General features: G+C 42.6%; 148 protein-coding genes, 8 tRNA genes, 2 other RNA genes and 2 pseudogenes (2 of these 160 running past the window's edge). 79 read left to right on the top strand and 81 right to left on the bottom strand.

Annotated elements, in window-relative coordinates:
- On the bottom strand, positions 1 to 296 hold the 5' portion of the coding sequence (gene accB / locus AC2SLO_RS09025) for an acetyl-CoA carboxylase biotin carboxyl carrier protein (RefSeq protein ID WP_486540469.1). 124 nt of this gene lie to the left of the window's left edge; 296 of the gene's 420 nt are visible here — the first part of the coding sequence; it begins with the start codon at positions 294 to 296; its stop codon lies beyond the left edge, outside the window.
- A gap of 189 nt (positions 297 to 485) precedes the next feature.
- A complete protein-coding gene (locus tag AC2SLO_RS09020; protein WP_486540467.1) occupies positions 486 to 1,859 on the bottom strand; it encodes an MATE family efflux transporter in 1,374 nt (457 codons plus the stop codon).
- Positions 1,860 to 2,226: 367 nt separating this feature from the next.
- Between AC2SLO_RS09020 and hemW the strand changes: the two genes are divergently transcribed.
- The 5 genes from hemW (at position 2,227) to AC2SLO_RS08995 (ending at position 8,210) form a co-directional block, all read left to right on the top strand.
- Positions 2,227 to 3,507, top strand: a complete 1,281-nt coding sequence (gene hemW, locus AC2SLO_RS09015) for a radical SAM family heme chaperone HemW (protein ID WP_486540465.1) — start codon at positions 2,227 to 2,229, stop codon at positions 3,505 to 3,507.
- 125 nt (positions 3,508 to 3,632) lie between these two features.
- Positions 3,633 to 5,222, top strand: coding sequence for a glycerol kinase GlpK (glpK, locus tag AC2SLO_RS09010; RefSeq protein ID WP_486540463.1), 1,590 nt, complete (start codon positions 3,633 to 3,635; stop codon positions 5,220 to 5,222).
- Positions 5,223 to 5,456: 234 nt separating this feature from the next.
- The gene (locus AC2SLO_RS09005) at positions 5,457 to 5,972 is read left to right on the top strand and encodes a hypothetical protein (RefSeq protein ID WP_486540461.1); all 516 of its coding nucleotides are present in this window, start codon (positions 5,457 to 5,459) and stop codon (positions 5,970 to 5,972) included.
- A 291-nt stretch (positions 5,973 to 6,263) separates the two neighbouring features.
- Positions 6,264 to 7,304 (top strand): endonuclease/exonuclease/phosphatase family protein, encoded by a 1,041-nt coding sequence (locus AC2SLO_RS09000; protein ID WP_486540459.1) that lies wholly within the window; start codon positions 6,264 to 6,266, stop codon positions 7,302 to 7,304.
- 219 nt (positions 7,305 to 7,523) lie between these two features.
- Positions 7,524 to 8,210: a TetR/AcrR family transcriptional regulator gene (locus tag AC2SLO_RS08995; RefSeq protein WP_486540457.1), complete on the top strand. Its 687-nt coding sequence runs from the start codon at positions 7,524 to 7,526 to the stop codon at positions 8,208 to 8,210.
- A gap of 75 nt (positions 8,211 to 8,285) precedes the next feature.
- Here AC2SLO_RS08995 and AC2SLO_RS08990 read toward each other — a convergent pair whose 3' ends face one another.
- Positions 8,286 to 10,268: a TonB-dependent receptor plug domain-containing protein gene (locus AC2SLO_RS08990; RefSeq protein ID WP_486540455.1), complete on the bottom strand. Its 1,983-nt coding sequence runs from the start codon at positions 10,266 to 10,268 to the stop codon at positions 8,286 to 8,288.
- A gap of 314 nt (positions 10,269 to 10,582) precedes the next feature.
- Here AC2SLO_RS08990 and AC2SLO_RS08985 point away from each other — a divergent pair, with 314 nt between their 5' ends.
- Entirely contained in the window at positions 10,583 to 12,313 is a 1,731-nt protein-coding gene (locus tag AC2SLO_RS08985) for a mechanosensitive ion channel family protein (protein ID WP_486540453.1), read from the top strand.
- A gap of 187 nt (positions 12,314 to 12,500) precedes the next feature.
- On the opposite strand, the gene AC2SLO_RS08980 is transcribed toward AC2SLO_RS08985, so the two are convergent.
- The 4 genes from AC2SLO_RS08980 to AC2SLO_RS08965 all read right to left on the bottom strand — a co-directional run bounded on the left by AC2SLO_RS08980 (position 12,501) and on the right by AC2SLO_RS08965 (position 16,193).
- Positions 12,501 to 13,235: a Smr/MutS family protein gene (locus AC2SLO_RS08980; RefSeq protein ID WP_486540451.1), complete on the bottom strand. Its 735-nt coding sequence runs from the start codon at positions 13,233 to 13,235 to the stop codon at positions 12,501 to 12,503.
- Between the two features lie 126 nt (positions 13,236 to 13,361).
- The gene (gene trpC / locus AC2SLO_RS08975; RefSeq protein WP_486540449.1) at positions 13,362 to 14,219 is read right to left on the bottom strand and encodes an indole-3-glycerol phosphate synthase TrpC; all 858 of its coding nucleotides are present in this window, start codon (positions 14,217 to 14,219) and stop codon (positions 13,362 to 13,364) included.
- A gap of 48 nt (positions 14,220 to 14,267) precedes the next feature.
- Positions 14,268 to 15,365, bottom strand: a complete 1,098-nt coding sequence (gene trpD / locus AC2SLO_RS08970; protein WP_486540447.1) for an anthranilate phosphoribosyltransferase — start codon at positions 15,363 to 15,365, stop codon at positions 14,268 to 14,270.
- Positions 15,366 to 15,569: 204 nt separating this feature from the next.
- Positions 15,570 to 16,193, bottom strand: a complete 624-nt coding sequence (locus AC2SLO_RS08965) for an anthranilate synthase component II (RefSeq protein WP_486540445.1) — start codon at positions 16,191 to 16,193, stop codon at positions 15,570 to 15,572.
- Between the two features lie 873 nt (positions 16,194 to 17,066).
- Between AC2SLO_RS08965 and glnA the strand changes: the two genes are divergently transcribed.
- Positions 17,067 to 18,476 carry a type I glutamate--ammonia ligase gene (glnA, locus tag AC2SLO_RS08960; RefSeq protein ID WP_486540443.1) on the top strand — a complete coding sequence of 470 codons (1,410 nt, stop codon included), beginning with the start codon at positions 17,067 to 17,069 and terminating at the stop codon, positions 18,474 to 18,476.
- Between the two features lie 122 nt (positions 18,477 to 18,598).
- Here glnA and AC2SLO_RS08955 read toward each other — a convergent pair whose 3' ends face one another.
- Together AC2SLO_RS08955 and AC2SLO_RS08950 are read right to left on the bottom strand one after the other, a co-directional pair.
- Positions 18,599 to 19,324 (bottom strand): SIMPL domain-containing protein, encoded by a 726-nt coding sequence (locus tag AC2SLO_RS08955; RefSeq protein ID WP_486540441.1) that lies wholly within the window; start codon positions 19,322 to 19,324, stop codon positions 18,599 to 18,601.
- Between the two features lie 177 nt (positions 19,325 to 19,501).
- The gene (locus AC2SLO_RS08950) at positions 19,502 to 20,365 is read right to left on the bottom strand and encodes a hypothetical protein (RefSeq protein WP_486540439.1); all 864 of its coding nucleotides are present in this window, start codon (positions 20,363 to 20,365) and stop codon (positions 19,502 to 19,504) included.
- A 387-nt stretch (positions 20,366 to 20,752) separates the two neighbouring features.
- Between AC2SLO_RS08950 and ffs the strand changes: the two genes are divergently transcribed.
- Both ffs and AC2SLO_RS08940 read left to right on the top strand, forming a co-directional pair.
- An RNA gene (gene ffs, locus AC2SLO_RS08945) (signal recognition particle sRNA small type) lies at positions 20,753 to 20,849 on the top strand.
- A gap of 202 nt (positions 20,850 to 21,051) precedes the next feature.
- Positions 21,052 to 22,239 (top strand): CinA family nicotinamide mononucleotide deamidase-related protein, encoded by a 1,188-nt coding sequence (locus tag AC2SLO_RS08940; protein WP_486540437.1) that lies wholly within the window; start codon positions 21,052 to 21,054, stop codon positions 22,237 to 22,239.
- A 138-nt stretch (positions 22,240 to 22,377) separates the two neighbouring features.
- Here the strand turns inward: AC2SLO_RS08940 and ssrA are convergent.
- From ssrA to rpsF, 4 genes are all read right to left on the bottom strand, one after another.
- Positions 22,378 to 22,736, bottom strand: a transfer-messenger RNA (tmRNA) gene (gene ssrA / locus AC2SLO_RS08935).
- A gap of 242 nt (positions 22,737 to 22,978) precedes the next feature.
- A complete protein-coding gene (gene rplI / locus AC2SLO_RS08930) occupies positions 22,979 to 23,485 on the bottom strand; it encodes a 50S ribosomal protein L9 (RefSeq protein ID WP_486540435.1) in 507 nt (168 codons plus the stop codon).
- 19 nt (positions 23,486 to 23,504) lie between these two features.
- Complete coding sequence (gene rpsR / locus AC2SLO_RS08925; protein WP_019672669.1) at positions 23,505 to 23,732, bottom strand: 30S ribosomal protein S18; 228 nt, start codon at positions 23,730 to 23,732, stop codon at positions 23,505 to 23,507.
- Positions 23,733 to 23,758: 26 nt separating this feature from the next.
- The gene (rpsF, locus tag AC2SLO_RS08920; RefSeq protein WP_486540433.1) at positions 23,759 to 24,163 is read right to left on the bottom strand and encodes a 30S ribosomal protein S6; all 405 of its coding nucleotides are present in this window, start codon (positions 24,161 to 24,163) and stop codon (positions 23,759 to 23,761) included.
- A 463-nt stretch (positions 24,164 to 24,626) separates the two neighbouring features.
- Between rpsF and AC2SLO_RS08915 the strand changes: the two genes are divergently transcribed.
- The 4 genes from AC2SLO_RS08915 (at position 24,627) to AC2SLO_RS08900 (ending at position 31,101) form a co-directional block, all read left to right on the top strand.
- The gene (locus AC2SLO_RS08915) at positions 24,627 to 25,337 is read left to right on the top strand and encodes an NAD-dependent epimerase/dehydratase family protein (RefSeq protein WP_486540431.1); all 711 of its coding nucleotides are present in this window, start codon (positions 24,627 to 24,629) and stop codon (positions 25,335 to 25,337) included.
- Between the two features lie 95 nt (positions 25,338 to 25,432).
- Positions 25,433 to 25,948 carry a ribonuclease E activity regulator RraA gene (rraA, locus tag AC2SLO_RS08910; RefSeq protein WP_486540636.1) on the top strand — a complete coding sequence of 172 codons (516 nt, stop codon included), beginning with the start codon at positions 25,433 to 25,435 and terminating at the stop codon, positions 25,946 to 25,948.
- 272 nt (positions 25,949 to 26,220) lie between these two features.
- The gene (gene mfd / locus AC2SLO_RS08905) at positions 26,221 to 29,982 is read left to right on the top strand and encodes a transcription-repair coupling factor (protein ID WP_486540429.1); all 3,762 of its coding nucleotides are present in this window, start codon (positions 26,221 to 26,223) and stop codon (positions 29,980 to 29,982) included.
- Positions 29,983 to 30,666: 684 nt separating this feature from the next.
- Complete coding sequence (locus tag AC2SLO_RS08900) at positions 30,667 to 31,101, top strand: HIT domain-containing protein (RefSeq protein ID WP_486540427.1); 435 nt, start codon at positions 30,667 to 30,669, stop codon at positions 31,099 to 31,101.
- Positions 31,102 to 31,225: 124 nt separating this feature from the next.
- Here the strand turns inward: AC2SLO_RS08900 and fdx are convergent, their stop codons facing one another.
- The 8 genes from fdx to AC2SLO_RS08860 form a co-directional block, all read right to left on the bottom strand.
- The gene (fdx, locus tag AC2SLO_RS08895; RefSeq protein ID WP_486540425.1) at positions 31,226 to 31,564 is read right to left on the bottom strand and encodes an ISC system 2Fe-2S type ferredoxin; all 339 of its coding nucleotides are present in this window, start codon (positions 31,562 to 31,564) and stop codon (positions 31,226 to 31,228) included.
- A gap of 74 nt (positions 31,565 to 31,638) precedes the next feature.
- Complete coding sequence (gene hscA, locus AC2SLO_RS08890; RefSeq protein WP_486540423.1) at positions 31,639 to 33,591, bottom strand: Fe-S protein assembly chaperone HscA; 1,953 nt, start codon at positions 33,589 to 33,591, stop codon at positions 31,639 to 31,641.
- A 131-nt stretch (positions 33,592 to 33,722) separates the two neighbouring features.
- Positions 33,723 to 34,277 (bottom strand): Fe-S protein assembly co-chaperone HscB, encoded by a 555-nt coding sequence (gene hscB / locus AC2SLO_RS08885; protein ID WP_486540421.1) that lies wholly within the window; start codon positions 34,275 to 34,277, stop codon positions 33,723 to 33,725.
- A 295-nt stretch (positions 34,278 to 34,572) separates the two neighbouring features.
- Entirely contained in the window at positions 34,573 to 34,893 is a 321-nt protein-coding gene (iscA, locus tag AC2SLO_RS08880) for an iron-sulfur cluster assembly protein IscA (RefSeq protein ID WP_486540419.1), read from the bottom strand.
- A 129-nt stretch (positions 34,894 to 35,022) separates the two neighbouring features.
- Positions 35,023 to 35,418: a Fe-S cluster assembly scaffold IscU gene (iscU, locus tag AC2SLO_RS08875; RefSeq protein WP_486540417.1), complete on the bottom strand. Its 396-nt coding sequence runs from the start codon at positions 35,416 to 35,418 to the stop codon at positions 35,023 to 35,025.
- Between the two features lie 187 nt (positions 35,419 to 35,605).
- A complete protein-coding gene (locus tag AC2SLO_RS08870) occupies positions 35,606 to 36,832 on the bottom strand; it encodes an IscS subfamily cysteine desulfurase (protein WP_486540415.1) in 1,227 nt (408 codons plus the stop codon).
- The gene (locus AC2SLO_RS08865; protein ID WP_486540413.1) at positions 36,829 to 37,350 is read right to left on the bottom strand and encodes an Rrf2 family transcriptional regulator; all 522 of its coding nucleotides are present in this window, start codon (positions 37,348 to 37,350) and stop codon (positions 36,829 to 36,831) included. The genes AC2SLO_RS08870 and AC2SLO_RS08865 overlap by 4 nt, the downstream gene beginning before the upstream one ends.
- Before the next feature lie 429 nt (positions 37,351 to 37,779).
- Positions 37,780 to 38,421 (bottom strand): hypothetical protein, encoded by a 642-nt coding sequence (locus tag AC2SLO_RS08860; RefSeq protein WP_486540411.1) that lies wholly within the window; start codon positions 38,419 to 38,421, stop codon positions 37,780 to 37,782.
- Positions 38,422 to 39,067: 646 nt separating this feature from the next.
- On the opposite strand from AC2SLO_RS08860, the gene AC2SLO_RS08855 reads away from it, so the two are divergent.
- Both AC2SLO_RS08855 and AC2SLO_RS08850 read left to right on the top strand, forming a co-directional pair.
- Entirely contained in the window at positions 39,068 to 39,346 is a 279-nt protein-coding gene (locus tag AC2SLO_RS08855; protein ID WP_486540409.1) for an HU family DNA-binding protein, read from the top strand.
- Between the two features lie 136 nt (positions 39,347 to 39,482).
- A complete protein-coding gene (locus tag AC2SLO_RS08850) occupies positions 39,483 to 41,357 on the top strand; it encodes a SurA N-terminal domain-containing protein (RefSeq protein WP_486540407.1) in 1,875 nt (624 codons plus the stop codon).
- A gap of 397 nt (positions 41,358 to 41,754) precedes the next feature.
- On the opposite strand, the gene purH is transcribed toward AC2SLO_RS08850, so the two are convergent.
- From purH to mrcB, 5 genes are all read right to left on the bottom strand, one after another.
- On the bottom strand, positions 41,755 to 43,329 hold the full coding sequence (gene purH, locus AC2SLO_RS08845) for a bifunctional phosphoribosylaminoimidazolecarboxamide formyltransferase/IMP cyclohydrolase (RefSeq protein ID WP_486540405.1): 1,575 nt from the start codon (positions 43,327 to 43,329) through the stop codon (positions 41,755 to 41,757).
- 292 nt (positions 43,330 to 43,621) lie between these two features.
- On the bottom strand, positions 43,622 to 43,960 hold the full coding sequence (fis, locus tag AC2SLO_RS08840; RefSeq protein ID WP_486540403.1) for a DNA-binding transcriptional regulator Fis: 339 nt from the start codon (positions 43,958 to 43,960) through the stop codon (positions 43,622 to 43,624).
- Between the two features lie 304 nt (positions 43,961 to 44,264).
- Positions 44,265 to 45,179 (bottom strand): 50S ribosomal protein L11 methyltransferase, encoded by a 915-nt coding sequence (prmA, locus tag AC2SLO_RS08835; protein ID WP_486540401.1) that lies wholly within the window; start codon positions 45,177 to 45,179, stop codon positions 44,265 to 44,267.
- A 67-nt stretch (positions 45,180 to 45,246) separates the two neighbouring features.
- Positions 45,247 to 46,035 carry a tetratricopeptide repeat protein gene (locus tag AC2SLO_RS08830; protein ID WP_486540399.1) on the bottom strand — a complete coding sequence of 263 codons (789 nt, stop codon included), beginning with the start codon at positions 46,033 to 46,035 and terminating at the stop codon, positions 45,247 to 45,249.
- A gap of 175 nt (positions 46,036 to 46,210) precedes the next feature.
- Positions 46,211 to 48,613: a penicillin-binding protein 1B gene (gene mrcB / locus AC2SLO_RS08825; protein ID WP_486551871.1), complete on the bottom strand. Its 2,403-nt coding sequence runs from the start codon at positions 48,611 to 48,613 to the stop codon at positions 46,211 to 46,213.
- A 584-nt stretch (positions 48,614 to 49,197) separates the two neighbouring features.
- Here mrcB and AC2SLO_RS08820 point away from each other — a divergent pair.
- Complete coding sequence (locus AC2SLO_RS08820) at positions 49,198 to 51,972, top strand: heavy metal translocating P-type ATPase (protein WP_486540395.1); 2,775 nt, start codon at positions 49,198 to 49,200, stop codon at positions 51,970 to 51,972.
- A gap of 210 nt (positions 51,973 to 52,182) precedes the next feature.
- On the opposite strand, the gene AC2SLO_RS08815 is transcribed toward AC2SLO_RS08820, so the two are convergent.
- Entirely contained in the window at positions 52,183 to 52,905 is a 723-nt protein-coding gene (locus AC2SLO_RS08815) for a Bax inhibitor-1/YccA family protein (RefSeq protein WP_486540393.1), read from the bottom strand.
- Positions 52,906 to 53,441: 536 nt separating this feature from the next.
- On the opposite strand from AC2SLO_RS08815, the gene AC2SLO_RS08810 reads away from it, so the two are divergent.
- Entirely contained in the window at positions 53,442 to 54,437 is a 996-nt protein-coding gene (locus AC2SLO_RS08810; RefSeq protein ID WP_486540391.1) for an NAD(+) kinase, read from the top strand.
- A 69-nt stretch (positions 54,438 to 54,506) separates the two neighbouring features.
- Complete coding sequence (locus AC2SLO_RS08805; RefSeq protein ID WP_486540389.1) at positions 54,507 to 54,812, top strand: YeaC family protein; 306 nt, start codon at positions 54,507 to 54,509, stop codon at positions 54,810 to 54,812.
- Positions 54,813 to 54,939: 127 nt separating this feature from the next.
- On the opposite strand, the gene AC2SLO_RS08800 is transcribed toward AC2SLO_RS08805, so the two are convergent.
- From AC2SLO_RS08800 to AC2SLO_RS08780, 5 genes are all read right to left on the bottom strand, one after another.
- Positions 54,940 to 55,314, bottom strand: coding sequence for a HopJ type III effector protein (locus tag AC2SLO_RS08800; RefSeq protein ID WP_486540387.1), 375 nt, complete (start codon positions 55,312 to 55,314; stop codon positions 54,940 to 54,942).
- Between the two features lie 163 nt (positions 55,315 to 55,477).
- Complete coding sequence (csrA, locus tag AC2SLO_RS08795; protein ID WP_019672642.1) at positions 55,478 to 55,723, bottom strand: carbon storage regulator CsrA; 246 nt, start codon at positions 55,721 to 55,723, stop codon at positions 55,478 to 55,480.
- Between the two features lie 597 nt (positions 55,724 to 56,320).
- The gene (locus AC2SLO_RS08790) at positions 56,321 to 57,604 is read right to left on the bottom strand and encodes an aspartate kinase (protein ID WP_486540384.1); all 1,284 of its coding nucleotides are present in this window, start codon (positions 57,602 to 57,604) and stop codon (positions 56,321 to 56,323) included.
- A 599-nt stretch (positions 57,605 to 58,203) separates the two neighbouring features.
- Positions 58,204 to 60,864, bottom strand: coding sequence for an alanine--tRNA ligase (gene alaS / locus AC2SLO_RS08785; RefSeq protein ID WP_486540634.1), 2,661 nt, complete (start codon positions 60,862 to 60,864; stop codon positions 58,204 to 58,206).
- Between the two features lie 291 nt (positions 60,865 to 61,155).
- Positions 61,156 to 63,078: a DUF389 domain-containing protein gene (locus AC2SLO_RS08780; protein ID WP_486540382.1), complete on the bottom strand. Its 1,923-nt coding sequence runs from the start codon at positions 63,076 to 63,078 to the stop codon at positions 61,156 to 61,158.
- Between the two features lie 469 nt (positions 63,079 to 63,547).
- On the opposite strand from AC2SLO_RS08780, the gene AC2SLO_RS08775 reads away from it, so the two are divergent.
- Positions 63,548 to 63,736 (top strand): hypothetical protein, encoded by a 189-nt coding sequence (locus AC2SLO_RS08775; RefSeq protein ID WP_486540380.1) that lies wholly within the window; start codon positions 63,548 to 63,550, stop codon positions 63,734 to 63,736.
- Positions 63,737 to 63,842: 106 nt separating this feature from the next.
- On the opposite strand, the gene AC2SLO_RS08770 is transcribed toward AC2SLO_RS08775, so the two are convergent.
- Positions 63,843 to 65,165 carry an MFS transporter gene (locus tag AC2SLO_RS08770; RefSeq protein ID WP_486540378.1) on the bottom strand — a complete coding sequence of 441 codons (1,323 nt, stop codon included), beginning with the start codon at positions 65,163 to 65,165 and terminating at the stop codon, positions 63,843 to 63,845.
- Positions 65,166 to 65,401: 236 nt separating this feature from the next.
- Between AC2SLO_RS08770 and AC2SLO_RS08765 the strand changes: the two genes are divergently transcribed.
- Both AC2SLO_RS08765 and AC2SLO_RS08760 read left to right on the top strand, forming a co-directional pair.
- Positions 65,402 to 69,472, top strand: a complete 4,071-nt coding sequence (locus AC2SLO_RS08765) for an autotransporter assembly complex protein TamA (protein ID WP_486540376.1) — start codon at positions 65,402 to 65,404, stop codon at positions 69,470 to 69,472.
- A gap of 210 nt (positions 69,473 to 69,682) precedes the next feature.
- Entirely contained in the window at positions 69,683 to 74,701 is a 5,019-nt protein-coding gene (locus tag AC2SLO_RS08760; RefSeq protein WP_486540374.1) for a translocation/assembly module TamB domain-containing protein, read from the top strand.
- A 271-nt stretch (positions 74,702 to 74,972) separates the two neighbouring features.
- Here AC2SLO_RS08760 and hemP read toward each other — a convergent pair whose 3' ends face one another.
- Entirely contained in the window at positions 74,973 to 75,137 is a 165-nt protein-coding gene (gene hemP, locus AC2SLO_RS08755; protein ID WP_077449338.1) for a hemin uptake protein HemP, read from the bottom strand.
- 188 nt (positions 75,138 to 75,325) lie between these two features.
- Here hemP and AC2SLO_RS08750 point away from each other — a divergent pair, with 188 nt between their 5' ends.
- The 10 genes from AC2SLO_RS08750 (at position 75,326) to clpA (ending at position 89,629) form a co-directional block, all read left to right on the top strand.
- Positions 75,326 to 76,474: an NUDIX domain-containing protein gene (locus tag AC2SLO_RS08750; protein WP_486540372.1), complete on the top strand. Its 1,149-nt coding sequence runs from the start codon at positions 75,326 to 75,328 to the stop codon at positions 76,472 to 76,474.
- Positions 76,475 to 76,848: 374 nt separating this feature from the next.
- The gene (locus AC2SLO_RS08745) at positions 76,849 to 77,553 is read left to right on the top strand and encodes a lipocalin family protein (protein ID WP_486540370.1); all 705 of its coding nucleotides are present in this window, start codon (positions 76,849 to 76,851) and stop codon (positions 77,551 to 77,553) included.
- Between the two features lie 233 nt (positions 77,554 to 77,786).
- Positions 77,787 to 79,229: a glyceraldehyde-3-phosphate dehydrogenase gene (locus tag AC2SLO_RS08740; RefSeq protein ID WP_486540368.1), complete on the top strand. Its 1,443-nt coding sequence runs from the start codon at positions 77,787 to 77,789 to the stop codon at positions 79,227 to 79,229.
- A 406-nt stretch (positions 79,230 to 79,635) separates the two neighbouring features.
- Positions 79,636 to 80,850, top strand: coding sequence for a GTPase ObgE (obgE, locus tag AC2SLO_RS08735; protein WP_486540366.1), 1,215 nt, complete (start codon positions 79,636 to 79,638; stop codon positions 80,848 to 80,850).
- 221 nt (positions 80,851 to 81,071) lie between these two features.
- Entirely contained in the window at positions 81,072 to 82,295 is a 1,224-nt protein-coding gene (gene proB, locus AC2SLO_RS08730; protein WP_486540364.1) for a glutamate 5-kinase, read from the top strand.
- Positions 82,296 to 82,564: 269 nt separating this feature from the next.
- Positions 82,565 to 83,671 (top strand): uroporphyrinogen decarboxylase, encoded by a 1,107-nt coding sequence (gene hemE / locus AC2SLO_RS08725; RefSeq protein ID WP_486540362.1) that lies wholly within the window; start codon positions 82,565 to 82,567, stop codon positions 83,669 to 83,671.
- A 228-nt stretch (positions 83,672 to 83,899) separates the two neighbouring features.
- The gene (gene argC, locus AC2SLO_RS08720; protein WP_486540360.1) at positions 83,900 to 84,967 is read left to right on the top strand and encodes an N-acetyl-gamma-glutamyl-phosphate reductase; all 1,068 of its coding nucleotides are present in this window, start codon (positions 83,900 to 83,902) and stop codon (positions 84,965 to 84,967) included.
- Positions 84,968 to 85,189: 222 nt separating this feature from the next.
- A complete protein-coding gene (locus tag AC2SLO_RS08715) occupies positions 85,190 to 85,975 on the top strand; it encodes a hypothetical protein (protein ID WP_486540358.1) in 786 nt (261 codons plus the stop codon).
- A gap of 112 nt (positions 85,976 to 86,087) precedes the next feature.
- The gene (clpS, locus tag AC2SLO_RS08710; protein ID WP_486540632.1) at positions 86,088 to 86,537 is read left to right on the top strand and encodes an ATP-dependent Clp protease adapter ClpS; all 450 of its coding nucleotides are present in this window, start codon (positions 86,088 to 86,090) and stop codon (positions 86,535 to 86,537) included.
- Positions 86,538 to 87,100: 563 nt separating this feature from the next.
- Entirely contained in the window at positions 87,101 to 89,629 is a 2,529-nt protein-coding gene (gene clpA / locus AC2SLO_RS08705; protein ID WP_486540356.1) for an ATP-dependent Clp protease ATP-binding subunit ClpA, read from the top strand.
- A 135-nt stretch (positions 89,630 to 89,764) separates the two neighbouring features.
- On the opposite strand, the gene AC2SLO_RS08700 is transcribed toward clpA, so the two are convergent.
- Positions 89,765 to 89,959: a hypothetical protein gene (locus AC2SLO_RS08700; protein ID WP_486540354.1), complete on the bottom strand. Its 195-nt coding sequence runs from the start codon at positions 89,957 to 89,959 to the stop codon at positions 89,765 to 89,767.
- Positions 89,960 to 90,360: 401 nt separating this feature from the next.
- On the opposite strand from AC2SLO_RS08700, the gene AC2SLO_RS08695 reads away from it, so the two are divergent.
- From AC2SLO_RS08695 to AC2SLO_RS08660, 8 genes are all read left to right on the top strand, one after another.
- The gene (locus tag AC2SLO_RS08695; protein WP_486540352.1) at positions 90,361 to 91,104 is read left to right on the top strand and encodes a uracil-DNA glycosylase; all 744 of its coding nucleotides are present in this window, start codon (positions 90,361 to 90,363) and stop codon (positions 91,102 to 91,104) included.
- Between the two features lie 138 nt (positions 91,105 to 91,242).
- A complete protein-coding gene (tadA, locus tag AC2SLO_RS08690; RefSeq protein ID WP_486540630.1) occupies positions 91,243 to 91,740 on the top strand; it encodes a tRNA adenosine(34) deaminase TadA in 498 nt (165 codons plus the stop codon).
- A gap of 227 nt (positions 91,741 to 91,967) precedes the next feature.
- Complete coding sequence (cmk, locus tag AC2SLO_RS08685) at positions 91,968 to 92,681, top strand: (d)CMP kinase (protein WP_486540628.1); 714 nt, start codon at positions 91,968 to 91,970, stop codon at positions 92,679 to 92,681.
- Between the two features lie 194 nt (positions 92,682 to 92,875).
- A complete protein-coding gene (gene rpsA / locus AC2SLO_RS08680) occupies positions 92,876 to 94,558 on the top strand; it encodes a 30S ribosomal protein S1 (RefSeq protein WP_486540350.1) in 1,683 nt (560 codons plus the stop codon).
- 435 nt (positions 94,559 to 94,993) lie between these two features.
- On the top strand, positions 94,994 to 95,293 hold the full coding sequence (locus AC2SLO_RS08675; RefSeq protein ID WP_486540348.1) for an HU family DNA-binding protein: 300 nt from the start codon (positions 94,994 to 94,996) through the stop codon (positions 95,291 to 95,293).
- A 68-nt stretch (positions 95,294 to 95,361) separates the two neighbouring features.
- Positions 95,362 to 96,579, top strand: a complete 1,218-nt coding sequence (locus tag AC2SLO_RS08670; RefSeq protein ID WP_486540346.1) for a CNNM domain-containing protein — start codon at positions 95,362 to 95,364, stop codon at positions 96,577 to 96,579.
- Between the two features lie 273 nt (positions 96,580 to 96,852).
- Positions 96,853 to 97,335, top strand: a complete 483-nt coding sequence (locus AC2SLO_RS08665; protein WP_486540344.1) for a hypothetical protein — start codon at positions 96,853 to 96,855, stop codon at positions 97,333 to 97,335.
- Between the two features lie 219 nt (positions 97,336 to 97,554).
- Positions 97,555 to 100,929 (top strand): LysM peptidoglycan-binding domain-containing protein, encoded by a 3,375-nt coding sequence (locus AC2SLO_RS08660; RefSeq protein WP_486540342.1) that lies wholly within the window; start codon positions 97,555 to 97,557, stop codon positions 100,927 to 100,929.
- 150 nt (positions 100,930 to 101,079) lie between these two features.
- Here the strand turns inward: AC2SLO_RS08660 and AC2SLO_RS08655 are convergent, their stop codons facing one another.
- Positions 101,080 to 102,312: a transglycosylase SLT domain-containing protein gene (locus AC2SLO_RS08655; RefSeq protein ID WP_486540340.1), complete on the bottom strand. Its 1,233-nt coding sequence runs from the start codon at positions 102,310 to 102,312 to the stop codon at positions 101,080 to 101,082.
- Positions 102,313 to 103,244: 932 nt separating this feature from the next.
- Positions 103,245 to 103,997: a Nif3-like dinuclear metal center hexameric protein gene (locus AC2SLO_RS08650; RefSeq protein ID WP_486540626.1), complete on the bottom strand. Its 753-nt coding sequence runs from the start codon at positions 103,995 to 103,997 to the stop codon at positions 103,245 to 103,247.
- Between the two features lie 491 nt (positions 103,998 to 104,488).
- Here AC2SLO_RS08650 and AC2SLO_RS08645 point away from each other — a divergent pair, with 491 nt between their 5' ends.
- A complete protein-coding gene (locus AC2SLO_RS08645) occupies positions 104,489 to 105,826 on the top strand; it encodes a S1C family serine protease (protein ID WP_486540338.1) in 1,338 nt (445 codons plus the stop codon).
- A 132-nt stretch (positions 105,827 to 105,958) separates the two neighbouring features.
- Here the strand turns inward: AC2SLO_RS08645 and yfaE are convergent, their stop codons facing one another.
- From yfaE to AC2SLO_RS08600, 9 genes are all read right to left on the bottom strand, one after another.
- Complete coding sequence (yfaE, locus tag AC2SLO_RS08640) at positions 105,959 to 106,216, bottom strand: class I ribonucleotide reductase maintenance protein YfaE (RefSeq protein ID WP_486540336.1); 258 nt, start codon at positions 106,214 to 106,216, stop codon at positions 105,959 to 105,961.
- A 215-nt stretch (positions 106,217 to 106,431) separates the two neighbouring features.
- Positions 106,432 to 107,565 carry a class Ia ribonucleoside-diphosphate reductase subunit beta gene (nrdB, locus tag AC2SLO_RS08635; protein ID WP_486540334.1) on the bottom strand — a complete coding sequence of 378 codons (1,134 nt, stop codon included), beginning with the start codon at positions 107,563 to 107,565 and terminating at the stop codon, positions 106,432 to 106,434.
- Positions 107,566 to 107,981: 416 nt separating this feature from the next.
- Positions 107,982 to 108,266 (bottom strand): YciI family protein, encoded by a 285-nt coding sequence (locus AC2SLO_RS08630; RefSeq protein ID WP_486540332.1) that lies wholly within the window; start codon positions 108,264 to 108,266, stop codon positions 107,982 to 107,984.
- 245 nt (positions 108,267 to 108,511) lie between these two features.
- A complete protein-coding gene (locus AC2SLO_RS08625) occupies positions 108,512 to 109,948 on the bottom strand; it encodes a P-loop ATPase, Sll1717 family (protein ID WP_486540331.1) in 1,437 nt (478 codons plus the stop codon).
- A 401-nt stretch (positions 109,949 to 110,349) separates the two neighbouring features.
- Positions 110,350 to 112,626 (bottom strand): class 1a ribonucleoside-diphosphate reductase subunit alpha, encoded by a 2,277-nt coding sequence (gene nrdA, locus AC2SLO_RS08620; protein ID WP_486540330.1) that lies wholly within the window; start codon positions 112,624 to 112,626, stop codon positions 110,350 to 110,352.
- 580 nt (positions 112,627 to 113,206) lie between these two features.
- Positions 113,207 to 113,548, bottom strand: a complete 342-nt coding sequence (locus AC2SLO_RS08615; RefSeq protein WP_486540328.1) for a YbeD family protein — start codon at positions 113,546 to 113,548, stop codon at positions 113,207 to 113,209.
- A 215-nt stretch (positions 113,549 to 113,763) separates the two neighbouring features.
- Complete coding sequence (gene rpoD, locus AC2SLO_RS08610) at positions 113,764 to 115,638, bottom strand: RNA polymerase sigma factor RpoD (protein WP_486540326.1); 1,875 nt, start codon at positions 115,636 to 115,638, stop codon at positions 113,764 to 113,766.
- A 343-nt stretch (positions 115,639 to 115,981) separates the two neighbouring features.
- On the bottom strand, positions 115,982 to 118,228 hold the full coding sequence (gene dnaG / locus AC2SLO_RS08605; RefSeq protein WP_486540324.1) for a DNA primase: 2,247 nt from the start codon (positions 118,226 to 118,228) through the stop codon (positions 115,982 to 115,984).
- Between the two features lie 226 nt (positions 118,229 to 118,454).
- Positions 118,455 to 119,744, bottom strand: a complete 1,290-nt coding sequence (locus tag AC2SLO_RS08600) for an outer membrane protein assembly factor BamD (RefSeq protein WP_486540322.1) — start codon at positions 119,742 to 119,744, stop codon at positions 118,455 to 118,457.
- A gap of 581 nt (positions 119,745 to 120,325) precedes the next feature.
- Between AC2SLO_RS08600 and AC2SLO_RS08595 the strand changes: the two genes are divergently transcribed.
- The 3 genes from AC2SLO_RS08595 (at position 120,326) to AC2SLO_RS08585 (ending at position 123,433) form a co-directional block, all read left to right on the top strand.
- Complete coding sequence (locus tag AC2SLO_RS08595; RefSeq protein WP_486540624.1) at positions 120,326 to 121,417, top strand: RluA family pseudouridine synthase; 1,092 nt, start codon at positions 120,326 to 120,328, stop codon at positions 121,415 to 121,417.
- The gene (locus tag AC2SLO_RS08590; protein ID WP_486540622.1) at positions 121,407 to 122,429 is read left to right on the top strand and encodes a purine nucleoside phosphorylase YfiH/LACC1 family protein; all 1,023 of its coding nucleotides are present in this window, start codon (positions 121,407 to 121,409) and stop codon (positions 122,427 to 122,429) included. The genes AC2SLO_RS08595 and AC2SLO_RS08590 overlap by 11 nt, the downstream gene beginning before the upstream one ends.
- A 374-nt stretch (positions 122,430 to 122,803) precedes the next feature.
- Positions 122,804 to 123,433, top strand: coding sequence for a flavodoxin family protein (locus AC2SLO_RS08585; RefSeq protein ID WP_486540320.1), 630 nt, complete (start codon positions 122,804 to 122,806; stop codon positions 123,431 to 123,433).
- A gap of 23 nt (positions 123,434 to 123,456) precedes the next feature.
- On the opposite strand, the gene AC2SLO_RS08580 is transcribed toward AC2SLO_RS08585, so the two are convergent.
- The 6 genes from AC2SLO_RS08580 to tolQ form a co-directional block, all read right to left on the bottom strand.
- Positions 123,457 to 123,600, bottom strand: a complete 144-nt coding sequence (locus AC2SLO_RS08580; RefSeq protein WP_486540318.1) for a hypothetical protein — start codon at positions 123,598 to 123,600, stop codon at positions 123,457 to 123,459.
- 110 nt (positions 123,601 to 123,710) lie between these two features.
- Complete coding sequence (locus tag AC2SLO_RS08575) at positions 123,711 to 125,024, bottom strand: beta-propeller domain-containing protein (RefSeq protein ID WP_486540316.1); 1,314 nt, start codon at positions 125,022 to 125,024, stop codon at positions 123,711 to 123,713.
- A gap of 84 nt (positions 125,025 to 125,108) precedes the next feature.
- A complete protein-coding gene (locus tag AC2SLO_RS08570; protein ID WP_486540314.1) occupies positions 125,109 to 125,525 on the bottom strand; it encodes a hypothetical protein in 417 nt (138 codons plus the stop codon).
- Between the two features lie 84 nt (positions 125,526 to 125,609).
- Complete coding sequence (locus AC2SLO_RS08565) at positions 125,610 to 126,524, bottom strand: cell envelope integrity TolA family protein (RefSeq protein WP_486540312.1); 915 nt, start codon at positions 126,522 to 126,524, stop codon at positions 125,610 to 125,612.
- A gap of 138 nt (positions 126,525 to 126,662) precedes the next feature.
- Entirely contained in the window at positions 126,663 to 127,115 is a 453-nt protein-coding gene (gene tolR, locus AC2SLO_RS08560; RefSeq protein WP_486540310.1) for a protein TolR, read from the bottom strand.
- A gap of 13 nt (positions 127,116 to 127,128) precedes the next feature.
- Positions 127,129 to 127,866: a protein TolQ gene (tolQ, locus tag AC2SLO_RS08555; protein ID WP_486540308.1), complete on the bottom strand. Its 738-nt coding sequence runs from the start codon at positions 127,864 to 127,866 to the stop codon at positions 127,129 to 127,131.
- A 465-nt stretch (positions 127,867 to 128,331) separates the two neighbouring features.
- On the opposite strand from tolQ, the gene AC2SLO_RS08550 reads away from it, so the two are divergent.
- The 4 genes from AC2SLO_RS08550 (at position 128,332) to AC2SLO_RS08535 (ending at position 135,639) form a co-directional block, all read left to right on the top strand.
- Positions 128,332 to 129,627 (top strand): NCS2 family permease, encoded by a 1,296-nt coding sequence (locus tag AC2SLO_RS08550; RefSeq protein ID WP_486540306.1) that lies wholly within the window; start codon positions 128,332 to 128,334, stop codon positions 129,625 to 129,627.
- A gap of 559 nt (positions 129,628 to 130,186) precedes the next feature.
- Positions 130,187 to 133,411: a bifunctional proline dehydrogenase/L-glutamate gamma-semialdehyde dehydrogenase PutA gene (gene putA, locus AC2SLO_RS08545; RefSeq protein WP_486540304.1), complete on the top strand. Its 3,225-nt coding sequence runs from the start codon at positions 130,187 to 130,189 to the stop codon at positions 133,409 to 133,411.
- A 108-nt stretch (positions 133,412 to 133,519) separates the two neighbouring features.
- Entirely contained in the window at positions 133,520 to 134,212 is a 693-nt protein-coding gene (locus tag AC2SLO_RS08540) for an aldehyde dehydrogenase family protein (RefSeq protein ID WP_486540302.1), read from the top strand.
- Positions 134,213 to 134,838: 626 nt separating this feature from the next.
- Entirely contained in the window at positions 134,839 to 135,639 is an 801-nt protein-coding gene (locus AC2SLO_RS08535; protein WP_486540300.1) for an MBL fold metallo-hydrolase, read from the top strand.
- Positions 135,640 to 135,703: 64 nt separating this feature from the next.
- On the opposite strand, the gene AC2SLO_RS08530 is transcribed toward AC2SLO_RS08535, so the two are convergent.
- Complete coding sequence (locus tag AC2SLO_RS08530; protein WP_486540298.1) at positions 135,704 to 135,934, bottom strand: hypothetical protein; 231 nt, start codon at positions 135,932 to 135,934, stop codon at positions 135,704 to 135,706.
- Between the two features lie 340 nt (positions 135,935 to 136,274).
- On the opposite strand from AC2SLO_RS08530, the gene AC2SLO_RS08525 reads away from it, so the two are divergent.
- The 3 genes from AC2SLO_RS08525 to AC2SLO_RS08515 all read left to right on the top strand — a co-directional run bounded on the left by AC2SLO_RS08525 (position 136,275) and on the right by AC2SLO_RS08515 (position 140,386).
- The gene (locus AC2SLO_RS08525; protein ID WP_486540296.1) at positions 136,275 to 136,937 is read left to right on the top strand and encodes a hypothetical protein; all 663 of its coding nucleotides are present in this window, start codon (positions 136,275 to 136,277) and stop codon (positions 136,935 to 136,937) included.
- A gap of 268 nt (positions 136,938 to 137,205) precedes the next feature.
- On the top strand, positions 137,206 to 139,185 hold the full coding sequence (locus AC2SLO_RS08520) for an AAA family ATPase (RefSeq protein WP_486540294.1): 1,980 nt from the start codon (positions 137,206 to 137,208) through the stop codon (positions 139,183 to 139,185).
- Between the two features lie 61 nt (positions 139,186 to 139,246).
- Positions 139,247 to 140,386: a type I glyceraldehyde-3-phosphate dehydrogenase gene (locus tag AC2SLO_RS08515; RefSeq protein ID WP_486540292.1), complete on the top strand. Its 1,140-nt coding sequence runs from the start codon at positions 139,247 to 139,249 to the stop codon at positions 140,384 to 140,386.
- Between the two features lie 120 nt (positions 140,387 to 140,506).
- Here AC2SLO_RS08515 and AC2SLO_RS08510 read toward each other — a convergent pair.
- The 7 genes from AC2SLO_RS08510 to AC2SLO_RS08480 all read right to left on the bottom strand — a co-directional run bounded on the left by AC2SLO_RS08510 (position 140,507) and on the right by AC2SLO_RS08480 (position 145,026).
- Positions 140,507 to 140,597, bottom strand: a tRNA-Ser gene (locus AC2SLO_RS08510).
- Positions 140,598 to 140,730: 133 nt separating this feature from the next.
- Positions 140,731 to 140,821 (bottom strand) — tRNA-Ser (locus AC2SLO_RS08505).
- A 166-nt stretch (positions 140,822 to 140,987) separates the two neighbouring features.
- Positions 140,988 to 141,323 carry a CopG family transcriptional regulator gene (locus AC2SLO_RS08500; RefSeq protein ID WP_486540620.1) on the bottom strand — a complete coding sequence of 112 codons (336 nt, stop codon included), beginning with the start codon at positions 141,321 to 141,323 and terminating at the stop codon, positions 140,988 to 140,990.
- 169 nt (positions 141,324 to 141,492) lie between these two features.
- Positions 141,493 to 141,568 (bottom strand) — tRNA-Asn (locus AC2SLO_RS08495).
- Between the two features lie 114 nt (positions 141,569 to 141,682).
- On the bottom strand, positions 141,683 to 143,674 hold the full coding sequence (locus AC2SLO_RS08490; RefSeq protein ID WP_486540290.1) for a flotillin family protein: 1,992 nt from the start codon (positions 143,672 to 143,674) through the stop codon (positions 141,683 to 141,685).
- A 226-nt stretch (positions 143,675 to 143,900) separates the two neighbouring features.
- Positions 143,901 to 144,662 carry a YqiJ family protein gene (locus tag AC2SLO_RS08485; protein WP_486540288.1) on the bottom strand — a complete coding sequence of 254 codons (762 nt, stop codon included), beginning with the start codon at positions 144,660 to 144,662 and terminating at the stop codon, positions 143,901 to 143,903.
- A gap of 288 nt (positions 144,663 to 144,950) precedes the next feature.
- Positions 144,951 to 145,026, bottom strand: a tRNA-Asn gene (locus tag AC2SLO_RS08480).
- Positions 145,027 to 145,427: 401 nt separating this feature from the next.
- Here AC2SLO_RS08480 and AC2SLO_RS08475 point away from each other — a divergent pair.
- Positions 145,428 to 145,994, top strand: a complete 567-nt coding sequence (locus AC2SLO_RS08475; RefSeq protein WP_486540286.1) for an acyl-CoA thioesterase — start codon at positions 145,428 to 145,430, stop codon at positions 145,992 to 145,994.
- Between the two features lie 125 nt (positions 145,995 to 146,119).
- Here the strand turns inward: AC2SLO_RS08475 and dps are convergent, their stop codons facing one another.
- Positions 146,120 to 146,605 carry a DNA starvation/stationary phase protection protein Dps gene (gene dps, locus AC2SLO_RS08470; protein ID WP_486540284.1) on the bottom strand — a complete coding sequence of 162 codons (486 nt, stop codon included), beginning with the start codon at positions 146,603 to 146,605 and terminating at the stop codon, positions 146,120 to 146,122.
- A gap of 401 nt (positions 146,606 to 147,006) precedes the next feature.
- Here dps and uvrB point away from each other — a divergent pair, with 401 nt between their 5' ends.
- On the top strand, positions 147,007 to 149,124 hold the full coding sequence (gene uvrB, locus AC2SLO_RS08465; RefSeq protein WP_486540282.1) for an excinuclease ABC subunit UvrB: 2,118 nt from the start codon (positions 147,007 to 147,009) through the stop codon (positions 149,122 to 149,124).
- Between the two features lie 327 nt (positions 149,125 to 149,451).
- Positions 149,452 to 150,504 carry a pyridoxal phosphate-dependent aminotransferase gene (locus AC2SLO_RS08460; protein ID WP_486540280.1) on the top strand — a complete coding sequence of 351 codons (1,053 nt, stop codon included), beginning with the start codon at positions 149,452 to 149,454 and terminating at the stop codon, positions 150,502 to 150,504.
- A gap of 40 nt (positions 150,505 to 150,544) precedes the next feature.
- Here AC2SLO_RS08460 and AC2SLO_RS08455 read toward each other — a convergent pair whose 3' ends face one another.
- Positions 150,545 to 152,191 carry an alkaline phosphatase D family protein gene (locus AC2SLO_RS08455; RefSeq protein ID WP_486540278.1) on the bottom strand — a complete coding sequence of 549 codons (1,647 nt, stop codon included), beginning with the start codon at positions 152,189 to 152,191 and terminating at the stop codon, positions 150,545 to 150,547.
- 263 nt (positions 152,192 to 152,454) lie between these two features.
- Between AC2SLO_RS08455 and AC2SLO_RS08450 the strand changes: the two genes are divergently transcribed.
- The gene (locus AC2SLO_RS08450; RefSeq protein WP_486540276.1) at positions 152,455 to 153,771 is read left to right on the top strand and encodes a YncE family protein; all 1,317 of its coding nucleotides are present in this window, start codon (positions 152,455 to 152,457) and stop codon (positions 153,769 to 153,771) included.
- 152 nt (positions 153,772 to 153,923) lie between these two features.
- Entirely contained in the window at positions 153,924 to 154,481 is a 558-nt protein-coding gene (locus AC2SLO_RS08445) for a hypothetical protein (protein WP_486540274.1), read from the top strand.
- A gap of 880 nt (positions 154,482 to 155,361) precedes the next feature.
- Here AC2SLO_RS08445 and AC2SLO_RS08440 read toward each other — a convergent pair.
- Positions 155,362 to 155,763 carry a nitrite reductase small subunit NirD gene (locus tag AC2SLO_RS08440; protein ID WP_486540272.1) on the bottom strand — a complete coding sequence of 134 codons (402 nt, stop codon included), beginning with the start codon at positions 155,761 to 155,763 and terminating at the stop codon, positions 155,362 to 155,364.
- A 48-nt stretch (positions 155,764 to 155,811) separates the two neighbouring features.
- On the bottom strand, positions 155,812 to 158,439 hold the full coding sequence (gene nirB / locus AC2SLO_RS08435; RefSeq protein WP_486540271.1) for a nitrite reductase large subunit NirB: 2,628 nt from the start codon (positions 158,437 to 158,439) through the stop codon (positions 155,812 to 155,814).
- 600 nt (positions 158,440 to 159,039) lie between these two features.
- Here nirB and AC2SLO_RS08430 point away from each other — a divergent pair.
- The 5 genes from AC2SLO_RS08430 to cobA all read left to right on the top strand — a co-directional run bounded on the left by AC2SLO_RS08430 (position 159,040) and on the right by cobA (position 169,084).
- A complete protein-coding gene (locus tag AC2SLO_RS08430) occupies positions 159,040 to 160,545 on the top strand; it encodes a NarK family nitrate/nitrite MFS transporter (protein ID WP_486540269.1) in 1,506 nt (501 codons plus the stop codon).
- Positions 160,546 to 160,644: 99 nt separating this feature from the next.
- The gene (locus tag AC2SLO_RS08425; protein WP_486540267.1) at positions 160,645 to 162,831 is read left to right on the top strand and encodes a bifunctional protein-serine/threonine kinase/phosphatase; all 2,187 of its coding nucleotides are present in this window, start codon (positions 160,645 to 160,647) and stop codon (positions 162,829 to 162,831) included.
- 164 nt (positions 162,832 to 162,995) lie between these two features.
- Positions 162,996 to 164,453, top strand: coding sequence for an NAD(P)/FAD-dependent oxidoreductase (locus AC2SLO_RS08420; protein ID WP_486540265.1), 1,458 nt, complete (start codon positions 162,996 to 162,998; stop codon positions 164,451 to 164,453).
- A gap of 2 nt (positions 164,454 to 164,455) precedes the next feature.
- The gene (locus AC2SLO_RS08415) at positions 164,456 to 167,938 is read left to right on the top strand and encodes a molybdopterin-dependent oxidoreductase (protein ID WP_486540263.1); all 3,483 of its coding nucleotides are present in this window, start codon (positions 164,456 to 164,458) and stop codon (positions 167,936 to 167,938) included.
- A 183-nt stretch (positions 167,939 to 168,121) separates the two neighbouring features.
- On the top strand, positions 168,122 to 169,084 hold the full coding sequence (gene cobA, locus AC2SLO_RS08410; protein ID WP_486540261.1) for a uroporphyrinogen-III C-methyltransferase: 963 nt from the start codon (positions 168,122 to 168,124) through the stop codon (positions 169,082 to 169,084).
- A 59-nt stretch (positions 169,085 to 169,143) separates the two neighbouring features.
- Here cobA and AC2SLO_RS08405 read toward each other — a convergent pair whose 3' ends face one another.
- The 4 genes and pseudogenes from AC2SLO_RS08405 to AC2SLO_RS08390 all read right to left on the bottom strand — a co-directional run bounded on the left by AC2SLO_RS08405 (position 169,144) and on the right by AC2SLO_RS08390 (position 170,914).
- A complete protein-coding gene (locus AC2SLO_RS08405) occupies positions 169,144 to 169,551 on the bottom strand; it encodes a hypothetical protein (RefSeq protein WP_486540259.1) in 408 nt (135 codons plus the stop codon).
- Positions 169,552 to 169,639: 88 nt separating this feature from the next.
- Positions 169,640 to 169,738: pseudogene (locus AC2SLO_RS08400) on the bottom strand (hypothetical protein); the annotation flags it as partial.
- Between the two features lie 77 nt (positions 169,739 to 169,815).
- Entirely contained in the window at positions 169,816 to 170,175 is a 360-nt protein-coding gene (locus AC2SLO_RS08395) for an AzlD domain-containing protein (RefSeq protein WP_486540257.1), read from the bottom strand.
- The gene (locus tag AC2SLO_RS08390) at positions 170,165 to 170,914 is read right to left on the bottom strand and encodes an AzlC family ABC transporter permease (protein WP_486540255.1); all 750 of its coding nucleotides are present in this window, start codon (positions 170,912 to 170,914) and stop codon (positions 170,165 to 170,167) included. The genes AC2SLO_RS08395 and AC2SLO_RS08390 overlap by 11 nt, the downstream gene beginning before the upstream one ends.
- A 216-nt stretch (positions 170,915 to 171,130) precedes the next feature.
- Here AC2SLO_RS08390 and AC2SLO_RS08385 point away from each other — a divergent pair, with 216 nt between their 5' ends.
- Positions 171,131 to 172,600, top strand: a complete 1,470-nt coding sequence (locus tag AC2SLO_RS08385; RefSeq protein WP_486540253.1) for an SLC13 family permease — start codon at positions 171,131 to 171,133, stop codon at positions 172,598 to 172,600.
- Between the two features lie 111 nt (positions 172,601 to 172,711).
- Here the strand turns inward: AC2SLO_RS08385 and AC2SLO_RS08380 are convergent, their stop codons facing one another.
- Together AC2SLO_RS08380 and AC2SLO_RS08375 are read right to left on the bottom strand one after the other, a co-directional pair.
- Positions 172,712 to 173,182 (bottom strand): Dps family protein, encoded by a 471-nt coding sequence (locus AC2SLO_RS08380; protein WP_486540251.1) that lies wholly within the window; start codon positions 173,180 to 173,182, stop codon positions 172,712 to 172,714.
- Positions 173,183 to 173,621: 439 nt separating this feature from the next.
- A complete protein-coding gene (locus AC2SLO_RS08375; RefSeq protein ID WP_486540249.1) occupies positions 173,622 to 174,284 on the bottom strand; it encodes a YcxB family protein in 663 nt (220 codons plus the stop codon).
- A gap of 396 nt (positions 174,285 to 174,680) precedes the next feature.
- Here AC2SLO_RS08375 and serS point away from each other — a divergent pair, with 396 nt between their 5' ends.
- The 3 genes from serS (at position 174,681) to AC2SLO_RS08360 (ending at position 179,753) form a co-directional block, all read left to right on the top strand.
- Positions 174,681 to 175,967 (top strand): serine--tRNA ligase, encoded by a 1,287-nt coding sequence (serS, locus tag AC2SLO_RS08370; protein WP_486540247.1) that lies wholly within the window; start codon positions 174,681 to 174,683, stop codon positions 175,965 to 175,967.
- 173 nt (positions 175,968 to 176,140) lie between these two features.
- Positions 176,141 to 178,138, top strand: coding sequence for a transketolase (tkt, locus tag AC2SLO_RS08365; RefSeq protein ID WP_486540245.1), 1,998 nt, complete (start codon positions 176,141 to 176,143; stop codon positions 178,136 to 178,138).
- A 208-nt stretch (positions 178,139 to 178,346) separates the two neighbouring features.
- Complete coding sequence (locus tag AC2SLO_RS08360; RefSeq protein WP_486540243.1) at positions 178,347 to 179,753, top strand: YjiH family protein; 1,407 nt, start codon at positions 178,347 to 178,349, stop codon at positions 179,751 to 179,753.
- Between the two features lie 94 nt (positions 179,754 to 179,847).
- On the opposite strand, the gene ykgO is transcribed toward AC2SLO_RS08360, so the two are convergent.
- The 4 genes and pseudogenes from ykgO to AC2SLO_RS08340 all read right to left on the bottom strand — a co-directional run.
- A complete protein-coding gene (gene ykgO / locus AC2SLO_RS08355) occupies positions 179,848 to 179,988 on the bottom strand; it encodes a type B 50S ribosomal protein L36 (RefSeq protein ID WP_486540241.1) in 141 nt (46 codons plus the stop codon).
- Between the two features lie 209 nt (positions 179,989 to 180,197).
- A complete protein-coding gene (locus AC2SLO_RS08350) occupies positions 180,198 to 180,791 on the bottom strand; it encodes a YceI family protein (RefSeq protein ID WP_486540239.1) in 594 nt (197 codons plus the stop codon).
- Positions 180,792 to 181,077: 286 nt separating this feature from the next.
- Complete coding sequence (locus AC2SLO_RS08345; protein ID WP_486540237.1) at positions 181,078 to 182,715, bottom strand: BCCT family transporter; 1,638 nt, start codon at positions 182,713 to 182,715, stop codon at positions 181,078 to 181,080.
- A gap of 810 nt (positions 182,716 to 183,525) precedes the next feature.
- Positions 183,526 to 183,615: pseudogene (locus AC2SLO_RS08340) on the bottom strand (transposase); the annotation flags it as partial.
- A gap of 460 nt (positions 183,616 to 184,075) precedes the next feature.
- On the opposite strand from AC2SLO_RS08340, the gene AC2SLO_RS08335 reads away from it, so the two are divergent.
- The 5 genes from AC2SLO_RS08335 to AC2SLO_RS08315 all read left to right on the top strand — a co-directional run bounded on the left by AC2SLO_RS08335 (position 184,076) and on the right by AC2SLO_RS08315 (position 213,702).
- Positions 184,076 to 184,546, top strand: coding sequence for a hypothetical protein (locus tag AC2SLO_RS08335; RefSeq protein ID WP_486540235.1), 471 nt, complete (start codon positions 184,076 to 184,078; stop codon positions 184,544 to 184,546).
- 506 nt (positions 184,547 to 185,052) lie between these two features.
- Entirely contained in the window at positions 185,053 to 186,237 is a 1,185-nt protein-coding gene (locus AC2SLO_RS08330; RefSeq protein WP_486540233.1) for a hypothetical protein, read from the top strand.
- Positions 186,238 to 186,283: 46 nt separating this feature from the next.
- Entirely contained in the window at positions 186,284 to 187,885 is a 1,602-nt protein-coding gene (locus AC2SLO_RS08325; RefSeq protein WP_486540231.1) for a hypothetical protein, read from the top strand.
- A 504-nt stretch (positions 187,886 to 188,389) separates the two neighbouring features.
- Positions 188,390 to 189,031 (top strand): glutathione S-transferase, encoded by a 642-nt coding sequence (locus AC2SLO_RS08320; protein WP_486540229.1) that lies wholly within the window; start codon positions 188,390 to 188,392, stop codon positions 189,029 to 189,031.
- 308 nt (positions 189,032 to 189,339) lie between these two features.
- Complete coding sequence (locus AC2SLO_RS08315; protein ID WP_495637065.1) at positions 189,340 to 213,702, top strand: tandem-95 repeat protein; 24,363 nt, start codon at positions 189,340 to 189,342, stop codon at positions 213,700 to 213,702.
- A 303-nt stretch (positions 213,703 to 214,005) separates the two neighbouring features.
- Here the strand turns inward: AC2SLO_RS08315 and AC2SLO_RS08310 are convergent, their stop codons facing one another.
- From AC2SLO_RS08310 to kynU, 3 genes are all read right to left on the bottom strand, one after another.
- Positions 214,006 to 215,190, bottom strand: a complete 1,185-nt coding sequence (locus AC2SLO_RS08310) for a M20 aminoacylase family protein (protein WP_486543711.1) — start codon at positions 215,188 to 215,190, stop codon at positions 214,006 to 214,008.
- A gap of 196 nt (positions 215,191 to 215,386) precedes the next feature.
- On the bottom strand, positions 215,387 to 216,727 hold the full coding sequence (locus AC2SLO_RS08305; RefSeq protein ID WP_486543710.1) for an MFS transporter: 1,341 nt from the start codon (positions 216,725 to 216,727) through the stop codon (positions 215,387 to 215,389).
- Between the two features lie 242 nt (positions 216,728 to 216,969).
- Positions 216,970 to 218,223, bottom strand: coding sequence for a kynureninase (gene kynU / locus AC2SLO_RS08300; RefSeq protein WP_486543709.1), 1,254 nt, complete (start codon positions 218,221 to 218,223; stop codon positions 216,970 to 216,972).
- Positions 218,224 to 218,368: 145 nt separating this feature from the next.
- Here kynU and gigD point away from each other — a divergent pair, with 145 nt between their 5' ends.
- The gene (gene gigD / locus AC2SLO_RS08295; RefSeq protein WP_486543708.1) at positions 218,369 to 218,812 is read left to right on the top strand and encodes an Lrp/AsnC family transcriptional regulator GigD; all 444 of its coding nucleotides are present in this window, start codon (positions 218,369 to 218,371) and stop codon (positions 218,810 to 218,812) included.
- A 262-nt stretch (positions 218,813 to 219,074) separates the two neighbouring features.
- On the opposite strand, the gene AC2SLO_RS08290 is transcribed toward gigD, so the two are convergent.
- Positions 219,075 to 219,151, bottom strand: a tRNA-Asp gene (locus AC2SLO_RS08290).
- 38 nt (positions 219,152 to 219,189) lie between these two features.
- Positions 219,190 to 219,265: transfer RNA gene (locus AC2SLO_RS08285), tRNA-Val, on the bottom strand.
- Positions 219,266 to 219,582: 317 nt separating this feature from the next.
- Here AC2SLO_RS08285 and AC2SLO_RS08280 point away from each other — a divergent pair.
- Positions 219,583 to 220,395: an IS982 family transposase gene (locus AC2SLO_RS08280; protein WP_486543707.1), complete on the top strand. Its 813-nt coding sequence runs from the start codon at positions 219,583 to 219,585 to the stop codon at positions 220,393 to 220,395.
- Between the two features lie 203 nt (positions 220,396 to 220,598).
- Here the strand turns inward: AC2SLO_RS08280 and AC2SLO_RS08275 are convergent.
- Together AC2SLO_RS08275 and AC2SLO_RS08270 are read right to left on the bottom strand one after the other, a co-directional pair.
- Positions 220,599 to 220,675, bottom strand: a tRNA-Asp gene (locus tag AC2SLO_RS08275).
- Between the two features lie 38 nt (positions 220,676 to 220,713).
- Positions 220,714 to 220,789: transfer RNA gene (locus AC2SLO_RS08270), tRNA-Val, on the bottom strand.
- 387 nt (positions 220,790 to 221,176) lie between these two features.
- Here AC2SLO_RS08270 and ftsY point away from each other — a divergent pair.
- The 8 genes from ftsY to AC2SLO_RS08230 all read left to right on the top strand — a co-directional run.
- The gene (ftsY, locus tag AC2SLO_RS08265) at positions 221,177 to 222,367 is read left to right on the top strand and encodes a signal recognition particle-docking protein FtsY (protein ID WP_486543706.1); all 1,191 of its coding nucleotides are present in this window, start codon (positions 221,177 to 221,179) and stop codon (positions 222,365 to 222,367) included.
- Positions 222,368 to 222,656: 289 nt separating this feature from the next.
- The gene (locus tag AC2SLO_RS08260; RefSeq protein ID WP_486543705.1) at positions 222,657 to 223,229 is read left to right on the top strand and encodes a methylated-DNA--[protein]-cysteine S-methyltransferase; all 573 of its coding nucleotides are present in this window, start codon (positions 222,657 to 222,659) and stop codon (positions 223,227 to 223,229) included.
- 93 nt (positions 223,230 to 223,322) lie between these two features.
- Complete coding sequence (locus AC2SLO_RS08255; protein ID WP_486543704.1) at positions 223,323 to 224,168, top strand: hypothetical protein; 846 nt, start codon at positions 223,323 to 223,325, stop codon at positions 224,166 to 224,168.
- Positions 224,169 to 224,648: 480 nt separating this feature from the next.
- A complete protein-coding gene (locus AC2SLO_RS08250; RefSeq protein WP_486543703.1) occupies positions 224,649 to 225,323 on the top strand; it encodes a 2Fe-2S iron-sulfur cluster-binding protein in 675 nt (224 codons plus the stop codon).
- On the top strand, positions 225,320 to 226,312 hold the full coding sequence (locus AC2SLO_RS08245) for an FAD binding domain-containing protein (protein WP_486543702.1): 993 nt from the start codon (positions 225,320 to 225,322) through the stop codon (positions 226,310 to 226,312). Before AC2SLO_RS08250 ends, AC2SLO_RS08245 begins: the two co-directional genes overlap by 4 nt.
- 2 nt (positions 226,313 to 226,314) lie before the next feature.
- Positions 226,315 to 228,798, top strand: a complete 2,484-nt coding sequence (locus AC2SLO_RS08240) for a molybdopterin cofactor-binding domain-containing protein (RefSeq protein WP_486543701.1) — start codon at positions 226,315 to 226,317, stop codon at positions 228,796 to 228,798.
- Between the two features lie 62 nt (positions 228,799 to 228,860).
- On the top strand, positions 228,861 to 230,144 hold the full coding sequence (locus AC2SLO_RS08235; RefSeq protein WP_486543700.1) for an XdhC family protein: 1,284 nt from the start codon (positions 228,861 to 228,863) through the stop codon (positions 230,142 to 230,144).
- A gap of 1 nt (position 230,145) precedes the next feature.
- Positions 230,146 to 230,686, top strand: the 5' portion of a protein-coding gene (locus AC2SLO_RS08230) for an NTP transferase domain-containing protein (RefSeq protein WP_486543699.1). The gene runs 224 nt beyond the window's last position; only the first 541 of its 765 coding nucleotides appear in the window; its start codon is at positions 230,146 to 230,148; its stop codon lies beyond the right edge, outside the window.

Raw genomic sequence — 230,686 nt, 5'->3', positions numbered from 1 at the left:
ATACCTAAGGTATCACCCGCTTGAACCTTTTGACCAGGTGCCACAAATGGCGGGTCATTTGGGCTTGGTGCTGCATAGAATACGCCAACCATTGGTGAGGTTTCAACACTACCAGGATGTACAGCTTCTGCTGCAGGCTCTGTCATATAAGCGGGATTCGCTGCTACCATTGGCGGCAGTGGGGTATTGTAATGGCGCGTTAGGCTAACACTGTCGTCACCCGTCTTGACCTCGATATTGACGAGGTCCTTTTCTTCCATTAGCTCAATGAGCGTACGTATTTTATCAATGTCCATACGATTGCCTATAAAGGGTATTATTATAATATTCAGTATATTGTAACAAATTTTATCGCATCTGATGAGTCACAAATGATGCTTTTCAGTGTAAATGTCAATTAAATATCAAAGCGCACTGTTAATCGGATTGTAAGTCCGTTAATGGTTGCTATATAAGTAGCTTATTTAAGTGTGTAAGCGCTATTGCTATCGCTGACTTTTAATATCAAGTACCTGACGTTGTCGATAATTTAAGCGTAGTGTCAGCAAAATAGAGGACAAGGTCAAGCCGGTAACCAGTGCAATCCAAAAGCCTTTTGCGCCAGTATCGGTAAATCTTACAAGATAAGTGCCTAATGGCAAGGCAACCAACCAATAACAGAACAGGGTAATCCACATTGGCACTTGCGTGTCTTGCATACCGCGTAAAATACCAGCGATATTTACCTGCCAGCCATCTACTAACTGATAGGCAATGGCAAATAACAGTAAGAACATAGCTTGTGCCTTGACCGCGGGATTATCTGTAAACGCTTCTGCTAAGTTTTCACGGAATAGCCAAACGCCAAGCATACTACATAAGGCAATCGCCACTGTCCAGATAAGCCCCGTACGCTGAACTTGTTGTAATGCAAGCCAATTTTGCTCGCCATAGCGATTAGATACCATAATTGTGAGAGCCATTGCAACCGACATCGGAATCATGAACAGCTGTGAGGTAACCGCTAAGGCCACCTGATGCGATGCCACTGCAATTTCACCGAGTGGACTAATCACAATAGATGCCAAACTAAACAAACTGGCCTCAAAGAAAATCGAGATACCAATGGGCACGCCTAATTTAAATAGCTTACCAATTTGTTGGCGATTAGGGCGAGCAAAGTTATAGAAAAACCGCGTTTCATTAAAAGACTGATGCTTTGAGAAGTACAAATAAATGGCCAGTAAAATAACATTCGACCACAGTACACAAGCCGTCGCAAGGCCACAACCGGCGCCGCCCAATTCTGGCAGACCAAATAAACCATGAATAAAAATATAGTTAATGGGGATGTTAATCAGTAAACCGATGATACTAATAATGGTGACCGGCTCTGGTCGACCTAACGCTTCACAGTAGCTGCGCAGTACCGCATAGCAAGCAATGGCAGGAAAGCCCCAAGCCACAAAACGTAAGTATTGACCAGCTTTAGGTTGAATGTTATCGGGAACGCCCATCATTCCTAAAATATTGGGCGTTAGTGACACCACGATAAGGCCAATTAGCCCGATACCCAATGCCGCCCACAACGATTGCTGAGTAATATGCGGGACATGATGCGGTGCTTTCTGACCTATTTTCTCGCCAATAAGCGGTGTGGTAGCAATCAAAATACCCGTCGCTAACAAGAATAACGGCAGCCAGATACCGGAGCCGATAGACACTGCCGCTAAGTCTAATGCCGATACGCTACCTGCCATGATGGCATCGACCACGCCCAAAGCTGCTTGGCAAAACTGAGTAATTAATATGGGTAATACTAACGTGCCAAGACGTACGCTGTGCTGCTTGAAGTCAGTAAATGAAAGATTTGGGAGCATAAGCAAACTTCTAAATAATAAGCAAAATAACCTGCCTATAGGCAGGTTATTGATGACGCTAAAACGGCGTTATCATTTTAAATAACAGAAGATTAATCTATTGCTAATATCGCTTTTTATAGACTTTTTTAGGATGCGATAGCCTTATTATAAAAAATGACAAAAGCTATTTTACACAAAGTGGGTGACAAATTTATAAAATTCATCTTACATAAATGCTAGTGAAACGTTAAAAAATCTATCATCTAAGCAATGAGCACGTATAATAAGTGTGCCCTATATTTCTGGCTATATTTTGAGATTTTATTCAACAAAAATAAAGGCGTGACTATAACATTATCTGCCTGCGAGTATAAGACCTATCTTTATGTCCTCTTTGATTGATTCAGCCCATATCCCTCTGGCTCTCTATATCCATATTCCATGGTGTGTCAAAAAATGCCCGTATTGTGATTTTAATTCACATACTCTGCCGGTGGCTGATTCTGCTGGCATCTATAATAATAGCGAGCCGACAATTGATTATTTTGCTGAATATGTCGATGCCTTAATCAAAGATATTGATGCCCAGCTGCCCTTCATTCAGCAGCGTGAGATAAGCTCTATTTTCATTGGTGGGGGTACGCCTTCTTTATTGCCGATACAGCAATATAAGCGCCTGTTTGCTCATTTAAAAAAGGTACTACCGTTAGCGGATGATATTGAAGTGACCATGGAGGCAAATCCGGGGACTTTAGAGTATGCTCCCTTTGAGGAGTATCTAGACGTTGGGATTAATCGGCTGTCTATTGGGGTGCAAAGCTTCTCTGATGAGAAGCTAAAAGCATTGGGACGTATTCATAATGCTAATCAGGCGATGTCAGCGACTAAAGCGGCCATTAAAGCAGGTTTTAAGCGGATTAATATTGACCTAATGCATGGTCTACCTAATCAATCGGTAGAGGAGGCGCTGCAAGATATAACGCTTGCGCATCAGGCAGGGGCGACGCATATTTCTTGGTATCAGCTAACGATTGAACCCAATACCGTGTTTTATAGGAATACGCCTGTGTTGCCCGATGATGATAATCTGGCAGACATTGAAGAGCAGGGCAGTGCGCTATTAAAAGAGCTTGGCTATCGTAATTATGAAGTATCGGCTTGGGTCGGCGCCTCTGATAAAGGCTCACGTCATAATATTAACTATTGGCAATTTGGTGATTATTTGGCCATTGGTGCTGGCGCGCATGGCAAAATCACAGTTACTAATTTGGATGGTATTGTATTAGACGGTATTGTATTAGATAGGCAAGAGGATATGATTGAAGCAAGTGATACTGACGATAAGCTGCTCCCGAGCATTTATCGCTTTAGTAAGACCCGATTGCCCAAAGACTATGTGAATTATCGGCATCACCCTAAGACAGTGGGCTTTAATCTTATCGCAGCTGATGAGCTGGTAGGCGAGTTTATGCTCAATGTGCTACGCTTAACCGATGGGGTGCCGCTGAGTATGTATAGCGAGCGTACAGGGCGAGCAGTTGGCGAGATATTACCGACAATTCATAAGCTGCAAGCCCAAGGCTTATTGGTAGAGGATAAAGATTGGATAGCCCCTACACAGCTGGGTCGGCGTTATTTAAATCAAGTGCTGCAAGCATTCTTGTAGGACAATTTAGTCGCTGTACTTCAAGCTTTGATTTATTAGCATAGGCTTTGTTATTCGATTATTATCTGATTTTGAGAGTTTTGTATTAATTCATGGTTTATTTATTGGTTATAAGGAGATAGCGTATGGCAGGGTATGTATTAGCATTGGACCAAGGAACGACCTCAAGCCGTGCCATTATCTATGACGATAGAGCGCGCCCCATACAAATATCCCAAAAGCCGACCCAATTAAATACGCCAAAAGCGGGTTATGTTGAACAAGATGCCATGCAAATTTGGCACACTCAGCTTAGTTGCGCACATGATGCGATTAACCGTGCTGGGTTGTTGGCGATTGAAATATCAAGCATTGCGATTACCAATCAACGTGAGTCCATTGTTATTTGGGATAAGAAAACCGGTAAACCGCTAGCGCCAGCGATTATTTGGCAAGATAGACGCTCTGATAAGTGGTGCCAGAATCTACAAAAACAGCAGCTAGATGATTCTAATATCAGTATGCAAGAGCGTGTACAGTCGATTACTGGTTTGCGTCTGGATCCTTATTTTAGTGCCAGTAAAATCGTTTGGATGCTTGAAAACCATCCCGAACTGCGTAGCCGTGCTCAGCGCGGGGAGGTCTCAGTAGGTACAATTGATAGTTGGCTCATGTATAACTTAACTGGCGGTGAGCATGTGATTGATATCACTAACGCTTCGCGTACCTTGATATATGATATTAATAAACTTGAATGGTCAGCTAACTTATTAAATAAATTCGAGATACCCAAGCAAATACTGCCAAAAGTGCTGCCCTCTGATGGCGAATTTGGCAAGACCAGAAAAGGACTGTTTGCTAAACAGATTCCTATTCATGCGGTATTGGGTGATCAGCAAGCCGCTATGTTTGGGCAAGGTTGTGTGTCAGAGGGGATGGCAAAAAACACCTATGGCACCGGCTGTTTTATGCTGATGAACATCGGCTCAGAGGTTCAGTTAAGTCAGCATCATTTATTAACCACAGTTGGTTGGCAGCGCCGTCTGGGCTCAGCTCAACCTATCAATAATCCTATTGAGCATCCGTCATTATCTAAACTGGTTGAGTCAGGAAAACGCATGCTAGTGCCAAGTAAGCGCGAAGTCACCTATGCGTTAGAGGGTAGTGTGTTTATGGCAGGTGCAATCGTGCAATGGCTGCGTGATAATTTGGGTATCATTCAAAAAACAGAAGATATTGAAGCACTTGCCAATCAGGTAGAGGACAGCGAGGGCGTGGTATTAGTGCCTGCATTTACTGGACTTGCTGCCCCGTACTGGCGCTCAGACATCACTGCGAGTATCTCTGGTATGACGCGCGGCACCACTAAAGCGCATATTGCTCGCGCAGCATTAGAGTCGATAGCGTTTCAGGTTTATGATGTGTTGGGTGCGATGCAAAAGGATAGCCCTACGCCATTAACTGAGTTAAGAGTCGATGGCGGTGCATCAAATAACAATCTATTGATGCAGTTTCAGGCAGATTTGTTGGGTGTACCGGTACTGCGTCCGCAAGATACAGAGATTACTGCCAAAGGCGTGGCATTGTTGGCAGGTATAAAAAGTGGACTGTATGATGAGAGCACCATCAACGACTCTTGGCGACTGGATAAGGCATTTGAACCAAGTATGTCTCAATCGGATCGAGAGCAGCATTTAGAAAAATGGCATACAGCTATTAAAAAGACATTGAATTAATAAAGTCAGTTTATAGCTAAAAGATAAGCTTTAGATGGATAAACCAATTGATGATACAAAGCGTTACCTAATCCTATAAATCAAATCATATGCTTTACATCTGTCCACTATTACTCTCGTAAGCACAGCCTATATACTAAAAATGAAGCTAGCAAAAAGCATCCGACTTTAGATGCTTTTTATTCATTCATAACATAATAAATACATTATTATAAATAGTAGAAGGATGACATTATGAGTAATCGTGACCACATCGATGGCAAAGTTGTTAAAGAGATGTCGAAGGAGACCAGAGATGATTTAAATGCTGACCCCATCACTGGTAACCCAGGCTCGCATCCTATCGGTACGACGGCCGTCGGTTTAGGCGGTGCAGCAGCAGGTGCAGCGATTGGCTCAATGGCTGGACCATTAGGTACTCTAATTGGCGGTGCAGTGGGTGCTATCGTTGGCGGCGGTGCAGGTCATGCTTCAGCTGAAGCGTTAAACCCAACGCATGAAGAAGAATACTGGCGTGCTCAATATGCCAATGCTGAATATTTTAAAGCCGATCATGATTTTGACCGTGATTATCATCCGGCTTATGCGGTTGGCTATGCAAATCGTCACCGTTATCCAGAAGGCGCACGCTTTGAAGACTATGAAGCAGATTTGAAGCATTCTTGGGAGCAAGTAAAAGGTGATTCTCGCTTAACGTGGGCAGATGCACGTCCTGCAGCGCATGATGCTTGGCAACGTGTTAGCCGCTAATAATTAGTAAGAAGCTTTTGTTAAGTTTTTTATAAATAGCTTTAATCTAGTTGCTTACCAAGACCGAGAAGTTGATCAACCAATCAAGAAGGAGTGCTCATCAAATGAGCACTCCTTTTTTACGGTTCTAAATACCATGTATGCGAAAATAATATCATTGCGCAAAGAGTGATACAGTATCTAATTGCATGGAAAAAGACTCAGAGACCGTTATTATAATAAAATGAGACTGACGATTGATTTACCTGGCTAGACAGAGCCAGTCGCTTAACCAGACACTAAGGATAAATAATGGCTTATCACAATAAGAATAATCAAGATAAAACTTTTTATATCGCCACTAGCAATCTTTTGAATTTAGCACTGCCTAATCGAGTGGTATATAACAATATGGACCCTTATACCGATGAGGTCTATCAAAAGAAGCTGGCAGGTTTACAAGAGTTGTTAAAGCACGCTAAGGCAGATGTTTTCGCATTTCAAGAAGTGTGGGATGAAAAAGCATTGCAAGACTTAGCCGGACGTCTAGGGTTTGAACATGCTCAAGTATTAGCACCTATGGCAAGTAATGATGCCTCTAGTAAATGGACAGCGGGCAAAGGTGCTCAAGGTACGCCAGCTGTGGGTATTATTTCAAAGTTTAAGGTGATTGATTGGCAGCTACTGACAGACTTTAATCCATTAGCGGTGGTCGATATCCCGGATCAAGGATTATATAAGGCCTTTAACCGTCAGCCCTTGGTTGTAACCCTTGATGTCTTCGGTCAACCCATTACGGTCATTACCGCACATCTGAAAAGCAAACGTCCACAATATTTACGTGATGAAGAGGGCAATCGTTTAGAGGATTATGATGATCCTATGGTCAGGGTACGGGCAAAATTGAGAAGCCTGTATATGCGTGCTGCAGAAGCCGCTGCACTCAGACTGTTTATGATAGATAAGCTGTACCATACCCGTCATCCGATTATATTGCTTGGCGATATGAACGATGTCACCGATAGTGTGACCACTCAGCTTTTGGCAGAGACCAGTGAGGTGATTTATGATAAATCCATGCGCGATGTGGCTTTGTTTGATGCTGCACGGGTACAAACCAGTTATGGTTGGATGAAAGATGTGGCGTATACTCATCTATATCAAGGTATGCCAGAGATCATAGACCAGCTTTTTGTTTCAGAGGAGTTCTTGGTCGATGGTAAGTTCTCTATCGGAGAGGTGGAACGCGTTGATTATTTCAACGATCATCTAAAGCGTGATTATGATGATCGTTACTCTGACCATGGTATTGTACGAGCCAAAATTAAATTAAAAGACGAAATTAAAAGTTGATATTAAGTTCTGAATGGTATTAACAGTAGGATAAATGGTATAACTATTAACTACAAATTAAGTTACAATGGTAACATAACTAAAGAATAAAAACTTTATAGAAGGTATTTGTTAATCAAAAGAAGTAAGCTTTATTAGTAACACAAACGGATATGATTGCTTTGCCGTTATTATAAATACCTAAAGCTGTATTCATCGACAATATATTAAGAGTTTATTATGTTAGATCGACACGATGACTTAATCAATGATATTCTGGTTGATTCTGACTTAGCCAAATTAATTGTGCCTAACAAATTTAAGCATACTAGTAAGCAAGGTCGGGCCCGCCGTCAGAAATTGTTGATGGGTGCAAAAAAGCTTAGTGAATCTAAGCGTATTCAGGATATCACACTAGCTGAGGTTTGCGAAGAGGCCGGCATACCTAGGGCATCCGCTTATCATTTCTTTCCTAATGTGGAATCCATATTTTTGGCGCTGCGTTTCTTAAATTATATGGAAACCTATAATACGCTTGAGAAAATGGATATCACGCCTTATAAGCGTTGGCAAGATGCCTTAGCAGCTGTGTTAAGGCAGTCTGTCGTTCTATTTAATTCTGACATCACCAAAAATAAGCTGATGTATGGCTCAAACACTCCTGACTTTGATGGTGATGAGTATGGTGGGAAGGTAGATAGGCAGATGGCGGCATTGATTGTTCGTAAGTTCTCTGCTAAGTTTTCGATGACGCGATTTCACTATATAGAAGATCAGTTTCTAATTACCTATCACATTTCGCACAGTATCTTCGCTTTGTCATTTAGACAGTATGGCCGTATAACAGAAGATATGTTAGAGGAAGCAACCAAAGCAGCGATTGCATATCTGCGCTGTTATCTACCTGAGAATTTACCCCGTAAATAGCCGTTTATATGCGTATCAATACAAAAGCCACTCAATTTGAGTGGCTTTTTTTATGGACAATCAGCGCTATATCCATTATTTCCAGGTATAGGTCAATGAAGTAAAGAAGTTGGTACCATCGTCTGTACTATAGCCAGGCGAGGTCACGTATTTTTTATTGAATACGTTGTTTAAACGCGCTGACATCGATAACGCAGGTGTTAACTGATAATTACCGCTAATATTCACTAAGTTATAGTCATCAACTTTGGTGCTATTACCTGAATAATAATAATAGTCATCAATATATTGATACTCTGCACGAATATCTAAATCAGCTAACTGATAGCCTACATAGACCATCCCTTTATTTTTAGGGCGTATAGGTAAGTAAGTACTATCCTTTTCTCGACCACCATCATTTTTGGCATCTTGATAGTCATAACTTAGACCAAATAAGTAATCATTAATGTTCCAGTCAGAGGTTAAGCTAATACCTTTAATCTTTGCTTCTTCAATATTTATGTTTTTACCATATTTATATTCAGGAGTTTTAATTCCGTCACTAGCAATTAAGTCTTCAACCTCATTTTGATAGGCGGTTAGTCGCGTCATTTGCTGTGGCGTATTATATTCTAAAAATGCTTCATAATTATCACTGGTTTCAGGATCTAAGTCTGGGTTGCTACCCCAACTCTTTGGACCATATAGATCATTAAATGTTGGAACGCGGTAGCCTTTAGCATAATTAACACCGGCACGAAGCTGCGGCGTAAAGTTATAAGCAGCACCTAAGTTATAAGTGGTTTCGCTATCAAAATCTGAATAATCGTCATAACGTACATTAGCCTGAGCATCAATATTGTTATATGAGGCTAGATAACCTAAGAAACCACTGGTTACTTTGCGGTCATTTGCATCATACACATTAGAATCAAGCTTTTGTTTCAAATACTCTGCGCCATAAATTGCTTTACCAACTGGTAATTTATAACTGCCGATAAAGTCAATTTGCTGTTGCTTAGTATCATATTCACTTGGATTGCCAATATGTGCTTCAGTTTCATAGGTAGAAGACTTATCAACGCTATAACCATAGGATAGTTTGGCATCATATTGATCTGTAGCGTATTGAGCATATACCGTAGCAGCCCCATTCTTCTGATCTGCATAAGAGTTATCTAGAGCAGGTGAGACTAATTCATAGGTATCCCAGTTGTACTCATCTGCTGAATCAATATCAGTAGTAGAATCTGAGTATAGGCCACTCACACCTAGGGTAAGTTCATTATTAATTCTTTGTTTTAGAGAGAGGCTATAGTTATCACTATCAAAGCCATCATCGTCTTTGTTATAGCCATATCCACCTGGTAAAACATTACTATAACCTTTGGTCTCATTATGGCTTGCTGACAAGCTTAAGCTGGTTCCACTATCGTTACGCATTTGTGCAGTAGCACCATAAAGGTAATGATCGTGATTACCGGCACCTGCAGTAACAGAGAACTGATTTTGTTCAATATTCTGGCCTTTGGTAAAGATTTGAATCACACCGCCGACAGCATCTGCACCATAGATACTAGAGCCTGAGGCACCATAAAGCACTTCAATGCGATCAATATGTTCTGCTGGTAATAAGTTTAGTGTTGCACCGCCTGCACTGAGTGAGCTATAGCGGACGCCATCAATCAATACTAAAATACTTTTATTGTCATAGCCACGCAGGTAGAAGTTTCCTCCTGTTCCCATACCGCCGTACGTGAACTGAGCAAAACCTGGCTGACGTTTGATAACATCAAGAGCGCTTTGACCTTTGTAGGTATTTAGCTGTTGGCTATCAATAACACGTACCTGAGCGACTGTATTATTAATGGCAGTCGGTGTACGAGTCGCAGTGACCACAATTTCGGGTAGGGTAACGGTACGCTCACCATTAACGGGGTCGATAGCGGCTAGTGCTGGGCTACAAATAACAGCTGAGGTTAATAGGGCTAATGATTTTTTGTTCAGCATGGATTTGTTGCCTGTTAAGCTGGCGATTAATAAGCTTTTGTACAAAGTGCTATACGGGGTATTCATGGTCTGGCCTAAGTTAATAATATTAAATAAAAAGGGTACTGATAAACACAGTGGGTTAACAAAGCTATTATCGCTTAAATATTTTTTAAATAAAACTCATTTAAACGATTTATACTCAGGGTATCCTTAGTTATATTCATCTTACTGCATTATACAGACAATAATTAAAAAGTATCGTGAGAAGTTAAATTGTAAGTAAGTTTACATTATAAATATTAAGATTTGCTAAAGTCTTGTTACCTAGCAAACTCGTGCTAAAATTAGCGACTGTATTTTATAAACTTAATAATTAATACTGTCTTAGGCTGTCAAAGATGCTCACCTCCAAACAAACTGCTTGTCCTGATTTATCCCCGTCTTCATCCTCTATAAACCAACGGACTGGTGTGAGGAAGGAAGTAGGTAAAGAACAGTTTAGGCCAGATGCCGCTAGATATATCATGTTGATTGTTGGGCTAGTGTTGGCACTATTCTTGTCATTGGGTGCGCAGGCAGCTGATCCAGATACGCCTTCTACAGCAGAAGCCTCTGCCGAAGAAGTCAGTATTGACCCCTTTGGTCGTCAGACACCGCGTAGTACAGTACAGGGCTTTATCAAAGCATTATCGGAGAATAACTCATCACTGGCAGCCAATTATCTTAATTTAAATGCTGGCGAGAATCCTGTTGAGATTGTGCGTCAAGTTAAGCTTGCCCTTGATACCGGCGGACGTCTGAATGCCGAGCTTCAAATTAGTAATGTACCTACCGGTAATTTAGCGGATCAATTGCCGGCTATTTTAGAAAAGGTAGGTACGATTACCGCAGGTGATCACGTTATTGATATTTTGCTGGTACGTAAGACAGCCAGTAATGGAGGACAATACTGGCAGATATCAGCTGAAACCATTCAATCGATTAAGAGTACTGATTTTTCTCAAACAACTTCTATTATCGATCGGTACACGCTAGATCCTTTAAAAGACAAAATGGTCAGCGGTTATAACCTCGCTGATGTGTTTGCGGTATTCTTATTGGCGATATTTTGTATCATCGTCTCCTACCTTGTTTTTGGTGTCATTTACCTGCTGCTCAAAATCTACTATCCAAAGGTGCGTAATAAGCCGCTACCAGTAGATGCCAAGTTTATATTACCGTTAGCATTGGTGATGACATCGCTCATTTTATATGAAGTGATGGTCTATGCAGGGGTATCGGTGACGGTACGTGAGCCGGTCAACCGTATTAAAGATATCGTCGGTTGGTTTGCATCAACGTGGTTATTGTTGCGCGTTATCGATGCTATCTTCAGCCGAGCTGAGCGTCAAAGCTATAAGCGCAATCAAACTGAGCGGGTATCTATTCTTAGCCTGTTACATAAGATTGTTAAGGCGCTGCTACTCATATTAGCGTCAATATTTATCTTCGGTAACTTAGGATTTGATTTAACCACGGGTATCGCAGCACTGGGTGTGGGTGGTTTGGCATTAGCCCTTGGTGCGCAAAAAATGATTGAGAACTTAGTCGGTAGTGTGGTGGTGGTTGCAGACCAGCCGGTACGCGTTGGCGACTATTGTAAGTTCGGTGATCTTGAAGGCACGGTTATTGATATCGGTATTCGCTCGACCCGAGTACGTACTTTAAACCGTACAATCGTGACCGTGCCAAACGGTGACTTCTCATCGATGTCTATCGAGAACTTTGCGTCACGTGATATGTTCCATTTTTTACATAACTTTTATATCAAGCGAAATGTAGATGCGGAAACATTAGAAAGTTTCCTAAAAGGAATGAATGAATTCGTTGTGGCGCATGAATACAGCAACTCAGAGTGGAACCAAGTGCGCATCGCTGAGATACGTCAAGACTGTCTGATAATTGAAGTTCGAACCTATATGTATGTGACCAATGGCGCTTCTGAGTTTTACGATAAGCAGTCGCAGCTGATTATTGATCTCTTAAAAGAGATGGAGAAATATCCAATCGAGCATGCACTACCAACACAGAAGATGGTGTTAGAAACAGAAAGTCCGTTAAAAGAGCCAGAGCAAGTATCAGAGGCTTAAATTTCTATATTGCTTCACATCTATTATGACGCATTAGTAAAAGCGTTCATGACAAGACATAATGGTAAGATAAATAAACAGGCCACCTCATGAACTTATGAGGTGGCCTGTTTATTCTTAATTGATTTCTTATCTACTTACTACTTAATAAATCAAAGTGGTAGGGAAGAGTAGGTTTGACTCTAACTCATGAGGCGTTATCCGGTTTGTTCTTTTTCAATAAAACCAATACCGCACCATTACCACCATCTTTGGGCGGAGCAGAAACAAAGCCCAATACTTCCGGTAATTGACGTAGCCAACCATTCACACAAGTTTTTAGTACCGCGTCAGTACCTTTACCATGAACGATTTTTACCACATTTTCATTGTTCTTTTTAGCCTGAGCAATCAGGGTGGTCATTGCTTCACGTGCTTCATCGATAGTGCAGCCATGGATATCTACCGCATCATACCAGCGCAGCTTACCTTGCTTAAGTTGAGTAAATACTTTGTTTTGTAGAGAGGGGGTTTTATAAGTCAGATAAGCATCACCGCTTACTGGGTTTAGAAGCGCTTGCATATCTGACAAGCCAGCCTCTAATGATTCAGACTCTGCGCCTTGTGCTGCTGCACGTTTAGATAGAGTGGAGGCATTAGGTTTGGTGACTTTTGGCTTAGCTACATCGGAGATAGTATTGTTATCTTCAATGGGGGTAACGCCCGCCATTGCCTGCATAAACAGTACTTTGTCATCATCGATGTGTTCGCTGTCTAGCTGCTTAACCGTTTTCTCTACTTGCTTTTTGGTCGGTAGCGCAACAGGATCAGTCGGTTTTTCATTTTCAGGGTCATTAGGTGACGTTGCACGACCTTTGCTTAATTCGCCTTTGAGCTCTTTAAGCTGTTCTTGCATCTCTTTTGAAAATAATGATTTAGCCATAATATGTACCGCGTTATTTGAATGAATTTAAAAGTAAAAATGTAAGTTTTGATAATCGGCTGTGAAGATAATGAGAAATGCTAAAAATAGCAAAGTTACCCTTATCGCTGCTCATTAATATTAACCTTATGATAAAGAGTCTAGCAGGCTAGCGAGTGTATCACCAGGGCGCTCAGTTTTCATGAACTGCTCACCAATTAAAAAGCAGCTGATTTGATTATTGAGCATAAGCTGCATGTCTTCTGTGCTATGAATCCCGCTTTCTGTGACCAACAACTGAGGTTTGGTATCCGCAGCTGTTTGATTATCAATAAAGGCTTTTAGGGTTATTGAGGTATGCAGGTCAGTATTAAAGGTATTGAGATCGCGATTATTAATACCGTAGATATTGTGCTTCGATTCAGGAAGCGCTAAGGCTCGCTCAAGCTCTGATTGGGTATGCACTTCAATCAATACATCTATGTCCAGCTCACAGGCAATACGATGCAGCTCATGTAGCGTCTCGTCATCTAAACAGGCCACAATCAATAAGATACAGTCGGCACCCATCAGATATGACTCATAGATTTGATAGACATCAATCATAAAATCTTTACGCAGTACTGGTAGGGCACAAGCTGATTTGGCTTGTTCTAAATACTGCGGATGACCTTGGAAATATTGCTCATCCGTCAATACCGACAAGCAAGCAGCGCCGGCTTGTTCGTACTGCTTTGCAATCTCACTTGGATTAAAGTTAGTGCTGATAATACCTTTAGAGGGCGAGGCTTTTTTAATTTCGGCAATAATGCCTGGTTTGCCTACCTGCTGCTTATTGAGCAGTGCTTGAGCGAAGCCGCGACGTGGGGCACTTTTTGCAGCAAACAGTTGTTCTGCTTCTGCCTTGATAGTCGCCAAGTCTTTATTACCTTTAGCGGCGGCTACCTCCGACTCTTTGGTCAGGACTATTTTCTTCAAAATTGATGGAATAGCATCATGGGTCATAGTGTTCTCGTATATCAATAATGGGGTTGTGCCAGTCAGACTAGACACTTAAGCCTTTAAAGACTGGGTATAAGCCGCCAACTCATTCATTTTTTGCAATGCTTTGCCGCTACGAATAATGGTTTGTGCTTGGCTTACCCCATTAGGGAAGTTGCTAGCAAGTCCGGCCACATAAATGGCGGCACCGGCATTAAGCGCAATCATATCACGCGCTTTATCCACTTTTGCTTGAGTGCTCTCCTCGCCAGATAAAGCTGCTTGGATAAGCTCAAGACTTTGTGCAGAAGAGTCCACGCTTAATCCGACCAATGTTTGTGATTTGACACCAACATCTTCAGGAAAAAGGTCATAAACGGTTACTTCACCATCTTTTAGTTCGGCAATCTTGGTACTGGTTGCTAGACTAATTTCATCTAAGCCATCTTTAGAACCAACGACTAATACATGGTCTGCGCCTAGATTTTTAAGCACATGTGCCAATGGCTCGCACAAAGTATCTGTAAAGACACCGATAATCGAGCTTTTCACGCCGGCAGGGTTAGTTAGAGGGCCTAAAATGTTGAAGATAGTGCGAATCTTTAATGCACGGCGTACAGGGATGGCATACTTCATTGCCGGATGGTGATTGGGTGCAAATAAGAAACCGATTTTTTGATTTTCAATGCATAGCTTGGCTTGTTCTGGAGTAATGCTCAAATGAATACCGGCTTGCTCTAATAAGTCTGAGCTACCCGATTTTGAGGATACGCCGCGGTTGCCATGCTTAGCGACATGTGCGCCTGCGGCGGCTGCGACAAAGGCTGAAGCAGTAGAGACGTTAAATAAGTTGCTACCATCACCGCCGGTACCCACGATATCAACTAAATTACGGCAGCCTTCAAGCTCGATTTTACTGGCAAAATCTAACATGACTCTAGCTGAAGCGGTAATCTCGTCGATTGACTCACTCTTCATGTTAAGACCAGTCAAGATAGCACCCATCATAGCGTCAGGGCATTTGCCATCCATAATCACGGTCATCACTTCTCGCATCTCTTTTTGAGTCAAATCAATACGTTTAATAATGCGGCCAAGTGCGGTGATTAATAGATCGTGGATTTGTTCGTCGGTCATATTAGCCGTAGAGAAAGGAGCAGTGTTTGTCATAGGTTTTATAACTGTATTGTTGGTTTAAGGAATAAAAAATAGTGCAAATCTAAATTATTATACATAACATACTGGCAATGACTAGGCTAAATCGCGAAACATCAACTGACTGATGGTTTTTAGCTATTTATTGCAGTTGAATAAGGCCGAAAGGTGTAGCAAATTAGCCTAAGCAGTTATTTGTATTTTCTAATAAGCATCTATTCATAATAAATGATGTGATATCAAAAAGTTGTTAAAAAGCTGTAAGCCGGCCTGACTTAAAATAGATTCAGGATGAAATTGCACGCCTTCGATAGGCAACTGCTTGTGACGAATACCCATCACTTCATTCACATGACTATTTATATCTGTAGATAAGCTCTTACTTTCAACCTCTGTTTGCTGCGTCCATGCCGTTACCTCAAGCGACTCTGGCAAAGTCTCTTTATCAACAATAAGAGAGTGATAGCGCGTAAACTCGGTTGGGGAGGGCAAGTCCTTAAAAACGCCAGCCTGATTGTGATGCACCTTAGAGATTCGGCCATGCATAATCTGCGGAGCATGAATAACTTGTGCACCGAAGGCTTGAGCAATCGCTTGATGTCCTAGACAGACGCCAAGCATGGGCAGGGTATCTGAAAAATGGCGAATACAATCTAGGGTAATGCCTGCTTCACTGGGCGTTCCTGGCCCAGGACCCAATACAATGGCCTTTGGCTGTAGTGCTTCGATATCCGCTAAGCTTACGGCATCGTTTTTATAGACCTGCACCTCAGCTTCAAGCTGCTCAAGATACTGCACTATATTATAAGTAAAGCTATCGTAGTTATCTAAAAGCAGAAGCATGGAGGAGTCCTTAGTCTAAGCCGTTTGCTCTTTTTCGTTCTTATTTCATTACGAGAAATTAGCAGGCACGAGATACTTTGAAGGCGTGATTATACCTAAATAGCTTATGGCATTGAATAGAGCATGTCTTGTAACTATTCAAATAAGCTCCGTTCAAATAAGCCCCGTTGTTTAACCGGAGGTTTTCATCAGATAAATATTAAATCAAAGTAGCTATCATATAAAAATAGCAACCTCATGAAAGTAACTATCACATAAAAGTAACTATCACGTAAAAGAAAGGACTAAGAAAAAGCGCTAACAAAAGCAATCTTTAATACTTCACTAATAAGGCGTTATTTTAGAGAAGATTTGCACAAAAATAGTGCGCATCCGCTTACTATTTTGCACCATTTGAGATAAACTTAGTTTTAAAAGGGATAATAAATATTTAAATACGGCGTGTAAGCGCTGTTTAGACGCTTTAAGCAAGATAATAGTAAATATTTTAAAATTGGCACGCGAGTTGCAATATCTATTACATCAATTTGGTCAAAGTAGATTCTGACTAATCGAACAAATCAAAGTAAAACGCTGAGTATTTGATTTGATAATCAGTCCGCCAAGTGTTATTCATCTAATGCAGCAATATTGATGGTTCTTATTAACTTTTAAAGCGATATGCATTTTTAAAGGCAAAACGTATTTTAGAGAAGATTTAAGAATTTAATCAAAAATTGCTACTAGGATTTTGCAGCGCTGTCGCCTATACTGATTTTTGATAATATGATGATGTGCAAGCTTTATAAAAATTAAGCTAAGGTGCAACATAATAACTTTTAACTCAGCTCAACACATAACCAATTTCATTGTGACATATTAATGGAGACACAAATGTCGAACAAATTATTAGATCTAATCAAAGAGTCTAACGCTAAATGGGTAGATTTTCGCTTTACTGATACCATTGGTAAAGAGCAACACATCAGCTACCCAGCTTCAACCATTGACGAAGACGTACTAGAAGACGGTAAAATGTTTGATGGTTCATCCGTTGCGGGCTGGAAGGGCATTGAAGCTTCTGACATGATTTTACGTCCAGATCCAGAAACGGCATTCGTTGACCCATTCTTTGACGCAACGACTGTTGTGGTAACTTGTGATATCATTGAACCAACTACTATGCAAGGTTATGAGCGTGACCCACGTTCTATCGCACGCCGTGCTGAAGAGTACTTAAAATCAACCGGTATTGGTGATACGGCATATTTCGGTCCTGAGCCAGAATTCTTCATATTTGATGACGTAAAATGGTCTATTGATATGTCAGGCGCTCGTCACCGTATCACTGCCGAAGAAGCTGCTTGGTCAACTGAAAATGACTATGACTGGGGCAACATGGGTCACCGCCCACGCGTTAAAGGCGGTTATTTCCCAGTACCACCAGTAGATAGCTCACAAGACTTACGTTCAGTTATGTGTCAGCGTCTAGAAGACATCATGGGTCCAGACCGTGTTGAAGTTCATCACCACGAAGTAGCCTCATGTCAGTCTGAAATTGGTGTGTCATTTAATACTATGGTTCGTAAAGCGGATGAAGTACAGCAGTTCAAATATGTGGTACATAACGTTGCGCATCAGTTTGGCAAAACAGCTACTTTCATGCCAAAACCAATCGTTGGTGATAACGGCTCTGGTATGCACGTACACATGTCAATCTCAAAAGACGGCGTTAACACTTTTGCTGGTGATGAATATGCTGGTCTTTCAGAAACTGCCTTATACTTCATCGGTGGTATCATCAAACATGCACGTGCACTAAACGCTATTGTTAACCCATCGACTAACAGCTATAAGCGTCTAGTACCTCATTACGAAGCACCAATCATGTTAGCTTACTCAGCACGTAACCGCTCAGCGTCTATCCGTATTCCATACGTAAGCTCGCCAAAAGGCGTTCGTGTTGAAGCCCGCTTCCCTGATCCAACCGCTAACCCATATCTAGCGTTTGCTGCATTATTGATGGCTGGCCTTGACGGTATCCAAAACAAAATGCACCCAGGTGATGCGGCTGATAAGAACTTGTATGACCTACCTCCAGAAGAAGAAGGTTCAATCCCAACGGTTGCTGAGAGTTTAGGAGTGGCTCTACAAGCGCTTAAAGATGACCATGACTTCTTACTAAAAGGTGATGTATTTACTAAAGGTATGTTGGACGCGTTTATCGAGCTTAAAGAAGAAGAAGTACGTCGTCTAAATACGACTGTGCATCCAATAGAATTTGATATGTACTACAGCCTATAATTTAAGCTTTGGTTTAGAGTTAGTCTGATAGTAATCAAAAATCCCAGCACATGTGCTGGGATTTTTTATGGCTTGTATTTTTATAGAGCTGCCTTAAGTTCCAAAAGACAATCTATTTAAAGCTATCTCATAAATGGGATAAGCTCAATCGTACCACTCGCAGTAACGCCCAGTTGCGTATTGCCACCTTCAAAACTCTGAGCAGGCGCACTGCTTTTTGCTGAAATATCACGCATCATCATAATAGGGCGCGGGCTATAGCCACCATTTGAGTTGATGGTAACATTGATAATTTGATAGCCGCTCATATCCCAAGTCTCTACTAAAGATTTGGCTTGTTCTTTAAAGGCAAGTGAGGCCTTTTTAATTAGCTCTTTTTCAAGCTGTTTCTGTTTATCTTCTGATACGCCAAACTGAATATTTTGAACTACTAATGAGTCTTGTAGTGTCGTAATAAGCTCACTGGCTTTTGCAAAGTCATGGCTTTTTAGGTCAATACTGACAGTACCTGTCCAACCGGTAATTTTGCCGTCGTCATTATAGTTAGGGCGTGTGTTTTGTGTGCCTGTTGTCGCAGTGACAGTAGGGTATCGTTTAGCAATGTTCATCGCTTTATTGATCGCGGTATTAAGTGCTGTGGCCAATTGCTTTGGACTGGTTGCTTGAGCTTGCTTATAAAGGGTTGCCGTTACTTCATCATTATCGACTTCTTGATTGGCTTCCACATCAAAGCTAATTTGGTTATAGCCTGTGGGTTCGGCATTGGCCACATTGCCTAATAGGGCAGTGCTGCTAATTAGGGAGAGAAGTCCTATTTTAGATAATGTTTTAGCTGAGACAATTGACATAATGATTTCCTTTTTATTTGTTGTGATTTTTCAATATATTTACAGAGACATTTAAATATAGATACCAGATTAACCTATCTTACCTCGATTTTGTATATGCATCATTAATCGTTTGCTAGATTAATGTAATGAAATCTGACGTATATTGGCTGCTTATAACACTTAACTCAAAACGAATTACCATTTAACCGATTGAGCTAGCTGGGCTTCACTAGAGTCGGCGTAATCTGTGACCAAGATTTTGATAAACTGTTTGGCTTTGGTAGAGTCGCCACTGATTTTGGCAAATGAGGCTAGGCGGTATAAAGCTTTGCTCTGTTTGTCATTATTGGGGTCGTTTTTATAGTCAGTAATCACCTGTAAAAATTGCTCTTTTGCTGAGTTGACATTAGGCGGAGTGTCTTTTAAATAAAACTCACCCAACCAATAATGAGCATTAGCGACCAAATCATGATCGGGGTAGGACTCGATAAAGGCTTTCATCTGCTCAATACCCGCGTCCACACCTTCATTTTTTAGTGCCGAATAAGCAGCGGCATAAGCCAGCTCGATTTGCTTCTGTTCCGAGACTTCGGGATCTGAGCTTGTACTACTATTATTATCTAAAGGATTTGCCTCTGTGCCCCAACCTTGAGTAGATGCACTGACATCAGCCGGTTGAATGGTTTTCTGCATTTGGCCTGATTGACTTAGGATTCGGTTAACTTCTGCCTGTACCTTATCTTGCAGCGTACGCTCAAACTCGTTCGCTAGTTCTTGTTTAATCTCTAATCTTAATTCCTGTTTTAAGCTATTGATTTGCTGCTGCAAACTCTCAATTTCGCCTGCCAGCCGTGCCATCTCTCGCTTTTGTGCATCCATCTTCTTAACAAGCTTATAGGCATTAGGTAGGGTTGTAGTTGACGCAGAGGTATTATTTGCAGCGGTAGTCGTGGTAGGTGAGACAGGCGTAACGGCATAACTGACGCTACTAAGGGCAAACAGAACTGGCAATAGGCTGAATCGAATGTGCTTTTTTGGTGCTTGGATAGCATCGGGCATAATATCATCTCAGTTTTATTTATTGTGTCATTAGGGAGTCTGCCTTGATTATAACAATAAAATAAAGCGAACAGGGAGTGAGCGTGGCGAGCATTAATGTTGAGTTGCCAATCATAGAATTAGCATACGTGGTTTTTTAGTATGGGTGTTTGTACTAAAGGGATAATCAGAGGAGTCTGAAATGGTTACAAGGCAACGGAGCGTAAGTATTACAAGTGTAGACTTAGCAAGTTTAACGCTGTAACCGTTTAATAGCTCACTGACTATAGATAGTTTTGTTACAGGTTAAGATAGGCGGGATTAAAAAAAGAGTGCCATACAGAAGCTAAATTTATGATTATGCTTGAAAATAATGAAAGCTTAGGTATAATACGTGCTTGGTGGCTCCGTTGGTAGCCTCGCAACATTGTACTATGAACCCCGCCAGGACCGGAAGGTAGCAACGGTAGTAGATACAATGTGTGCCGAGGATGTGCTGATGGGGTCATCTTTTTTTGCCTAAAATTTAATAAATATCCAGAATACTGCTTACATTAAGCGAATAAATGGCTTGTCATGATTGATATGACAGGCCTTTTTTGCGTCCTAAAAAAATAATACGTTTATGAGCACCCAAGGTAATGGGTTTTGAGATAAAGTAGGCTTAAAGACATATTTGAATAGCTATAAAATAAGGAGAATTATTTATGAAAGCTGAGATTATTGCTGTCGGTACCGAAATATTACTGGGTCAGATTGTTAATACCAATGCGCAGTACATTGCTGAAGGCTTGGCCGACTTAGGTATCGATGTATATTTTCAGGGCGTAGTCGGTGATAACATGACGCGGGTTAAAGAAGCCTTAAAAATCGCCAGCATGCATTCAGACTTGGTGGTGTGTTGCGGTGGACTTGGTCCAACAGAGGATGATTTGACCAAAGATGCGATTGCTGAATTTACAGGTGCTAAGTTAGTCATTGATGAGCAGGCCGAAGCGAAGATACTGGAACTGTTTGCTGGTAAAAATGAGTCATTAATTACCTCTAATAAAAGACAGGCCAATACCATCGAAGGCAGCCATTTACTCAAAAATGAAGTTGGGCTAGCGGTAGGATTTTTGCATCAGCATAATGATACCTATTATGCTGCCATACCAGGACCACCCAGAGAAATGAGCTACATGTTTGATCATGAACTTAAACCGTTACTTGACGACATATTAGGTGAGCGTACTAAGCTGTATTCTAAATATTTAAAATTTGGCGGTATCGGTGAGTCATCGGTCGAGGATACCCTTAAAGACTTAATTGGCAATCAAAACAAGGTCTCACTGGCACCGTACGCGGGGATAGGAGAGATTACTGTTCGCTTAAGTGTCAAAGCAAATAGTGATCAGGAGGCTGAAATTTATTTTGCGCCGATGATGCGACGTATAAATGAGCGTTTAGCTAAGCATCTATACAGCAACCAAAATGAAAGCTTAGAGCGGGCAATAGGTTGTCATACAATCAGTAAATTTGGTGTGCTTGAGATAAATACGACTGGCTATCTGACCCATCAACTATTAAACAGTGATGATGCTCACGATAACGTCAAACTAAGTATAACGAAACACTTAAAGCAGGAGATTACAGAAACATTGGCCAAGCAGCAGCTTTTAGAATTTATGAAACATAATGAGTTAAATAATGGCATCGCACTTTTCCATTGCCATGACTTACCAGAGGCCAGTATCGCGTCAGGTAGAACAGCCAAAACCTTTTATATTGGGTTATGCGTTGATAATCAGCTCTCAATCATTGAGCGAGAATTCATTGGAGATAGACAAGCGGTACAAATGAGAGCCGCTAAGACAGCGATGTATCTATTTTTGAAGGCGTTTAGGACGAAGTAAGTTCATATATTAAAAGATAAAAGAGTTTCTTAAAAAAGCTTATCACAGTATGGGTGATAAGCCCTTTATTATCAAAACTTATGTATCGCCCATTAAAAAAGGCTCGCCACAATTAATGTGACAAGCCTTTTTAGTGTTTGGTGGAGATGGCGGGAGTTGAACCCGCGTCCGCCAGCACTACGCTCATGAATCTACATGTTTAGGGTCTGTCTTTGGTTTTAACCCGCACCGAACCGACAGTCAGGTTGGATAGGGCGATCCTTTAAGTTTGAACCTAAGTGACTAAGGCAGCCACTTAAGCGAACCCATATGCGTGCGCTTCAACTCGTCTAACCCACTATGGGTAAAGGGCAGAGGAGTAAGCAGGGGTTTAAGCTGCTAGAGCGTAAGTTTCGTCGTTTGCGACTATAACAATATATGTTTGATTAACGAGAGGACATATACTCTCGACATGCATCATTGAGTTTCATCACCAGCGTCGAAGCCAGAACATCCCCAATTGAACGAGATATTATATAGATAAGAATGGGTTAGTACAAGCTGTACTAGGTAGGCCTTACATTAAGTAACATAATAAGATACTAAATTAATCTAATACAAGTCTTATTGGTTATTATAAATGTTAGAAATACAAAAAGTCAGCCGAAGCTGACTTTTAGGTTGATTGACTAAATATCAAGGTATCTGTCAATCCAAGCTAAATATTAGTTAGATGAGTAAAGTAAATACTCAGCTAAAATTATTCTTCTTCAGCTTGTTCTTCTTGTTGCTGCTGTGCTTGCGCTGCTTCTACGTCGCCATCTTCAGAAAGAATGGTTACTAGAATGTTAGCAAACACGTCATGGTGCAACTGGATATCAACGCTATATTCACCGATATTGCGTAGCGTACCTTCAGGTAGCTTCACTTCAGAACGGTCAACTTCAAGGCCAGATTTGGTTAAGGCATCAGCGATATCGCGAGTACCGATAGAACCGAATAACTTACCATCTTCACCAGATTTAGCACGCATGATAACGTTAACGTCAGTCAATGCTTCAGCACGTTTGTTAGCAGCTGCTAACTCTTCGGCTTCAATTGCTTCAAGTTCAGCACGACGTGCTTCAAACTTTTCAACGTTAGCTGGTGTAGCTGGTAAAGCTTTACCTTGTGGGATAAGGTAGTTACGACCGTATCCAGATTTTACATCCACAGTTTCGCCAAGTTTACCAAGGTTGACGATACGCTGTAATAAAATAACTTGCATGAGTCACTCCTGAGTTGGCTTACTTATGGTTATCAGTATATGGTAGCAATGCCAAGTAGCGAGCTTGCTTGATAGCAGTTGCTAATTGACGCTGATATTTGTTAGACGTACCAGTGATACGGCTAGGAACAATCTTGCCATTGTCACTGATGTACTGTTTTAATAATTCTACATCTTTATAATCGATGTGAGTAATACCTTCAGCGGTAAAACGGCAAAATTTGCGACGGCGATAAAAACGTGCCATGGGTGTTCTCCTTAATTGAGCTTAAATTAGTCGTCAGAATCGTCGTTAGACTCATTATCCTGATCGTTGTCAGCGTTTTCGCTACGTGGCGCTTTACGAGCACGCTTCTCATCAGCACTTTTCGCTAATTGTGAAGGCTCAGTGATAGCGTCGTCACGACGAACAACTAGACTACGGATAATTGCGTCGTTATAACGGAATAGTTCTTCAAGCTCTTCTAGAGTTTCACCATCACACTCGATGTTGAATAACACATAGTGTGCTTTATGGATTTTGTTAATTGGGTAAGCCAACTGACGACGGCCCCAATCTTCAAGACGATGAACCATACCATTGTTGTCTTGAACTAATTTGATATATCGCTCTACCATTCCGACTACTTGGTCGCTTTGGTCAGGGTGTACGATAAGCACCACTTCGTAATGTCGCATTTAAGACTCCTTACGGATTAATAGCCATTGACCCCATGTCAACAGCAAGGAGATTTATAGCAGATACAGATATTCTTAAAAAATAAGATTAAGCTATCTACAATGAAGATAAATCGGGGTTATACTTTTAAGGTTAAAAGAATAACAAAATAATTTACTTATTGCTATAAAGCGGCGGATTATACCAGTTGCACGTGATTTTAACAAGTTTTGTATGAAAAGATTTCAAAATACAATAAGCAATTGAGCATAGCCCAAAAAATGTTTAGAGTAACCGGTAGCCATATCCCCAGATTTGCCAAAATAGGCGATAAAAGAGTCGAGATTGACTGTTATGTTGGGGATATTATGCTGAGCATAAACGGATATAAGCCATAACTATAATATAAAGGCTTGTTTGCTATTGCTATCAGCTTTTGAGAAACGCGTTAGCACAAGCGTTATAAAATAGGTACACAGAGTTATGAAACGTAAAGCCATTATTATAGGCGCAACGGGGTTGGTCGGGAAGCACTTGGTCAATCAGCTAAATTTGTTATACGACAGCTTAATTATTGTCGCAAGGAAACCGCCTAAGCATATCTCCGCGGAGATGCAGTTCTATCAGTTGGGTGATTTTACGAGCTTAGATGAGATTGTAAGTAGCATTACCCTTGATGCGCATACTGATGCCTTTACTTGCTTGGGGACGACTATGAAACAAGCAGGTAGTGAAGAGGCATTTCGACGTGTGGATTACGATTACAATTTAAGCTTTGCCAAGATATGCCGCCATAAAGGAGTGGAACGTTTCTTTTTATTATCGGCGCTAGGTGCTGACCGTGATAGCCGTTTCTTTTATAACCAAGTTAAAGCGGAGCTAGAAGCCGCGGTACGCGAGCTTAAATTTCCAGAGCTTGTGATATTTCGCCCCTCCCTATTAATAGGCAAGCACAAAGGGCGTATCTTAGAAAATGCAGCACAAAAGGTATATAAGGTTCTCTCACCTTTAGTGCCCAAATCAGTTGGCTCACGTCCTATTGCCGCTGAACGTGTTGCTGCTGCGATGGCACTGAGCGCACAAGAGATTCATGAGCGGTATAAATACGTCGATAAAAGTACCAAGCATGACACGGCGAATGTCACGATTATCGAGAACAAACAATTGCTTGCGATGACTCGGCTAAAGTCTTAAGCTAATTGAGATTCTGCTAAGCCGATGAGTATAAATTTAGCAGTAAAAATAACAGCTATTTCAAAAATACTAATAAGGATATAACTATGACTGAGATGACCAAAACCACGTTTGTGACCTGTGATTTATTAGATGCCAATCCAGAGAGTCAGGTATGTTTGCCAAATATTGAAGGCAAGTCATTTTATAGCTTTGGTGGAAAAGACAGATTTTGCGGTGAAGTTGTTACTGTCAAATGCTTTGAGGACAATAGCCGAGTCAAAGAGCTGTTAAACAGTGATGGCCGTGATGCCAATGGTGAGGGCAAAGTCTTGGTCGTTGATGGCGGCGGATCTATGCGCTGTGCATTATTGGGCGATATGATTGCTCAATCAGCGATTGATAACAGCTGGGCAGGGGTCATCGTCTATGGCTGCGTCCGTGATGTCGATGATATGGCACAAATGGACATTGGCGTAATGGCAATCGGCTGCATTCCTCGCAAATCAACCCGCCGCGGTGAAGGCCAAACCAATATTGAAATCAGTTTTGGTGATTTAACCCTAAACTCAGGGATGTATGTATATGCCGATAATAACGGCATCATTGCTAGCGATAAAGCTTTAATCTAGTTTAAGGGACTTAAGCCCTATAGCGATATTAAGGTTCCAAATATTCGCTGACCTTTATTAGCCAACTGAGCGCAGATGCTGCTTTGTTGGCTTTTTTAGCTAGATGTCTGATTGTTTATAACGTCTTAACGATAACAAGCATTTTAACGATAACAAGCATTAACGGATATCAGCTTTTATTATTCGTATAATAACCGTCTTCAAATCACATATAACCTGCTGCAGTTTGTGGCAGAAATTTGGTCATTAATAAGGATAACACCCACACCATTATGCCTAAATCACCTAAGCATCCGCTAACCACGCTGTTTACCGCAACCAATGAAGCCTTATTTCCAATTACTAAGACACAAAGGCGCTGGCTGTATCCTGCGCATGGTGCTGCAGGCAGTCTATGGTTGGCAAGCTTAACGGATTGTCCGGTTGCCAATGTGGAAAATCGGCTCAAAGTGGTGGTTACCAAAGACCAAAATCAGCTCAATCAAATTGAGACGGAATTGGCGTTTTGCGGTGTGGATGCCTATGTGTTCCCAGATTGGGAGACACTCACTTATGATGAATTATCTCCGCATCAGGATATTGTCAGTGAGCGTATTAACCTTCTGACTGAAATGCCAAAAAGTGGCATTTTACTGATTAGTATTCAAACCTTAATGCAGCGCGTGGCACCGCCAAGTTGGCTGATTGGACAGCATTTTGATTTAAGTGTTGGTGATATCTTTGATATCGAAGCACAGCGTGAGATGTTGGCGGCAGCCGGTTATCGTGCCGTTGATAATGTGTTCGAGCCTGGCGAGTTTGCGGTCCGTGGCAGTGTGATTGATATCTTTGCAATGGGTCAGCCGTTTCCACTACGTCTGGATTTATTTGATAATGAAATTGAAACCATCCGTTTCTTTAATCCACAAACTCAGCGCACTTTATCACCTCAGACTTTGCAAGAGCTGGTCTCAGGAAAACCCAATGCAGACAGCGCTAATAAAAATGAGCTCTCTATTGAGTCATTGTCGTTACTGCATAAATTGCCTGATGTCTCCAAACCGATTACCCAGTTTCAAATCTTGCCGGCCAAAGAGTTCCCGTTAGATGAGGGTAAAGAGACCTTCCGTACTAACTTTGCAGCAATGTTCCCTAACGCCAGTAGCCGCAAGTTTGAGCTACACAAAGATGTGATGGCAGGAATTGCCAGTAGTGGCCTTGAATATTATCAGCCGCTATTCTTTGAATTAGATGATTGGCGTCAGACGGGTCATCTCTTCTCTTATTTCCCCAAAGACGCGTTGTTTATCGTTGATGAAAATATCACCGAATCACAGGGCGATTATTGGTCACAGATTCAGCGCCGCTATGAAGAGCGTCGTCATGATATCGATAAGCCCATTATTGAGCCTTCTTTATTATATTTACTGAGCAATGAGCTTAATGAAAAGCTAAATGACTATTCGCGTATTATCCTCAGTCAAAACGACTTAGATACAGTCGATAGCAGTCTAAGAGGTAAGGTGAGATTGCCAGCGGTTAAGCCGCCCGAGCTGCCTGTCAGTCATCAAAAAGCAGAACCTCTACTAGAGCTGCTTAATTATGCCAGCGGTCACTGGGGCGATAATGAAACCGAACAACAGCTATCACAGTCATTAGCCGCAGATGGTTCGCAGCGTCGCGCTATTTTGATAGTTGCAGAAACGGCCGGTCGTCGTGAGATTCTACTAGAGCTGTTCCGCAGTAAGCTGAATGTTCAAACAGTAGATAGCTTGCAGCAGTTTTTAAGCAGCGAGCTGTATCAAACCAGTGCGGCATTAGATAAAAAGTCGAGCAGTAGCACCAAACCAACCATTGGCCTTACTATTGCACCTATTGAGCGTGGAGCAGTTATCCATCAGCAGCTGTCTATTATTAGTGAGACGCAGCTGTTTGGCCGACAAGTGCTGCAAACCCGCCGCCGTCGTCAAAGCGATGTGTCCGAAGAGTTCTTGGTTAAAAGTGTTACCGAGCTGACCGAAGGTAGCCCTGTAGTACACATCGATCAAGGGATCGGTCGCTATCACGGTCTCATTACCCTAGATATTGGTGAAGGTGAGCAAGAGTTTATTCACCTAAAATATGCCGACGACGCCAGCATTTATGTGCCTGTTGCTAATCTACAACTGATTAGCCGTTATAGTGGCGGTGATCCTGCGTTAGCACCTCTACATAAGATTGGTAGTGGTAAGTGGGATAAAGCTAAGCAAAAAGCTTTAGAGCAAATTCATGATGTGGCGGCAGAGCTGCTAAATATGCAGGCACGTCGTCAAGCCAAAGAGGGTATTCACTTTAAAGTAGAGACGGCTCAGTATGAGCTGTTTGCCAGTCAGTTTGCCTTTGAAGAAACGCCAGACCAAGCCAATGCTATTGATGCAGTGATGCATGATATGAAGCAAAATAAGCCAATGGATCGTCTGATTTGTGGCGATGTGGGCTTTGGCAAGACAGAGGTTGCGATGCGAGCGGCCTTTATTGCGGTTAATAGTGGCTATCAAGTGGCGGTACTTGTGCCAACAACTTTGCTGGCAGGTCAGCATGAAGATAACTTTAAAGACCGCTTTGCCGATTGGCCGATTCGTGTGGAAACCTTATCGCGCTTTGGGGGTAAAAAGTATCAGGACAAAGTGCTAGAAGAGTTGGCCGATGGTAAAGTGGATATTGTTATTGGTACTCATAAGATTCTGCAAAAAGATGTCAAATTTGCCAACTTGGGTTTAATGATTGTCGATGAAGAACACCGCTTTGGGGTGCGTCATAAAGAGCGTATTAAAGCGATTCAAAGTGATGTCGATAGCCTATCAATGACGGCAACGCCAATTCCACGTACGCTTAATATGGCGTTAACAGGTATGCGTGATATGTCTATTATTGCCACGCCGCCGGCGCGCCGACTTGCAATTAAGACCTTTGTAATGCAAAAGTCTGACCAGTTAATGAAAGAGGCCATCTTGCGTGAGCTGTTACGTGGGGGTCAGGTATATCTACTGCATAACGATGTTGCCAGTATCGAGCGTATGGCAGAGAATATCCGTGAGCTGGTGCCAGAGGCTCGTGTTGGCGTTGCTCATGGTCAGATGAATGAACGTGGCCTTGAGCAAGTCATGCAGCAGTTTTATCACAAAAATTTCAATGTATTGGTCTGTACCACCATTATTGAAACCGGTATCGATGTACCTAATGCCAATACCATTATCATTGAGCGTGCCGATAAGTTTGGTCTAGCACAGCTGCACCAGTTGCGCGGGCGAGTGGGGCGCAGTCATCATCAAGCCTACTGTTATTTATTAGTACCGTCTGTTAAAGGGCTAAAAGGCGATGCCAAAAAACGTCTAACAGCGATTGAGCGTGCCAATACCTTGGGCGCAGGATTTATGCTCGCAAGCGAGGATTTAGAAATTCGCGGCGCCGGTGAGATACTCGGTAAACAGCAAAGCGGTAACATGCAGGCGATTGGGTTCAGTCTTTATATGGACATGCTAGAGCGTGCGACCAAGGCGATTAAGGCGGGCAAGGAGCCTGATTTAAATACGCCATTATCACTAACCAGTGAGATTAATCTACATTGTTCAGCACTGATACCGGAAGACTATGTCAATGATGTGCCGCAGCGTTTGTTGTTCTACAAGCGTATCAGTAATGCTGAAGATAAAGATGCGTTGACTGATATTCGTACTGAGATGATTGACCGTTTTGGTGCATTGCCTGATCAGACCAAGCAGCTATTTGCTATTCATCAATTGCGTATTCAGGCTGAGCCATTGGCCATTCATAAAATCGATGCGACCAGCAACAGTGTCACTCTCGAGTTTGCTCCCGATACACCCGTTGAAGCCCTAGCAATTATTCAACTGATTCAATCTGATGGCAATCGCTATCGTATGAATGGCGCATCAGGTATTCGTTACACTAACCCTGAGAAGCTCGAGACACCGGCTCAGCGAGTAGAGGTGGTACGTGAGCTGCTGAACCATTTTGCTAAGCACGTGGCGAAGCCTGAGAATATGGAAGGTTAACTTTCATTCAATGAGCTCAATTTGGGATCATTAAACGGAGGTCATCAAATCGTCATCTGTCGTTAATCTGACTGTCATTTATTATCAGTATCTTATAGTCATTCAAAACATAAAGAGGAGGATAATAATGACAGGTTCGAGATTTGAAAATACTCAATTTGCGGTAGATTTAGAAGAGCTACAAGTACCCGATTGGTTCGATGATGATGTAGAAGATGCGGTTGAAATGTAATTTGAAACTCGTATGACCCTAAATTCTCTGTTACGGTACAAAATCAATAATAATAAATCCAAAATAATAAAATCAGAATAATAAGCTATAGGGATAATTAGTAAAACAACAGGATGGTATAATAAGAATAATTGAAATAGGTAGTGCTTGGTAACTCGCTATGAACATCCCAGCTGATACGGTTAGTGCCTCTCAATCAGTGCAGATTAAATAGCAAAACAGTCTTGAGCTTTCAAGGCTGTTTTTTTATGGGTGATAGGATTATCCTTTATTTTAAGCCCCCTTTATTTGAAGATGGTGAGATTTCTCAGATGTTTGGGTCGATATCAAAGCACTGTGAATAGGCTGATGAAGGCGACTCAGATATTAAACCTTTTAGCATCTATAATATCGAGCCAATACCTGATAAAATATCAGTTTGCTGAATTATTAAAATAAATAAGAGAACCGATATGTTTCAACTTCATCCAACACTTGCTAAAGATTCTTTTTTAGTTGGAGATTTTCCTTTATCAACGTGTCGTCTAATTAATGACTGCCAATTTCCTTGGCTGATATTGGTACCCAGAGTGGCGGGCGTACAAGAGATTTATGAGCTGTCAGCTGCGGATCAAGCCCAGTTTTTACGTGAGTCTAGTTGGTTATCTAGCCAGATGGCGAAAACCTTTAATGCAGACAAAATGAACGTTGCAGCATTGGGCAACCAAGTACCGCAATTACACTTCCACCATATCGTTCGTTATCAAAACGATCTTGCATGGCCAAATCCAGTTTGGGGTACGCCAGCAGTGCCTTATACCCAAGACGTTTATTTAGCGATGCAGCAGACTCTAATGATGGCACTACGCGGTCATAACCAAATGCCATTTGATTGGCAAATGCAGTAATTGATTCGAATTAATTACTGGCTGAAATAAAGAAAGCCACTCATTTTGAACTAAACCCCATAAATTGTATCCAACTTATGGGGTTTAGTTCATTTAAAGGATTTTTTATTTAACTCATGCCAGATTAATGATTTTCTTTGGCATGGTTTAATGTGTACTTAGGAATCTCAACCACTAAGTCTGTGTCTTCAATCTCAACTTGGCAAGACAGACGCGAATCCGGCTCTAAGCCCCAGGCTCTATCTAATAAGTCTGCTTCCACATCATCCATTTCTTCTAAGCTATCAAAGCCTTTACGGATAATAACGTGGCAGGTAGTGCAGGCTTTAGACATCTCGCAAGCATGCTCAATCTTAACGCCTTTTTCTAATAAGCCTTTACACAAGTTATCGCCACTTTCTAATTCAACTTCTGTGCCTTCTGGGCATATTTCAAAATGAGGTAGTATTGTAATTTTAGGCATAAAGGTTTCCAATATTTAATTTTAAAGTTGGTTATAATCGGTTAATTCAGTATTCAATCAAGCAAGGTATCTGGTTATTCTGACCAATCTTCGGTGCTAGTACCTGCAAGTGACTGTTTAACGCTTTGATCCATAATCAGGGCGGCAAATCTGTCGCTAAGTGGCTTTAATTGTGCCTGCTTCGCTTCAACTTCTGCTTTAATTGCCTGTAAATCGCTGTCATCCTCTGAAGAAGAAACGGTATTTAATACAGCGTTTAGATTCTTCATCGCGTGTTGTAGAGACTCTGTTTCACTCTCTGAGAGTAAGCCACCGAAATCTTGTAGCGCAGATTGGAGTGCTAATATTTCACGCTCTGCTTCTACTTTTGCTTCAATTAAGCTGCGCGATATCTTGTCATGTTCTGCATTTTCAAATCCAGCACTTAACAGCTGTTCTTGCTGCTCATCACTTAAGCCGTAAGAGGGGGTAATTTTTATATCACTTTGCACGCCTGATGTGGCTTCTAATGCGCTAACCGATAATTGACCATTGGCATCGATATCAAAGGTTACTTCTATACGTGCTAACCCCGCTTTCATTGGCGGGATGCCATATAGCTCAAAGCGGCCTAATGAGCGATTGTGCTCAACCGTATCACGTTCACCTTGTACCACGTGGATGACCATACCGGTTTGACCGTCTTGATAAGTTGTAAAGGTCTGCTTTTTGGCCACAGGAATTGGCGTATTACGTGGGATGACCACTTCTACTAAGCCGCCCATAGTTTCTAAACCCAAGGATAGAGGGGTAACATCAAGCAGTAGCATATTATTTGATTTATCATCTTTAATCAGCTGATCGGCTACTTGGGCCGCGCCTAAAGCGACGACTTCATCTGGATTTAGATGCGCGAGTGGCTGCTTATTGAAGAATTGCTGCACCGCTTTTTGAATAACTGGCATACGGGTTGAACCACCCACCATAATAATCTCATCTAGCTGCTCAGGTTCGATATTGGCATCGCGCATCACTTGTTCACACGTCGAGATAGTGCGGCGAGTAATCGGCTCAACTATTTGCATTAAATCAGTAGAGGTTAATTGACCTTGCCACTGATGACTGGCCACATCGATAGCCACATCTACAGAATCACTATGCGTAAGCGCTTGTTTAAAGCTTTCGGCTTGACGTGCTACTTGTGTGCGCTGCTGAGCAGTTAAATCAGTAGGTTTAAGGGTCGCTTGCTTGAGTAACCAGCCCATAATCAAGCGGTCCATATCATCACCACCTAATGCACTGTTACCGCCTGTCGCCAGTACTTCGAACACACCTTCATTCATTTTCAGTAATGAGACATCGAATGTACCACCACCCAAATCATAAATCAGATAAATCTTCTCATCTGAATCATTTGCATTACGGTCCAAACCATAAGCAACTGCCGCGGCTGTCGGCTCGTTAAGCAGTCTTAAAACGTTCAAACCGGCTAATCTTGCCGCATCTTTAGTCGCTTGACGCTGTGCTTCATCGAAGTATGCTGGAACGGTAATGACCGCACCTTGGATGCTGTCCTCAGGCAATGCTTTTTGTGCACGCTGTTGTAGAGTACGCAAAATATCCGCAGACACTTCAACGGGAGATATATCACCTTGAGCCGTCACAAACGATGGCATTGCATCGGTCGTAGTTTCACTAGATTTTAGCTGATAAGGATGTGAGAACTTAATGTCTTTAACACTGCGGCCCATAAAGCGCTTGGCCGAAATAATAGTATTGGCAGGGTCAGTCTCAAAATAGGCTAGGGCAGGACTACCCACGATTGGAGTATTGGTATCATCTTGATTGCCATAATAGACAATCGATGGCAATAACATGTCTGTGTCGTCAGCTTGGTCATTTTCGTCCAAGGTCTTTAATAATGTCGCCTTTCCTGAGCGAACAACCGCTACCATGGAGCGTGTTGTGCCTAAGTCGATACCTAGAGCATATTTATGTTCATGCGGCTTTGCACTTTGGTTGGGTTCGGCAATTTGTAATAGGGACATAACACACTCAATTTATGGCTAATAATAAAAATGAAAGTAAAACAACAATATAGATAGCAAAACAGCATAGATAGTAAAACAGCGGCTTATCTGCTTAATATTTTAACAGCCGACTATCTTTTACGGAGAAATTATAGATATAGGTCGTCATCATCGTCGTCAGCTTGCTGGCTGTTATCGATGGCGGTATCCATATCTTTTTTGAGCTTCACTAAGAACTTAAGCTTCTGGGTCGCATCCATTGCCGTAGGCCAATCTTGCTGATTATAAGCCGTTTCAAAGCGATCAGAATGAGTTTTAATACGTGACTCTGCTTTGGTTTTAAGCGACTTAATAGTCGTTAAATCAGCAGCCGATTCAGCATCATCTAGATCCATACGCATATCCATGGCATCATCTAGAAAGTCTAAATCTGCAATCGAATGATCAGTATTAAGCTCTTGTCCAGATAATTCTAATAGGTAGTTTGCACGGCTGTCTGGATGCAACAAAATAGTGTAGGCATGATTGATAACCGCCGAGTTCTGCTTCGAAGCCGCCGTTTCATCACTACTTAAATTATCAGGGTGGAACTGCTTTTGAAGCACTCGTAATCGATGACTCAATTGAGTGGTATCGATATTAAAGGCAACAGGCTGCTCAAATAGAGCAAAAAAATTAGCGAAAGTAGGCGCGTTATCAGACATAGGCTTTGGGTGCTATTTGTTGATAGTAGGGATGAGGGTTTGCGTTATTATAATATATAGTTAATCCACTATTATACAGCTAAGCGGACTGACTTTGTGCTAAGCGTAAAGACAAAACTGACGAACAAAGTCGTCAGCAGCTTATATTGTCACTTAATACGGTTTACTAGTATGTTAAAGACATATAATACGGTTTACTAGTACGTTAAAGACATACAGAAAAATGAACGCCATAATTTCAAATTAACTATTAAACCTAAGTTTAATGAGTCAGTTTGAGAATTGGTATTACCGGTTAAACAGTGAAAGACTCACCGCAACCACATTCCCCTTTTTGATTAGGGTTAGTGAATTTAAAGCCTTCATTCAATCCTTCACTCACATAGTCCATATGTAAACCGTCTAAGTAAACTTTGCTTTTCGGGTCAACAAAGATGTTTACACCGTGGCTGTGATATTTAACATCCACATCGTTTGGCTCATCTACAAACTCTAACACATAGGCCAGTCCTGAGCATCCAGAGGTACGGATACCCACACGAATGCCTTCACCATGACCACGGTTTTCTAAATAGTCTAATACGTGTTTTGCGGCACGCTCGGTCAATTCAATCATTAAGACTTTCCCATCGTTAAAAATTAAAGACTTATCATTTATATATTGGCAGATGATTGGCCTATTAGACTCTACCACTAAGCATAAAAGTGAATTATATTTAGCGGTAGAGCCACTTACTGTTTACAATTAAGCGTCAGTTTTGCTGCCACTTTTAGTACGGTAATCATTGATTGCTGCTTTAATCGCATCTTCAGCAAGTACAGAGCAATGCACTTTTACTGGTGGTAAAGCCAACTCTTCAGCGATGTGTTTGTTTTTAATCTCTGACGCTTGGTCAAGCGTTTTGCCTTTAAGCCATTCAGTAACTAATGAGCTTGAAGCAATAGCTGAACCACAGCCATAAGTTTTAAAACGGGCGTCCTCGATAATACCGTCATCGCCAACTTGGATTTGCAAACGCATTACGTCGCCACAAGCAGGTGCGCCGACCATACCAGTACCAACGTTAGTCGCATCTTTGTCTAAATTACCAACATTACGTGGATTTTCATAATGGTCAATTACTTGATTACTATAAGCCATGGTGTTTCTCCTGGGGTTTAACCTAGATATTTAAAATAATAAGGTTTGTCGAAATAAGGTTTCGACATGAATTTTTTACTGAGATAAAGCGTCTAACATTATAATTGTTAAAAATATAATGAGTAATTAGACACCTTATCTGTATTTATAACGGTTAACTGTATTTGTCCGTAACGATCAAGGTGGCTTAGTGCTCGGCCCATTCTACAGCGTTTAGATCGACACCATCTTTATACATATCCCAAAGTGGTGATAGGTCTCTTAACTTATCAACCGCTTCATGAATTTGAGCTAAGATAATATCGATATCTTCTTCAGTAGTGTAGCGGCCAAAGCTAAAACGAATCGAGCTATGAGCCAATTCATCTGGGCGACCAATTGCACGTAATACATAAGATGGCTCAAGCGTTGCTGAGGTACATGCAGAACCTGAAGATACGGCCATGTCTTTAAGCGACATCATTAACGATTCGCCCTCAACAAAGTTAAAGCTGATGTTTATAATATTTGGTACGCTGTTCTCTGAGTCACCATTTAGGTAAATCTCTTCGATATCTTGTACGCCTGCCCAAAGCTTGTCACGCATTTTTTGAGCATGCGCATGGTCTTCTTCAAGACGCTCAGCAGCGATAGCAAAGGCTTCACCCATACCAACAATCTGGTGCGTCGCTAGAGTACCTGAACGCATACCACGCTCATGACCACCGCCATGCTGTTCAGCACGGATACGAATACGCGGCTTACGGCGAACGAATAGGGCGCCAATACCTTTAGGACCATAAATCTTATGGCCTGAGAAGCTCATTAAATCGATTTTTAAATCTTGTAAATCGATAGCAACTTTACCAGCAGCTTGAGCAGCATCTACGTGGAAGATAATACCGGCTTCACGAGTAATTTCACCGATAGCTTTCACATCGGTCAAAGTACCAAGCTCGTTATTTACCATCATTAAAGAAACAAGGATAGTATCTTCACGGATAGCGTCTTTAACTTGCTCAGGTAAAATCAAACCAGTACTTGGCTGTGGCTCGATATAAGTAATCTCAAAGCCTTCTTGCTCTAATTGACGGCACGTATCTAATACTGCTTTGTGCTCGATTTTGCTAGTGATAATGTGTTTACCACGGCTTTGATAGAAATGAGCTGCACCTTTAATAGCAAGGTTATCTGACTCTGTTGCACCTGAGGTAAACACAATCTCACGTGGGTCTGCATTTACCAAATCAGCGATTTGCTGACGGGCATTTTCAACAGCTTCTTCTGCTTGCCAGCCGTAACCGTGAGAGCGTGACGCAGGGTTACCAAACATGCCATCATAGGTCATGTAGTCAGTCATCTTTTTAGCGACTTGTGGATCAACGGGAGTCGTTGCGGCATAATCAAGATATATCGGGCGGTTTAAGTTACTCATGCTGGATTAACCTCACTGGCAGAGAAAATAATGTTTGGATTAGATTGATTGTTTGAGGTATCAGTCGCCGCATCAGAAATTAATTGTTGGCGATGCGAAACGTCTTTAACATTCTCCATTTTCAATAACTGATCTAGAGAAATATTTTTTAAATATTGTTCAATGTGCTTAGATAAGGCGCACCATAAATCATGGGTTAAGCACATAGCGCCGCCCTGACAGTTACCTTGACCTTCACACTGCATAGCATTCACCGACTCATCAACTGCTGTGATAATAGCCATCACATCAATCTCTGATAACGGTTTAGCCAAATGATAACCACCAGATGCGCCGCGCGTACTGGTGACCAATCCTGCTTTTCTTAGCTTAGAAAATAATTGCTCTAAATAAGAAATAGAAATAGATTGGCGTTTAGCAATGTCAGATAGGGAGACAGCGCTTGATGAATCACCGTCTTGAATGGCTAAATCAAGTAACGCGGTAACCGCGTATCTTCCTCGGGTAGTTAAGCGCATTAATTGCCTCCACAATGTGCTAATAAGTGATTATGTTGGCTATTATAGTTAATCCCGAGTAATTTAGTCAAGATTAATCGGTAATCATTTTGTAAGAATAGATTTGGTATTCAATTCAGTAGCTTAACTTAGCTTTAATGGGGGTTGTGCCGGTAATATCAAGCGGTGAGGTCAGAAAATGATTGGCTGTAGGTAAGGTAATTTATATCTTAAGTTTTCTAATCGATAAGTAATCGGTAAGGCAAAGAGACAATAAAACTAGCAAATTTTTCTATAAGCAATTTAAATACTACAGGTAATAAAAAAGCTTAAATGAGAGCCAACCATAAGGTTGGATTATTTAAGCTTTTTTCTATCTCTCGTTTTTATATCGCGATGAGTATGTCAAAACGATTGCTTTAGGTTAAGCAGTTTAAATGGTGCAGTAAATCAGCTAACCCATCCAATCACTGATATAACAGCAATTAGTACCGCAACCACAAGAGCAATCAGGGTTACTTTCTGTTTGCTCTGCGCTTCTTTTAAGCTAATTTCTAACTCACGGTTACGCTTGCTAAGCACATTGAGCTGTTGTTGCTGTTCTTCAATACGTGCCTTGTAGTCAGGTCTAGCATCACTACCGCTAGCGTCATCTGAACCTTTGTTTTTATCTTTACCCTTAATCGTTTTGATAATACCTTGGAATAAGCTAGCGAGTCCCAGCTGAATAATGAAAGCACGTATTTCAGTGACCGTTTCAGTGGAACCGCGCATGGTCAGTTTATTAACCTGAGTGGGGTCGTTACTCACAAAAGCATTGATCAGCTGATGGCTATAGGCGTTAATCACTACATCTACTTCTTTGATGTTAGCCGGCATTCTGCTATCTAGTAGCACGCCTTTATGGGTAAAAGTGGCATAAACCTCAGTGTGTGGCAAGTAGCTACGAACACAGACCACGGTGTTCTTTTTTACAAGGGGATAAACAGCTTTGCGCAGGTTTGGGTCGAATCTTAACACTAACGTAATTGCAGATTCTGCAAGAACGAGCACGACATTAAGTAAAGAATTAGATATCGGATTTTGACTCATGCTAAACCTATTTAAATGAAATGTTTAAGCGGTCATTATCTATCGCAATTTAACGAATAATGATTGCAATAAATACGTCGCTAATAGCGGTAACCTTATGCCACAGGATTAAATACCACAAAAGTAAATAATAAGATAAGGTCAAATGCCATAAATAATAGCATAATGCGTGGCCTGCGCCATAGTGGTTACAGTATTTTTACAGCCTAACTGCCGAATGTCTATATTTATTTACAAAGCTATCTACCAAAGCTGTATTAATCACAACCAATTAGCCTCCAATGTAAGGCTAAAAATGCTATGCTAGCTTTTAATCTATGTCGTTTTTGTAATTTTTATAACAAATTGCGATATAAATGCAGGTCAGGACTTGAAACAAGAAGCGTTTGGGGGTATAAAATGCTCTTAAACAAGGTCACAAGGGATGTTAGGTGTATTATTCATCAATAATATGTAAATTTACTTGCACATTTTTGACCCCCTTGTTATAACTGCAATTACGAGTTGTCCTATTTAAGACCATACTAAAAATTAAATGTGCTTTTTTTTGCACTATTGTGTTGTCTTTAGGGACTTAGTTATTGCTTAATTGGTTTTTAAGCGATAGAATTTATCCCGAATTAAACCCATTTTAAAGGAATTCTTTATGAACAAATCAGAATTAGTTGATAGCATCGCTGAGAAAAGTGGTCTTAACAAAACTCAAGCAGCTGATGCTTTAAATGCTATGATGGAAAGTGTTGGTGAAGCATTAGAAAACAATGACACTATCTCATTAGTTGGTTTTGGTACATTCAGTGTTAAAGACCGTAAAGCGCGTACTGGTCGTAACCCTAAGACTGGTGCTGCTCTAGATATTCCAGCAAGCCGTGTACCACATTTCAAAGCAGGTAAAGGTCTTAAAGATCGCTTAAACGACGCATAATTTTGCAACGTTAACCTGTTCTATACGTCTAAAAGTAGACAATAACGCACCTTAGGGTGCGTTTTTTTTGTGTCAAACTGCATTTTAACGTATGATACTACGTTATCCTTTTATTAACCTATGACTGATATGTACTATGGAATCGATACGTAATTTTCTCAAAAGTTGGCCTGGAAGAATCTTTTTAATGCTTTGTCTGTCACCGTTGGTGATCCTAGGGCTTGAGAGTTATTTTAGTGGTTCGGCAAGTGTGAATGAGGTCGCTAAAGTCGGTGATCAATCTATTAGCCGTATGGAATACCAAGATGGTATCAATGGGCGTAGAAATGAGCTGATGCAAAGTGGCATCGAAAGCAGTGCCATTAACAATATTGTGCTAAACCGTGAAGTGCTAGATGGTCTAATCAACCGTGCCTTGCTCAAAAATCAAAGTGAGCAGTTAGGGATGTACGTATCTGATGCGGTCATAAACAATATGCTGTTAAAAGATCCTCAGTTTTTGGATGAAAATGGTCAGTTCTCTAATGATCGTTTTGCTTTTGCTTTAAAACAGCAAGGCATCACCAAAGATCAGTTGTTTGATCAGTATCGTCAGCAACTTAACGTGATTCAGCTGTATAACAGTATCGCGCAAACGGCGCTGTATCCAGGTGCAGATATCGACAGACTGGTTATTTTGCAAAAAGAGACACGCGATGTGTGGCTACACCGTTTGCCTTGGCAGGATTATCAAAATCAGGTCAAAGTCTCTAACAAAGAGATTGAAGATTACTATAACGAGCACAAAAATGAGCTACAGAGTCTAGCGACTGTTGATCTTTCTTATATTCTACTAGACCCAACCAAAGTGTCTATAGAGCCTGTGACAGAGGAGGAGATACAAGCGCAGTATGATGACTTTAAAGTGAATTATTCGGGCAACTATACTCAAAGAATCAGCCAAATTTTATTAACAGGTGATGACGCCAGAAGCCGTATCAAAGCGGTCGAAAACCGTCTAGAAGAAGGTGAGAGTTTTGAGGCACTGGCCAAAGAAGTATCAGAAGATCCAATCAGCCGTGAGAAAGGCGGTGATATCGGTACCTTCAACCCAGATGCCTTTGGTGAAGACGGTACAAAAGTCGCCAAAGCTATTCAAGGTCTAAAAAAAGGCGAAGTATCAAGCGCGGTTAAAACGGGCTTTGGTTATCAATTATTTAAAGTGACCAAAGTATCGGGTGATTCTATACCGTCGCTTGCAGATATGCGTGATGAACTAGTAGCCCAAGTGCAGCGTCAAAAACGTGAGCAACTGATTGCTGATAAGATTACGCGTATTAATGATATGGCAACCGATGGTGTTGGTATCCAAGATATCGCACAGCAAGAAGCGCTAACGCTGCGTCAAATTAAGGACTACACCAAGGTTAATAATAATACCGTGCTAAATCAGCCTGCGGTTATTGAAGCGGCTTTTGATGATTTTACTATTCAAGATGAGTCAGTTAGCCCAAGTATTAAAGTCAATAAAGGAACCTTATGGGTTCAGCCGGCTAATTATCGTCCTGTTGCGCCGTTGAGCTTACAAGAAGCGACGGCACAGATTAAGCAGGTACTGGTTAAAGAGAAGGCGACTCAAAAGGCGCTAGAAGCAGCTACCGCGATTGCTAAGACAGTGAATCAAAAAGGTATGAGTGCAGCCAATGTATCGTTTCAGTCTTTAGGGACTATCAACCGTCAAAATCCACAGTTGTCAGCTGCTGAAAAAGCGATTGTGTTTAGTAAAGACACGCCAAAAGGTAAGCTGCTAGCCATTCCAGAAGCGACCAATGCCGGTGCTACGGTTGTGGTGATGGATGCTTTAAATAAAGCGTTACCAGAAGATGTATTAGAAGCTGAAAGAGCCCAGACAGCTGCTATTGTACGCCAAAGCCGTGGTCTAGAGATGTTTACAGATTACCTTGAATATCTAAAGATATCGACTGAGATTAATAAGAATGAAGCAATAATTAACGATATCGCTGGCCTATAGTTATAGATAGCGAACGGCTAAATGGTTACGGCGTTACCCTCGCTAAACCTGCTTTATAAGGCTTGCATCGGTTGCCTCGTAACTCTCTCAAAGCTCTTAAACTATATAGATAAACGTTACTAATTCACCAGTAATTTTGGTCAATAACTTAAAATAAAACTACTAAATACAAAAACCCCGTCTTACTGAGTAAGGCGGGGTTTTTATGTTGAACTAATTAGATGTTCGAATAAAGCACTATACACTCATAGTTTCCATCCAATTTTTAGTCATAGTCATATAAAAGAGGTACGGTGTTAACCTTGCTAAGCCTACATTTGTAGTACTTGCGCTCGGTTGCCTAGTATCTCAAATATCTGACTACGACTATAGCTCACTGTTAATGAGGATGTATGGCTTAATGGCGGAAGTGACGCATACCAGTGAATACCATCGCGATACCATGCTCATTAGCCGCAGCGATGGTTTCATCATCACGAATAGAGCCGCCGGGCTGAATAATTGCTTTAATGCCGACTTCAGCAGCGTTATCAATGCCATCACGGAATGGGAAGAAGGCATCTGATGCCATGACTGCACCTTCAGTAGCAAGATTAGCATGTTCAGCTTTGATAGCAGCGATACGCGCAGAGTTAACACGGCTCATCTGACCGGCGCCAATACCAACAGTGCGCTGATCTTTACCGTATACAATTGCGTTTGATTTCACATATTTAGCAACCGTCCAAGTAAATAACAAGTCAGCCATTTGCTCAGATGTTGGCTGTAAGTCAGTGACCACTTTTAAATCATCAGCAGTGATAAGACCTAAATCTTGGTTTTGAATCAATAGGCCGCCAGTGACACGTTTATAGTCAAACTGTGCTGCACGCTGTTGTGGGTTAGGTAATTCGCCGCATGTTAAAACACGAACATTTTTCTTTTTTGCTGTGATATCTAAAACGCCATCTTCTAAGCTTGGTGCAATAATCACTTCAGCAAACTGAGTATCAACAATCGCTTGTGCCGTCTGTTTGGTTAGCGGACGGTTGAATGCAATAATACCACCGAATGATGATTCAGGATCAGTGCTAAAGGCTGTTTTATAAGCGTCTGTTTGATTGGCATTAATCGCTACACCGCAAGGGTTGGCGTGCTTAACAATTACACAAGCTGATTCACTAAATGATTTCACACACTCTAAAGCGGCATCAGTATCAGCGATGTTGTTATAAGACAGCTCTTTACCTTGGTGCTGCTGAGCGGTTGAGATACTGCCCTCGCCAGAACCATTTGCTTCAACATAGAAAGCCGCTTTTTGATGTGGGTTCTCGCCATAACGCAAATCCTGCGCTTTTTGCATCTGTACGTTAAAAGTACGGGCAAAATCGTCTGGCTGATCAAATGACTCTAAGCGGCTACCTAAGAAGTTAGCAATCATGCCATCATAATGCGCTGTGTGTTCGAATGCTTTTACGGCCAAATCAAAACGGGTCTTTTGTGAGATGCTACCTGACCCTTTTAGCTCTTCTAACACACGATCGTAATCAGCAGGGCTAGTTACGATAGCCACGTACTCATGGTTTTTAGCCGCAGAGCGAACCATGGTTGGACCACCAATATCGATGTTTTCAATCGCATCTTCTTTGGTCACACCTGGCTTAGCAACGGTTTGCGCGAATGGGTATAGGTTAACAATGACTAGGTCAATCGGGCGGATTCCATGCTCGCTCATGACCTGATCGTCTTGACCACGGCGACCTAAAATACCACCATGAATTTTTGGATGTAGTGTTTTTACACGGCCGTCCATCATCTCAGCAAAACCGGTATAGTCTGCTACTTCGGTCACTGCAATGCCATTTTCAGACAATAAGCGATAGGTGCCGCCAGTAGATAATAGGTCGTATCCAGCGTCAATTAAACCTTGAGCGAAGCTTTCAATGTGTGATTTGTCAGAAACAGAAATAAGAGCGTATGGCTTGTCAGACATAGTTTTTCCCATAGTGTGAGAGATAAAAAAGGTGATTGGGTTCTGAAATCATCGTTGATACTGATTTATCGCTTAATCACGCCATTATCTTAATAGACCATAGCGCGAGTTAAGACCCGTGTATATTAGAGGAATTTGGATAATATGACAAAGTTTTCATGGTGATTGGCTTAAGTTTTTAGCGACTCATTGGGCTACTATAAGACAATCTCACTAGCAAATTAATCTAGGCTAATAAAGCCTTTAAAGGCATAGACTCTCTTACAATTATGGTTACAAAGTAATAGTCAACTTACATTAGACCGTATTGCTGCATTTTCTTACGCAGTGTACCGCGATTTAAGCCTAATATTTTTGCTGCCTTTGATTGATTGCCTTGGGTTTGCTCAAGCACAACGGTAAGCAGTGGCATTTCTAATTCTTGCAAGAAAGTATCGTATAAATACGTTGGCATCTCGCCCTCAAGTTCAGCAAAATACTGTTCAACAGCAAACTGTACGTGTTGCCTTAGTGGTTGACGCGGCACCATAGATTCAACCATATTAGCTGAGATAAAGTGCGCTTGGTTGTCAGATACTTGATTGTTGCTCATAATCTGTGACTGTAAGACATGGGTAGTGGGGTTTGTCATAATAGCACGGCACGCAAGTTAAAGACGTTGTATAGATTGGTATAAAAGCAGCAGGGTAGACAAATAGTCATGCATATATAGCAAAAGACAGTGCCTATTTATGTTATTACTTACTCTACAGTAATATCCTCTATAAACACTGACTAAAAAAATCACTGTCCCATACTCTAGTATTGGCAGATGTTTTTAGGTGCTTGCTCTAGCGGGTATCTTACCGAATAATGCCATTATACAACAGTGATTGTGCTCATCTAAGAGTCATGTTATACGCTATATGACTACTGATTTATTATCAGGGTTTTGCTTAGTCGATGAGCTTGCCAGATAGACGATGCCAATGAGAGTCATCGAACTTCTCATATGAATGACGGCCATCTAAATGGAACCAAGGCGCATACGCTTCAACTACTTGCTCAAGCTGCTCAGAGATAAGTCCAGCTAGTACAATATCACCTTGTGATTTAATAAGAGTTGCTAAGTAAGGGGCTAAATCCATTAATGGCTTGGCTAAGATATTAGCGGTAATCATATCCGCTTTTGGAATCTCGCCTGCCGCAAAAGCTTTAGTAAAATCTTCTGGTAAATACGCTTGTAGCGAGTCATCAACGTCGTTGCTTTTTGCATTTTGCTTGGTGGCAAGTACTGCTTGAGGATCGATATCCACACTATAAACCTGTTTAGCGCCTAGTAGCAGGGCAGCAATACCTAAAATACCAGAGCCACAGCCGTAATCAATAATCACCTTGTCTTTTAAATTCTGGTCGGTCAACCAATCTAGACACAGACGAGTAGTGGCATGATAACCGGTACCAAATGCCAGACCCGGATCCATCATAATATTGGTCGCTTCTGGGTCAGGTGGCGTCATCCATTTAGGCACAATCCATAGATTATTGGTGCATTCGATAGGCACATAATGCGACATCCATTCACGTTCCCAATCGGTATCAGCAAGTGGGGTAGTCCATACTCGGCTGGCGTTAACTTGCACCGCAATAGTTTGAGCAACGGCTTCGATATTTTGAGCGTTATCCGCTTCAAATAACCCAGTTAGGATAACTTCATCCCATAATGGAGATTGACCAGGTAGGGGCTCAAACAACGGCTGATCGCCGGCATCTTCTAAGCTAATAGATAAGGCGCCTTCTTCTAATAAAAGACTCTCTGCCAAATCGACATTGTCTTTTGCGCATTGTAGGTGAAGTTGCTGCCAATCCATAATGATCCTTAACGCTGTTTAATTAATAAAGTATTGAGTAAAAATAAGTTTGTTTATTGGGTCGCTTTTAGCGAGATAACGCAGCATTTGCATCTTTAATGACTCGCTGATTGCCTTGAGCTTGCCCGGCTTTTAAGATGAGTCGCCATAGGGCTTGTTTTCTTGAAGCGGTTTTAGCAACGACTAAACCACGGCGTGCCATTGCCTCAGCTTTCAACGGCTGATTTTGGGCAAGTGCAACCTGACTTAGATAATAATAGACCGCCGAGGACTGCGGAGCGAGACGCTGTGCACGGGTGAAGGTACTTTGAGCAGCGGAAACTTGGCCTTGGCGTAATTGGGCGACACCGGTATTCATAAGCTTTCTAAAGGCAGGGATATTATCACCATCTTCACTTGAAGATGAACTGCGTGCTGTTGACCCTGAATTTTGTCTGGCTTGCTCAAGTAGTATTTGTCTTGCCGACTGTTGATTGGTTGGTCTTGGCTGCTCAGCCACAGGCGCAGTCTCAATCGGCTGATGACGTTGCGGTGTTGTCGTCCGATTAGGCTGTGACACGATTGACGAGTTGTCAGGTGATTGCTCAGGCTCAAAGGGATTGTCTGTCTGACTTTGAGTAGTGCTGTCAGCAGTCTCTTCCATGACGTCTTCATACTCTGAACTGTCATAAACAGAGGTGTCAGGCTGCGTGGTTGGTGCAGAGGAGCCATAAGGATTGGTCGTCTGATTGCCAGATTGCGATATGCCAGTGGTCGTCTGACAGCCAGTTAAGGCGAGCAGACTAAAAGATGACGCTAGGACAATAGACTTTAAATACGGAGTAGGTTGGCTTTGACGCGGTGAATAATTTTGCATAAGGGCGTAATGTTTCCATGGTCAAAAGAGTCAAATAGTAAGACAAGCGCTGGCTTAATAAAGTAATGGTTTTAAGTGATAAACATAATTATACAGAGATATGAGCGTGGTATCAGAATATAAACCGATGACCAAGCTCACTTCCTATTCGCTTACAAAGCAATGTCAATGATAATTAGAACCATTCTGCTGCTTTCTCATACCAAGTTTCGCCGCCGCTTTGAGAGTCCTCAGACTGCGTATTATTGTTGGCATTATCTGAGTTGTCAGAGGTAACCGGTGCAGTTTCTGATGCACCCGTGTCATTATTGGGCTGTGCAGTGTCACTTTGTCTGCTTTGCTCAAGTAGTGAGCGGCGCTGATTGTTTAACCACTGAATCTGTTTACGCGCTTGCTCTTGTTGATACAGTTGCAGCGCACAGTCACTGGCATCTTCTGGCAAGTATTTAGACAATACCGGTAAGTAGCGTGCGCCGGCACAGCTTTCATGCGACAATTTGCCTGTACCGTTTTCAAGCCATAACCACTCAACGCTGTCTGGTTGTACGAGGTTAACAGGTGTTAAACGCAAGCGTCCCATAAAGTCTTTCCAGACAGGTAGAGCGCCGCTACCACCACTAAGACCAATTGGTTGGTTGTCATCACGGCCGACCCAAACCACACTCACATAGTTACCGCTATAGCCTGCAAACCATGCATCACGATAGTCATTGGTAGTACCTGTTTTACCGGCCAGATTTAAATCACTACCCAAAGATTGCAACGTTTTGGCAGTACCATTTTTAACCACTTCTTGCATTGCATAATTGGTCAGATAATTGACATCAGGCGGTACGCTGCGTTTGGTATCCAGACCTGAACGCTGCAAGATTTGCCCACGATCATCGACGACAGAACGAATACTGATAATCGGCGTACGGAATCCGCCTGCAGCCACCACTTGATACATGCCAAGCATATCCATTGGGCTAAGCTCAACCGACCCTAACAATAAAGACGGATAAGTTGGGATTTTCTCATTAATACCCATACGGTGCATCTGATTAACCAAAGTACCAATACCAAATTCAACACCCACGTTAACCGCAGCTTGGTTATAAGACTTGGCAAGGGCAGTGGTTAATGGCACATAACCATGGTCACGACCATCATAGTTCTTTGGTGTCCACGTAGAGCCATCGGCCAATGTAAGGGTAACCGGATTGTCATTTACTGGGCTGGCAAGGTTGTATTTACCACTCTCTAACGCGGTCATATAGATAAAGGGTTTTAATAATGAACCCACTTGACGCTTGGCATCAACAGCACGGTTAAAGCCTGTGAACTCACTACCACTACCAACAGCGGCGACTAATTCGCCTGATGCCGGATTGGCGCTAACCAAAGCGGCTTGGATAGGTTTGGTTTTACTGCTTTTCTTGCGCAATATGGTTAACTGTTTATCAACGGCAGCGTCGGCAGCAAATTGAGCAATTGGGTCAAGGGTACTAAAGACACGTAAGCCCTCATTCTTTAGATCTTCTTGATGATAATTTGCTTGTAGCTCGCGTTTTACGATATCTAAGAAGTCTGGAAAACGACTCTTGCCAACGCTAGGCTTTTCGACCACATCTAGTGGCTTTGCAATGGCTTCATCATAAGTGGCTTGATCAATTTTGCCAGTTGCGAGCATATTAGATAAAACCGTATTACGACGATTTAATGCACGCTCTGGATTACGGCGAGGGTTGTAATAACTGGTGCCTTTAGCCAAACCAACTAGCATCGCTTGCTGATCAATACGCAGCTCTTTTAGTGGCTGATTAAAATAAAACTGTGACGCCAAACCGAAGCCATTGATAGAGCGGTTGCCATTTTGGCCTAAGTTAATTTCATTCAGATAGGTCTGTAAAATCTCATCTTTATCGTAATGCATTTCAAGCAGTAGCGCCATGACCGCCTCATTAGCTTTACGTTTTAAAGAACGCTCATCGTTTAGATAGAAGTTTTTAATCAGCTGCTGCGTGATGGTCGAGCCGCCTTGCATCTTACCACCTTTTAAATTGGTGACAATGGCGCGTCCAATACCCCGTATTGATACCCCTTTATGCTCATAAAAACTACGATCTTCGGTTGCAATCAGCGCATCGATTAACGGCTGCGGCACCTCATCAATAGGTACCACAATACGGTCTTCATTATTATCAGGATAGATACCGCCAATGGTCACCGGCTCGATACGCACAATACCAGTATCGTTAGGCTCGGTGCTTTGTACACTGGTGATTTTTGAGTTATTGATACTGACTTTGATGATTTGTTCAGGATCAACATCATTGGCACTGTATTTAAAACCGCGAGTATGAATGGTGTATTGACCAGACGACTTACTATACGAGCCGGTACGGTCATAGTTTGAACCGGACTGATAGTTGAGCATTTCAAGCCAAGTGTCTAGGTTTTTACCCGATAAGGTCGCCCCTTGGTACAGCTCTAGAGGCTGCGAGTATACTTTAGCCGGAATATTCCAGCGTTTGCCTTCAAATTTTGAAGTGATGACTCTGTCTTGCTTAACCAAATACATCGCAAGCAGCAACATGCCGACAATGATAATAATCAGTAGAACAAAACCAATAACAGACCCGCGCTGTGTTTCAGGGTTTGGCAGCTTGCCAGTCGTTACGGAGGACTGTTTTGTTGAAGGCTGAGATGTAGATGGTTTTGCACGAGAGGGTTTGTGATACACGATAGGATTACCAACTTAAAAAAAGACCCGATTATAATGACCTAAAACGCCTATTTTTTCAATGTCATTGAAAATAAATGGCGGTGATATGGCAACTAATACACTGATTTCACCTGTTTTTCATCAAAAGGCCTTGTTTGAGCAATCTAAGGGTAACGATGCATACCTTATCTGCACGACCTGATACAATAGAGTGTACTATTTTTCGCCTTTAACTTAAGCCTTATTTTTGGATTTGCATTTATCATCCCCATATAAATAAGCCTGCTATGTACGGTTAATAGCCCTTCTAATGACCCCTTTATGCTCTCTGTTACTATGAGGATAATGTCTTTGTATGCGCTTAATTATTCAGCCAAATACAAGGGCATTGTCTTTATCTTTGTGGGGTTAGATAAAGGGTCGACTATAGCGTTATAACTGTTGTGATTATGCCTATGACTTCTCCAAACTCATCACAAAAATCGGTTCCGCCTGCTTCAAGTAAGAGCGGTCAGTTCACTTATCTAAAAGATGATATTAATAATCTAGTATTACCACCAAAGGGATGCTGCTTTCATTGTGGTGAGCCCGTGCCGCAGCCGCCATTTAAAGCAGCTGTCTTGGGCGAGTCACGTCATATGTGCTGTATGGGTTGTCAGCTTGCGGCTGAAAGTATTGTCGAAGCAGGGCTTGAGCAATATTATCTAGACCGCTCAGAGATTAACCGTACCGCCAGTATGCCAACAGAATTGCAGCGCTTACAGGCGTATGATCATGATGATGTGAAATCACAGTTTGTATATGCATCCGATGGCTATTCCGTTGCTGAATTATCAGTAAATAACCTGCGCTGTGCGGCCTGTACTTGGCTGATTGAGGCACGGCTCGATGAGCTTGATGGCGTGAAGCAGTGCCAAGTAAACTTAACCAATCAGCGAATGCGGGTGATTTGGGATGAAACAAAGCTGCCCATTAGCGATATCCTGATTACGATTAATCAGATTGGTTATGATGCCAAGCCCTATCGTCAGGATACCCACGAGGCAATGCTTGCCCGCCATAACAAGCAAATGATGATACGTTTGGGTATTGCAGCTTTAGGTGCAATGCAAGCGATGATGTTTGCTGTCGGTATGTATTTTGGTAATTACACTAGTTATAGCGGCATGCTTGTTGAGCAGCGCGACTTTCTGCGCTGGGTATCTTTGTTTGTCAGTATTCCAGTGTTTTTTTATTGTGCAGTACCTTTCTTTACTTCTGCTTGGTCAGCGATTAAAGCGCGTCAGGTAAATATGGATGTGCCGGTCAGTATTGCACTGACCGTGACTTTTTTCGCCAGTTTATACGCCACCATTTCAGGACATGGCGAGACCTATTATGACTCGGTCAGTATGTTTGTGTTCTTCCTGCTGGCAGGTCGCTATATTGAGCATAATGCACGTCTAAAAGCGGCCAATATGGCCAATGATCTCGTCGTTGTAGAGCCGACTTTGGTTCAACGTATTGCGCAAGTGCCAGAGCTTATTCAAGAACTCAGTCCAAGCAGTCAAACCGAATCAAATTTAGACTACTCTAATATTGCCTTAAGCAGCTCACAATCAAAGCAATTAAGCGAGCTAGGTGAATTAATCCATGCTGCCAAAAATAACAATGGTGTTAACAATAACCCTAGTAAGACAACTAAGAGTCGTCATAGCGAGACTGTCACCGCGCATACGCTAAACGTGGGTGACGTGATTATGATTGATGCCGGCAGTGAAGTGGTAGCAGATGGTATTTTATGTAGTGAAACAGCGACCGTATCACAGAGTCTATTAACCGGTGAGAGTCAACTAATCGCTAAACATCGCGGTGAGCAAGTAGTGGGCGGTTCACAAAACGACAGTCAGCCCTTTGTGATGATTGTTACCGCCTTACCTGAAGATAGTCAAATTGCACTGATTGACCGCTTAATGAATCGCGCCATGAGCGAGAAGCCGAAGATTGCTGAGCAAGCAGATAAATGGGCGCGATGGTTTGTGGCACGTATTTTAGTGTTATCCGTCTGTGTCTTTATCGGTTGGTATTTTGTTGATCCGTCGCAAGCGTTATGGGCAACGGTTGCTGTCTTGGTGGCGACTTGCCCTTGTGCCTTATCCTTAGCAACACCGATTGCGCTAACCGTCTCGACCAATCGGCTAGCAAGCTATGGCTTTTTGACCACTCGTGGCCACACCATTCAGACTTTGGGAGAGATTACCCAAGTTGCTTTTGATAAAACCGGCACCTTAACGTATGGCAAGCCTAATTTATTGTTCGTCGATGTTTTGGATGATGCCAAGGTCGCGAGTAAAGATGATTTATTGGCCATTGCGGCTGCGTTAGAGGTGGGCAGTCGTCATCCGATTGCTAGTGCGTTACTGGATGCCGCCTATCAGCTACATTTACCGGCCGTAACCAGTGTTGAGCATCATCCGGCAGGCGGTATCGAGGCGGTCGTGGGTGATATTGGCGGCGGTTATCAATATCGCTTGGGTCATGTTGATTTTGCTTTGCAGAATGAGAGCAGCACGACAGCGTTATCTGAGCGAGTAGAGGCGCACTATTTGCCTAATTTAGATAAGCATCATGCCAGTACCGCGGTTATGCTGACCAGACGCGCTAACAACACAGATGCTGCCAATGATGCAGTGTGGGAGCCTTTGGCGCTATATTACTTTAATGACAGCGTGCGTGAGGGCGTGGCAGATATGATTGCTAAGCTGCAAGCGCAGAATATTAAAACCATTATTTTAACAGGTGACCCTAGTGAGCATGCTCAAATGGTTGCCAAGCAGTTAGGCGTTGATGAGCTGTATTATGGGTTGTCGCCGACTGATAAGGTTAATCATATCAAGCAGCGCCAACAGCAAGGCGAAGTCGTTATGATGGTAGGCGATGGTATAAATGATGCGCCTGTTTTGGCCGCTGCCAATATTTCAACGGCCATTGCCGGCGCCGCAGATTTAGCGCAAGTCTCAAGTGACAGTGTGATATTAAATGGAAAAGTGACTGCTGTGCATGATGCCAAGCGTATTGCTGATAAAGCGCAGCATATTATTAAACAGAATTTGCGTTGGGCATTGGGCTATAATATGGTAGTGCTATTACCGGCAGCCTTTGGTTATGTACCGCCTTGGCTAGCGGCGATTGGTATGTCGTTAAGCTCATTAATCGTGGTATTGAATGCATTACGTCTAAAACGAGCGTAACCGTTATAGTCAGCGAACGACTAAAAGGTTACGGCGGTTAACCTTGCTAATCCTAGACTTGTCGAACTTGCGCTCGGGTGCCTTGTCACACTTTTAGACTTCGTTGACTATAGAATCCATTTGTTTGAGGCAATAAAAAAGGTCGCCCTAATTGGGCGACCTTTTTACACATCTTACACATCAATAAGCTATAGCAATTAAAAGGGATGATTAATCTTGGAAATGGCTCAATAAACGCATAAATTCGAAGTACATCCAAACCAGCGTCGCTAAAATACCAATACCAAATACCCATTCATAGTCTTCTGATACGCCAGCAGCAACACCGCGCTCGACATTATCAAAATCTAGTAATAGGCTAAATGAGGCAATAACCACCACAAATAAGCTAAAGCCAATACCGATTAATCCGCCAGTCTCAAAAATGAACGGTAAGCTTGAACCAAATAATACGAAGCCTAACTGTACAACATATATAAGCATGATAGCGATGATGGCTGACATCATGATTGAGCGGAACTTCTCAGTTACCTTAATTAGGCCAGAGCGGTATAGTCCAAGCATTACAGCAGCAGTGACAAAAGTCGCGGCTAAAGCATTGGCTGGAATACTTGGGTCAATACCCATAAACATAATAGAGACACCGCCCAAGAATAGGCCTTCTAAAATGGCGTATGGTGCAGCTAGTGATTTGGCTTTTTGCGGTTTGAAGGTAATGAATAAGCCCAAACCAAAGGCAAGAATCATACTACCAAAGGTAATACCTTGTGCCATACCGCCGCTAATGCCACCACTTAAGATAAAGAAAAAGAAAGCCATAGCAGAAATGGCACTTAGACCCAATAAAAAGCTGGTCTTATGAATCACACCTTTTACGGTCATCGCCCTGCCACCAACGGCAAGCTCTGTACGACTGACAATTGGATTTGCCATAATACTGTGTTCCTTAAATATTTAATGAATCGGCTAATTAATTATTTTAGCTCGGTGTATAAATGAATATAATGCGTCATCATAGCCTATTTTATCAAGATTAGTAAAGATTTGATGCGCTGTAGATGGATAGGGTAGATGGCCAATCAAATTTATTTAAAATCACCGATAGTTATCTTATAAATGGCCCTTTAGCATTACTATTTCAATAAGGTTTTGCGTAATCAACAGTGGTTAATAGTCAGTAAACTTACTGGTATGTAAGCTTATTACAATTTAAGCACCTGCCTATAAATAGTCAAGATAAATGATGACTATAATTAGGAATATTAAGTCTAGGTAATGCAGTAAATGCCATAATGTGGTACGCTTGCGACCTACTAGGATGTGGTTTACCGTTGCTTTTGTGAGCATAAGTATGGATATAAGAGCTTGGTTTGTATGCCAATATTATCCGTATAATCCAATATAAAAATCCATCCTATTATTGGTAAGACATTTCAATATTCATCACCTATTTAATTAAGCTAAAGCCTATGGAAAGCTCTGCGCAGTCCCATAAAATACCGAATCTTTCTGAATCACCGCATTTTCATTCGATAAAAAACCCTGCCTTTAGGCGTATTGGTTTAATGGGAAGGGCTAGAAAGCGTGGGGTGATTACCACCATTCACGAAATAGGCCGACGCGTCAATGAAATGGGGCTCGAGCTATATATTGATGCAGAGACAGCCAGTTTGCCCGATTTGGAGCTTGAGCAACTTAGTAAACGACACATAGTCAAACGTAGTCTACTTGGTGAGATTTGTGATCTAGTAGTGGTAGTCGGTGGCGATGGTTCTATTTTGCATGCCGCGCAAGCGCTGGCGCGTTACCGTGTTCCTGTATTAGGGGTCAACCGTGGCCGACTGGGCTTTTTAACCGATGTCAATCCACATGAAGTGGGCGAGAAGTTACGTCAGGTATTGATGGGCGATTACCAGTTAGATCAGCGCTTTTTATTGACCATGGAGATACGCGAAGGCCGCGATATTATTCATGAAGATATGGCGCTTAATGACGTGGTACTGCACGCTGGTAAGTCCGTGCATATGATTGATTTTCAAATGAAGATTGATGGGCTTGACGTTTATCGTCAGCACAGTGATGGGCTAATAGTCGCCACGCCAACAGGCTCGACTGCCTATGCCCTTTCCGGTGGTGGTCCGATTATTCATCCAAGTTTAGACGCTATTTGTCTGGTGCCGATGCACCCGCATACTTTATCGAGCCGGCCTATTGTGGTTAGTGATAAAAGTGAGATTGTGATTCGAATTCATAAGGATAATCGCACTCAGCCTATGGTTAGCGCAGATGGTAAGCCGAGCTTACCGCTTGAGCAGCACCAGCGACTTTATATCCGTAAACATCCTGATAAACTTACCTTACTTCATCCACCTGGATTTGATTTTTATAAAGCCTGCCGTACAAAGCTTAATTGGAATGTGCATGCAGAAGAGTTTAGCCTAGAGGGTGAAGATGACGACGAGTAGTTAACTATTAACTATCAGCAGCGCTTAGACTTAATATGAGTTTTAATTTTTAGACACTGTGAGGATATTATGAACAAACAAGATGTTTTAGCCGCAATGACTCCAGATCTAGTAGAGTCTTTTCGCGTCGCTATTGAGCTAGGAAAATGGCCAGATGGCCGTAAATTAACGCCGGAACAGCGCGAAACCTGCTTGCAAGCAGTGATGATCTGGGAGCATGAGAACCTACCGCCAGAAGAGCGCATTGGTTATATTCATAAGCCAGTCAAAAAAGATGGCACAGTCGTAGGCGAGGAGTGTGATGTTGAGCATGAGCATCACTATCCAAACTTGCCAAATCCTAAAGGCAATATTAAACCTGTTAAATTCCGTTAATTAGGCTTTAATAAGATAGTTTGATGCGATTACCAATAAGTATAGCCATAAAAAAAGACCAACTTGATGTTGGTCTTTTTTGTCTCTTGTCTGTCTTGAGTCGGTACATCTTTAAATAGACAGACGATTAAATATTTTTAACATCCACACTTGGACGCGGCGTTAATGGATTTTTCTCCATTAAGAACGCTTGCCAGCCCCAATGAATAAAGTTACGAATATTTGGATGATCCACACCTTTTGGTGTCGATAAAACTGAATCGTAATGCTCACCAAACAGTTTTAACGTATCTAATTGGCTTAAACCATGATGCTTTGCAAAGCCAAATACCTTAGCACTGCCTTCATTTTCACCAACGGCGTTAACGATATCACCATTGGTAAAGCTTACTGGTGTATAACGATAAAAGTCATCGATAAAGTTTAGCACATCATTAAAGCCGATGGCTTTCTTACTTAGTCCGTTTAGTAGGGCGGACACGTCCGAATGTCGGATACTCATAATGGCCTCATTGTCAGTTTAAACGTATTGGTTTAGCCATCGCTTAGTGTCGCAAGTAAAAAGCTAGGCAATTAAATAGCGCAAGTGACGCAAGGCGCTATTTATTGAGCTAATAATCTCTCTAGATAGTTATTAAAGCGAAAAATATCAATGAAAGCTAGAACTATCTGTTAAAGAAGTCGTCGTCATCAAATGAGGCAGGGAAATTGCCTTGCTCTAAATGCTGCATTTGAGACTGCATAGCGCGTTCATGCTGGATACGCTGATAAATCTCTTCACGGTGAACGGCGATGTCTTTTGGCGCATTCACACCAATACGGACTTGGTTGCCTTTTACGCCAAGTACCGTAACGCTTACCTCATCACCAATCATTAAAGTTTCGCCGACACGGCGGGTTAAAATTAACATGCGTCACACTCCTTATGTCGCAGTAAAAAGAATTGGCTAATGCCAAATGATGAATTATTCATAACGTTGCCCATTAAGTTTGCCCTTCAAAAAGAGGCGACCTTTTTTGTCTAGTCCGGCTGCGACTTCTAATATGGTAAATAAAACAAATCATTATCCACGTAAGCCAGTCATCACCGGGCTGCTATGTTTTGATGTATTTGCCCATAGTTATCCGCTAGCATAACTGGCTAGATATCTAAAATACATCAGTATAGGCCACAATCGAACAGAATATTATAAGGTTTTATTGGTCATATGTCATTATTATTCAAGGTTTTTAACAGATTGCTGTCAAATATGACTTAATAAGTGACTTATTATTACCTTATTTAACAGGCTGTTAGTCAGAGTATTGAAGAATAGCTCAAAACCAGAGTTTAATTAGCCTAAGCGTTAGAAAACAAGCAGTTAAGCATAAAAAAGAGCCTTATTATTAAGACTCTTTTATCATAACAAATATCGAATTAAGGTTATTGTAGGATTAGGTTAATAAATAGCGCATGACAATTTAAACAGGCTGATTAAATCCATCAAATCGTAATACAACGATGCTATTTATACACCGGCAACCTTGCTTTCACCATCGGTTCTGTCTAGACCAAAGGCTGTGTGCAGTGATTTAACCGCTTTGTCTAAATGCTGTTCTTTGATTAGCACAGAGATTTTGATTTCACTGGTAGAAATCATTTGGATATTGATGTTGTTTTCAGCCAATACTTGGAACATTTGGCTTGCGACACCAGCATGAGAGCGCATGCCGACACCAACTAAGGAAACTTTAACTACATCATCGTCACCATGAACTTCTTTGGCATCGATATCGACTTTTACGTCTTCTAAGATAGCCAGTGCTTTTTCAAAGTCAGGACGGTTAACTGTGAAGCTAAAGTCTGTAGTGCCTTGAGTTGATAGATTTTGTAAAATCATATCGATTTCAATATTAGCATCGCTAATTGGGGTTAAGATAGCAGAAGCAATGCCAGGGTGATCAGGAACACCACGCACGACAATTTTTGCTTCGTCTCTGTTAAATGCAATGCCTGAAATGACCGGCTGTTCCATGTCGTCTCCTTCGTCTACTGTAATCAGGGTGCCAACATTTTGGCGGAATTCTTCATCAAAGCTACCGTCTTTACCTTCATCAAAGCTTGACAGTACTCTTAAAGGTACTTGGTATTTGCCCGCAAATTCAACCGCGCGGATTTGCAGTACTTTTGAGCCAAGGCTGGCCATCTCTAGCATTTCTTCAAACGTAATCTTGTCAAGCTTACGGGCTTTTGAAGTCACGCGTGGGTCAGTGGTATAAACACCGTCTACATCGGTATAAATTTGGCATTCATCAGCACTTAATGCTGCCGCTAAGGCAACGCCAGTAGTGTCTGAGCCGCCGCGGCCAAGAGTAGTAATATTACCTTCGTTATCAATGCCTTGGAAACCTGCAACCACCACAATGCGGCCAGCATCAAGCTCAGCGCGAATCTTCTTATCATCGATGGCTTCAATACGGGCTTTATTGTGTTTATTATCAGTGTGAATAGCGACTTGACCACCAGTAAACGAGCGTGCGCCTATGCCAAGCTCCATAATCGCCATAGATAATAGCGAGATAGACACTTGCTCACCCGTTGAGACCATTTGGTCATATTCACGAGGATCAGGCGATTTGCTAATTTGGTTAGCAAGGTCGATTAAACGGTTTGTTTCTCCGCTCATGGCTGATACGACAACAATGACTTGATGGCCATGGTCATGCCAGCGTTTAACGCGCTTTGCGACGTTCTTGATACGGTCGATACTGCCCATCGACGTACCACCATATTTTTGTACAATCAATGCCATGTGAAACCCTTTGAATTGAAAGTTTGGTTTTCACCATTTATTCCTACTACTATCGCCCCTTTATACACAGATGACCGGTTATCATTTAAGACCACCGAACACGTATATAACTATTTACACTATATAACTAAGTAATGCGATATGCCGCTTAGCCATAAGGGTTTGATAAAATAATAAAAAATGGTAAGCCCATAGTTTATTGAAAGATATTTTTGACTATTTTAAATTTTATCTACTGCGTGTTGCTCATGAAACTAAAGTCATAACAAACGTACTTTATAACACAACCGAACCGCACCATCAAAGTATGATCAGGCTTTTAATGATGGTAAATAGTTATTAATGCATAAACTTATCGCAATATCTACTTACTCAGCTGCGCTTGATTAAAAACGGTTTTAAAAAATAGCCTAAAAACCAGACAACTGCAATAGCTAAATACAAAGCAAGCAGCGTAATGGATTGCCAAAACGCTGCTTGTTAAATAACGGGCTAACTTTATCTGCAAAGCCAGCCAAATAAATCCGACTAAATAATTCCGACTAAATAAGTCTAGCCAATTACACTGAGAAAAGTGACATTCATTAGATCGATGGTAATTAACTCAATTGCTCAGCAAGCCACTGTGGTAAATGGCTCATTACGACCTCTAATTTATCACTATTAGGTGCGCCGCCCTGAGCATAATCAGGTTTGCCACCGCCTTTACCATCAAGCTCTCCGGCCAAATGACGGATAATATCGCCTGCTTTGATATCGCCAGTTAGCGACTTGCTAACAGAAGCAGCAAGGGCAAGCTGATCACCTTTTTCACCAATAAGGACAATAATCGTATCTTGCAATTTAGACTTCATGTCATCCATGAGGCCACGGATTGCTTTACCATCAATACCCGCTACTTTTGCAATCAGTACCTTTTTGTCGGCAATAGTTTGCACATCGTCGACCAGTGTTGCTGCTTGCGCGCTGGCGATTTTCTGATTTAAACGCTCAATCTCTTTTTCAAGTTCACGCTGTTTGTCAGCCATGGTTTGTACACGGTCAGCAACCTCTGGACGTTTGGCCTTTAGTTGATTGGCAAGAGCAGTTAATTGATTATCCGCTTGCTGTACATAACGTAGTGCACCCATGCCGGTTAGGGCTTCGATACGGCGAATACCGGCGGCAATACCAGACTCTGAGGTAATTTTGAACAGACCGATATCACCGGTACGCTTTACGTGTAAACCACCACAAAGCTCAATTGAGAAGGGTTTTTCAACACCATCTTCAATCTCATTGGTGCCCATGGTTAATACGCGAACTGTCTCACCATATTTTTCACCAAATAGGGCAGCAGCACCTTTTTTCATCGCCTCATCAATGTTCATAAACTCAATCTGAGTCGCCACGTTGGCTTGAACTTGTTCATTGACCAGACGCTCAATAGTCGCTAAGTCTTTTGCACTCACGGGGGCATCATAAGAGAAGTCAAAACGAAGCATATCACTGGTCACTAGTGAGCCTTTTTGTGACACTTCATCGCCCAATACTTTACGTAGCGCAGCGTGCAATAAGTGAGTCGCTGAGTGGTTACGCGCACTGGCAGAACGTAGGGCAGAAACCACTTGTGCTTGAGCTGTCTGACTCTTTTGTAGACGACCCATATTAACCACACCATGATGAATAATGGCTTGACCTGATTTTTTGGTGTCTTCAACATTAAATACACCAGAGCTAGTACGAATCTCGCCCATTTCACCGACTTGACCACCGCCTTCTGCATAAAATGGCGTGCAGTCTAGAACAATAACACCTTCGTCGCCTTCATTTAACTCATCGACTTCTTTACCATCTTGATATAGGCCGATGATGGTTAAGTCTTTTTCATCAAGCTTTTCGTAACCCACAAACTCAGTCGGTACGTCTACTTTAATAGTAGCAGAGTAATCGACATCAAACTTACCGGCATCACGAGCACGTTGACGCTGGATGTTCATTTGCTCATCAAAGCCGGCTTCATCAATACTAATACCGCGCTCACGGGTGATGTCTGCAGTCAAATCGACAGGGAACCCATAAGTGTCATACAGTTTAAATGCGGCTTCACCAGAGAGGACATCGCCTGATTTTAAGCCTTCAAGCTCGCTATCTAATAAGCGAAGACCTTGAGCCAAGGTTTTGGCAAATTGAACTTCTTCCTTTTCGATAGCTGATTCGATAAAGCTTTGTTTTTCAACCAATTGCGGATAAGCGTCGCCCATCTCTTTGACCAAAGGTGCAACCATCTTATAGAAGAAGCTGTCATCAGCGCCTAGCTTGTTACCATGACGAACAGCGCGGCGGATAATACGGCGCAGCACATAACCACGGCCCTCATTACTTGGCAATACGCCATCAGCAATTAAGAAGCTAACCGCACGGATGTGGTCAGCGATTACTTTAAGCGAAGCTTGCTCATTATTTTCAATACCAAGGATATCAGCGGCACTGTTGATGAGTTTGACGAATAAATCAATCTCATAGTTGCTGTGAACGCCTTGCAAAATAGCGCTGATACGCTCAAGACCCATGCCGGTATCAACACTAGGTGCAGGCAATGGCTCCATAGTGCCATCTGGCAGACGGTTAAACTGCATGAATACACAGTTCCATACTTCAATATAGCGATCGCCATCTTCTTCAGGTGTACCCGGTAGGCCGCCTTCTACATCGGCACCATGGTCGTAAAATACTTCAGAACAAGGACCACAAGGACCGGTATCACCCATTGCCCAGAAGTTGTCTGAGGCATAAGGTGCGCCTTTATTATCGCCAATACGGATAATACGGTCGGCCGGCAAACCAATGTCTTTATTCCAAATGTCAAAGGCTTCGTCGTCGGTTTCATAAACAGTCACGTACAAACGGTCGCCATCTAGTGCCAGCCATTCTTTAGAGGTCAAAAATTCCCACGCGTAGTTAATTACTTCTTTTTTGAAGTAATCACCGAAGGAGAAATTACCCAACATCTCAAAGAAAGTATGGTGACGCGCAGTGTAGCCCACGTTGTCTAAGTCGTTATGTTTACCACCGGCGCGCACACATTTTTGTGAGGTCACGGCACGAGTATAATCACGCTTCTCAATACCTAAAAAGCAGTTTTTAAACTGGTTCATACCGGCGTTAGTAAATAGCAATGTCGGATCGTTATAAGGCACTAGGCTTGATGACGGCACATGGGTGTGCTGCTTGCTGACAAAGAAGTCGATGAACGACTGTCGAATGGCAGCAGTGCTCATAAAGTTATCTAAATTTGGCTGATCTGGATTTGAGGATGTAGACACAGGCTGAGTCACGTGAACTCCTTTATAAATGGCTGATTGGCTAAAGGTTAGGACGGCTGATTATTAAAAATTAGCGTTTATAAGTGACAATAATTGTCTGTCTAAAAGTTATCTTATTTCAGTATCAAAACAGGTATCTTAATACGCTAAGTTAATATTAGATTCAAGCGCCCTAAATATAAAATGTATCAAATAAATAATAGCCACAAAGTTTAGCATATTTGAGGGCATAACATGAGCGCTTCGCTATTCATTGGATAAAATAGCGACATCGGTTTGGTCAATGGTATCTGTATGTTCAGGGCTTGATTCGATAACCACGACCGGCATATAACGCAGCTGAATACGAACCGGTAAATATTTAGGATAATCTTCCTCAATTGTCTTATTAACCACTTGCTCTAAATACTGCGCATCACTTGAAGACGGGCGTGTTTCTCCTCGTACAACCGCTCGAATCGTCTGATGGTCTTCACGATTGACGAACTGAGTGGCGGTTAACGCATTACCTTTTTCAATAAAGTAGTTGTTAATGTCTTCTTTGACGGTGTTTTCAAAGGTTTGACGTTTGGTAATGGTATTAAAGTTATAAGTTAAATAAACACCGATAGCAGCAAGCAATAACAAAGGTACTGCATTACGTCGGAAGAAAGCGAGTACTGGGCTGCTCTTATAATCCTCTTCCATTAATCTACGAAATCCGGTGAACCATAGTACTAACGCATTGGTAAACTGAATGGCGACGATGTTGGTAATGGCCAATAACAAAGCGCCAAAGCCCAAGGTTAATTGTCCATGCGCAAATAAAATACCACTAGCAGCAAGCGGCGGTACTAAAGCGGTAGCTACCGCAACACCAACAACAGCCACTGATAAATGCGGTGATATCATAGCGTAAGCACCGGCCGTACCACCGGCCAAGGCAATCATCAAGTCCATCGAGGTAGGCTCAGTACGCGATAAAATCTCGTTTGACAAAGGCGTGTCTTGATGAAGAAAGCCGACAATAAAGCCAATGCTTACCACCATAGCGCCGCCGGCAAGTACCGTCATTAAGGACTTACGTAAAAAGGGCATGCGATAATCAATAATCGCTAGAGCCACGCCACTGATTGGGCCTAACATCATGGCGACCAACATCGCACCAATAACCACCGCCGCTGAGTTAATGACCAAGCCGTAACTGGCAATAATGGCCGACAATGCATTCATAATAAAGTACATACGGCTGGGCAGGGCATTGGCCTCAATACTAACGCGGATACCTTGGTAATCTACCTCAACCTGACTTTCTTGTTCGGCAACGAATTGCTTATAAGACTCAAGCTTGGCTTCTTTGTCTTTTTTTAACTGCTCTTCTTCGGTTAACTCTTCTTTGTCCTTTTTACTTCTTTTACTGTCTTTCTTCTCTTTTTTAGCAGACTCTGAGTCCGTGTTATCTAGAGCAGCCTTTGGTTGTGTATCAGTGGCAGCTGGTGTTCCTGTGTAGATATCAGTATTAGTGTTGGCATCTGAATGATTGGCCTCTTTGGCAGCCATCTCCTCTAACTGTGCATCTGAAACCTCTTCAGGCACCGCCTCGTAATCTGGTAGCGCAAGCTCTTCATTCTCTGAGTCATTGTCATCCGTATTATTTTGTGTTCCAGCGTCTTGTGTTTGACCAGTCTTAGCCGCACCGTCTTTGGACGGATTCTCAGGGGTCTCTACTGTCTTAAACGAGTGAACATTGTTATGAGAGGGGTCGGCTTCTTGGCGCGCTAAATAATCAAGACGCTCTTTTTCTTTTCGAGCCGCTTCTTCGTCTTCTTCACTTAGCTCAGTTGTCGAGTCTGATAGAGCCTTATCTATGTTATCACTGGGTGTTTCAGTATTCGCCGCATCATTAGCTGTATTGCTCGTATCAATAGCCTCGTCTGTGTTTTGGATTTGCTGATTGGCATCAATGGCTGAATCTGTCTCTAAGGCCTCGGGTGTGACATCTTCGGCCACCGCCACGGCCACATCCATCAAAGGCTCATTAATATAGTCGGCATCAATAATGATAAACGGACAATGGCAGTGTATCTTTTTATTAGGCACCGGCTTGTATCCATGGGCAGCGAAATCAAATTCTCGAGCAGAGGGAGCAAATTGAAAATATGGCACAGGAATGAAAGTAGCTTGCGACATGGTGACCCTTATCGATTTATTGATGGCTCGGTGGTTTATACAAGAATAGGTCGCCCTATTATTTGGCATAAATAAGGGCTAATTCTGAGTGCTTTGTTAGCAGTGGTGTAATTTAATGATAAACGGATTTAAAATCCATAAGTTTTTCGATTTGTTAGCGCTAATACAACAAATATAATCAATAGGCTACGAATTGAAGTATAGATAAGGGGAAGTTGTCTATAGACAGGAGGGTATAAATAAAGGCTATGAGAAGTATTTGAGACATATTTTAGAGTATATCAAATTGCCACCTGAACGTCTTTGATAATAAGCGACTGAGGGTTTTAAAAAATAAACACAAAAACCCTTAACGAAACTAAGGATTTAGTGTATAACTATAATATAAAGTGAATATTATAAGTAGGAGTACTAAAAATTAGTCCTGAATGATTAACTGACTTTATTATTTGACAATGAGGTGGAAGGTATGAACTGGCAACTACTTAGTATGATTTGGTCTATGGCAGCTACTGTGTTGATTGGCATATTAATGATTGCAGCATTGGTGACTGGCTTTGATGATATTCCACATATCATCGCCACAGCGGTCGTGGGTGCTCTGTTAGCGATTCCGGTGGCATTGGTGCTTACCAAACGAATTAACCGTATTAGCTAAGTTTAATAAGTTAACATCAATAAGCCGACTCAGATTAAGTCGGCTTTTTCTATTTAAGTAGAAGGCTGTGTTTTGTCTTTTAGATACAGCATTACATTAAGAAATATTACTGGGCAAAATCGGTATTTTTAATGCTCATGGTGTCTTTATACTTGTTTAGCTTCATATATAAGAAGGCACCAAACAACACATTTAATATGCCAGTCAATAAGAACAATTGTGGTAGGGTGAGTGACAGAACATTTAATAACACAATCGCAAAGATGGCTGACGTTACCATAAAGATAGCGTTAAAAATATTGTTGGCACCGATAACACGCGCGCGGTGACTGGTTGGCGAATAAGCCTGCATTGCTGAGTATAAAGGCACGATATAAATGCCACCGCTAAATCCTAAGAAGAATAAATCAGCGAAGACACGCCAGCTGCCAGGGATAGCGGCAAGCTCACTTATACCGAGCAAGCTTGTGGTATCGATATCAAGCGACGATAAAGAGAAGTACAAATCAATTGCAAACAAGCTTAGTCCGGCAATACCAAAGGGCAGTAGCTTAAAACTAACCTCATTTTTGGTTAAGGTTTTGCACAATAGCGAGCCAATGGCTACACCCACAGAGAATAAGGTAAGCAAAAAGATAACCACCGACTCATTACCATTTAAGATGACTTTACTAAATTCAGGCGTTTGCGTTAAAAAAGTAGCCCCATAAAACCAGAACCAGCTATTGCCTAGGATAATAAAGAACAGCAGCGGCAGTGAATATAAGTATTTAATGGTTGCCATACTGGTCGAGAAGATATTCCAATTCACCTTAAGCTCTGGCTGAACTGCTGGCGTATTCGGTACAAAGCTTGCGGCAAAATAACCAAGAGCAGCGATTAGTATAATAATACCGCTAACCCAGTATAGATAGTTGGGCATTTGGGTTAAAATACCGGCAAAAATCATACCTGATAATATAGATAGCGAGGTACCCATTTGGAACAGACCATTGGCACCTACCAGCTCATCTTGACGCATTGCCTGCGGTAGATAAGCATATTTAATGGGGCCAAAGAATGTAGACTGCGCGCCTAATAAAAATAGAGCCACAAATAAGAACCAATAGAGCTCAAAAATAAGTCCCACAGCGGCCATAAGCATGATGATAATTTCTAGTATTTTTATATACTTTGTCAGCTTAGACTTTTCATACTTATCGGCCAATTGACCAGCCAATGCTGAGAATAAAAAATAAGGCAAAATAAACAACATAGCAGCCAAATTATTGAGTACGCTAATCGAAGCGCTCATCTTGGCAGCAGCGGTGTAGGTCAAAACCAATAATAGAGCTTGTTTAAAGAAGTTGTCGTTAAATGCACCCAAAAACTGCGTAAAAAACATAGGCGTAAAGCGACGGTGCTTAAAAAGTTCAAACTGTGATGCCATCAGCGGCTTCCTAATGTAAATAACAGATAAATAGTCATAGTAAGTAATTCATTTGAGTCAAATTTATCAAATTATCTCGAATAAATGGACTCAGTCACGGTATCATAGTGACAATTTATCACAACTACATTAAATTTGTTTTTTGATTTATGAAAATCGCCCTTGCACAGACTACCTGTTGCGGTTAGCCTTTGGTCTAAAATTTATTATCGTAAGTTTTCTATAAGAGATTGGTAATGAGCACTCTACATAACACGTCATTGACTAAGCCCACAGTCAATAAAAAACTGGCAACTAAAAAGCCGTCGCCACGAGCGCCTATTTGTTATGGCATCTTTGTTTTCAATCCCAAATCTAAATTACCGTTTCGTTACTCAAATCTCGTCTGTGCCTTATCAGCGTGTATGTTGGCGCAAGTGGCGTTGCCGTCATTGGCATATGCGGCGGCGAGCAGTGGCACATTGCCAGATAGGATAAGCAATAACCTGAGTCAAGATGAGTTAGATCAAATTGATGAGGTGCTTCTAAATAGCGCAGAGGACACTAATAACTCTGAAGACAGAAGCCGTATAAAGCAAAACCAACAGTTAAGTGATGCGCAGTTAGAAGAAGCGCTCATTGGGCTGCGTCTTAAAAGAGCGGTTGAGCAAGGGCAGCTTGATGCTAGCGTGTTAGAGGATTATCAGCGAGAGACCTTGAATAAAAACGACGATGACTCAGACAGTGTTGAGATTACCAATGCGCAAAAAGACCGCTTTACCAATTATTCAAGCAGCACCTCAGATCGTATCGGCAACTCTGTACCCAATAATAACTTAGCGAATGTCTCTGATGTGCAGATAGAGAAAAGCGGGCTTGATGACATTACGATTAATGATGCTAGTAGCAATAATTCAAATATCAGTAGAGCCACTGTTGATAGCCTTGGTAAGTATGATGATACAGATGCGCGCCAAACTAGTAATGGACAAGGCAGTAATAACCCAGACTATACAGGTAATGCCAATAATGGTCAGTCAGCATTAAACATCGATGACTTTGCCAGTGAGCAAACACTACAAACGCCAGAAGAGCTTGACCGGATGCTCGATCAAATTCAAGCACAGGTCAATACGGACTTTGATAGACCAGTGGCCACGCTTGATGATTCTCAGCCGCCTTTAGGTTTTGATACCAGATTGGATCAAACCACTGTATTAAATCCAAGCAACCGTGCGACATTAGGTCTGTTAGATAATGAAGACGATAATATCAGCGCTGAAGTGACTGATAATCGCTCAGATGATAATGACAGTAACAGTCGTAGGGATAACAACCCAACGATTGCAAACAATCGCACCGGTTCAAGTGGTAATAGTAACGCTGTTACTGAAAACAGTGCTCAACCAACCTTTAATACCAACACTGGCGATGCCAATACAAGCCCTCGTTCTGATAACACTATTATTAGCACGAATAATACGCCAGTATCTGAGAATAATAGTCAAAGCAACAATAGCAGTATTCGCAATAGCAATAGAGATGAGGACACTCAGGTTCAAATCGAAGCCAGTGATCATAAAAGCAAGGATGTCAGCTTAACGGAAGAGACACCAAACGAGCCTAGCTCAGATCCAGTTACGGCCGCAAACATTGGTAAGATTGATAATAGTATTACCCAAGCCGATGGTGATATTACCGATGACTTAGTGACTCAAGCTCAAGAAGACAGCAATACCGATTCAGGTATTAATCCTGATGACTACTTGCCTGAATATGACAGTGAGGCCAACGGCGGCTATAATCGTGATGCTGTATTAGCGAATGTCGAAGAGGAGGAAGAGGAAGAAGAGGCCGCTAAGCCTAGTCTGTTCAAGCGTATTTATGCACGGCTATTTAATGATGGTTATACTGCTTTACCGCGGCTTAAAGCCAATATTTACATTCAAGCTGATGAAAACGATGACTCTAGTCAGCCAACACTGGTCAAAGCGGATGATGACACGCAGCCAGCTAATAATATTAAAGCGGCCATGGAGAACATTACAGTCGAAGCGATTTCAGACTTTACCGCTGTGATACCTAAGCTGCGTGAAGAATCGTTAAATGCAGCGCAAGCAGTTGGTTATTATGATATTAATATGCGTTTCGAGAAAAAAGACGCCGATGAAATTAATGTCATCATTGAGCATTTGGGTGAGCCAGTTATTGTTAATAGCCGTATCGTGGATATTCGCGGTGAAGGTGCCGAATTAGAAACCTTCCAGGAAATTGCAGAATCAGCACCACCTAAGACCAATGATATCTTTAATCACGGTGTCTATCAGCTTGCCAAAGATAGAATTGAGAGCGCACGAAATCTTTATGGTTTCTTTGATGGGCAATGGCTAAACAAATCTGTCGATGTTATTTTGCCAGACAATACCGCAGATGTGGGTCTTATTTATGATACCGGTGAGCGCTATCAATTTGATGATGTGGTGTTTTTCACCATTGATGAAGAAAAAGGCGAGCTAACCACCGATCCGGATAAACTACCGGTTAAACTTGAATTATTGCATCAGCTACATAAGTATAAGCCAGGTGATGAATTTGATGCCTCATTAGTGACTCGATTTACCAATGATTTAGCAGCGACTCGCTACTTTAACGTGGTGAACGTTGAGACCGTCAAGCCCAATGATTCGGTAAGTAGTGGCAGTCTGGACTTCATGGGTATGGATAGTGGTGCCAATGCTGAAAGCCAAGAGAGTGATGAGTCAGTCGCCGATGTGGTGGAAGATGTTATTAATGCCGCTGACGATAATCCACAACGCACGCAAGATAATAGTTCGGCGCAAAGCCAAGAGAATGCTAGTACTCAGAACCAGAATAATGCAGCTGCTCAAAATGATGTCACTGCCCAAAGTAATAAGGATGACACAAAGAACGAGTCAGAAGCTTTAGCAAATAATAACTCAGAGAATAATGTGGATGATGATTTATCTGCAGAGTTTGAGCCTATTGAATATACGGTTGATCAAGAAACCACCGATAAATTGGCCGAAATCAGTGCAAAAGCAGAGCGCTTGTCTAGGCTACCAGATGACCGAGTACTCGATGCTGATGAGGAAGAAGACGCCAAAAATATATTAGGCAAAATATCAAATGCTATCAGTCGCGCAGTTCGAAAAGTATTACCGGATGAAGAAGACCGCTTAGCGGATACCGATAATCTGCCTGAAGACTTGAGTCAAACTGTTTTGGCAGGTCGAAAAACCCCGCAAGAAGTACATGAGACCAAATCAGTTCCGACTTACGTGTTCGTAACTGCAGACAAACCGAAAGATGTGGACTTAGGTATTGGTTATGGCACCGATACCGGTATTCGTACGGTGACAAGGTTTGAGCATAATCTAATTAACCGAGATGGTTATCAAGCCGGTATTGATGTTGGTCTGTCTGAGATTAACCGTTCAGTGAATATACATGCCAGCCGTCCATGGAAGCACCCTCTCAATGATATTTTGACGGCCAATGCCAGTTATGAGCAAGAAGAGATCACCCAAGGTGATGGTAACTTAGATTTGAAAACCAATACGGTAAAAGTTGGTGTGGCACGACGCATCCGCCGCGACACGGGTTGGAACCGTACTTACTCACTGCGTTATCGTCTTGATGATCTAGAAAGTGGCGTGAAAGGGCCTGCGCGTGAAGATTTGCCTGAACCGTTTAACCGTGAAAATGCCCGTTTTAAACAAGAAGCCCTATTGCTGGGTTATACCTTAGATAAAACCACCACAGATAACATTACCAATCCGATGAAAGGGTGGCGTCAGTACTATTCTCTAGAAGCAGGTACCGAAGATGCATTGACCGATACCGATATGGTCATTGCGCGTGCTGGCGTCAGCGGAGTTTATAGCTTTGGTGAGATGAACAAGCATCAGCTAGTCGGCAGCTTGGATACAGGCTATATTTGGACTGATGATTTCGAGTCTGTACCGTATAAGCTTCGTTTCTTTGCCGGTGGTGATCGCAGTATTCGCGGTTATGACTATAACAGCTTATCTGCGATTGAAAACGGCTACCTAACGGGTGGTCAAATCCTAGCGATCGGTAGCACCGAATATAACTATGAGTTTAAGCCAGGTCTTCGCGGCGCTGTATTTGCCGACTTTGGTAACGCCTATGACAAAGACTTCGATGCAGAAACCAAATTAGGTGTGGGTGTCGGGGTACGCTGGGCATCACCTGTTGGTATGGTACGCGTTGACTTAGGCGCAGGCGTGTTAGAGGACAGCATTCCTATTCGCTTGCACTTCTTTATCGGCTCGCCTCTGCAGTAAGTTCGGCGCTTTTGTTTTGACTGCTAGATATATGATTGCTCAGTGTCCTAATATCATTTACTATGACACAGCCTTCACTGTGTTATGAATGCTGATACTTTTAACTGTAAATAGTACCAACCCTAACCACACACAGGGGCATTTTAATCAGAGATAAAGCCCTTGTGTGTGACTTGTTTTAATTGCTATTGCTAAGAAGCCACTTAATCCATGACCACTCCTCAAATTCCTGAACCAAAAGAAGAACACCCTGCTCAGCGTGATGCCAAGCGGGTTAAACGCCATTATCCGTTATCTTTTTTATTAAAGATATTGGCACTGCTGCTCGTTCTGTTTTTGATTATGTGTATCGTCTTGTATGTGATGGCGGGTACATCGCGTGGCACCCAGTTTATCATGAACAAAATCGCTTCAGAGACAGGCATAGAGCTTGAGTATGGAGAGGGTAATCTGCGTGATGGTTTAAGGATTAAGGATCTTGCCTTAAGTGCCTCAGAAGATGTTGATATTCATTTTATCGATACCTTTGTCAAAATTGGCTGGCGTGCCATTTTTATTAAAGAGGCGCATTTACGTGAAGCGACGATTGGTAAGATTGAAATTATCAATCGTAAGCCGGCAACAGGTGAGCCCTTTGACTATAAGACGTTTGATCTGCCTATTAACCTACGCTTTGATGAAGCGCGTATTGATGAGATTGTCTATAACCAAGCTGGCAAAGAGCCAGTTGTGGTCACGGATATCAGAGCCGATGATTTAAGCTGGGTAGGGACAGAGCTTAAAGTTGATGAAGCCTATTTACAGTACAGTGATGTGGTTAAAGTTGATGATTTATCCGGCTCTGTGAATTTAACCGGTGATTATCCTTTAGATTTATCGGCGGTGATTACAGTTAATAGCTTAGAGAAGGTCTATGTCGACCCGATTGAGGTGATGGCTACAGGCAGTCTTAAGCGTACGTATGGTAAGCTGCGTAGTAACTATAATAACAAAGAGGTCGTGGGCGAGTTTAGAGTCCAAGGCATGGATAAGAATGCTCCCTTTAGCGCCAAGCTAAGTTGGGATGAAATAGACCTGCCTTATGCCGAAGATGCGATTAATCTATCGCTACACAATGGTTTGGCCACCGCGTCAGGGGTGTTGTCAGATATTGAGCTGCGTATTAACAGTCAATTATCAGCAGATACTATTCCAAGTGGTCATTATCGTGGCCGTGCCAATATTGTTGATTTTAAAGAAATGCACGTTCAGCGTTTGACAGCTGCCACACCAAATGGTGATTTGATTGCACAAGGTATCCTCGATTGGGAAGGTCCGTTTAAAACGAAGGCCATGTTATTTAGCGATGATTATAAGGTACGCACTATAGTGCCTGATGTGGCTAAACCTTATGCGCCTAAGTTCTTGAATGGTAAGCTTGCAGTGGTCTATCAGCTCGAAAACTCAGATGGCTTGATGCAAATTAACGCTGATCTGAAACAACGTGATGGCGAGCATATAAATGCCAAGATTGTAAAAGGTGTTACTCCTGAAAATCCAAGAAACAGTGCGCCTTGGTATGTCGATGCCAAGTGGCAGAATCTACGCCGTAAAGATGTCCCTCAAATCGGTAATATCGATAGCCCTTATGGTGTGGCTGATGTACAAGTGCGTGACAACCTATTGTGGGTCAATGCCAATGCCAATATTGAAGAACTAAATGCCGCGCCTGCCGGTGATTATAAAATTCGTATGAATAAAGTTGGTGATCGCGTTAATCTGCGCACCTTAAATTACAACGGTGTGATGGGTGATTTAAGCGGTAACGGCAGTATTTTACTGGCATCGAAGAATAATCCACTGACTTGGAATATCGATGCCAAAACGCAAGAGCTAAAGCCGCAAGTCTTTAATAAAGATTTACCAGTGACGCGATTGGTCGGTGATATCAATGCCTCAGGCAAGATGTACGACATCAAAAAGCGTGTTAATGGTAAGGTGCTTAGCGGACAGCGCCACGTGTTTAACATTAAATCTACCGATTTGACCACCACATTAACAGCGCAGGTCAATACTGATGCCGCTGATAATAATAGCAAGGCGATGACTGAAAATCGCCGTGTGACAGTTATGGGTAGTGGCGATGGTGCTGTAAACATGCTTGGCGGCAACTTACAGAATTTTGATGCGCGTTTTAATGGTCAAGTTCAGACCCAAGGGGTGCCAAAAGGCAACTTCAATGTTGACGTAAATGGCACGCCCAAAAACATTAATATCAAATCCTTTAATCATCAGGGTGAGGCGGGTGATATTCGTGCGTCGGGTAATGTTAATCTAACCGATGGTATTAAGTGGAATATTAACGCCAATGCAAAACAGTTTAATGTTGGTTTCTTTGCACCGCAAACCCAAGGCATTATCACGGGTGATTTAAAAACCTCAGGTAAGTGGCGTGACAACAATACTAAGATGGGCGATTTGCAAGCCTTTGATGTGAAATTCAACGGCACCATCGATACACCGCAATTACCACAAGGTAAACTGGTCATTGATGCGGTTGGTGATGCGCAAGCGATTCGATTACGCCGATTTAGTCATATTGGAGAAGCAGGTAGCTTGATTGCCAAAGGGACTGTCAATGTTAAAAATGGCATCTCTTGGGATTTAAATGCGGTGATGGACGACTTCAATGCCGGATACTTTGTCAAAGATGTGCCGAGCACCATCACTGGTCGTATCGAAACGACAGGTACATGGCGAGACAGCGTGCAGCGTATTAGCGTTAATCGTATGTCACTAAGCGGTCATATCAAGGGTCAGCCATTATTGGCCAGAGGTAGCTTAAACACTACTTTACATTTGCCAAAAGATATGAATGCCTATCTGAATGTCTTAAAAGCAGCAGATTCTAGTGGTCAAGTAAAACAGGTCAATAGCATTGTTGAGACCATTAATGCTGATAATCTGCTTGTACAGTGGGGTGATAACCAAATCGTTGCCAATGGCGATGCCAGACGCTTGCAAGCCAAGGTCAATGTCCGTAATTTGTCGCAAATCTCAAAAGATATTGCCGGAAATGTTGTTGGCGGACTCACCTTGGTGCAGCCACAAGGTCAGCCACTACCAACGATTTATGTTGATTTAACCGGTAACCGATTAGCTTTACCAGGTATTACTCTTAATAAAGGTATTATTAAAGGTAAGATTGTTGACTTGGCTAAGAGCCCAAGCACCTTAGTGGTTATCGCTGATGGTCTTGAAACGTCAAGTAATCAGTTTGATACCTTACGTGCGGTATTTACTGGTACGGAACAAGATCATGCATTGACGCTCAAAGCGAAAACAAATAGTGCAGGTACCGATGTGGGTATCAATGCACTGATTAAAGGTGGTCTCGATCGCAATGCCCAAAGCTGGCGTGGCGTTATCGGTAATGGTGCTATCGGTACTAAATATGTGACTTTAGCGCAGAATCAACCGGCACAAATGTTGGCCTTCTTTGGCGGTGAGACACCACGCATTGAGTTGGCTGCCCATTGTTGGCAAGCAACTGATCAAGAAGGCAAGCTGTGTCTACGTGAGAAGCTTGTGGCATCAAGTGAACAGGGTCAGGTTAACCTAGCGATTCAAAGTTTAAATACAACTTTATTTGCGCCTTTTTTACCAAAAGATTTAACTTGGCAAGCTCAGTTAAACGGTAAAGCAGTTATAGGCTGGCGCCGTGGTAGCAACCCAAATATCAATGCAACACTATACTCAGATAATGGTAAAGTGGGCATGACCCAAGATGGCTATTCAGAGTCAGTAACCTTGCCCTATAAGCGTGTGTCATTAATTGTCCGCTCATTTGAAGAAGGTATCAAGCTACGTACTGATATCGATAGTGGTCAAGGAGCACGGGGTTATGCCGATGTGGTTATTGATCCGTTCAAAGAGAGTAAGCCGTTATCCGGTGCGCTAGTACTTAATGAGTTTGATTTGGCTATCTTAAAGCCATTCTTCCCAGGTATGCGTAGATTGGCTGGTAATATTACGATGGCCGGTGGTGTCGGTGGTACGTTGACAAGCCCTGTGTTCTATGGCGATGTGAACTTGCATGATGCCACGGTCGCTATGCTCGATTTGCCGGTGAATCTAACTAATATCAATGCCAAAGCCCAAATCCGTGGTCAAAGCGCCACACTAAACGGCAAGTTCATGAGCGGCGAGGGGACGGGTGATATTAGTGGGACGATTAACTGGCAGCAAGAAATGCAAGCCAAGATTCGTATTACCGGCGAGCGTCTGATCGTTAGTCAGCCACCATTATTATTTGCGGAGGTGAGCCCTGACTTTAATATTATCGTTAAGCCAAATCAGCAGTATGTCAATATTGTGGGCGCTGTTTCGGTACCGACAGCCACGATACGTCCACCAGAGGCGAACGAAGAAGTGGTCACCAAGTCAGAAGATGTGGTCGTACTTGATCGCCGTTTGATTGGTAATATTGATGAGGTTCTAGAAATCTCTAAACCTTGGTCAATTAACGCTGATATTGGGGTTGATTTAGGCCGTAATGTGAATTTCCGCGGCTTTGGAGCGGTATTGCCACTGGCTGGTGCCGTACATATTACTCAAAAAGGTCAAGGGGTGATGAAGGCGCGTGGTGTGGTTCAGGTTAGCCGTCGCAGTGATATCGATGCCTTTGGCCAAAATCTTGAGCTTAACTATGGTCAGGTTCGCTTTAATGGCGATGTCACCAATCCTACCTTAAGTATTGAGGCGGTTAAAAAGATTGAAGATCAAACGGTCGGTGTGCGTATTAAAGGTACTGCTGCAGAGCCGAATATTGTGGTCTTCAACGATGCGGGCTTGACCCAAGGTCAGGCAATGAATGCGCTGGTTACTGGACGTATCTCAAACTCAGGGGCGACTCAGATTAGTGAAGAGGGCTTTAAGTCTCAGGTTACTAATAATTTGGCAGCAGCAGGTTTGAGCTTAGGGTTAAGTAGCACACGCAGTTTGACCAATAGTATTGGTGATGCCTTTGGCCTAGAGCGTTTGACCATTGACGCTTCAGGTAGTGAAGATGATGCCAACGTGAACGTGACGGGTTATATTACCCCAGACTTATACATCCGCTATGGTGTGGGTGTGTTTAACGCACAAAATAGCCTGTCATTGCGCTATCAGTTGACTCGCAGAATCTATGTCGAGGCGACCTCAGCAGCGGAGAACGCAGTCGATGTGGTTTATAGCTTCCACTTCTAGGTAGGGCATTAACCAATCGATTGTGTCAAAACAAAGTGTTAGTTTAAAGAGATAAAAAAAGGCATCGCTAAGCGATGCCTTTTTGGTTGAACGAGACTGTTAAAAGACGACCTATTTGCTAATAAAAATTCAACCCAGTCACGGTTCATATTAATCAAATGACGACTTTACTTAATAAGTTTCGTCTCAGTAGGTGTTATGACGAAGTGTCGATCATTAAGGTTAAACAATTTGCCTAGAATTTGTTTATCTTCAAATATTTTGTTAACCGCTATTTGGTTAAGATTAGACGGTTATTACGAGTGAGACGTAAGCGGTATTCCTCTCCTTCATGTTGGATACGCACTTCTTTGGTTAGTGCGAATAGGTGCTCTGATTGCAGCATAGGAAGTTGGTTGTCACGAAGGTTAAGTGCGCGTGAAATGATAGTAGCCATGATAGTATCCTCTGTGTCTTAAAAGTTTTGGTTAATATTTTTATTAGCAATAAGGTCTATCGCAAATCAACTTATTGATAATGATTATCATTAACTTGATTATTATTTATTCTTCACGTCTTTGCAAGTGGTTTTTTTATTTTTATGAGAAAATAGGTGTCAAACTATTTATTTCAGGAGACAAACTGATGATGCAAATTGATGTGGCTGTTGCCGTTATACATTATGGTGACTCGTTTTTATTAGGATTTCGCCATGCAAAACAGCATCAAGGCAATCGATATGAGTTTGTCGGCGGTAAGATAGAGGTTGATGAGCATCCTAAGCAAGCCCTTATTCGAGAAGTTTACGAGGAGATTGGACTGGATTTAACAGCAGGCAGTTTGATTAATCCGCTTGGGGTTTTGCGCCATACTTATCATGATTTGGACGCTCAAAAAGAGTCAAAGACTGTGTGCTTGCATGTATATAGAGTTGAGCTCACCGCTGCGCAATATGGGGATTTTCGATACCGTGAGCAGGGAAGTGAGGGGCAGTCGCTACATTGGGCAGATAAAGCAGCTTTATTATCAGGAGAATACGCATTACCTGAGGCCAATTCAGCGATTTTGAAGTGGCTTAGCTTGCCAGATTGCATCACCATTACTCAAGAGATTACGCAGATAGCTGAACCTGATAGTACTGATGTAGTAGAGAGCTTTGAAAATAATAGTATTAAAGCATGGGCTGATTTTTATAGTCAGCACTTAATGGATAATGGCTGTGTTTATATACGCCTAAAACTATCGAATACTGACCAACAGATAATAGCAATTAGCGAGTTAGCAAAAAAGCGAGCAGATATTAGTTTTATTGTTAATCATACATTAGCCAATGAATTGATTAATCATCACAATAATAGCAAATTGATATCGAGATTGGCCGCACAGCATTTGACGCAAGCTGATTTGGACAGTCTTGTTTCTGATCGTTATCAACTAGATAAGGGGGCAGTTAGTCACCTAACTTATTTACCCTTAACGATAAGTTGCCACTGTGAAAACAGCGTTAATAAAGCCAATCAATTAGCCCAATATTTACTCAATCAAGCAAGAGTAGCACAGCAAACGATGCCTATAGTGTTAGGCGTTTTTATATCCCCTGTCAATAAAACACAAACACACAGTCAGCAGCCGGCATTGGGTTTTGATAAGTTTGATATATTTGCTAGCAAGTCGGAGGTTCCAGTTATCGGATTAGGCGGATTAGCACCAAGCGATGTGGGCCAAATACGTAGATACTCTGGAGATAAAGTAGCAGGAATTCGTAAATTTTTACGGGTCATTGCACAACAATAAAACAGGTTAAATTTACGTTTAATAGCATACTTTACAAACCGTATCCTATTACTACATTTTATTGATAGTAATGACTTTTATATGGGAATACTCTAGAAATACACAAAAAGTTATCAATACATTTTTATTTAGCTATTTTAGCTTGATGCTCATAGTTTAATACTGAGCTTAGTAAAGAGCACTTTAATGGCTCTTGGTCGCCTCTGTTGACTCTAACCTTTATCTATTATCTTTGTATTATTAAATTAATGAACAAGATAAGGCTATTAAGCACCACTGGCGATACGTTTAACCAGTAAATAAGCAAAAGATTAAAGTACAAATAAGTATTGTTATATACCATTTTATACCGCTAACAAATCAAAAGGTTGACTATGAATCAACACAAGCATGAAATCTCAGAGAGACCCTTTATGCAGGCATTACTCAAACATACAGGTATTGCATTGGCCATCTTAGTGCCACTGGCGGCTTACTCTGCGTTTTCACAAGCAGCAACGGGCATGACGACTGAACAACAGCAAGCACGTGCTAATGCACTATCACAACAAACAAACGCCGCACCGACGGCACCGAGTTCTGTCAGTGAAGTTGATTTGAATAAGTATGCAGGGCAGTGGTACGAAATAGCTCGTTTCCCTATGTATTTTCAGCGTAAGTGCGTATCTGACGTGACAGCAACTTATCGACTCAATCATGACGAGGCAGGCGATATTAAATCTGTTGGTGTTGTTAATCAGTGTAGAAAAGAAGATGGCTCGATGATGAGCGCAGAAGGGCTAGCCAAACCAGCCAATAACACAGGTAGCGAGCTTAAAGTGACCTTCTTACCAAGCTGGATTAGATGGTTACCTGTTGGCAAAGCAGATTATTGGGTATTAGAGCTTGACGATAATTACCAAAGCGCTTTAGTGGGTACGCCTGATAATAAATACCTATGGGTATTGTCACGTAAACCGACATTATCACAAGAGACATTCAATAAATATAAAGCCAGTGCCCAAGCGCAAGGCTATGATGTGTCACAGTTGCAAATTACGACGCATACTGGTACACCAAATACGCTAGTGGCTGAATAGTCACTAGCCGTTCCTTATTGTAATGAATGTTATTGAGACCAGTATTCTAGTAAAATCTGACTCAATAGGTGGGTATTATCCACGTATTCGACTGGCTTAAATAAGCAATATGATTTAAAATCTAGCATTTAAAGTAGAGTCAGTTGCCAATATAAATATCTTCTACATAGAATCTTTATATTGAATACACTGGAAGCTAAGTTACCCAACTTTTCACTTCATTTACCCAAAGGATGACTATTGTGAGTAATGCTGATACGCGCCGCAAGTTACACCAAGTTCACCTAGCTAAATATCAAGAACAAGAAAATAAGGCTCATGAGCTTGTTAATCAGCTTCATGACTTATATGTCAATAAAGATGTTAAGGTTAAGCTATTTGGTGAAGCGCTTAATGGCCTATCGACTGCTGATGTGCTAACTAAAATTGAGCAAACAGCCGTACGCAACAACGGTAAAGCGTTAACAGTTGATGATATCTTAGCAACCGTAAAAGACGTTGCTGGCATTAACGAAATTAACACTGCTGTAGTTGATGCAGGCCAATTGGTTAAAAATAACGTTAGCGCTGCTGATGCGTTTGCTAAAGCAGACAAGTCTCAGCCTGCCAATAGCGAAGCGACAGACGTGGTCCTATATGGTTTTGGCCGTATTGGTCGTATCTTAACTCGTTTGTTACTTGAAGAAGCAGCAACTGACAAAGGTTTACAACTAAAAGCATTTGTTGTTCGTCCTGGTAAAGAGGGCGACATCGCAAAGCGTGCTTCATTACTTGAGCGTGACTCAGTCCATGGTACTTTCCCAGGTTCTGTGGTTGTTGATGAAGAAAACCAAGGCATCATCGTAAATGGCCGCTTTATCCAAGTTATCTATGCTAATGATCCAAGTGAAATTGATTACACCAGTTATGGTATTAATGATGCAATCGTCATTGATAATACAGGTATCTGGAAAGACGAAGATGGCCTAGGTAAACATTTAAAAGCTAAAGGTGTTAAAAAAGTATTGTTAACTGCGCCATCAAAAGGCGAGATTAAAAACGTTGTTTATGGTGTTAACAATGACACTATTGGTGATGATACTATCGTGAGTGCAGCTAGCTGTACTACTAACGCTATCACGCCATCGTTGAAAGTATTAAACGACGAGTTTGGTATTGTTAATGGTCACGTTGAAACCATTCACGCATTTACTAACGATCAAAACTTAATAGATAACTATCATAAATCAGATCGCCGTGGCCGCAGTGCGGTATTGAATATGGTTATCACTAGCACTGGCGCTGCCAAAGCAGTGGGTAAAGCGTTACCTGAGTTAAATGGTAAGCTAACCGGTAATGCTATTCGTGTTCCAACGCCAAACGTTAGTATGGCTATCTTAAACCTAAATCTTGAGAAAGCACCAGAAAGTGCTGAAGCATTAAATGCTTTCTTTAAGAAAGTATCTGATAGCGATGCTTGGCAGTCTCAAATTTCTTATACTGATTCAACTGAAGCCGTATCTTCTGACTTTGTTGGTACTAAGCAAGTGGGTATCGTTGATGCCCAAGCGACTATCGTTACTGATAATCATGCTACCGTATATGTTTGGTATGACAATGAAGTAGGTTATAGCACTCAAGTACTACGTGTTGCTGCTCAAATGGCCGGCGTGCATTACACAAATATCAGTGCTTAATAATTAGTCTTTATTGACTGGTCATTGTTCTTTAATAGTTTATACAGGAAGTTGTCGTTTAACCCTATTGTCAAGCGCCAGTTAGAGATTAAAGCAGCTTATCGTGCATTAGTATGAACACTTATGTGTGACTTTCAAAGCATTAACTGTTTGATTCGCCACAAACTAATGACTGACACGATTTGCAACGATACCCGATAATCGTTATGGTTGTCGGGTATTTTTTTATTATTTGTTTTGTTCGATTATGCTGTAGAATACGGCTTAATGAATGTCGTACATTATTATTAACAAAATTTATTTATACCAGACTATTATTCTAATATGCATTTTTCTAAATTATTTTAGAGAGATGCCGTTAGCCATTTAAAAATACCAATTTAAAAAAGTTAAGGGAGCAAGACCAATGCGATTTATTGATGAAGCAATTGTTACTGTCAAAGCAGGAGACGGTGGTAACGGCATTGTGAGCTTCCGCCGGGAAAAATATGTTCCGCGTGGTGGCCCAGATGGTGGTGATGGTGGTAAAGGCGGTGATGTGATTGTGATTGCCGATGATAATACCAATACTTTGGTCGATTATCGTTATACTCGCCGCTACGATGCCGGCCGTGGTGAGAATGGTCACAGCAAGAACTGTGCGGGTAAAGGCGCGGATAATATTTACCTACGTGTGCCAATTGGTACTACTATTGTTGATAACGAAACGGGTGAGGTTGTCGGTGATTTAACCGAAATCGGTCAAGAGTTGTTGATTGCTAAAGGCGGCGATGGCGGCTTGGGTAACACCCATTTTAAGAGCTCAACCAATCAAGCACCACGTAAAGCCACGTCAGGCTTTGAGGGTGAGCTGAAGCAGTTAAAGTTTGAGCTAAAAGTAGTCGCCGATGTGGGCTTGATTGGTTTACCGAACGCGGGTAAATCAACTTTTATTCGCCAAGTATCTTCAGCCAAACCTAAAGTAGCCGACTATCCGTTTACCACACTTGTGCCAAACTTAGGTGTGGTCGATGTGGGTCGTCATCGCTCGTTTGTCATGGCAGATATTCCAGGGCTGATTGAAGGCGCATCAGAAGGTGCAGGTCTTGGTATTCGCTTCTTAAAGCATGTGGCGCGTACCCGCCGTCTGCTACATATTATCGATATTAAACCTATTGATGGTAGTGATCCGGTTGAAAACGGTAAGGTCATCTTGAATGAGCTTGAGCGTTTCTCACCTGAACTTGCTAACCTGCCACAAATACTTATTTTAAATAAGATTGATCAGGTACCTGATGAAGATGAGTTAAACGAGCTGTGCCTACATATTGTGGCCGAACTCGGCTGGACGGGTGCAGTATTTAGAACCTCTACCTTAACCGGTGAAGGCGTAGATGATGTGAAATATCATCTGATGAATGAGATTGAACGTGAGCGCGAACGCGAAGAAGAAGACCCTCTGTTTGCCGAAGCGCAAAGAGAGCGGTTTGAGCGTTTGGAAGCGGAAGTACGTCTCAATACCGAAGAGCAGAAAGAGGTTTATCGAGAAGCGCGACGTGCTCAGCGTGAAGCTGCTCTACAAGCGGCAATGGATAGTGATGACGACGATGAAGATGGCGTAGAGATTATTTACGCCCCTTAAGCTCGAGTCTATTTGTCTCGCGATGATTAAGAGTTAGCTAGATATTCTTACTTCAATAATAGGAATATCCGGTAGGTTAAAAAGAGACACTGGCTGATAGTAAAGGACATCACTATTGGTTGTTGTCTTTCAAATATGATGTGACAAAGTATAGCTAGCCTCTTTTAGTACAAGGCATAGGACGATTCATATAAATACATTATTATATTATGGGAAGGATTATGAGTGCTAATAACAGCGGTAAAAAAGCAAAGAAAACAAAATTACAGGGCAGTATTCCAAAACCGGTTGACTCTAATGATGACCGTTTTGCCACAGAAAAAAGATCGTTTGATTTACAACGTATTATCGTAAAAATCGGCTCTTCGCTGTTAACCAATAATGGTAAAGGGCTAGACCGTACAGCGATTTATGAATGGGCAAGCCAAATTGCCGCTTTGCACAATCAAGGCAAAGAAGTAATTTTAGTCTCGTCAGGGGCAGTGGCCGAGGGTGTGGTCAGAATGGGGCTTAATGAACGTCCTAAAAAGTTAGAAGGCCTGCAAGCCTGTGCGGCAATCGGCCAAATGGGTCTGATCGAAACCTGGTCATCTGCTTTGATTCAAAGTGGCGTGCAAAGTGCGCAAATCTTACTAACTCACGATGATTTATCTAATCGCGAGCGTTATTTAAATACGGCTAATACGTTAGATAAATTGCTATCTTGGCGTGTATTGCCTGTTATTAACGAGAATGACACCATTACCGTTGATGAAATTAAGTTTGGTGATAATGACACGCTAGGCGCAATGGCCGCAGCTATGGTTAGCGCTGATTTATATATTATCTTAACAGATCAAGATGGGGTATTTACGGATAATCCACGTGAAAATCCTGATGCTAAGATGATTCGTCAAGAAAGAGCAATGGCAGACTATCTGTTTGATATTGCCGGCGAAGGCGGTAAGCTTGGTAGCGGTGGTATGTTAACCAAAATCCGTGCCGGACGTTTAGCAGCGATGGGCGGCTGTCCGACTGTTATTGCTAATGGTAGCATTGATAAAGTGATTAACCGTATTGCCGAAGGCGAGTCTGTTGGTACGCTACTCAAAACCAACCAAGCGGATAAAATCATTGCGCGTAAGCAGTGGTTAGCGGCTCACTTACGTATGGCAGGTACCTTGTTTATTGATGCTGGTGCAGTCGACGCGATTACCGTTCAAGGCAAGAGCTTATTACCGGTCGGTGTGGTTGATATCCAAGGTGACTTTGAAGAAGGTGATGTGGTTGCGGTTGTTGATCAAGATACCAATGAGCGTGTAGCAGTGGGTCAGGTGAATTTCTCATCGCAAGAAGCTCGCCGAGTTGCTCGTGAACGCACCAAAGATTTTGATAAAATTCTTGGTAATAGCGAAGAGCGGGTGGTCATGATTCACCGTGATGACATGGCTATTTTAAATAAATAGTGCGGTTTTTAATAATTGGGTCTATTATTTATTTACGCTTAGCCATTAGTTATTGATAGGAACTCAATAACTGATGCAATTATAATAACGATTTCGCTATGTCTTACTAAGTCTTAATTTCATTATAGAGATTGAATATGGCGGAATCACAGATAAAATCGGGTCATAATTAGTAGCAGATAAATAATTAATATCAGCTGCCTGAATTGACAATAACTCATTTAATATAACTATTTTGATTATATTCTGGTGACTTTAAAGAGATAATAATGTCTATAACTTCCTCACACTCTGTTAACTCGACACACAGCTTTACCCCTTTAAAAAATGATCGTTTGCTAAAGGCAATGCGATTTGAGCAGGTTGATGTCACGCCCGTTTGGATGATGCGTCAAGCAGGACGTTATTTACCAGAATATAAAGACACCCGTGCTGAAGCGGGTGATTTCATGAGTCTTTGTAAAGATACGGCTCGCGCTACCGAAGTTACCATGCAGCCACTGCGTCGTTTTGATTTAGATGCCGCTATTTTGTTTAGTGATATTCTGACCATTCCGGATGCGATGGGCTTAGGTCTGTATTTCGAGACTGGTGAAGGTCCTAAATTTAAGCGTACCTTACGCACAGAGGCTGATTTTAAGCAGTTAGAAACTTATGATCCAAACGATGCACTAGGTTATGTAATGGATGCGGTGACCAGCATCCGTAAAGAGCTCAACGGCTTAGTACCGTTATTTGGTTTCTCGGGTAGTGCATGGACATTAGCAACGTATATGATTGAGGGTGGCAGCTCAAAAGATTATCGTTATACCAAAGGCTTGTTATACAGCAAACCTGAGTTTTTACATCAGATATTAGATCATGTCACCACAGCGATTATTGACTATCTAGATGCACAAATTGTTGCCGGTGCTCAGATTGTTCAGCTATTCGATAGTTGGGGCGGGGCACTTGCTCATCGTCAATTTATCGAGTTTTCACACAAATATAATAAGCGTGTTGTTGCTGAGCTAAAACAGCGTCATCCAGAGGTGCCTGTGGTTGTCTTTACCAAAGGTGGCGGATTGTGGCTTGATGTACAGATGGATAGCCAAGCGGATTGTTTGGGTCTTGATTGGACCATGCCGCTAGATAAAGCGCGCGCTATTTTGGCAACCGGTGAGCGTAAGATTGCGGTACAAGGTAACTTGGATCCAGCTACTTTATATGGCTCACCCGAGTTAATCAAACAGTCGGTCAATGCCATGCTAGATGATGCCTATGCTGGCGGCGAAAAGACAGGATATATTGCCAATTTGGGTCATGGTATTACTCAGTGGGTTAATCCTGAAAATGCAAAAGTATTCGTAGATGCCGTGCATAACTATAACCTTTAATACAATGACACGCTTTAACTTTAATAAGTAACGCTTATTTAACTAGCTGATAAGTCATTATTATTTAATTAAAGGCTAGTAACCTTTTAATAAATTGTTTAAGTTTAGGCAAATGCGTTACTATAAAACGATAGTGATAAAATAAGACAACGACAACGTTACTTTAAATAATCGCCTTAGAGCACATTTTAGCTTTATGCGCGTTACGTTAAACGAGTAGGATACGATATGTTGCATGCAGCGATAGTAGGTGGAACAGGATATACAGGTGTGGAGTTGATTAGATTATTATCAGCACACCCTGAGGTCGCTGTTAAATGGTTAACCTCACGCTCAGAGGCAGGGAAGCCCGTTGCCAGTGTTTTTCCAAGTCTACGCGGATTTACCGATTTAGTTTATAGTGATTTGGGAGAGCGTACAGTTGAAGCACTCGCCGAATGCGATGTGGTATTTTTTGCGACCCCTCACGGTGTGGCGATGCAGCAAGCGCAAGCATTGGTTGATGCCGGTGTAAAGGTAATTGATTTAGCAGCAGATTTTCGCTTGCAATCATTAGAAGAGTTTGAGCAGTGGTATAAACACAAACACGCCTGCCCAGATCTTTTGCAACAAGCAGCATACGGTTTACCCGAGATTAACCGTGAAGCGATTAAATCAGCGAGTGTTATTGGTAATCCAGGTTGTTATCCAACAACTGCTATATTAGGCTTAAAACCAGTTATTGAAGCACAAAATGATGCCAATGAAGCCTTGGTTGAACCGCGTATAATTATCGATGCAAAATCAGGTGTGTCAGGCGCGGGTCGTCAAGCTAAGCTTGATTTGAATTACGCTGAGACCACAGATAATTTCAAAGCGTATGGTATTAGCGGGCATCGCCATTTACCTGAGATTAACCAAGGTGTGCATCAGTTATTAAACAGTAGGTTTGCACATAAGATTCGCTTTGTTCCGCACTTAGTGCCTATGATACGCGGTATGTTTACCACCATACACTTGGTTTTGACAGAAGCAGGTGCTCAGCAGGATTTACAAGCCATTTATGAAGCGGCTTATAAAGATGAGCAGTTTATTGATGTATTACCTGCCGGCGAGTTCCCAGATACCCGCAGCGTAAGAGCGAGCAATCGATTGCGTATTGCCGTGCATCAAGACAATGATAATAGGGAGGCTACTATTTTAGTGGTTCAAGACAACTTAGTGAAAGGGGCTGCTGGGCAAGCGGTACAGTGTATGAACGCTATGTTCGGGTTTGATGAGTCACTTGGGCTAAACCATGTGCCTGTGGTGCCCTAAAAGTAGACCCCTTAACCTTGTTTTTTGTAAAATAGCTGCGGCTTGATATCCTAATAAAGCATACAAAATCATAGGCATACAAGCAGCTGCATTTTATAAATATTTCATTGCCACAAATCTGATGTTAGTTATTGGTTTAAGAGTTAGGTATAATAATCTCCCTTAAATTTGCCTTTGGCTTCTTAACTGACCGCCGATTCATAAGATACGAGCTTAGATTACATGTCCACTGAAATCAGCAAACCTACTCCTAAATTTAAGAAGCGATCATCTAGTCCGATGAGTCCGCTAATATTGGTATTATTTGCGAGCGCAGTATTACTGACTGGCATAATTGCCACTGCATTTGGCCACAAGTTTGGTTACCATCGTGGTTATCAGGCCTCACAAAATGCCGCAAAAATGAAAGGAGAGGCGCAAGAGCTTTCTGCTGAAGAGGTTAAGTCACTACAGCTAAAAGTTAATGCCCTTAATAAACAAGTCGATGCAGCCAAACAAGAGCGCGACATTAGCCTAAATAATCTAGGGCAATTGCGCCGTGATATTGAGGATTTAGAGATTCAAAATCTTCAGCTGAATCAGGTTAACAATGTCTATGCCGATACGCTAGTTGATCAAGGTGGCCTGCCTTTACAGGTGGTGGGCGCTAAGATGGAACCGTTGCCTGAAAATGCGTTTGAGTATCGCTTTGATGTGGCCATGCTTGCAGAAGATGGTAATCAGCATCGACTCAAACCAACGCTGACTTTGCTAGATGAAGAGAACTTGGTCGAAGTACCATTAGAGCCAAAATATTATGACATCAAGGGTATTTCACGTATCCGTGGCCGTTTTGTGATGCCGCAAGGCTTTAAACCAAAGCAGGCGAAGCTTGAGCTCCAAGCCGCTGGTCAAGAGGTTGAGCAGATTTATAACTGGCAGTTATCAAGTCCGGTCGATAAGATGCCTATGTCATTATCTGAAGTGCCAGAGACAGATCCGCGCCCAGTGACTGAAGGTGATAAATAGTTAAGCGATTGGCTATTTAGTGATAATTGAAATTCAGTCATTAGCCCTCATAATCTATAACTTACATACTTTCTTTAATTTAAGCGGTGAAATAACAAAATCTATGTCTATGATGATAGAAAAGACCTTGCTTGATACTGTGACAACTGAGCGCACATCGAGTCATCTGATATCTGCAGATTGGCATCATCCTGCCACGCTGCCAATTGCGCATCCCTCCAAAGTCTCACCGTCTAAACTGATAGACGATGAGTCTGAAGAGGAAGGTGAAGTTGAGGTCATGGTTGCTGACCCAGAGTTGGCTGAGCCGCCTATGTACGCCGTAGTTATGTATAATGATGACTACACTCCAATGGAGTTTGTGGTCTATATATTACAATCAGAGTTTCGTCATAATACGGAAAAAGCGGTTGAAATTATGCTGAATATTCACCATCAGGGACGGGGTATTGCCGGTATTTACCCTAAAGATATTGCTGAGACAAAAGCAAAAAAAGCCAATCAATCAGCGCGTAAAGAGGGCTACCCTTTATTAACTCAAATTGAGCCACATCAAGGTTAAAGCTATATCTGTCTATATTTTCTATATTGTAGGCCGACTTTAAGTTCAGTCTTTACCTTATAATGTTGATTAGCCAAGAAATTTGGCGTTTAAGCTCTGTAATCCGTTAGATACGACTAATTAACTCGGCCCTCTTTAAATCTTCTTAACCAGACACCATTATAGTAATAAGCTTTGATGAGTCTGAGCTTATTTTTCTACTTTGTTAGAAATTAAGCTGTCAATAGTCTTATCCTATCTTTATCTTATAACTTAATTAACACTCAAAACAACCCTCATTGCACCATTCTTACTGCCATTACCCTTATGCTAAACCTCTGAAATAATGTGTGAAAATGGCAGCATTCACTCAAACAGTTTAATTAGTAACCTTGATTTTTAGTGCTAGTAACCTTACCTACTAATTAAGTCATAAAAGATTATTGTTTTTATTGAGATAGTTATCTGCATGAATGCGATTAAATAACCCAATCGGGATTTTAATTGCTATAGTTAACAGACCGTTCATCTTATATCTACAATAATCTTACGATCAAAAATAACAATATTATCAGGACACATATATGCTAAGTCGTCATCTAGAAGTTTCATTGCGGTTAGCCATGACGTTGGCAAGACAAAAGTCGCATGAATATTTAACAGTAGAACATCTACTATTGGCACTACTTGAGAATAACAATGCAGCGACCACACTTAAGTCATGCGGTGCAGACATTGGTAGCCTGCGCTCAGACTTAGAAGCGTACATAGAAAAACACACGCCAACCCTAGATGCAGATCTGGAGCAAACGCCACAAGCAACGCAGAGTTTTGACCGTATTTTGCAGCGTGCTATCTTCCACGTGCAATCTATCGGCTCAGGTCGATTGGTACAAGGTTCAGATATCTTGGTATCTATGTTCTCAGAGCATGATACCTATGCTGTATATCTCCTTAAAAAACAAGGTGTTAGCCGTCTTGAGTTAACTCAGTACTTATCACATGGTGCTGATGGAGACGAGACACGTGATGGCCAGACAGAAGTAGAAGGCAGTGATAGCAAAGCGGGTAAAGCACAAAAAGACCCATTAACTGAGTTCGCTCAGAACTTGAACAAGCGTGCTGCTGAAGGCAAAACAGATCCTTTGATCGGCCGCTCTAGCGAGATTGAGCGTACTGCTCAGGTGTTGTGCCGCCGCCGTAAGAACAACCCATTATTAGTGGGTGATCCAGGCGTGGGTAAAACCTCGATTGCTGAAGGTCTAGCGTGGCTTATCATTAATAACAAAGCGCCAAAACCATTACAAGGCTGTGTTATTTATAGCCTAGATATTGGTTCGCTCATCGCAGGTACTAAGTATCGCGGCGACTTTGAAAAGCGCATGAAAGCGCTGCTTGATGAGTTGAAGAAAAAGCCAAATGCGATCTTATTTATTGATGAGATTCATATGATTATTGGGGCAGGTTCCTCAATGAGTAGTAATATGGATGTGTCAAACTTGATTAAGCCAGCACTGGCTAACGGCGAGTTAAGATGTATCGGTTCAACGACCTTTACAGAATACCGTCAAGTGTTTGAAAAAGATCATGCTTTATCTCGTCGATTCCAAAAGATTGATGTGAATGAGCCAAGCATTGATGACAGTATTGAGATTTTACGTGGTCTAAAATCACGTTATGAAGAGTTTCATAATGTTGAATATACCGATGCAGCATTAATCAGTGCGGTACAGTTATCAGCTAAGCATATTCATGAGCGCTTTTTGCCAGACAAAGCCATTGATGTGATTGATGAAGCGGGTGCCTATAAGCGTCTAGGTATTACTCCAGATGCTGATCAAGTCGATGATGAAGATCAGTTGATTAATGAGCTAAATAGTAAAGAGCCGACAGATTATGATGCTCAAATTGATGCTGATGAGACTGGCCTAGAAGAAGAGGCTGATACGGAAGCGGAATTTGATGCCACTGACGTAGAGGCAGAGACTGACAATAGCGAAGAGGAAGCGGCAGAAGAGCGCCCTGAACCGACTGTTATTGACGTTGAGGATATCGAAGCCATTATCTCTAAATTGGCTCGAATTCCACCTAAATCTGTTTCGAATGATGACAAGTCATTGCTTGAGCACTTAGATCGTGATTTAAATCGTTTGGTATTTGGTCAAGATGAAGCGATTAAAACCTTATCTGATGCGATTAAATTATCACGTGCAGGTCTTAAATCTGCTGATAAGCCAATTGGTTCATTTATGTTCGCTGGCCCTACTGGTGTTGGTAAAACAGAAGTATCTAAGCAGTTGGCTAATTTGATGGGCATTGAGTTGGTTCGCTTTGATATGTCAGAGTACATGGAGGCGCATACTGCATCTCGTTTAATTGGTGCGCCTCCAGGTTATGTAGGCTTTGATCAAGGTGGTTTGTTAACTGAGAAGATTAATCAGTATCCACATTGTGTGTTGTTATTGGATGAGATTGAAAAAGCGCATCCTGATGTCTTTAACTTGTTATTGCAAGTCATGGATCATGGTACGTTGACTGACAATAATGGCCGTGTGGCAAGCTTTAAGCAAGTTATCTTGATTATGACTACTAACGTGGGTGCGGAGAATATTAGCCGTGCGTCAATGGGCTTTACTAAGCAAGACCATAGCCGAGATAATACAGAAGCGATGAACCGCGTGTTCACACCTGAGTTCCGTAACCGTTTAGATGCGATTATCCACTTCAATCCATTAGACCCATCGATTGTGGTCTCTGTGGTTGATAAGTTCTTAGTTGAACTACAAGCACAGCTTGATGACAAGCAAGTGGTTTTAGAGATTGATGATGCGGTACGCGAGTATTTAGCAGAAAAAGGATATGATCGTTTAATGGGTGCACGCCCAATGCAGCGTCTCATCCAAAATGAAATCAAGAAGCCACTGGCGAACATGGTTTTATTTGGTGATTTAGTTGATGGCGGTGCCGTGCATGTGACCTTAAATGAAGAGGCTTTTGAAGCGCCATTAGATGATGGCGGCAAGGCCGCTGCAGAAGGTAGTCGCATTCTACTGACGGTTGTTGAAAAGCATGGTCAGCGTGGTGTGGAATATGCCGATACTGAAGAAGGCTAACAGGCTAACGACGGCTAAGTTTGCAGTGAGTTAAGCAGTAAATAAAGCTAGCATTATTGCTGGCTTTATTTGTTATAGTCGGGGTGATAAATTGAAGTGTAAGGCAACTGAGTGAAAGTATGGTTGTTGAAGGTTTTATTTTTCTACTTCAGGAATGTCGATATCAAGATTCAGTTCTTCCTTCATCTCACTTGCTAATTGATAAAATTCCTGCTGATTTTGTAGCTGTTTTTTACTATGATAACTGCTCAATAGTAATAGGCCATGGGAGACGACTGCAGCAATAATTACTACTAGTAGCCATTTTGGTACTGTATTTTTGTTTTGCATTCAATCACCTAATCTGAAGAATCTATTATTAATACTCTTCATGTTTGTTACTGCCTTATTTGTTGCCGTCTTGCTTAATAAGAAAAGTATAGCGAAATGGTTAAGTAGTATCAATTATCTCAGTGTAATACTGCTTATATTAGGGACACGCCCTAGTAATATTGTTAATGTTGCTAATGTTGTTAGAAAAGTAACTACATATGTTTATACAGTCGCTGATATATTTAATCCGAATCTCAACTATATGTCCCAATCCATTGGTTTCAGAAGGCTTGAGATTTAGCTTGTAGAATCAAAATTTTCTAAGCCTTTATTTTTCAATCAAAGAATTAATAGTGGGGTGTATTTAGTAACTGATTATATTTTTTAGACGTGCATAAAACGATACAAGGTAAGCACATATGGACTTATTTGAAAAAAATCTAAAAACTCAAAAAACAGCTGAAGAAAAGCAAGCTATCTTAGCTCGCGTGCAGATGCCAGAAGACTGGAAGCAAGCATTAGCCGATGAATTGACCTCACAGAATATGGATAATTTGCGTGAGTTTTTAAAGCAAGAATATGGCGCAGGTAAGAGCATTTATCCCAAAGCCAGTCAGATGTTTAACGCCTTTAATTTGACGCCACTCTCTAACGTAAAGGTGGTTATTTTAGGTCAAGATCCTTATCATGGCCCAGGTCAAGCAATGGGGCTGTCGTTCTCTGTGCCCAAAGCCATTCCTAAGCCGCCGTCATTGAATAATATCCTAAAAGAGATGGCTTCTGATATTGGAACCTTGCCACCAAGACATGGCGATTTGACGCATTGGGCACAACAAGGGGTTTTGTTGTTAAACGCCTCTTTGACAGTAGAAGAGGGTATGGCAGGCAGTCACCAAGGTAAGGGTTGGGAGCAGTTTACTGATGCAGTGATTGATGTGGTAAATAAGCAAACCGAGCATACGGTATTTATCCTATGGGGCAGTAAGGCGAAGCTTAAGGGTAAGTTTGTAGATACTGATAAGCACTTGGTATTGTCTGCGGTGCATCCGTCTCCCTTGGCAGCAAATAGGGGAGGGTTCTTTGGTACTAAACCTTTCTCAAAAGCCAATGATTATTTGCAACAACATGGAAAAACGCCTATTAATTGGCAATTGCCGCAGTAATTTCACATTGGCCCAAATATAAAATACTCGTTTACATACTTGTTAAGTAGCCATCGATTTATGATTCAGCCGCGTCCTAAAACAGAATATATCAGTCTAGCCCCTTATTCGTTAATAGAGGATGCTTGTGCTGATCATATGTTAGATGCGAAATATTGGTCGCTAGCTGATGTGACTTTTATGCATCAGGCGTTGGTTTTAGCTCAGCAGGGAGCGCAGCAACAAGAGGTGCCGGTCGGTGCAGTTTTAGTGTGTGAGGGTAAGGTTATAGGTGAAGGGTTTAATAAGCCCATTACTAGCAGTGATCCAACGGCACATGCTGAGATAGTGGCGTTACGCTGTGCTTGTCAGACAATACAGAACTATCGTCTGCCACCCCATACCACGCTTTATGTGACGCTAGAGCCTTGTACTATGTGTCTTGGCGCATTAATCCACGCCCGTCTTGAACGACTAGTGTTTGCAACTTCTGAACCGAGAGCAGGAATGGTCGGTAGTCAGTTAAATCTCACTGAAATGGACTTCTATAATCATCGCATTTCAGTAAACTTTGGTTTGCTACAGCCAAACAGTCAGCAAATGCTTAGGTCATTTTTTAAGAGGCGGCGTGAGAAAAAAAGCAGAGCGCATGACTGAAAACAAAGCTTAAGTCAAAGTGAACAGAGATGTTTAAGGAGTTATTATTGATAGACAATATTTGAAGACGATTTTGCTATTATTATGTAAATATTAGGTGGTTATAGGCTTAGTTTTTTGTTATAATCCCGCCCTATTTGCGTTTATTGACTTAATTAGGCTGAATATATCAGTCTAACATCAAGTAATAACGAGTCAAACGTCTCATATATAACGGGTACTAAATGATGAGCTATCCTGTCATTACAATCGATGGCCCAAGCGGTGCAGGTAAAGGCACAGTCTGCTTAAAGCTTGCCAATGCGTTAGGTTATCGTTTATTAGATTCAGGTGCGTTATACCGTATTGTCGGTCTTAAGGCATTTGAAAAAGGATTGCTCACAGGTGATACTCAGCAAGTGCTTAATGAGGATGATGAAGAGAATATCGCGCAGCTCATAGAAGCGCTAGATATTCAATTTCTTCCTAAAAGCTTTGGTAAAGTTGATATTGTTGTTGATGGCAATAATGTGGCTGGCGAGATTAGAAATGAGACGGTTGGTGGTTATGCGTCAAAAGTTGCGGCATTGCCTAAAGTACGTGCAGCGTTACTCTCATTGCAGAAAAACATGAGCAATGAATCAGGCTTAATTGCCGATGGTCGTGATATGGGAACAGTTGTTTTTCCAGATGCTGATGCCAAGGTTTATTTGACTGCTAGTGCCGAAGCCCGTGCTAATCGCCGAGTGGCTCAATTAAAAGAAGCCGGTGAGCAAGCGGATTATGCTGCGATATTAAAAAGCATCAAAGGTAGAGATGAGCGTGATGAGAGCAGAAGCGCCTCTCCATCGAAACCTGCAGAGGATGCTTTGGTACTAGATAGCTCGTCAATGGACGCAGAGGCAGTATTTACAGAAATCAAAAATTTCTGTCAACAAAAGGGTATTTGCTTTAGCGCATAAACCGCTAAGCTCTATTCATTAGTTATAAGGTAGTACGAACTTAGATAGCAGAACAAGTTAATAGTCTGTTATCCTCAAATTTAACGTTTTTATCAAATGAGAATCAAAAGAGCAAAACCAGCGTTAATCTTTTATTCTCATTAACTTGAACCGTACTGTGCTGGACAGGATACGGCTATATTAAGGTAATCATAATGGAATCATTTGCTGAACTATTTGAAGCGAGTCTAGAAGAGCAGGGTCTTGATATTGAGCGTGGCTCAGTAATCAGCGGTGCTGTTGTAGCAATCGATAGCGATTGGATTACAGTTGACACTGGTTTAAAGTCTGAGGGTGTTGTTGCTCGTGAAGAGTTCTTAGACGATAATGGCGAGCTTGAAGTAGCAGTGGGCGATAGCGTTGATGTTGTTGTTGAAGCTGTTGACAACGGTATGGGTCAAACCTTACTGTCACGTGAAAAAGCAAAACGTGTTGAAACTTGGAATGCGCTTGAGAAACTATTTGAAGGCGATGAAATTGTAAAAGGTATCATCTCAAGCAAAGTAAAGGGCGGTTTTACTGTTGATATTGGTTCAGTACGCGCTTTCTTACCAGGTTCATTGGTTGACGTTCGTCCTATCCGTGACACAACGCACCTTGAAGGCAAAGAGCTAGAATTCAAAATTATTAAACTAGACCAAAAACGTAACAACGTCGTTGTTAGCCGTAAAGCGGTTATGGAAGCTGAAAACTCAGCTGAGCGTGAAGAGCTACTTAATAAGCTTGAAGAAGGTATCGAAGTTGAAGGTATCGTTAAAAACCTAACTGACTACGGTGCATTCGTAGACTTAGGTGGTATCGATGGTCTACTACACATCACTGATATGGCATGGCGCCGTATTAAGCACCCATCTGAAGTTGTTGAAGTGGGTCAAGACCTTAAAGTCAAAGTACTTAAATTTGACCGTGAGCGCAACCGCGTAAGCTTAGGTCTTAAGCAGTTAGGTACTGATCCTTGGGATAATGTTGGCGGTACTTACCCAGTAGGTAGCATCGTTAAAGCTCGCGTAACTAACCTAACTGATTATGGTTGCTTCGCTGAGATTTCTGACGGTATCGAAGGTCTAGTACACGTATCAGAAATGGATCATACCAACAAAAACATTCACCCATCTAAAGTTGTTCAGATTGGTGACGAAGTTGACGTTATGATTCTAGATATCGACGAAGAACGTCGTCGTATCAGCCTAGGTATCAAGCAAACTCTACCAAACCCATGGGAAGAGTTTGATAAGAAATATGACCGTGGTGATAAGCTAACGGGTACTATCAAGTCAATCACTGACTTCGGTATTTTTATCGGTCTTGACGGTGGTATCGATGGTCTAGTTCATCTATCTGATATCTCTTGGAATGAAGCTGGCGAAGAAGCTATCCGTAACTACAACAAAGGCGACACTGTTGAAGCTATGGTTCTATCAGTTGATGCTGAAGCTAACCGCATCAGCCTTGGTATCAAGCAGTTAAGCTCTGATCCATTCAACGAGTACCTAGTAACTAACGACCGTGGTTCAATCGTTAACGGTACAGTTAAAGATGTTGACGCTAAAGGCGCAACTATCACTTTAGCTGACGAAGTTGAAGGCTACTTACGCGCATCTGAAATCCAGCGTGATAAAGTTGAAGATGCTACTAAGCACTTAAACGTAGGCGACACTGTTGAAGCTAAGATTATTAGCGTTGACCGTAAATCACGTGGTATCAGCTTATCAATCAAAGCAAAAGATGAAGCGGAAGAGCGTCAAGCTATTAAAGAGCTTGGTAGCACTCAAACAGTAGCACCTGAAGCACAGCCAAAAACTATTGGTGACTTAATCAAAGAGCAAATGCAAGACTAATATTAATTAAGTAGGGCAACCTATTTAACTAATATCTAGCATTGAGCTTATAATAGGTCACTTAAAAGAAGGAGCAACCAATGGGTTGCTCCTTTTTTGTGAGTTAATAATCAAAAAAAAGTAATATTAATTTCACACCAGTGGTAACTTATGATTTAATACGATTTACATTAAAGATATGAATATACTAGCATTTATCATTGCTGTCATATTAAACTGACAGAATAGGATGTAAGTTTAGTTTGAAAAGTGTCAAGATTTAATAGGGATGCTAATAATAACGCCCTAATATTACTGTGTTGTCGCAGTCTCGATAATGCAGCTTGTTTGCTTTTTGTAATTGAATTTCTTTAAGTAAAACCTTTGCTTAGATTCTTCTAAAGGATTATTAGTATCGGGCAAATCAATATAATTATTTAATAAGGTCAGATGGACATGACAAACGTTATAAATAAATCAGATTTAATCCAAGATGTTGCCGCACGCTGCGATTTTATTGCGGACTCAGAAGTGGATGGAGCTGTACGTGAAATATTATCGCTGTTATCAGAAAAACTTGTGGATGATAGCCGTATAGAAGTGCGTGGATTTGGTACGTTTTGCCTACATCATAGAGAAGCCAGACAGGGCCGTAACCCAAAAACAGGGGAGGCGGTATTGGTACCTGCGAAGGCCATACCTCACTTTAAACCAGGCAAAGCATTGCGCGAAGGCGTTAATGATAAATGGATATAATAGTTGAGGGTTTAATGGTATCCTGTCATTCTTATTTATTTTCTGTTTAACTACATTAGGTGTTTGACTTGAAAGCTCGATTTAGAACATCTCCATTTTCTACTCGTAAGATAACTATCTTCTTAACTCTATTGCTATCTGTACCATTAGTGGCTTATGCCGCTGGTGGTGTTGATACAGCGACAGTGGTACAAACCTCTTCTTATAGTACTCACGTGTTCATGCTGATCGGTTTCGTGGTTCTTTCTGTCTTTGTGTCCTTCGTTTGCTCGGTGTCTGAAGCAGCCTTATTAACAATGACACCGTCTTACGTGGCTTCTATTGCAGAAGAAGATGCTAAAAAGTCGGCCATTTTAAAAGATGTTAAAGTCGACAATATTGATCAATCTATTGCAGCTATCTTAACCTTAAATACGGTGGCTCATACTGTGGGTTCACTAGGTGCTGGTGCGCAAGCAACGATTGTCTTTGGTAGTGAATGGTTCGGGGTATTCTCCGCAGTCATGACACTCATTATCCTTATTGGTTCAGAGATTATTCCAAAAACCATGGGTACCATTTATTGGCGTCAACTATCAGGCCCTGTAGCATATTTTGTTAAAGCTATTATTTTCTTGTTGTATCCGCTCATCTGGGTATCAGAGAAGCTGACCAAGCTATTGACCCGTGGTAAACAAGCACACACCTTTAGCCGTAATGAATTTGCCGCGCTTGCCAGTGTGGGTGAGCAGTCAGGTCAAATCGACCCTTTAGAGTCACGTATTATTAGAAACCTGTTGGCCTTTGGTGCTATTAAGGTTGAAGATATTATGACGCCGCGTTCGGTTATGCATGCTTTTGACCAATCGATTACCGTTGCTGAATTGTTAGCAAATCGTCCAAAACTGATGTTTTCAAGATTGCCTATCTATGATGAAGATTTGGATAAAGTCACTGGCTTTGTTTTAAAGTCCGACGTGTTATTAGCTAAAGCCAATAACCATATGGATAAGCCATTAGAGAGCTATAAGCGTGAGATTACCTTTGTTTTCTCAAAAATGAAGCTGTTTGACTTGCTTGACTTGATGTTAAATAGTCGCATTCATATTGCTGTCACAGTTGGTGAATATGGCGAAGTTAAAGGCCTAGTAACCTTAGAGGATGTGCTAGAGACGTTATTAGGTCTTGAGATTGTTGATGAGATAGACCGTGTTGAGGATATGCAGGTATTGGCACGACAAATGATGCAGCGTCGTTCTGCACGTTTGGGTATGTTAGTCGAAGATGACGCTACCAATTCAGATTAAGGTGCTGAATAAATTAATATAGTAATTAACAACGGCTTAGTATTCTGTGACTAATTATTACAAGCTCTTAATACTCAACAAGGGTGGGGTTAACTATATTATAGTAGTATAGGGAGTGGATTGTTATCTTATAGTTGTGTCAAGTAATTGGCATTTTTGATGTGATGATTTTTAACATCCCTACTATAAATAAACGATAAATTTACATGGTGTCTGGCATCACATGGCGTCATTAGACCAGATTAATCTATAAAGACAGGATACGACACTATAATGAGTATTTTTAATTCTAACAAAACATTGGCCTCACTATTAGCACCAGCAGCGATTGCTGTTGTGGCAACAGTGGGTGCATCGACGGCACAAGCAGCCATCACAGAAGCAGCTGTACAAAACTATGCCTCTGCCATGAAGCAAGCAGCCAATAGCCAAAATATTGGTAAAGTATCAAGCTTGGTCGCAGATGAAGCGCTTATCTCTTTATCACGTAGAGGTAGAACCACCAGCCTTGATAAACAAGCCTACTTAAAGCTATTACAAGACAGTTGGTCGGACTCAAGCAATTACGCATATGATATTCGTATTACCAATGTGGTGACCAGTGGTGATCAAGCCAAAGCCGATGTAACCACTACTGAGACTTGGGTAAGAGAGGGTAAACAAACCAAGTTAACCACCTCATCGCGTGCAACCTTAAAAGCCGATGCGAATAACGCTGTTTTGTTAAGAGCAGTGGCTCAAGTTAGCATCGAGTAATATCTATTTTTGAATTGTATAAACGATAATCAGTATTAGAAACTGGTATCAAGACACAGCTTAAAGGATTAGGCGTATAAGGATAGGTGCCCTCTTATGCTAGGTCGGGGCACCGTACCCTTATTAGTTACATGGTTTTTATTATTGAAATATTTATAGCCCTGCTTATAACCGCCTATTGAGCATTTTATTCACTTATCACACTGGGTTAACATTGTCATGAACTTTAGAAAAACGTCTCTTCAATTTTGTAAACTACCTTTGGTTATTGCGATTAGCTCTGTTATTTTGGCTGCCTGTAATAACACGGCACCTTTACAAGGGGGTGCAAATACGTCACCTGCAACCCGAGTGCCAGTAGCTCAAAATGAGGCGGTATCTAACGTGCCGGCAACTGGCGGTGATGCGAGTGCATCGCTATTAGATGATGAAAGTTTAGATGAATTGGCTAATTTATTAGAAGCCACCGATATGAAAATGGTGGAAGACGATAAGCTTGCTATTCAGCAGTACGGTAACTTATGGGATAGAATGCGCGCCGGCTTTAAGATGGATCAAGGCCAGTATGGCTACAATCAGCGTATCGAAGCTCAGAAGAACTGGTTTATTACCCGTCAAGATTATATTAACCGTCTAACCGCACGTGCCAGTCGCTATTTATACCACACAGTACGAGAAGCTGAGCGCCGTAACATCCCAACAGAATTAGCACTGTTGCCTGTTATTGAGAGTTCGTACGATCCAACAGCGAACAGTAACGCTGCCGCAGCAGGTCTATGGCAGTTTATTCCAAGTACTGGCCGTATCTATGGTCTGACTCAAACGCCAACTTATGATGGTCGTCGTGACGTTATCGAATCAACGCGTGCCGCTTATGACTTCTTAACCTCTTTGTATAATCAGTTCGGTAGTTGGGAGTTGGCATTAGCGGCTTATAACGCTGGTCCTGGTCGTATTCAAAGAGCAATTGATGCCAACCGCGCACGTGGCTTACCGACAGACTTCTGGTCATTAAACCTGCCAAAAGAAACCATGAACTATGTGCCACGCTTTATGGCCGTTGCTCAAATTGTAGCCGATACAGATCGTTATAGTATTTATCTGCCTGCGATTGCGAACCGTCAGCATTTCCGTAGTGTACCTGCAAACTATGGTGTGAGCTTAAACGAAGTGTCACAGCTGACCGGTACCAGTTATGATGAGTTAAGAATGCTTAACGCCTCGTTAATTGGTGGCCGTGTCGATACCGCAGGTCCGAACCGTATTATCATTCCCAATCAAGTTAATACGCTGGTCGATGCAAAAATCAGTGAACTAAATGGGAGTGGTGGTACGGTTAGCCCATACACTATTCCTGACTCGCAATATGAAGTCATGGCGAAGTCTCCTGAGGGTCTAGCAGAGTTTGCGAGTAAGGCACGTGCACCGCAGCAAAACAGTGGCTATATTGCGCCAGTAGCGTCTGCGTCCTCATCGGGTTCTGCCTTTAAAGAGCCGCCAATTAGTGAAAGTGAGAAAAAACGTATTGAGTCAGAATTTGCTATCTCAAATACGCTACCGACCACCTCTGCACAAGTGACACGTAACGATACAGTAATCCAAGAGCCGCCTTTATCACCAGAAGAAAAAGAGTTTATTGCGCAGCAAATTCGCCAGCAGTCACCTAACGTGGGAGAAGTGGTCAGCTCGGTCGACGGTAATATTAAGCTAGATGCGATTCAGACTCAGCAATCTATTCTAGAGTCTAGAGGTGAGGAGAAAAAGTTACGCTTTGATGGCAGACAGTCAAGCTCAAGTCAATCAATCAGTAGCCCTCAGTCTAGTTCTCAATACACACCATCTAGACCCAGTGGTCAGCGCAGCGTTTATACTGTCCAACGTGGTGATACCTTAGTAAATATCGCATCAAGAGCAGGCCTAAACTGGCGTGATATCGCTGACTGGAACCAGATGAACCCGAACTCAACGCTACTTGCCGGCACTAAGTTGTATTTATATGGTGCTAAGCCTATTAAACCATTAAACTCGTCTGCAGCAGGTGTTGATAATAGCCAAAGTAGTTCACAGCCAAACACTTATATTGTACGCCCTGGTGATACTTTAATCGGGACAGCAAACCGCGTTGGTCTGAGTGTATCTCGCTTAGCCAGTTACAACGGTTTATCAACCAATGCGCAATTGCGTACCGGTCAAAAACTGTGGTTAATTCCCGGTAAAGTAGCCAATAGTTCGAGCAGCAACAGTAGCTCAAGCAGTGCCTATAAAGGGGACACGCAGTCTTATACAGTTAAGCGTGGTGAGAGCCTGATTGGTTTAGCGTCACGTTTTAATGTGCCACTTGGCACGTTAGCGGCTATGAACGACTTGAGTACAAATGAGCAGTTGTTAGTGGGTCAGCGATTGACGATACCTGCAGACAGCTCGTCGTCTTCTAGCACTACTAGTGGCAGTAGCTCAAGCAGCTATCGCGGTGAGACATCAAACTACACCGTGAAGTCAGGTGATAGTTTGATTGCACTAGCCAATAAGCTCGGCGTACCACACACACAAATCGCACAGATTAATGGCTTCTCTGCCAATACGCGTTTGCAACGTGGTCAAACCATTAAGCTGCCTGCCAGTGCAGAACAAATTGCAAGAAGCATTAATAACGAGTCGATCAAATACAAAGTACAGTCAGGTGACTCGTTAATTGGACTATCTAATAAATTTAACGTGCCGTTAAGTGACCTTGCGGCCGCGAACAACTTATCATCGACCTCTCAATTATTAAGAGGGTCGACCATTACTATTCCCAGTGCTAATGGTAGTAGCAGTAGCCGTGACATAGCATCTAATAGCCGCTCGTCATCTAGCAGCAGTAGCTCAGCATCACGTCCAAGCTCTTATAAAGTAACCTCTGGTGACTCTTTAATCGGGCTGGCAGGTAAATTCGGGGTATCCGTTACTGATTTAGCCGCTGCTAATAACTTGAGTACCAACTCTAATCTATTTATTGGTCAGGTACTAAGTATTCCAGACGATAATGGTAGCACACGTAGTACCAGCAGCAGCCGTTCAAGCGCAAGCTCAAATGTGTCTTATAACAGCACCTATAAAGTAAAATCTGGTGACAGCCTAATTGGCCTTGCCCGTGAATATGATGTGTCCGTTGCTGACTTAGCCTCTGCTAATAATATCAGTACCACTGCTGGTCTGCGTATTGGTCAAACACTAAAAGTACCAAGCAGTAACTCGAGCTCAACGACTCAACAAAGTCCCAGCAGTAGCAGTCGCGCGCCAACTGCCTCAAGCGAATCAGGCAATTACACCGTAAAATCAGGTGACTCGCTGATTCGTTTGGCGAGCAAGTACGGTCTAAGCGCTAGTCAGTTGGCCAAAGCTAACGGCTTAAGCAGCAACTCACAGCTACAGATTGGTCAGAAGATTACTATTCCTGCGACCACTACGACATATCGTGTTCAGTCAGGTGATAGTCTAATTGGTCTGGCTAGAAAGTACGGTATGACACCAGCACAATTTGCAGAGTTAAACGGTATTAGTAGTGATACCATGCTACAACGTGGTCAAATGCTTAAAGTGCCGGTTCAATAAAAGTTTTAATGTATAAAATACTAGACCCAAAAAAGAGCTCAATGTGAGCTCTTTTTTTATGCCATCTATGGGAGAGACTGTAAAGCAGTAAATAGAGTAGGGAAGTAATGAATGTCTATCAACCAAGCCCGCCAGTTAATGCCTTATGAACTAGGTAGTACTTGTCTTTAACGACTCTAAGTAACTACGAATATTAGTCACGTAGTGCATACACTGTACATAGCGTGAGTTACTGCCGGCATGATCTGACATATAAGCATACACATTAGACCAGCTATTTGGATTGTCACCCGCTGCAGCTACTTTTTTCTGAATTTTCTTAACGGCATTTGGGCCCATGTTATAAGAGGCCAGTGCGAACCATAATCTATCTGGATTTGGCACGTCACTAAATGCAGCTTTCATCTGTTCTAGGTAACGTGCACCACCACCGATACTTTGATAAGGGTCAACACGATCTGATACACCCATCGCCTTAGCAGTATTATTGGTCAACATCATCAGACCACGTACGCCCGTTGGCGAAACCGCATTGGCATCAAGGTGTGATTCTTGATAACCCATTGCAACCAATAACTGCCAATCATGGTCGTAGTTAGTGGCTTGTTCTTGGAACGATGATTTATAGCTTGGCAAGTTAGTGCTCAATGCCTTTTCAAAATGCTCACGATTATAATCATCTTTTAATAGGTTTTGATCATAAAAGTTCGCAATTTTGGCAGTATTAACCAATTGCTCATTATCACATAAAAAGTGACTGGCATTAACCGCTAGTGGGTCTTGGCTATTTCTAAACGTCCAATTGGTCTTTGGATGTAAACCATTTTCTAGTAATGTCTGATCAAAGCCGCAGCTAATATTAAGTGCCGCTAAGCCGGCCGTTTCAGTCATTTGAGTACTGGCTGTGGTCAATGCCATATCAGCATTACCTTCATTCACAGCTCTTAGCGCTTCAGCATCAGTATCAAAGCTTTTAACTTCGATTTGTACGCCTAGTTCATGAGCATACATACGAGCGATATCGTAACCAAAACCATGTTGAAAACCATCCGTTGAAAAGAAAGTGCTATCCCCTTTAACAGACGCCATCGTCAATGTATTACTGGTCATGACGTTGTCATATGCCATCGAATCAGTATTATACATAGTCGTTGTTATGCTTTTGGCAGGCAACGACAGTAGCGCAATGCTAGAGACTTGTACCAGCATTTTAGTCTTTGCGAACCGCTTGTTCGCAGGGATTTGATTTAGATCGAGTCTAGGTACTGGTGAGGTAGGTAAAAAGCGGCGAATGCTTTTGAATGTATTAGATAATTTTAGAGCTTTTTGAGGTGTTGATGCCTTAGTGTTCTTACGTGTTAACCAATAGGTCATGCGTTGCATGGATGTCTCCTTCGTCCAACCATCCATATCGTGTAGAGGCTCCTGCACCATTGCAGTAGTATCTCTTTAAGCCACAGATATGAGCAACACCTCTCTACGCTTGTCGGGCTTATTTTGACCTATCGATTACGCAAAGCGCGATAGGGCAATACTAAGCCAAGCACACAGAATGTATCCATGTGCAGCGTACAGTCTTTATTTAGCTTGATTTTAGGAGCAACACAAAGGCAGCGGTATATCATCTGCCTTACCGCAGCCTTGTTAAAATCAAGCCAAACTCAGTATGTTGCTAGCAGACGGGTTAAAAGCAGTGAAGTTAGACCATTGAAAGTACTAACTTAATAGTAGAGGTATTAGAGACAATCTCATCCACATTACTATCAAGGTTACTATCAAAATAAACTTAAGCCATATCGGTTATTGCTATCAATTAATCGCAATAGCTATTGCGTAGAATCTCTAAACAATGCATCGATACCTTCACGCCACTTTTGTCTTTGATATCACTCAAATATCTTTTTATATCAAAACTACCGATTAATAAGTAGTACTTGATATTAGACAATGTTTGGATTTATCAGCATTAATATTACACAACGAGAGTACAGCCCATAACGTTATAAAAACCGCTATAGGCCATACCAACAAAATTGATGTATTAACTATAATAACCCCAAACAAAACCCGCACTTGCGATGGTTTGTAAAATTTGGCAGTTCATTGCAAAGCAAAATAAACCTGATAGTACATAGGCATAAATTTTGCTATGAGTATATATATGGGGGTTTGTTTAACCAATTTCAATATGAAAACTGAACAGTTGCCCATACTTTTTGTTAACTCCCCACAATATTGGCGCTATTATACTTAAAAATAATGCACAATTGTGGGTAGTTAGTGACTCGCAATTCTTTAATAATTCAATAAAACGTTTACGCAGGATTGGGGTCATTAACAAAGGTAACTTCAAGGCCATGAGTGTCTTTAATCAGTTGACCTAAAGCCTTGATGCCGCCCATTTCAGTAGCATGGTGGCCACATGCGAGATAATCAATACCAAGCTCGCGCGCGCTGTGCGTGGTACGCTCTGATATCTCACCTGATATATATAGCTGACAGCCCATATTTGCCGCTTGCTCAATCATGTCTTGTGCACCGCCAGTACAAATGCCTACTTTGGTAATCTGCTCATTACCTGCGCTGATATGAGTGGGCACGCGGGATAATGTCTTAGCGACTTTATTAATAAAGACATCAATCGAAGTTGGCGCGCATTCGGCAATATTACCCACAGGATGCCTCTCTTCAGGATATAAAGCGCCTGTGATTTTCAGCCCCAGCTCTTGTGCTAGCACCGCATTGTTACCAATGGCTGGGTGGGCATCTAATGGCAAATGATAGGCCAGTAGTGAGATGTTGTTTTGAAATAGGCTGCGAATACGCTTGCCCTTCATACCAGTCAAAGGCTGCGGTTCACCTTTCCAAAAGTAGCCATGATGAACCAAGATAGCATCGGCCTGCTCATTAATAGCTGCATCAATTAAGTTTTGTGTGGCAGTGACACCAGTGACAATCTTCTTAATAGGTGTATTAGCATCAACTTGTAAGCCATTAGGGCAGTAGTCTTTAAACTCGTCTGCTTTAAGATAATTATTACACCATTTTTCTAATTCAATCGGAGTCATTTCAGAGGTACTCATAAGTCATTCTGCTTTATCATTTAAGGTTAATAGTAGATGCCCGATGATACCTATAGGTCCAAACAATAGGCAATTTAAATACGTAACCTGTGTGAAATTATATTGGTCCTTTAGCTATTCGTTCAAATTTGACCACAATTCATCTGCACCAAGTAACATTAACTTAACAATATATAGTGCAAATTCTTTGAGGGGTTTACCAGTTAGTAGTGAACTAATGTTAGACTAAAGAAGCTGAAACAATACTGCCAGAAAGTGACGCGCCTGATAGTGCGTTGATAGGTTGTCGCAGAGACCTTAATAATGTCTATCAGAGTCTTGCTAGCCACGCTAATTTTGGTAATGGTATAATCACATCATTAACCCTTATAACGCTTGCACACCTAACCTCATTGCCGACGCTAATATATTGTTAGCGTTACTTGAATAGTGACTGTGTCAGTAGCCGTATAATATTAAGAATATCGAGGAGTGACATGTCCGCATCTTCAAAGTCGAACATCATCTGGAGAATCCTACCATGGCTATTGTTACTTGCTGTGTTGGCGGCCTTTATTTTGGTTTATATCGACCAAAAAACTAGCCAACAAAGCACTTGGCAGCCGCCGCGTAGTGAGACGACCTCAATTCCGTTAAATTCGGATAGAGATTTAGACAGACCAGAGCCAGTCAGATCTTATCATGATGCAGTCGCTAAGGCATCACGTTCGGTGGTCAATATTTATACCACTCAGACCATTACTCAAAACCCTTATATGAATGACCCGATTTTACGTCGTTTTTATGAGTTTCATGGTCAAGTCCCGCAGGCAGGTTCTGAGACCAACTTGGGCTCTGGTGTAATTGTATCCAAAGACGGCTATATCGTGACCAACGCGCATGTGATTGCCAAGGCAGATGAGATTGTTGTCGCTTTAAATGATGGGCGTAAAGCGGTGGCGAAAGTGGTTGGTACCGATCCTGACAGCGATTTGGCAGTCATTAAGGTAGATATGAATGGTCTTGAGCCATTAGCCTTTAGAGAAGTACCTATTGAAGTCGGTGATGTAGCGCTGGCCATTGGTAACCCATTTGGTGTCGGTCAGACTGTAACGCAAGGTATTATCTCAGCCACTGGTCGTACTGGTTTGGGTATCAACACCTTTGAAGACTTCATCCAAACCGATGCGGCAATTAACCCTGGTAACTCAGGTGGTGCTTTGGTCGATGCTAGAGGCGAGCTGGTGGGTATCAATACCGCTATCTTCTCACGCTCTGGCGGGTCGATGGGTATCGGCTTTGCGATTCCAACTGCACTGGTTGAGCAAGTGATGAACGCCATTATTACCGATGGTAAAGTAAGCCGCGGCTGGCTAGGTATTGAGGTTCAATCGCAATTACGTGATCCGACTCAGCTAAACAGCAGTACTGGCGTTGAAGTACTAAATATTATTGACGGCAGTCCTGCAGCGAGCAGTGGCCTACAGCGTGGTGATATCATTCTATCGATTGATGGTATAGAGATGACTGATGCCAATAGTTTGATTCAATATGTGGCTCGTAAAATGCCAAATACGGTACTATCGACTCAGGTACTACGTAACTCTAAAAATATGAACATCAATATTACTTTGGCAGAGCGTCCAACCCAAAGTGATTTACAGCAGCCACCAGAGTTGCCGATTGCACCGCCGCAAATGCCAGATGATGCCGAGCTATATCTCGAAGAAGAGCAAGATGACGCTAGTCCGCTTAGCGAAGAGCAGCGTGCGCAGCTTCGTGAAGAGTTGATTGAACTGTTCGAAAATGGTGCACGTCCTGATCCAACGCAGTAGTTAAATCTAAGAGGTTTAAACCCGCTTGATTAGAGTGATGTTTAAATCACTAATAAAAAGCCCGCTATCCATTAGATAGCAGGCTTTTTTTATGTCGTTACGCTCATTCTTAGAAAATAAGATGTTATCCATTCAATGAACGTCTTTTAGATGAATCATACCCTGCACCTGACAACAGCAGGGCAGTATCTCGTTTTTCTCTATCATCGCCAGTGGCGGCTCGGCATAATTGATAGGGCGGGATGCGGCGGTTAAGGTAACTCGGCAACTTCCGCAATAACCTTCACGGCACTGAAAATTGACATCATGGCCAGTACGCAGCAGGCCATCAAGCAAGGTCTCATCATCGTGTAAGTAAAAGCGTGTTTTGCCTGTAAAAACCCAAGTCATATGATTCCTAACGATTCCTCATTACCATTTATAATCGACTCGAATCGGTTCGATATACAAATATAAAATAGCCTAAGTAAAAATGCGTACGTTATCCTAACCAATAACCGTACGCATTCTTAATTAACAATATTTTGTGAACACGCGTTAAAAGGTCATCGCTCAAACAACCATTTAAAAGTTATGCTGATTATTCACAGTGTATCGTCTAAATCTTACAGCTCGAAGTCATCAAAATCACTGTCTGATAAGTCAGAGTCAATCTGACCGACTAAGTAAGAGCTGATTTCTGTCTCTTGCGGTGCGACCTGAACGTTATCTGATGACAGCCATGTATTAATCCATGGAATCGGATTACTTTTAGAGTCTGGAAAGATTGCCGGTAGGCCGACCGCTTCCATACGTAGGTTGGTTATATATTCTACATATTGACACAGAATATCTTTGTTAAGTCCAATCATCGAACCATCTTTAAACAGATAGCCGGCCCATTCTTTTTCTTGTTCGGCTGCTTTACGGAAAATCTCGATACTTTCGTCATAACATTCGCGAGCGACTTCCGCCATTTCCGGATCGTCTTTACCTGATGCCATGATGTTTAACATGTGCTGGGTGCTAGTTAAGTGTAGCGCTTCATCACGGGCGATTAGCTTAATAATTTTAGCATTACCTTCCATAAGCTTACGCTCAGCAAAGGCAAATGAGCAGGCAAATGACACATAGAAACGAATCGCTTCTAATACGTTGACCGCCATCAAGCACAGATAAAGCTGTTTCTTAAGCTTTTTAAGATCCACGTATTTTTCTTCACCATTGACGACATGCGTGCCTTCACCAAATAGGCTGTATAGCTGTGAGTGCTGATATAGCTCATCGTAGTACAGCGCGATATCTGAAGCGCGCTGCAAAATATGCTCGTTTTTCATAATGTCATCGAACACAACCGCAGGGTCGTTAACGATATTACGGATAATATGGGTATAGCTGCGTGAGTGAATGGTCTCAGAGAATGACCATGTCTCAATCCATGTCTCAAGCTCAGGAATAGACACTAGAGGCAATAGCACTACGTTTGGGCTACGACCTTGGATAGAGTCGAGTAGGGTCTGATACTTTAAGTTGCTGATAAAAATATGCTGTTCATGTGTAGATAAGTTACCGTAGTCAATACGGTCTTTGGAAACATCTACTTCTTCTGGACGCCAGAAAAATGACAATTGTTTTTCGATTAACTGTTCAAAAATAGGGTGTTTTTGTTGGTCATAACGCGCCACATTAACAGGCTGACCAAAAAACATCGGTTCTTTGAGGGCATCATTATTGGTTTGGCAAAAGATTGAGTAGGTCATGGCGTTACCTTTATAACATTAAATTAATGTGGGTGTATTTCATTAAGTATGGCTTATATTATGAACATTTAACTGGTTTGTTTTTCATTATTTTCAATATTCTATGACTAATTAAACGTTTGTTTTAAAAGTATTTATTTGAGGATTAGTAGCTAATCCCGCTTTTCACTACTATCTTGGCTAGCACGGCGGCAGGTGCTAATAGCCAGTGTCGTTCCTGCGCTACGATAACGCCACTGTCTAAGCACCTGCAACGCCATGCTTCACCAAGTATATCCGTTTCAATCGGGGCTAAACCGCATCACACGCCGACTATTGAGATTTATTGATATATCAGGGTAGGGCATAGACCACGATAAGAGATATTCAATCCGTGGGTTTCACTGTGTTGCACCCACGCTACGGTTCTTTTTTTATTACATTAAGAATTTTAACTTGTCACACGTTTTACTAGGTATAAATTCAACCAGTTCATAATCTGCTAGTTTGTTTATCTTAAATGGGTCTTTTTCAATAATTGATTCTAGTTCAGATTTTGATTTTATATCCGATAGGATAATTCCTCCCGTGCGTGGGACTTTTGCCCCAGATGCTAAAAAATTGCCCAACTTATATTGTTCATTTAGGAATTCAATATGCTTATCAAGAAATCGTTCAATATTTTCGAGTTCGGTTTTATAGGTTATATTTATAATGAACATTTGAACTTCCTTGTGTCTTGAATAATCACTGAGCTTTAGTTAAACAACATTATCAACCCAATTAACAAATTTAATTTACGGGTTCCTATTTTAGTGGTGCGCTGGGCGCACCTTACAATCGCTAACTTTGCTATAATATTGATTGGGTAGGTAGCGATATATTATGTGAGTTTGATAGATAATTTGGGTCTGAGTTCTTATGTCAAAGTTGATGGGTTACGCTTCGCTAACCCACCCTACGCTGGCTAAAATAATTGTAAAGACTTATGCAAACCTCTGTGTAGTACTATTGCCTTATCAAAGCTTAGATTAGATTCCGGGTTCTTATATCGATAAATAATCTTATCATTAGTAATATGATTTCCAATTATGCTGAAGTTAAACAGAATATTTAAAATAAATCTATAGTCATGATTTCCTATATAATCTTCACTAAATGAGGTTTCATAGTAGGTCTTAAACTCTTCGATATTGAGGTGAGCCTTACCTATTTTAGAGAAAATATTTAATACTTCATCAATTTCTGGCAGTATACTATGAACTTCGTCTATAAGTTCGCGTCTAAAATATGACGAATAAAGCAAATCCTGAGTAGTTACAGTATTGACGTTAATTTCATTATGATTAGATTCATAAACTTTTTTTGAACATAACTGTATATATTTTATAAAGTCTCTGGGTCTTAGTAATGTTTCATTAGATATCCAGTCATATATAGTTTTTTTCTTGCTTCGGTCAACTCCGTAAGACACACTCTTATCAGAAAAAAAGTAATACCACGATTTACCAAAATTAATTGTATTAGCATGTGGATCTATTGCTCTCGATAATCTATGAGCTATTAGTGGTTGAATAGTATATTTAGTCCATCTTAGATTTACTACCAAATCACTCCATTTATTTTTATCAGGATCTTGAATCAAATCGTATATATCATCTCTTAAGAAAATTACTGGATTTATTTTTAGTTTATATTCAAAAGACAATGATTTAATGTGTTGGACAGCTTTAAATAGTCCTGATATTAGGTTTCTATATTCACCATCTGAACTCATTACTGATTGAAAGCTATAATCTTCATCAAGCTCATCAAAAATTATAAAGTAGTTATTTCTATCAATATTCTCAAAAATTAAATCTTCTAAGAAAGTGACTTTTTCGATCCAAGATAACTCACTTTCATTTTCAGATGAACCATATGAAAACTTAATCAACTTAATATTTAAATTAAATTCTTTAGAGGTTAAGTTTTTTATTCTTCTGGATAGTGTATTAACAGGTTTTTTAGGTAGAATAGTATTAAGCTTATTTAAGAACTCTGGATTTAAAGATTGATTCTTTTGCATTAAATATAAAACTTCTATGTATATAACATACTTCCATATAGTAATATACTGATTCGGAGAGCTATAATTATCATCTTTAAATGAATATAATTCATTAAAGGGAAAGTGCTTCAATGATATTCCCTTAACAAAGTAGTTATATGAAACATGTGATTTAAGATAATTAGCAATTGCTGTTTTACCAGTACCTTTCCTACCTATGACATAAGATTTCTCTCCATTAAGTAGCATATCTACATCTAAGGTTTTATAAAAGTACCTAACGTTATCTTCAAGGTTTGCATCAATTTTCCATTTTGCAACTTCAGAAAACGCATCCCTTTTCCTATTTGACATTAAGACCTCCATTGTAAAAACATCACGTAATTCAACTTAATAGTTTTAAAAAAATAATAGTATAGGAGTGTGAGTAATAATCCACGATATTGGATGTTCAATCAATGTGTTGTATCAAAAGCATAGTATTTTACCTATTTCGTAGGTTTCACTACTTCACACCCACGCTATAATTCTTTTAAAAACTAATCCTACGAATAAAACCTGCTCTTCGCCGAGGGACGAGGCACGGACATAGTCATTAAAAATAGACTACCTGTGACTCGCATAATTCTCCCTGTTTAAAATGCTCCGATATCAAGGCTAATCTTACATATCTAAGACTCGCTATAACCTCTTCAAGAGAAAATCCCTCTAAATCTCCCTTTAATAAAGGGAGACTTCAAAACGAATGTGAGTTCCTACAACTTACATGCACCACTCGCACAGCCATCATCAATATCGGCTTGAGCATCGTTAGCACCATCACGAGTGTTGTGATAATAAAGAGTCTTAACGCCGAGCTTATATGCTGTTAGTAAATCTTTTAACAACACTTTCATCGGTACACGGCTGCCCTCATAGCGGGTAGGATCGTAGTTGGTGTTAGCAGAGATACTTTGGTCAATGAACTTCTGCATTACCGCAACTAACTGCAAGTAGCCATTGTTGTCAGGCATTTGCCACAATAATTCGTACTGACCTTTGAGGTTCAAGATATCAGGCACAACCTGCTTTAAGATACCATCTTTAGACGCCTTAACCGATACCAAGCCGCGTGGTGGCTCAATGCCGTTAGTAGCATTAGCAATCTGACTCGAAGTTTCAGAAGGCATTAATGCTGTCAGCGTAGAGTTACGTAAACCGTGCTCTTTAATCTCGCTACGTAACGCTTCCCAGTCAAGCCTCAATGGCTCATTGCACACTTTATCTAAGTCCGCTTTATAGGTATCAATTGGCAGAATACCTTGCGAGTAGGTGGTCTCATTAAAAGCAGGGCAAGCGCCTTTTTCTTTCGCCAGTTTGTTAGACGCTTTTAGTAAATAATACTGTAGCGCTTCAAACGTCTGATGCGTCAGGCCAAGGGCCGAGCCGTCAGAGTAACGAGTACCATTTTTGGCTAAGTAATAAGCATAGTTAATCACGCCCACACCTAGCGTACGGCGACGCATACTGCCATTTTCAGCGGCTTTAACCGGATAGTCTTGGTAATCAAGTAGGGCGTCAAGCGCACGAACAATAAGCTCGGCAGGCTCTTCCATATCGTCTAAGTTTTCGACTTCACCCAAGTTAATTGCCGATAGCGTACAGAGGGCAATTTCGCCTTTTTCATCATTGATGTTATCCAGTGGCTTAGTTGGCAGTGCAATCTCCATACATAAGTTGGACTGACGGATAGGCGCAACCGTAGCATCAAAAGGGCTGTGGGTGTTGCAATGGTCAACGTTTTGGATATAGATACGACCAGTGCTGGCACGCTCTTGCATCATTAAGCTGAATAATTCTGTCGCTGGTACATGACGTTTACGAATGCTCTCGTCTTGCTCGTATTTAACATACAGCTCTTCGAATTTGTCTTGATCCGCAAAGAATGCTTCATATAAGCCAGGCACATCTGATGGTGAGAATAGAGCGATGTCTTGACCTTTAATCAAGCGAGTGTATAGAGTACGGTTGATTTGCACACCGTAGTCCATGTGACGCACACGGTTGTCTTCTACGCCGCGGTTGTTTTTAAGCACCAATAACGACTCAACTTCTAAGTGCCATAATGGATAGAATAAGGTTGCTGCACCACCACGTACGCCGCCTTGCGAGCAGCATTTAACGGCAGTTTGGAATAGTTTGTAGAATGGGATACAACCGGTATGCTGTGCTTCACCGCCGCGGATAGGGCTGCCTAGCGCACGGATGTTACCGGCGTTGATGCCAATGCCGGCACGCTGTGACACATAGCGTACGATAGCGCTAGTAGTGGCGTTAATTGAGTCTAAGCTGTCACCACATTCAATCAATACGCATGAGCTAAACTGACGCGATGGGGTACGCACGCCTGACATGATTGGCGTTGGTAATGAGATCTTGAAGGTAGATGCTGCGTCATAGAAGCGCTTCACATAGTGCATACGCTCAGACTTATCGTATGAGGCAAACAGACACATACCGACTAGCACATACAGGAACTGCGGGCTTTCATAAACGGTCTTGGTCACACGGTCTTGAACTAAGTATTTACCGGCCATTTGCTCAGCAGCTGCATAAGCAAGGTTCATATCACGCCAGTGGTCGATGTAGTCGTTTAATTCATCAAACTCTTCACGAGAATAATCTTGCAAAATGTGTTGGTCATATTTACCAGCTTCGGTCAGCTTGCTTACATGGTCATATAAATGTGGTGGCTCAAACTGATTATAGGCAATTTTACGTAAATGGAAGATGGCCAAACGTGCCGCAAGATATTGATAATCTGGGGTTTCTTCACTGATTAAATCGGCAGCGGCTTTGATGATGGTCTCGTGAATATCACGGGTTTTGATACCGTCATAAAACTGAATATGAGACTTAAGCTCAACTTGAGAAACAGAGACATTATCCAGACCTTTTGCGGCCCAAGTTATCACTTTATGGATTTTGTCTAAATCGATTGGCTCTAATCGGCCATCTCGTTTCATTACTTGAATATTATCCATATGTGTCATTGCTGTCTCCGTTATTTTATTGCAGGCTAATAGGATGAAACGCTCGTAGAATTAAATGAGAACACTCCATACAGCGTTGTGTCTATCAAATCAGACAGACACTATATATGGGGTAGTTTTTATATGATAGACACAATATAAAGGAAAAAAAGAAATTTTACTATCTTGACAAATCACTCTAAAGGGGTTCAACTTCACGATTCATAGTGAATAATCAGACACCGAAAATATTTGCAAATCTGCAACCGTTGAAGCGCTGCCGTGTAGCGGTTATGTCAAGTAAAAAATGCACTTTTTTTAGCGTCAAAAAATATTTTCAGAGTTTTGTGAACACCGCGTTCAACAACAAACATTCGTTTAGTTGTCTTCTAATCTATCAAACTAATAGGACTAAGTCGGCTGATCTTTGAGGTGTTAATTTATCTAACTGGAATTACAGAACGTTTAGATTTTGATGTCTATTTTCTGATTTAAGATATTTTGCACATAAAAAAAGAGCCGCGTTAGCGACTCTAATTATTGAACCTAAGATATGTTTTGCATCACTCACGGGTTAGGAGGGATGACTTGAAGTGGATGATTACACCACAGTACGCACGGTAGGCGCTTTATCAAGTGCTGCATATAGCTTGTTTACTTGCTCAGCTTCGGTAAAGTACAGTTTTACGCGTAATGAGCTAAAACGGCCAGTGCTTGATTTTTTGACCTGAATCGTTTCATGATCAAAATCTGGGAATTGAGTACCCAAAATCATTTTCACTTCATTTAATAGGGTATCGTGCTCACCTTCGTGACCAATAATGCTCATTGGATAATCCATTGGAAATGCCCAAAGATCAGGGTTTTGGATATCTGTTTTTTTGGCTAATGGGTCAGTGCGTAAGGTTAATTCACGGCTTAAATCAATGTTTTTGTCAGACATAATGTCTCCATTTATATTTTATTAAACAGTCTTTCGTATGAGTACTATATGAGGGTATTATCGAATTTCTCAAGAGGCAGTAGTGGGGTGCTAAGCTAACCTTGCTCTACATGATCCAAAACCCTCAAACACAAAAAAGCTGAGAATATCTCAGCTTTTTTGATTCAACCTACATTTTTAGTACGTTACTTAAAAGTGAGTACGTTACTTAAAAACTAGTCATTTTCTAAGAACGAGCGTAGGTGCTCAGAGCGAGAAGGGTGGCGCAGCTTACGTAATGCTTTTGCCTCAATCTGACGAATACGCTCACGAGTCACATCAAACTGTTTACCAACTTCTTCTAGCGTGTGATCAGTTGGCATATCGATACCGAAGCGCATACGCAGTACTTTCGCTTCACGTTCAGTAAGGTTACCTAGTACATCACGAGTCGCTTCTTGTAGACCGGCTGAGGTTGCATCTTCAACAGGGCTTGAGATGGTTTGGTCTTCAATGAAGTCACCTAGATGCGAATCTTCATCATCACCGATTGGGGTTTCCATTGAAATAGGCTCTTTCGCAATTTTTAATACCTTGCGAACTTTTACCTCATCCATCTCTAAACGTTCGCCTAATTCCTCAGGCGTAGGCTCGCGGCCCATCTCTTGCAATAATTGACGTGAAACACGGTTAATTTTGTTAATCGTTTCAATCATATGTACAGGGATACGAATAGTACGCGCTTGGTCAGCGATAGAGCGGGTAATTGCCTGACGAATCCACCATGTCGCATAGGTCGAGAACTTATAACCACGGCGATATTCAAATTTATCCACCGCTTTCATCAGACCAATGTTACCTTCTTGAATCAAATCTAGGAACTGTAGACCACGGTTGGTATATTTCTTAGCGATAGAAATAACCAGACGTAAGTTAGCTTCTACCATTTCTTTCTTCGCACGGCGGGCTTTTGCTTCACCGATGGCCATACGGCGAGCCACTTCTTTCATCTCGGTAATTTCCATACCAAGCTTGTCTTCATGGTCACGGATACGGCGCTGTAGTACTACAACGTCATCAACGACTTTGGCTAAACTGTCGGCAAATTTCGGGTTACCTTTAAGACGATCGCTTAACCAATCAACATTGGTCTCATTACTTGGGAAGGTCTTACGGAACTCAGCACGAGGCATCTTACCACGGCGAATCACTAAACGCATGATTTGACGTTCTTGCTTACGCACGTCGTCATACACGTCATGCATAATCGCCATTACGTTATCTGACATACGGTTGTTTAGCTTTAATAGCATAAAGCGTTCAGCCAATTGAGCATAGGCTTCTTCTGCTTGTGGACTACCGCGGCCATATTCGTCCAGTGCTTGTTTAGCAGTGGCAAATAATTCGCGAATTTCTTCGACACGTTGGCGAACGATTTCAGGGTCTAGACCGACAGTCTCTTCTGCTTCTTCTTCGTCATCAGTGTCTTCATCTTCGTCATCATCATCATCGTCGTCGATGTCTTTGGCTTTCGACTTAGTGGTGATAACTGGAACTTTCTCTTCTTCTTCCTCAGCCTGCTCAAGCTCTTCTGGGTCTAAGAAACCCGTAATTACATCAGAAAGCTTTTTCTCGCCTGCCTCAACAAGGTCGTATTCATCCAGAATAAACTGAACCGTACCTGGCCAGTAAGCCATCGCATGTTGTACGTCACGGATACCTTCTTCGATACGTTTAGCGATAACAATCTCGCCTTCACGGGTCAATAGGTCAACGGTACCCATTTCACGCATATACATACGCACAGGGTCAGTGGTGCGACCGGGCTCAGTTTCCACTGCAGCAAGTACAGCAGCGGCCTCATCAGTCGCCATTTCATCATCGCCGGATTCGTCATTCATCAAGATATCATCAGCGTCAGGGGCTGTCTCGAAGATCTTGATGCCAACGTCGGTTAACATCTGTACGATGTCTTCAATTTGGTCACTTTCAGTAATAGAGGCGGGAAGTTGGTCATTCACCTCAGCATAAGTCAAATAGCCTTGCTCTTTACCCATCTGGATAAGTGTGGCTAGTTGAGAGGTAGATTGAGAGGCTGCCTTATCGGTCATAATATCTCGCTTGCAATAGAAGATGTGGGTTAAAGGTAGAGTGAGGGAGTGGCCTTGATTGTGATCTTGTTAGTCAGTCGTCTTATTATTTTAAACGTCTCTTTTAAATTGCGCGCTACGTCACAAGTCGCTCATCAAGGCTGAATATATAAAGGAGTAGGCTGACATTATAACATAATATAAAAAACAGCACCGCAAACACCGTTCGGTTATTCGTCCCATTGGTGTGTCAAATAACTCACTAAGAACTACCCATCGTTAATTAATGTATGGGGGCGTGCAGGTTTTTTTAAAGCTTAAATTGATTAATGAGTGTTTAATAACGATAAAGCGTGTCAGGTAACTAGCCAATTTTTGCCGATTGCTCTGCTTGATGCTTTTTTTGCCACATAGACAAGGTTTGGCGTTGCCTATTCAAATAGGTCATCATATTTAAATCTTTGGTATCGGCGATTTGTTTCGACAAAGCTTGAAACATCAGCTGTATAAGTAAGTCATCGACCAGTTCATCGACATCGATAATACCGCGCTGATCTAAATTTGACCAAAAAGGCCGCCAACGTTGAGCCAGTATTTGTTGCTGCTGTCTCGGCAGATTGGCCAAAATAAAATGCGCTGCCGCATTGGTATCTTTTGGTAAATGGGGCGATAAGCTGATAATGGTTCGAGTCAAAGCCGTTAAGCTTGGGCTATTAAAATCATCCCAGCTCGGCAAGGTCGGTACATTCAGACGCTTTTGATTAATTTCTTGCTGCAGCTTTGGCGGTATTGGAATATCGGCCACACCTGACACTTGCCATAAGCGCTCAACGGGGTCTTCTGTTAATAAGTTTGGTGAAAACAGTAGGCACAGCTCAAGCTGACGCCCAATGGTCATGTCGCTATCAAAATCTAACAGCACATCATGCGCCGAATTCTTTTGATTTTTACGCCCGCCAAGCTTCTGATAAATATCGTTGTTTAACAGATACTTAAAGCTTGACCCTTTGGGCAGGTTATTGGTCAATTGACGCACTTGTGACATCAATTTAGCCTTGCCTTCAGCGACACTTAAATCATAACGCTCACTTAAATAGGCAAAGATATATTGCGATAATGGCATGGCACGTTTGATTTGCTCACGCATCGCATCAACGCCTTGCATCGCAATATAGGTATCGGGGTCATGACCACCTGGTAAGGTCAAAAAGCGCAGCTCTTTGTCATCACTTAATACCGGTAGCGCAACTTCTAGGGTACGCCATGCTGCCTTTTGACCAGCGCTGTCACCATCAAAACATAAGGTGAGAGTCGGGTTCATTTGTAGTAGACGTGCAATTTGGGTTTCGTTAATGGAGGTGCCCATGGACGCGACTGCCCCATAAATACCGGCTTGGTATAAGGCGATAACGTCCATATAGCCTTCCACCACGACCCAATCGTTGGCGCGGTGCTGGCGAGACTCAAAGTAGCCATATAGTACGTGCTGCTTATGGAAGACAGGCGAGTCGCTTGAGTTAATGTATTTAGGTTTCACCTCATTGTCGAGTGCACGTCCTGCAAAGCCGATAATACGACCTTGATTGTCACGGATTGGGAAAATAACCCGATCACGTAGCAAGTCATAATCGCGGCCTTTTTCGGATTTACGTACTAAGCCTAAGGCTCTTAAACCCTCGATATCTTGCGGAAAGGCTTGCTCCAAATGCTGCCAACCTGCCGGCGCATAGCCCAGCATAAACTCATTAATGGTGGCGTCAGTTAATCCGCGCTCTTTAAAATACGCCATTGCTTGAGTATTATTATGCAAGTTACGCTGATAAAATTCGCCGATGCTAATGAGCAGCTCGTATAAGTTGCCTTCTTGCGACTGTGCTTGAGCGTTATTTGATGCGTTATCTGAAACAAAAGGGACTGCGCCATCTGCGGCAGTAAAACCATCATCCCATACAGGCGGTGTACCATCATTACCGAAATAGCTCTCTGACTCGTAGTAACTGCCCATATCAGCATCATTGTAATAACCTGTATCGAGAACAGGTCCATTAGGCATACCCAATGGAGACGATGAAGTGCCTACGTTGCTATTATCTGTTACCGTACCATTAGCTGTCTGCGTAGGCTGATTGGTCGTCGCAGGGTTTTGAGCACTGTTTTGAGCATTATTTTGATGATTACTGCTTTGATTGCTACTATTTTGATTATTAGGGTTTTGGCGGCTATCGGAGTTGTTGCTTCTGTTATTGCTGTTTCTATTGTTAGATGAGTTTGTATTAGAGGCAGGAGTAGAGCGCTTATATTGAACTTTACGATTGTCTTCTTTGGGTATCTCGATACCGGTTTGGCGCGACAGCTCTCTCACCGCTTCCATAAAGGTTTGGTTTTCATAATCTTTTAAAAAGCTGATAGCATTACCAGACACGCCACAACCAAAGCAGTTGTAGACGTTCTTTTGCGGATTAACATAAAAAGAGGGGGTCTTTTCGCCATGAAACGGGCAATTACCCTTAAACTCTCGTCCCGCCTTTTTTAGAGTCGTGTGTTTACCAATTATTCCCACCAAGTCTGCTTGGCTATTGAGTTGATCGAGAATATGGCTGGGAATACTCATAGGATACTAATTATAATAAATAAGAAAGCTTAAGACAGACAAACCACTTTACATAAGTATAAAGTGGTTTGTCACGATAATAAGCACGTCGCCTGTTGATGCATAGATATAGAGGCTATTTAAACCCTCTATCTAAAGTCGCTAAATAGATGGATTCAATCAATAACGATACTATATCAATGCGGACTGCTGCACAAAAGTAAAGCGGTTTGAGCGCTTGCGAATGCTACTCGGCAGTCTCTTGTTCAACAGGGCGTCTGATATTTTCAGCTGTCGGTCTAACCACACGAATATTACTTAGATCCGTTTCTGGCTCTGCGCGTGGTGGCTCAACATCATCAGGGTACATCTCACTTGGGCTAGTAATTCTGCGCTGAGGGCGAGAGCCTGTTGGCTGTGCACCTGGATCATCTGGAAGACCAAGACCCACATTAATGCCGCGACGCGTTTGCGGTAGGGCGGGTAAGCTATCTTGAGTTATGGCCGTTGTATTATCATTAGGTAGCTGTAATTGTGTTGCTTGCTGAATAACCTGCTGTCTGGTCTCACCTTGATATTGCTCAGGCAGAACGGCAGTTGACTCATTACGGTTATCCTTATTCGAACGGCCAAGCTTACCAAAGGTCAGCATATTTATGATGCTGCTCTTACGGTTGATGTTTAGCTTCACTTGTCCATTATTGTTTAACCAATCTGGGTAGTTGATTTGCAATAAGGTTTTATATTCTTTGGCTAGGTCAGTTAAGCCCAACTGCTCATTACTATAAGCAAGAATGGCAATTGCTTCTGGGATTTGCGGGCTAAGTGGATAATACTGGAAAACCCATCGTGCACGGTTAGCAGAAGCAACATAGGCTTCACGCTTGATATACCAACGCGCTGCAGCAAGCTCACTTTCTGCAAACTGGTTATAGATATAGTTCATACGCTGCGCCGCATCTGGTGCATAACGGCTATCAGGATAACGGCTTAACAACTCTTGGAAGTTACTAAAGGCAAGGCGCAAATAAGAGGTATCACGATGAGCCTGCTCAAGACGGGCAATGTTTATCAAAGCACTGTGACCGGCCTGCATATTGGCAACGCCGCGCACATAATACGCATAATCTACTTGGATATTACGCGGATATAGCTTAATAAATTGCTCTGCACTGGCAGCGGCTAATTCGTATTCTTTACTCTTAAACTGAGTGTACATAAGGTCAAGCAACGCTTGTTCTGCATACTCACCGGTTGGGTAGAAAGTGCGAAGCTCAGATAACTGCTCAGAGGCATAGATATAGCGCTCTTTTTCCATTGAGCGAACCGCGTCAGCATAATATTCTGCATCGGTTTTTTCTGCGGTAATAATAGCGTCTTCACCATCGCCAGTTAGATTTTTAATGGTCTGACAGCCTGTTAAGCTAAATATGCCAGCGGTTAGCACGGCCATGGTTAATTTATTCATAGTATTATTCGATTGTTCGGACTTGGGTTTGGTAAATGCAGTAAATAAAGAGTTCGAAGCACGCTGCATGGAAATCTCCGCAGAATAGGATGGTCAATATTAATGGCACTAGTGTAGCATACCGCTATAATTTTGGCATAGAAGATATTATGTCATACCGTCAAGCGAGAAAAGGTATTAGCTTGGTTGTGTTAACTTACCCTATCTTAAAACAGTTTGCTACTGGGCGATAGATGGTAAATCAATCGGGTTTTACAACGGAATAACCTAATGTCGCCATGATTCAGCTAAGCTATTGCACTAATATAGAGACAGTGGTGACAGCGAATCAGCGAGACAGGGTCAAATCGTGCTACACTTAAGGCATAAAATAACGCTTATTTTAGGCGCTTATTTACGTTAGTTACAGCACCATTTATTTAAAAATCACTTATTTAAAATCCAGCATTTAAAACCAGCATTTAAAACGAACATTTAAAACCAGCATTTAAAATAAGTCACTCACATTGGTTCATATCATTATGTCTTCATCTACACCGCAAAATACGACCCATACTATGACGTCTTCAAATACCGAACATCAAGAAACAGCGCACTTAGCTATTGATGAAACATCTGCTACTCAAGCCCACCCTCAAGATAGACTAGACATAGATTCAGAAAGTGTTATCGATACAAATGATCTAGATGATATCAACGACGATGATATCGATGATGATGGCGATATCGAAGACCTTGAGGAGGGTTCAGAGTCGGCAGCAAAATCAGAGGTACGTCGAGGTGATATTCTTGAGGTCAATGCTGAGCATACAGTAACTGAAAAAGAAGCCGGTCTGCGTGTCGATAAATTGGCCGCCGAAGTATTCTCAGAGCATTCTCGTGGACAGCTACAAGAATGGCTAAAGTCTGAAAACCTGACCGTCAATAGTGAGGTAGTTAAATCAAAGCACCGTGTTAAAGAAGGCGATAAGCTAGTTTTAAAAGCGGTACTTGAGCAGCATGGCAGCGATCAGCCCGAAAATATTGACCTAGACATTATCTATGAAGATGATAGCGTGGTGGTGATTAATAAGCCAGTGGGTATGGTGGTGCATCCAGGTGCTGGTAACTGGTCGGGTACCTTGGTCAATGGTCTGCTGTACCATTATCCTAATCAAGCGCATTTGCCGAGAGCTGGTTTGGTTCACCGTATTGACAAAAATACTTCGGGCTTATTGGTCATTGGTAAAACCAAAGCGGCGCAGATGGATTTGCAAGAGCAGTTAAAAGATAAAAGCGTCTATCGCCACTATCAATGTGTGGTCGCCGGTGATGCCGCGAGTCTAACGCGTCAACGTGTGATTGATGCGCCAATTGGCCGTCACCGTACTCAGCGTACCAAGATGACAGTCACCAGTACTGGTAAAGATGCGCTGACTCACATCATGAAGATCACTGCGCTTAATGACTCATATAGTCTGCTCGATGTGAAGCTTGAGACTGGCCGTACGCACCAAATCCGTGTGCATTTGAGCCATATCGGTCATCCTATTATTGGTGATGATGTGTATGGTAATCGTCAGCAGCTGCGTGCTGGCCTAACGCCTGAGCAACGTGAAGCGATATTGAAGTTCCCGCGTCAAGCGCTGCATGCTTACAAGCTAGGCTTTGTGCATCCTGAAAGTGGTGAGTCAATGGAGCTAACCGCACCGCTGCCAGAGGATATTATTGCGTTATGTGAGATGTTACGTGATGACGCCTAACCACTCTTATAATCCTTTATCACAGCAGACCAATAATCAGCCTTATGAGGTATTGGTGCATACGCCAGATATACTGGTAATACAGACCAATGCTGGTATGGATTTATCAAACAGTAGTAGTCTAGACGCTAATAAGCAGTCAGTACGCAATAGCTTTGGTGAGTTTAATCTTGGTTTGCATGTTAACGATGAGCCGCAGCGTGTTTTGAGCAATCGCGCACAGTTATTGGCTAGTGTGAATCATTATTTGGTAGCCAATCAGCCGCAAATTAATGCTGTAGATGAACCTGACACAGTCTCTAATAACGCAGTTGATAGTATTCACTGGTTAAACCAGATTCATAGCAATAAAGTAGTGCGGGTTGAAGATAATGAATCAAATATGGGTCTGTCATTAACGCCAAACTCTGCTGATGCATTGGTTGCCAGTCAGCCTAACACAGCGCTTGCTATCATGACCGCAGACTGTGTACCTATTGTGATTTATCATGACCAATCAAAACAAGTCGCAGCAATTCATGCAGGCTGGCAAGGGCTTGCCAATGGTGTGATTGCCAGTACTTGTAAACAGTTAAATTTAAATCCAGTTTCTGATAGGTCGTTATCAAATGAAGATAATATAAGTCTAAAGCCACAAGCTTGGATAGGCGCTTGTATCAGTCAGCCATGCTATGAAGTTTCAACAGATGTAGTAGAGAAGCTGCTGGCAGGCTGCCGTGAAATGGGTATGGATAGCGAGGAGGTGCGAGCTAAGATAGTTGGTGAGCACGATAATCCAGATAAAGCTTGGCTTGATTTACCGGCACTTGCCGCTTTGCAGTTAGCAATGTTTGGTATACAGGTTAATAACACCAAGCCGAAGGATAGTAGTCAAGACAACAGCGAAGAGCAGAGCAGCTCTGCGTATGCTTGCAGCTATAGTAATCCTCGTTATTATTCTTACCGTCATATGACTCATGCCGGCGAGAAAAACACAGGCAGAATGGCACTACTTATTATGCGTCTGCGTTAAATATAGTCGTAGTCAGATATTTGAGATACAAGGCAACCGAGCGCAAGTACTACAAATGTAGGCTTAGCGAGGTTAACACCGTACCTCTTTTATATGACTATGACTATAAATCTGCACTAAATAAAGTAGTAAAGAGCAATACGTAAATTAAATCATCAGTGTTGTTGTGATTTGGTGGCAATATTTGCAAATGGTCTTTATCTTCGGTTAAATAGCAGCACCTCAAAAACTGATTGAGCCTTTAGCTAGAGACTGTTATTAAAATACCCTGCTATCAATCGTCTTACTTATTAACCTTTAACCCATTAAAGACATGTTTTGTGGCCAGTTAATTGATCTAAATGGCTATTTTATTATTAGGATATTACTCCCTTATGACCGTAAACAGCTCAAACCTTCAAGACACTAGCGCCACTGATGAGACGCTAAAAATCGCCATTATTTATCATAGCAATTATGGGCATACTCGCCGAGTGGCTCATGCAGTAGAAGAGGGTGTGCGTCAATATAAAGGCGCAGCGGTTGAGGTGAAATGTATCGATACCGACGATGTGGATTGGGAATTTGCCGATGCCGCACAAATGCTAATCTTTGGTAGTGCCGTCTATATGGGCAGTATCACTGCTGAATTTAAAACCTTTATGGATAGCACCTCAAAGCGCTGGTTCCACCGTAAGTGGCATGGTAAATGGGCGGCAGGCTTTGCAAATTCAGGTGGTCTAAGTGGTGATAAACTTGCGGCGTTGCAGCAAATTTGTGGCTTTAGTATGCAGCACGGCATGAACTGGGCAGGATTTCCAGTGATGCCAACCGGTCATACAGAGAAGGATATCAACCGACTATCTAGCTTCCTTGGTTTGATGACGCAGTCGGTGGATGGACCACCAGAGGTGACACCGGGTGAGGGCGATATTAATACGGCCAAGCTATTTGGTAAGCATCTGGCGCAAATATTGGCAGAACAGCCACCCGTATTAAATCGCACATTAACGGATGATAAATAGAGTATTACAGAGGTGACTGGCTGCTACGGTCTAGACTGAAATTCTGCCATAACTGGTATTGGGTTTTCAGCCATTTGTAAATGTTGGCAAGCAGTGCTTAGCAGTACTAACTGAGCCAGAAGTATCCAGTGTAGCAGTCGATGCTTTGATTTAAAAGTAGTGTGCATGAGGGGTGTCCGTATCCTTCAGAGTGATAAGCCTCAGTCTTTGGACTGAGGCTTTTTAGGTGTTGCTAGTAGGCTTTATAATCCAAATAGATCTGTTCAAACCATAAGCGTTATCGACTAGGAATCCATACTGGTGAACGGGCGATACCATCAATGGATTTGGTAATAGTACGGCCACCATCAAGCGGACGAATCACAAGATTACTTTTGCTTCGGCCTTGAGCCTGCGTATAAGCCACACGCTGATTGCTTGGAGAGAAGGTAGGCGACTCGTCTAGACCCGTATTACCAAAGTTCATTAAGTTAGCGCCCGAGGTGCTCATCACAGAAGCAGTACTGCCGTTTAGATAACCGATTTTTGTACCATCTGAGCTATAGTTAGGGTTGGCCGCATAGCTACCATGCGACAGGCGAGTAGGTGAGCCTGAGAAGGTGTAGCGATAAATACTTGGGCGACGTGGACTGGTATGATCTGATACAAATACAAAGCTGCCATTTGGTGCATAGCTTGGCTGTACTTGGTCATAAGGTAGGCCAATAATCTTTTCAGCACGTCCACCGTTACTGCTAACACGATAAATATCTGCATCACCGTCAACAGTACTTGAGAATAAGATAGCACGGCCATCTGGAGAGAAGCTTGGGCTTAAGTTCTCGCCTTTTAAATCCACGAGCTTGGTGATTTGTCGGGTCTGTAAGTCGTATTTAAACAGATTAGCGTGATTGTTTTTTAGCTGTACAGAGTAGGCGATATATCGACCATCTGGAGAAACCGCTGGGCTAAAAATACTGGCATTGGTTACCTGGGTAATCAATTGTGGATTCTCGCCATCGGCATCACGAATCACCAAAGATGAGATTTTATTGGTTGGGCTGCCTTTTTCTTCAATATAAGCAATACGGGCATTAAAGTCAGCCTGTTTTCCGGTTAATAACTCATAAATACGTGCAGCGGTCTTGTGTGCCGCAGCTCGAGAGTTGGGTGCCATAACTGTCTGCTGTTTACGTATGATACGGCCAGTTGCCACCTCAATCACTTCGAAGTTAACCATAGTGTTACCGGCACTGCTTTGGGTTCTACCAATGACCAAATACGGAATACCCACACGTTGCCAATCAGGCAAGGTAGTTTGTAGCTCACTGCTAGAGTGCGGCTGACCAATGAGGTTTTCAGTGGTGATATTAAGCGACGTGGTGCGTAAGTCATTGAGTACAATGTTAGATAGCGTGCTGTCACCGGCAAAAGGAACAAAGGCGACCTGGCTTTCATCAACCTCAACTTGCTTTTCAACCGTAAAGCGAATCACATCGTCTTCTTCAGCGGCTTGCGCTAGTATAGGTGCTGTAAGACTATTCATTAAAATGATGGCTGAAGATAGCGCAGAGAGGCGAGACAGAGCAGTACGTTTTGATATTAAAGTCATAAGATTAGTCCACTATATTTATGAGTTGTCTTTTTAGATTATGATTTTTCATGAGAGGTGCGCAGTTTTTAATTTGACATAACCCTACTTTTTACTGACCACAAACATCAGCTTTAATTCGGCATAGCCTAACCCAGCAATCGGCGTTAACGGGCTGGCTTGTCTAATTGCCGCAATGATCGAATCACCCAGTGCCTTATCTTGAGCGTTAGTAATGACTCTTAACACATTACCATTGTCATCGACGGTAATATAAGCGGTAGTCTTAGTACCCACAAATTTCTGGTCTGGATTCCATTTAAACTTAATGTAGTTTAGTAGCTCATTGGCAATTTGCCCTTTGCTCTTACCGCTAGCATCACCATCGCCACTATTTTTGCTGGCAGTAGGGATTGTCTCAGCTTGCGCCAGTACAGGTGAAGTTAGACCGCTCATTAAAATGACCGCTGCAGATAGAACAGATAGGCGAGACAGAGCAGTACGTTTTGTTATTAAGGTCATAGAATTAGTCCACTATATTTATGAGTTGTCTTTTTAGATTAAGATTTTTTATAAGAGGTGTGCGGTTTTTAATGTGGCATAACACTACTTTTTACTGACCACAAACACTGGCTCTAATTTGGTATAGCCTGATCCAGCAATTGGCGTTAACGGGCTGGCTTGTCTAATCGCCGCAATGAGCGAATCACCCAGTTCTTTATCCTGTGCGTTGGTCGTCACTGTCAACACATTGCCATTGTCATCAACGGTAATATAAGCGGTAATCTTGGTACCCACAAATTTCTTGTCGGGATTCCATTTAGGCTTAATATAGTTTAGCAGCTCATTAGCAATTTGCCCTTTGCTCTTACCGCTAGTACCACCATTAGAGCCACTATTTTTGCCAGCAGCAGGGAATGTTTCGCTTACAGGTTTGCTTGATTTAGTAGGCTTGGCAGATTTGGCATTATTGGCTGCGGCATCCATTTCTCGCTGCATCTCTTCTTCTAGCTGACGCTCATAAGCGGCTTGTGCTTCATCAAAGGTACGGCGCTCTTCTATTACTTCTTCATCAAGGCCATTATTCTCAGGCATATCAAATTCATCAGCCGGCTCATCAGTTCGCTCAAACACTGGCGTCTGCGTACTACGTCTAATAGGCGCGCTAATATCACGCGGTGAGGATAAACGAGTAGAGCGACTCTCTGACTGTGTTGCCACAGAGGAGGCATCGTTATAATCATCCGAAAAGCTGTCCTCCATAGATGCACTCGACCTCTCATTTTCCGCAGCGAGCGCACTACGATTAGCGATAATATTCGATTGAATATCGGCAAGCTCTTCAGGGGTGACAAGACTGGTCTCGATGGTATCCACCGTATCTAGAGTCGGTACCCGATGAAAGAATAGAATAAATGCCAATATTGCCCCATGCACAACAATACTTAACAGGGCAGGTAGGGCAACCCCATTATCTTCAGGCTCAACAGGAACATAAACAGAAGGCGCACGTTTTAGCACTTATATTATCTCAATCATTTAGGGCCATCGGATTAAAGCCAGTTGATTTACTCATTCATGGCAATTGCCATATCGCATTTGTTAGCGGTAGGTTTGGAATACAATCAACAGTCATTAACCATAGCATTAAAGTGAATATTAGTTTTGGGTAGCAGGTAGTGGCTTGCCTGTGAGCAGACCCACCTTTTCAACGCCTGCTTGTTGCAAATTTGCCATCAGCTGCATAATCATGCCGTATTGGTTGTTCTGATCGGCATTAATCATAACCTTTAAATCACCGCCGTCAGGCTGGCTTTGCAAACGAATCAGCGTATCAATCAGCTCTGCTTCACTGACGGGTAAATCAATATCATTTTCATAACTCATATAAATCTCCCCATTGCTTAATAAGGAGACGATAACCGGCATTTGCGTACCTGTGCCCATATTCTTGGTTTCAGCTTTTGGTAAATCGACATTGACGCCCGTGGTTAGCATGGGCGTTGTCACCATAAATATCACCAATAGCACCAGCATCACGTCAATGTAGGGCACCACATTCATGGTGGCGTTGAGCTCTTTTTTGCGTCTAGTAAAGGGGCTTGGCTTCATAATAACGCTCCTTTTATACTAGGGGAGATTGAATGGAACTTGTGATATGAGTGGTGTCACGGGCACCCTGATTACTCGAATTAGTCTCATGAGTTTCACGCTGAAGCATGCCAGTCATCTCATCACAAAACAGCGCTCGGCTGTCATAAAGGTTGGCTGCTTTAGCCGTGAAATGGTTATAAGCCAATACCGCAGGAATCGCTGCAAATAGACCCATGGCGGTTGCAATCAAAGCTTCTGCAATACCCGGAGCCACCGCTGATAAGCTCACTTGGTCTGTCATTGATAAGCCCAAAAAGGCATTCATAATACCCCAAACCGTACCAAATAGACCGATATAAGGCGAGACAGAGCCGATGCTGGCAAGCAGGGCAAGACCTGACTCTAGGCGCTGCTGCTGACGACCAAGTCCCACACGCAGTTTACGCTCAACGCCATCAATGATTTGGTCCTTGGGTTGGCGTTTTTTATTCATGCGCAAAAATTCTGAGAATCCCACATAAAAGATATTGGCCAGACCGTGCTTTTCAGGCGCATTTTGGATGCCCTGATACAGCTTAGCCAAATCTTCACCGGACCAAAACCAGCTTTCAAATTGCTCGTCTTGACGTTTGGCAGTGCCGATTCGGGCACTTAAACGGAATATCAATACCCAGCAGATTACAGAGGCCAAAAGTAATATCCCCATGACAATCTGTACCAGTAAACTGGCTTCTGTAAGGAGGGCAATAAGGTTGATAGACTCTGACATGAATAAAATACTCGCTGTAAATAGTAATAAAAAACGATAAATAAAGGGTAAGGCGTGTGTTAGAGCAGGCGCTAAGTATAATTGAAATAGTTAACAATGGCTGATTATATTCGCGTAATTTATATGTCAAATTGTTTATCAGCATTTTAGCCTAGACTAGCATTGTCGGGGCATAATGTTAAACGCTCTGATATATAAAGGGCGACGAATAATGATATACGATAGGCAAATTAGGACGTTAAGGATAAATTAAGGCTATTGTAATCAGAGTGAGCCGCAAAAAAAAGTAGCATTTGGTGTTTTTACGTCTCAAAAATGCCCACTCGATGTCTATTTGCGATTCACCTTGATATCATCAATGGTAGTTTTTAGAGCTATCCTTTATAATTCATCCCTTAATTTGGCGATGACAATTTAGACCTAACCTCGAATTTATATCCCCCAAATATACTCAGGCGATTACCTATGAATGCAATTGAGCGCTATTTTGGCATTGACGGTCAAAACACCACCATCAGAACCGAAGTTCTAGCCGGTATTACCACGTTTTTAACGATGGCATACATCATTTTTGTAAACCCCAATATTTTAGCCGATGCCGGAATGGATAGGGGCGCCGTGTTTGTGGCCACCTGTTTGGCAGCAGCGATTGGCTGTTTTATCATGGGTATTTACGCCCGCCTGCCGGTAGCATTGGCACCTGGTATGGGTCTGAACGCCTTCTTCACCTATGGTGTGGTATTGGGCATGGGTTACACATGGCAGACCGCGCTTGGTGCTGTGTTTTTATCAGGCTATATCTTTGTTTTATTAAGCTTATTTAAAATACGTGAATGGGTAATTAATGCTATTCCAAATAGCCTAAAGCAAGGTATTGTTGCCGGTATTGGTGCGTTTTTGGCCTTTATTGCATTAAAGAGCTCAGGTGTTATCGTTGCCAATGAAGCGACGTTTGTCAGCTTAGGTGATTTGCAGCAGTTCTCACCGGTAATGGCCGCACTGGGCTTCTTTTTAATCATTGGCCTGGTCTATCGTAATATTCCAGGCGCAGTGACCATTGGTATTTTGGCTGTGACCCTTATTGCTGTATTAACCGGTCATGTGCCCTTCGATGGCGTGATGTCTATGCCGCCTGCAATTGCACCTACCTTTATGCAATTAGATATCGCCGGTGCATTTGATGTGGGCATGATTAGTGTGATTTTTGCTTTTTTATTCGTTGACTTATTTGATACCTCAGGCACGCTTATCGGGGTAACTAATAAAGCTAACTTAGTCGATGACAAAGGCAATATCCCAAACTTAGACAAAGCCTTATTGGCAGACTCTACTGCAACGGTAGCCGGTTCTTTATTGGGTACATCATCGACTACTAGCTTTGTTGAGAGTACAGCCGGTGTGGCTGCAGGCGGTCGTACCGGTCTAATGGCTGTAACTGTGGGTGTTTTATTCTTATTAAGCATCTTCTTTGCACCGCTGGCGGGCATGATTCCCGCTTATGCCACCGCAGGGGCTATCTTCTACGTGTCTGTTTTGATGTTATACACACTAAAAGATATCGACTGGGAGGATTTAACCGAAGCGGCACCGGTAGCGGTGGTTCTGTTATTAACTCCATTAACCTACTCAATTGCTGATGGTATTTCACTTGGATTTATTACCTACACTGTGGTGAAAGTGTTAACCGGAAAATTTGACCAAGTCAGCCCTGCGGTATGGGTATTGACCGCGATATTATTGGCCAAAATCATATTTTTATAAACTATAGCTTAGAGCTTGATAGTTGTGATAACATTTAGTTATCAAGCTCATAACCTCAAGCAACGCCGTAGAGGTTTTTCTTTTCAGGCTGACACGTTAACTTCCTGTTAATGTTTCAGCCTGACTCTATAAAGAAGAAGGCATTAGTGAGTTTGTCGTTATGTATTTAGACCGCTATCTTTACGGGCGGTAACACTATAAGACGATTGCTTGTACTCACTACTGTTTGACCGTCTTAAATAGTATGTCTATATCAATCGAACTTTTATTAAATCCAGGCCCATCTTAAGCGGCCAGTGTGGTGCTTTTTTATAGTCTTTGTCGAACGACACCTAAACGGCTTACCATTCAGCTTGTTACTTATATTTATCGACTAATATAACTTGAGAATAATCGCCTTCTTACTTTATTTTAAAAGAAAGTGTTCTTAGTAACATAGCGAAAACAGGGATGCTTTAAAGGCTGTTATATGACGCTGACAATAGCAATGCAAACAACACTGTATTGACTTGAACCGGTGCGCTGTAATCACATCCTTTTTTTTATCCATGGAGTTGATATGAGTTTAACGAATCCGTTTTATCCGGAAAATCCTATTCAGTTTTCACCTCAAGAGGTCCTAGACCCTGCTTATATTGAGCAGTCTCCGAGCGAGCTATTTAAACGTATTTCTCCCCTTTATAGTGTCGATGAAGATAAATGGCTAGGCGCGTTATTGCCGCTGGCTGAACCTGCCACTATGGAAGATGGCAGTAATGAGCGTGAAGCCATCGTATCGCAAACCGCAAGCCTGGTTGAGAATGTCCGCAATAATAATAAAGCGGTAAAAATGGTGGACTCGCTATTATTAGAATATAGCTTAGACACCCAAGAGGGCATCTTGCTGATGAGCTTGGCAGAAGCTTTGATCCGTGTGCCAGATAATGCCACGGCAGACGCGCTGATTCGCGACAAAATGAGCGTAGCGGACTGGAAAAAGCATTTAAAAGATGACAACGGATTTATCGTCAATGCCTCGACCTGGGGTTTGATGATGACTGGACGTGTGGTCAGTATTGATAAAAAAACTACCGCAGCCGGTTTCTTGGACCGTATGACCAAAAAAATGGGTGAACCTGTCATTCGTAGCGCCATGCAACGCGCGATGAAGATTATGGGTCATCAGTTTGTGCTTGGTGAAACCATCGAAGAGGCGAGCCGTAACAGTCAACCGTATCGTCAAAAAGGCTATACCTATTCATTTGATATGTTAGGTGAAGCGGCAGTGACGCACAGAGATGCTGAAAAGTATTTTAGTGATTATCTACATGCCATTAAATCAGCGGCGCATATTCGTGTGAAAGAGGGTATGCCAAAGCCATCAGTATCTATTAAGCTGTCTGCTTTGCATCCGCGCTACGAAGCAACACAGATTGATCAAGTGTTGGGATTATTGCGTCAGCGCTGTGTTTTATTGATTGAAGCGGCACGTGATGTAAACGTCGATATCAGCATTGATGCTGAAGAAGCCGACCGTTTAGAGGTGTCATTAAAGCTATTTGAATCGCTATACCGAGACACCATTACCCAAGATTGGGATGGTCTAGGTCTTGTGGTTCAAGGCTATTCTAAACGTGGTCTTGCTGTATTGGCTTGGCTGGCAAGTTTGGCCAAAGAGGTTGGCGACCGGATTCCTGTGCGTCTGGTAAAAGGCGCGTACTGGGACTATGAGATCAAACTGGCGCAGCAAAAAGGCATTACCGGTTATCCTGTGTGGACACGTAAAGAAGGTACCGATGTTGCTTATCTCGCCTGTGCTCGCTTCTTATTAACCGAGCAAATCCGTGGTGTGTTATGGCCACAGTTTGCGACTCATAACGCGCATACATTATCGTCTGTAATGACCATGAGTCCGCATAGAGACTTCGAATTCCAGCGTCTGCATGGTATGGGCGATGCCTTATATGACCATATTTTACAGCAGTACAATATTCCTGTTCGTATCTATGCTCCAGTGGGCGCACATAAAGACTTGCTACCATACTTGGTGCGCCGTCTACTTGAAAACGGTGCCAACAGCTCGTTTGTGCATCAACTGTTAGATAAAACTTACCCAGTTAGCGAACTGACGGTACACCCATACGACACATTAACCAGCCATGCTACCTTGCATAACGAGCGCATTCCAATGCCGCTTGATATCTACGATGGTAGAAAGGCAAGTTTTGGTCCAAATATCTTTGTTGATTCTCAGTGGCGTCCTTTTAAAGCCGCCATTGATGCGCATTTACCAAACATATGGAAGGCCAACTCAATCATCAAGGGTCAGCAAATCACTCAAACGCTTAATGCTCAAGGTGAGCCTAGTGGTGAGGATTTAGAACGCTCGCCAGTGATTGCACCTTGGAACCATGATGTGACTGCTGGTGAAGTGGTTTACGCCAATGCTGATATCGCTAAATTTGCCATTAAAGCGGCCAAAGAGGGCCAGCAGCAATGGCAGGCGGTCAGTGCTGCTGAACGTGCTGCTATTTTGCGCCTTATTGCAGACTTGTATGAAGAACACTTTGCACAGCTTGTGGCCATGTGTCACAAAGAGGCGGGTAAAACGATGCAAGACAGCATTGATGAGGTGCGTGAAGCGGTTGATTTCTGTCGTTTCTATGCCGATGAAGCTGAGCGTCTTAGCACCCAAACCAATAGCTTTACTGATTTAAATGGCAATACTGTTACTCAAAAACGCACTGCACGCGGTACCTTTGTATGTATCAGCCCTTGGAACTTCCCATTGGCCATTTACACTGGTCAGATTACAGGTGCATTGGCTGCGGGTAACACCGTTGTCGCCAAGCCCGCTGAACAAACCAGCTTAATCGCTTATTTTGCGGTTCAACTCATGTATCAAGCTGGTGTACCTGATTATGCACTACAGTTCGTGACGGGTGCTGGTGAAGTGGGCGGCGCATTAACCTCATCAAATGAAATTGATGGTGTGGTATTTACCGGTTCTACTCATACCGCGCAGCTGATTAACCGTGCGCTATATGCTGACAAAGACAACAATCAAAACACGTCAGGCAAATTGCCGGTATTAATCGCAGAAACGGGCGGTCAAAACGCTATGATTGTTGACTCGACTGCATTGCCAGAACAAGTGGTGAAAGATGCGGTATTGTCTGCCTTTGGTTCAGCAGGTCAGCGCTGTTCGGCATGTCGTATATTGTGTCTACAAGAAGACGTTGCAGATACGGTGATTGAGCTGTTAAAAGGCAACATGGCAGAGCTGGTTGTGGGTAGCCCTGTGAATGTCTCTACCGATGTGGGTCCTGTTATTGACAAAGATGCCCAAAAAGGATTACGTGCGCACATTGAGGCGATGCGTCAAGACAGCCGTGCTCGCGTGATCGCTCAAACGCCTATCAGTTCTGAATTTGCAGATAAATTAGGCAACAGCACCTTTGTATTACCAACGGCTATTGAAGTGGATAGCATCGGCGCAATTGGTGGTGAGCACTTCGGTCCTATCTTACATATCTTGCGCTATAAAGCCGGCAAGCTTGATGACTTAATTGATGAGATTAATGCCACCGGCTATGGTCTAACATTAGGTATTCATAGCCGTATTGAGCACATCGCTGATCATATCGAGCGCCGTGCTAAAGTGGGTAATACCTATATTAACCGTAACCAGATTGGTGCTGTGGTTGATGAACAGCCATTCGGCGGTAGTGGACTGTCAGGCACCGGTCCAAAAGCGGGTGGTCCTCATTACGTGGCACGATTAACACAGTGGCAAGCTGTGTAAGTCCCTTATTGTCATGACTATGAGTCAAGTTGCCCAAGTTTATTAACCTATTATAGGGTGCGGGCAACTCGATCAACATCAAACCAATATTAAGATTAAGGACAGCTCATGAGTGATGTATATAAAAAGAATCAGGCCAAGCAGAGTGAAGCATGGGCCCTAATGGGTGCGATTAATCGTGCTGCCTATTTAGAGAAAGCCAGTGCTGATTTAGCACAATTGACCAGTCACAGTGACAAAGCCAATCGTTTGTTTCAACACTTGACTGCCCAAGCAGAACGCTTAGATGAAGTGATTCATCTGACCGGTGCCACAGGGGAATCAAACGATTTGTATTTAGCCCCTCGCGGTAAAGTAATGATTGTTGGTACTGAGCAATCGGACCCTATTCCGGTACTTGGTCAACTTGTTGCCGCTTTGCTGGCGGGTAATGAAGTGATTTTACGTTATCCAAGTCAACAAGCATTGTGCGAGCAAGCCATTACCGCATTGCAAGACGCTGGTATCTATCCGGGTGTGATGAGTATTGCTAATGACTCACAATTAACCACCTTGCTTCACATCAATGGTCTGGCAGTGGTTGGTGTGGTCGGCACAGTCGCTGAAGCACGCGCTATTGGCCAAGACTTAGCCGAAACAGACGGTATCTTAACGCAACTTGTTGCAGTGACTGACATGCAGGGCTGCCAAGAGATGTTTGAACCTGAGTATGTTGAGCGTTTTACCACAGAGCGTGTGAAGACAGTGAATACCACGGCCATTGGTGGTAACGCTAGCTTGATTGAACTGGGTATGGGGTAGGTTAATATTGATCGTTCGATGATTAACTTCTATCTCTATACAAAAGAAAGCCCCCAAATTTGGGGGCTTTCTTTTGTGATAAGGCGAATGGACTAGCTGTTATAAACAAATATCTATTAGGGTCTGTTGAATATTCAAATGTGGAACTGGCGGAGGCTGTTTTTTAGGAAATATGCAGGGAAATTTTTGAGGCTTAGTCATTCTAAGTTAGACAATTTCGCAATATATTGACAAAAAACAGCCCTGCCCCTGAGAACGGATTAAGCAAAGCACTGCTTTGCCCGTTCGCAAGGCGAGAGCTGTGCTCGAGAGAGGGCTGTTGCTAAAATTGCCCCAAACGTTGTTATAAACCTAGCTAAGGTCTAGATATTATCATCGGTTTACGCCTAGTTTGGAACAATTTTAGCTATCAGCAGTTCTAATATTTGAATGTTCAACAGACCCTAGTCTAACTGTTTGATTGCTATCTGGTTCTAGCCTGAATAAATGCACTACTGTGCCTATTAAAGACTATTTTAGTATAACCAATGCGGTCAGAGTAATAGACTGTGCTAATGAACAGTGTGCTAATATAAAGCCAGAAATTGTGTATAAAATGGACTGTTTAGTATTAATAAGGATGTTCAATGAGCTTAAAAGAAATCGTACAGCTTGAAGGTCATATCCAGACTATCTATCTAGCTGTATATGAGGACAAACTATTATTGCTTGATGGCTGTTGTCGACCTGATGTGGAACTGGTTTTAGATTATATTAAACACACATTATGTCGCCCAATTACAGACTTGAAGATAGTGATAGTGACTCATATGCATGCCGATCACGCCGGTGGTGCGACCTTCTTTAAACAAGCGACAGGCTGCCAGATTGTGTCCGCTGCCAAAAGCACTCAATGGTATGCCCATATCGGCGGGCGAATTATGCATACTATTTACATCTCATTGGCTTATTATGTGGCCAATAGGCTCGGCAAACCCGCCAAAAATCTCTGGTATCCTGCGCATCTAGACCCTGATATTACCGTCGGTGAGGGCGATACAGTGCCTTTGTTTGAGGATTGGCAAGTATTAGAGACGCCTGGGCATACCGATCGGGATTTATCTTTATACCATCCTGATACTGAGCAAGTTTATACTGCAGATTTAATAATTAAACTGCGTCATAAATTTGTCTCACCTGTGCCGATATATTTGCCAGAGACGTATCGACAGTCGCTAAATAAAATAAAACAGCTCAAGCCAAAACAAGTAATGATGGCGCATGGTGGGGCAAAGTATGTCGACCCTGAAGTATTTGATACGCTGATTGAAAGATCGCCCCGCACGCCATTAACCATCAAAAGTACGATAGAGCATAAATTGTTTTGGTGGTTTAAAAAGGACGGTAAACGTCAGAGTAGTGCGCCTCAGAATAATGATACGCATTAAAAAGCCAAACACAGAGCGCTGCGTTTGGCTTTTAAATCAAAGCGATAGGGTAATAAGTACTTACTTATTGATAGTTGGTCGCTATGACGACATTTAAGTCGCGGATGTAGCTAGCTTGGAAGTCAATTTCACTCTCCGCGCCATCAAGCGCATGAAAGCGATCTAGCCAGTGTTGCTCATCTTTTTGACGTTCCTCCAAGTCAGGTAATTCAATTCTACCTAGAATAACGTCACGAGCGTACCATGCCTGCGCATCAAACATATTAAAGGTGAAATACTGGTCTTGCATACCCAAGTAAATCAGCTGTGGATGTGACTGCCAGAAAATACCTTTACCACAATTTATAATTAAATAGTCTTTAACAAAAAATACTTATTCCGATAATCGGTATAAATAATATTGATAAGCCACACTAATTATTTACTATCGAATTGCACATTAATAGACATTAATAGATATATAGATGAGTTTAGTCTGATACTAGAAATTCAGTTATTTTGAAAAATGGAATAGGGGGTCACTGTACAACGACATTAACTGACGTATATAACCAATGTTAACGTTTATCATCTTGTATAGTGAGGCGAAATTGCTTAATCTGCTTAATAAATATGAAGAAGGAAGTAGCTAAACTATGGAACCAACCTCGTTAATACCCGTAACTTTAGCCTCAATTTTAGCCTCGTTTTCTGGCAATAATGGCGTAGTCGAAGAAGCTGTTATAAGTACTCATGTTAGCCCTGAAATAGCAGGCTTGTGGGAGTTAGAGCTGCAAAGCACTCCAGATTTTGTGCAAAAAGCACGTACGGCAAGCACCAGTGAAAAAGGTGAGATGAGCCCTGAATTAAGCGAGCTTATCAGTGCCATCGAAGCGTCAGAGAAGTTATCTCAACTAAAGAGCGTTGAACGAGACAATATGTATCTTGGCAACGCTCAAGACAATGACAAAAACAGTACTCAAGATAAGCCAGTTTTGACTCTTAATGCTACAGCGCCTAATAGTAGTTGCCGTGAGCGCTATAACTTCGGCGCTGATAATGAAGTACTAACCACCAGCGGTGAAGAGTGGACTTTTGGTAAATATATCTATCAGCATCAAGCAGAAGGTTTGCCAGTTATTGCCATTAATACCACCTATGACAATAACAAAATGGATTGTTCAGGCGTGCAAATCGACCAAACGGGTGATTCTATTCTGGCCTTCGTTGATTATCAGCCAAAAGAGAATAAAATGCGTTGGTGTGTCGATAAAGACGGTGAAAACTGCTTTATGACCTTTACTAAGCTATTGCCATAATTGGCTTTGTTTGAAGAATGTTGACAGTCAGTGACGCATTGCTTGATAAAGTCGCCCACTTTATTTGGCTGTAATGATATGATAAAAAGCCACACACCTTTGTTGTGGCTTTTTATATTGTCAGTTTAATCTATCAGACGATATTGCAGTATTTAACCCTTAAAACTCCGATTATGGCAGCGCAAAGTAGGTAATCAACCTGCTTGTGACAAGGATTGAACCGCTGCCTGTTAATGACTCACCTTATTAAATAAAAGATACCATCCCTATGAAACAAGCGACTGCGTTGGATATTCTAAAAACCGGTAGTAACGTCTTTTTGACCGGCTCTGCAGGCTCAGGAAAAACCTATACTTTAAATGAATACATACATTATTTAAGAGCGCGGCGTGTGCCTGTGGCAACGACGGCCAGTACCGGTATTGCAGCGACGCATATGAACGGGGTGACCATTCATAGCTGGTCAGGGATTGGTATTAAAGATGAATTAACCGAACGTGATTTGGCCAATTTATCGCGTAAGAAGATTCTTAAGGACCGTCTCAAAGATACCTCAGTATTGATTATTGATGAGATATCTATGCTGCACGCCAAGCAGCTTAATCTGGTCGATCAAGTGCTCAAACACATGCGCAGTAGCGATAAGCCATTTGGTGGTATCCAAGTGGTGGTAGCCGGTGATTTCTTCCAGTTACCGCCTGTGGGTAGCCGCGGTGAGAGTAATCGTGAGAAGTTTGCCTTTATGTCGCAGGCGTGGCTAGATGCTAAATTTAAGATTTGTTATTTGACCGAGCAGCATCGCCAAGAGGTTGCTGAGGGTGATGAGCAAAAGATGACCCTAGATACTATTTTAAACCAGATTCGCGGAGAGGAGGGTGTGAGTGCAGAGGCCATCGCTGCCCTACAAAATACCTTCTATCAAGACGTCGATATCAATCGCACGCGCTTATATACCCATAATGTGAACGTCAACAAAATCAATGAAAATGAACTGGCGTTATTAGATGGTGAGACGGTGACATACAATGCCATTGCTCATGGTGATAACAAATTGGTCGAAACGCTTAAAAAATCAGTACGTACCAGCGATGACCTGACCCTAAAAGTCGGCGCTAAAGTCATGTTTATTAAGAACAATAATGAGCTTGGTGTATCAAACGGTAGTATGGGGGAGTTGGTTGGGTTTACCACCATCAAGCCACTTAAATCTAGAACCAATAGTGATGAGACTGTATCGGATGATGATTCTGATGATATAGATACGGATTTGGATGATATTGATAATGAAGACGCTCTGATTGACATAGAGGAAGATGATTCAGAAGATAAGCTGCCAGTATCAACAGACAGATTCCCTATTATTAAGCTTAATACTGGTAGGCAGGTGATTGCTGAAGGTGAAGAGTGGGTAGTAGAAGACGAAAGCGGTGAGATATTGGCCAGTTATATGCAAATCCCGCTGACTTTGGCTTGGGCAATTACTATTCATAAATCTCAGGGCATGACCTTGGATGCTGCTGAAATTGATTTGTCGAAGACATTTGAGCTGGGGCAAGGCTATGTGGCTTTATCACGCCTGAAATCGCTTGAGGGTCTAAAGCTGCTTGGCATGAATGATTTGAGCCTACGCTTAGATCCGCTAGCGCGCGGTGCAGATTCACGCTTTAAAGAGTTGTCGATTGAGGCAGAAGAAGCCTTTGCTAAGATGGAGCGTGAGATATTACAGGAGTCGCATGAGCGATTTATCTTAACCTCAGGCGGTACATTAAGTAAGGCCAATATTGCAGCATTTGAGGCACAGTATGAGAACCGTAAAAAGCGTATGGCCAAAAACCAAGCCTTAAAAGATAAGCTGAGTAATCAGCTTAATGACCGCTCAGATGATACCTTAATGGCGACCAAAATTTTATTAGAGGAAAGCCTAAGTATTGCAGAGGTTGCGGAGAGTCGCGGGCTGGCTCAATCAACCATTATGGGGCACGTGGCACGTTTGAAACGTCAAGACCCCAATTTAAGCATTGAGCATCTGCGTCCTGATGAGCAAATTGTTGAGAAGGTCAGTAAAGCGGTTGAGGTTATTGTTGCTGCTGCAGATCCTAATGATTTTAGCGATACGGCTGGCAGTGATAGTAAGGATGCCACTGAGCTGTTCACCAAAGAGCGTATCAAGCTGCGTCCTATCTATGAGTATTTAAAAGAACAAATAGATTATAATACGATTCGATTGGCACTTATCTTTGTGGATTAGATTAATCATCATGTCCCTTTAGTGTCTGACTCTTTTAATCTACCCTTATTAAGCTGTATTTATGTCATTACCTGATTTTACTGCACCTGTTTTAAATTCAACTGCTAATCCACCATTGCGCATTGCTATCAATGGCTTCGGTCGTATTGGGCGCAATGTGCTACGCGCGCTTATTGAGCGATTTGAGGTGCTGGGTAAATTGGTACACATCGTTGCTATTAATGATATTGCCGATGTCGACACCCTATTGCATCTGCTTAAATATGACAGTACCCATGGTCGATTAAGTCGTCTTGGAGTGACGGCTACGATTGAACAGCGCGCAGCGTCAAGTGATGCGAGTCTTACCGATGTTGAAGGAATTGCGGATACTCAGCTGTATCTGGATAAAGAGGGCAGGCGTTACTGTATCAATTTATTAGGTATAGATAAACCAGAAGATTTGCCATGGGAGAGGTTAAATGTCGATGTGGTATTAGAATGTACCGGACATTTCCGCTCTTATGATGATGCCAGCCGTCATCTACAAGCGGGTGCAAAGCAGGTTATCGTGGGTGCAGCGCCTTTTGATAAAGTTGATGCTAGTATTGTGATGGGCGTTAATGACAATGAGCTGACACGTGACTTACCTATCATCTCCAGCGTATCTTGTACCACACAGGCGTTAGTCCCGCTTATTTATGTATTGGACAAAGCCTTTGGTACGCAGTCGGTTATGATGACCGAAATCCATGCAGTTACTGCCGATCAAAACGTACTTGATCAGCCTCATCGTGATAAGCGCCGTGCTCGTGCATCAGGGCATAACTTTATTCCGACTACCTCAAGTAGTATTGCCGCCACTGAGCGCACTTTGCCGCATATGCTTGGTAAAGTAGACGGTCATTCTATCCGCGTACCGACCATTGACGTGGCAGCTATTGACGTAAATTTTGTGTTTGATAGAGTAGTGACACTAGATGAGGTACGAGAGGTGGTTCAAATGGCTTGTCAGCCCAATAGCCGCTTAAATGGCATCATGGGCTATACAGAGGAGCCACTCGTCTCTAGCGACTTCATACATCAATCTGAGTCGCTGATTGTTGATGGTCAGCAATTGATGCAAGTGGGTTCGCAAGTGAAGGTGTTTGCATGGTATGACAACGAGTGGGGCTATGCCAATCGCTTATTAGATATGTGTTTGCATCTGCAGCGTATTTAATCCTTCATTCTATTAAGGGCTAGTCTTAAAATATAACTTAGTCTATAACGCATAGCACTCAATATAAATTGAAGACATAAAAAAGGTCAGCTTATTTAATAAGCTGACCTTTTTAGTATCTGGCGGAGTCGGAGAGATTCGAACTCTCGAAGGGCTATGAACCCTTGCCGGTTTTCAAGACCGGTGCATTCAACCGCTCTGCCACGACTCCAGTAGGTGGACTATTATAGAGAAAAATGATTCAAATGCAAGGCCTGTGGTAAATAATTCTTTTAAATTTATGGGCATGAATTTTGAGCACAAAAAAAGACCCACTTAATCAATAAGTAGGTCTTTTCAATATCTGGCGGAGTCGGAGAGATTCGAACTCTCGAAGGGCTATGAACCCTTGCCGGTTTTCAAGACCGGTGCATTCAACCGCTCTGCCACGACTCCGTAGGTGCAGTATTATAGAGATTTTGATTTCTAATGCAAGTACTATTTTTAATTTTTCGCAAAAAAGTTAGTAAGTCGCTTTTTGTCAGTGTTTGTTGCGTACTGAGAACAACCAGAGTAGAGCTGCTGGCAGCCCAAAAAGCCAATCAAAGTAAAAAGATAATGCTTATTTTTTAGGCTCAATTTGCTCTTCAAGCAAGCCTTTGGTGGCATAGCTGCTGTGAGTATCAATGATTGATTTTTCAATGATAGAGGTGCTTACACCGTTTGCACGTAATTTCTCAATAAATACTTCATCGTCGGCTAGGGTATAGCCATCATTGTCTCTATCTAACCCTTGACGGATATATAGACGAATAAGGCCCTGGATGCGCTTAAATCCATGCTCCTGAGCGGTCTCTGTTAGCAAGGTGATCATCTCTTCAGAGAGTCGAATGCTAATAGGGCGGGTAATCTTTTGAGGATGGTCCGAAAATTTATTACGTATGTGCGGAGGAATCATAGCCATATCAAGTTTTTAGTAAATTTAATCTATTATAGGTGAATTAGGGAATAACTTAAACCGCTAAGTAAGATGTAAAACACATACACAAAAAAGCCCTAATCACTGATTAGGGCTTTTTTAGGTTTTAATAAAATGTGCTGTAAGGGTATTAAAACCTTTTAGAATTTGGCTCCCTAACCTGGGCTCGAACCAGGGACACACGGATTAACAGTCCGATGCTCTACCAACTGAGCTATTAGGGAATAACTTATCGACTCATCTTTGCAGAAGCAGTCTTAACTAAGTGATGCGTATTCTAGCCAAGGTTAGGGTAGGTGTCAAGCCTTTGTATGATAAATATCGGTAATTAATGCGTTTTATTTATTATCAGGGCTGATTTTTATTTTAGTCGGCTGATTTCCTGTGGTTAATTTGTTCCCTTTATCCGCATAGGAGGTAGCGCTATTATCCGCTTTATCAATGGCTTTCTCCACACGGTTATTGACCCCTGTTGGCAAATCTAATTGATGCAAGTTCGCTGTGGCTGGACTCGATTGCAACGTCTCAGTGTCCTTTGCCGAGGTATGGGTCGGTCCTGAAGGGCTAGCGTGTTCACTAGATGAGCTTGAGTTTTTATTATCGCGAGTGGCAGGCTCAAACTGCGAATCGACCAAGGTGCGAGTTAGGGCATTGATATCACCGCCTCCAGATAACCCAAGCTCACCTAATAGATGGTCAATCAAAGGCGCTTGGCTACGATAGCGTAGCGCTGAGCTGACGACTTCATCTGCCAACGAGCCACCACCGTTGCCGCTATTTGAGGCGTTATTATCGCCGTTTGATGCGCCTAGCATATTATGACCATTGCCACCGACTTGTAAAATTTTAATACCATCGATGTTTTCAATAGGCTTAACCGATTCTGCAATGATAGAAGGCAGACGCTCAAGTAGTGATAGTCTTACTTGCATATCAATTTGATCTGGCGATAAAACGTTAGCCGCATTATTGATCGCTTCTTGACCTTCAGCTTCTACTCTATACTGTTCAGCTTTGGCTTTGGCAATTACTAATTGGGCATCAGCCTCACCTTGGGCTATTAAGCGTTGTTTATCAGCTTGTGCTTGTGCTTCGATACGTACCGCTTCAGCTTTATCAGTGGCCGCAATCTTCTCTGCTTGGGCAGCAACTTTGATCTCGATGGCCTCTTTTTCCGCCTCTTCGGTGGCTTTAATAAGTTGGACAGCTTTGGCACGTTCCGCAATTTCACGCTCACGAACGGTGGTTACATTTTCCGCTTGTTGAACGGCTAAAGCTCTTGCTTTATCCGCTTCTGCTTTGGCAACCGACTCTGCACGTGACTTCTCTGCAACAGCGATTTGACGCTCTTGTTCTGCCAGCTCAATCGCTTTTTGACGTTCAATATTGGCTTGTTCAAGCGCTTGTTCCTTAATGATATCTTGATTTTTGATATCACGTTCGGCATTAATGCGCTGTAAGTCAATTTCACGTTGTGCCGCAATCTTAGCTTCTTCCGCTTCTCGCTCTTTCATACTCTCTTCAGAAGCGATGTTTGATGATTGTTCAGCACGGCGAATAGAGATCTCACGTTGCTGCTCAAGCTTGGCATACTCTTCTTCACGAACGATATCGATACGGCTACGTTCGGCTTCCAAGTTTTTGGTTTTAATTGCTAAGTCTGTTTCTTGCTCGATATCATTACGTAGCTTTAATCTATCTTGAATGGTCTTAGTCAAGCGCGTCATACCCTCGGCATCGAACGCATTTTGCGGATTGAAGTATTCAAATTTAGTTTGATCCAGACCTGTTAACGATACCGTTTCGAGCTCTAGTCCGTTTTTTGATAAATCCTCTGACACGGCGCGCTGGACACGTTGCACAAAATCAACCCGCTTTTCGTGCAACTCTTCCATTTGCATTTCAGCAGCGACAGCACGTAGGGCATCAACAAACTTACCTTCTACCAGATTTTTTAGCTCATCAGGTGCCATGGTTTTCATACCCAGTGTCTGGGCGGCGGTGGCGATGGACTCTTTGAGAGGACTAACACGCACATAAAACTCAGCTTTGACATCGACCCGCATACGATCTTTGGTAATGAGTGCCTCTTCATTGGCACGACGAACTTCTAACCGTAAGGTATTCATATTAACGGGGATAACTTCATGCAGCACAGGTAGCACGAATGCACCACCGTTTAATATCACGCGCTCACCACCCATACCAGTACGTACGAAAGAGACTTCTTTGCTGGCGCGTGTATAAAGTCGAGTGAGTATAAAACCGATCAGTAACAGTAAAACAAAAATGATGCCAGCGATAATGGCGTAGGTGATTAAGCCTGACATAAAACGTCCTTATATATTTCTTATGATACCTTTTCTATTAATTAACCTATCTTTGTGTCGCGTTTGCATTCGCCTTGTTTGATAGGTTGATTTTTAAATGAGGTGTTATTGTAGGTGTAATGGTGTTTTAAATTTTTAACAGTGACAGGGGGATACTGTAGCTGACTCTTGCAAACTTTAACTAAACCAAATTTCAGCTCAGCCGTTAAAAGAGTCATAAGTTCATTCATATTTTTTTGACCCAATAGCGATCACCAATTTTCTTAGTAATCACCAGCGTATCTTCATCCGTAATTTTATAAATAGTTTTCTCACTATTCTTATCAGTAGTTTGATCAGCAGCAGACATAGACACAGTAGGTTCTATTTTGGCTGTTGTTAAAGTGTCTAGTTCAGTAACTTCAGTCGCAACAGAAGGGTCAGGCTCGACCATAATATAATGAATCTGACCATGGATATCTTGTGTTTTGGCTTGCGCAGGTTTGTCTGCGCTTGCATACCCAATCACTATTTTTGCCGATTGACCTACCAATGAGTCGCCACTGACGGCCGTCGTTTCATCTTTAGGAAATATCGGATATAGCAGGGCAGCAGTGACTTTTAATAAGGGTATACTTATCACGAAAGCGTCTAAGCTTGCTAGCCAAGGCGATATGTAATGTCCCAACACAGACAAAGAGATCTGCTGCAATATAATGCCACTAATACAAAAGCTGCCTATAAATAGTATCAGCAGAATCATCGTGGGAATACGACCAACGTATAACCAATCTAAGGCTTTTAACCCCAAACTGATATCACTGTTAATATCCATATCAATATCGGCATCAAAATCAGCTTCAAGCAGCGAGTCAGGTACCAAATTATCTAAGAAACCACTTAAGCCACCAAATAAAAAGCCAACGATTTCTACCAGTAATAATATGATTAAAACGAAACCTGCGATGACAAAAGGGGCGAAAGCAGGTGTATCAAAAAGTGGCCACATGTTTTATCAAATAAAAGTTATGAAGAGGAGGGTGGGTAAAAAATTAAAAACAGTCTTATTAGAAAATTTAACAGTAGTTTACCGTAATTTCAATCAAAAGGTGTGAATTTAAAACAAGAAGAGAGGGTTAATTGCGGGAATGCAAATTTAAAGCGGCCCTTAGGGTAAGCTATAAGGTAGGACAAATGAAATGACAAGACAAAAAAATCCCTTATCAATCGATAAGGGATTTGGCATTTGCCATAAGGGAATTAATGTGTTGCTAAGGTAGTACTGTGTACTAGAATATGGCTCCCTAACCTGGGCTCGAACCAGGGACACACGGATTAACAGTCCGATGCTCTACCAACTGAGCTATTAGGGAATAACTTAAAAAACACACTAAGAACTAAGTGCTGTTTGCGTTAAGTGGGGCGTATTCTAGCAGATAAATTTTAAGCGTCAACCCTTTTTTGAAAAAAAATCGAAAATAATCGATTTTTTTTCAATTTAATCGGTTTATAGGTCGAGAAAAACAGATAATGAGCCAAAATCTCTCACTAATAATTTCACTCATTAACTTGTAAACACCAAAACACAGACGATAAGTGTTAAGTTAAATTGCTAAGCCAATTGAGGTTACGCTAAACTAAGGTTACTCTCACCGTCATAAGCGTGTTTTTTACACTTATTTTGATTGTTATTGCAATAAAAGCACTTTTGTAGCCATAAGATAGCCAAAATGAGTCTGTTATCGATCGATTATTTAAAATTTAAAGGAAGACTATGCCACAGCTTAACACCTCTAGCACCGCTGTTAGAGCGCCGCTAAAACACGAACTCTATATGTCCGTATTAATGACCCCAGATATGGCCAACTTTATTGGAAATGTCCATGGTGGTGACTTATTAAAAATGCTTGATCAGGTCGCTTATGCTTGCGCTAGTCGGTATAGCGGCAGCTATGTTGTGACGTTATCTGTTGATCAGGTGATGTTTTTAGAGCCTATTTATGTGGGCGAATTGGTCACCTTTGCAGCTAATATTAACCATGTCGGCCGTACCTCAATGGAAGTCGGCATCCGTGTTGAAGCTGAGAATATCCAAGAGCGTACAGTGCGCCATACCAATAGCTGTTACTTTACTATGGTAGCGGTCGATAAAAATGGTAAACCAACGCCAGTGCCGCCATTAGAGATTAAAGATTATCTGCAGCAGTGCCGATTTGATGCGGCAATTGAGCGTAAAAAAATGCGTATGGAGCAAGCGAATCGTCCAAGTTGTGAGATTGATAATGCACCTCCTGGTAAGCTTGAGGGTGCGTGCAAACCGAGTGATGACCTTAAGAAGTAATTAGTATGAACGTACAGATTTAACGCGCTTGATATAACAAAAAAATCGCCCTTAAATATTTAAGGGCGATTTTTTGTACGAGTTGTTCTATATACGAGCCAAATAGCTGATTAATCTATTCTCTATTATTTGTTTTCAGGCGCATTTGCACCGATAAACCAAGCATCTTTATCAACAATACGGCTAACTTCGGTAAATAAATCCGCAGTGTCTTCATCACCCGCTTCACCGGCTTTTTCAATCGCTTTACGAAGTTCTTCAGCGACTATTTTATAACGATTAGTCAGCTCACGAACGTGTTGATCGATTTTGGTAATCTCAGTAGGATAAGGCTCTAAAATAGAGTCGTCCGTCACACGGCGAGAAATACCATTTGCCTTACCACCTAAGATAACAATACGTTCAGCGACTGTGTCATAGGCTTCAGTCAGACGCTCATAAGTTTCATCAAGTAGCGTGTGAACACCGATAAAGCCTTTGCCTTGAAGATTCCAATGGCACTGTTTGCTGTCCATACTTAGGTCAATCAGATTGGCTAGGTTAAAGTTTAATAGCTCAATCATTTTTTTAGCAGTTTTGTCATCGATACCACTTGCGTAACGTTCTCTCATAATTTTATCCTTATAATTTAATTATTTATAATTTGAATTGAATTTGAATTATCTAACTGATAGTTTAAATAACCGTTTAAAAAACTATCAAAATAAATAACTATTTGAAGACAGCTAAATGAATGACCGTCTTGTTTGGCTTATTTATTATGTGGACTATATTAACAGAGACAATGAGTAATAACTTCTAAGGTTTATAGTGTTTCGTCATACAGTTTGTAAGACAATGTAATAAATTGAACAGGGCTTAAACCAAGTGCTTTAAAACCTTTAAATCTTGCCTTGTTGCCCCCATAGATAGAGCATCAATTGACATCCTTTAAGACACTATTTAATACGAAAATTCCTATTTAATAAATTGTTCATCAGATTAAAAAGATTAATTATAAAAGACTCTATCTATGCGAATGCCCGAACCCAGATCCTCACGACAATTAAACCAACTTGCCACCCAATTGCAAGGTGAAGCCGAAATTACCGGTGTTAATGTATCCGGCACCTTAATTTCCAGCCGTGCCTTTGAAATGGTGACAGACTTTGAACCCGCAGGCGACCAACCACAAGCCATTGAAAAGCTAGTCAAAGGCATCAATGCTGGCATGGATGCTCAGCTATTGTTGGGTGTTACTGGCTCTGGTAAGACCTATACGATGGCCAAGGTTATCAGTGAGACGCAGCGTCCGACTATTATCATGGCGCACAACAAAACCTTAGCTGCCCAGCTATATGGTGAGTTCAAGTCCTTTTTCCCGCACAATGCGGTCGAATACTTCGTTAGTTATTACGACTATTATCAGCCCGAAGCGTATGTTGCCGCCAGTGATACCTTTATTGAAAAAGACAGTGCCATTAATGATCACATTGACCAAATGCGTCTGTCAGCCACTCGTGCGTTACTTGAGCGCCGTGATGCGATTATTATCTCTTCGGTGTCCTCAATTTATGGTCTGGGTGATCCAGAGAGCTATTTAAAGATGCTATTGCACATTGTGGTCGGTGATATGATTGACCGCAATGCATTAATCAAACGCTTGGTGGCACTGCAATATACCCGAAATGAGCTAGACTTCGAACGTGGTACGTATCGGTTACGCGGTGAGCTTTTAGATATTTATCCTGCGGAATCTGAACAACTTGCAGTACGTATTAGTATGTTCGATGATGAAGTGGAAAAGATCAGCTGGTTTGATCCACTAACCGGTAAAACGGTGCGCAGTGTGCCGCGTATCACGATTTATCCAAAGTCGCACTATGTGACGCCTCGTGAGAAGCTAGAGGCTGCCAGTAAAACTATTCGAGCCGAGCTTGATGAGCGCCTCGAGTACTTTCGGGAACATGACAAGCTTATTGAGGCGCAGCGTATCAAAGAGCGTACTCAGTATGACCTTGAGATGATTCAGCAGCTTGGCTACTGTAACGGTATTGAGAACTACTCACAGCATTTATCAGGTCGTCCAGCCGGTGTAGCGCCTCCGACTTTGTTCGATTACATTCCCCCTGATGCGTTGCTGTTTATTGACGAATCTCACGTAACTGTGCCTCAAATCGGTGCCATGTATAAGGGTGACCGCTCACGAAAAGAGAACCTAGTCAATTACGGCTTCCGTCTGCCGAGTGCGATGGACAACCGTCCGATGAAGTTTGAGGAGTGGGAGAAAATCAAACCCACCACCATATTTGTATCTGCCACGCCGGCGCTTTATGAGCTTGAGCACAGCGAGCAAGTGGTCGAGCAGGTGGTGCGTCCGACTGGCTTGATTGACCCTGAGATTGAGATTCGCCCTGTATTGACCCAAGTTGATGATGTACTGTCTGAGATTACCAAGCGCCGTGAGGTCAATGAGCGGGTGCTGATTACCACATTGACCAAGCGGATGTCTGAGGACTTAACCGATTATCTAAAAGAATATGATGTCAAAGTGGCGTATCTACATTCGGATATTGATACGGTTGAGCGTATGCAAATTATCCATGAGCTACGCACCGGTGTGCATGACGTGTTAGTCGGGATTAACTTGCTGCGTGAGGGTCTTGATATGCCCGAGGTGTCCTTGGTGGCAATATTTGACGCTGACAAAGAGGGTTTTTTGCGCTCAGAGCGCTCCTTGATTCAGACCATTGGTCGTGCTGCGCGTAACTTAAATGGTAAGGCCATTTTGTACGCTGATCGCATTACGTCAAGTATGCAAAAGGCGATTGAAGAGACGGATCGCCGCCGTGAAAAGCAAATCGCCTTTAACCTTGAGCATGGCATTACGCCGAAGTCTGCGACCCGCAGTATTACCGATAAGATTGATACCGGTGAGGTCGAGGAAGATCTCAATGACAATCAGGCCATACCGAGCAGTAGTGGTCTGCCCGATGTTGATATTGAAATACTGCGCAGTCCAGACTTACTCGTCAAAGAGATTAACCGCTTAGAGAAACAAATGAAGCAGTTCTCTCGCGAGCTTAAGTTTGAGGATGCGGCGAAAACGCGTGATAAAGTGATGGAACTAAAAGCCTATATCGTTCAGTAACCATTGACCTATAAAAGTGATGATTGGGTAAATCAAACCTTGAACTGTCTCAATAAAAAAGATGCGTCATTTAAATGACGCATCTTTTTTTTAACCATCAGTGTGTATATAACTATAGCGGGTTGCTTTAAAAGTAGAGCAGGACGCAACGTATGTTATTTAAGATGCTCTTTTGCTTATACGTATTTTCATAGACTATGAAGGTTACAGATAATCTGCGTCTACAGTAGCTTTACTGCTAGTTGACTATACAGCTTGAATTTAAGAGAAATGCCACTTAAGATAGCCGAATTAATTCACCACTTTAACCAATAGGTGTCCTTTATTTTGCAGACCTCAAGCTTATTAGAATTAAACTCAAACGAAAACTCTTTGGGCATGGCGCAGTCCGCCAGAGACGCGATTATGAATTCTCTAGATGTCGGTTTTCGTTATCCTGACGATCAACGTGCGGCACTGATTACTAAGATAGCTAAGCTTCAGCAGGTCGCAGAAAGTCAGATATCGCTGAGTAACGGATCGAGTGAGAACATCCGAACCGTCGTGCAGATGCTGTTATTTAAAGCCTTAAAACAGGGCAGGGCGCTGCAAGTCATCGTACCTGATCCGACATTTGCTTATGCGGAGAACTATGCCAATCGCTTAGATGTACCAGTGATGAAAGTGCCGCTGACTGAGTCAAGTTATGATTTGGATTTGGCGAATCTTAAAAAGGTAGCTGATGAGTTTGACGGATTAAGTCTACTTTATCTGTGTAATCCAAATAACCCAACAGCGACGATTACTGATACTCAAAAGCTAAAAGATTGGGTGGCGACTGCGTCTAAAGACCATTACTTCTTGTTAGATGAAGCTTATGCAGAGTATGTCACTGATCCAAGCTATGAGACCGGTATCGAATGGGTCAGAGAGGGGCTGTCAGATAATCTTATTGTGATTCGCACCTTTTCTAAATTGTGCGCGCTGGCAAGTATGCGTGTCGGATATGCGGTTGCCATGGCAGACACCATTACCGAACTTGAAGCGGTTATGACGGTAGATAATACCAACCTTGCCGGTGCAGTAGCAGTACTCGCCACGCTAGAGGACGAGGCATTCTTGCAGCATAGCCTACAGACTACCAAACAATCACGCCAGATGGTAGAGGAGGTGCTTGAGGAGCTGGATCTACGTTATCTGCCCTCACAAGCCAACTTTATTTTTCATGAAATAAAAGGTAATGTGCAGACCTATATTGATAGAATGAAAGAGCATGGCATTGTGGTGGGGCGTGCCTTTCCGCCCATCACCGGTTATAACCGTCTGACGTTAGGCACCCCTGAGGAAATGCGTGAGTTTATTAGTGTATTAAAGCAATTTCGTGAAAACGGCTGGGTGTGATTTTATGGGTACCCAACCGCACTCGGATTAATAAGCGTATTTAAACGCCCGTTAATAGCTTAGACTTTTTCATGCCTACCGCTTTGTCTTTCGGTGATAACGTAGAGACTTGAGCAATCGGTCTAGACTGCTCAGCATCGACTAAATGGTTGGTATTCACCTGAGTCAGCAAACCCTTAGCATAACGGCAATTGGGGTCCCGGCACAGTAAGGTATTGACGTAATACCATTCGCATTGACAAGCCTCTTGGGTGATATCAAGCAGCATATAACCATGATCAAATTGGTTATTAAATTTCTGATGTGGATTCAACCAAGGTCCAGCAATCTCTGGGAAAGTGCCAGAAGTTAGAGCAGGGCAGACAAACTCTACCGCAATAGCACCTTCACCGGTCTCTGGGTTATAGCTCTTTTTATCAAAGGGGTCCTGAGCAATATCGAAGGCAAAAGAGGCGTGATAATCACCGGTTAATACCACGGTATTGTTAATCTCATTTTCTTCAATAAAGTTGAGCAGGCGGGTACGCGCACTGGCATAACCATTCCACAAGTCACTCGAGCCAGTCGCTGAACTGCCTTTAAATGGCGCAAGAATCACTTGTTGGCCTAATAGTTGCCAAGTGGCTTCTCGGCGTTTTCCTTCTAAAAGATTTAAATAAAGCCAATTTTCCTGCTCTAATCCTAGCAGCTGTCTTTCGGGCTCATTGCTTGCTGACGCATCAGGCTTTTGACGACCAAAAATACGTGTGTCTAGCAGCGTTAAATCAAATAATTTACCAAACTCGAAACGTCTGTAAATACGCAGCTGACTGTCTAGTGAGTTACTGTCATTGCTACGAATGGGCATCCATTCATGGTAGGCGCGTACGGCTGCCATTTTTCGGTCAATATAATTGCCTTCACTGGGTTGGTGATTTTGCGCCCCTTCCATCCACGAATCATTGGCAATCTCATGATCGTCCCAAATAACGATAAACGGATGCTGACGGTGGCATTCTTGCAAATCAACATCGGTACGATAACAGGCATAACGGCGGCGATAATCCTCTAAGCTAACGATTTCATGCTTGGGGTCAAGTTGGCGTTTATGCAGCAGTAGCAGTTCACTATAAAAGCCTTGTGGGTGCTCATAAATATAGTCGCCGAGATGAATGACCGCTGAAATATCTGGTTGTCTCGCAATATCAGCATAGCCATTAAAATAGCCAAAGCCGTAATTGGAGCAAGAAACCACAGCTAAGCGGACTCTATTAACATCGATGGCGGCGGTATCGGGGTGCGGAATGGTTTTGGTACGCCCAACTGGTGAGATGTACCCAAGCGCTTCAAAAGCGTAATAGTAGGTGCTATCGGCAAGCGGTAGGATAGGGTCGACTTTAACCGTAAAGTCGGTCTCCGCAGTGGCTTGGCTCGTTCCTTTTTCCACGATATTTTTGAAATCAGGGTCACTGGCGACCACGTAGCTGACTGGGATAATAGGTGCTTCGATACTGCCATCATTAGTGATGCGCGTCCATAAAATAACTCTGTCATGGAGTGGGTCACCGCTGGCCACACCGTGTAAAAATGGCATTTCTCCATCATAACCTAAGTCATCTACTTCAGGCAGGCAAGCGGTGAGCTGCGACAGCATGATACTGGTTATGCCAATTTGTCCGCCAAGTTTTAAAAAGTCACGTCTTTTCATATGCAATAATCCTTATAATCTTTGAATGTCCATATAGTATCGAGTGTATATCGCAATAAGATGACAGTAATCAAATAGTTAGGTCGATTAATCTTGTCGATCTTAGAGTATTAAACACTAACGACTAAAGCGCAAAATAACCATTAACGAAAGCTAACTTGCTTAATATACTTTTATTTAGCCGAAAATTAAACTACTCTGTTAACCATACACTTATATTTGCACCAATATGGAAATATTAAATTTTAAACAAGGATGTCATTATGCCCCGCTTCATCTCTGATGCTGTATCGCAGCGTCGCCGTACCTCGCTTACCAAAAAAACACTATTGGCTTCGGTTATTGCAACGGCCATTGCCGCTACTGCTGTATTAACTCCGTTATCTCTGCCGGCGAATGCCCAAAGCCAAGGCACACTAGAAACAGCGCCGGATAATGCCAAACAGGTATTCTTTGTGGGTAATAACTGGGATGGCACGGTCACTGTGATTCGTCCAGATGGTGACTATGGTCAGATTGGTACCATCAATGCGATACCAGATAAGCAACAGCGCTTACAGGAAATTTACTGGAATCCGATTAAGTGGATTGCCTTTTTCTATATTCGCAATAGCGCGGGTGAGGGTAATGATCAGCTGGTTGATGACATGTATTCCTCCCCAGATGGTAAATCGTTGGTAGTATCTCGTCCAAGCTTTGCTGATGTGGTGTCTATTGATATCGAGTCTGGGAAGATTAACTGGCGCTTTGCAGTAAAAGGTCTGCGCGCTGATCACATGGCTGTATCACCGGATGGTCAGAGAGTTGCAGTATCTGCATCAACCGGCAATATCGTGCATGTATTAGACATTAATACAGGTAAAGAGCTTGGTAATTTTGCAACCGGTGATAAGCCTCATGAAAATATTTTCTTTGCCGGCGGTACTAAAATACTAAACTCATCTATCGGTAATGTAACCAGCAGTATGGATGCCCCGTGGCAAGATTTTACTAAGGGTAATCGCGTATTAACCATTGCCGATACCAAGAACGATTATAAAGTCATTAAGACCATTGATTTGCGTCCCGCCCTTGATGCGTATGGCCGTGATGATTTATCTAATGCGGTGCGCCCTGCGGTATTAAGCCCAGATGAGACTAAGCTATATGGTCAGGTGTCGTTCTTTAATGGTTTATTTGAATATGATTTAAACAGCGATAGTATTAACAAAATTGTTGAACTGCCCGGTAGCGATACGATTCCGGCTAAGCGTAAAGACTGGGTAAATGACTCTCGTCACCATGGCTTATCAATTAATTTGGATGGGAGCAAGCTTTGTGTGGCAGGCACGATGGATGATTATGTCACTATTGTAGATACGAAGACGTACGAACACACACCTGTGGTCTCGGCCAGTAAACCGTATTGGGCAACGATAACGCCAGATGGTAAAAATTGCCTGATATCAGAAAGTGAAGGCGATAGCGTAACGGTTATTGATTTTGAAACCGGTTCAAAAGTTGCCACAGTGCCCGTCGGTAACCATCCGCAGCGTGTGCGTGTGGGCTATGTGCCGCAAACATGGGTAAATAGCCAGTAAAATCTACCTATAAATAATCGATGGGCAATATGGCGACTAAAAGACAAAGTGGATAGATATCATTCGCGTCGTCTTTTCAGGACTCAATAGCCGGTAATATCTTAATAAAAAGTGATTCAAAATGTTAGCAACAATAATAAAAAGTGTGTGTTATGAAAAATAAACTAGGGGTGGTAATTGGACTGATTGTCGCTGTGGTTATCGCCCTATGGCTATACAACAGTGGCTTTAATAACAGTCCAGTCGATAGGAATAGTATTGATTTAAATCAAGAAAATACGTCTGAGCAAACAGAATCTGTTGTTATACTAGATTCTAATAATTCGGATAGTAGCTCGATAACACCGCCGCTTAACTCAGAGATGAGCAATACAAGTGCAAATCAGCAATCGATGCTGAACAATGGTCAGGGGGCAGTCGATAATGATTCTGTGTATAGTACGGGTCTGCCTGCTGATAAGAACGATCCTGTCAAGCTTTCCGAGCGCCGAGAAGTTTATGAGTCGATTAATAAGGTGGTAAACGGTCTAGGTACAGGCGAGCTGCCTGAACTTGATGAGGTGCAGCATATTGGCAGTGAATTGGTTAGATTGAACAAAGAGGGGTATATCCCAGTTGAAGATGCGCAAAACACCTTTGAGTATCTAGAGCAAAGCATCCCTGTTATGGGACAAGAATTAAACTTTTATGCGCGTCAGATTCAACAGTAAGATTTGATTCGAATAGGGGTAATGATTTAAATAAAAAAGGGTAAGTCGTCATGACTCACCCTTTTTCTGTTCAAAATCTCTTAAAATAATTATGGATTTATTTAATAGGCTTATTTAAACTATTTTAAAGTAGAGCTCTTAACTCAAATTAGCGGTTGTATTTTTAAATTAAAAAAATCAGATGAAAACTATACTAAAGAAGAAAAGGTAATTTTAGATAAGCTGTGTAAGACAGATAAAACCGATGGACTTCGACCTAAAGTATATTATAAGTGTAGCCATAGATTAGGGCGTGTGGAACATTCGACCATGGCACTGGCGGCGACTATTTTTTAGTCAATATGCAGTGAAATTTTTGACGCTTAGTCATTCTAAGTTAGACAATTTCGCAAACTATTGGCAAAAAAGAGTCCCGCCCCTGAGAACGGATTAAGCAAAGCACTGCTTTGCCCGTTCGCAAGGCGAGAGCTATGCTCGAGTGAGGCTGATGCTAAAATCGCCCCAGACGTTGTTGCAAACCTAGTCAAGGTCTAGACATTAACGACGGTTTACGCCTAGTCTGAAACAATTTTAGCTATCAGCAGTGCTAATTTGCGAATGTTCCATACGCCCTAATGGGACAGATTTATAAAAGCCGACCTACTGACAAACCCAATTATTCGCTTTCAAAAGGTCGTAAAGTCGAAATCAGAAAAGGTGGGGCAAAAACTTACCGAGAGTATGGGAACCTTTTGTATTTACCGATGGCTGTCGATGTCGTAAATCTACCGTTGCAGTTGCTTTGGTTGGGCTATGCAGCGGCAGTATATAGTTCTAAAGGTGATGCCGATAATTAAAGTTAGCTCAGGCTAATACCTTACTTATTATTATCCCCCAAAAACTAAGCCGCAGCGTTATCAGCTAGTTTGATGACCACTTGATCGCCTTCTAAAGCGACCTCGTAGCTGTTTAACTTAACGGTTTCATCGTCTAAGCATTGACCGGTGGCTAAGTCAAAGCGCTGTTTGTAAATAGGGGAGGCGACATAGATGACTTCTCGCTGAGCACTGCTAGCATCATTGCTGTCGTTGGTGCTGTCCTCTTCTGACTCACTTTTGATGATTGTGCCACCAATAAGACCGCGCGATAGCACATTGGCTTTGCTAAAGGGATCAAAGTTGTCAATAGCGAATAGTTCGTCGTTTTTGGTGCGAAATACGGCGATTTGTTTGCCCTGAATGAGTGCGCAAACACCCGCTTCAGGAATAATATCATCAAGTTTGCAAATGGGCTGGGTTAACATAGGGTATTCCTGTATTTATTAAAATGGTGAGTAGTGTCGTCGTTTGCGCTATCCAGCAGTCGGCTCTAACACCTTTTTCTCTTCTTCAGTCGCTGGACGGATTTGTTCACGTTCGGTCACAAATACCACATTGTCATCACCAAGTTCACTGTTTACGAAATGACGGAAACGTTTGAGTTTTTCTTTATCGGTGATGGTCTCTTTCCATTCGCAAACATAATTATCCACCAATAGCTGCATTTGATCTTCAAGCTCTTTGGCGATGCCGAGACTGTCATTGATAATCACATCTTGTAAGTACTCTAGACCACCTTCTAAGCTTTCACGCCACTTTGAGGTGCGCTGTAATTTGTCCGCCGTTTTAATATAGAACATGGTAATGCGATCGATATACTTTAAAAGAGTCTCGGTATCAAGATCTTTGGCGAACAACTCTGCATGACGCGGTACCATACCGCCATTACCCGCCACATATAAGTTCCAACCATTTTCGGTTGCGATGACACCAAAATCTTTTGATTGGGCTTCGGCACATTCGCGCGTACAGCCTGAGACGCCCATTTTGAATTTGTGCGGTGAGCGCACACCTTTATAGCGGTTCTCTAAGGTTAATGCTAAGCCAACACTGTCTGCAACGCCATATCGACACCAGTTGTTACCGACACAAGATTTTACGGTACGTAAAGACTTGCCATACGCATGACCGGTTTCAAATCCAGCTTCAACTAAGCGCTCCCAAATATCGGGTAATTGCTCAAGACGTGCACCAAATAAGTCAACACGCTGACCGCCGGTTATTTTGGTATACAGATTAAACTCTTTGGCAACTTGACCGAGTACAATCAATTTATCAGCGGTAATTTCACCGCCTGCAACGCGTGGAACAACTGAGTAGGTGCCATCTTTTTGGATATTACCCAAGTAATAATCATTGGTTTCTTGAAGAGGGGCAAGTTCCGTTTTTAAGACATAATCATTCCAGCATGAGGATAAGATAGAGGCCACAGCAGGCTTACAAATCTCACAACCACGACCAGTGCCATGCTGTGTTAATAGCTCATCAAAGGTCTTGATTTCATGGACACGAACTAAGCTGTAAAGCTCTTGACGCGAATAAGCGAAATGCTCACATAAGTCATTATTTACCTCAAAGCCAAGCTCGGTCAGCTGATATGCGAGTACATCTTTTACCATAGGGGCGCAGCCACCACAGCCTGTCCCTGCTTTGGTGCAACTTTTGACCTCAGCAAGTGAATATGCGCCATCTTCAACAGCACCGCAAATAGCGCCTTTGGTCACATTAAAGCACGAACAAATCGTCGCTGTGTCGGGTAGATTTTCAACGCCCATGGAGGGCTTTTCAACATTGGGTAAGATAAGGCTTTCAGGATGGGCAGGCAGGTCGATATCATTTAAAAATATCTGAAGTAGGTTGTTATAATCTTCGGTATCACCGACCATTACGGCGCCCAATAACTTCTTATTATCGCCACTGGTGACCAGTTTTTTATAAATACCCTCTGCAGGATTCTGATAGACATAGCTTAAGCTGCCTTCAGTTTTGCCATGCGCATCACCAATACTGCCGACATCTACGCCCATAAGCTTAAGCTTGGTACTCATATCCGCACCAGTAAAAGTTTTATCAGTATCGCCCGCTATCTGAGCAGCACAAATGCTTGCCATCGTATAGCCTGGTGCTACCAATCCAAAAATCTTGTTGTCCCAAACGGCGCACTCACCGATGGCATATATATCCTCATCGTTAGTTTGACACTGATCGTTAATTAAAATACCACCACGACCACCAAGCGTCACGCCACATTCTGGATTTTGTTTCATAATGCCATCTTGAGGACGGATACCCGCACTAAAGACGATAAGGTCAGTATCAAGCTGAGTGTCGTCAGTGAACTGCATGGTTAAATAGGTATCTTTGTCTAGATGAATGTCTTGTTCATCTTTTTGATGAATATCATGATTGAGTGATACGCGGCGGTTATGAATAATTTCTTTGGTATTTTTGCCGGTGAGTACCTTGACGCCTAATGATTCAATTTTTTTCTTAAGTATTTCACCGCCTGCTGCGTCTAGCTGTACGCCCATGAGCTGAGGGGCAAACTCTACCACATAGGTGTCAAGGCCCAATGTCACTAATGCTTTTGCCGCTTCCAGCCCAAGTAAACCACCACCGACGACTACGCCCTTTTTGACATTGGGTTTATCAGCAACTTTTAAAATACTATCTAAGTCAGCAATGGTGCGATAGACCTGACAATGCGAATGACCACCCCCTTCAATAGGCGGCACAAAAGGATAAGAGCCTGTGGCTAATACCAGCTTAGCGTAGGTTATTGTGTCACCTTCTTCGGTGGTAATGGTGTGACTGTCACTATCAATATCGGTGATGCGTTGGTTAAGATGCAACTTGACATCCGCAGCATCATAATCGGCGAGATCGACAAGGTTGAGCTTACTGGCATCTTTATGTTCAAAGTAACTAGACAGATAGACGCGGTCATAGGCGGGACGGTCTTCTTCGCCAAACACATGAATGTCATATACATGATTTAGTCCAAGCTCGATGGCTTTTTCTACAAAATGATGACCGACCATTCCGTTACCGACGACGACTAAATTTGCTTTTGGCGTTTCGTTATTCTTTGTATTACTCATAGATGCCTTGCTCGTTGTTATTTATAAAGTGGGAGTCTGGTAAAGGAAGCGACTTATTTAAATGATGCACTTTACCAATTGCCTACCCTAATACATTCAATAATCGTGCCACTCTTAAACAATACAGCTAAATAAACTTTAAATATTACATTGAAATCTCATTTCAGCCGTTTCTGACTCCTTTACGAGCGCTTATTGAATTTTATAGCCTTTTAATTAACTCATTTTTCTTTAACACATTTTTATTGCGTATTTTATTTGGTCTTATTTGAACGTTATCGAGCGGTTTCTATAGAGCGGTATCTATAAAGGTATTTATTAATATTAAGAAAGTTTAAGTTTAATTTAATAATTTTTAAAGGTAATAACGGATGGATGGCATGGGGATTGCAACGACAGGGATAATAGAACCGTTTACTGAATAGCCTTCTAATCAATGCATAACTATTTAGTTAATTAAGACATTTGATAAATACTCGATGTTAAACGTTAACTTAATTTCTTAAAAATTTAATAGCTAGCTTAATAACGGGTTTTAACAATAAGCATTTGAATAACCGTGTTATTGCAAGCAACCCATCCTAATTAAGGAAATCAAATATGTCTTCAGCCACTCCCGTACCCCCGTCGAAGGGAAAACTTAACCTCTTATCCTTTGCAGGGAAAAATAAAATTCTGCATTTAGGCTGGATGGCATTTTTCTTGACCTTCTTTGTCTGGTTTAACCATGCGCCATTTCTAACGGCCATCGGCGAAACCCTAAACCTAACCTCACAACAAGTTAAAACGTTATTGATCCTAAATGTTGCGTTAACCATCCCTGCACGTGTCATTATCGGCATGCTAACGGATAGATTCGGCCCTCGTATCGTTTATACCTGTATTTTAGCGTTGGGTGCCATACCTTGTTTTACCTTCGCATTTGCTCAGGACTATACGACGCTAGCCTTATCACGTTTCGTATTAGGTTTCGTTGGTGCAGGCTTTGTAGTGGGTATTCGCTTGATTAGTGACTGGTTTCCTGCCAATGAATTGGGAACGGCTGAAGGCGTCTATGGCGGTTGGGGTAACTTTGGTTCAGCAGCAGCGGCTATGATACTGCCTACCTTGGCGATTGGCTTTGCCGCTTGGTTCGGTGGAGACGAAGGCTGGCGATATGCTTGTGCGACCTCTGGCGTTGTTATGGGGTTATACAGTATTTTATTCTATGCCAAAGTGCGCGATACGCCAAAAGGGCATACCTATTTTAAGCCTAAGAAACATGGCGCGATGACCGTAACCTCATCAGGTGACTTCTGGTTAATGATGATCTTTAAAGTGCCTATGTATCTAGCATTAGCACTACTTGCATGGAAACTCTCGCCGGCAGGCGTCAGTTTATTAAGTCAGTTTTGGGTTAATATTATCTATGTTGTGTTAGCTTTATTGTATGTCTACGAGTTTGTCAGTAGCTATCGCTTCAATAAAGAAGTGTTTACCACGCCAGTACCTGAAGCTCAGCGTTATGACTTTAAACAAGTTGGTGTATTAAATATTTTATACTTCGCCACCTTTGGTTCTGAATTGGCAGTGGTATCAATGCTACCGTTATTCTATCTAGAGACGTTTGAAGTATCAGTGGTTGCCGCAGGGTTATTGGCGTCGTCGTATGCCTTTATGAACTTAATGTCTCGCCCAGGTGGTGGTTGGTTAAGTGATCGATTTGGACGTAAAAGCACGCTACTTATCTTAACCGCAGGTCTTGCGATTGGGTATTTCTTGATGGGCATGGTTGACTCTACTTGGCCTATAGCTTTAGCATTATTGATTACTATGTTTTGCTCATTCTTTGTACAAGCGGGCGAAGGTGCAGTATTTGCCGTCATTCCCCTTATTAAGCGCAGTATGACAGGTCAGTTCGCGGGTATGGCAGGCGCCTATGGTAACGTGGGCTCAGTGGTGTATCTTACCGTGTTAAGCTTGGTGTCTTATCAGATCTTCTTTATGGTTATTGCCGCTACGGCAGTCGTCGGATTCTTAGCTTTATTCTTACTAAAAGAGCCTTCAGGTGTTATTCTTGAAGAAATGCCAGATGGGTCATTTGCTGAAATTAAAGTGAGCCATTAAGCCATTCAAAAAACGTTTTATTTAAATTAAATTTATCGACGTTTCATATATAGAAGTTTAAGGGTTATTACGCATCAGGACATATCCAAGGAGTAACAGTTGAATATTAGGAACAATCGTCCTGATCAGCGTCATAAGACAGAAAACCAGTCTAACAATACATCAAGCCATCAATTTGCTTCGCAGGCAAGTTGGTGGCTTGATTTTTGGTCAATGGCAGGACGTAAGCCTGAGAATCAGGACAGTTTGCTGATTACCAATTGTATGATGAATGAAGATTGGCAAGGTCCAGCGCCTCTTTTAGTACTATTATCAGATGGAGTGAGCGCCTGCCAATTTCCAAAGCAGGCCAGTAGACTAGCGGTACAAACGGTTGCAGAAACCGTGGTCAATCAGCTTCCTAATATTATTGAGCAAATTAATAGTTCGACCAGTTCTGTACAAAGTGGAACCGGATTATTAAATGATGAATATGTCGCTATTATGCTAAAGAAGGCCGTCAATAACGCCAATGATGCGATGTATTTCTCACAGGTCTATCAACGCGTGCCACCCCTGTTATCAACCTTGTCAGGTTTACTGTGTATCAATGACCGTATACATCTATTTCACACAGGTGATTCTCGAATATATCGTCTCGGTGTCAATGAGCTGACTGCATTGAGCCATGACCATCGTATTCATAAAGGACAAGATAAAGGGGCATTATCGGCGGCTTTGGGTGCCGATACGACCGTGCATTTACAACAAGATGTGTTTACCTTACATCAAAATGAATACCTCGCCATTATGACGGATGGGGTCTACGAATTTATCGAGTCATCGGAGCTACAGTATGAAGTCAGTCAGTCCCTTTCGAGTTTAGAAACAACCTTAAACAATGGCGAGTTTGCATATAGCACTGATTCATTTGATCACTATATTCAACATTGGCAATTAAGTCGTCGATTATGTGAGCATGCGTTAAAAGAGGGCAGTAATGATAATCTGAGTATGATTATGCTGGGTATGCTCACTCCAGCCGCCACTTATCCATTGATAACAACCCCGAAGAATCAACCGCTTAATAACTTTATGGCTACTGATGTTAAACAGACAGTGGCTGCTAACAGGACGTTGGAGGATAATGTGGGTAATAACAGTGAGGATAAGATAAGTACCAATGATAGCAATGACGAAAGTGCTTACATAGCAATGCCAACTCAAATAGCAACATCTCCACAAGCCTCTAGCTTTAAGTTACCGAGCGGTTTTGAGGTAGGTGAATCGATTGACGGGTTCACCGTCACTAAAATTATCGCACGTACCGCTCGCAGTGAAGTGTATTTGGTGGTAGATAGTGAGGGGCATGAATATGTGCTTAAGTCGCCCAGTATTAATACGGTTGACGATGGAAACTATATTCGTGATTTCTTAAAAGAACGCAAAATTGGTCTTAGCTTATCGAAAAATCGCCGAGCAGGGGAGTCTTCTTATAACCAAATTGATCCTAATAGCCCTGTTATTAATAATGTGCACACTAAAGAGACAAAGGAGGGTCAGCAGTCAAACTCAACATTCAGTGACTCAGGATTACTTCGCTATTATCCAGTTCCCGCAAGTACCTTATATTTATATCACTTGACCGAATACGTTGAAGGCGAGAGTCTGAGGATGTTTATTGAGCGCAATGCGCCTTGTGATATTTGGCAAACTCATGACTTATTGACCAAGATTGGCATGGCAGTTCGGGTGATGCACCGAAACTACTTATTGCACCAAGATTTAAAACCAGAAAATATATTATTGACCAAAAGCGGAGCGGTTAAGTTGATCGACTTTGGCTCAGTAAGTTCTTCAATTTTAAAAGACAGTACCCGTCCGCCTGTTGGTGATTTACACTACGCTGCACCTGAATACTACACGGATGCACCAAAAGGGGCGCATTCAGATTTATTTTCCATAGCGGTTATCGGCTTTGAGTTATTAACGGGCGAGTTGCCTTTTACCTCGCAACAGCTTATGTCGCCAACCAGTGCGCTGAAAGTGCCAACAGAATTACTACGTAAGCAAAACGTACCGTTTTCTAGCCAGCAAGCGCTATTGCGAGCTATGCACCGTAATACCAATGTTCGTTATCAAGCAATCGGTGAGTTTCTGCAAGAGTTCAATCCAGATAATATGGCCTCAGTAAATGATCCTGAACCATTGATCAAACGTCATCCCTTAATGGTATGGCATGGCATTTGCTTGATACAAAGTGTCATTATTGTTTTTTTAATATTTAAGGTTTTAGCAATCCACTAAATTTTGCTAGCCGTACTTTTTATAATCACAATATTTAATAAGCGAACGTTTTTCTAACCGAAGCTTTGTTAATTCGCACTTTTCATAACCATTTTTTTAATTGTAATTTCAATCGCTTATTTTATGTCTGCACACATCGCCACCACAATGGCTAAGGTCTTCCCATGCCAGCTCAAGTAACTGCTAGCTCAAATCCGCAATTCCCTAATAACGCACCCAATGATAAAGCTATCCCAAGCGGTATTGTGATAGTAGGGGCGGGTATGGCAGGCAGTCGTTTGGCCATTAAGCTGGCAACTTTATGGAAGCAATGCAAAGGGGTAAACCCGGAGATTACCTTAATTAGTAAAGAGCCTCAAGTAGGTTATAACCGTATTATGTTATCTCCAGTGCTGGCAGGAGAAACCTTATTTGAAGACACTTATTTGTATGATAAAAGCGAATACGAGCGTTTAGGAATCAAAGTATTAGCGGGGGTTAGTGTGGATACTATAGACACTGCTAGCCAGCAGTTAACTTTGGATAATAAGGATATTTTGAGTTATGACACGCTTGTTATTGCCACCGGCTCTACTGCTCGGGTCATTCCCTTTCCGAATCATGATGCCAAAGGGGTGCATGTGTTTCGAGATGCAAGTGATGTCGCTATCTTGAGTGACTTTGCCAAACAGGGCAAAACGGGTTTGGTGATTGGCGGGGGTGTGTTGGGATTAGAGGCGGCCTGTGCATTAGCATCTCAAGGTGCGAGCATGAGCGTCGTTCATGTGGATAGTTATGTCTTAAATCGACAGTTGGATCAGCCCGCCGCCTTAATGCTACAAGATGAACTTACTTTACGTAACGTCGGACTAGAAGTGTCAGCAATGACAACGACTATTGAAAAAAATGATGTCGGAGAAGTTACAGGGTTAAGCCTAAAAGATGGTCGAACCTTGCAGGCTGACTTTATTGTGATGGCAGTGGGTATTATCCCTAATACTAAGCTCGCCAAAGACAGTGGGATTTTGGTCAATCGTGGCATTGTGGTTGATGAGTATATGCAGACCAACTGCGACAATGTATATGCCATTGGTGAATGTGTTGAAATTAATGAAGAACTCTTTGGTATGGTGTCCTCGGTCAATCAGCATGTCGATACACTTATTAGCGTCATATGTTATCCAGATAATCAAAAAAAGTGGCAACCGTTTGTCAGTGTGCCATTATCCTTAAAGCTAAAAGTTTCTGGTATAGCCGTATTCTCAGCAGGACAAATTGAATTTGCAGATGATGAGATTAATGAGATTGAGCGTGTTATCTATCGGGACTTAGCGCAAAATCATTATCACTGTTTGTACATTAAGGACAATATGTTGATAGGGGCGGTGCTTTATGGAGAAACCAGTGATGGAAATTTTTACAGCCAGTTAATTAATGATAAAACGGACATATCCAGTTTTAAAGACTCATTAATATACGGCGCTGCTTATTGCCAACCTATGTTAGATGAGTCCACGGGTGAGCCGTTAACAAAAAACATGAATGATAATTCACTAGTAAACCAAGAAGATAATAATTTAAACAGGAAGGCCACAACAAAAACTGACGCTTCAAGCAGTCATGCTGCACGGGAGCCTGCATAGGTATGAGTAACACTACCCATAGCGATACTATTGATGATTTAAATAACAATCTACACACCTATACCACCAGTCCGAAGCATATCTCTACACAAGTTGATAATGAGAGCACCAACCTTAGCGAGAATACTATTAATACCAGCCAACACAATCCAGCCAGTTTAATTCCCATAAAGCTTATCAATGAAGATAATCCATCTTTAAGTGCTCATTCAACAAGCGCGGAGCCAAGCAGCACAAAAACAATAAATGTAAAAACAAGAAACGAAAGGACAAGAAACGAAAAGACAAGAAATGATAAGACGAATAAGTTGAGAACAGTGAAAACCACGTGCCCATACTGCGGCGTTGGCTGTGGCGTATTAGCCTCTATTAATACTGCAAATGGCGAGGTGAGTGTTGAGGGTGATCCTGATCATCCTGCCAATTACGGTAAGCTATGTTCGAAGGGGAGTAATCTAGCACAAACTTTAGGTACTGAACGACGACTCCTGACGCCTTATTACCAAAATAAAAAATTAAGTATGCAGTCGCCTGCTGCCGCTACAGATTTATTAAGTGAGCCATTGGATGGGCGTTTGAATGGACAGTCAGATGAGCCTTTAAATGAGCTCTTAATGACGACTCAAAAAAATAGCCTAAGCAAAGAAATCCAACCCTCTGATTGGGAACCTATCCTAGACGATATTGCTGCTCGCTTATCAAAAACCATTGAACAACATGGGCGTGATAGTGTAATGCTATATGTGTCAGGCCAGCTATTAACTGAAGATTATTACGTCGCTAATAAATTCATTAAAGGCTTTATTGGCAATAACAATATCGATTCCAATTCGCGGTTATGTATGTCCTCTGCAGTAGCCGGACATAAGCGGGCTTTTGGCGCAGATTTAGTACCCGGTAGCTATACGGATTTTGAAAGCTGTGACCTATTAGTGTTAGTCGGCTCTAACATGGCGTGGTGTCATCCAATCTTATTTGGGCGTTTTTTAAAAGCGAAACAAGACAATCCTCATAAGAAGCTGATTGTGATTGATCCCCGGCGTACAGATTCGTGTGAGTTTGCAGATTTACACCTGCCTTTAGCACCAGGTACAGACACGCATCTGTTTAATGGTCTACTCAATTATCTAGAGACAAATGGATATCAAGATGCTGCCTATGCAAAGCAGTGTCTAGGCTTGAATGAGGCATTGGCCTCCGCAAGGTCATGGGATATTGAGTCCGTCGCCAAAGCTACCCAGCTTGATACTGACACTATCGAGCAGTTTTATGATCTATTTGCGAATAATGCCAAAACGGTTACTGCCTTTAGCATGGGGGTCAATCAGTCAAGCTCAGGTACCGACAAAGTTAATGCCATTATTAATACGCATTTGCTCACAGGTCGGGTGGGAAAAGAGGGCGCCAGTCCTTTTTCATTAACCGGTCAGCCTAATGCAATGGGCGGGCGAGAGGTAGGCGCTTTAGCCAATCTATTAGCAGGACATCTTGAGCTTGATAATGCGGATCACCGTCAAGCTGTAGCCGACTTTTGGCAAGCCCCTCAAGCTATCGCACCGAATGTAGGCGTTAAAGCCTGTGATGCTGCTGATGCCATATTAGATGGACGTATCAAAGCCATTTGGATTATGGCAACCAATCCAGTGGTCAGCTTACCTGAAGCGGATAAATTCCGTCAGGCGCTTGCGGAGTGTGAGCTAGTCATCGTGTCTGAATGCTCAAAAGACAGTGATACTATTAAGTGTGCCGATATTGTATTACCGGCGCAAGGCTGGGGCGAGAAGTCAGGAACAGTGACTAATTCTGAACGTCTCATATCTCGTCAGCGTACATTGCTGCCTGCTGCCGGAGAGTCTAAGCCTGATTGGTGGATACTCTCGCAAGTTGCCAAACGCATGGGATATGCAGGGTTTAACTACCAAAAACCTAGTGAGATATTTAGTGAACATGCGGCATTGACCAGCTATCAACAGGATAACTATCCCAGACAGTTGGATCTATTGAGTGAGATCTCATCTAAAGTTGACGCTAATAACGAAAGCAGTTTTTTAAATAAAAAGAGCCCTGTTTTAAGCGTAGAAGAATATGATGCCATGCTACCGTTTCAATGGGGTGGCACTCGTATTGACGTGGTAGATAAACACTTTAAGCATAATGCCCCTCGATTTATTACTATCAAACCGCCTGAGAAAGCAGGGGCAATCAATAGATTTACCCCTAAACAGGGCAGTTTGAGTCCTACCAAAATCAAAGCTGAAGCACAGACCATTAACAGTACTCAAACCCGCAAAGATATAGACGGGATAGATGCGACTTCGAGTAGATCCACTAATGATGCCATTAATCTACGTCTGATTACCGGTAGACTACGCGATCAATGGCATACAATGACCCGCACTGGTCTGGCACCAAAGCTTAACCAACAACAAACTATCCCAACCATAACCTTACATCCTAAGGACGCAGAAACTCTAGGCGTTGTTGATCAACAATTTGTGTCAATTTCTCCTGAGTCTCCTTTTGAGTATGAGGTACAGCCGTCAACTGAATCGAATGCTTCCAGTGTTGCTATTGCTCAAGTTGAGGTGAGTGATGAAATGCGAGTTGGCGATGCCTTTATGCCAATGCATTGGAGTAATGCTTTTGCCAATCTCGCCAGAGTAGGTGTATTGATACCCACAAAAGTTGACCCTATCTCCGCGCAGCCTGAGCTTAAGAACTCTGCTATTACCGTTAACCCGATAGCGATGCAAACCGTTGGGCGTTTACTGGTGCATCCAGATTGGTTAGACGCCGTTTTGGTGCAATTACGCGTGTTATCAGCTTCGATGAACTTTAGTGAGCAGGGTGTGTTTTCAACGGAATTACCCAATATAGTCTGGAGCCTGAGTCGTCAACAGGACAGCATCTTAATTAATATCGCCACCTCAAAGTCTGATATTAGCGCTTCTTGGTTAACCTCAACCTTTTGGCAACAGTTTGTCGCCTCAGTTGAAGAATTAGCAAACGGTGAATCTTCTGACGTAAAGACTAGCTCAATTGGTAATAACAGCTTGATTGCTAATGCCAGCTTTATCGCTAACGCTAGTTTCATAGAAAATATTAGGGCCAAGCAATTTCGTATGGTGATTGTTGATGAACCCAACGAACACAGCCTTCCTGACCAACCACAATTAATGCTAGCGGTATATATCGCGCCAGAGTATGATCAGCTGCCAGGTACACATTGGTTAAACGAGTGCTTTGTGGATATGAGTGCCGTACCCTCTACGAAGTGGCTACTGGCCGGTCGTCCAGCAAGTGGCTATGTTGATCCCGGCCCTATCGTCTGCGCGTGTATGGGAGTCGGGGAAAATATCATTATTAATGCCATAAAAAGTGATAAGGCGACAGATGCGATTACTGTTGGCAAATTATGTCAAGCAGGCACCAATTGTGGCTCATGTGTGGGTCAAATCAATGAGCTTATCAAAGAATATGCGTAGCCTTAATAGATTTGGAAGGTGTTATGAACGGTTGGCATATCAATTGCAGCTTATAAGTACTGACACTTAAATGAAGCTCAAATGTCATTAACTGATTCAAATGTTAATTTTGTCAATATTAAATTGCCTTGGGGCGTCAGTGTTCAGCCATTTATATGTTATACGCCAGGAGCGCCGCCGAGCATGACCGATTCAATACTTTCAAATATTTCACCTTTATCAGACGTTTCTCTAACATCTCAATCCTCTTCATATACGCCAAGTGATTGTCTACACACGTATACTGCTAAGACACCACAAAAGCAGGCTCAAAAAGGGGCAGTGTATTTGGTCGGGGCAGGCTCAGGCGACCCAGAGTTATTAACCCTAAAGGCGTATCGGGTGATGCAGCAAGCCGACTTGGTACTTTACGATAGCTTAGTGTCGCAAGACATCCTAGACATGTGTTCGCCACGGGCCAAAAAGATATTTGTTGGAAAAAGACGCGCTAATCACGCCCTACCGCAGCAAGATATTAATCAGCTGTTAGTCACTCATGCCCAAGCTGGCAAATGTGTGGTACGTCTAAAAGGCGGTGACCCCTTTATATTTGGTCGTGGTGGCGAAGAGCTACAAACTGTCGTTAAGCATGGGATTTGCTTTGAATCTATTCCAGGTATTACCGCAGCAAGTGCTGCCGCCAGTAGCACAGGCATTCCGCTGACCCACCGTGACTGCGCACAGTCGGTTAAATTTGTCACCGCCTATAAAAAGACCAATGCACCGAATGAGGACTTCGCTGAGATGCTCGATCCGACACAGACGGTTGTGCTATATATGGGATTGCATCGGTTAGAGAGCTTAACGCAGGGCTTAATACAAGCGGGCCGTGATCCAAAAACGCCCTTTGCGCTGATTAGTCATGCCAGCCTGCCAACTCAACAAATCTTAGTCGGCACTCTAGAGAGTATCACCGCGCAGCAGGCGACAGTGAATCTACCTACGCCAGCGTTATTGATTATGGGCGATGTGGTAACACTTCATGACCAATTAGCCCCTTTTAACTTAGCAAACTTATCTAGATTGACATTAGATAACAAGCTGGAAGTAACAGCAGATACGAATCATCAAAGAAAGATATTGTTAGAGCAAGCCGTGTCCGTTTAACCACTAAAAGACTTATTCGTACGCAGCCGCTCTAACTATTATGCTGATATATAGGTTATTTACGCACTTGGCTTGGTAAAATTGGCATAACAAGTTTGTAGTGATTTAGCCACAACTTTAGTAACCAACTGCGAGCGATATTTTGAGTCGATTGCGGCGTTGGTCATGTCCATAACCGTGACTTGCTGAGGTGCTTGCTCGCTCACGCAGCCACAGATTTTGGTTTTAGCGGCTTCTTCTTGCTCTGAATTCATAGCAACACGGGCAATACGCCACGCATTTTGCTTCTCAATCTCACTACGGCACTGATTATCTACCGCAGATTTAAAGATATTCATACCCATGTTGGTGGCATTACCCACAGCAGTGCCAGCTTCACCAGTATTGCTAAGGCCTGTTCCTGTTGAGCTACATCCGGCTAAAGCAACGGTCATAAGTAGAGTAGCATTGGTCAAAAGCTTGTTCATAAAAAATCCTTAAAAGTATATTAGAGCCGATTAGGCTACTTAAAAAAAGGGAGATTATCAATAGATAATCTCCCTTTTTGATTTCATATTACAGGTGGCGAGACTCTTCGATGCGTTTTTCCTCAGCTTTTATCATAGTGGCAAACGCATTAAATTCCTGACCGGCGGTCATCGGCACTGCCACTTGTAAATGAGTGCGTCTAAATCATAACAGGCTGCGACAATGGCATTTTTACGCAGCTCATTTAATACGCCAACAGTCAATTAAGAGAGAAGATGAGTAAACACCCACAATAAGCCATTTAATGCAGCAATGCCGACAATCATACTGACCAATAACTGACGACTAATGTGATAAACAAGCAGCACTAAAATAAGCGCGCCAATTTGTGCCAATAATAAATGCAGTTCCGCACTGTGTATCCCTGTGACAGCGGATAAATCTTGATAAGACAGACTGGTTAAAATCAGTAGCACCATCACTGATAGTGGCAAGCTTTCGTTTAAGCGATGTAGCCAAGGCGTATCGAGTATTTGTTTAGGAATAAGAGCAGGCAGGGCGCGGATGATAAAGGTCACGCCCGCCATCGCAAAGGTCGCAAGAATCAGATAGCTACTGGTCATTGCAATCTCCTTTCTCGCTAGCAGCATCAAGCGTATGACGTCCTACCCAAAATCCACGTGCCAAGATAAGCAGCATACAAATGGTAATAGCCATCAATAATAACCAGTCACTGGTAAAAAAAGAAGCAATGATTAAAGAAAGCACTGCGATACCAATCGGGAAGTAGCGCTTGATGCTTTGAAACTGCTCATACGCCAAAATAGCAAACAGACAGACTAAGGCAAAATCCAAATGCGGTATCAAATTGCTTAACGTCCCACCAAGCAAAAATCCAATCGCCCCTGCAATCACCCACCAGCTTTGATTGAATAAGCTAATCGGCAGAATTAACGCCTTACGTGATGCCTGCGGTAGGCTCGTCATCACCGAAAATGTCTCGTCCGTGAGCGCAAACAAACAGTAGGTCTTAGCCAACTTGTTGTCCGGTAAGGATTGTAATAACGGCATCCCATAAAAGATATGACGCAAGTTAATAGCCGCAATGTTGGTCGATATCGTGCCAATGGGCAAGCCGGCACTGAGCATGGGCAAACAGGCATATTGAGCTGCGCCTGCATAGAGCACCACGCTTAGCATCACTGTCGCCCAAAGCGGAATGCCGGCTACTTGTGCTAATACGCCAAATGCGATGCCGGCAGGCAAATACCCCATCGCAACGGGTAAGCTTTTCTTAAATCCTGATGCCCAGTCATATTGGGACGTAGCCTGTGGAGGTGGGGTTTTAGAATGGGTTGTCACGCAGTATCCTAATATTTATCATCAATATTGATATTAAGTGTTTATTAATTCTAATACAGTGGATAGAATTACATTTTATTTGCTAGACGCCCAGCAGTGGGAATAGTATAACCCTGTTGGACTTATTTATATTTAATCGTCTTATTTTAAGGACTTGGAAAATGGTATTATCGCACGCTTATAAAGCGATACCATTGGTCTTTATAAGGAAATTATATGCAACAGTCAAATAATAAAGGATCATCTGTACGGTCAGATACGGTAAAAGAGAGGGATAATCTCGACGCGCATCTGCCCAATGATGGCAATGAGTATTTATTTACCGATACTTTTCCTAAAGGCACGGTCAAAGGGTTGGTCATCACCGCGATAGCCGCGATTATTAGTATTATTCTATTTAATATATTACCCTTTGAGAACGAGGTAAATAAAGGGCTTGCGATGCTGGTATTTATCGGTGCACTTTGGCTAACCGAGGCGCTGCATGTGACCATTACCGCTATTTTAGTGGTGATTATTGGGGTAGCAATTGGCATTCCAGAATTTGATACCAAAAGTGCGCTATCAAGCTTTGCTAGCCCTACGATTTATCTGTTCTTCGGTGGTTTTGCCTTAGCGGCAGCGCTGCATGTGCAAAAACTGGATGAGAAAATCGCTTTAAAAATGATTTCTATGTCAGGCGGACGCTTGGGTAATGCAGTGATATTAATATTCTTAGCCACGGCGCTGCTGTCGATGTGGATTTCAAATACCGCCACTGCAGCTATGATGTTGCCTCTGGCTATTGGTATGTTGTCACAAGTGGACCGTGAAAAAGACCGCGGTACCTTTGTGTTTGTCTTACTGGGTATTGCATATTCGGCAAGTTTGGGCGGGTTAGGTACTATTGTTGGCTCACCTCCGAACGCCATTGCGGCTAAAGCTTTGGATATCTCATTCGTTGATTGGATGAAATTTGGCTTACCATTGACCTTTGTATTAACGCCACTATTATTGGGTGCGATGTATTTGGTTATAAAGCCAAATCTAAACGTGCATATCAGCAGCGTTAACCAGCCGGATATTCCATGGACCAAGCCTAGAGTAATTACGATTATTATCTTTTTGGCCACCGCTTTATCATGGGTATTTGGTAGCAAATTAGGTGAGATGCTTAATATCAGTGACATGGACTCTATTATTGCTTTGGCAGCAGCTGTAGCTGTGGTTAGCTTTGGTTTGGTGTCTTGGAAGCAAGTGTCTGATAATACCGATTGGGGCGTGCTCATGCTATTCGGGGGTGGTATCGCCTTATCTAATATCTTAAAGGCATCGGGTGCATCTCTTGTAATGGGGGAGACTGTAGCGAATGCCTTAATGACGACACCGTTATTCTTAGTGATGTTAGTGATTGCAGCCTTTATTATCTTTTTGACAGAATTTGCGTCTAATACTGCATCAGCTGCTTTATTGGTGCCAGTTTTTGTCGCCATTGCTGAACAAATGGGCCTGCCGACTGAAGTATTGGTGATGATTATTGGTATCGGCGCGTCTTGTGCCTTCATGCTGCCAGTAGCGACACCGCCAAACGCTATTGTTTTTGGTACTGGTCTGATTAAACAGTCAGAGATGGTACGTGTTGGTATGGTATTAAACATTGTGGCGGCTATTGTTGTGGCCTGCTGGGCGTATTTCTTCTTGCTATAAACAAGATGAAATTAGGCAATGTTGAAAAAAAGCCCCGCTCGATTTGAGCGGGGCTTTTTTAGTATTTAGTTATTTAGCATTCAATATTTTGAAGAGCTCTCAACTTTAAAACTAGCCTAAGAACGCGTTATACATCCAAACAAGCTTCTCTTGTTCTTGTACATAGTCATCGACTAAATCCGCAGTACCTTGGTCTTCCGCTTCTTCAGCAGCGGCAGAGACTTGGCGCTGTTCTTCAATAAGCTCTTGTAAGCCGGCAACAACACCGCGTACACAGTCTTTACCATTGAATACGCCTTTGTCTTCTTTGATGGTACTGTTTTGAGCAAAGTCGCTATAGGCGTGAAGTGGGGTACCACCTAAAGTCAAGACACGTTCAGCAATCTCATCAATTTGAACTTGCAGGCTAGTGTATAACTCTTCAAACTTTTCATGTAGTGAGAAGAAGTGTTCACCTTTAACGTTCCAGTGGTAGCCACGAACATTAATATAGAAGATATGATAACTTGATAGCAGTTCGTTTAATTTCTCAATCACTGGTGACATATCTTTTTTCTCTAGACCGATTTGATTAGTAGTCATAATTATTATCCTCTTATTTTAAATTTATGCAGTTGCGGTAGATACGCTAAAGGTCCTACCAGCTTTGCCTTTCAACATTAATTATAATAGCAAAATACTATTAATTAGTTAAATGAATTATATCTAATACATCGATAGGTTTTACAAATCAATTGATGATTTGTTTTATAAACATAGAAGATATTTGAGTAACAGTAGTAAGTTAATTTTTATTCACTGCTTGATAATTTACTGTTAATCATAACCAATTTTGTGATAGTAATTAAGCCATAATTACAAATAGATATGTAAAGAATACCCAACAAAACCCTTCTATACCATTAATAAGACTTTAGTAGTAGAGTAGGGTTTTATATAACCCTATAAAACGATAAAAGCCACTCAGGGAGCAGCTTTTATTAGGTGTATTATTTATTAGCTAGCATTGGTTAAATTCGGTCTATGGTTTACCCAAAGTCTCAACTTGCAAACCGCGAATAGGAACCACTTCTTGTAGGTGAGTGCGAATTGTATCGATAGGGAACTTATTGGCCTTTAAGCGCTTAGGAATAATCTGACTGCCTTGCTGACCCTGCATCTCAAATAACATAAAGATATAGTCATCTGTCTCATCCCAGCTCTTAACTGCTGTCCAAGGAATCACTGCTTGTTGCGTATTCGATGCACGCATCTGCATACCGCGCATGGATTTAGACATGTTATTTTGAAGACCTGCATTGGGTGCTGGCATGGCCATAATAAGCCCGTGCTTTTGAACGCCCAATTTTAATTGACGCATCTCATCGGGCATTTCTTGCTCAGCCATCTGTTTTTCAAACTCTTTTTTGACATACCATTTCATACCAAGGGTACGCACCAGTAAATAGATAGCCACCAATATAAGCATCAGCCAAAAAATAATCGTCGAGTAGCCATTAACAAAAATAAGGCCGGCAACAGCGATAACGACGAATATCGCCATGATAATCCACTCTTTCATCTTAATGCTGCGAAGACCAAAAGAGGGCGTGGTCTGCTCAAATAACTCAAACTGCGCTTGATGAAATTCTTCTTCAGTCAGATTAATAGCAACGGGTTGAAGGGTGTAGGGGTAAAGAGCCATATAATTACTCGAATAGGATGTTAAATAGGGCGAATGGTAACGAAAATAAGATGACATCACTTAAGGCGGCGCCTAAATCAGTCTGTCATTTGCGTAGGGGTATCTTACCGAAAAGCGCCGCTAATTGAAACTTTTAACCGTAGGTTGTGGTTGAAAAAATAACAAAGCAAGGAGAGAGGGTTTGGATGCACTGGTAAGGGCGACTAAATAGAATGATAAAAAATAAGCCATTTACTGGCTAATGAGTACAATTTTATTACTAAAATGAAGACTTATGCGTCTTTTAACATGGTCAAAAATGCTCGGTCTTGGTATGATAGCACCTATTATTACTATTGGTATTATCGTTATTCATAAGCCCCATATTCATAAGTCATATTATTAAAAAGGTGTTGCATGATTGATCCTAAGTTATTACGCCAAGATTTAACCGAGCTGAAACAGAAGCTTGCGAGCCGTGGTTATGAGCTAGATATAGAGTTTTGGCAACAAATGGAGTCGCAGCGCAAATCCCTACAAGTAAAGACTGAAGATCTGCAAGCCAAGCGTAATGCGGGTGCTAAGCAGGTGGGTGTATTAAAGAAAAATGGCGAAGATGCCAGTGGACTGCTTGCCGAGATGCAAACCATCAGCACTGATATGAAGCAAGCTGAAGAGGAATTAAAAGAACTGCAAGACAAAATCAACCAAGCAGCACTACAGATTCCAAATATTCCAGCCGACGATGTGCCTGTTGGTGAATCTGAAGACGACAATGTTGAGGTACGCAAGTGGGGCACGCCGCGTCAATTTGATTTTGAAATCAAAGATCATACCGATATTGGTGAAAATCTGCATATGTTGGATTTCGCTGCTGCGGCTAAGTTAACCGGTAGCCGTTTTAACGTGTTAACCGGTCAGCTTGCACAGTTACATCGTGCATTGATTCAATTTATGCTAAACACACATACTGCTAAATATGGCTATACCGAAACTTATGTACCTTATATTGTTAATTCAGATAGCCTACAAGGTACAGGACAGCTGCCTAAGTTTGAAGAAGATCTATTCAAATTGACTAACCATACTAATAATGACGATATGGGCTTTTACTTAATCCCAACTGCCGAAGTGCCGATGACTAACTTGGTGCGTGGTGAGCGTTTGGATGCCAAAGAGCTTCCTCTTAAATTTACGGCACACACGCCTTGCTTTAGAAGTGAGGCAGGCTCGCATGGCCGTGACACGCGTGGTCTTATTCGCCAACATCAGTTCGAAAAAGTAGAAATGGTAAACATTGCGACGCCTGAACAGTCCGATGAACTGCTTGAGCAAATGACCGGTCAAGCAGAGTATATTTTGCAGCAATTAGATTTGCCATATCGTGTGGTAAAACTATGTACTGGTGATATGGGCTTTAGTGCCAAACGTACTTATGACATCGAAGTGTGGTTACCAAGTCAAGACACCTACCGTGAAATCTCAAGCTGCTCAAACTGTGGCGACTTCCAAGCCCGCCGTATGAGTACCCGTGTTAAAGATGGCAAAAAGACCGAACTTGCGCATACCCTAAATGGTTCTGGTCTTGCAGTTGGCCGTACTTTACTTGCCGTGATGGAGAACCATCAAAATGCCGATGGTAGCATCACAATTCCAGAAGTATTGCGTCCGTATATGGGCGGTGCTGAGACTATTTCAGCCTAAATTTATTAGTTTAACCCTTAATACGCATTAATTTTAAACCTATAACGATTTACTTTAAGCATCCTGCCATTGTAAGAGTGACAGGATGTGGCGTTTTTATAAAAATCGCTGTTCATTCAAACCACCTCTATTAACCTTTCGTTTTAACAGACCACCAAAACCTAGGATTTTATATGTCGACACCTATATCTGAACGCAAACTAGCCAACGCCATTCGTGTTCTTTCTTTTGATGCGGTTCAACGAGCCAATTCAGGGCACCCAGGCGCGCCAATGGGTATGGCTGATATTGCTGAGGTATTATGGCGCAAATTTTTAAAGCATAACCCAGCTGATCCTAGCTGGCCAAACCGTGACCGCTTTGTATTATCAAATGGTCATGGGTCGATGCTGATCTATTCTTTACTACATTTGACTGGCTACGACGTTAGTATTGATGATTTAAAGAACTTCCGTCAATTGCATTCAAAAACGCCAGGTCACCCAGAGTATGGCTACACGCCAGGTGTTGAAACCACAACGGGTCCACTAGGGCAAGGTATCGCAAACGCGGTCGGTTTTGCGATTGCTGAGAAGACATTGGCGGCGCAGTTCAACCGCGAAGGCCATAATATTATTGACCACAACACCTATGCATTCTTAGGTGACGGCTGCTTGATGGAAGGCATTAGCCATGAAGTAGCATCCCTTGCTGGTACCTTAGGTCTAGGCAAATTGGTCTTCTATTATGACGATAATGGTATCTCTATCGATGGTGAAGTTGACGGCTGGTTCACAGACGACACTCAAAAACGTTTTGAAAGCTATGGCTGGCAAGTAATTAAGGTCGACGGTCATGACACCGATGCCATTACCAAAGCCACAGAAGAGGCGCTAGCTGAAACAACCAAGCCAAGTTTAATTATCTGTAAAACCATCATTGGTGTGGGTAGCCCGAACAAACAGGGCAAGGCATCAAGCCACGGTGCACCGCTAGGTGATGATGAAATCGCCCTAACGCGTGACGAGCTGGCATGGAAACATGCGCCATTTGAACTCGCTGATGACATTTATGAGGCGTGGGATGGTAAAGCCAAAGGCGATATGCAGCAAAAGAACTGGGAAGCAGATTTCGAAGCTTACAAAAAAGCATACCCAGAGCTTGCAGCCGAACTTGAGCGCCGCTTAAGTGGTGAGCTACCTGCAGACTTTGAGCAAAAGGCTCAAGAGTACATTCAGCAGTGTCAAGAAAAAGGCGAGGATGTGGCAAGCCGTAAAGCGAGCTTTAATGCCATCAATACTTTCCAGCCATTATTGCCAGAGCTTATGGGCGGCTCTGCAGACTTAGCCGGTTCTAACCTAACGCTATTCAAAGACGCTAAAGGGATTCAGACGGATGCCGATGGTAACTATATCTATTACGGTGTTCGTGAATTTGGTATGACGGCGATTGCCAACGGCATTGCCCTTCATGGTGGCTTTATCCCATACGTGGCAACTTTCTTGATGTTTATGGAATATGCACGCAATGCCGTTCGCATGGGTGCATTAATGAAGCAGCGTGTGATTCATGTTTATACCCATGACTCTATTGGTCTTGGTGAAGATGGCCCAACCCATCAGCCGGTTGAGCAGTTAACCAGCTTACGCACCACGCCGAACCTACACACATGGCGTCCTTGTGATACCACAGAATCAGCAACGGCATGGGCAGAAGCATTAAAAGCTGCCAGCACCCCATCTGCGCTTATCTTTAGCCGCCAAGGTCTGCCGCATCAAGCACGGGACAGCGAACAAGTGGCAAACATTGCTAAAGGTGGTTATGTATTGGCCAAAGAGCAATCTGAGCTACAAGCGATTATTATCGCTACTGGCTCTGAAGTTGGCTTAGCGATGGACGCTTATAATACTTTAAGCGAGCAGGGCGTTGGCGTTCGCGTCGTGTCTATGCCATGTGCTGAATTATTCACTGCACAAAATGACAGCTACCGTGAATCGGTATTACCGGCCAATATCCGTGCCCGTGTTGCGGTAGAAGCGGCACATGTGGATTACTGGTTCAAGTTTGTTGGTCTAGACGGCAAAGTTATCGGTATGACCACTTATGGTGAATCTGCTCCTGCAAGCGACTTATACAAAGAGTTCGGCATCACTTCTGAAGCGGTGGTAGAGGCAGTTAATAGCCTAGTCTAAAGGTTAGCTGAACGAACGATTTTACTTCAGCTCTACTAAGTCAAAAAAAGAGTTGCCAGATTATCTCGCAGCTCTTTTTTTGGTCGTCATTTCAGTTGTGAGTTATCCTAAATATTGTATTAATATGATGGATTCCTAAACATATCTAATGAGCAACTCAGCAAAGTCCAGATATTAAATAGCACATATTTTATGAGGAGACAAACGTTTGACTGATCCCTTAGAAGGTCTGCAAAGACCGATGCTAGACGAGGACCCTTCCGAATCGGAGATGCCTACCGGTGCACAGTGGCGCAGTTCATTATGGAAGTTTATTATATTTTCTGCCATTGGTTTGCTGCTGTTTATCGTTCCCTTTGAATGGGACGGTAAAGTTACCATTTTATTAGGGGTATTGACCGACACGCTGCAAGCGGCGTTGAGTGATTACCTAGCCTATGTGGCATTAGCGATTGTGACACTCTCCTTTATCGGTAGTTTATTTGTCACCTTATTCAAGCCTAATTTATCCAAGCATCCCGTTATAGAGCAGCTGTTTGACATCACTTGGCCGTGGCTTATCTGTCGCTTTTTGGGTGTGCTATTTATATGGATGATTTATCTACAAATAGGCCCTGAGTTTATTATTAATCGTAATACTGGCGGGGTCATATTTGAAGACTTAATCCCGATTTTGCTACCGCTGTTCTTTGTTGCCATTTTAGTACTGCCGTTTTTAACCGACTTTGGGTTAATGGAATACTTAGGCACCTTGTCGCGTAAAGTCTTTATTAAGCTGTTTAAACTACCCGGTCGTTCTGCGGTTGATGCCATGTCCTCTTGGTTTGGCGCATCGTCTATCGGTCTATTAGTGACCATACAGCAGTATGACAAAGGCTTTTATAATCAGCGTGAAGCGGCGATTATCTCGACCAGCTTTTCGGTGACCTCGATTGCATTTACCTATGTTATTGCTAAGACCATTGGCGTAGAAGGGCAGTTTGTATTCTTCTATATCGCTATCGCCATTACTGGCTTTGTGGCGGCTATCGTTATGCCAAGACTACCACCGTTATCGCTAAAGCCGGAGACGTATCATACTGGTGAGGGTCGATTAAACGAGCATGTGCCTAAACATGCCAGTACTCACGAATGGGCTGTATCCCGAGCGGTCACCCGAGCATATAACATGCCAAGTTTACTGCGCCTGTTTAGATCGAGTCTTATTAAACTGTGTGATATTTATTTGGGTTTAATTCCGCTGATTTTCGCTATTGGTACCATTGGTCTGGGGCTATCAGAATACACTTCGGTATTTAATTGGCTTGGTGCGCCTCTAGTGCCCGTACTCAATCTTTTGCAGATACCAGAAGCGGCGCAAGCAGCACCGGCAATGGTGATGGGCTTTGCTGATATGTACTTGCCAGCATTGGTGGGCAAGAGCATTGATAGTGAATTGACTCGCTTTGTTGTGGGCGCGGTGTCGATTACCCAAATTATTTATATGTCTGAAATTGGCGCTTTGATTTTAAAGTCGAATATTAAGCTCAATGTGTTAGAGCTGTTTATCATTTTTATGATTCGTACTTTGATTAGTTTGGTAATTATTTCAGCCATTGCACATATGGTTTATTAGTCTATTAACCGCTCAAAGCTATTAGAAAGAACCCATTAAAAAGTCCGCTATGGCATTCATAGCGGACTTTTTTATTTTTGTTATCAAACAACGCTTAGCGTTTCTTGCTTTTACCTTGTACTGCTTTAAAGCGGCCATCGGTTTTATTGATAACAAAAACACGGCCACGACGGCGTACCACTTGGCAATCAGGATGACGATTTTTGGCAGACTTTAATGAGCTTAATACTTGCATAGCAGACTCCTTTTCTAAATGAAATGTTATAATATAACATTTTAATAATTAGTTAAAGAGCACACGATATTTTATTTTAATTTAAATCGATTTTGGTGCACAAAAAAACCGCTGTCAGTTTGCTGAGCAGCGGGTTTTTATGGATTTTATTTTTATTAAGCTATTGGTGCTAATTAATATAGCCTAAGCAATTAAAATTAATGAGATCTTTATTTATCAGGAATCAGCTCGCCTGAAACATTAATAGGAATAATATTACCAATCATATTCGGAAAGGCAGTTGAGCCGTAGTCCTGACGATTAATCTTACCTGTTGCGGTAAATTTTAGTGACGGTGTTCTAGATTTAGTCTCGTTTAAAGTCACCTTGACGGTTAATGGCTTGGTAATGCCCAATGCGGTAAAGTCACCAGTGACGTAGCCTTCGCGCGGCGTAATTAGCTTGATGCTTTTTGAGACAAACTTCATGGTGGGGTACTGTTTGGTATTTAACAGCTCTTTACGGCGTAAAAACAAATCACGCGGTTTGAGGTCGGTATCGATACTTTCTGTCTTTACTGTGAAGCGAACGGTGGTCTTCTCTGGAGACTTCTCGTCATAATAAATAATGCCATTGATATCATGGAATTTACCATGGACGGTGAATTTTTTGAGATAAGGCACAGAGAAATTAACCTGCGTCTTAGGCATATTTAATTGCCACTGGTTTGGCGTTGCCGCTACTGCCGACATACCTAAGCTCGGTAGTGTTATCGCTAGACAGGCAAAAGTGGTCTTGAGGGTAGAGGAGAGGGTCATGTTCATTCTAACGGTCCATACAAATTATAAATCAGTAAAGCCTTGTAAATCACACAATAATTTTCTATACAATAGGCTTACTTGGCCACAGATTATAGGCATTAACGCTGTATAAAGCTATAGAAAGGATGTTAAGAGGTCGCTAATCGGGTGTGAGCGGTTATTTTTATCTGGCTTGACTGTCGTTATTTATAAGAATTAAAAAATGCACCCTAAACTATTTAGAGTGCATTTTATCCATTAATTATCAACTGGTTTATTCAAATAGAGCTTATTTAAATGATTGTTGCCATTAGTCTTTCTTTAGTTCATCAAATAACCATTCACGCGCTTTATAAATACGGCGTAGGCCTAAGAATAAACTAAAGCACATCATCAATAATACCAGTGTAAACGGTAGGCCGGTACTTACAGCCCCTGATTGTAGTGAGGTCAATGCTTCTTCACCGCCGCCATACAATAAGGCAATAGCAATAAAGCCTTGTGCTAGCGCCCAAAATACACGCTGTAGAACCGGAGCTTCAAGCTTACCGCCTGCAGTGATGGTATCAATCACTAGCGAGCCTGAGTCTGATGAGGTGATAAAGAACACCAGTACCAATACAATCGCAATGATTGAGGTGATCATACCCAAAGGTAGATTATGTAGCATTTGGAATAAGGTTAATGAGGCATCGGTCACGCCTTCAGCCAAATCACCCACTTGGTTTTGATACTGATCCAAACCAGTTCGACCAAATACGGTCATCCAAATAATGGTCACGATAGTAGGCACTACCATAACGGCGGTTAAGAATTCACGCACGGTACGACCTTTTGAGATACGGGCGATAAACATACCCACAAATGGCGACCAACTAATCCACCACGCCCAGTAGAATAATGTCCAGCCATGATAAAAATCGGTATCGGTACGATTAACTGGGTTAGATAAAGGCAGGATGTGAGTGGCATAATCTGCCGCTGTTACAAACATTTGACCGACTAATTGTAGTGGATTTGAGACCAAAAATACGAACAGCATTAATAAGAATGCCAGTCCCATATTAAAGTTTGATAGGACTTTGACCCCGCCATCAAGACCACGAACGACAGAAATGGTCGCTAACAGACTGACCACACCGATGATAATCATTTCTGCGACGTTCACGCCCATATCGACGCCAAACAGATATTTGAGACCACCGGCTGCTTGCTGTGCGCCCAAACCCAAAGAAGTCGCTAGACCAAAGATAGTGGCCAAAACTGCCAAGATATCAATGATATGACCGGGTAGCCCCCATGTTTTTTCTTTAAAAAGAGGGTAGAACACAGAGCGTAAGGTCAATGGGAAACGGAAGTTAAATGCAAATAGCGCAAGTGATAATCCAACGGTGGCATAAATGGCCCAAGGGTGTAAACCCCAGTGGTACATGGTTGCACCCATGGCTGCGCTAAACGCTTCTGGTGTATCGGCCTCGACACCAAGCGGTGTGCCAAACCAGCCGCTAGCATATGCCAACGGTTCAGCGACCGACCAGAACATTAAGCCAATACCCATACCAGCGGCAAATAGCATAGACAACCAAGACAAGCGAGAAAAGTCAGGTGTCGCCTTGATACCGCCAATACGAATACTGCCATAAGGCGAGAGGATGAGAGCCAAACAAAATAAAACAAACACGTTACTGGCACTGACAATTAGCCAGTCAAAAGTGTTAACGACCCATTCTTTAGCGCCGTTTAACCATGAGTTGGCTAACTCCGGCATGGCTAGAGTAAATATCACAAAGCCAACAACCAATAAGGCGGCAATACCGAAAACAGGGTTATGCACATCCATACCCATAAATTCGACGTTATTTTCACCGACTTCGTGATCGGTGGTATATAAGCGCTTACGAAATCGCTCTAGCAAGGGCTTAGGAATTTTTTCAGGTTGTATACTCATAATATTGTCCTATGTAAAGTTGATAAAATTCGAGCAACATGAAGTTGCTGATATTTACTACCTTTATCAATATTAGAGTAGCTTTAAATCATAAAAATTAAGGTGTAACACTTGCTTTGGTATCGGTTACACCAAAAGCTAATTTTGAGTTTGATAAAGATGCTTAAAACGTTGCGATACAACTAGAACAAGACAAACCGCTATAAAAAAGCGCCAAAGGTGGCGCTAAAATTGACTATAAGAACTGGGGGAGGTCAATAAAAATAAGCGGTATAACCGATTATAAATATCTAGTAAATAAAGAAGCACAATTTACTAGCAAAAAATAGGCCTGCTATCCTAACAAATCATTATGCTAAGTCAAATTATGATACAAAGGAATATAAAAAAGTAACATTTATAGGTTTAGAAAATCTTATTAATGATTGAAGTGTAAGTTATTAACATAGCGTCACCGTAAAATCATTAGGAGGCCTATTCAGTAGTTCAATTTTATAGCTGTGTTAGGACGTTAGACTTTCGGAAATCCTATTTAAAAGACTTCTCTTGTAAAGCTAAAATTGCGGTGCAATTTTTTAACGCTGCTCATAAGCCACCTATGTGGTGGTGAAGTTATGAATGTTATTTACATTTCACCACCAATATTTCTAAGCCACCTACACGTTATATCTAGTAGTAATTATATAAATAATATGTAAGATATATAAATTAAGGTTTAGGAGGGAGATAAACTTTTATATATATAATATATACTATATAAAATGGATGTTGGTTCAAGAAATTTTATATAATTTGTAATTTGACCTATAAGGATTGCATGAGTTGCTTCTGAAAGTCTTTGATATCATCGAAGCTGTTCATGCTGCTAGCCAGTTTTTTAAGGTCAGTTTGGTTAGTCATTGCTTATTTTCCTATTAATGGATTATAAGCAGTTACACAGCTTTAGGAAATTCCCTTTTCCTCTCTGAAAATATTTACCATAACATTTCTTATGAGAACAATATTTAGTTTTTGAAGATACTTGCGAATTGCAGACTAGTCCATACTCTAACTAAATACTGCGTCTTTCATAGTATGATTTTTACTAAAGGCTTAGAACACGTATACATTTAAAGAAATACTACTGGGTGATTTCCTTGTAGATGCTTTAGAGGAGGATGTATAGATGGTTTAAAGGAGTATACAGCTAATAATCTATTGGATTTTTTAAGCAGACAGGGAGATAAGAATTTGATGAAGGATTACCGATTTAGTAAACGGGCTTGGTCGTTACCCTGAATAAATTTGACTCAGATATACTGAGATGGTTTATAGCAGTATTAATATTTATAATAGATTCTTTTTAAAAGAGTAGACATCATTGGAATATTTATCAATAATTTGGGAATTGATTGATCAACATTTTAGGCCAGTTGCAGCCATATCCGCTTCTTTTTTTGCTATTTTCTTCGCTTGGAGAAAAATAGGATATAAAGTAAATGTCACTTATGACATTACACTTGCTGGTACATCTGAAGCAAGAATAAATAATATGGTCTTTCAAAATAAGAAAGATAAACCTCTAAGTATTTATAAGATATTTGCTATTCTTGATAAGAACTATTGTTTAGAAATATATAAGTGCTCTCCTCCACTGATTCTAAAGCCTTACGAATCTATCAGCGTAGAGACAGAAGAGTACAGTTACCTTAGTGTTGGTGAAGATAGATATTCCCCTGAATTTTGGGATGCAAAAATTCATATTGAATCAGATGATAAGATAATAAAGTGTAGGGCAAAGCCACATAAGACATTAGCTTTTGACTATATGAAAATTTCGAAAAAAAATTAACAGGTTCAACGATGTTGTTTACACCGATAACGTTGCGTATATTTTAGTATATGCTGTTAATAATGTAGATAAAACAGCCTTTCTTTATGACTCTGGGGTGATACTACATGAATGGGATTTTCATTTTAATGGAATAAATTTCAGCGGAGAAAAGCTAGAGGCAGATGATGTATTTCAATTCTTGGAAATACACTATTCAAGAATAATAGATTCTTATTTACTTTATAAAATGAATGAGTGTCCATCTGGGTTTGAGTTATTAAAACATCATAAGTTTGAACGTAGCTAACCAGTCAGGTGTTTGCTCTGGTTCAACTCCCTAGTGAGGACTCGAAATCAACGTCATTGACGCTTTCAAAGATACTGTTTTTAAGGGAAAATTAGCAGCAGTTATTATTACGGATAGTTGGCTAGGTGAAGACTTAATCTAATCATTGTTGGACTAGTTCCACTCGCTCCGAAACAGCTGAAAACATGAACGTTAGTTACCAAGCAGAGAGAATGTTATGTCCGAAGGATTGACTGAATCAGAAAAATTTGTGAACTCTATATGTGAGAGAGCTTTTCTCAATCTTTGGACTCATCCAAATCCGATTGGAAAAAAAGGAAAAGAGCTTTGCGATTGCTTAATTGTCTGTGGTAAACACATCGTCATCATTTCTGTAAAAGATATTAAGTACAAAGATACAGGGGATGAAGCAGGTTGGAAAAGGTGGACTAAGGCTGCAATAGATAAATCGGCTTCTCAAATATGGGGCGCTGAAAGATGGTTGAATTCTTCAGTTGAATTCACTAGGCACGATGGCCGACAAGTCGAATTGCCTCCAAAAGAAAATCGAATCGTACATCGAGTATCAGTATCACTTGGCTCACAGCGTAAAATACCAACACAGTCAGGTGATTTAGGAAATGGTATCGTGCATGTCTGCGATGAGTTCAGTCTTGGAGCAATTTTTGGTCTACTAGATACGATTACAGATTTTGTTAGTTTTTTAACCGAAGTTGAGGCTCTAATAAATAGAGCTAATATAGTTTTCAATGGTGGAGGAATAGAAGACTTACTGGCGATTTATTTATTAAATAACCATTCATTCCCTTATGAAGAGGCTGATTTACTAATAATTGATGATACAGTTTTTAAAGGATTCATAGACTCTGATGACTATAAATCCATGCAGGAGTCATATAAGGATTCGTATTTTTGGGATAAGCTAATAGAGCACTTTATTGGTGATCTTCTTACAGACGGTATGTTTGAATACGGCGCAAATCAGGCAACTGATAACCAATATGCTCTTATCCAAATGGCTCTCCAGCCCCGTGGTCATCGAGCAAATCTAGTCGATGCATTTTCTGAATTTTTGCAAAAACCCGAGTTGAAAATTGCTGCCAGAGTAGTACTGGCACACCAAAACACAGCATTTGTATTCCATTTAGGGCCAAGTAGTGATCGAGAAGCTCGGGTTCAAGAGCTAGGGTTAAGGTGCTTAGTTGTTAGAGGTCGACTTCCCGATGTCAAAATTGTAGTTGGTATTTCCAGAGATAATCTAGGCCCGTCAGTAGTTGGTTATTCTCATGATATTGTTTATGTGAACATTCCAGAATGGGATGATGATTTCGAAGAACAAGTAAATAAAATACAAAAAGAACTAGGCTATTTTGAAAATGCATCTTGGGCTAAGAGGCCATAAAATTCTTAATAAGACGCTACTTTAGAACAAGGAAGGATTTTTAAATATGTCACAAAACCTTTTTGAAGACTTTATCGATTTTTTATCTAATAAGCACGGCGAAGAACTCTGGGTCACCGTTTATAAGCGCGATCCGATCAACAATACAGCCCATGATGGCACAATGTATTGTGCACTTGTTAAGAAAGAAAAATCAGAACGTACAATGGAAAGGCCTAGCTGGGATTTGATGGTAGGTAGTGGAGGGCCAGGTTTTAGTATGTCATACGAGGATGGTGAAGAAATTACTACTTACTACACTAATCCAGACGATGACTTTTTGAGGCCAGTTCTGGTTCGTGACTTTCACGGTAGGAAAGAAGATTACATTGAAATACTTGAAGAGTTCCGCTTGTTTCATAATTTATACCATGACAATGAAAGTGGTTCATTTATTAGTTTTGACGAAGTGGGTGACGAAGTTGAAGTGATAAAGATCGAACATAATGAAGTAAAAATTCGAAGGCGATACTTGCGCTCTTTTATGGCGGCCCGTCAAATGAACTTACTCTTATACTTTGAGCTTACTCGGCACTACCATGAAAGCGTGGGCTTTTCTGATGACATAAAAGATGCGGCACTTACATATACAATCTATTCGGGTGACTCTTATTCGGATGGATACACATCTTTTTCTAGGATATTAGGAAAAAAACTAATTAGATGTGAAACAGTGGAAAAGTGTGGCGTATGGCCATTTGAGCAAGAGAAAGAATATCAGAGTTTCATTATTGGTGGGGATACTGATGAACCTGAAATATTTTCTTGTAACCCTGATGAATTAGCTAATTATTTCGGTGCCAATCCGGATTCTCCACATTACTTAACGCCTGTATTTTTTCGAAAGGAAGTTATGCAGAAATACTATAGTTCTTCTGACTATAAAATTACAGATGGGTATCTAGATAGAACAGGCGTGTGGAGATTGAGATTTGACAATAACTCACCAAATCATGTATCAGTATTTTTGGGTGATCTAGGTCAGGATTTACCTAGCAAGGAGCAGGTTTATTGGAAAAGCTTTAATTTGATACCCGATGAAAGAAAAATAAGTAGAACAAATTTTGAGCGGAGCTTCCTAGGTAATTTCTACGATGCAGAAAACCCAGAGCACAGATTCAAGCAAAAGTTTAGAGATATTCAGGAATATTGGAATAAAAAATATGGGTGGTATCTTTTCTTACCGCTTTCAATTAAAGATGAGCATTTTTATGAGTCTATACGATCAATGCTAACTAACGAGCAATCAGAATTTGATGCGCAAGTACTTGCTCTTACAAAAGCAACTATAGACTCAATAAATGTTAAATCACTTAGAGATCACCTCGAAGTAATAGATAAGTCGATCAAATCTATCTCATTAATGGAAATTCTTCTTGAAAGGTTAGAATCTCAAAATTTATCCGCGCTATCCAGTCTGCTGAGAGGAGTTCAATCGGTTAGATCAACTGGTGTTGCACATAGAAAAGGCACTGAATACGAAAAGACCATTTCCAAGCTGAAAATTAATGATGAGGATTACTCTTCTGAGTTCGATCAGCTTTTATTGGGGATGCTCTTTCTCTTTGATGAGATTATGAAATTAGATTTAGGGCGTAACACCAATTAGCACAGATATTTCAGGCTAAGTTATACCTCAACGGGACCGGTTATTTTGTCTCTTAAACTCGTCAATAAACTACTTAAAATAGACTGATGTAATGGAACCCTTTCAACCCCTTATCATTAGTCTATAGTTTTATACTAATTAAAACTTGATAATAGAACAATATAGTTAAGTGATTATACGACAGCCTTTGTCGTATGGAATCACTAGGGACTTTGTTTATATTATTTTAAGAGTACAGATAGGTATCTATTAATGAGTTTGTAAGATAACTATAGAATTATAAGAGAGCCTTTAATCAATAAGGTTGATTTAACAGTATCGCTAGGGTAGTTTGCCTAGATGTCGTAACAGAGAGTTTAATATTAGATAAGAGTCAGAATATAACAGAGGTCAGTAACGCTTCTTTATAATAGACATCAAACTAAGACCGTGAGCAAAAGTCAGTCGGGCGGCAATCTGTTAAACTAGACAGTCCTTAAGACAACTGATAATAAGTAAATAGATATGACGGATAACCTACCTATTTTATATTCTTTTCGCCGCTGTCCTTATGCCATACGGTCACGCCTTGGACTGTTATTTTCAGGTACTCAGGTTGCACTTCGAGAAGTAGTATTAAAAGATAAGCCATCTCAAATGTTGGCCATTAGTCCGAAGGGTACTGTGCCTGTGCTGCAATTAAATGATGACAGGGTCATTGATGAAAGCCGTGACATTATGGTGTGGGCGCTAAGTCAAAATGACCCGAAACAACTGCTGGCTCAGAATACTTTAGACCATGCCAATGCGCTTATTGATAAAAACGACAATGAGTTTAAATATTGGCTAGATCGTTATAAATATGCGGATCGTCATCTAGAGATGACACAAGAGCAATATCGACAAAAAGGAGAGGTGTTTTTACAGCAGTTAGAGAGCCTGCTGACTCAGAATACTTATATATTAAGCAAAAGCATAAGCTTGGCTGACATCGGTATCATGCCGTTTGTACGTCAGTTTGCACACGTTGATCGAGAGACTTTTTATAGCCTACCTTATCCTAATGTGCAACGATGGCTAACCCACTGGCTTGAGCATCCGATCTTTGTAAAAGCTATGACTAAATATCAGCCATGGCGTGAGGGTGATGAGCTTCTGGTTTTTTAGGTCGAAGTTACTTATAAATTTTAAATAAATCGGCTTATAAAATATTGATGTTAAAAGGACTCTCTTACAAAAAGTAAGAGAGTCTTTTATAATCAAAATCTTGACTAGCTTATTACAAGATTGATAGACAAAAAATCATGAAACGGTCATTTTAATGGTGTTGATTATAAATACTGACTTAATAGTTATTACATAATTTAGCGATTGACAAACAGAATGCTTCATTGCTATAAGTGGTATACTCAAAAGAGCAGTTAATTTTTTTTAAAATATTAGAGATATAAATGATAGTCATCAAGGACCGAGTTATGAACACTATTTTAGTAAAGTTGATCGATAGTAGCGCAAAAATTAAAACATTTAATATTACTATTGCAGAGGGTCAGCCGACGGTCATTGAAGGGCAATCAAAAATAAATTATGAATTTATAAACCAACAAACTCAGTTAGCGCCGCACCATATTATTACTAAGCGCATTGATGACGATTTGCACATTGCCTTTAATGAAAAGGCGGACGAAACTGATTTAATCATAAAAGATTTCTATAATCATGAAGAGCAGGCTTTAATCGGTTTAGCAGAAGATAATTACTATTACTATTATATTCCAGATACTGGTGAAGTTGTTGATTATGTGACTCAGCTAGCAGTAGGCAATATTGAGGGTCAAGCGCTTGGCGGTGAACATATGATTGAGCCGTTTTGGGTGCAAATGACCACTTCGGGTCTACCTTGGTGGGTAGTAGGGGCAGGAAGCTTGTTGTTGGCAGGCGGTATTATTGCTGCAGTAGATAGCAATAGTGGGGGAGGTGACCGTAATAGTTTGCCTATTGACGCCATTGATGACGGTAGTGCCGCTAGCCCTTACGCTTCGGTCGCTGAAAATACAGTATTATCAAATCTCAATGTGTTGTCTAATGATAAAAGTCCGAACGGTCTGCAATTAAACATTGTTGAGGCGAGTAGTCCTGACGGTGACGTTACCATTAATGCAGATGGTACTCTAAATTTTATACCGAATACTAATTTTAATGGTCCAACGACAATCACCTATACCGTTACAGATGGCACAGGTGGTAAAGACACTGCCACTGTATATATTAATGTGACCGATGTGAACACCCCGCCAACAGCGGATGATACATCCCTGACTACCGATGAGGATACGGCGGTTGCCGTACCGCTTATAGGCGCTGATATCGATGGCACCGTGGTAAGCGTGACCGTGCTACAAATACCGCCTGTCAATCAAGGTGTTCTAACTTATCTACGTGATGACGGACAAACGGTTGAAGTAACGCCAAGCACTGTGCTTAGCACCACTGAGATGACCACGGTTAAGTTCACTCCAGCCCCTAACTTTAATGGCGCAGTCAGCGACATTCAATTTAGCACCACCGATGACGATGGAGCCGTATCCACCCCTGCCACCGTTGAGATTGTGGTCAATGACATCAACGATACGCCAGTGGCGGTTGATGCCGCGGTGAGTACCCCTGAGGGCACAGCGGTATTAGTCCCTTTCATTGCCAGCGATGTGGATGGCACCATTGACAGCATTACCATTAACCAGCTGCCGCCTGCCGATCAAGGCGTGCTGAGTTTCACAGATGCCAGTGGTAACCAGCAGCCGGTGGTTGCCGGTGAACCGCTTACAGCGGACGAGGCTAAAACCGTTACCTTTACCCCAGCAGCTAACTTCAACGCTGCTATTGCGCCAATTGAATTTACGGCGACAGACAACGATGGCCTCACAGATACAGCGACGGTGACCATCACCATGACCGATGTGAACACCCCGCCAACAGCGGATGACACATCGCTGACTACCGATGAGGATACGGCGGTTGCCGTACCGCTTATAGGCGCTGATATCGATGGCACCGTGGTGAGCGTGACCGTGCTACAAATACCGCCGGTCAATCAAGGTGAGCTTACTTACACCGATGATAATGGCAACAGCGTGGTTGTCACAGCAAACACCGTACTAACATTAGCGGAATCTGAAACCGTGATGTTTACGCCTGCGCCAAATTACAACGGTCAAGTCAGCGACATTCAATTTAGCACCACCGATGACGATGGGGCCGTATCCACCCCTGCCACCGTTGAGATTGTGGTCAATGACATCAACGATGCGCCAGTGGCGGTTGATGCCGCGGTGAGTACCCTTGAGGGCACACCCGTATCAGTCCCTTTAATTGCCAGCGATGTTGATGGCACCATTGACAGCATTACCATTAACCAGCTACCACCTGCCGAGCAAGGCGTGCTGAGTTTCACAGATGCCGGTGGTAACGAGCAGCCGGTGGTTGCCGGTGAACCGCTTACAGCGGACGAGGCTAAAACCGTTCGCTTTACCCCAGCAGCTAACTTCAACGCTGCTATAGCGCCAATTGAATTTACGGCGACAGACAACGATGGCCTCACAGATACGGCGACGGTGACCATCAGCATGACCGATGTGAACACCCCGCCAACAGCGGATGATAAATCCCTGACTACCGATGAGGATACGGCGGTTGCCGTACCGCTTATAGGCGCTGATATCGATGGCACCGTGGTGAGCGTGACCGTGCTACAAGTACCGCCTGCCAATCAGGGTGTTCTAACTTATCTACGTGATGACGGACAAACGGTTGAAGTAACGCCAAGCACTGTGCTTAGCACCACTGAGATGACAACGGTTAAGTTCACTCCAGCACCTAACTTTAATGGCGCAGTCAGCGACATTCAATTTAACACCACCGATGACGATGGGGCCGTATCCACCCCTGCCACGGTTGAGATTGTGGTCAATGACATCAACGATGCGCCAGTGGCGGTTGATGCCGCGGTGAGTACCCCTGAGGGCACACCCGTATCAGTCCCTTTCATTGCCAGCGATGTGGATGGCACCATTGACAGCATTGCTATTGACCAGCTACCACCTGCCGAGCAAGGCGTGCTGAGTTTCACAGATGCCAGTGGTAACCAGCAGCCGGTGGTTGCCGGTGAACCGCTTACAGCGGACGAGGCTAAAACCGTTACCTTTACCCCAGCGGCTAACTTCAACGCTGATATAGCGCCAATTGAATTTACGGCGACAGACAACGATGGCCTCACAGATACGGCGACGGTGACCATCACCATGACCGATGTGAACACCCCGCCAACAGCGGATGATAAATCCCTGACTACCGATGAGGATACGGCGGTTGCCGTACCGCTTATAGGCGCTGATATCGATGGCACCGTGGTGAGCGTGACCGTGCTACAAGTACCGCCTGCTAATCAAGGTGTTCTAACTTATCTACGTGATGACGGACAAACGGTTGAAGTAACGCCAAGCACTGTGCTTAGCACCACTGAGATGACCACGGTTAAGTTCACTCCAGCCCCTAACTTTAATGGCGCAGTCAGCGACATTCAGTTTAGCACCACCGATGACGATGGGGCCGTATCCACACCTGCCACCATTGAGATTGTGGTCAATGACATCAACGATGCGCCAGTGGCGGTTGATGCCGCGGTGAGTACCCTTGAGGGCACAGCGGTATTAGTGCCTTTCATTGCCAGCGATGTGGATGGCACCATTGACAGCATTACTATTAACCAGCTGCCGCCTGCCGAGCAAGGCGTGCTGAGTTTCACAGATGCCAGTGGTAACGAGCAGCCGGTGGTTGCCGGTGAACCGCTTACAGCGGAGGAGGCTAAAACCGTTACCTTTACCCCAGCGGCTAACTTCAACGCTGCTATTGCGCCAATTGAATTTACGGCGACAGACAACGATGGCCTCACAGATACGGCGACGGTGACCATCACCATGACCGATGTGAACACCCCGCCAACAGCGGATGACACATCCCTGACTACCGATGAAGATACGGCGGTTGCCGTACCGCTTATAGGCGCTGATATCGATGGCACCGTGGTGAGCGTGACCGTGCTACAAATACCGCCGGTCAATCAAGGTGAGCTTACTTACACCGATGATAATGGCAACAGCGTGGTTGTCACAGCAAACACCGTACTGACCTTGGCGGAATCTGAAACCGTGATGTTTACGCCTGCGCCAAATTACAACGGTCAAGTCAGCGACATTCAATTTAACACCACCGATGACGATGGGGCCGTATCCACCCCTGCCACCGTTGAGATTGTGGTCAATGACATCAACGATACGCCAGTGGCGGTTGATGCCGCGGTGAGTACCCCTGAGGGCACAGCGGTATTAGTCCCTTTCATTGCCAGCGATGTGGATGGCACCATTGACAGCATTACCATTAACCAGCTGCCGCCTGCCGATCAAGGCGTGCTGAGTTTCACAGATGCCAGTGGTAACCAGCAGCCGGTGGTTGCCGGTGAACCGCTTACAGCGGACGAGGCTAAAACCGTTACCTTTACCCCAGCAGCTAACTTCAACGCTGCTATTGCGCCAATTGAATTTACGGCGACAGACAACGATGGCCTCACAGATACAGCGACGGTGACCATCACCATGACCGATGTGAACACCCCGCCAACAGCGGATGACACATCGCTGACTACCGATGAGGATACGGCGGTTGCCGTACCGCTTATAGGCGCTGATATCGATGGCACCGTGGTGAGCGTGACCGTGCTACAAATACCGCCGGTCAATCAAGGTGAGCTTACTTACACCGATGATAATGGCAACAGCGTGGTTGTCACAGCAAACACCGTACTAACATTAGCGGAATCTGAAACCGTGATGTTTACGCCTGCGCCAAATTACAACGGTCAAGTCAGCGACATTCAATTTAGCACCACCGATGACGATGGGGCCGTATCCACCCCTGCCACGGTTGAGATTGTGGTCAATGACATCAACGATGCGCCAGTGGCGGTTGATGCCGCGGTGAGTACCCCTGAGGGCACACCCGTATCAGTCCCTTTCATTGCCAGCGATGTGGATGGCACCATTGACAGCATTGCTATTGACCAGCTACCACCTGCCGAGCAAGGCGTGCTGAGTTTCACAGATGCCAGTGGTAACCAGCAGCCGGTGGTTGCCGGTGAACCGCTTACAGCGGACGAGGCTAAAACCGTTACCTTTACCCCAGCGGCTAACTTCAACGCTGATATAGCGCCAATTGAATTTACGGCGACAGACAACGATGGCCTCACAGATACGGCGACGGTGACCATCACCATGACCGATGTGAACACCCCGCCAACAGCGGATGATAAATCCCTGACTACCGATGAGGATACGGCGGTTGCCGTACCGCTTATAGGCGCTGATATCGATGGCACCGTGGTGAGCGTGACCGTGCTACAAGTACCGCCTGCTAATCAAGGTGTTCTAACTTATCTACGTGATGACGGACAAACGGTTGAAGTAACGCCAAGCACTGTGCTTAGCACCACTGAGATGACCACGGTTAAGTTCACTCCAGCCCCTAACTTTAATGGCGCAGTCAGCGACATTCAGTTTAGCACCACCGATGACGATGGGGCCGTATCCACACCTGCCACCATTGAGATTGTGGTCAATGACATCAACGATGCGCCAGTGGCGGTTGATGCCGCGGTGAGTACCCTTGAGGGCACAGCGGTATTAGTGCCTTTCATTGCCAGCGATGTGGATGGCACCATTGACAGCATTACTATTAACCAGCTGCCGCCTGCCGAGCAAGGCGTGCTGAGTTTCACAGATGCCAGTGGTAACGAGCAGCCGGTGGTTGCCGGTGAACCGCTTACAGCGGAGGAGGCTAAAACCGTTACCTTTACCCCAGCGGCTAACTTCAACGCTGCTATTGCGCCAATTGAATTTACGGCGACAGACAACGATGGCCTCACAGATACGGCGACGGTGACCATCACCATGACCGATGTGAACACCCCGCCAACAGCGGATGACACATCCCTGACTACCGATGAAGATACGGCGGTTGCCGTACCGCTTATAGGCGCTGATATCGATGGCACCGTGGTGAGCGTGACCGTGCTACAAATACCGCCGGTCAATCAAGGTGAGCTTACTTACACCGATGATAATGGCAACAGCGTGGTTGTCACAGCAAACACCGTACTGACCTTGGCGGAATCTGAAACCGTGATGTTTACGCCTGCGCCAAATTACAACGGTCAAGTCAGCGACATTCAATTTAACACCACCGATGACGATGGGGCCGTATCCACCCCTGCCACCGTTGAGATTGTGGTCAATGACATCAACGATACGCCAGTGGCGGTTGATGCCGCGGTGAGTACCCCTGAGGGCACAGCGGTATTAGTCCCTTTCATTGCCAGCGATGTGGATGGCACCATTGACAGCATTACCATTAACCAGCTGCCGCCTGCCGATCAAGGCGTGCTGAGTTTCACAGATGCCAGTGGTAACCAGCAGCCGGTGGTTGCCGGTGAACCGCTTACAGCGGACGAGGCTAAAACCGTTACCTTTACCCCAGCAGCTAACTTCAACGCTGCTATTGCGCCAATTGAATTTACGGCGACAGACAACGATGGCCTCACAGATACAGCGACGGTGACCATCACCATGACCGATGTGAACACCCCGCCAACAGCGGATGACACATCGCTGACTACCGATGAGGATACGGCGGTTGCCGTACCGCTTATAGGCGCTGATATCGATGGCACCGTGGTGAGCGTGACCGTGCTACAAATACCGCCGGTCAATCAAGGTGAGCTTACTTACACCGATGATAATGGCAACAGCGTGGTTGTCACAGCAAACACCGTACTAACATTAGCGGAATCTGAAACCGTGATGTTTACGCCTGCGCCAAATTACAACGGTCAAGTCAGCGACATTCAATTTAGCACCACCGATGACGATGGGGCCGTATCCACCCCTGCCACCGTTGAGATTGTGGTCAATGACATCAACGATGCGCCAGTGGCGGTTGATGCCGCGGTGAGTACCCTTGAGGGCACACCCGTATCAGTCCCTTTAATTGCCAGCGATGTTGATGGCACCATTGACAGCATTACCATTAACCAGCTACCACCTGCCGAGCAAGGCGTGCTGAGTTTCACAGATGCCGGTGGTAACGAGCAGCCGGTGGTTGCCGGTGAACCGCTTACAGCGGACGAGGCTAAAACCGTTCGCTTTACCCCAGCAGCTAACTTCAACGCTGCTATAGCGCCAATTGAATTTACGGCGACAGACAACGATGGCCTCACAGATACGGCGACGGTGACCATCAGCATGACCGATGTGAACACCCCGCCAACAGCGGATGATAAATCCCTGACTACCGATGAGGATACGGCGGTTGCCGTACCGCTTATAGGCGCTGATATCGATGGCACCGTGGTGAGCGTGACCGTGCTACAAGTACCGCCTGCCAATCAGGGTGTTCTAACTTATCTACGTGATGACGGACAAACGGTTGAAGTAACGCCAAGCACTGTGCTTAGCACCACTGAGATGACAACGGTTAAGTTCACTCCAGCACCTAACTTTAATGGCGCAGTCAGCGACATTCAATTTAACACCACCGATGACGATGGGGCCGTATCCACCCCTGCCACGGTTGAGATTGTGGTCAATGACATCAACGATGCGCCAGTGGCGGTTGATGCCGCGGTGAGTACCCCTGAGGGCACACCCGTATCAGTCCCTTTCATTGCCAGCGATGTGGATGGCACCATTGACAGCATTGCTATTGACCAGCTACCACCTGCCGAGCAAGGCGTGCTGAGTTTCACAGATGCCAGTGGTAACCAGCAGCCGGTGGTTGCCGGTGAACCGCTTACAGCGGACGAGGCTAAAACCGTTACCTTTACCCCAGCGGCTAACTTCAACGCTGATATAGCGCCAATTGAATTTACGGCGACAGACAACGATGGCCTCACAGATACGGCGACGGTGACCATCAGCATGACCGATGTGAACACCCCGCCAATAGCGGATGATAAATCCCTGACTACCGATGAGGATACGGCGGTTGCCGTACCGCTTATAGGCGCTGATATCGATGGCACCGTGGTGAGCGTGACCGTGCTACAAGTACCGCCTGCCAATCAAGGTGAGCTTACTTACACCGATGATAATGGCAACAGCGTGGTTGTCACAGCAAACACCGTACTGACCTTGGCGGAATCTGAAACCGTGATGTTTACGCCTGCGCCAAATTACAACGGTCAAGTCAGCGACATTCAATTTAGCACCACCGATGACGATGGGGCCGTATCCACCCCTGCCACCGTTGAGATTGTGGTCAATGACATCAACGATGCGCCAGTGGCGGTTGATGCCGCGGTGAGTACCCTTGAGGGCACACCCGTATCAGTCCCTTTAATTGCCAGCGATGTTGATGGCACCATTGACAGCATTACCATTAACCAGCTACCACCTGCCGAGCAAGGCGTGCTGAGTTTCACAGATGCCGGTGGTAACGAGCAGCCGGTGGTTGCCGGTGAACCGCTTACAGCGGACGAGGCTAAAACCGTTCGCTTTACCCCAGCAGCTAACTTTAACGCTGCTATAGCGCCAATTGAATTTACGGCGACAGACAACGATGGCCTCACAGATACGGCGACGGTGACCATCAGCATGACCGATGTGAACACCCCGCCAACAGCGGATGATAAATCCCTGACTACCGATGAGGATACGGCGGTTGCCGTACCGCTTATAGGCGCTGATATCGATGGCACCGTGGTGAGCGTGACCGTGCTACAAGTACCGCCTGCCAATCAGGGTGCGCTTACTTACACCGATGATAATGGCAACAGCGTGGTTGTCACAGCAAACACCGTACTGACCTTGGCGGAATCTGAAACCGTGATGTTTGCGCCTGCGCCAAATTACAACGGCCAGGTCAGCGACATTCAATTTAACACCACCGATGACGATGGGGCCGTATCCACCCCTGCCACCGTTGAGATTGTGGTCAATGACATCAACGATGCGCCAGTGGCGGTTGATGCCGCGGTGAGTACCCTTGAGGGCACACCCGTATCAGTCCCTTTAATTGCCAGCGATGTGGATGGCACCATTGACAGCATTACCATTAACCAGCTACCGCCTGCCGAGCAAGGCGTGCTGAGTTTCACAGATGCCAGTGGTAACCAGCAGCCGGTGGTTGCTGGTGAACCGCTCACAGCGGAGGAGGCTAAAACCGTTACCTTTACCCCAGCAGCTAACTTCAACGCTGCTATTGCGCCAATTGAATTTACGGCGACAGACAACGATGGCCTCACAGATACAGCGACGGTGACCATCAGCATGACCGATGTGAACACCCCGCCAACAGCGGATGATAAATCCCTGACTACCGATGAGGATACGGCGGTTGCCGTACCGCTTATAGGCGCTGATATCGATGGCACCGTGGTGAGCGTGACCGTGCTACAAATACCGCCGGTCAATCAAGGTGAGCTTACTTACACCGATGATAATGGCAACAGCGTGGTTGTCACAGCAAACACCGTACTAACATTAGCGGAATCTGAAACCGTGATGTTTACGCCTGCGCCAAATTACAACGGTCAAGTCAGCGACATTCAATTTAACACCACCGATGACGATGGGGCCGTATCCACACCTGCCACCGTTGAGATTGTGGTCAATGACATCAACGATGCGCCAGTGGCGGTTGATGCCGCGGTGAGTACCCTTGAGGGCACACCCGTATCAGTCCCTTTAATTGCCAGCGATGTTGATGGCACCATTGACAGCATTACCATTAACCAGCTACCACCTGCCGAGCAAGGCGTGCTGAGTTTCACAGATGCCGGTGGTAACGAGCAGCCGGTGGTTGCCGGTGAACCGCTTACAGCGGACGAGGCTAAAACCGTTCGCTTTACCCCAGCAGCTAACTTTAACGCTGCTATAGCGCCAATTGAATTTACGGCGACAGACAACGATGGCCTCACAGATACGGCGACGGTGACCATCAGCATGACCGATGTGAACACCCCGCCAACAGCGGATGATAAATCGCTGACTACCGATGAGGATACGGCGGTTGCCGTACCGCTTATAGGCGCTGATATCGATGGCACCGTGGTGAGCGTGACCGTGCTACAAGTACCGCCTGCCAATCAGGGTGTTCTAACTTATCTACGTGATGACGGACAAACGGTTGAAGTAACGCCAAGCACTGTGCTTAGCACCACTGAGATGACAACGGTTAAGTTCACTCCAGCACCTAACTTTAATGGCGCAGTCAGCGACATTCAATTTAACACCACCGATGACGATGGGGCCGTATCCACCCCTGCCACGGTTGAGATTGTGGTCAATGACATCAACGATGCGCCAGTGGCGGTTGATGCCGCGGTGAGTACCCTTGAGGGCACACCCGTATCAGTCCCTTTCATTGCCAGCGATGTTGATGGCACCATTGACAGCATTACCATTAACCAGCTACCACCTGCCGAGCAAGGCGTGCTGAGTTTCACAGATGCCAGTGGTAACCAGCAGCCGGTGGTTGCTGGTGAACCGCTTACAGCGGACGAGGCTAAAACCGTTACCTTTACCCCAGCGGCTAACTTCAACGCTGATATAGCGCCAATTGAATTTACGGCGACAGACAACGATGGCCTCACAGATACGGCGACGGTGACCATCACCATGACCGATGTGAACACCCCGCCAACAGCGGATGATAAATCCCTGACTACCGATGAGGATACGGCGGTTGCCGTACCGCTTATCGGCGCTGATATCGATGGCACCGTGGTGAGCGTGACCGTGCTACAAGTACCGCCGGTCAATCAAGGTGAGCTTACTTACACCGATGATAATGGCAACAGCGTGGTTGTCACAGCAAACACCGTACTAACATTAGCGGAATCTGAAACCGTGATGTTTACGCCTGCGCCAAATTACAACGGTCAAGTCAGCGACATTCAATTTAACACCACCGATGACGATGGGGCCGTATCCACACCTGCCACGATTGAGATTGTGGTCAATGACATCAACGATGCGCCAGTGGCGGTTGATGCCGCGGTGAGTACCCCTGAGGGCACAGCGGTATTAGTGCCTTTCATTGCCAGCGATGTGGATGGCACCATTGACAGCATTACCATTAACCAGCTACCGCCTGCCGAGCAAGGCGTGCTGAGTTTCACAGATGCCAGTGGTAACCAGCAGCCGGTGGTTGCTGGTGAACCGCTCACAGCGGAGGAGGCTAAAACCGTTACCTTTACCCCAGCAGCTAACTTCAACGCTGCTATTGCGCCAATCGAATTTACGGCGACAGACAACGATGGCCTCACAGATACGGCGACGGTGACCATCAGCATGACCGATGTGAACACCCCGCCAACAGCGGATGACACATCGCTGACTACCGATGAGGATACGGCGGTTGCCGTACCGCTTATAGGCGCTGATATCGATGGCACCGTGGTGAGCGTGACCGTGCTACAAGTACCGCCTGCCAATCAGGGTGCGCTTACTTACACCGATGATAATGGCAACAGCGTGGTTGTCACAGCAAACACCGTACTGACCTTGGCGGAATCTGAAACCGTGATGTTTGCGCCTGCGCCAAATTACAACGGCCAGGTCAGCGACATTCAATTTAACACCACCGATGACGATGGGGCCGTATCCACCCCTGCCACCGTTGAGATTGTGGTCAATGACATCAACGATGCGCCAGTGGCGGTTGATGCCGCGGTGAGTACCCTTGAGGGCACACCCGTATCAGTCCCTTTAATTGCCAGCGATGTTGATGGCACCATTGACAGCATTACCATTAACCAGCTACCACCTGCCGAGCAAGGCGTGCTGAGTTTCACAGATGCCAGTGGTAACCAGCAGCCGGTGGTTGCTGGTGAACCGCTTACAGCGGACGAGGCTAAAACCGTTACCTTTACCCCAGCGGCTAACTTCAACGCTGATATAGCGCCAATTGAATTTACGGCGACAGACAACGATGGCCTCACAGATACGGCGACGGTGACCATCACCATGACCGATGTGAACACCCCGCCAACAGCGGATGATAAATCCCTGACTACCGATGAGGATACGGCGGTTGCCGTACCGCTTATCGGCGCTGATATCGATGGCACCGTGGTGAGCGTGACCGTGCTACAAGTACCGCCTGCTAATCAAGGTGAGCTTACTTACACCGATGATAATGGCAACAGCGTGGTTGTCACAGCAAACACCGTACTGACCTTGGCGGAATCTGAAACCGTGATGTTTACGCCTGCGCCAAATTACAACGGTCAAGTCAGCGACATTCAATTTAGCACCACCGATGACGATGGGGCCGTATCCACCCCTGCCACCGTTGAGATTGTGGTCAATGACATCAACGATGCGCCAGTGGCCACCGATGCGACAGTCAGTACGGCCGAGAACACGGCTGTTGCTGTGCCTTTGCTTGCCACTGATATTGATAGCGATATTGCAACCATCACGATTAAAGCCATACCAGATGCGACTGATGAGGGCGTATTGACCTATGTGGCAGACGACACAGGTAATACGGAAACCATCAGTGCGGACGACCAATTAAGCTACGCTGAAGCACAGACGGTGATGTTTACCCCAGCTTTAAACTATCACGGTACACCTGTACCTGTTACCTTTACGGCGACGGATGATGAAGGGGCCAATGCCTTGACGTCAGATGAGGCGACAGTGACCATCACCATGACCGATGTGAACACCCCGCCAACAGCGGATGACACATCGCTGACTACCGATGAGGATACGGCGGTTGCCGTACCGCTTATAGGCGCTGATATCGATGGCACCGTGGTGAGCGTGACCGTGCTACAAATACCGCCGGTCAATCAAGGTGAGCTTACTTACACCGATGATAATGGCAACAGCGTGGTTGTCACAGAAAACACCGTACTAACATTAGCGGAATCTGAAACCGTGATGTTTACGCCTGCGCCAAATTACAACGGTCAAGTCAGCGACATTCAATTTAGCACCACCGATGACGATGGGGCCGTATCCACCCCTGCCACCGTTGAGATTGTGGTCAATGACATCAACGATGCGCCAGTGGCCACCGATGCGACAGTCAGTACGGCCGAGAACACGGCTGTTGCTGTGCCTTTGCTTGCCACTGATATTGATAGCGATATTGCAACCATCACGATTAAAGCCATACCAGATGCGACTGATGAGGGTGTATTGACCTATGTGGCAGACGACACAGGTAATACGGAAACCATCAGTGCGGACGACCAATTAAGCTACGCTGAAGCACAGACGGTGATGTTTACCCCAGCTTTAAACTATCACGGTACACCTGTACCTGTTACCTTTACGGCGACGGATGATGAAGGGGCCAATGCCTTGACGTCAGATGAGGCGACAGTGACTATTGACGTCACTGATGTTAATACGCCGCCAACAGCGGATAACAAATCCCTGACTACCGATGAGGATACGGCGGTTGCCGTACCGCTTACCGGCGCTGATATCGATGGCACCGTAGTGAGCGTGACGGTTCTACAAGTACCGCCTGCCAATCAGGGCGTTCTAACTTACACCGATGATAATGGCAACAGCGTGGTTGTCACAGCAAACACCGTTTTAACATTGGCTGAATCTGCAACGGTTATATTTACGCCTGCGCTAAATTATAACGGTCAAGTCAGTGATATTCAGTTTAGTACCACCGATGACGATGGGGCAGTATCAAAACCTGCCACGATTGAGATTGTGGTAGATGCCGTTAATGATGCGCCAGTGGCCACCGATGCGACAGTCAGTACGGCCGAGAACACGGCTGTTGCTGTGCCTTTGCTTGCCACTGATATTGATAGCGATATTGCAACCATCACGATTAAAGCCATACCAGATGCGACTGATGAGGGCGTATTGACCTATGTGGCAGACGACACAGGTAATACGGAAACCATCAGTGCGGACGACCAATTAAGCTACGCTGAAGCACAGACGGTGATGTTTACCCCAGCTTTAAACTATCACGGTACACCTGTACCTGTTACCTTTACGGCGACGGATGATGAAGGGGCCAATGCCTTGACGTCAGATGAGGCGACAGTGACTATTGACGTCACTGATGTTAATACGCCGCCAACAGCGGATAACAAATCCCTGACTACCGATGAGGATACGGCGGTTGCCGTACCGCTTACCGGCGCTGATATCGATGGCACCGTAGTGAGCGTGACGGTTCTACAAATACCGCCTGCTAATCAAGGTGAGCTTACTTACACCGATGATAATGGCAACAGCGTGGTTGTCACAGCAAACACCGTACTGACCTTGGCGGAATCTAAAACCGTTATGTTTACGCCTGCGCCAAATTACAACGGTCAAGTCAGCGACATTCAATTTAACACCATCGATGACGATGGGGCCGTATCAACCCCTGCCACCGTTGAAATTGTGGTCAATGACATCAACGATGCGCCAGTGGCGGTTGATGCCGCGGTGAGTACCCCTGAGGGCACACCAGTATCAGTGCCTTTAATTGCCAGCGATGTGGATGGCACCATTGACAGCATTACCATTAGCCAGCTGCCACCTGCCGAGCAAGGCGTGCTGAGTTTCACAGATGCCGGTGGTAACCAGCAGCCGGTGGTTGCCGGTGAACCGCTTACAGCGGACAAGGCTAAAACCGTTACCTTTACCCCAGCGGCTAACTTCAATGGTGATATTGCGCCAATTGAATTTACGGCGACAGACAACGATGGCCTCACAGATACAGCGACGGTGACCATCACCATGACCGATGTGAACACCCCGCCAACAGCGGATGATAAATCCCTGACTACCGATGAGGATACGGCGGTTGCCGTACCGCTTATAGGCGCCGATATCGATGGCACCGTGGTGAGCGTGACCGTGCTACAAATACCGCCTGTCAATCAAGGTGTTCTAACTTATCTACGTGATGACGGACAAACGGTTGAAGTAACGCCAAGCACTGTGCTTAGCACCACTGAGATGACCACGGTTAAGTTCACTCCAGCCCCTAACTTTAATGGCGCAGTCAGCGACATTCAATTTAGCACCACCGATGACGATGGGGCCGTATCCACACCTGCTACCGTTGAGATTGTGGTTGCGCCTGTTACCGATATCACTTATGCGGTCATCAGTGGCGACCCTAAGGTAACTGAAGGTGAAGTTGCTGAATATACCGTACGTCTGGTAGATGACGCAGGTAATGCTGTTGTCGCTACTACAGATACAGTGGTTACTGTGACCTATAACAATGTCTCTACTCAAGACGAAGATACCGAGTTTAGTAATAATCAAACAATCGATATTACCATTCCTGCAGGCGCTTCTCGTGCCTCATTCACGGTGCAAACGACTGATGACTACTTAGCTGAAAGCGATGAGGATTATACGGTTCAAATAACGTCATTGGGTGCTAATAGCTTTGAGCAGTTCGACATTGGTACCAATGACAGTACGACGACAACCATTATTGATGACGTCGCTAACACTGCGATTGATACTGTGTATGTACGACTTAGCAAAAACGCGACAGTGACAGAAGCCGATGGCGCTCAGTTGCAACACACGCTTGAGCTAGTCGATAGTGAAGGGGAGCCTGTCATATTAGCAGATGGGCAAACGGTTACTGTCAATCTGGATTATTCATCTAATACAACCAGCAATGTAGATTATCAAAGTGGCTTGCAGACGACAGCGGTATTTAACGCGTCGACGGGTAACACCATAACCGTTATTAATACGGTTACTGATGATACTTTAGTAGAAGGTCGTGAAAGCTATGTGCTGACTGCATCTGTTGAGTCTAGTGCTGGTTTTGAGCGCGTACGCATGGACAATAAAGACAGCGTTACCGGTGAGATTATCGATGACAACAGCCCTAAAGCTGAAAATATCACGTTAATTGAAGACGATATATTAACTGTATCGGGCAATGTACTGGATAACGACGAGATTTCTTCAGGCACCACGGTTGTTCCTTTAAGCTTTAATAATAACCTTGGCGATATGATTATAAACGCCGATGGAACCTACACGGTTAATCTTAACAACGATGATGCTGAAGTTCAGTCTTTGGCTCAGGGTGAATCAATTACTCGAACATTGAGTTATCAATTGAGTACAGGTGAATCAGCCAATATTAATTTTACAATATACGGTACCAACGACGCGCCTAAATTAGACTTAAGTAGCACCAATGGCACTATAGACGCAAACACGGGTTATAGTACTACGTTTAATGAAGGGGACAATGGGGTTGCTATTAGCTCTGGAACGGCTGTATTAGATATTGATAAAACACCTACTGCCGATTTGATTTCTAAAGCTATTATTAACATAACCAATCCGCAACTGGGTGATTTATTAGATACCAGCAATATAAATAATGCGGATATTAGAATAACCCGTCTCGGCGATTCGGTGATTGAGTTAACAGGGAATGCCAGTACTGCTGATTATCAAAATGCCATTCAAGCGATATTGTTTAAGAATACATCAAGCTCACCTAGAGAAATTGCTCGTATCATTGAAGTCACCGTTAAAGATGAGCATGGTGAAATAAGCAACACAGCCACAACAGTGATTTCTGTCAATGCAACCCCTCAAGCGGTTGATGATGCGACAGATATCGATGAAGGTGGCGAAACTATCAAAAGTACATATAATTCATCACAAAATGATAATTTACTTGCTAATGATGACAGTGGTTCTGGTGGACTGACCATCACTGAATTTACCTATACTGATGAGAATAATCAAGTCGTAACCATCGGCTCAGATCGTTTTGGTGAGCGTTTCGATACTTTATATGGTGAGATTCAAATATCCGCCAATGGTGATTGGTCTTACACTTCAGATGCTAAAGAAAACCATCCAGTAGATGCACAGTTGGTTGATACCATAACCTACACGGTAGAGGATAGCGATGGTGATACCAGTAAGGCTAACCTCGCTATCACTATTAATGACACCAATCCAACCGCTACTATTCCAGAAGTGACCATTAGTGAAGATGATTTACCAAGTGGCACTGACAGTATCAAAGAGTCTGTGATTGCACGTCGTAATTTGAATATTACACGTGATGCGGATGATATTGCTGATATTCAGTTTACCGATGATGAAACCATTGCTAGCCTAACAGACTTAAACCTGACCTCTAGCGGTGAAGCACTTTCTTATAATATTAGTAACGATGGTCATACGTTAACAGCGACAGCTGATGGTAATACTGTGTTTACTGTCCAACTAAATAACCCATCTGATATCAGCGGTAAGAGCCAATCATTTAGCTTTACGCTGAGTGCACCGTTAGATCAAGCCAATGATACCGACTCATTTACGCTACCGATTCAATATGCGCTGCAAGATACGGACAGTACCTCAACCCAGCAGTTTAATGTTAATGTTGTTGATGATGGCGTGCTTGCCGTGAATGATGCGCCAGTACAAGTTATTGAAAATAGTGGCACAGTCATTGATGGTAATGTTGTCACCAATGACTTTGGTGCAGATAGACCTTTATTAATTAATAACTATACTTATTTAGATGCAAATGGGGCATCGGTTAAGTCAACTACCTTTGGTACTGCTGTCGAAACGCCGACAGGTTTACTGACGGTCAATCAAGATGGCACGTGGACATTTGAAGCCAATAAAGCCATTGATAATCGTGACCCTGCGCCTAATCTTCAAGATGATGGCTCGTTTAGCTATACCTTGATAGATGCCGATGGTGATATCTCTAACACTGCCACTCAAACGATTGAGGTATTAGATACTGCGCCGACGATTGTCAGTGATAAACGTGTTTATCTAGATGAAAATGAGCTGTTTGGTGGTTCGGGCATACGTAGTGTTCATGAGGTTACGGTAGACAATGCCTTTGAAATTACAGGTAATAAGGATGATATTGCTGATATCTACTTTACGATTGCTGATGGTCAAATCGCTGATTACACTTTAAGTGATGGCACACCGCTGTATTTCCGTTATTTAAATGATGACTCCAATATCCTATACGCATCGACAACCAAGCAAGGTAGTGTGGTGCTGGATATGGATAGTAATGGTACGCCTACTGTTAATAATAATGTGGCGTTTAGCATTGCTATAGACCCAACTAGTCTATCTTATACCGCAACATTATATGAGACTTTGCGTCACTATAATGTCGATACTGACCAAGACGCTAATCCGGTCGATAATCTGATTTTCACCCTTGATTATGCAGTAAAAGACAGCGACGGGTCGGTGGATACAGACCAGTTAAATCTGGAAGTAATTAATAGAGTGGTGACAGAGCCGTTAACCTTTACTATCAACGAGGCAGACTATGGCGACTTAACGAATGACTCGCAAGATGTCTTAGTTATCAATGTGGCTGAAAGTTTTGATAAAGGGCAGATAGAGCTACTCAATCGTGATACATCTGAGGGTGTACCACTAAACTCAGGACAACTGATTCATATTGATATTGACGGTAATATTGTCGATGAAGATGATGAAAGCGAAGTGGGTACTATTCAAGATATGGGTGATGGCTCCATCGAGTTTAACCCAGCAGAAAACTATTCTACCTTTGCGGTAGATAAAGATATCGTCTTTACTGTACGCTCAGTGGTTGATGGTGTGGTGGTTGATAGAGAAGTGACTATCGTAGTAAACCCAATCGAAGATGCGCCTATTTTAGCTATAGATGAGACAGAAGCACCGATTATAGATGGTACTTATACCGTCTATGTTGAAGAAGACAATGAAGATGTTGATGCGCCACAACTTGGTTTTTTAGCGCCGATAGTTGGCGATTTAGGTGTTGAAACAGGCACCATTGATGATACAGCTGTTGATGGCAGTGACTATATTATCGGCAGTAATATTGAAAACGATGATAATGACAACGGTGGTTCGGTTGACCGCAGTGAGCGTTTGAGCGCGATTACATTAAGTGGTATCGCTGAAGGTGCTGAGCTGTTTTATATGGACGGTACGACTAAGGTTGTGGTGTTCACGGGCACTGATACGGATAATGACGTTACGATTGAGTTATCAGATGGGGTGCATGTTGCGTCAACAAATGCAGACATAACCATGACCACCGCTCAGTTTGAGTCACTACAAGTCAAAGGCGCACCGCAAAGTGGTGATAACTTTGATGTGACCATGAACGTGACTGAATATGAGGTCGATGAAAACGGCAACCCAGTTAGCACAGATTTAAATGGGCTAAATGGATTGACCACGACAGCAACCATCAACGTTGATGTGCAAGCCGTGACCGATGTGCCTGTTATCAATCTAGTAGACCCTGACCCTGCTGACAATACATTAACAGTAGACGGGACTGTGATAACAGCAAGTATCAATGAAGATACTATTCTGAACTTAAATCCAGTTATTGACGAAGTATTTGCTGATTTAGATGGCTCAGAAGTATTTTATTATACGTTAAGTGGTCTGGCACCTGGAACACTTGTCAAAGTTGCTGGTTCACAGCGAACGTCTGCGGCAGATGGTACGGTTAAACTTCCTATCCATGAAGAACGTAACGTCATCGATAACGATATGCAGATATACTTTAGTATCACGCCGCCAGCAGATTTTGCAGGCGTTATGGACAACGTAGTGATTACTTTAGTGACTAAAGATAGAGATACAGATTCAACTGATTTAAACCCTAAAATCAAAGAAGAATCGACTTCCGTTACTCTAAAGTTAACAGTTAACCCAACCATCGATGCCACCATAGAAACACCAAATGCGGGCATGGAAGACACCCCTATCGCTTTATTTAAGGATTCATCAGATAATTCTATCTTTGTCTTATCAGACGATGACAGTAGTGAGTCTATCTCTAAGATTGGTATTTTACAGTCAGAGCTTGATAACAGCGGCGGCACGGTGTTACTAAGTGGTAATCCAGTAACGCTTGTTACCTTTACGGCTGAAGATGGCAGTACGTACTATGGTTTTGATACTGCTAATCTAGAAAACTATACCATCACTCCGCCAGCGCACAGCAGTAAGAATATTGATTTAACTTACTATGTGCAAACCACAGACAGCTCGGTTAATGATACCGCGCAGCTCGATAGTACAACTGAGTCAAAAACCATAGTGGTTACACCTGTTGCAGAAAGTGTCGATATTAATAGCAATGGCGCGAATGGGAACGATGTAACGATTAATTCTAACTATGATTATCAGACGTCCGTTTATGAAGATGGTGATAATGACGGTATTGGAAGTACCCCCCCTGTTTGGTTTGATCTTAATAGTGAGGCAGAGTTTACTTTACTTGGAGGGTTGGCGGGCGATAATACGGATCAATGGGGTAACGAAGACGACACAACCTTTGCTAGCACCAATGGCGATACCCAAACCGACTCCGAGCAAACGTGGGCAAGACTCGTAGTACAGACCCAAGATGAGACAGGTAGTTTTGTGGCTACCGATGGTGCTCAGTTCCAATATACATTGGATGGACAGACCGTTGAGGTTGTGGCAGGCGTGAATGGTATAGATGTGCCTGTGGTCGCTTTAGATACATTAGGCTTTATTGCGCCAGAGAACTATTCTGGTGATGTACAAATTGTTGTGAATGCAGTGACTCAAGACTTCGATGAAGACAGCAATCAACCTACGGCGAAGGTCGTATCCGGTGAGTCTATTTTAAGTTTAGCAGTCCTGCCAGTTGCTGATACTGTATTGATGGGTGTTAAGCCTGCTCGCGGTAAGGAGGATGCAGGACGTACTTTAGCCAATCCAACCGATGCCGAGAATTATGAGCCAAACCCAGCTATCGACGCACCAGAAAAGGGTATTCCACTAGAGATAACCGCACGTTCTGAAGATGACGACGGCTCTGAGACCTTTAATATTAAAATTGATGCTTTGCCAGATGGTAGCTCATTGTATGTGTTTGACTCTGTGAGCAATGGTTACATCTTAGTCAATCAAAGCACCATAGCAGTAGGTAATATAACCCCATCAGATGCTGACGCTAACGATGGTACATGGTCGATTACCATAACCGACTATCAAAATGATCAAGTACCGTACTTTATTCCGCCACTTAATAGCGATGAGAGTTATAGCCTGAAAGTCAGCGGCCAAACAGTGGATACATTAGGTAGTGATAGTGATACCAGTGAATTCTCACCACCATTAACGCTACCTGTTCGAGTAAAAGCAGTCGCTGATAGTATCATTAATGATGAGCTTAACAGTGTTGAGTTAGTCTTCGAGGGTACAACGACTCAGTACAATGTTATCGTGCCAGAAGAAACATTAGACACCAACGGACAGCTTATCGAATTCAAATCTATATTCGCTACGCCTGACGATATTGTCTCTTATGATAATGACAGCTCAGAGGTAGTGACTTTCGTTATTACTAATCTTGATGATAGATTTAGCATGACAGGCGCTGACGTTACTTTCTTAGGCGGATCGGGTATTGGCCGTAAATGGGTAGTGACGGATGATGCTATAGAAAATGGCAACGTTAATATAAAAACTCAGCCTAACTTTGCAGGCGAGATTAATTTTGCTATTCAAGGGGTGACAACCGAAGAATCGGGTGGCAGTGAAACGACGCAGAATATTCGTAACGTGAGTGTTTTCGTAGAGTCAGATGCGCTGGATAATGACGTTGTGAACTCTACCATTGAACAAACAGAAAATGCACCTGTCACACTTAACTTTGAGTCGGCATTTACTCAAACCGACTCACCTGCTGATGCACGTAATGGCGTAGAAGCGCTACAAAGCGTGGCTATCGATGTCTCTGATCTTAATGCCGGAGGTGTTGTCTTAACGGTTGATGGTCAGCAGATTGATGTGACTAATTCAGCAGTGGTTGATGGGTTTTATACGATTGAAAGAGACGCTGCTGGCGACTTACCAACCGTCACCATTCAAGCTATTCCTAATGCTGGCGAGCCAACCTATGTCAATCATGAGTCGGGTAGTGGTATTTATCAGTTTGATATCAAATACACGGTAACTGATACGGTGTACGCTGATAAGACCATAACCTCAGCCATTATTTATCAAACCCAGACCACGCGCGATGCAGTCTACAACGTTGATGTCATTCCAGATACAGATGTACCGACATTAGTAAATGCAGCCGATATTAGCACCAGTAAAACGATTGATACAACAGATGGTGATACAAGTACCGATAGCTTTGTTAAAACAGTCACTTTAACCTCGCCAGATCAAGATGGGTCTGAAGTATTTACACGGGTCGAGGTAAGCGGTGTGCCTGATGGCTTATTATTGAAAGTTGATGCAGGTGATGGCAATGGCTTTATTGATGCAGTGAAGGCCGGTGATACGTGGTATGTTGACTTTGTTGATTTGCCAATCACCAATACCGCACCTAGTATCGATATAGAATTTAGTGTTAAGTCGGGTTATGACATAGACAGTGTAACTAATCAAGAAGTGATAGTAACGGCGTTTAATCAAGATAATCCTGATAGTGAACTGTCAGCGCAGGCAAGTTTTGAACTTACCTTGATAGATACCGGGACAGGTGGCGAGCCGATACCTACACCTGATTTGGTTGCGGAAATTAATGTGTCACCTATTACCTTAACCGAAGATGGCGCAGCTCAGCCACTGAGTGATTATATTACTGGTACGCTAAATGAGGCGGCTTTTGCAGGACAGGCAACCACACCGTTCTCTTTAACGATAGATAATTTGCCTGAAGATGTACTACTAACACTTGCGGACAATGCGAGTGTTAGTATATCAAAACAAGGTAATATCTGGCTTGTCAGTGGTGAGGCAACCAGTAATGAAGATATTGCTAATCTATTGAGTCAGATAAATATTACGTCTACAGGTGATTTTAATACCAATACATCAAACGATATCATCACTTTAGATATTACATTGACTGCAACAGACAGCCGAGGCGAATCTGAAACCGAAACAGCAGATCCTGCAACCAGTACGCTAACCGTGCAACCCGTGACAGATGCTATGGACTTTAATGAAGCGGACCCAACGGCCGATGCAAACGACGATGCCATTGTAGTAGTAGAAGATGAAACGGTTACATTAACACTGGATTTAAGCAACTCAGCCGACGAGGGTAATGTCGAGGTGATTAACGGACAAGTGTATTTTAAAGTTGCTGAGGGTAGTACAGTCGGTGGCACGTTTACCGATACCGAAGGCAATGAGCTTACTTTAGTGACTAATCCTGAAGGACTGCCAGAGGGTACATACTTTGCGCTAGATGTGGATAATATGAACCCAAGCAGTGCCAGTATTAATTATACGCCTGCAAACAATAAAGATGGGGCAATTACTGTTGAGGCTTATGTCATTCATAAAGAAACCACTGATCTTGCGAATTATGATACTCAGCCTTTAATTTCTCGTAAAGATTTTGAAATCACCGTAGAGTCGAGTGCAGATCCATTGTCACTATCCTTAGATAGTAATAACTCTGTACTGATAGCCGATGAAGACAATCCAACCAAAATTGTCTATGAGGCAGTACAAACGGACGAGGACGATTTGCCTGCAAACTATATCATTAGTGATTTAAATGATGATTTTACAGTGACTTATGATGATGGCACGGGCAACTTTGTTACAGCTACCAAAACGGGTTCAGGCTCGTGGAGTGTTCCAAGTAATGCCAGTAATGTAACGCCTGAGATTCAAATAAACGCACCTGAGAATTATAGCGGAGAAGATACCTTTAATATCGCAATTCTCAGCGATGCAGGCTTGCAGGGTGACCCTACGGCCGTAACAGTGAAGTATGTCGCAGTCGCTGACCCCGTAACTATTAATCCACAAAGATCAACAGGTAGTGCGTATACATGGGTTGAACTCAATACCGACACGCTCATGCAAGATGTAGATGGCAGCGAGAGTGTGACCCTAACTATAGCAGGGGATACGATACCATTTGATAACACCATGCTATTTAAAGTCGGTGCGACTGGGCAAGTTATTGGGCTGCGAAATGATAGTGAGAGTAGTACAGGCGTCGGTGTCGTCCATAATAGTGATGGCACTTACACGGTGACAGGGCTTGGCGTCGATGATGTGAATAATCTTCAAGTGTTATATCACGATTATTCAGGCTCTGTGACCTATACTGCCAATACCATCGAAGCCAGTAATCAAGATAGCTCTGACCCTGTAACAGGCACAGCAGTGTTGAACATCCGTAAATCAGTCGATATTGATACAGGTGATCAAAACGATACCATCACTACGATAAATAGAAGTACCAAAGTTAACTCTGGTGGCGGTGACGATGTAATCACTGCAGGCAGTGGAGATGATGTTATTAATGGTGGTAAAGGCGCTGATACAATTAACGCAGGTGCTGGTGACGACACTATCGTGTTCGATATTAATGATTTAAATATTAATGGTGGGGCAGGAGAGGATACGCTTATCATTAAGATTGATGGCGCAACCATTGATTTCTCTAGCTATGATGCAGGGGTGATTGATCAGATAGAGGTTATCGACCTAACCGGTAATGGCGCTCAAAGCCTTACAAATTTGGCGACGGATGATGTGCTTAATATTATTAATGATTTTGAGCCAGAGATGCAAAACAAAGGTTTAATTATTAATGGCGATAGTACAGATTCTGTTGGTTTATCAGGATCAGACTGGACGCTGGGTACCACAACACAGGCAGGTTATACAGCTTATGAGTTTAGTGATGGCAGTGGTACGCATCAGTTACTGATTCAAGATGGTATAACTATTCTTTAATCTAAAATATCGTTAAAAGATTTCGAAAAAGCCACACTACAAAGTGTGGCTTTTTTGGTACTATTATATTAAATTTAAATAACACTAAATAAATATTAATCAATGAATAAGCTAAAAAACCTGTATCTACCTTACTATTGGTTGCCGGTTTATCTGTTTTCGCACATGCTGATAGCATACTTGAGGACCAGTTATTAAAAAAATTAACCCTAAAACTAGGTGATATGACTTTCTAAAAACTTAGCACCTATGATGCTACAGCGAGACAAAAAGGACTTAGTATAAATAATATGAATAGTAAATCTATACTAAAAACCTTTGGGTTAATAAAACCCAATAAGCAGCGCCGATGGGAATGTTAGTGTCATCAAAATCATAATTTGGATTATGGATAGAGCAAGCACCAGGACCCCCTGTGGATTCATCCCCATTGCCAATAAATAAATAACACCCTGGTACTTCTTGTAAGAAAAAGGCAAAATCTTCACTGGTCGTCAACGGTTTTATATCCGTGAGTGTGTCATCTTCCCCAATCAACTCCTGGGCTACTTTATAAGCAAATTGGGTCTGTTCAGCGTCATTCATTAGCACAGGGTAATGGGTGATAAAATCAAAACTCGCAGTCACCCCATAAGCGGCTGCTTGATGGTTTACCATCTCTTGAATACGGTCTAATAATGTTGCGTGAGAGTCAGGGTCTAAACTTCGAACATTTAGTTTTAACACGGCAGTATCGGGGATGACATTATCTGTATGACCCGACTTAAATTCCCCAACCGTAATCACGCCCGTTTTTAGCGGGTCAATATTACGAGAAACAATAGTCTGTAGTCCCATAATAATTGCCGCGCCTGCCACTACAGGATCACTTGCCAAATGAGGCATTGCACCATGACCACCTTTACCATGCAATGTCACATCGATACGGTCTCCAGATGCCATCAATGCCTGTTCATTAAAACATAGCTGTCCTGGCTTATAGCCTGGCATATTATGTATGCCAAATATGGCATCGCAGGGGAACTTTTCAAACAAGCCCTCATCTATCATACGTTTAGCCCCTGCAAGTCCTTCTTCAGCAGGCTGGAATATTAGATTAAGTGTGCCATTAAAGTCTGCGTTTAATGCTAAATACTCGGCTGCTGCCAATAGCATGGCGGTATGTCCATCGTGACCGCAAGCGTGCATTTTTCCTTCAAGTTTGCTAGCGTAGGGTAAATCCGTCAGCTCAGTTAAGGGTAGGGCATCCATATCGGCTCGCAAGCCTAAGGTTCGGCTACCGTTGCCTTTTTTAATTTGACCGACCACGCCTGTACCGCCTAAACCTCGAGTAACCGTATAACCCCAAGCTTCAAGATTTTTTGCCACTAAATCGCTGGTACGAAATTCTTCATAGCCCAGTTCAGGATGTTGATGAATATCTTGACGAATTTTGACAAACTTATCTGCCGTTCGTTCTAATTCTACTAGCAAGGGGTGCTGATTCATATGAACTCTCCACGTAATATATATAGTTCAGTGAACTACTAAACGGTTACGGCGTTAACCTCGTTAAGCCTACTCCAGTAGTACTTGCACTCGGTTGCCTTGTAACCATTTTAGACTTCTTTGACTATAGTGCCTATTTTAAAAGCTTCGTTTATTTATAGCTTAGAGATTTAATGGGTTAGTTATTTTGGCTTACTTATTTCAAAGCCTTATCACCAGTTTCTTCCATAAACCAAACCGCAATAATTGATAATAGAACGATAAACATCATATACCAAGCTGGAGCAACAGGGTTACCTGTCGATTCAATAAGCCAAGCTATAGCGGGCTGGGTTGTGCTACCAAATATAATAGCCACTCCTGCATAAGCAACAGAAAGTCCAGTAGCGCGAATTTTTCTATCAAATAATTCAGGAACCGCTACCAAGCAAGCGCCGCCACTTAATGCCGTAAATCCAGTCAGAACAAAGGTTGTAATCAACAAAGCAGGCAATCCAATATTATTCACCAAGTAATTAAAGAGGGGTAAGGATATAAGGACTAACACAACCCGTGGCCAAAACATTAGATTTTTTCTGCCAAATTTATCGCTAAGCCAACCGCCTAATACAGCAAACATCAATATAGCAATACCTGAAACCAGTGTGGCTGACATAGAAATGGCAGGACTAAGTTTTAAGGTGGTCGTCGCATACGTATTCATATAGATAGAGATATAAAGGGGCACGGTGATACCAGCAATTGCCCAAAACGCTATAAAAATCTTACGCCAAAATTCACCCGTTTTAACAACCGCAGGGACATAAGAGTTTTTTGAATTTGATGGAACAGCTTTGTTAGCTGATGAATGAACAGAATCAACAGACGAAGACATTGGATTTTCGTGCAGAGTCTCAGCCATGTTGTTACGCAAATATAAGGCAATTGGAATCAGTAAAAGTGTCAAGAAAAAAGGTACTCGCCAACCCCAAGCAAACATATCTTCAGTACTTAAAGATAATATCATCATTATCCCAAAAGCACCTGCCAGAATGGCTGCAAAACCCTGACAAGCCAGTTGCCAGCTTCCAAACAACCCACGTTTATGTGAGGGTGCGCTTTCGATTAAAAAGGCCGAGGAGGGGCCTACTTCACCCCCTAACCCAAATCCCTGTAATAAACGACACGTTAAGACAATAATAGGGGCAGCAATGCCAATACTGGCATATGAAGGTGTCAAAGCCAATCCTATAGTACCCACAGTGATAAAAAGAATGGTGAGTAATAGGGCGATTTTACGCCCTTTACGGTCAGCCACGATACCTAAGATAATACTGCCAAGTGGGCGAGTGATAAAACCAATACCAAAGACTGCCAAAGACAGCAATAAGCTAATGAAGGGATCGTCAGAGGGGAAAAAAGCTTTACCGATATAAACGGCAAAAAACGCATAGAGTACAAAATCATAAAACTCTAAAGCACTGCCGATCACGGCGGCAGTAACGATTTTTTTTGAATTAGGACTTTCAGGTAAATGGCTAGATACAGTGGTTGACATAATTTATTCCTTAAAAATAAAAACTTCCTGTAACAAGGAGTGAAACTAGCAATACCAAACTCCATAGATTGTGTGCTATTACTAGTTCATAGTTCACCCACAATTAAATGTCATGCATTCACCAATGTATAAACCTCACTTTAGTCAAAATCTTTGATCTTTATATGTTCTTTAAAGACGCCGATTTTTATAACAAATTCGCTAAATAGAGCGAGCAAATAACGATTGGCGATGGTATTGTATTAAGTCACCGCAGCACGAACCTGAAACTTCTCATTTCTCCATTCTTCGTTTTGCATGACCTGCTTAAGCTCTTGCACCGCTGTCCAAATATCTTCATAACTTAAGTATAAAGGAGTAATACCGAATCTTAGGACTTCAGGCTCACGATAATCCCCAATCACACCACGGGCAATCAGTGCTTGAATAATGGCATAGCCTTCTTTATGCGCAAAGCTAACATGACTTCCACGGAAATGTTGGTCTTTAGGGGTAATTAATTTTAAACCAAATTCGCCACATTCTTGAGCGACTAAATCCATAAATAAATCGGTTAATTTAAGCGACTTTTTACGCAGCTCCTGCATATTGGTAGCCAAGAAGATATCTAAGCCGCATTCAATCAAGCTCATAGACACAATGCTTTGAGTGCCACATAAAAAGCGCCGTATTCCTTCTGCGGGCTCATAACTATCTTCCATGGCAAAGGGTTGCTTATGACTCCACCAACCAGAAAGCGGTTGCCAAAATTTATTTTGATGCTTTGCATTTACCCAAGCAAATGCAGGGGAGCCGGGACCACCATTTAGATATTTATAAGTACAGCCAATAGCATAGTCACTATTAGTCTTATTAAGGTCTATCGGCACCGCTCCAATCGAATGAGATAAATCCCAAATTACCATCGACCCATGATTATGGATGAGCTGATTGCATTGTTCCATATCGTATAGATAACCGTTACGGTAATTTACTTGCGACAACACCGTGACTGCTACTTTATGGTTAGTCAATACCTTTTCCAAATCGTCAGGATCCTCAAGCAGTACTATTTCATAACCTTGATTAAAATAGTCGATAAACCCTTGTACGATATAAAGATCGGTTGGGAATACATCTCTTTCAACAATAATAGCTTTATGATTAGGAGCGACTTCGGCTTGGTTTTTAATAGCCGCTGCCAATACTTTAAATAAATTGACACTGGTAGAATCTGAAACCACCGTCTCATTGGGGTTTGCACCCATTAACTGAGCAATCTTATCACCAAGCCTTGTCGCTAAACCCCACCAGTCCGCTTTATTCCAGCTGTTAATAAGATCTATTCCCCATTCTTTTGAAATGACTTGCTCAGCTTTTGCAAGGGCGGTTTTAGGCTTTGCTCCCAGTGAATTACCATCTAGATAGATAACACCAGAAGGCAATACAAATTCATCTTTAAATTTTGCAAGAGGGTCTTCGTTATCCCATTCACGGCATTGTTCCTGAGTAATCATATTTTTTAACTCCTGTTGATAAAAAAGTTTATAAATTAATACTAGCATTAAATAATTCGTCAATCTTCCTATTATCATGTATTAAATTCATTAAAATTAGGATAGTATTTTAAATATATTCTATAAATTAGGATGATATTCAATAATGAACATCGATGTGATAGACCACAAGATTTTGAAGCATTTAAAGAAAAATGCCCGATTAAGCAATCAAGAGTTAGCGGAGCTAGTGAATTTATCCTCTTCAGCTTGCCATCGGCGAGTCAAGATTTTGGAAAAGAGTGGGGTGATTGAAGGGTATCAAGCTAAGATAAACTACGAAAAATTAGGAATGAATTTTTTTGCTATTGTCGAAATTCAACTGTCGCAACTCACTGAAGCTGATCATCTACATATGCTTGAGCAAATTAAGATGTTTGAAGAAGTGATTAATGCTTATATTGTCACCGGCGAATCTAACTATATTTTGTATATCATGACAGAAGATTTAAATTCGTTTTCAAATTTTGTAATAAATAAACTAAATAAAGTAAAAGGTATCATGAGTATTAATTCAAAAATTATTTTGGATAAAGTGATTCAAAAATAACGATATAAAAGGATGTAATTTAGAAGTTGATATTCGTTAGTAAAAGGTTATAAGAACTTAGCATTTAAAAAAAGCTAATCAAGCATCAATATTTAGTAAGGTAAGTATTACGTAAAGACATTCTTCGAGTCATCCTTTAACCTAAAAGCTATGCGAATAGGGCATTTTAGCTAAACCTCAGAACACAAAAAAACCCTAAGCAAATGAATGCTTAGGGCTGAAACTTTTGTACTTAATAAAAGAGAACTTAAGTTTTAAAATATGGCGCAGCGGACGGGACTCGAACCCGCGACCCCCGGCGTGACAGGCCGGTATTCTAACCAACTGAACTACCGCTGCTTAGGTCGATTAGTAAATTTAACCACTAACTAAAATAGTGGTGGGTGATGACGGATTCGAACCGCCGACATTCTGCGTGTAAGGCAGACGCTCTACCAACTGAGCTAATCACCCCAATCAGAAGCGTTATATATGCTCTGAATGTAGGAGCGTATTATATAGATAAATAACAGTGTGTCAAATGGTTTTCCTAAAATTTTGCGATTAATTTTTATTCTACTTAAATTGTGTATCAATAAACCTATAAAAATATTGGCAATGTTAAATACATATATTAATTTTTATAAATAATGACATATTTTACTGTTATGCCTTCGATAGTGAGTGTCTGAGATTTGCTCTGCATATATCGCTTACTGGGAATAAGCTGAGCATAGCCATTCTTGTAATCACTACAAAATATACCTACATGACTTGGGTTTACCATAGAGTTGTTTAAACATCGTTGTGTCTCGTTTTTCGCAAATAAAATAGATGAACCGTCGCTTATCATGGAGCTTGTCGGAGAATTTCTCGGTATGGACCAAGACAAACAAATATGGCAGTACTTTAAACACTACTGGTCGTCTTGGTTTCCGACTTTAGGGTCTTATCCTAACTTTGCCAAACAGTGCGCTAATTTATGGATGGTTAAACAGCATATACAACAGAAAGTCAGTCTGAAACAAATTGACGATATACACTTTATCGATGGTTTCCCGATACCTGTATGCAAGTATGCTCGTGCTTACAGACATAAGACGTTTAAAGTAGATGCTTCTTTTAGTTACTGTGCATCAAAACAAGAGAAATACTATGGTTTTGCTGGTCATTTGCTTATCAATATGTCCGGCATGATTAAAGGGTTTGCCTTTGCTTCAGCCTGTATTGATGAGCGTGATGTTGCACCAGAGATTACTTATAACGTTCAAGGCTTATTAGGAGCAGATAAAGGGTATATTCGCCCTAAACTAAAGCAGTACTTTGCTTCTATTGGTATTGATTTTCAAACGCCGTTTAGAAGCAATATGAAAGAGGATAGACCTAAGTCTGCTGTTAACCGATTGATGCGTTGTCGGCGTAATATTGAGACGGTGATTGGTCAGTTAACTGAGCACTTTAATATTCAGAAGGTTAGAGCTCGGGATATGTGGCATTTGTCCCATCGTCTTACTCGTAAGATACTGGCTCATAACTTCTGTTTTTTAATGAATAAACAACTTGGTAACCCACCTTTGCAGTTTGATTTGCTATTAAAGTGTTGAGAGTGGGGTTTAATATCTAACAATGGATATTAGAAATGACTGGAGCGAAATTTGATTCTGACTATCAGCTTTTACAAAGTCCTGTTATTAAAAGCTTTGAAAGGGGGTAACCAAAACGATTACCCACAAAAAAACCCTAAGCAAATGAACGCTTAGGGCTGAAACTTTTGTACTTAATAAAAGAGAACTTAAGTTTTAAAATATGGCGCAGCGGACGGGACTCGAACCCGCGACCCCCGGCGTGACAGGCCGGTATTCTAACCAACTGAACTACCGCTGCTTAGGTCGATTAGTAAATTTAACCACTAACTAATATAGTGGTGGGTGATGACGGATTCGAACCGCCGACATTCTGCGTGTAAGGCAGACGCTCTACCAACTGAGCTAATCACCCTGAGAAGCGTTAAGAAAACATCTGGCAGACGTTTTTAGCTTCGAAAGAGCCAAGCTGTGCTTGGCTTAGAGCCATAACACCGGATAAACCTAATGCTAAATACTTACTAAAAGCTAAAATTACTTAAAGGTAATTTTCTACAGAGCTTAAAACTCAATCATTTCGTCACTAAGGTATCGCTCTGTGGGTGCGTATTATATACATAAAATCAAATGTATCAAATGGTTTTTTGACTTTTTTTAAAAAAAGATGAATTATTTGCCTATTTACGTGGTTTGGATGGCTATTTATCAAGCTTTGGAGCAGTTATGGTAAACTAAGCATAATTTAAAATTGTCCATTACAGCAAATGCGAAACCATAACTGATATTAAAATAAGAGACGCCCATGAACAATGCAGATAACCCGACCCGAGTGATTATTGACCTCGATGGAAGCTTGGATGAGTTAGACGATGATGATATCACGCTACCTGATTTAGCGGAGCCTCAAAACATACCGATAATTGAATCGCCTCGGGTTGAGAAGGCTACTACAAGCACTACACCGCCAGTATCTACTCCTTTAGCTCAGACAACGGTAGCACCGCAAGCGTCGTCTAGCGAGTCAGAGTCAGACGAGAGCGATCAGTCAAAAGAAGACAGAAAGCGTGGTAGCTGGTTCTCACGTATGAAGTCGGGTCTATCTAAGTCACGTAAGAACTTGGCAGAAGGTGTGGCCAATATCTTAATCGGTGGTAAAGAGATTGATGATGAGCTGTTGGAAGAGGTGGAAGATCAGCTTTTGGTGGCTGATATTGGGGTGGAAGCGACCGATAAGATTATCAAGAGTTTGACAGAGCAGACAGCCCGTGGTGACTTGATTTATTCACATTCATTGTATAAAGCACTACAAAAAGAATTGGTTGAAATATTAGAACCGAAGGTTCAGCCTTTGGTAATTGATACCTCTAAAAAGCCCTTCGTTATCTTAATGGTTGGCGTAAACGGTGTAGGTAAAACCACCACTATCGGTAAGTTGGCAAAACGTCTGCAAGCCGAGGGTAAATCGGTTATGTTAGCGGCCGGTGATACCTTTAGAGCCGCGGCCACTGAGCAGCTACAAGTGTGGGGTGAGCGTAATAATATCCCTGTGATTGCTCAAGGTCATGGTGCAGATAGTGCATCAGTGGTCTTTGATGCGATGCAATCAGCCAAAGCCAAAAATATCGATGTGTTAATTGCTGATACGGCAGGTCGTTTGCAGAACAAAACGCACCTTATGGCGGAGCTTGAAAAAGTAGTACGTATTATGCGTAAATCAGACCCAGATGCACCACATGAGGGGATGATTGTACTTGATGCAGGCACAGGCCAGAATGCCATAAATCAGGTCAAAATATTTAACGATGCGGTGCCTTTAACAGGTATTACTATTACCAAACTGGATGGCACCGCAAAAGGTGGCGTGGTATTTAATATCGCCAATACTACCGATATTCCCATTCGTTACATTGGCGTGGGTGAGTCGATCGATGACTTACGGGCGTTTAGTCCTAAGCAGTTTGTGGCGGCACTTTTTGAGACTGATGACAAATAAATTTGAGTCCTCGGATATTATTGTGGACCACTGTGCATACTATATAAAATGGCATCATTGAGATGCCGTTTTTTTTGTGTCAAGATAGTAGCGAGACCAACTTCCGTTATTTATGCTACCTTTTCACTAAAATAACCTATGCTGTTAAAATCGGTCAGACTCATTAAACCTACCTTATATAACGTTTATATTCGCTTTCATCGATAGGTTGATTTCTAGATTTGGTATGATTTTAAGGCAATTGTCAATGAGTCAATCACTCTGTAAGGATACTTCAAAGGTGAATATAATGATTGTGACTATGACAGATATTGCAGGATTCCCCTTAATTTTGATTGCAGGTAAAGTGTCTAGAGCATGTGACGCACCGAAACTTATGGGAGTCAATTGGTTAGGGGAGGGGCAAGAATGGCAAACGTCCAAAACAGTTGTGCAGTTAAAGAAGCATCTAAAGCTTGATGACAACCACTTTAAGTTTGTTGATAAAAATAGCCTAAGCAATAAAAAACCAACTGAATCACTGTTACTAACCGCAATCGAACAACTAAATCAATATGAAAAGGGCATGCGCACCAATTTTGACTTACCGCTTGATTTATCAATGGGAACTGCGTTTCAACAACGTGTTTGGAAAGCATTGCAACAGATTCCTTATGGTGAGAGTATTAGCTATTCTCAATTGGCGCACAATATTGACAAACCGACCGCGTATCGTGCGGTGGCCAATGCCAATGGTAAGAACCCGTTTAGTATTCTCATCCCTTGTCATCGGGTCATCGCAAGTGGCGGTGGATTAGGGGGGTATACTGGAGGACTTGACAAAAAGAAACTACTGTTGCAAATTGAAGAGCATAAAACCTAATGCTATCTCACAATATGTATTATGACTGCCGTGCAAAAAGATAATAATTTCCCGCCACATAAAACGGATGGTAGTCACCACCAGGGCGAAGATATGCCTGAAGAACCTAAAAATAAAGGGGATTTAAGACAATACGCCATTGAACAATCCCAAACTCAACAAACCTCTCAAACTGATGCCAATCAAAACCAAGCCAATCAAAACCAAGCCAATCAAAACAAAGTCGTTCATAACGCATCTAATCAAAACCAAGCAAATCAACCGGCGATTAATCAAAACGGGGAGAATCTTCAAAATCAAATTAAACGCCAGCGAGAATGGGTCTATTTAACCCATTATCTGACCATCCAAGGCTTAGATCCTGTTCATATTATCTCCGGCAAAGATGATGGCTATGAACCTGATTTTACATTAGTATTTTGGGAAAATAACCAACTAGTATATATCGGTATTGAGCTGACAACTTTGCCAAGGTTACGCACTCAGATGAGTGAAAAAGGACTTATTGCAAAGCGTTGGTATTGGCAAGCATTGAATGTGGTCGCTAAGCAGAATATCTCGGGTCATCTTTATGATGAGGATAATGGTTATCTAACGGCTGAGCGCTTTAAGATACCGATGAAAACCCTATATATGCCTAAAGATAAATTTATCGAATTTAGAAAAGGTCGAACAATTTCTAGTATCACCCAACAAGATGTCGATAAGGTAATGCACAAAAAACAACCGAAGATTGAAGCGTATCAGACAAGACGGGCACTCAATGAGTTATGGTTGTTAATTCATACGGACAAATATCAGCCAGATACCATATTGTCGTTTGAAAAAGATAAGTTGACGGGGCGAGATATTAATCTGACGCATAGCACTGCATTTGATAATGTTCAGATTACCTGCTATCCCAGCTATAAGATATTAAATGTACAAAAAATCGACTGATCTCTGATCTGGCACAGAATTTAGCGTCTTAATTCATTTCAACAGTTTAACCTGCATTTAATTGCTAAGACCTTCGCTCGGTTACGAGCGAAGGTCTTTTTGAATGTGTATGGTTAAAGATGACTTTATAAATGCTACTGTCAATAATTTAATGAAAATAGTTTAACACACCTTAACGCCTTTACTTAAAAGCACAGGACAACAACATTTATTATATAAAAAAACCCCATACTTTCATTAGGATGAATCTAAAACGTGGTAAATTTCAATCTAATAAAATCTTATTGTTATTCAATAGTTTAATAGTGCTTTTAATTAAGAGATACAACTAATTATGAGCGATAACACAGCTTTTCTAATATTAGGTCTAATGTTTATTCATTACGTTGTTTACCCGTGAACTTTTAACCATCCATTTTCTTTAGTGAAAATATCACTTTAACAGATATTTTTTAATCACACCTGCCAGCGGACGCCAGCATGACTACCTTAACTTTATCTATTAATAATAAAAGCTATCATTTTGATGATCTTGATCCCCGAACGACTTTACTAGACCTTTTTAGACATCACTTACAGATTACAGGCCCCAAAAAAGGCTGTGATCATGGGCAGTGCGGTGCCTGTACTATTTTGATTAATGGTCAACGTATTAATTCATGCTTAACCTTAGCGGTAATGCACGAAGGTGATGAGATTACCACTATTGAAGGGATTGGATTACCTGAAACGCTATCTGATTTGCAAAAAGCATTTAGAGATCATGATGCCTTTCAATGTGGGTATTGCACACCGGGTCAGATTTGTTCCGCTACTGCTTTGATTGAAGAGGTAAAACAGAACTGGCCAAGTTATATCACCGAAGATTTAAACAATCCTGAAGGTACCTTAGTACAAGAGATTGCCGAGCGCATGAGTGGCAATATTTGTCGTTGCTCGGCTTATCCAAATATTATTAATGCTATCTCTGAGGTATTGCAAAAACAAGTTAATCAAAACGCTTCTGTTAATAATTCAAAGCCAAGCACACCGACTGTGGTCAGTGGCATCTGGTCACCCCCGCCAAGTCAGTCTCAAGTTCATAAGAATGATGCCAACAAAAGCACAAACAATGGCACCAATAATCAGATTCAAGCCACAGGAGAGAACTCATGAAACGTTTTGACTATGTCCGTGCTAGTGAGTTAGCCCCTGCGTGCCAAGAGGCCAGTGCCGATGGTGCAGCCTTTATTGGCGGTGGTACCAATTTGCTGGACTTAATGAAGTTTGAAATTGAGACGCCGATTAAGCTGGTTGATATTACCCAGTTAGAGCTTAAGCAAGTTGAGTTAACTAAAGAAGGTGGATTACGTATTGGCGCTTTAGTGACCAATAGTGATTTGGCAGCTCATCCTGACATCATAGCCCATTATCCAGTGCTATCTCGTGCGATTTTAGCGGGAGCAACTGGTCAGCTGCGTAATAAAGCCACTACAGGCGGCAACTTCTTACAGCGTACCCGCTGTTATTACTTTTATCAGCCTGATAGTCCTTGTAACAAGCGTGAGCCTGGCAGCGGTTGTCCTGCTATTGACGGTGAAAATCGTTCATTGGCCATACTCGGTACCAGTGAACATTGTATCGCTCAGCATCCATCAGATATGGCAGTGGCGATGCGTCTGCTTGATGCCACTTTAGAAACCCAAAAAGCTGATGGCAGCAGCCGTCAGATAGCAATTAAAGATTTTTATCGTCTGCCAAAAGATACCCCTCATATCGAAACCGTATTAGAGGCGGGCGAGATGATTACTCATATCATTTTGCCACCGCCAATAGTCGGTATGCACACCTACGATAAAATACGTGATCGTGCCTCTTATGCTTTTGCACTGGTGTCTTGTGCGGCTGTGATTGATGTCGACGATGACGGTACTTTAAATAAGGTTCGTCTAGCCTTTGGTGGTATCGGTACTCAACCTTGGCGCAATGAGAAAGTAGAAGCTGCACTAGAGGGCACAAAAGGTGGTATTCCAGATATCGTTCATGCTGCCAATATCTTATTAGAGCAGGCGCAAGGTTATGGTCAAAATGACTTTAAAATTCCACTAACCCGCCGTTTACTTAAACAAATTATCCAGCGCGCGCTTAACGCTAAGGAAGCATAATCATGGCAGCATTAGATAAAGCATTAAATAAAGGAATCCATAATTCCGAACCTAGCAAAAAAATGATCATGAATGAGCCGGTTGAGACCCTATTTGACAAAACATCAAGTCAGTTAGTTGGTCAATCTATCACTCGGGTTGATGGTTCCTTAAAAGTGAGTGGGCAGGCGCCTTATGCAGCAGAATATCATGTAGATAATATGGCTTACGGTGTATTGGTTGGCGCTACTATTGCCAAGGGTAAAGTCAAAAAGATCGATGAAAAGTCAGTTGCTGATATCCCAGGCGTGATTAAAGTCGTCACTGACGCCAAGCACTTTTTACGTAACTCTCAGCAGGGCGGTAAAATGAAAGCACCGGCCCAAGGCGCGGTAGAGGTGTCCTACCACGGTCAGCCGATCGCAGTTGTGGTAGGTGAGAGCTTTGAAGCGGCGACCGAGGGTGCTAAAGCACTGGTTGTTGAATATGAGGATGAAACCGATAAAGCAGCGCTTGATTTTGAAAAAGCGTTACTAGAGGCTCATGAAGTCGATGAAGATTCTGGTTCAGATAACAATGCAGAACAGGGCAACCCAGAGAAAGCACTTAAATCAGCTACCGTTACTTTAGACTGCACTTATACCACGCCTAGTCAAAGTAACTCTCCGATGGAGCCGCATTCAACGTTGGCTTATTGGGAAGAGGATAAGTTAACTCTTTATTCATCAAATCAGATGGTGGCCTTTAGCCAAAAGCAAATAGCAGATGCGTTAGAGATTGATGCTGATAACGTTCATTTGATTGCACGGTACGTCGGTGGCGGCTTTGGTAGTAAACTAGGTATTGCGCCAGAGTCTATCGCAGCCGCTATTGCCGCTAAAGAGCTTGAGCGTCCGGTACTGATTATGATGACACGTCCGCAAGTGATGGAGGCGACGGTGAGACGGTCTAATACCCGTCAAAGAATTGCCATCGGCTGTCGTGAAGACGGAGTAATAGACACCATTATTCACGAATCGATCTCAAGCAATCTTCCTGGTGAGGCATTTTTTGAGCCATCAGCCTTGTCGACACACTATCTTTATCGTGGTGAAAATCGCCGAGTCCATTACAAAAAAGCAGAGATGAACTGGATATTAGCAGGTTCTATGCGTGCGCCAGGTGAGGCTGTTGGTCAGATAGCGTTAGAGTGTGCGATGGACGAGCTTGCCTGTCAGCTTGAGATGGATCCGATTGAGCTTCGTCGCCGTAATGAGCCTGAAAAAGACCCCTCACAAGACATTCCATTTTCTACCCGTCAATTGCTAGCATGTATGGAACAAGGTGCTAAAGCCTTTGGGTGGAAGGATAAACATGTAGCCAAACCTGCCAGTCGTCAAGAGGGTGATTGGTGGATAGGTACGGGTATGGCAGTCGCTTCAAGGGGTAATCAGTTAATGCCTTCTGAAGCACGCGCTACTTTGCAGATTGACCCGACTAAAACGCATGGGGTTAAAGCAGTGATTGAGTCAGACATGACTGATATCGGTACTGGCTCGTACACGGTATTCTCACAAGTAGCGGCTGATATTCTTGGCCTACCTATTGACCATATCGAGATGAAGTTAGGTGATAGCAAATTGCCAGCCGCTTCTGGCTCTGGCGGGAGCTTTGGTGCAGCCAGTGCGGGTAGTAGTATTTACCTCGCTTGTGCCGAATTACGTGAGCAAATAGCTAAGCACGTTGGTCTACATGTTGATAATGTGCAGATAAAAGACGGACACGTGCTAAAACAAGGCGAGCATGACGCTACTCTAACAGAGCAAGGTTTAGAGTCGGGTAAAGCGGCTGTCAAAGGTGCGGTAAATACCCTACTTAAAGCGGTAGACAGCGCAGCGCAAAGAGCCGGTGTAGAGATTTCACTTGCTGATAATAAAGATAAAGCCGCCGAGTATAACTTTGATGAGTCAAACAGCTATGCACTGTCCGATATTGTTGCTCAGTATGAAGATCAGAAGCTAAGTGCCAAAGGTGAAATTGCCCCCGGTAAAAATGGTAAAACTCATCGTCAAGCTTGCTATGGTGCCAACTTTGCTGAGGTAGCCGTGCACCGTTATACCGGTGAGATTCGTGTGAAAAATATGACGGGTGCCTTTACTGCCGGACGTATTTTGAATCATAAGCTTGCCACCTCACAATGTTATGGCGGTATGGTATTTGGGATTGGCTCAGCATTGATGGAAGAGGTCATTCATGATAAACGCGACGGCCGTTTATGCAACCATGATCTGGCTGAATATCATGTAGCAGTCAACGCCGATGTGCCGCAGCTTGAGGTTATCTTAGTAGAAGAAGATGACCCATATACTAACCCAATGCACATTAAAGGTATCGGTGAGACCGCCATCTCAGGTGCTGCTGCTGCAATTGCCAATGCGGTATATAACGCAGTCGGTGTGCGTATTTATGACTTCCCGATTACGTTAGATAAGCTGATTGACCAGTTGCCAGATGATGTAGCTGTATAGCTCTAGATACTAGGCCTTAAACGAGTAGTTTAATGTAATCAGCCAATCAATAAGGTAATGCTATGAGCAATCAGGTATCAGATATCCTAATGTTGGCCGACCAAGCGCTGGCTAACAATACAGAGGCGGTACTCGCAACTGTGGTGCATATTGAAGGCTCTGCGTATCGTAAACCTGGAGCAATGATGCTTATCTGTGCCGATGGCCAATCTGTCGGCATGATTAGTGGTGGCTGCTTGGAGCCGCATATTATAAAAAAGGCGCTTTGGCTAACCCGTAATGGTCCCATTGTTCAGGTGTATCAAACGGGAGAGGACTTGCCGGAGCAAGAGGCATCTGCTGAGCAAGAAGAAGATGATATTGAGTTTAATATTCACACTGAGATGAATTTTGGTTTGGGCTGTAATGGACGAGTGCATGTACTGTTTGAACGGTTAGATACGGCCAAATCCTATCTTGAGCAGATTAAACAGGTTCGTCTCACTCTACAGCCGATGACTGTCGCTATGTTAATTCGCTCGCAAGACGCTAGACATCCGGTAGGCTTACACGTGAACTTAACGCCTACTATTGATGATGTAAGGCTTAATGAAAGTGATAATGGTAGTGATAATATTGGATATCATGATTTAATTGGCCAAGCTATCCAGAGCTTGCATGCTAAATATGCTGAGTCAGACTCAAGTATCGAATTAACTGATTTTGCTACCATAACCAGTGTCACCAATAATGATATTACTCAGCCAGTCCAAACCCAGTGGTTGGTTCAGCAGTTACAACCGCAAAAGCGTCTGCTTATCTGCGGTGCTGGTAACGATGTGCAGCCATTGGTAAGCTTGGCAAAAATGCAAGATTGGCATGTCACCGTGATAGACAGCCGCTCGCACTATGCTACCCGAGCCCGCTTTATGCAGGCGGATGTGGTTAAGTGTGTGCCGCTTGGAGATACACAAGATCTGCTAGAGCTAAGCCAAAACGCGGCAGTAGCCTTAATGTCGCATAGTCTAACTCAAGATAGAGCGCGTTTGCAGGTGCTGCTTGCTAATCCGCCGCTATATCTTGGGCAATTAGGCCCTAAATATCGTACTGAGCGTCTTATTGATGAGATTAAACAAGCGCATACAGGGGATTTAGGGGTATTTGATAAAGGTATTAGCCAGCTTTATTATCCCATCGGTTATAAGTTAGGTGGTGATGGTCCTGAAGCACTCGCGTTAGGGATTATGGCACAAATCAGTGCGGTGCTATATAACAAAGAACGCGAAATCTCCATTACAACAAACCCTAAATTAACTTTTGATATAAATTCACAAGCATTGGGTTTAAATCCAATGGTCAGCAGTTAATATGGCCGACTTAACGACGTCAGTTGTATTGCAGGTTGACAATCCACCACCACACGCAGTTATCATTTTAGCCAGTGGTCTCAGTCAGCGTTTGGGTCAACCAAAGCAGTTGTTAAAAATACAGTCTCAGTCGCTGCTTGAAGTCATGGTTAACCTTGCGCTTGCCAATAGTCCTAAAGCGATTGTTTTGGTGATACCTGATTCGCTAAATGAGATTGTTCAATTAGCACAAACCTTATCAATACAATACGATGTGGTTGAACCGATATTAAACGCTCAACCTGAACGGGGTATGGCGCATAGTTTAAGTTTGGCTATTAATGACTTGGCTAGTCAGGTAGAGCAGGGGTTGGATATTGAGCGGATACTGATATTGGGTGTGGATCAGGTCTTGTTAGAGGCTACTCATTTGCGTCAGTTGCTAGCAGGTGAGGGTTCGACTCAAGATATCAAAAAGGATGCTGTTTGCCGTAAAGTGATTGCCAGTGGCTATTTTAAGTCTAATACAGCTCTAGAAGGTTCTTTGTCTAATGCTTCGATTA

The sequence above is a fragment of the Psychrobacter sp. CX14 genome (assembly GCF_057396205.2).
Note: the sequence above shows the minus strand (reverse complement) of the source record. Positions and strands in the feature narration are given on the sequence as shown.

Excerpts from the sequence above, each read along its gene's own strand:
- AC2SLO_RS09020 (WP_486540467.1), bottom strand. The coding sequence starts at position 1,859 with ATGCTCCCAAATCTTTCATTTACTGACTTCAAGCAGCACAGCGTACGT.
- hemW (WP_486540465.1), top strand. The coding sequence starts at position 2,227 with ATGTCCTCTTTGATTGATTCAGCCCATATCCCTCTGGCTCTCTATATC.
- glpK (WP_486540463.1), top strand. The coding sequence starts at position 3,633 with ATGGCAGGGTATGTATTAGCATTGGACCAAGGAACGACCTCAAGCCGT.
- AC2SLO_RS09005 (WP_486540461.1), top strand. The coding sequence starts at position 5,457 with ATGAGTAATCGTGACCACATCGATGGCAAAGTTGTTAAAGAGATGTCG.
- AC2SLO_RS09000 (WP_486540459.1), top strand. The coding sequence starts at position 6,264 with ATGGCTTATCACAATAAGAATAATCAAGATAAAACTTTTTATATCGCC.
- AC2SLO_RS08995 (WP_486540457.1), top strand. The coding sequence starts at position 7,524 with ATGTTAGATCGACACGATGACTTAATCAATGATATTCTGGTTGATTCT.
- AC2SLO_RS08990 (WP_486540455.1), bottom strand. The coding sequence starts at position 10,268 with ATGAATACCCCGTATAGCACTTTGTACAAAAGCTTATTAATCGCCAGC.
- AC2SLO_RS08985 (WP_486540453.1), top strand. The coding sequence starts at position 10,583 with ATGCTCACCTCCAAACAAACTGCTTGTCCTGATTTATCCCCGTCTTCA.
- AC2SLO_RS08980 (WP_486540451.1), bottom strand. The coding sequence starts at position 13,235 with ATGGCTAAATCATTATTTTCAAAAGAGATGCAAGAACAGCTTAAAGAG.
- trpC (WP_486540449.1), bottom strand. The coding sequence starts at position 14,219 with ATGACCCATGATGCTATTCCATCAATTTTGAAGAAAATAGTCCTGACC.
- trpD (WP_486540447.1), bottom strand. The coding sequence starts at position 15,365 with ATGACAAACACTGCTCCTTTCTCTACGGCTAATATGACCGACGAACAA.
- AC2SLO_RS08965 (WP_486540445.1), bottom strand. The coding sequence starts at position 16,193 with ATGCTTCTGCTTTTAGATAACTACGATAGCTTTACTTATAATATAGTG.
- glnA (WP_486540443.1), top strand. The coding sequence starts at position 17,067 with ATGTCGAACAAATTATTAGATCTAATCAAAGAGTCTAACGCTAAATGG.
- AC2SLO_RS08955 (WP_486540441.1), bottom strand. The coding sequence starts at position 19,324 with ATGTCAATTGTCTCAGCTAAAACATTATCTAAAATAGGACTTCTCTCC.
- AC2SLO_RS08950 (WP_486540439.1), bottom strand. The coding sequence starts at position 20,365 with ATGCCCGATGCTATCCAAGCACCAAAAAAGCACATTCGATTCAGCCTA.
- AC2SLO_RS08940 (WP_486540437.1), top strand. The coding sequence starts at position 21,052 with ATGAAAGCTGAGATTATTGCTGTCGGTACCGAAATATTACTGGGTCAG.
- rplI (WP_486540435.1), bottom strand. The coding sequence starts at position 23,485 with ATGCAAGTTATTTTATTACAGCGTATCGTCAACCTTGGTAAACTTGGC.
- rpsR (WP_019672669.1), bottom strand. The coding sequence starts at position 23,732 with ATGGCACGTTTTTATCGCCGTCGCAAATTTTGCCGTTTTACCGCTGAA.
- rpsF (WP_486540433.1), bottom strand. The coding sequence starts at position 24,163 with ATGCGACATTACGAAGTGGTGCTTATCGTACACCCTGACCAAAGCGAC.
- AC2SLO_RS08915 (WP_486540431.1), top strand. The coding sequence starts at position 24,627 with ATGAAACGTAAAGCCATTATTATAGGCGCAACGGGGTTGGTCGGGAAG.
- rraA (WP_486540636.1), top strand. The coding sequence starts at position 25,433 with ATGACCAAAACCACGTTTGTGACCTGTGATTTATTAGATGCCAATCCA.
- mfd (WP_486540429.1), top strand. The coding sequence starts at position 26,221 with ATGCCTAAATCACCTAAGCATCCGCTAACCACGCTGTTTACCGCAACC.
- AC2SLO_RS08900 (WP_486540427.1), top strand. The coding sequence starts at position 30,667 with ATGTTTCAACTTCATCCAACACTTGCTAAAGATTCTTTTTTAGTTGGA.
- fdx (WP_486540425.1), bottom strand. The coding sequence starts at position 31,564 with ATGCCTAAAATTACAATACTACCTCATTTTGAAATATGCCCAGAAGGC.
- hscA (WP_486540423.1), bottom strand. The coding sequence starts at position 33,591 with ATGTCCCTATTACAAATTGCCGAACCCAACCAAAGTGCAAAGCCGCAT.
- hscB (WP_486540421.1), bottom strand. The coding sequence starts at position 34,277 with ATGTCTGATAACGCGCCTACTTTCGCTAATTTTTTTGCTCTATTTGAG.
- iscA (WP_486540419.1), bottom strand. The coding sequence starts at position 34,893 with ATGATTGAATTGACCGAGCGTGCCGCAAAACACGTATTAGACTATTTA.
- iscU (WP_486540417.1), bottom strand. The coding sequence starts at position 35,418 with ATGGCTTATAGTAATCAAGTAATTGACCATTATGAAAATCCACGTAAT.
- AC2SLO_RS08870 (WP_486540415.1), bottom strand. The coding sequence starts at position 36,832 with ATGAGTAACTTAAACCGCCCGATATATCTTGATTATGCCGCAACGACT.
- AC2SLO_RS08865 (WP_486540413.1), bottom strand. The coding sequence starts at position 37,350 with ATGCGCTTAACTACCCGAGGAAGATACGCGGTTACCGCGTTACTTGAT.
- AC2SLO_RS08860 (WP_486540411.1), bottom strand. The coding sequence starts at position 38,421 with ATGAGTCAAAATCCGATATCTAATTCTTTACTTAATGTCGTGCTCGTT.
- AC2SLO_RS08855 (WP_486540409.1), top strand. The coding sequence starts at position 39,068 with ATGAACAAATCAGAATTAGTTGATAGCATCGCTGAGAAAAGTGGTCTT.
- AC2SLO_RS08850 (WP_486540407.1), top strand. The coding sequence starts at position 39,483 with ATGGAATCGATACGTAATTTTCTCAAAAGTTGGCCTGGAAGAATCTTT.
- purH (WP_486540405.1), bottom strand. The coding sequence starts at position 43,329 with ATGTCTGACAAGCCATACGCTCTTATTTCTGTTTCTGACAAATCACAC.
- fis (WP_486540403.1), bottom strand. The coding sequence starts at position 43,960 with ATGACAAACCCCACTACCCATGTCTTACAGTCACAGATTATGAGCAAC.
- prmA (WP_486540401.1), bottom strand. The coding sequence starts at position 45,179 with ATGGATTGGCAGCAACTTCACCTACAATGCGCAAAAGACAATGTCGAT.
- AC2SLO_RS08830 (WP_486540399.1), bottom strand. The coding sequence starts at position 46,035 with ATGCAAAATTATTCACCGCGTCAAAGCCAACCTACTCCGTATTTAAAG.
- mrcB (WP_486551871.1), bottom strand. The coding sequence starts at position 48,613 with ATGTTGCTGCTTGCGATGTATTTGGTTAAGCAAGACAGAGTCATCACT.
- AC2SLO_RS08820 (WP_486540395.1), top strand. The coding sequence starts at position 49,198 with ATGACTTCTCCAAACTCATCACAAAAATCGGTTCCGCCTGCTTCAAGT.
- AC2SLO_RS08815 (WP_486540393.1), bottom strand. The coding sequence starts at position 52,905 with ATGGCAAATCCAATTGTCAGTCGTACAGAGCTTGCCGTTGGTGGCAGG.
- AC2SLO_RS08810 (WP_486540391.1), top strand. The coding sequence starts at position 53,442 with ATGGAAAGCTCTGCGCAGTCCCATAAAATACCGAATCTTTCTGAATCA.
- AC2SLO_RS08805 (WP_486540389.1), top strand. The coding sequence starts at position 54,507 with ATGAACAAACAAGATGTTTTAGCCGCAATGACTCCAGATCTAGTAGAG.
- AC2SLO_RS08800 (WP_486540387.1), bottom strand. The coding sequence starts at position 55,314 with ATGAGTATCCGACATTCGGACGTGTCCGCCCTACTAAACGGACTAAGT.
- csrA (WP_019672642.1), bottom strand. The coding sequence starts at position 55,723 with ATGTTAATTTTAACCCGCCGTGTCGGCGAAACTTTAATGATTGGTGAT.
- AC2SLO_RS08790 (WP_486540384.1), bottom strand. The coding sequence starts at position 57,604 with ATGGCATTGATTGTACAAAAATATGGTGGTACGTCGATGGGCAGTATC.
- alaS (WP_486540634.1), bottom strand. The coding sequence starts at position 60,864 with ATGAGCACTGCTGCCATTCGACAGTCGTTCATCGACTTCTTTGTCAGC.
- AC2SLO_RS08780 (WP_486540382.1), bottom strand. The coding sequence starts at position 63,078 with ATGTCGCAAGCTACTTTCATTCCTGTGCCATATTTTCAATTTGCTCCC.
- AC2SLO_RS08775 (WP_486540380.1), top strand. The coding sequence starts at position 63,548 with ATGAACTGGCAACTACTTAGTATGATTTGGTCTATGGCAGCTACTGTG.
- AC2SLO_RS08770 (WP_486540378.1), bottom strand. The coding sequence starts at position 65,165 with ATGGCATCACAGTTTGAACTTTTTAAGCACCGTCGCTTTACGCCTATG.
- AC2SLO_RS08765 (WP_486540376.1), top strand. The coding sequence starts at position 65,402 with ATGAGCACTCTACATAACACGTCATTGACTAAGCCCACAGTCAATAAA.
- AC2SLO_RS08760 (WP_486540374.1), top strand. The coding sequence starts at position 69,683 with ATGACCACTCCTCAAATTCCTGAACCAAAAGAAGAACACCCTGCTCAG.
- hemP (WP_077449338.1), bottom strand. The coding sequence starts at position 75,137 with ATGGCTACTATCATTTCACGCGCACTTAACCTTCGTGACAACCAACTT.
- AC2SLO_RS08750 (WP_486540372.1), top strand. The coding sequence starts at position 75,326 with ATGATGCAAATTGATGTGGCTGTTGCCGTTATACATTATGGTGACTCG.
- AC2SLO_RS08745 (WP_486540370.1), top strand. The coding sequence starts at position 76,849 with ATGAATCAACACAAGCATGAAATCTCAGAGAGACCCTTTATGCAGGCA.
- AC2SLO_RS08740 (WP_486540368.1), top strand. The coding sequence starts at position 77,787 with ATGACTATTGTGAGTAATGCTGATACGCGCCGCAAGTTACACCAAGTT.
- obgE (WP_486540366.1), top strand. The coding sequence starts at position 79,636 with ATGCGATTTATTGATGAAGCAATTGTTACTGTCAAAGCAGGAGACGGT.
- proB (WP_486540364.1), top strand. The coding sequence starts at position 81,072 with ATGAGTGCTAATAACAGCGGTAAAAAAGCAAAGAAAACAAAATTACAG.
- hemE (WP_486540362.1), top strand. The coding sequence starts at position 82,565 with ATGTCTATAACTTCCTCACACTCTGTTAACTCGACACACAGCTTTACC.
- argC (WP_486540360.1), top strand. The coding sequence starts at position 83,900 with ATGTTGCATGCAGCGATAGTAGGTGGAACAGGATATACAGGTGTGGAG.
- AC2SLO_RS08715 (WP_486540358.1), top strand. The coding sequence starts at position 85,190 with ATGTCCACTGAAATCAGCAAACCTACTCCTAAATTTAAGAAGCGATCA.
- clpS (WP_486540632.1), top strand. The coding sequence starts at position 86,088 with ATGATAGAAAAGACCTTGCTTGATACTGTGACAACTGAGCGCACATCG.
- clpA (WP_486540356.1), top strand. The coding sequence starts at position 87,101 with ATGCTAAGTCGTCATCTAGAAGTTTCATTGCGGTTAGCCATGACGTTG.
- AC2SLO_RS08700 (WP_486540354.1), bottom strand. The coding sequence starts at position 89,959 with ATGCAAAACAAAAATACAGTACCAAAATGGCTACTAGTAGTAATTATT.
- AC2SLO_RS08695 (WP_486540352.1), top strand. The coding sequence starts at position 90,361 with ATGGACTTATTTGAAAAAAATCTAAAAACTCAAAAAACAGCTGAAGAA.
- tadA (WP_486540630.1), top strand. The coding sequence starts at position 91,243 with ATGTTAGATGCGAAATATTGGTCGCTAGCTGATGTGACTTTTATGCAT.
- cmk (WP_486540628.1), top strand. The coding sequence starts at position 91,968 with ATGAGCTATCCTGTCATTACAATCGATGGCCCAAGCGGTGCAGGTAAA.
- rpsA (WP_486540350.1), top strand. The coding sequence starts at position 92,876 with ATGGAATCATTTGCTGAACTATTTGAAGCGAGTCTAGAAGAGCAGGGT.
- AC2SLO_RS08675 (WP_486540348.1), top strand. The coding sequence starts at position 94,994 with ATGACAAACGTTATAAATAAATCAGATTTAATCCAAGATGTTGCCGCA.
- AC2SLO_RS08665 (WP_486540344.1), top strand. The coding sequence starts at position 96,853 with ATGAGTATTTTTAATTCTAACAAAACATTGGCCTCACTATTAGCACCA.
- AC2SLO_RS08660 (WP_486540342.1), top strand. The coding sequence starts at position 97,555 with ATGAACTTTAGAAAAACGTCTCTTCAATTTTGTAAACTACCTTTGGTT.
- AC2SLO_RS08655 (WP_486540340.1), bottom strand. The coding sequence starts at position 102,312 with ATGCAACGCATGACCTATTGGTTAACACGTAAGAACACTAAGGCATCA.
- AC2SLO_RS08650 (WP_486540626.1), bottom strand. The coding sequence starts at position 103,997 with ATGACTCCGATTGAATTAGAAAAATGGTGTAATAATTATCTTAAAGCA.
- AC2SLO_RS08645 (WP_486540338.1), top strand. The coding sequence starts at position 104,489 with ATGTCCGCATCTTCAAAGTCGAACATCATCTGGAGAATCCTACCATGG.
- yfaE (WP_486540336.1), bottom strand. The coding sequence starts at position 106,216 with ATGACTTGGGTTTTTACAGGCAAAACACGCTTTTACTTACACGATGAT.
- nrdB (WP_486540334.1), bottom strand. The coding sequence starts at position 107,565 with ATGACCTACTCAATCTTTTGCCAAACCAATAATGATGCCCTCAAAGAA.
- AC2SLO_RS08630 (WP_486540332.1), bottom strand. The coding sequence starts at position 108,266 with ATGTTCATTATAAATATAACCTATAAAACCGAACTCGAAAATATTGAA.
- AC2SLO_RS08625 (WP_486540331.1), bottom strand. The coding sequence starts at position 109,948 with ATGTCAAATAGGAAAAGGGATGCGTTTTCTGAAGTTGCAAAATGGAAA.
- nrdA (WP_486540330.1), bottom strand. The coding sequence starts at position 112,626 with ATGACACATATGGATAATATTCAAGTAATGAAACGAGATGGCCGATTA.
- AC2SLO_RS08615 (WP_486540328.1), bottom strand. The coding sequence starts at position 113,548 with ATGTCTGACAAAAACATTGATTTAAGCCGTGAATTAACCTTACGCACT.
- rpoD (WP_486540326.1), bottom strand. The coding sequence starts at position 115,638 with ATGACCGATAAGGCAGCCTCTCAATCTACCTCTCAACTAGCCACACTT.
- dnaG (WP_486540324.1), bottom strand. The coding sequence starts at position 118,228 with ATGAGTATTCCCAGCCATATTCTCGATCAACTCAATAGCCAAGCAGAC.
- AC2SLO_RS08600 (WP_486540322.1), bottom strand. The coding sequence starts at position 119,744 with ATGCAGCGTGCTTCGAACTCTTTATTTACTGCATTTACCAAACCCAAG.
- AC2SLO_RS08590 (WP_486540622.1), top strand. The coding sequence starts at position 121,407 with ATGACGCCTAACCACTCTTATAATCCTTTATCACAGCAGACCAATAAT.
- AC2SLO_RS08585 (WP_486540320.1), top strand. The coding sequence starts at position 122,804 with ATGACCGTAAACAGCTCAAACCTTCAAGACACTAGCGCCACTGATGAG.
- AC2SLO_RS08580 (WP_486540318.1), bottom strand. The coding sequence starts at position 123,600 with ATGCACACTACTTTTAAATCAAAGCATCGACTGCTACACTGGATACTT.
- AC2SLO_RS08575 (WP_486540316.1), bottom strand. The coding sequence starts at position 125,024 with ATGACTTTAATATCAAAACGTACTGCTCTGTCTCGCCTCTCTGCGCTA.
- AC2SLO_RS08570 (WP_486540314.1), bottom strand. The coding sequence starts at position 125,525 with ATGACCTTAATAACAAAACGTACTGCTCTGTCTCGCCTATCTGTTCTA.
- tolR (WP_486540310.1), bottom strand. The coding sequence starts at position 127,115 with ATGAAGCCAAGCCCCTTTACTAGACGCAAAAAAGAGCTCAACGCCACC.
- tolQ (WP_486540308.1), bottom strand. The coding sequence starts at position 127,866 with ATGTCAGAGTCTATCAACCTTATTGCCCTCCTTACAGAAGCCAGTTTA.
- AC2SLO_RS08550 (WP_486540306.1), top strand. The coding sequence starts at position 128,332 with ATGAATGCAATTGAGCGCTATTTTGGCATTGACGGTCAAAACACCACC.
- putA (WP_486540304.1), top strand. The coding sequence starts at position 130,187 with ATGAGTTTAACGAATCCGTTTTATCCGGAAAATCCTATTCAGTTTTCA.
- AC2SLO_RS08540 (WP_486540302.1), top strand. The coding sequence starts at position 133,520 with ATGAGTGATGTATATAAAAAGAATCAGGCCAAGCAGAGTGAAGCATGG.
- AC2SLO_RS08535 (WP_486540300.1), top strand. The coding sequence starts at position 134,839 with ATGAGCTTAAAAGAAATCGTACAGCTTGAAGGTCATATCCAGACTATC.
- AC2SLO_RS08525 (WP_486540296.1), top strand. The coding sequence starts at position 136,275 with ATGGAACCAACCTCGTTAATACCCGTAACTTTAGCCTCAATTTTAGCC.
- AC2SLO_RS08520 (WP_486540294.1), top strand. The coding sequence starts at position 137,206 with ATGAAACAAGCGACTGCGTTGGATATTCTAAAAACCGGTAGTAACGTC.
- AC2SLO_RS08515 (WP_486540292.1), top strand. The coding sequence starts at position 139,247 with ATGTCATTACCTGATTTTACTGCACCTGTTTTAAATTCAACTGCTAAT.
- AC2SLO_RS08500 (WP_486540620.1), bottom strand. The coding sequence starts at position 141,323 with ATGATTCCTCCGCACATACGTAATAAATTTTCGGACCATCCTCAAAAG.
- AC2SLO_RS08490 (WP_486540290.1), bottom strand. The coding sequence starts at position 143,674 with ATGTCAGGCTTAATCACCTACGCCATTATCGCTGGCATCATTTTTGTT.
- AC2SLO_RS08485 (WP_486540288.1), bottom strand. The coding sequence starts at position 144,662 with ATGTGGCCACTTTTTGATACACCTGCTTTCGCCCCTTTTGTCATCGCA.
- AC2SLO_RS08475 (WP_486540286.1), top strand. The coding sequence starts at position 145,428 with ATGCCACAGCTTAACACCTCTAGCACCGCTGTTAGAGCGCCGCTAAAA.
- dps (WP_486540284.1), bottom strand. The coding sequence starts at position 146,605 with ATGAGAGAACGTTACGCAAGTGGTATCGATGACAAAACTGCTAAAAAA.
- uvrB (WP_486540282.1), top strand. The coding sequence starts at position 147,007 with ATGCGAATGCCCGAACCCAGATCCTCACGACAATTAAACCAACTTGCC.
- AC2SLO_RS08455 (WP_486540278.1), bottom strand. The coding sequence starts at position 152,191 with ATGAAAAGACGTGACTTTTTAAAACTTGGCGGACAAATTGGCATAACC.
- AC2SLO_RS08450 (WP_486540276.1), top strand. The coding sequence starts at position 152,455 with ATGCCCCGCTTCATCTCTGATGCTGTATCGCAGCGTCGCCGTACCTCG.
- AC2SLO_RS08445 (WP_486540274.1), top strand. The coding sequence starts at position 153,924 with ATGAAAAATAAACTAGGGGTGGTAATTGGACTGATTGTCGCTGTGGTT.
- AC2SLO_RS08440 (WP_486540272.1), bottom strand. The coding sequence starts at position 155,763 with ATGTTAACCCAGCCCATTTGCAAACTTGATGATATTATTCCTGAAGCG.
- nirB (WP_486540271.1), bottom strand. The coding sequence starts at position 158,439 with ATGAGTAATACAAAGAATAACGAAACGCCAAAAGCAAATTTAGTCGTC.
- AC2SLO_RS08430 (WP_486540269.1), top strand. The coding sequence starts at position 159,040 with ATGTCTTCAGCCACTCCCGTACCCCCGTCGAAGGGAAAACTTAACCTC.
- AC2SLO_RS08420 (WP_486540265.1), top strand. The coding sequence starts at position 162,996 with ATGCCAGCTCAAGTAACTGCTAGCTCAAATCCGCAATTCCCTAATAAC.
- AC2SLO_RS08415 (WP_486540263.1), top strand. The coding sequence starts at position 164,456 with ATGAGTAACACTACCCATAGCGATACTATTGATGATTTAAATAACAAT.
- cobA (WP_486540261.1), top strand. The coding sequence starts at position 168,122 with ATGACCGATTCAATACTTTCAAATATTTCACCTTTATCAGACGTTTCT.
- AC2SLO_RS08405 (WP_486540259.1), bottom strand. The coding sequence starts at position 169,551 with ATGAACAAGCTTTTGACCAATGCTACTCTACTTATGACCGTTGCTTTA.
- AC2SLO_RS08395 (WP_486540257.1), bottom strand. The coding sequence starts at position 170,175 with ATGACCAGTAGCTATCTGATTCTTGCGACCTTTGCGATGGCGGGCGTG.
- AC2SLO_RS08385 (WP_486540253.1), top strand. The coding sequence starts at position 171,131 with ATGCAACAGTCAAATAATAAAGGATCATCTGTACGGTCAGATACGGTA.
- AC2SLO_RS08380 (WP_486540251.1), bottom strand. The coding sequence starts at position 173,182 with ATGACTACTAATCAAATCGGTCTAGAGAAAAAAGATATGTCACCAGTG.
- AC2SLO_RS08375 (WP_486540249.1), bottom strand. The coding sequence starts at position 174,284 with ATGGCTCTTTACCCCTACACCCTTCAACCCGTTGCTATTAATCTGACT.
- serS (WP_486540247.1), top strand. The coding sequence starts at position 174,681 with ATGATTGATCCTAAGTTATTACGCCAAGATTTAACCGAGCTGAAACAG.
- tkt (WP_486540245.1), top strand. The coding sequence starts at position 176,141 with ATGTCGACACCTATATCTGAACGCAAACTAGCCAACGCCATTCGTGTT.
- ykgO (WP_486540241.1), bottom strand. The coding sequence starts at position 179,988 with ATGCAAGTATTAAGCTCATTAAAGTCTGCCAAAAATCGTCATCCTGAT.
- AC2SLO_RS08350 (WP_486540239.1), bottom strand. The coding sequence starts at position 180,791 with ATGAACATGACCCTCTCCTCTACCCTCAAGACCACTTTTGCCTGTCTA.
- AC2SLO_RS08345 (WP_486540237.1), bottom strand. The coding sequence starts at position 182,715 with ATGAGTATACAACCTGAAAAAATTCCTAAGCCCTTGCTAGAGCGATTT.
- AC2SLO_RS08330 (WP_486540233.1), top strand. The coding sequence starts at position 185,053 with ATGTCCGAAGGATTGACTGAATCAGAAAAATTTGTGAACTCTATATGT.
- AC2SLO_RS08325 (WP_486540231.1), top strand. The coding sequence starts at position 186,284 with ATGTCACAAAACCTTTTTGAAGACTTTATCGATTTTTTATCTAATAAG.
- AC2SLO_RS08320 (WP_486540229.1), top strand. The coding sequence starts at position 188,390 with ATGACGGATAACCTACCTATTTTATATTCTTTTCGCCGCTGTCCTTAT.
- AC2SLO_RS08315 (WP_495637065.1), top strand. The coding sequence starts at position 189,340 with ATGAACACTATTTTAGTAAAGTTGATCGATAGTAGCGCAAAAATTAAA.
- AC2SLO_RS08310 (WP_486543711.1), bottom strand. The coding sequence starts at position 215,190 with ATGAATCAGCACCCCTTGCTAGTAGAATTAGAACGAACGGCAGATAAG.
- AC2SLO_RS08305 (WP_486543710.1), bottom strand. The coding sequence starts at position 216,727 with ATGTCAACCACTGTATCTAGCCATTTACCTGAAAGTCCTAATTCAAAA.
- kynU (WP_486543709.1), bottom strand. The coding sequence starts at position 218,223 with ATGATTACTCAGGAACAATGCCGTGAATGGGATAACGAAGACCCTCTT.
- gigD (WP_486543708.1), top strand. The coding sequence starts at position 218,369 with ATGAACATCGATGTGATAGACCACAAGATTTTGAAGCATTTAAAGAAA.
- ftsY (WP_486543706.1), top strand. The coding sequence starts at position 221,177 with ATGAACAATGCAGATAACCCGACCCGAGTGATTATTGACCTCGATGGA.
- AC2SLO_RS08260 (WP_486543705.1), top strand. The coding sequence starts at position 222,657 with ATGATTGTGACTATGACAGATATTGCAGGATTCCCCTTAATTTTGATT.
- AC2SLO_RS08255 (WP_486543704.1), top strand. The coding sequence starts at position 223,323 with ATGCCTGAAGAACCTAAAAATAAAGGGGATTTAAGACAATACGCCATT.
- AC2SLO_RS08250 (WP_486543703.1), top strand. The coding sequence starts at position 224,649 with ATGACTACCTTAACTTTATCTATTAATAATAAAAGCTATCATTTTGAT.
- AC2SLO_RS08245 (WP_486543702.1), top strand. The coding sequence starts at position 225,320 with ATGAAACGTTTTGACTATGTCCGTGCTAGTGAGTTAGCCCCTGCGTGC.
- AC2SLO_RS08240 (WP_486543701.1), top strand. The coding sequence starts at position 226,315 with ATGGCAGCATTAGATAAAGCATTAAATAAAGGAATCCATAATTCCGAA.
- AC2SLO_RS08235 (WP_486543700.1), top strand. The coding sequence starts at position 228,861 with ATGAGCAATCAGGTATCAGATATCCTAATGTTGGCCGACCAAGCGCTG.